At 38.2% G+C, this 230,686-nt stretch carries 224 protein-coding genes, 1 tRNA gene, 4 pseudogenes, 4 riboswitches and 2 other annotated features (2 of these 235 only partly in view); of the genes and pseudogenes, 161 read left to right on the plus strand and 68 right to left on the minus strand.

Annotated features, from left to right (window positions below):
* Both mgtE (AKG34_RS04695) and fabI read left to right on the plus strand, forming a co-directional pair.
* Positions 1–1,222 carry the 3' portion of a magnesium transporter gene (mgtE, locus tag AKG34_RS04695; RefSeq protein ID WP_053345011.1) on the plus strand. It extends 152 nt beyond the left edge of the window, so 1,222 of the gene's 1,374 nt are visible here — the last part of the coding sequence; its start codon lies beyond the left edge, outside the window; its stop codon occupies positions 1,220–1,222.
* A gap of 148 nt (positions 1,223–1,370) precedes the next feature.
* Positions 1,371–2,144, plus strand: a complete 774-nt coding sequence (gene fabI / locus AKG34_RS04700; protein WP_053345012.1) for an enoyl-ACP reductase FabI — start codon at positions 1,371–1,373, stop codon at positions 2,142–2,144.
* A gap of 28 nt (positions 2,145–2,172) precedes the next feature.
* Here the strand turns inward: fabI and AKG34_RS04705 are convergent, their stop codons facing one another.
* The 3 genes from AKG34_RS04705 to AKG34_RS04715 are packed head-to-tail and all read right to left on the minus strand — an operon-like array spanning position 2,173 to position 5,973.
* Entirely contained in the window at positions 2,173–3,360 is a 1,188-nt protein-coding gene (locus tag AKG34_RS04705; RefSeq protein ID WP_053345013.1) for a Ger(x)C family spore germination protein, read from the minus strand.
* A complete protein-coding gene (locus tag AKG34_RS04710; protein WP_236694873.1) occupies positions 3,357–4,880 on the minus strand; it encodes a spore germination protein in 1,524 nt (507 codons plus the stop codon). Before AKG34_RS04710 ends, AKG34_RS04705 begins: the two co-directional genes overlap by 4 nt.
* The gene (locus tag AKG34_RS04715) at positions 4,840–5,973 is read right to left on the minus strand and encodes a GerAB/ArcD/ProY family transporter (RefSeq protein ID WP_053345014.1); all 1,134 of its coding nucleotides are present in this window, start codon (positions 5,971–5,973) and stop codon (positions 4,840–4,842) included. Before AKG34_RS04715 ends, AKG34_RS04710 begins: the two co-directional genes overlap by 41 nt.
* A 229-nt stretch (positions 5,974–6,202) precedes the next feature.
* Here AKG34_RS04715 and AKG34_RS04720 point away from each other — a divergent pair, with 229 nt between their 5' ends.
* The 9 genes from AKG34_RS04720 (at position 6,203) to AKG34_RS04755 (ending at position 10,804) form a co-directional block, all read left to right on the plus strand.
* The gene (locus tag AKG34_RS04720; RefSeq protein ID WP_053345015.1) at positions 6,203–6,517 is read left to right on the plus strand and encodes a hypothetical protein; all 315 of its coding nucleotides are present in this window, start codon (positions 6,203–6,205) and stop codon (positions 6,515–6,517) included.
* An 11-nt stretch (positions 6,518–6,528) separates the two neighbouring features.
* Complete coding sequence (locus AKG34_RS04725) at positions 6,529–7,110, plus strand: hypothetical protein (RefSeq protein ID WP_053345016.1); 582 nt, start codon at positions 6,529–6,531, stop codon at positions 7,108–7,110.
* 14 nt (positions 7,111–7,124) lie between these two features.
* Positions 7,125–7,490: a DUF1360 domain-containing protein gene (locus AKG34_RS04730; protein ID WP_053345017.1), complete on the plus strand. Its 366-nt coding sequence runs from the start codon at positions 7,125–7,127 to the stop codon at positions 7,488–7,490.
* Positions 7,491–7,785: 295 nt separating this feature from the next.
* Positions 7,786–8,283 (plus strand): YhcN/YlaJ family sporulation lipoprotein, encoded by a 498-nt coding sequence (locus tag AKG34_RS04735; RefSeq protein ID WP_053345018.1) that lies wholly within the window; start codon positions 7,786–7,788, stop codon positions 8,281–8,283.
* Between the two features lie 18 nt (positions 8,284–8,301).
* A complete protein-coding gene (gene spoVAC / locus AKG34_RS04740) occupies positions 8,302–8,772 on the plus strand; it encodes a stage V sporulation protein AC (RefSeq protein WP_053345019.1) in 471 nt (156 codons plus the stop codon).
* A 3-nt stretch (positions 8,773–8,775) separates the two neighbouring features.
* Positions 8,776–9,801: a stage V sporulation protein AD gene (spoVAD, locus tag AKG34_RS04745; RefSeq protein WP_053345020.1), complete on the plus strand. Its 1,026-nt coding sequence runs from the start codon at positions 8,776–8,778 to the stop codon at positions 9,799–9,801.
* A gap of 16 nt (positions 9,802–9,817) precedes the next feature.
* On the plus strand, positions 9,818–10,174 hold the full coding sequence (spoVAE, locus tag AKG34_RS04750; protein WP_053345021.1) for a stage V sporulation protein AE: 357 nt from the start codon (positions 9,818–9,820) through the stop codon (positions 10,172–10,174).
* Between the two features lie 104 nt (positions 10,175–10,278).
* Positions 10,279–10,431, plus strand: a complete 153-nt coding sequence (locus AKG34_RS26550) for a YjcZ family sporulation protein (RefSeq protein ID WP_083450676.1) — start codon at positions 10,279–10,281, stop codon at positions 10,429–10,431.
* A gap of 118 nt (positions 10,432–10,549) precedes the next feature.
* Positions 10,550–10,804: a sporulation-specific transcription regulator SpoVIF gene (locus AKG34_RS04755; protein ID WP_053345022.1), complete on the plus strand. Its 255-nt coding sequence runs from the start codon at positions 10,550–10,552 to the stop codon at positions 10,802–10,804.
* Between the two features lie 66 nt (positions 10,805–10,870).
* Here the strand turns inward: AKG34_RS04755 and AKG34_RS04760 are convergent, their stop codons facing one another.
* Positions 10,871–13,144: an ATP-dependent helicase gene (locus tag AKG34_RS04760; protein WP_053345023.1), complete on the minus strand. Its 2,274-nt coding sequence runs from the start codon at positions 13,142–13,144 to the stop codon at positions 10,871–10,873.
* A gap of 155 nt (positions 13,145–13,299) precedes the next feature.
* Here AKG34_RS04760 and AKG34_RS27850 point away from each other — a divergent pair, with 155 nt between their 5' ends.
* Positions 13,300–13,452, plus strand: a complete 153-nt coding sequence (locus AKG34_RS27850) for a hypothetical protein (RefSeq protein ID WP_161804900.1) — start codon at positions 13,300–13,302, stop codon at positions 13,450–13,452.
* A 196-nt stretch (positions 13,453–13,648) separates the two neighbouring features.
* Here AKG34_RS27850 and AKG34_RS04765 read toward each other — a convergent pair whose 3' ends face one another.
* From AKG34_RS04765 to AKG34_RS04785, 5 genes are all read right to left on the minus strand, one after another.
* Positions 13,649–14,134 (minus strand): spore coat protein, encoded by a 486-nt coding sequence (locus tag AKG34_RS04765; RefSeq protein WP_053345024.1) that lies wholly within the window; start codon positions 14,132–14,134, stop codon positions 13,649–13,651.
* Positions 14,135–14,372: 238 nt separating this feature from the next.
* A complete protein-coding gene (locus AKG34_RS04770; RefSeq protein WP_053345025.1) occupies positions 14,373–14,636 on the minus strand; it encodes a hypothetical protein in 264 nt (87 codons plus the stop codon).
* A 161-nt stretch (positions 14,637–14,797) separates the two neighbouring features.
* On the minus strand, positions 14,798–15,223 hold the full coding sequence (locus AKG34_RS04775) for a GNAT family N-acetyltransferase (protein ID WP_053345026.1): 426 nt from the start codon (positions 15,221–15,223) through the stop codon (positions 14,798–14,800).
* A 4-nt stretch (positions 15,224–15,227) separates the two neighbouring features.
* Positions 15,228–15,743 (minus strand): YjcG family protein, encoded by a 516-nt coding sequence (locus tag AKG34_RS04780; protein WP_053345027.1) that lies wholly within the window; start codon positions 15,741–15,743, stop codon positions 15,228–15,230.
* A gap of 92 nt (positions 15,744–15,835) precedes the next feature.
* Positions 15,836–16,558 carry an alpha/beta hydrolase gene (locus tag AKG34_RS04785; protein ID WP_053345028.1) on the minus strand — a complete coding sequence of 241 codons (723 nt, stop codon included), beginning with the start codon at positions 16,556–16,558 and terminating at the stop codon, positions 15,836–15,838.
* Positions 16,559–16,746: 188 nt separating this feature from the next.
* Between AKG34_RS04785 and AKG34_RS04790 the strand changes: the two genes are divergently transcribed.
* Entirely contained in the window at positions 16,747–17,304 is a 558-nt protein-coding gene (locus tag AKG34_RS04790; RefSeq protein ID WP_053345029.1) for a phosphatidylglycerophosphatase A family protein, read from the plus strand.
* A 26-nt stretch (positions 17,305–17,330) separates the two neighbouring features.
* Here AKG34_RS04790 and AKG34_RS04795 read toward each other — a convergent pair whose 3' ends face one another.
* Positions 17,331–17,552, minus strand: coding sequence for a hypothetical protein (locus tag AKG34_RS04795; protein ID WP_053345030.1), 222 nt, complete (start codon positions 17,550–17,552; stop codon positions 17,331–17,333).
* A 208-nt stretch (positions 17,553–17,760) separates the two neighbouring features.
* Between AKG34_RS04795 and AKG34_RS04800 the strand changes: the two genes are divergently transcribed.
* The 6 genes from AKG34_RS04800 to AKG34_RS04825 all read left to right on the plus strand — a co-directional run bounded on the left by AKG34_RS04800 (position 17,761) and on the right by AKG34_RS04825 (position 24,269).
* Positions 17,761–17,832: transfer RNA gene (locus AKG34_RS04800), tRNA-Val, on the plus strand.
* A 414-nt stretch (positions 17,833–18,246) separates the two neighbouring features.
* Positions 18,247–18,771: a type 1 glutamine amidotransferase domain-containing protein gene (locus tag AKG34_RS04805; RefSeq protein WP_053345031.1), complete on the plus strand. Its 525-nt coding sequence runs from the start codon at positions 18,247–18,249 to the stop codon at positions 18,769–18,771.
* Positions 18,772–19,191: 420 nt separating this feature from the next.
* Positions 19,192–21,294 carry a YhgE/Pip domain-containing protein gene (locus tag AKG34_RS04810; RefSeq protein WP_053345032.1) on the plus strand — a complete coding sequence of 701 codons (2,103 nt, stop codon included), beginning with the start codon at positions 19,192–19,194 and terminating at the stop codon, positions 21,292–21,294.
* 392 nt (positions 21,295–21,686) lie between these two features.
* A complete protein-coding gene (locus AKG34_RS04815; protein ID WP_053345033.1) occupies positions 21,687–22,529 on the plus strand; it encodes an ABC transporter ATP-binding protein in 843 nt (280 codons plus the stop codon).
* Positions 22,462–23,220: an ABC transporter permease gene (locus AKG34_RS04820; RefSeq protein WP_053345034.1), complete on the plus strand. Its 759-nt coding sequence runs from the start codon at positions 22,462–22,464 to the stop codon at positions 23,218–23,220. Before AKG34_RS04815 ends, AKG34_RS04820 begins: the two co-directional genes overlap by 68 nt.
* Before the next feature lie 35 nt (positions 23,221–23,255).
* Entirely contained in the window at positions 23,256–24,269 is a 1,014-nt protein-coding gene (locus AKG34_RS04825; RefSeq protein WP_053345035.1) for an aliphatic sulfonate ABC transporter substrate-binding protein, read from the plus strand.
* Positions 24,270–24,657: 388 nt separating this feature from the next.
* On the opposite strand, the gene AKG34_RS04830 is transcribed toward AKG34_RS04825, so the two are convergent.
* The gene (locus tag AKG34_RS04830; protein ID WP_053345036.1) at positions 24,658–25,599 is read right to left on the minus strand and encodes a DHH family phosphoesterase; all 942 of its coding nucleotides are present in this window, start codon (positions 25,597–25,599) and stop codon (positions 24,658–24,660) included.
* A 519-nt stretch (positions 25,600–26,118) separates the two neighbouring features.
* Between AKG34_RS04830 and AKG34_RS04835 the strand changes: the two genes are divergently transcribed.
* Genes AKG34_RS04835 through AKG34_RS04845 form a run of 3 tightly spaced genes read left to right on the plus strand, consistent with a single transcriptional unit; the run spans position 26,119 to position 28,861 of the window.
* A complete protein-coding gene (locus AKG34_RS04835) occupies positions 26,119–27,306 on the plus strand; it encodes a CaiB/BaiF CoA transferase family protein (protein WP_053345037.1) in 1,188 nt (395 codons plus the stop codon).
* A gap of 14 nt (positions 27,307–27,320) precedes the next feature.
* Positions 27,321–28,526, plus strand: a complete 1,206-nt coding sequence (locus AKG34_RS04840) for an acyl-CoA dehydrogenase family protein (protein WP_053347992.1) — start codon at positions 27,321–27,323, stop codon at positions 28,524–28,526.
* A gap of 23 nt (positions 28,527–28,549) precedes the next feature.
* Positions 28,550–28,861, plus strand: a complete 312-nt coding sequence (locus AKG34_RS04845; protein WP_053345038.1) for a DUF3870 domain-containing protein — start codon at positions 28,550–28,552, stop codon at positions 28,859–28,861.
* Between the two features lie 313 nt (positions 28,862–29,174).
* On the opposite strand, the gene AKG34_RS04850 is transcribed toward AKG34_RS04845, so the two are convergent.
* Together AKG34_RS04850 and AKG34_RS29560 are read right to left on the minus strand one after the other, a co-directional pair.
* The gene (locus AKG34_RS04850; RefSeq protein ID WP_053345039.1) at positions 29,175–29,624 is read right to left on the minus strand and encodes a hypothetical protein; all 450 of its coding nucleotides are present in this window, start codon (positions 29,622–29,624) and stop codon (positions 29,175–29,177) included.
* A gap of 7 nt (positions 29,625–29,631) precedes the next feature.
* Positions 29,632–29,706: pseudogene (locus AKG34_RS29560) on the minus strand (hypothetical protein); the annotation flags it as partial.
* A gap of 128 nt (positions 29,707–29,834) precedes the next feature.
* On the opposite strand from AKG34_RS29560, the gene AKG34_RS04855 reads away from it, so the two are divergent.
* Both AKG34_RS04855 and AKG34_RS04860 read left to right on the plus strand, forming a co-directional pair.
* Complete coding sequence (locus AKG34_RS04855; RefSeq protein WP_053345040.1) at positions 29,835–30,926, plus strand: CotH kinase family protein; 1,092 nt, start codon at positions 29,835–29,837, stop codon at positions 30,924–30,926.
* 232 nt (positions 30,927–31,158) lie between these two features.
* On the plus strand, positions 31,159–32,112 hold the full coding sequence (locus AKG34_RS04860; protein WP_053345041.1) for a TRM11 family SAM-dependent methyltransferase: 954 nt from the start codon (positions 31,159–31,161) through the stop codon (positions 32,110–32,112).
* 57 nt (positions 32,113–32,169) lie between these two features.
* Here the strand turns inward: AKG34_RS04860 and AKG34_RS04865 are convergent, their stop codons facing one another.
* Entirely contained in the window at positions 32,170–33,135 is a 966-nt protein-coding gene (locus tag AKG34_RS04865) for an MBL fold metallo-hydrolase (RefSeq protein WP_053345042.1), read from the minus strand.
* Positions 33,136–33,484: 349 nt separating this feature from the next.
* Between AKG34_RS04865 and AKG34_RS04870 the strand changes: the two genes are divergently transcribed.
* Positions 33,485–34,450 (plus strand): 2-hydroxyacid dehydrogenase, encoded by a 966-nt coding sequence (locus AKG34_RS04870; protein ID WP_053345043.1) that lies wholly within the window; start codon positions 33,485–33,487, stop codon positions 34,448–34,450.
* Positions 34,451–34,530: 80 nt separating this feature from the next.
* On the opposite strand, the gene AKG34_RS04875 is transcribed toward AKG34_RS04870, so the two are convergent.
* Positions 34,531–34,716 carry a hypothetical protein gene (locus AKG34_RS04875; protein ID WP_053345044.1) on the minus strand — a complete coding sequence of 62 codons (186 nt, stop codon included), beginning with the start codon at positions 34,714–34,716 and terminating at the stop codon, positions 34,531–34,533.
* 168 nt (positions 34,717–34,884) lie between these two features.
* On the opposite strand from AKG34_RS04875, the gene AKG34_RS04880 reads away from it, so the two are divergent.
* Complete coding sequence (locus tag AKG34_RS04880; protein WP_053345045.1) at positions 34,885–36,117, plus strand: multidrug effflux MFS transporter; 1,233 nt, start codon at positions 34,885–34,887, stop codon at positions 36,115–36,117.
* Positions 36,118–36,210: 93 nt separating this feature from the next.
* Here AKG34_RS04880 and AKG34_RS04885 read toward each other — a convergent pair whose 3' ends face one another.
* Entirely contained in the window at positions 36,211–36,996 is a 786-nt protein-coding gene (locus tag AKG34_RS04885; protein ID WP_053345046.1) for an SDR family oxidoreductase, read from the minus strand.
* Between the two features lie 205 nt (positions 36,997–37,201).
* Between AKG34_RS04885 and AKG34_RS04890 the strand changes: the two genes are divergently transcribed.
* The 15 genes from AKG34_RS04890 to AKG34_RS04960 all read left to right on the plus strand — a co-directional run bounded on the left by AKG34_RS04890 (position 37,202) and on the right by AKG34_RS04960 (position 54,036).
* The gene (locus AKG34_RS04890) at positions 37,202–38,185 is read left to right on the plus strand and encodes a Gfo/Idh/MocA family protein (protein ID WP_053345047.1); all 984 of its coding nucleotides are present in this window, start codon (positions 37,202–37,204) and stop codon (positions 38,183–38,185) included.
* 113 nt (positions 38,186–38,298) lie between these two features.
* Positions 38,299–38,607, plus strand: a complete 309-nt coding sequence (locus tag AKG34_RS04895; protein ID WP_053345048.1) for an iron-sulfur cluster assembly accessory protein — start codon at positions 38,299–38,301, stop codon at positions 38,605–38,607.
* Between the two features lie 20 nt (positions 38,608–38,627).
* Entirely contained in the window at positions 38,628–39,749 is a 1,122-nt protein-coding gene (locus AKG34_RS04900) for an NADH-dependent flavin oxidoreductase (protein WP_053345049.1), read from the plus strand.
* Between the two features lie 1,077 nt (positions 39,750–40,826).
* On the plus strand, positions 40,827–42,341 hold the full coding sequence (locus tag AKG34_RS04905; protein ID WP_053345050.1) for a carboxylesterase/lipase family protein: 1,515 nt from the start codon (positions 40,827–40,829) through the stop codon (positions 42,339–42,341).
* A gap of 32 nt (positions 42,342–42,373) precedes the next feature.
* Positions 42,374–43,660, plus strand: a complete 1,287-nt coding sequence (kynU, locus tag AKG34_RS04910; protein ID WP_053347993.1) for a kynureninase — start codon at positions 42,374–42,376, stop codon at positions 43,658–43,660.
* A 14-nt stretch (positions 43,661–43,674) separates the two neighbouring features.
* Positions 43,675–45,024, plus strand: a complete 1,350-nt coding sequence (locus tag AKG34_RS04915; RefSeq protein WP_053345051.1) for an amino acid permease — start codon at positions 43,675–43,677, stop codon at positions 45,022–45,024.
* A 13-nt stretch (positions 45,025–45,037) separates the two neighbouring features.
* Positions 45,038–45,883, plus strand: coding sequence for a tryptophan 2,3-dioxygenase (gene kynA, locus AKG34_RS04920; RefSeq protein ID WP_053345052.1), 846 nt, complete (start codon positions 45,038–45,040; stop codon positions 45,881–45,883).
* A 52-nt stretch (positions 45,884–45,935) separates the two neighbouring features.
* Positions 45,936–46,532, plus strand: coding sequence for a cyclase family protein (locus AKG34_RS04925; protein ID WP_407946275.1), 597 nt, complete (start codon positions 45,936–45,938; stop codon positions 46,530–46,532).
* 17 nt (positions 46,533–46,549) lie between these two features.
* Positions 46,550–47,203, plus strand: coding sequence for a nicotinate (nicotinamide) nucleotide adenylyltransferase (gene nadD, locus AKG34_RS04930; RefSeq protein WP_053345053.1), 654 nt, complete (start codon positions 46,550–46,552; stop codon positions 47,201–47,203).
* Positions 47,204–47,500: 297 nt separating this feature from the next.
* On the plus strand, positions 47,501–48,532 hold the full coding sequence (locus AKG34_RS04935) for a sulfate ABC transporter substrate-binding protein (RefSeq protein WP_083450677.1): 1,032 nt from the start codon (positions 47,501–47,503) through the stop codon (positions 48,530–48,532).
* A 71-nt stretch (positions 48,533–48,603) separates the two neighbouring features.
* Positions 48,604–49,440 carry a sulfate ABC transporter permease subunit CysT gene (gene cysT, locus AKG34_RS04940; RefSeq protein ID WP_053345054.1) on the plus strand — a complete coding sequence of 279 codons (837 nt, stop codon included), beginning with the start codon at positions 48,604–48,606 and terminating at the stop codon, positions 49,438–49,440.
* A 29-nt stretch (positions 49,441–49,469) separates the two neighbouring features.
* Positions 49,470–50,336 (plus strand): sulfate ABC transporter permease subunit CysW, encoded by an 867-nt coding sequence (gene cysW / locus AKG34_RS04945; protein ID WP_407946276.1) that lies wholly within the window; start codon positions 49,470–49,472, stop codon positions 50,334–50,336.
* A gap of 11 nt (positions 50,337–50,347) precedes the next feature.
* Positions 50,348–51,412: a sulfate/molybdate ABC transporter ATP-binding protein gene (locus AKG34_RS04950; RefSeq protein WP_053345056.1), complete on the plus strand. Its 1,065-nt coding sequence runs from the start codon at positions 50,348–50,350 to the stop codon at positions 51,410–51,412.
* A 138-nt stretch (positions 51,413–51,550) separates the two neighbouring features.
* Positions 51,551–51,716: riboswitch (M-box (ykoK) riboswitch) on the plus strand.
* A gap of 285 nt (positions 51,717–52,001) precedes the next feature.
* Positions 52,002–53,360 carry a magnesium transporter gene (gene mgtE / locus AKG34_RS04955; protein WP_053347995.1) on the plus strand — a complete coding sequence of 453 codons (1,359 nt, stop codon included), beginning with the start codon at positions 52,002–52,004 and terminating at the stop codon, positions 53,358–53,360.
* A 211-nt stretch (positions 53,361–53,571) separates the two neighbouring features.
* Entirely contained in the window at positions 53,572–54,036 is a 465-nt protein-coding gene (locus tag AKG34_RS04960) for a hypothetical protein (RefSeq protein WP_053345057.1), read from the plus strand.
* Positions 54,037–54,661: 625 nt separating this feature from the next.
* On the opposite strand, the gene AKG34_RS04965 is transcribed toward AKG34_RS04960, so the two are convergent.
* Entirely contained in the window at positions 54,662–55,726 is a 1,065-nt protein-coding gene (locus AKG34_RS04965; RefSeq protein WP_053345058.1) for a M14 family zinc carboxypeptidase, read from the minus strand.
* Positions 55,727–56,520: 794 nt separating this feature from the next.
* Here AKG34_RS04965 and AKG34_RS04970 point away from each other — a divergent pair.
* The 7 genes from AKG34_RS04970 to AKG34_RS05000 all read left to right on the plus strand — a co-directional run bounded on the left by AKG34_RS04970 (position 56,521) and on the right by AKG34_RS05000 (position 65,493).
* On the plus strand, positions 56,521–57,174 hold the full coding sequence (locus AKG34_RS04970) for an HAD family hydrolase (protein WP_053345059.1): 654 nt from the start codon (positions 56,521–56,523) through the stop codon (positions 57,172–57,174).
* Between the two features lie 488 nt (positions 57,175–57,662).
* Positions 57,663–58,238 (plus strand): TetR/AcrR family transcriptional regulator, encoded by a 576-nt coding sequence (locus AKG34_RS04975; protein ID WP_053345060.1) that lies wholly within the window; start codon positions 57,663–57,665, stop codon positions 58,236–58,238.
* 78 nt (positions 58,239–58,316) lie between these two features.
* The gene (locus tag AKG34_RS04980; RefSeq protein ID WP_053345061.1) at positions 58,317–61,484 is read left to right on the plus strand and encodes a bifunctional cytochrome P450/NADPH--P450 reductase; all 3,168 of its coding nucleotides are present in this window, start codon (positions 58,317–58,319) and stop codon (positions 61,482–61,484) included.
* Positions 61,485–62,065: 581 nt separating this feature from the next.
* Positions 62,066–63,418, plus strand: a complete 1,353-nt coding sequence (locus AKG34_RS04985) for a C40 family peptidase (RefSeq protein WP_053345062.1) — start codon at positions 62,066–62,068, stop codon at positions 63,416–63,418.
* Positions 63,419–63,636: 218 nt separating this feature from the next.
* Entirely contained in the window at positions 63,637–64,083 is a 447-nt protein-coding gene (locus tag AKG34_RS04990; protein WP_053347996.1) for a hypothetical protein, read from the plus strand.
* Complete coding sequence (locus AKG34_RS04995; protein ID WP_053345063.1) at positions 64,071–64,370, plus strand: YxcD family protein; 300 nt, start codon at positions 64,071–64,073, stop codon at positions 64,368–64,370. Before AKG34_RS04990 ends, AKG34_RS04995 begins: the two co-directional genes overlap by 13 nt.
* 151 nt (positions 64,371–64,521) lie before the next feature.
* Positions 64,522–65,493 (plus strand): aldose 1-epimerase, encoded by a 972-nt coding sequence (locus AKG34_RS05000; protein WP_053345064.1) that lies wholly within the window; start codon positions 64,522–64,524, stop codon positions 65,491–65,493.
* A gap of 41 nt (positions 65,494–65,534) precedes the next feature.
* Here the strand turns inward: AKG34_RS05000 and AKG34_RS05005 are convergent, their stop codons facing one another.
* Entirely contained in the window at positions 65,535–66,923 is a 1,389-nt protein-coding gene (locus tag AKG34_RS05005) for an amino acid permease (RefSeq protein ID WP_053345065.1), read from the minus strand.
* A gap of 557 nt (positions 66,924–67,480) precedes the next feature.
* Here AKG34_RS05005 and AKG34_RS26555 point away from each other — a divergent pair.
* The 3 genes from AKG34_RS26555 to AKG34_RS05015 all read left to right on the plus strand — a co-directional run bounded on the left by AKG34_RS26555 (position 67,481) and on the right by AKG34_RS05015 (position 69,423).
* Positions 67,481–67,648, plus strand: a complete 168-nt coding sequence (locus AKG34_RS26555) for a YezD family protein (RefSeq protein WP_082612767.1) — start codon at positions 67,481–67,483, stop codon at positions 67,646–67,648.
* A gap of 200 nt (positions 67,649–67,848) precedes the next feature.
* Positions 67,849–68,634 carry a serine hydrolase gene (locus AKG34_RS05010; protein WP_053345066.1) on the plus strand — a complete coding sequence of 262 codons (786 nt, stop codon included), beginning with the start codon at positions 67,849–67,851 and terminating at the stop codon, positions 68,632–68,634.
* 210 nt (positions 68,635–68,844) lie between these two features.
* Positions 68,845–69,423, plus strand: coding sequence for a YdcF family protein (locus AKG34_RS05015; RefSeq protein WP_053345067.1), 579 nt, complete (start codon positions 68,845–68,847; stop codon positions 69,421–69,423).
* 86 nt (positions 69,424–69,509) lie between these two features.
* Here AKG34_RS05015 and AKG34_RS27855 read toward each other — a convergent pair whose 3' ends face one another.
* Positions 69,510–69,656, minus strand: coding sequence for a hypothetical protein (locus AKG34_RS27855; RefSeq protein ID WP_161804901.1), 147 nt, complete (start codon positions 69,654–69,656; stop codon positions 69,510–69,512).
* A gap of 468 nt (positions 69,657–70,124) precedes the next feature.
* Between AKG34_RS27855 and cspC the strand changes: the two genes are divergently transcribed.
* Positions 70,125–70,325 (plus strand): cold shock protein CspC, encoded by a 201-nt coding sequence (gene cspC / locus AKG34_RS05020; protein WP_010331195.1) that lies wholly within the window; start codon positions 70,125–70,127, stop codon positions 70,323–70,325.
* A gap of 133 nt (positions 70,326–70,458) precedes the next feature.
* On the opposite strand, the gene AKG34_RS28225 is transcribed toward cspC, so the two are convergent.
* On the minus strand, positions 70,459–70,626 hold the full coding sequence (locus tag AKG34_RS28225; RefSeq protein WP_162878786.1) for a hypothetical protein: 168 nt from the start codon (positions 70,624–70,626) through the stop codon (positions 70,459–70,461).
* A gap of 590 nt (positions 70,627–71,216) precedes the next feature.
* Here AKG34_RS28225 and AKG34_RS05025 point away from each other — a divergent pair.
* Entirely contained in the window at positions 71,217–71,465 is a 249-nt protein-coding gene (locus AKG34_RS05025) for a hypothetical protein (protein WP_053345068.1), read from the plus strand.
* A gap of 308 nt (positions 71,466–71,773) precedes the next feature.
* Here AKG34_RS05025 and AKG34_RS05030 read toward each other — a convergent pair whose 3' ends face one another.
* Positions 71,774–73,006 carry an aminopeptidase gene (locus AKG34_RS05030; protein WP_053347997.1) on the minus strand — a complete coding sequence of 411 codons (1,233 nt, stop codon included), beginning with the start codon at positions 73,004–73,006 and terminating at the stop codon, positions 71,774–71,776.
* A gap of 183 nt (positions 73,007–73,189) precedes the next feature.
* Between AKG34_RS05030 and AKG34_RS29565 the strand changes: the two are divergent.
* A pseudogene (locus AKG34_RS29565) lies at positions 73,190–73,295 on the plus strand (pyridine nucleotide-disulfide oxidoreductase); the annotation flags it as partial.
* 157 nt (positions 73,296–73,452) lie between these two features.
* Here AKG34_RS29565 and AKG34_RS05035 read toward each other — a convergent pair.
* On the minus strand, positions 73,453–74,940 hold the full coding sequence (locus tag AKG34_RS05035; protein WP_053345069.1) for an aldehyde dehydrogenase family protein: 1,488 nt from the start codon (positions 74,938–74,940) through the stop codon (positions 73,453–73,455).
* 298 nt (positions 74,941–75,238) lie between these two features.
* Here AKG34_RS05035 and AKG34_RS05040 point away from each other — a divergent pair, with 298 nt between their 5' ends.
* A complete protein-coding gene (locus AKG34_RS05040; RefSeq protein WP_053345070.1) occupies positions 75,239–76,444 on the plus strand; it encodes an MFS transporter in 1,206 nt (401 codons plus the stop codon).
* A 40-nt stretch (positions 76,445–76,484) separates the two neighbouring features.
* Here AKG34_RS05040 and thiE read toward each other — a convergent pair whose 3' ends face one another.
* From thiE to tenA, 5 genes are read right to left on the minus strand one after another with little or no spacing between them, the layout of a single operon-like run.
* The gene (gene thiE / locus AKG34_RS05045) at positions 76,485–77,117 is read right to left on the minus strand and encodes a thiamine phosphate synthase (RefSeq protein ID WP_053345071.1); all 633 of its coding nucleotides are present in this window, start codon (positions 77,115–77,117) and stop codon (positions 76,485–76,487) included.
* Entirely contained in the window at positions 77,098–77,913 is an 816-nt protein-coding gene (gene thiM, locus AKG34_RS05050) for a hydroxyethylthiazole kinase (RefSeq protein ID WP_053345072.1), read from the minus strand. Before thiM ends, thiE begins: the two co-directional genes overlap by 20 nt.
* Positions 77,910–78,716: a bifunctional hydroxymethylpyrimidine kinase/phosphomethylpyrimidine kinase gene (thiD, locus tag AKG34_RS05055; RefSeq protein ID WP_053345073.1), complete on the minus strand. Its 807-nt coding sequence runs from the start codon at positions 78,714–78,716 to the stop codon at positions 77,910–77,912. The genes thiM and thiD overlap by 4 nt, the downstream gene beginning before the upstream one ends.
* Positions 78,685–79,206, minus strand: a complete 522-nt coding sequence (gene thiW / locus AKG34_RS05060) for an energy coupling factor transporter S component ThiW (RefSeq protein WP_053347998.1) — start codon at positions 79,204–79,206, stop codon at positions 78,685–78,687. The genes thiD and thiW overlap by 32 nt, the downstream gene beginning before the upstream one ends.
* A 15-nt stretch (positions 79,207–79,221) precedes the next feature.
* On the minus strand, positions 79,222–79,911 hold the full coding sequence (gene tenA, locus AKG34_RS05065) for a thiaminase II (RefSeq protein ID WP_053345074.1): 690 nt from the start codon (positions 79,909–79,911) through the stop codon (positions 79,222–79,224).
* Between the two features lie 118 nt (positions 79,912–80,029).
* Positions 80,030–80,119: riboswitch (TPP riboswitch) on the minus strand.
* Positions 80,120–80,197: 78 nt separating this feature from the next.
* Positions 80,198–80,301, minus strand: a riboswitch (TPP riboswitch).
* Between the two features lie 158 nt (positions 80,302–80,459).
* Positions 80,460–80,564: riboswitch (SAM riboswitch) on the plus strand.
* 173 nt (positions 80,565–80,737) lie between these two features.
* On the opposite strand from tenA, the gene AKG34_RS05070 reads away from it, so the two are divergent.
* Together AKG34_RS05070 and AKG34_RS05075 are read left to right on the plus strand one after the other, a co-directional pair.
* Positions 80,738–80,926, plus strand: a complete 189-nt coding sequence (locus tag AKG34_RS05070) for a Fur-regulated basic protein FbpA (protein ID WP_053345075.1) — start codon at positions 80,738–80,740, stop codon at positions 80,924–80,926.
* Between the two features lie 272 nt (positions 80,927–81,198).
* Positions 81,199–81,390 carry an aspartyl-phosphate phosphatase Spo0E family protein gene (locus tag AKG34_RS05075; RefSeq protein WP_053345076.1) on the plus strand — a complete coding sequence of 64 codons (192 nt, stop codon included), beginning with the start codon at positions 81,199–81,201 and terminating at the stop codon, positions 81,388–81,390.
* Positions 81,391–81,479: 89 nt separating this feature from the next.
* Here AKG34_RS05075 and AKG34_RS05080 read toward each other — a convergent pair whose 3' ends face one another.
* Complete coding sequence (locus AKG34_RS05080) at positions 81,480–81,986, minus strand: GNAT family N-acetyltransferase (protein WP_180320456.1); 507 nt, start codon at positions 81,984–81,986, stop codon at positions 81,480–81,482.
* A gap of 236 nt (positions 81,987–82,222) precedes the next feature.
* Between AKG34_RS05080 and AKG34_RS05085 the strand changes: the two genes are divergently transcribed.
* The gene (locus AKG34_RS05085; protein ID WP_053345077.1) at positions 82,223–82,915 is read left to right on the plus strand and encodes a DUF459 domain-containing protein; all 693 of its coding nucleotides are present in this window, start codon (positions 82,223–82,225) and stop codon (positions 82,913–82,915) included.
* Between the two features lie 92 nt (positions 82,916–83,007).
* Here the strand turns inward: AKG34_RS05085 and AKG34_RS05090 are convergent, their stop codons facing one another.
* Positions 83,008–84,822, minus strand: a complete 1,815-nt coding sequence (locus tag AKG34_RS05090; protein ID WP_053345078.1) for an ABC transporter ATP-binding protein — start codon at positions 84,820–84,822, stop codon at positions 83,008–83,010.
* 213 nt (positions 84,823–85,035) lie between these two features.
* On the opposite strand from AKG34_RS05090, the gene AKG34_RS05095 reads away from it, so the two are divergent.
* The 3 genes from AKG34_RS05095 to AKG34_RS05105 all read left to right on the plus strand — a co-directional run bounded on the left by AKG34_RS05095 (position 85,036) and on the right by AKG34_RS05105 (position 86,810).
* On the plus strand, positions 85,036–85,518 hold the full coding sequence (locus AKG34_RS05095) for a DinB family protein (RefSeq protein ID WP_053345079.1): 483 nt from the start codon (positions 85,036–85,038) through the stop codon (positions 85,516–85,518).
* Positions 85,519–85,592: 74 nt separating this feature from the next.
* On the plus strand, positions 85,593–86,141 hold the full coding sequence (locus AKG34_RS05100; RefSeq protein WP_053345080.1) for a M15 family metallopeptidase: 549 nt from the start codon (positions 85,593–85,595) through the stop codon (positions 86,139–86,141).
* Between the two features lie 126 nt (positions 86,142–86,267).
* Complete coding sequence (locus AKG34_RS05105; protein ID WP_053345081.1) at positions 86,268–86,810, plus strand: acyl-CoA thioesterase; 543 nt, start codon at positions 86,268–86,270, stop codon at positions 86,808–86,810.
* A gap of 28 nt (positions 86,811–86,838) precedes the next feature.
* Here AKG34_RS05105 and AKG34_RS05110 read toward each other — a convergent pair whose 3' ends face one another.
* Complete coding sequence (locus AKG34_RS05110; protein WP_053345082.1) at positions 86,839–87,474, minus strand: Bax inhibitor-1/YccA family protein; 636 nt, start codon at positions 87,472–87,474, stop codon at positions 86,839–86,841.
* A 506-nt stretch (positions 87,475–87,980) separates the two neighbouring features.
* Here AKG34_RS05110 and AKG34_RS05115 point away from each other — a divergent pair.
* The 7 genes from AKG34_RS05115 to AKG34_RS05140 all read left to right on the plus strand — a co-directional run bounded on the left by AKG34_RS05115 (position 87,981) and on the right by AKG34_RS05140 (position 95,197).
* Positions 87,981–89,006: an ABC transporter ATP-binding protein gene (locus tag AKG34_RS05115; RefSeq protein ID WP_053345083.1), complete on the plus strand. Its 1,026-nt coding sequence runs from the start codon at positions 87,981–87,983 to the stop codon at positions 89,004–89,006.
* Positions 88,984–89,910, plus strand: a complete 927-nt coding sequence (locus tag AKG34_RS05120; protein WP_053345084.1) for an ABC transporter ATP-binding protein — start codon at positions 88,984–88,986, stop codon at positions 89,908–89,910. The genes AKG34_RS05115 and AKG34_RS05120 overlap by 23 nt, the downstream gene beginning before the upstream one ends.
* A gap of 15 nt (positions 89,911–89,925) precedes the next feature.
* The gene (gene opp4B, locus AKG34_RS05125) at positions 89,926–90,891 is read left to right on the plus strand and encodes an oligopeptide ABC transporter permease (protein WP_053345085.1); all 966 of its coding nucleotides are present in this window, start codon (positions 89,926–89,928) and stop codon (positions 90,889–90,891) included.
* A gap of 21 nt (positions 90,892–90,912) precedes the next feature.
* Positions 90,913–91,812 (plus strand): ABC transporter permease, encoded by a 900-nt coding sequence (locus AKG34_RS05130; RefSeq protein WP_053348000.1) that lies wholly within the window; start codon positions 90,913–90,915, stop codon positions 91,810–91,812.
* Between the two features lie 18 nt (positions 91,813–91,830).
* Positions 91,831–93,600, plus strand: a complete 1,770-nt coding sequence (gene opp4A, locus AKG34_RS05135; protein WP_053345086.1) for an oligopeptide ABC transporter substrate-binding protein — start codon at positions 91,831–91,833, stop codon at positions 93,598–93,600.
* A gap of 321 nt (positions 93,601–93,921) precedes the next feature.
* On the plus strand, positions 93,922–94,059 hold the full coding sequence (locus AKG34_RS27860) for a hypothetical protein (protein ID WP_161804902.1): 138 nt from the start codon (positions 93,922–93,924) through the stop codon (positions 94,057–94,059).
* Positions 94,060–94,150: 91 nt separating this feature from the next.
* Positions 94,151–95,197 (plus strand): M42 family metallopeptidase, encoded by a 1,047-nt coding sequence (locus tag AKG34_RS05140; protein ID WP_053345087.1) that lies wholly within the window; start codon positions 94,151–94,153, stop codon positions 95,195–95,197.
* Positions 95,198–95,408: 211 nt separating this feature from the next.
* On the opposite strand, the gene AKG34_RS05145 is transcribed toward AKG34_RS05140, so the two are convergent.
* Positions 95,409–95,831: a pyridoxamine 5'-phosphate oxidase family protein gene (locus AKG34_RS05145; RefSeq protein ID WP_053345088.1), complete on the minus strand. Its 423-nt coding sequence runs from the start codon at positions 95,829–95,831 to the stop codon at positions 95,409–95,411.
* A gap of 183 nt (positions 95,832–96,014) precedes the next feature.
* On the opposite strand from AKG34_RS05145, the gene AKG34_RS05150 reads away from it, so the two are divergent.
* A complete protein-coding gene (locus AKG34_RS05150) occupies positions 96,015–96,827 on the plus strand; it encodes a cyanophycinase (RefSeq protein WP_053345089.1) in 813 nt (270 codons plus the stop codon).
* Positions 96,824–99,445 carry a cyanophycin synthetase gene (cphA, locus tag AKG34_RS05155; protein ID WP_053345090.1) on the plus strand — a complete coding sequence of 874 codons (2,622 nt, stop codon included), beginning with the start codon at positions 96,824–96,826 and terminating at the stop codon, positions 99,443–99,445. The genes AKG34_RS05150 and cphA overlap by 4 nt, the downstream gene beginning before the upstream one ends.
* A gap of 214 nt (positions 99,446–99,659) precedes the next feature.
* On the opposite strand, the gene AKG34_RS05160 is transcribed toward cphA, so the two are convergent.
* The 3 genes from AKG34_RS05160 to AKG34_RS05170 form a co-directional block, all read right to left on the minus strand.
* Entirely contained in the window at positions 99,660–103,988 is a 4,329-nt protein-coding gene (locus AKG34_RS05160; protein ID WP_180320457.1) for a S8 family peptidase, read from the minus strand.
* Positions 103,989–104,450: 462 nt separating this feature from the next.
* Entirely contained in the window at positions 104,451–105,236 is a 786-nt protein-coding gene (gene yidC, locus AKG34_RS05165; RefSeq protein ID WP_053345091.1) for a membrane protein insertase YidC, read from the minus strand.
* Positions 105,237–105,264: 28 nt separating this feature from the next.
* Positions 105,265–105,552 carry a hypothetical protein gene (locus AKG34_RS05170; RefSeq protein ID WP_053345092.1) on the minus strand — a complete coding sequence of 96 codons (288 nt, stop codon included), beginning with the start codon at positions 105,550–105,552 and terminating at the stop codon, positions 105,265–105,267.
* 314 nt (positions 105,553–105,866) lie between these two features.
* On the opposite strand from AKG34_RS05170, the gene AKG34_RS28610 reads away from it, so the two are divergent.
* Positions 105,867–106,511 carry a transporter gene (locus tag AKG34_RS28610; protein WP_236694874.1) on the plus strand — a complete coding sequence of 215 codons (645 nt, stop codon included), beginning with the start codon at positions 105,867–105,869 and terminating at the stop codon, positions 106,509–106,511.
* 57 nt (positions 106,512–106,568) lie between these two features.
* Here AKG34_RS28610 and AKG34_RS05180 read toward each other — a convergent pair whose 3' ends face one another.
* Entirely contained in the window at positions 106,569–107,387 is an 819-nt protein-coding gene (locus AKG34_RS05180; RefSeq protein WP_053345093.1) for a glycerophosphodiester phosphodiesterase, read from the minus strand.
* A gap of 243 nt (positions 107,388–107,630) precedes the next feature.
* Between AKG34_RS05180 and AKG34_RS05185 the strand changes: the two genes are divergently transcribed.
* The gene (locus AKG34_RS05185) at positions 107,631–108,947 is read left to right on the plus strand and encodes an MFS transporter (RefSeq protein WP_180320458.1); all 1,317 of its coding nucleotides are present in this window, start codon (positions 107,631–107,633) and stop codon (positions 108,945–108,947) included.
* A gap of 53 nt (positions 108,948–109,000) precedes the next feature.
* Here AKG34_RS05185 and AKG34_RS05190 read toward each other — a convergent pair whose 3' ends face one another.
* Entirely contained in the window at positions 109,001–109,417 is a 417-nt protein-coding gene (locus AKG34_RS05190; RefSeq protein ID WP_053345094.1) for an organic hydroperoxide resistance protein, read from the minus strand.
* A gap of 195 nt (positions 109,418–109,612) precedes the next feature.
* On the opposite strand from AKG34_RS05190, the gene AKG34_RS05195 reads away from it, so the two are divergent.
* The 4 genes from AKG34_RS05195 to AKG34_RS26560 all read left to right on the plus strand — a co-directional run bounded on the left by AKG34_RS05195 (position 109,613) and on the right by AKG34_RS26560 (position 113,387).
* The gene (locus AKG34_RS05195; RefSeq protein WP_053345095.1) at positions 109,613–109,996 is read left to right on the plus strand and encodes a GntR family transcriptional regulator; all 384 of its coding nucleotides are present in this window, start codon (positions 109,613–109,615) and stop codon (positions 109,994–109,996) included.
* On the plus strand, positions 109,993–110,892 hold the full coding sequence (locus AKG34_RS05200) for an ABC transporter ATP-binding protein (RefSeq protein ID WP_053345096.1): 900 nt from the start codon (positions 109,993–109,995) through the stop codon (positions 110,890–110,892). Before AKG34_RS05195 ends, AKG34_RS05200 begins: the two co-directional genes overlap by 4 nt.
* Positions 110,867–112,831: a DUF6449 domain-containing protein gene (locus tag AKG34_RS05205; RefSeq protein WP_053345097.1), complete on the plus strand. Its 1,965-nt coding sequence runs from the start codon at positions 110,867–110,869 to the stop codon at positions 112,829–112,831. The genes AKG34_RS05200 and AKG34_RS05205 overlap by 26 nt, the downstream gene beginning before the upstream one ends.
* 94 nt (positions 112,832–112,925) lie before the next feature.
* Positions 112,926–113,387, plus strand: a complete 462-nt coding sequence (locus tag AKG34_RS26560; RefSeq protein WP_269083751.1) for an RNA polymerase sigma factor — start codon at positions 112,926–112,928, stop codon at positions 113,385–113,387.
* A gap of 53 nt (positions 113,388–113,440) precedes the next feature.
* Here AKG34_RS26560 and AKG34_RS05215 read toward each other — a convergent pair whose 3' ends face one another.
* The gene (locus AKG34_RS05215; protein ID WP_053345099.1) at positions 113,441–113,644 is read right to left on the minus strand and encodes a cold-shock protein; all 204 of its coding nucleotides are present in this window, start codon (positions 113,642–113,644) and stop codon (positions 113,441–113,443) included.
* 970 nt (positions 113,645–114,614) lie between these two features.
* On the opposite strand from AKG34_RS05215, the gene AKG34_RS05220 reads away from it, so the two are divergent.
* Both AKG34_RS05220 and nhaC read left to right on the plus strand, forming a co-directional pair.
* Positions 114,615–116,189, plus strand: coding sequence for a peptide chain release factor 3 (locus AKG34_RS05220; RefSeq protein WP_053345100.1), 1,575 nt, complete (start codon positions 114,615–114,617; stop codon positions 116,187–116,189).
* Positions 116,190–116,749: 560 nt separating this feature from the next.
* The gene (gene nhaC / locus AKG34_RS05225; protein WP_053345101.1) at positions 116,750–118,129 is read left to right on the plus strand and encodes a Na+/H+ antiporter NhaC; all 1,380 of its coding nucleotides are present in this window, start codon (positions 116,750–116,752) and stop codon (positions 118,127–118,129) included.
* A gap of 163 nt (positions 118,130–118,292) precedes the next feature.
* Here nhaC and AKG34_RS05230 read toward each other — a convergent pair whose 3' ends face one another.
* Positions 118,293–119,486, minus strand: coding sequence for an FtsW/RodA/SpoVE family cell cycle protein (locus AKG34_RS05230; RefSeq protein ID WP_053345102.1), 1,194 nt, complete (start codon positions 119,484–119,486; stop codon positions 118,293–118,295).
* A 321-nt stretch (positions 119,487–119,807) separates the two neighbouring features.
* Between AKG34_RS05230 and AKG34_RS05235 the strand changes: the two genes are divergently transcribed.
* From AKG34_RS05235 to AKG34_RS05255, 5 genes are all read left to right on the plus strand, one after another.
* The gene (locus tag AKG34_RS05235; protein ID WP_053345103.1) at positions 119,808–120,908 is read left to right on the plus strand and encodes an SDR family oxidoreductase; all 1,101 of its coding nucleotides are present in this window, start codon (positions 119,808–119,810) and stop codon (positions 120,906–120,908) included.
* Between the two features lie 16 nt (positions 120,909–120,924).
* A complete protein-coding gene (locus tag AKG34_RS05240; protein ID WP_053345104.1) occupies positions 120,925–122,484 on the plus strand; it encodes an aldehyde dehydrogenase family protein in 1,560 nt (519 codons plus the stop codon).
* A 275-nt stretch (positions 122,485–122,759) separates the two neighbouring features.
* Complete coding sequence (locus AKG34_RS05245; RefSeq protein ID WP_053345105.1) at positions 122,760–123,536, plus strand: TerC family protein; 777 nt, start codon at positions 122,760–122,762, stop codon at positions 123,534–123,536.
* A gap of 366 nt (positions 123,537–123,902) precedes the next feature.
* Positions 123,903–124,646, plus strand: a complete 744-nt coding sequence (sigI, locus tag AKG34_RS05250) for an RNA polymerase sigma factor SigI (RefSeq protein ID WP_053345106.1) — start codon at positions 123,903–123,905, stop codon at positions 124,644–124,646.
* Complete coding sequence (locus AKG34_RS05255) at positions 124,643–125,926, plus strand: anti-sigma factor domain-containing protein (RefSeq protein WP_053345107.1); 1,284 nt, start codon at positions 124,643–124,645, stop codon at positions 125,924–125,926. The genes sigI and AKG34_RS05255 overlap by 4 nt, the downstream gene beginning before the upstream one ends.
* Before the next feature lie 42 nt (positions 125,927–125,968).
* Here the strand turns inward: AKG34_RS05255 and AKG34_RS05260 are convergent, their stop codons facing one another.
* On the minus strand, positions 125,969–126,160 hold the full coding sequence (locus tag AKG34_RS05260) for an alpha/beta-type small acid-soluble spore protein (RefSeq protein WP_034314196.1): 192 nt from the start codon (positions 126,158–126,160) through the stop codon (positions 125,969–125,971).
* 232 nt (positions 126,161–126,392) lie between these two features.
* Between AKG34_RS05260 and AKG34_RS05265 the strand changes: the two genes are divergently transcribed.
* The 14 genes from AKG34_RS05265 (at position 126,393) to AKG34_RS05330 (ending at position 140,232) form a co-directional block, all read left to right on the plus strand.
* Positions 126,393–127,745 (plus strand): TrkH family potassium uptake protein, encoded by a 1,353-nt coding sequence (locus tag AKG34_RS05265; protein ID WP_053345108.1) that lies wholly within the window; start codon positions 126,393–126,395, stop codon positions 127,743–127,745.
* Positions 127,746–128,016: 271 nt separating this feature from the next.
* Positions 128,017–129,270, plus strand: coding sequence for an ATP-binding protein (locus tag AKG34_RS05270; RefSeq protein WP_053345109.1), 1,254 nt, complete (start codon positions 128,017–128,019; stop codon positions 129,268–129,270).
* Positions 129,271–129,367: 97 nt separating this feature from the next.
* A complete protein-coding gene (locus AKG34_RS05275; RefSeq protein WP_053345110.1) occupies positions 129,368–130,594 on the plus strand; it encodes an acyl-CoA dehydrogenase in 1,227 nt (408 codons plus the stop codon).
* Positions 130,591–131,364 (plus strand): SDR family oxidoreductase, encoded by a 774-nt coding sequence (locus AKG34_RS05280; RefSeq protein WP_053345111.1) that lies wholly within the window; start codon positions 130,591–130,593, stop codon positions 131,362–131,364. Before AKG34_RS05275 ends, AKG34_RS05280 begins: the two co-directional genes overlap by 4 nt.
* A gap of 37 nt (positions 131,365–131,401) precedes the next feature.
* Positions 131,402–133,012, plus strand: a complete 1,611-nt coding sequence (locus AKG34_RS05285; protein ID WP_053348004.1) for a long-chain-fatty-acid--CoA ligase — start codon at positions 131,402–131,404, stop codon at positions 133,010–133,012.
* A 72-nt stretch (positions 133,013–133,084) separates the two neighbouring features.
* Positions 133,085–133,654, plus strand: coding sequence for a TetR/AcrR family transcriptional regulator (locus AKG34_RS05290; protein WP_053345112.1), 570 nt, complete (start codon positions 133,085–133,087; stop codon positions 133,652–133,654).
* Positions 133,655–133,693: 39 nt separating this feature from the next.
* The gene (locus AKG34_RS05295) at positions 133,694–134,578 is read left to right on the plus strand and encodes a 3-hydroxyacyl-CoA dehydrogenase family protein (RefSeq protein WP_053345113.1); all 885 of its coding nucleotides are present in this window, start codon (positions 133,694–133,696) and stop codon (positions 134,576–134,578) included.
* Complete coding sequence (locus AKG34_RS05300) at positions 134,575–135,354, plus strand: enoyl-CoA hydratase/isomerase family protein (RefSeq protein WP_053345114.1); 780 nt, start codon at positions 134,575–134,577, stop codon at positions 135,352–135,354. Before AKG34_RS05295 ends, AKG34_RS05300 begins: the two co-directional genes overlap by 4 nt.
* Positions 135,355–135,370: 16 nt before the next feature.
* Entirely contained in the window at positions 135,371–135,772 is a 402-nt protein-coding gene (locus tag AKG34_RS05305; protein WP_053345115.1) for an acyl-CoA thioesterase, read from the plus strand.
* Positions 135,773–135,802: 30 nt separating this feature from the next.
* Positions 135,803–136,864 carry a phosphotransferase family protein gene (locus tag AKG34_RS05310; RefSeq protein WP_053345116.1) on the plus strand — a complete coding sequence of 354 codons (1,062 nt, stop codon included), beginning with the start codon at positions 135,803–135,805 and terminating at the stop codon, positions 136,862–136,864.
* 4 nt (positions 136,865–136,868) lie between these two features.
* Entirely contained in the window at positions 136,869–137,627 is a 759-nt protein-coding gene (locus AKG34_RS05315) for a 2-phosphosulfolactate phosphatase (protein ID WP_053345117.1), read from the plus strand.
* A 36-nt stretch (positions 137,628–137,663) separates the two neighbouring features.
* Positions 137,664–138,443, plus strand: coding sequence for an SDR family NAD(P)-dependent oxidoreductase (locus tag AKG34_RS05320; protein ID WP_053345118.1), 780 nt, complete (start codon positions 137,664–137,666; stop codon positions 138,441–138,443).
* 16 nt (positions 138,444–138,459) lie between these two features.
* Complete coding sequence (locus AKG34_RS05325) at positions 138,460–139,239, plus strand: enoyl-CoA hydratase/isomerase family protein (protein ID WP_053345119.1); 780 nt, start codon at positions 138,460–138,462, stop codon at positions 139,237–139,239.
* Between the two features lie 15 nt (positions 139,240–139,254).
* Positions 139,255–140,232, plus strand: coding sequence for a quinone oxidoreductase family protein (locus AKG34_RS05330; RefSeq protein ID WP_053345120.1), 978 nt, complete (start codon positions 139,255–139,257; stop codon positions 140,230–140,232).
* 88 nt (positions 140,233–140,320) lie between these two features.
* Here AKG34_RS05330 and AKG34_RS05335 read toward each other — a convergent pair whose 3' ends face one another.
* Positions 140,321–140,656 carry a DUF3905 domain-containing protein gene (locus AKG34_RS05335; RefSeq protein ID WP_053345121.1) on the minus strand — a complete coding sequence of 112 codons (336 nt, stop codon included), beginning with the start codon at positions 140,654–140,656 and terminating at the stop codon, positions 140,321–140,323.
* A 122-nt stretch (positions 140,657–140,778) separates the two neighbouring features.
* Here AKG34_RS05335 and AKG34_RS28230 point away from each other — a divergent pair, with 122 nt between their 5' ends.
* On the plus strand, positions 140,779–140,937 hold the full coding sequence (locus AKG34_RS28230) for a protein YkzP (protein WP_056530653.1): 159 nt from the start codon (positions 140,779–140,781) through the stop codon (positions 140,935–140,937).
* Positions 140,937–141,083, plus strand: coding sequence for a protein YkzE (locus AKG34_RS28235; protein WP_169787512.1), 147 nt, complete (start codon positions 140,937–140,939; stop codon positions 141,081–141,083). Before AKG34_RS28230 ends, AKG34_RS28235 begins: the two co-directional genes overlap by 1 nt.
* A 42-nt stretch (positions 141,084–141,125) precedes the next feature.
* Here the strand turns inward: AKG34_RS28235 and AKG34_RS05345 are convergent, their stop codons facing one another.
* Both AKG34_RS05345 and AKG34_RS05350 read right to left on the minus strand, forming a co-directional pair.
* On the minus strand, positions 141,126–142,886 hold the full coding sequence (locus tag AKG34_RS05345) for a B12-binding domain-containing radical SAM protein (RefSeq protein WP_053348005.1): 1,761 nt from the start codon (positions 142,884–142,886) through the stop codon (positions 141,126–141,128).
* 215 nt (positions 142,887–143,101) lie between these two features.
* The gene (locus AKG34_RS05350) at positions 143,102–144,127 is read right to left on the minus strand and encodes an acyltransferase family protein (protein ID WP_053345123.1); all 1,026 of its coding nucleotides are present in this window, start codon (positions 144,125–144,127) and stop codon (positions 143,102–143,104) included.
* A 284-nt stretch (positions 144,128–144,411) separates the two neighbouring features.
* On the opposite strand from AKG34_RS05350, the gene AKG34_RS05355 reads away from it, so the two are divergent.
* Both AKG34_RS05355 and AKG34_RS05360 read left to right on the plus strand, forming a co-directional pair.
* Entirely contained in the window at positions 144,412–146,571 is a 2,160-nt protein-coding gene (locus tag AKG34_RS05355; protein WP_053345124.1) for a PAS domain-containing sensor histidine kinase, read from the plus strand.
* 646 nt (positions 146,572–147,217) lie between these two features.
* On the plus strand, positions 147,218–147,460 hold the full coding sequence (locus AKG34_RS05360; RefSeq protein WP_053345125.1) for an aspartyl-phosphate phosphatase Spo0E family protein: 243 nt from the start codon (positions 147,218–147,220) through the stop codon (positions 147,458–147,460).
* A gap of 650 nt (positions 147,461–148,110) precedes the next feature.
* Here AKG34_RS05360 and AKG34_RS05365 read toward each other — a convergent pair.
* The 3 genes from AKG34_RS05365 to AKG34_RS05375 form a co-directional block, all read right to left on the minus strand.
* Positions 148,111–148,842: a ZIP family metal transporter gene (locus AKG34_RS05365; RefSeq protein ID WP_053345126.1), complete on the minus strand. Its 732-nt coding sequence runs from the start codon at positions 148,840–148,842 to the stop codon at positions 148,111–148,113.
* 134 nt (positions 148,843–148,976) lie between these two features.
* On the minus strand, positions 148,977–150,200 hold the full coding sequence (locus AKG34_RS05370) for an MFS transporter (protein WP_053345127.1): 1,224 nt from the start codon (positions 150,198–150,200) through the stop codon (positions 148,977–148,979).
* A 150-nt stretch (positions 150,201–150,350) separates the two neighbouring features.
* Entirely contained in the window at positions 150,351–151,850 is a 1,500-nt protein-coding gene (locus AKG34_RS05375) for an ATP-binding protein (protein WP_053345128.1), read from the minus strand.
* 155 nt (positions 151,851–152,005) lie between these two features.
* Here AKG34_RS05375 and AKG34_RS05380 point away from each other — a divergent pair, with 155 nt between their 5' ends.
* The 3 genes from AKG34_RS05380 (at position 152,006) to AKG34_RS05390 (ending at position 155,876) form a co-directional block, all read left to right on the plus strand.
* Entirely contained in the window at positions 152,006–152,443 is a 438-nt protein-coding gene (locus AKG34_RS05380) for a MarR family winged helix-turn-helix transcriptional regulator (RefSeq protein ID WP_053345129.1), read from the plus strand.
* A gap of 303 nt (positions 152,444–152,746) precedes the next feature.
* Entirely contained in the window at positions 152,747–154,441 is a 1,695-nt protein-coding gene (locus AKG34_RS05385; RefSeq protein WP_053345130.1) for a M3 family oligoendopeptidase, read from the plus strand.
* 391 nt (positions 154,442–154,832) lie between these two features.
* Positions 154,833–155,876 carry a YkvI family membrane protein gene (locus AKG34_RS05390; RefSeq protein WP_053345131.1) on the plus strand — a complete coding sequence of 348 codons (1,044 nt, stop codon included), beginning with the start codon at positions 154,833–154,835 and terminating at the stop codon, positions 155,874–155,876.
* 56 nt (positions 155,877–155,932) lie between these two features.
* Here the strand turns inward: AKG34_RS05390 and AKG34_RS05395 are convergent, their stop codons facing one another.
* Positions 155,933–156,559, minus strand: coding sequence for a DUF8580 domain-containing lipoprotein (locus tag AKG34_RS05395; protein WP_152952243.1), 627 nt, complete (start codon positions 156,557–156,559; stop codon positions 155,933–155,935).
* Between the two features lie 205 nt (positions 156,560–156,764).
* Positions 156,765–156,941, minus strand: coding sequence for a YkvS family protein (locus AKG34_RS26565; RefSeq protein ID WP_082527747.1), 177 nt, complete (start codon positions 156,939–156,941; stop codon positions 156,765–156,767).
* Between the two features lie 456 nt (positions 156,942–157,397).
* Here AKG34_RS26565 and AKG34_RS05400 point away from each other — a divergent pair, with 456 nt between their 5' ends.
* On the plus strand, positions 157,398–157,592 hold the full coding sequence (locus tag AKG34_RS05400; RefSeq protein ID WP_053345133.1) for a protein YkzS: 195 nt from the start codon (positions 157,398–157,400) through the stop codon (positions 157,590–157,592).
* A 51-nt stretch (positions 157,593–157,643) separates the two neighbouring features.
* Here the strand turns inward: AKG34_RS05400 and AKG34_RS05405 are convergent, their stop codons facing one another.
* Together AKG34_RS05405 and AKG34_RS05410 are read right to left on the minus strand one after the other, a co-directional pair.
* A complete protein-coding gene (locus tag AKG34_RS05405; protein ID WP_053345134.1) occupies positions 157,644–158,135 on the minus strand; it encodes a sigma-70 family RNA polymerase sigma factor in 492 nt (163 codons plus the stop codon).
* A gap of 522 nt (positions 158,136–158,657) precedes the next feature.
* A complete protein-coding gene (locus tag AKG34_RS05410; RefSeq protein ID WP_053345135.1) occupies positions 158,658–159,485 on the minus strand; it encodes a thermonuclease family protein in 828 nt (275 codons plus the stop codon).
* Positions 159,486–159,619: 134 nt separating this feature from the next.
* Between AKG34_RS05410 and AKG34_RS05415 the strand changes: the two genes are divergently transcribed.
* The 6 genes and pseudogenes from AKG34_RS05415 to AKG34_RS05440 all read left to right on the plus strand — a co-directional run bounded on the left by AKG34_RS05415 (position 159,620) and on the right by AKG34_RS05440 (position 164,969).
* Positions 159,620–160,318, plus strand: a complete 699-nt coding sequence (locus tag AKG34_RS05415; protein WP_053345136.1) for an ABC transporter permease — start codon at positions 159,620–159,622, stop codon at positions 160,316–160,318.
* Positions 160,319–160,534: 216 nt separating this feature from the next.
* On the plus strand, positions 160,535–160,801 hold the full coding sequence (locus AKG34_RS05420; protein ID WP_053345137.1) for a phosphocarrier protein HPr: 267 nt from the start codon (positions 160,535–160,537) through the stop codon (positions 160,799–160,801).
* The gene (gene ptsP / locus AKG34_RS05425; protein WP_053345138.1) at positions 160,801–162,519 is read left to right on the plus strand and encodes a phosphoenolpyruvate--protein phosphotransferase; all 1,719 of its coding nucleotides are present in this window, start codon (positions 160,801–160,803) and stop codon (positions 162,517–162,519) included. Before AKG34_RS05420 ends, ptsP begins: the two co-directional genes overlap by 1 nt.
* A 316-nt stretch (positions 162,520–162,835) precedes the next feature.
* Positions 162,836–163,622: pseudogene (locus AKG34_RS05430) on the plus strand (SDR family oxidoreductase).
* Positions 163,623–163,669: 47 nt separating this feature from the next.
* Positions 163,670–164,536, plus strand: coding sequence for an NAD(P)-dependent oxidoreductase (locus tag AKG34_RS05435; RefSeq protein ID WP_053348006.1), 867 nt, complete (start codon positions 163,670–163,672; stop codon positions 164,534–164,536).
* A gap of 67 nt (positions 164,537–164,603) precedes the next feature.
* Complete coding sequence (locus AKG34_RS05440) at positions 164,604–164,969, plus strand: hypothetical protein (RefSeq protein ID WP_053345139.1); 366 nt, start codon at positions 164,604–164,606, stop codon at positions 164,967–164,969.
* Positions 164,970–165,069: 100 nt separating this feature from the next.
* Here the strand turns inward: AKG34_RS05440 and AKG34_RS05445 are convergent, their stop codons facing one another.
* On the minus strand, positions 165,070–166,221 hold the full coding sequence (locus AKG34_RS05445) for an aminotransferase A (RefSeq protein ID WP_053345140.1): 1,152 nt from the start codon (positions 166,219–166,221) through the stop codon (positions 165,070–165,072).
* A 159-nt stretch (positions 166,222–166,380) separates the two neighbouring features.
* On the opposite strand from AKG34_RS05445, the gene corA reads away from it, so the two are divergent.
* The 3 genes from corA to AKG34_RS05460 all read left to right on the plus strand — a co-directional run bounded on the left by corA (position 166,381) and on the right by AKG34_RS05460 (position 169,109).
* Complete coding sequence (gene corA / locus AKG34_RS05450) at positions 166,381–167,355, plus strand: magnesium/cobalt transporter CorA (protein ID WP_053345141.1); 975 nt, start codon at positions 166,381–166,383, stop codon at positions 167,353–167,355.
* 111 nt (positions 167,356–167,466) lie between these two features.
* Complete coding sequence (locus AKG34_RS05455) at positions 167,467–167,973, plus strand: RDD family protein (RefSeq protein WP_053345142.1); 507 nt, start codon at positions 167,467–167,469, stop codon at positions 167,971–167,973.
* Positions 167,974–168,203: 230 nt separating this feature from the next.
* Positions 168,204–169,109, plus strand: coding sequence for a chemotaxis protein (locus tag AKG34_RS05460; RefSeq protein ID WP_053348007.1), 906 nt, complete (start codon positions 168,204–168,206; stop codon positions 169,107–169,109).
* A gap of 64 nt (positions 169,110–169,173) precedes the next feature.
* Here AKG34_RS05460 and AKG34_RS05465 read toward each other — a convergent pair whose 3' ends face one another.
* Complete coding sequence (locus AKG34_RS05465) at positions 169,174–169,680, minus strand: YkyB family protein (protein ID WP_053345143.1); 507 nt, start codon at positions 169,678–169,680, stop codon at positions 169,174–169,176.
* A 330-nt stretch (positions 169,681–170,010) separates the two neighbouring features.
* A complete protein-coding gene (locus tag AKG34_RS28240) occupies positions 170,011–170,340 on the minus strand; it encodes a hypothetical protein (RefSeq protein WP_407946277.1) in 330 nt (109 codons plus the stop codon).
* Positions 170,341–170,503: 163 nt separating this feature from the next.
* Here AKG34_RS28240 and AKG34_RS05475 point away from each other — a divergent pair, with 163 nt between their 5' ends.
* Together AKG34_RS05475 and crcB are read left to right on the plus strand one after the other, a co-directional pair.
* Positions 170,504–170,884, plus strand: coding sequence for a fluoride efflux transporter FluC (locus AKG34_RS05475; RefSeq protein ID WP_053345144.1), 381 nt, complete (start codon positions 170,504–170,506; stop codon positions 170,882–170,884).
* Complete coding sequence (crcB, locus tag AKG34_RS05480) at positions 170,881–171,243, plus strand: fluoride efflux transporter CrcB (RefSeq protein ID WP_053345145.1); 363 nt, start codon at positions 170,881–170,883, stop codon at positions 171,241–171,243. Before AKG34_RS05475 ends, crcB begins: the two co-directional genes overlap by 4 nt.
* Before the next feature lie 177 nt (positions 171,244–171,420).
* Here the strand turns inward: crcB and AKG34_RS05485 are convergent, their stop codons facing one another.
* A complete protein-coding gene (locus AKG34_RS05485; RefSeq protein ID WP_053345146.1) occupies positions 171,421–172,281 on the minus strand; it encodes a metallophosphoesterase in 861 nt (286 codons plus the stop codon).
* 158 nt (positions 172,282–172,439) lie between these two features.
* Between AKG34_RS05485 and AKG34_RS05490 the strand changes: the two genes are divergently transcribed.
* From AKG34_RS05490 to AKG34_RS05505, 4 genes are all read left to right on the plus strand, one after another.
* The gene (locus tag AKG34_RS05490) at positions 172,440–174,296 is read left to right on the plus strand and encodes an SLC13 family permease (protein ID WP_236694875.1); all 1,857 of its coding nucleotides are present in this window, start codon (positions 172,440–172,442) and stop codon (positions 174,294–174,296) included.
* 202 nt (positions 174,297–174,498) lie between these two features.
* The gene (locus tag AKG34_RS05495) at positions 174,499–175,704 is read left to right on the plus strand and encodes an EAL domain-containing protein (RefSeq protein WP_053345148.1); all 1,206 of its coding nucleotides are present in this window, start codon (positions 174,499–174,501) and stop codon (positions 175,702–175,704) included.
* 73 nt (positions 175,705–175,777) lie between these two features.
* Positions 175,778–176,005, plus strand: a complete 228-nt coding sequence (locus AKG34_RS05500; RefSeq protein WP_053345149.1) for a hypothetical protein — start codon at positions 175,778–175,780, stop codon at positions 176,003–176,005.
* A gap of 195 nt (positions 176,006–176,200) precedes the next feature.
* Positions 176,201–176,686, plus strand: coding sequence for a DUF3993 domain-containing protein (locus tag AKG34_RS05505; protein WP_053345150.1), 486 nt, complete (start codon positions 176,201–176,203; stop codon positions 176,684–176,686).
* A gap of 117 nt (positions 176,687–176,803) precedes the next feature.
* On the opposite strand, the gene AKG34_RS05510 is transcribed toward AKG34_RS05505, so the two are convergent.
* Both AKG34_RS05510 and AKG34_RS05515 read right to left on the minus strand, forming a co-directional pair.
* Positions 176,804–177,037 carry a glutaredoxin family protein gene (locus tag AKG34_RS05510; protein ID WP_053345151.1) on the minus strand — a complete coding sequence of 78 codons (234 nt, stop codon included), beginning with the start codon at positions 177,035–177,037 and terminating at the stop codon, positions 176,804–176,806.
* Between the two features lie 89 nt (positions 177,038–177,126).
* Positions 177,127–178,086, minus strand: a complete 960-nt coding sequence (locus AKG34_RS05515) for an MBL fold metallo-hydrolase (protein ID WP_053345152.1) — start codon at positions 178,084–178,086, stop codon at positions 177,127–177,129.
* 183 nt (positions 178,087–178,269) lie between these two features.
* Here AKG34_RS05515 and AKG34_RS05520 point away from each other — a divergent pair, with 183 nt between their 5' ends.
* The 8 genes from AKG34_RS05520 to AKG34_RS05550 all read left to right on the plus strand — a co-directional run bounded on the left by AKG34_RS05520 (position 178,270) and on the right by AKG34_RS05550 (position 184,927).
* Positions 178,270–178,509, plus strand: a complete 240-nt coding sequence (locus AKG34_RS05520; RefSeq protein WP_034314086.1) for a YkuJ family protein — start codon at positions 178,270–178,272, stop codon at positions 178,507–178,509.
* A 127-nt stretch (positions 178,510–178,636) separates the two neighbouring features.
* Positions 178,637–178,783 carry a hypothetical protein gene (locus AKG34_RS28245; RefSeq protein ID WP_169787513.1) on the plus strand — a complete coding sequence of 49 codons (147 nt, stop codon included), beginning with the start codon at positions 178,637–178,639 and terminating at the stop codon, positions 178,781–178,783.
* Between the two features lie 121 nt (positions 178,784–178,904).
* On the plus strand, positions 178,905–179,345 hold the full coding sequence (gene cbpB / locus AKG34_RS05525) for a cyclic-di-AMP-binding protein CbpB (RefSeq protein ID WP_053345153.1): 441 nt from the start codon (positions 178,905–178,907) through the stop codon (positions 179,343–179,345).
* Between the two features lie 133 nt (positions 179,346–179,478).
* Positions 179,479–180,975, plus strand: coding sequence for an MDR family MFS transporter (locus AKG34_RS05530; RefSeq protein WP_407946248.1), 1,497 nt, complete (start codon positions 179,479–179,481; stop codon positions 180,973–180,975).
* Between the two features lie 283 nt (positions 180,976–181,258).
* A complete protein-coding gene (locus AKG34_RS05535) occupies positions 181,259–182,143 on the plus strand; it encodes a transcriptional regulator CcpC (protein WP_053345155.1) in 885 nt (294 codons plus the stop codon).
* A gap of 124 nt (positions 182,144–182,267) precedes the next feature.
* A complete protein-coding gene (gene dapD / locus AKG34_RS05540) occupies positions 182,268–182,978 on the plus strand; it encodes a 2,3,4,5-tetrahydropyridine-2,6-dicarboxylate N-acetyltransferase (protein ID WP_053345156.1) in 711 nt (236 codons plus the stop codon).
* A gap of 70 nt (positions 182,979–183,048) precedes the next feature.
* Entirely contained in the window at positions 183,049–184,179 is a 1,131-nt protein-coding gene (locus tag AKG34_RS05545; RefSeq protein ID WP_053345157.1) for an N-acetyldiaminopimelate deacetylase, read from the plus strand.
* Between the two features lie 88 nt (positions 184,180–184,267).
* The gene (locus tag AKG34_RS05550; RefSeq protein WP_083450891.1) at positions 184,268–184,927 is read left to right on the plus strand and encodes a potassium channel family protein; all 660 of its coding nucleotides are present in this window, start codon (positions 184,268–184,270) and stop codon (positions 184,925–184,927) included.
* Positions 184,928–185,068: 141 nt separating this feature from the next.
* Here AKG34_RS05550 and rnjA read toward each other — a convergent pair whose 3' ends face one another.
* Entirely contained in the window at positions 185,069–186,739 is a 1,671-nt protein-coding gene (gene rnjA, locus AKG34_RS05555) for a ribonuclease J1 (RefSeq protein WP_053345159.1), read from the minus strand.
* A 3-nt stretch (positions 186,740–186,742) separates the two neighbouring features.
* The gene (locus tag AKG34_RS05560; protein WP_053345160.1) at positions 186,743–186,952 is read right to left on the minus strand and encodes a DNA-dependent RNA polymerase subunit epsilon; all 210 of its coding nucleotides are present in this window, start codon (positions 186,950–186,952) and stop codon (positions 186,743–186,745) included.
* A 979-nt stretch (positions 186,953–187,931) separates the two neighbouring features.
* Between AKG34_RS05560 and AKG34_RS05570 the strand changes: the two genes are divergently transcribed.
* Positions 187,932–188,699 carry a Cof-type HAD-IIB family hydrolase gene (locus tag AKG34_RS05570; RefSeq protein WP_236694876.1) on the plus strand — a complete coding sequence of 256 codons (768 nt, stop codon included), beginning with the start codon at positions 187,932–187,934 and terminating at the stop codon, positions 188,697–188,699.
* A 50-nt stretch (positions 188,700–188,749) separates the two neighbouring features.
* Here AKG34_RS05570 and def read toward each other — a convergent pair whose 3' ends face one another.
* Together def and AKG34_RS26570 are read right to left on the minus strand one after the other, a co-directional pair.
* Positions 188,750–189,304: a peptide deformylase gene (def, locus tag AKG34_RS05575; RefSeq protein WP_053345163.1), complete on the minus strand. Its 555-nt coding sequence runs from the start codon at positions 189,302–189,304 to the stop codon at positions 188,750–188,752.
* Between the two features lie 261 nt (positions 189,305–189,565).
* Positions 189,566–189,727 carry a YjcZ family sporulation protein gene (locus AKG34_RS26570; protein WP_083450682.1) on the minus strand — a complete coding sequence of 54 codons (162 nt, stop codon included), beginning with the start codon at positions 189,725–189,727 and terminating at the stop codon, positions 189,566–189,568.
* A 215-nt stretch (positions 189,728–189,942) separates the two neighbouring features.
* Between AKG34_RS26570 and AKG34_RS05580 the strand changes: the two genes are divergently transcribed.
* From AKG34_RS05580 to AKG34_RS05610, 7 genes are all read left to right on the plus strand, one after another.
* Positions 189,943–190,608, plus strand: a complete 666-nt coding sequence (locus AKG34_RS05580) for a YkyA family protein (protein WP_053345164.1) — start codon at positions 189,943–189,945, stop codon at positions 190,606–190,608.
* Positions 190,609–191,257: 649 nt separating this feature from the next.
* Positions 191,258–192,373 carry a pyruvate dehydrogenase (acetyl-transferring) E1 component subunit alpha gene (gene pdhA / locus AKG34_RS05585; protein WP_053345165.1) on the plus strand — a complete coding sequence of 372 codons (1,116 nt, stop codon included), beginning with the start codon at positions 191,258–191,260 and terminating at the stop codon, positions 192,371–192,373.
* A 3-nt stretch (positions 192,374–192,376) separates the two neighbouring features.
* Positions 192,377–193,354: an alpha-ketoacid dehydrogenase subunit beta gene (locus tag AKG34_RS05590; RefSeq protein WP_053345166.1), complete on the plus strand. Its 978-nt coding sequence runs from the start codon at positions 192,377–192,379 to the stop codon at positions 193,352–193,354.
* Between the two features lie 121 nt (positions 193,355–193,475).
* On the plus strand, positions 193,476–194,834 hold the full coding sequence (locus AKG34_RS05595; protein WP_053345167.1) for a dihydrolipoamide acetyltransferase family protein: 1,359 nt from the start codon (positions 193,476–193,478) through the stop codon (positions 194,832–194,834).
* Between the two features lie 3 nt (positions 194,835–194,837).
* On the plus strand, positions 194,838–196,250 hold the full coding sequence (gene lpdA, locus AKG34_RS05600) for a dihydrolipoyl dehydrogenase (RefSeq protein ID WP_053345168.1): 1,413 nt from the start codon (positions 194,838–194,840) through the stop codon (positions 196,248–196,250).
* 291 nt (positions 196,251–196,541) lie between these two features.
* Positions 196,542–196,799 (plus strand): hypothetical protein, encoded by a 258-nt coding sequence (locus AKG34_RS05605; protein ID WP_330219140.1) that lies wholly within the window; start codon positions 196,542–196,544, stop codon positions 196,797–196,799.
* 43 nt (positions 196,800–196,842) lie between these two features.
* Positions 196,843–197,679 carry a polysaccharide deacetylase family protein gene (locus AKG34_RS05610; RefSeq protein WP_053345170.1) on the plus strand — a complete coding sequence of 279 codons (837 nt, stop codon included), beginning with the start codon at positions 196,843–196,845 and terminating at the stop codon, positions 197,677–197,679.
* Positions 197,680–197,706: 27 nt separating this feature from the next.
* Here the strand turns inward: AKG34_RS05610 and AKG34_RS05615 are convergent, their stop codons facing one another.
* A complete protein-coding gene (locus AKG34_RS05615) occupies positions 197,707–198,141 on the minus strand; it encodes a DUF1885 family protein (RefSeq protein WP_053345171.1) in 435 nt (144 codons plus the stop codon).
* A gap of 1,005 nt (positions 198,142–199,146) precedes the next feature.
* Between AKG34_RS05615 and AKG34_RS26575 the strand changes: the two genes are divergently transcribed.
* From AKG34_RS26575 to AKG34_RS05650, 8 genes and pseudogenes are all read left to right on the plus strand, one after another.
* Positions 199,147–199,275, plus strand: coding sequence for a GapA-binding peptide SR1P (locus AKG34_RS26575; RefSeq protein WP_083450683.1), 129 nt, complete (start codon positions 199,147–199,149; stop codon positions 199,273–199,275).
* A gap of 239 nt (positions 199,276–199,514) precedes the next feature.
* The gene (locus tag AKG34_RS05620; protein WP_053345172.1) at positions 199,515–199,901 is read left to right on the plus strand and encodes a DUF6531 domain-containing protein; all 387 of its coding nucleotides are present in this window, start codon (positions 199,515–199,517) and stop codon (positions 199,899–199,901) included.
* Positions 199,902–200,255: 354 nt separating this feature from the next.
* Entirely contained in the window at positions 200,256–201,413 is a 1,158-nt protein-coding gene (locus AKG34_RS05625) for a trans-sulfuration enzyme family protein (RefSeq protein WP_053345173.1), read from the plus strand.
* A 130-nt stretch (positions 201,414–201,543) separates the two neighbouring features.
* Positions 201,544–202,851 (plus strand): annotated as a pseudogene (locus AKG34_RS05630) (aminotransferase class I/II-fold pyridoxal phosphate-dependent enzyme).
* Positions 202,852–202,925: 74 nt separating this feature from the next.
* Entirely contained in the window at positions 202,926–203,123 is a 198-nt protein-coding gene (locus tag AKG34_RS05635) for a hypothetical protein (protein ID WP_053345174.1), read from the plus strand.
* A 361-nt stretch (positions 203,124–203,484) separates the two neighbouring features.
* Entirely contained in the window at positions 203,485–204,306 is an 822-nt protein-coding gene (locus AKG34_RS05640; protein ID WP_053345175.1) for an amino acid ABC transporter substrate-binding protein, read from the plus strand.
* 12 nt (positions 204,307–204,318) lie between these two features.
* Positions 204,319–205,002 (plus strand): amino acid ABC transporter permease, encoded by a 684-nt coding sequence (locus tag AKG34_RS05645; protein ID WP_053345176.1) that lies wholly within the window; start codon positions 204,319–204,321, stop codon positions 205,000–205,002.
* Between the two features lie 20 nt (positions 205,003–205,022).
* A complete protein-coding gene (locus AKG34_RS05650; RefSeq protein ID WP_053345177.1) occupies positions 205,023–205,766 on the plus strand; it encodes an amino acid ABC transporter ATP-binding protein in 744 nt (247 codons plus the stop codon).
* 259 nt (positions 205,767–206,025) lie between these two features.
* Here AKG34_RS05650 and AKG34_RS05655 read toward each other — a convergent pair whose 3' ends face one another.
* Positions 206,026–207,483, minus strand: a complete 1,458-nt coding sequence (locus tag AKG34_RS05655; protein ID WP_053345178.1) for an aminotransferase class I/II-fold pyridoxal phosphate-dependent enzyme — start codon at positions 207,481–207,483, stop codon at positions 206,026–206,028.
* A 398-nt stretch (positions 207,484–207,881) separates the two neighbouring features.
* On the opposite strand from AKG34_RS05655, the gene AKG34_RS05660 reads away from it, so the two are divergent.
* The 9 genes from AKG34_RS05660 (at position 207,882) to trpA (ending at position 216,354) form a co-directional block, all read left to right on the plus strand.
* Positions 207,882–208,841 carry an NAD(P)H-dependent flavin oxidoreductase gene (locus tag AKG34_RS05660; protein WP_053345179.1) on the plus strand — a complete coding sequence of 320 codons (960 nt, stop codon included), beginning with the start codon at positions 207,882–207,884 and terminating at the stop codon, positions 208,839–208,841.
* A gap of 50 nt (positions 208,842–208,891) precedes the next feature.
* Entirely contained in the window at positions 208,892–209,164 is a 273-nt protein-coding gene (locus tag AKG34_RS05665) for a UPF0223 family protein (protein ID WP_053345180.1), read from the plus strand.
* 71 nt (positions 209,165–209,235) lie between these two features.
* Positions 209,236–209,474 (plus strand) — a binding site (T-box leader).
* 35 nt (positions 209,475–209,509) lie between these two features.
* Positions 209,510–209,747: a binding site (T-box leader), on the plus strand.
* 175 nt (positions 209,748–209,922) lie between these two features.
* Positions 209,923–211,317, plus strand: coding sequence for an anthranilate synthase component I (gene trpE, locus AKG34_RS05670; RefSeq protein ID WP_053345181.1), 1,395 nt, complete (start codon positions 209,923–209,925; stop codon positions 211,315–211,317).
* On the plus strand, positions 211,314–211,919 hold the full coding sequence (locus AKG34_RS05675) for an anthranilate synthase component II (RefSeq protein ID WP_053345182.1): 606 nt from the start codon (positions 211,314–211,316) through the stop codon (positions 211,917–211,919). The genes trpE and AKG34_RS05675 overlap by 4 nt, the downstream gene beginning before the upstream one ends.
* 28 nt (positions 211,920–211,947) lie before the next feature.
* Positions 211,948–212,970: an anthranilate phosphoribosyltransferase gene (trpD, locus tag AKG34_RS05680; RefSeq protein WP_053345183.1), complete on the plus strand. Its 1,023-nt coding sequence runs from the start codon at positions 211,948–211,950 to the stop codon at positions 212,968–212,970.
* The gene (trpC, locus tag AKG34_RS05685; RefSeq protein WP_053345184.1) at positions 212,971–213,747 is read left to right on the plus strand and encodes an indole-3-glycerol phosphate synthase TrpC; all 777 of its coding nucleotides are present in this window, start codon (positions 212,971–212,973) and stop codon (positions 213,745–213,747) included. It begins immediately after the preceding gene.
* Positions 213,748–213,757: 10 nt separating this feature from the next.
* Positions 213,758–214,372, plus strand: a complete 615-nt coding sequence (locus AKG34_RS05690; protein WP_053345185.1) for a phosphoribosylanthranilate isomerase — start codon at positions 213,758–213,760, stop codon at positions 214,370–214,372.
* Between the two features lie 4 nt (positions 214,373–214,376).
* The gene (gene trpB, locus AKG34_RS05695) at positions 214,377–215,582 is read left to right on the plus strand and encodes a tryptophan synthase subunit beta (RefSeq protein ID WP_053345186.1); all 1,206 of its coding nucleotides are present in this window, start codon (positions 214,377–214,379) and stop codon (positions 215,580–215,582) included.
* Complete coding sequence (gene trpA, locus AKG34_RS05700) at positions 215,575–216,354, plus strand: tryptophan synthase subunit alpha (protein ID WP_053345187.1); 780 nt, start codon at positions 215,575–215,577, stop codon at positions 216,352–216,354. The genes trpB and trpA overlap by 8 nt, the downstream gene beginning before the upstream one ends.
* A gap of 616 nt (positions 216,355–216,970) precedes the next feature.
* Here trpA and AKG34_RS05705 read toward each other — a convergent pair.
* Positions 216,971–217,591, minus strand: coding sequence for a YktB family protein (locus tag AKG34_RS05705; RefSeq protein WP_053345188.1), 621 nt, complete (start codon positions 217,589–217,591; stop codon positions 216,971–216,973).
* 201 nt (positions 217,592–217,792) lie between these two features.
* Here AKG34_RS05705 and AKG34_RS05710 point away from each other — a divergent pair, with 201 nt between their 5' ends.
* Positions 217,793–217,990, plus strand: a complete 198-nt coding sequence (locus tag AKG34_RS05710) for a YkzI domain-containing protein (protein WP_053345189.1) — start codon at positions 217,793–217,795, stop codon at positions 217,988–217,990.
* A gap of 424 nt (positions 217,991–218,414) precedes the next feature.
* Entirely contained in the window at positions 218,415–219,218 is an 804-nt protein-coding gene (locus AKG34_RS05715) for an inositol monophosphatase family protein (protein WP_053345190.1), read from the plus strand.
* Between the two features lie 144 nt (positions 219,219–219,362).
* Here AKG34_RS05715 and AKG34_RS05720 read toward each other — a convergent pair whose 3' ends face one another.
* Positions 219,363–219,545 carry a YlaF family protein gene (locus AKG34_RS05720; protein ID WP_053345191.1) on the minus strand — a complete coding sequence of 61 codons (183 nt, stop codon included), beginning with the start codon at positions 219,543–219,545 and terminating at the stop codon, positions 219,363–219,365.
* A gap of 124 nt (positions 219,546–219,669) precedes the next feature.
* Here AKG34_RS05720 and typA point away from each other — a divergent pair, with 124 nt between their 5' ends.
* Genes typA through AKG34_RS05735 form a run of 3 tightly spaced genes read left to right on the plus strand, consistent with a single transcriptional unit; the run spans position 219,670 to position 222,137 of the window.
* Complete coding sequence (typA, locus tag AKG34_RS05725) at positions 219,670–221,517, plus strand: translational GTPase TypA (protein WP_053345192.1); 1,848 nt, start codon at positions 219,670–219,672, stop codon at positions 221,515–221,517.
* Between the two features lie 22 nt (positions 221,518–221,539).
* Positions 221,540–221,848: a YlaH-like family protein gene (locus AKG34_RS05730; RefSeq protein ID WP_053345193.1), complete on the plus strand. Its 309-nt coding sequence runs from the start codon at positions 221,540–221,542 to the stop codon at positions 221,846–221,848.
* A 4-nt stretch (positions 221,849–221,852) separates the two neighbouring features.
* On the plus strand, positions 221,853–222,137 hold the full coding sequence (locus AKG34_RS05735) for a hypothetical protein (protein ID WP_053348008.1): 285 nt from the start codon (positions 221,853–221,855) through the stop codon (positions 222,135–222,137).
* Positions 222,138–222,174: 37 nt separating this feature from the next.
* On the opposite strand, the gene AKG34_RS05740 is transcribed toward AKG34_RS05735, so the two are convergent.
* The 3 genes from AKG34_RS05740 to AKG34_RS05745 form a co-directional block, all read right to left on the minus strand.
* Complete coding sequence (locus AKG34_RS05740; RefSeq protein ID WP_083450684.1) at positions 222,175–222,600, minus strand: hypothetical protein; 426 nt, start codon at positions 222,598–222,600, stop codon at positions 222,175–222,177.
* Positions 222,590–222,790: a YlaI family protein gene (locus tag AKG34_RS26580; protein WP_072272690.1), complete on the minus strand. Its 201-nt coding sequence runs from the start codon at positions 222,788–222,790 to the stop codon at positions 222,590–222,592. Before AKG34_RS26580 ends, AKG34_RS05740 begins: the two co-directional genes overlap by 11 nt.
* A 162-nt stretch (positions 222,791–222,952) precedes the next feature.
* Positions 222,953–223,552, minus strand: coding sequence for a YhcN/YlaJ family sporulation lipoprotein (locus AKG34_RS05745; protein ID WP_053345195.1), 600 nt, complete (start codon positions 223,550–223,552; stop codon positions 222,953–222,955).
* Between the two features lie 267 nt (positions 223,553–223,819).
* On the opposite strand from AKG34_RS05745, the gene AKG34_RS05750 reads away from it, so the two are divergent.
* Positions 223,820–225,151 (plus strand): PhoH family protein, encoded by a 1,332-nt coding sequence (locus AKG34_RS05750; protein WP_053345196.1) that lies wholly within the window; start codon positions 223,820–223,822, stop codon positions 225,149–225,151.
* 75 nt (positions 225,152–225,226) lie between these two features.
* Here AKG34_RS05750 and AKG34_RS05755 read toward each other — a convergent pair whose 3' ends face one another.
* On the minus strand, positions 225,227–225,730 hold the full coding sequence (locus AKG34_RS05755) for a hypothetical protein (protein WP_083450685.1): 504 nt from the start codon (positions 225,728–225,730) through the stop codon (positions 225,227–225,229).
* Positions 225,731–225,977: 247 nt separating this feature from the next.
* Here AKG34_RS05755 and AKG34_RS05760 point away from each other — a divergent pair, with 247 nt between their 5' ends.
* Both AKG34_RS05760 and pyc read left to right on the plus strand, forming a co-directional pair.
* Complete coding sequence (locus tag AKG34_RS05760; RefSeq protein WP_053345198.1) at positions 225,978–226,259, plus strand: Fpa/YlaN family protein; 282 nt, start codon at positions 225,978–225,980, stop codon at positions 226,257–226,259.
* 703 nt (positions 226,260–226,962) lie between these two features.
* On the plus strand, positions 226,963–230,400 hold the full coding sequence (gene pyc, locus AKG34_RS05765) for a pyruvate carboxylase (RefSeq protein ID WP_053345199.1): 3,438 nt from the start codon (positions 226,963–226,965) through the stop codon (positions 230,398–230,400).
* Between the two features lie 181 nt (positions 230,401–230,581).
* Here pyc and AKG34_RS05770 read toward each other — a convergent pair whose 3' ends face one another.
* Positions 230,582–230,686 carry the 3' portion of a COX15/CtaA family protein gene (locus AKG34_RS05770; protein ID WP_053345200.1) on the minus strand. It continues 882 nt past the right edge of the window, so 105 of the gene's 987 nt are visible here — the last part of the coding sequence; its start codon lies beyond the right edge, outside the window; its stop codon occupies positions 230,582–230,584.

Here is a 230,686-nt window from a genome sequence, read left to right on the forward strand (position 1 = left end):
ATTTAGGTCAGTTGTGTACAAATATTTATCTCCGGAAGAAATGGCTGGTCTATTTGAAAACATTGAAATAGATGAAGATGATTACGAAAGCCTCCTAGCTGAAATGAATCCTTCTTACGTAGCTGATATGCTATCCCATATGTATGCGGATGATGCTGCAGACGTGTTAAATGAGATCAATGATGAGCAGGCCGTTAGCTACTTGACGATCATGGATGATGAAACAGCTAATGAAATCCAGGGGCTTCTGAACTATGAGGAATCTACAGCAGGAAGCATAATGACGACAGAGTTCATTGCTATTGAGGCGAACGAAACGGCTCGCTCAGCGATGCAGATTTTGAAACGGGAAGCACCACAAGCAGAAACGATTTATTATGTATTTGTTACAGACCAAGATAAGAAACTGCTTGGTGTGTTATCGCTTCGGACCTTGATTATCGCTGATGAAGAGGCTTTAATTAGTGATTTAATGGATGACAGGGTAGTATCCGTTCCTGTAACAGAAGACCAAGAAGAGGTGGCCCGTAAAATAAGGGATTATAATTTCCTCGCTGTACCGGTCGTCGATTTTCAAAACCATTTGTTAGGGATTATTACAGTTGATGATATCATCGATGTCATGGACGAAGAAGCATCCGATGATTATTCTAAATTAGCGGGTATATCAGATCTTGACCACGTCGATAAGAGTCCATTTTCAGCTGCAAAAAAACGGCTGCCATGGTTGGTTATTCTCTTGTTTTTAGGTTTGTTGACTGCGAGTCTGATTGGTCGCTTTGAAGAGACACTAAGCCAAAAAGCCATTCTTGCTGTTTTTATTCCATTGATTGGTGGCATGGCTGGAAATACAGGAACACAAGCACTGGCAGTAGCGGTCAGAGGAATCGCAACTGGGGAATTAGAACAGGAAAGCAAGTGGAAACTGGTTCTTCGAGAGGCTGGAACGGGCCTTATTATTGGCCTAACATGCGGAATTGCCATCATTTTTATCGTCTTTTTTTGGCAAGATGATTTTATGCTTGGATTATTAGTCGGTATTTCGATTTTCATTACTCTAATCGTTGCCACACTTGCAGGTTCACTTGTCCCGCTCCTCATGCATAAAATGAAGATTGACCCAGCGGTAGCTTCCGGTCCTTTCATCACAACCATCAACGACCTTATTAGTATACTGATTTACTTCGGATTGGCAACATTATTCATGGGGTATTTACTGTAAGCGAAAAGGTTAACCACTCGCTAACAGGATTTCTAATGTTTAATGCAAGCAGTAGATTAGAAAACGGTGTTTTTCTCACCATAAATTTGTTATACTGTCATTAGTAGCAGGTACTAATAACTTGTATCAAAATAGGAGGTCACATACGATGACTTTTTCATTAGAGGGAAAAACGTTTGTCATAATGGGTGTTGCCAATAAAAGAAGTATTGCTTGGGGAGTGGCCCGTTCCTTACACAAAGCAGGTGCCAAGTTGATATTTACTTATGGGAAAGAACGCACAGAAAAGAGCGTCAGGGAGCTATCTTCCACTTTGGAAGGTGAGCCTGCAATCATATTGCAATGTGATGTAACAAAGGATGAAAGCATTGAAAAATGTTTTGCGACGATCAAGGAAGAAGTAGGTATCATTCATGGCGTAGCACACAGTATCGCATTTGCAAATAAGGAAGAGCTGGACGGTGATTTTGTTAACACGAGCCGTGAAGGTTTCTTGCTTGCTCATAATATTAGTTCGTTCTCTTTAACAGCTGTAGCTAAAGCAGCGAAAGAAATTATGACAGAAGGCGGCAGTATTGTCACAATGACGTACCTTGGCGGTGAACGAGTTATGCCAAACTATAATGTAATGGGAGTGGCTAAGGCGTCACTTGAAGCCAATGTACGTTACTTGTCGAGTGACCTTGGTAAGGATAACATTCGTGTGAATGCAATTTCTGCTGGTCCAATACGTACATTATCTGCAAAAGGAGTACGTGATTTTAATACAATCTTGAAGAAGATTGAAGAAGAAGCACCGCTCCGTCGTACGACGACACCTGAAGAAGTGGGAGATACGGCTGTGTTTTTACTCAGTGACATGTCCCGCGGGATTACTGGTGAAAATATTCATGTGGATTCCGGTTACCATATAATCGGATGATGAAAGGGGACCAATAAAGGTCCCCTTTTTATTGATTTTCAATTCCTTTATCCTTCTGTCCATCAAAGATTGGTGTTAATCTTTGTTTTCCGGTATCTTGAATTTCTACATCAATCTGGATAGACCTGAGTGTGTCTTCTTCTAATGGAATTCTCCCTTTTATTTCAATTTTCTTCCAAGCTTTATTATCCATGCGGTAGAGTGTTTCAGAAAGCCTGAGGAGGTCGATATCCCTTTTTTGTGTATATTGATACGATTTATTTATTTCCTTTTTGATAGAGCGCTTTATTTCTTTTTCATATTGTTTACGTGTTATATCCTTTATCATCATTTCAACACTAGCCTTAAGTTTCATTTTTACATCAAAACGAACTGTTCCATTTTTCTCTACAACAGGGATTATTTTAAACTTTTTATCGTAAATAACAACAAATGCGTCATTTTTTGTTTCAGGGAAAATGGTAATGCTGTCCCGAACGAAATCTTTATTGAACCATCTTCCGCCATTCATCACCTTCTTAGGTAGAATTGTTTTTATTTTATTTTCTGAAATGATAGCTACTCTCTCCATTAATAAATCCTGCTTCTTTTTTTTCTGACCAGTCCATTGTTCTGTGATTTTAAGTAATGGAATCGCCACTTGATGAGCAGGTTCATCAAGTTCAATAATGATCTCTCTTAAATTAATAGGTGGGATAAAAGAGCTTTGATTATAGTTACCATCTGGATCGCTTAATTTTGAAAAAGCCACGGAAATATTTTCGATAGGAGAAATGAGCATCGCATCTTTAATTGAATCTTTAGTCATAAAAAAGAAAATCCGGTAGCGTGTTTCGCGGTAGCGGTCTAAAAAATCAGCAGTATACCTGAGGCCGCCTGCTTTAAGAGCTTCTTCTGAAAAAATCACAAAAGAGATATGACCCCAATAAATACGTCGATCGGACGTATTATACAAATTAAATATGGCTTCGTCCAATGTGTTTCCGGAAGCGTGCCCAACATCTGCTTGGCTAAGTGTGCTGGGGTCTCCACCTGATTCCGATTTTGCTAACCCTTTCACGTTAATAATTTGAAGGTAAACAATGACCTTCCCGTCTTTATAATCGATTCCTAAACCGTTTGCATAAACGAGACGTTCAGGTTCATTTGAATCCCAGCAGCCTGAAAGAATTGAAACACACAACAGTAAAATGAGTGTGTTTTTCATTGTTTTCATTGTTGTTCATCATCGCCTTTCCTCGTAGGATCTTTTGAAGAAAAGATAGAAGGGCGTTTTTTATCCAAAGAGGGAGGTATCTGAAAAAGAGTTTTTACAATATTGGATAAGTTTAAATTGGCAGTCACTTCCATATAAGGAACACCTAATATTCGGATATTACTTACATACGCACATAAAAATAGAGCTAACAACATAAATGCAAAAAGCCCTAAAAAAGAAGCAGAAATAATAGCTAGGAGCCTTATTAAGCTAATGACGCCATTGATGGATTGATTGACTAATGTGTAAGTAGCGACCGCCGAACCAGCAATGACTACAAGCATGGCAGGACTTGTCAAACCGGAACGAATTGCTGCATCTCCAATGATTAAAGCACCCAATACACTTAATGTTGGGCCGACTGACGTAGGTAATCGCATGCCTGCTTCTTTGAATACTTCAAACACGATGACCATGGTAATTGCTTCCAATGAGGTAGGGAGTGGCAATCCCCTTCTTGATTCGACTACAGTGGCAAGCAGAATCATTGGAAGTTGGTCTTGATGAAAGGTGGTTAAAGCAACCCAAAATCCTGGCAAAAGTGCAGCGACAAAAATGCCAAATAATCGAAGAGCTCTTTCAAAGGAAGCGTAGATAGACGTGTATTCATGATCTTCCGATGTTTTTAACACAATAAATAGGTTGATGGGTGTGATCATTGTGTAGGCAACGCCATCAATTAGAATTAATAGTCTGCCTTTTAAAAGGCATTGCACTGCAAAATCAGGTTTACCGGAATAGTCGTGCCTTGGAAAGAGAAAAGAGGGCTGTTCATCAATTAACTCCATAAATTGATTGCCTCCATATATCCCATCTATATCAATTGCTTCAATCCTTTTAGCGACAGTTTGAACCATTTCAGGGTCAGAGATATCATCCATATATAACAGGGCAACTTTAGTCAATGTTCGCCTGCCCACTTCGAAGTATTTTACACTTAAGGAATTTGTTCGCATACGCTTTCGTATTAAAGCGACATTAATAGATAAATCTTCAATGAAATTATCTCTCGGCCCCTTTATCGTTACTTCAGTAGTTGTTTCCTCAGGGCTACGCTGCGGTCGATTTGCAATGTTTACAGAAACCAAATAGTCGTATCCTTCAAAGTAAATCAATAATTTCCCAGAATAGATATCTGCGAATAACTCTTCCTTGGTGTTTATATCAGCAAGTTGAGGAAGATAAAGAGAGTCCTTTATGTCATTAATAGTTAATTTTCCTTTTGGATGTTTGCGGAAAAATAAAGTTAGCCTTTCAAATACAAGGTTATTTAACAATTCAGTATCGACAAGCCCTTCACATCCAATTAATGTGACTTTTATCGGAGACTCATCACGATATAAGCTGCTTTGGAAAAATACATCTCCTGAACTATGAAAAATTTCTTTTAAATCGTATTCGTCTTTTATTACGAGCTTTTCTGGTGTTTTAATTTTACTATTCGGTTTGGATGGTTGCTTTTTCATTTTTTTGAACATCGGATGAGGACCTCCTTTTTCTACGATTACTGAAGAAAACAAAAATACTTAAAAGTATGGAAACCGCTAAAAAGAACCAGAATGTAATCGGCATAATAAATGTTTTAATAATGTCATATAAAATGACATCACTGAAGCTGAATGAATTGGAAACGATAAGGATTATTGAGTAGACAATGAGCAATTTCGTTTTGTTTCGCTTATTTTTTAAAGATAGCACTTCAAGTGATAAAAACAGGAAAAAGGATACCCTTATAAAGGCTCCAGTTAGCCATTGGTAAATCGACAAGAAGTCAAGGTGCTCAATGAATCTTCCCAAGGTGACTAATCCCCATTGCTCAAATGCAGGGTACTTTTGTCTTGAAGCTTCGATTGGACCGAATTCAGTAATGGAGCCAATAAGGGGTCCAAGGATAAGCCAGGTAAGGATAATGGTATTAATAACAAATACTTTAAATTTTATTTTCCCATGAACTTTTTGCTGCAAACAGAGAAACACAATCAATTCAATTAGGCCAGACAAAGGATAGATAATACCTGCAAAAACAGGTGACCAACCATGTTCAAGAATTGGTTGCAAAAGTGAATAATTTTTAAATTGAATATTTGTGATTGCCACAAAAAAACCAAACAAGATTACGGCCGATAATACGAACGTATTGACAATAGCAATCGTTTGTATGTTTGTCGATGCAAGGAAAAAGCATAATCCTGTAAATAGGATTATTTCAAAAATCGGTGGAGTTACAGGCAAATAGGATACTTTTGTCCATACAACCATCTCTTTCAATGAAACCGCAGCTAATGAAGCGAAAAAGAGACTCATAGTAATGGATAAAATTCTGCCTGGTACCTTCCCAATATTTTTTTCCACCCATCCAAATATATTTGTATGACCTGTGGCTTTATGGATATAGAATAAGAGCAGACACCAAATCAATATAATGCCAAAAGAAAGTAGAACAGAAATCCAGGCATCCCTTTTGGCAGCAGGTAACAAATGAGGAAGAATCGTTACATGGTTTTTCAGTCCGATCGCAGTCATTACGATTAAAGATAGTTGTACGATTGAAATTTTACCATTTTTAACCATCTATAATATACTCCTTTAATAACCAATATTTTTTTAGGTTACTCCATTAACCCCCAGCTTATCCAAGTTTTAATGAGTGTCCCTTTTTTAGGAGAAGGGCACAACACCAGCATAAAAAAGGTTGAATTTCATATAGTTGATACATAGAGCAGATATTCATTGTTTGAGGAAAATCAGCAGAATCCTGTTTTCTACCTTATTGGGTCGATGAGAAAAGGAGGAGGACATCATGGACGTGAAAAAGGATCGTCTGCCTTGTACTGTTGGTAAGCAAACAGTACACAATACTCCGAAGAGCCAAATAAATTTGAATAGAGAAAACTTCACCACTTCGTTTAGTACCGAAGAAATGGTGGAGTTATTGTCCCGACTTCCAGCCTTTGCACCTAAGCCAGTTTGTAAGTTCATCATCAATGGTCGTACAATGTTTGGTAAGTTGGAACATAAAAAAGAATCCAGTCTTTTTATTAGGCATAAATTTGGTAAAAAGGTTGTTCAATACCATATAGAACAGTTGCAGTCTGTGGATATTCTGAAATATTAAGGAGGATTTGCATGTCAGAGAATAAAAGCGATAAGGACTCCAAGCCCCTTTTATATGTCAATCAGGCTAAGATATCGGATCAACGAGGGAATATGCAAAGTGATTACCGAACGAAAAAAGGTACACATCAGGAAACGGTAGAGCATGAATCTGTGGAAACGGAGCAGGGAGAAGAGAAAATAGAAAAAATCAAACGGGAATTTGGAGTATTTGATGCTATGAAAGAAATTGAATCAGAAATTACGGCTATTAAAAAAATTACTGATCAATATGTTCCAGAGCAGTCATCAGTTGAGCAAACTGAACTTCCTTTACAAGAAGAAAAGGAAACGGCAAAGGTTGTAAAGAAGAAAAAGAAAAAGGTGGAGGATAAGGTGGAGAAAAAGGAATCCTCAAGTGAAATCATAACCCGTCTATCCAAACATCAAGGTTATCCAAAGCCGCTATGTGAGGCGGTTATTAACGGAGAAACGCTTAAGTTTCAGGTATTGGGAATGAGGGGGGAATCAGTGAAAATTAAAAGAGGAAATCATATTCGCTTCGTCGGTCTCCCGAATATTATTGATGCCAAAATTATTGAAGAATCCAAGTGAAGGAGCAGAATTGAATGTTTCTCTCACAGCATGAGTTCACCTTAATACTTCTATTAGGTTTAGCTTCATTTAGGCTGACACGCTTAATTGTTTTCGATAAAATTATGGAACCTTTGCGCCGTCCTTTTTTTAAAGAGATAGAAGAAAAGAATGAAAAGGGTGATGTGGAGATTTATTTAATTCCTAAGGAAAAGGGCTTGCTTGGCTGGTTTGGACAATTGCTAAGCTGTTTTTGGTGTGTGGGTATCTGGGTCAGTCTATTTCTGGTTTTGCTTTATCTACAACAGTTATTTATAGGGGAGGTGCTGATTTTAATCCTCGCAGTTGCCGCAGTAGGGTCAATCTTAGAGGTTATAATCAGCAGAATTTTGGACATTTGATTGGAAACAACTTGTCTCATCAATCATATAGTATGGTATAGAGGGAAAAGGGGGAGTCACAATTGAATAACAAACAAAGTCCATGGACGTATGCAAAACCGGTGAAAAAGGAACAACCGGTCAAAATAAAAAAAGACTGTGGCTGCAATAATAATAATAATAAAAATAAGGGCTATTAAATGAAAAAAAAACCTTTCCGAATTGGGAAGGGTTTTTTATTTCCTAATCCTACCATTCATAAAAAAACAGTTAAACAAGAAAATAAAAATAGAACAATAAATTAGGATGTGATTCTATGTTCAGACGAGGAAGTTATTTATATGTTATCTGGATGGTTTTTGCAGTAGTTGTGTGTTTGCTAACAGCCTGTAGCAGTAAAGGAGACGGAAAAACAGAAAACTTAGCGTTAATTAAGCGCACGAATCCTGAACCGATGGATATCATTAATGGAATGGATGAAAAGGATGAAAAAGGACTCATTTCAAAGATCAAGGAGACAGTAGCCAACGAAGACACAATCTATGATGTAATCGTGGTGAAAAATGGAAAAAAGATTATCGTCGCTTACAAAGTTAAGCACTTGAAACGTTTTCATATGAAAAAAATTGAAAAGAACGTGACTGGAAAGTTGGAAGAAAAGTTTCCAAAGTATGATTTTATCGTTTCGAGCGATTATAAAATTTTTCTGGAATCATTAAGATTGAATGAGTTTCTTAAGGAAAAAGAGGTTCCTGAGAAAAAGGCAATAAAGAAGTTCAAGGAAATTGAAGAACTTCAAAAAGAATTAATATAGAAAGAGAGGTTTCTCAATATGAGCAGCAAGGAGAACACGACCCCCCAACAGGATGCGTATAAAGAGCTTCAAGAGAAGCATGAAATAAAAAGGCCGATCCTGAAGAATTGTATAAAAGCCTTTTTAGTAGGCGGTATTTTCTGTTTAGTAGGACAAGCTATTTCATACTTTTATATTTATTTTTTCAACTTTACGGAACAGACAGCCGGGAGCCCAACGACTGCGACCATGGTGTTTCTCGCACTTTTAATGACTGGCTTCGGATTTTACGACCGCATCGGACAGTTTGGGGGAGCAGGGAGTGCTGTCCCAGTAACGGGATTCGGTAACGCAGTTATTTCAGCAGCAATCGAACACCGGACGGAAGGATTTGTTCTTGGTGTTGGTTCCAATATGTTTAAATTGGCCGGATCGGTGATTCTATTTGGTGTATTTTCAGCCTTTGTCGTGGCGTTGATTAAAACGATTTATCAAATGATTGGGGGCTAACCGGTGTTAAAGGGAAAACAAACATGGACGTTCGCCAATAAACCGGTCATTTTGGAAACAGGGGTAACTGGTGGGCCTTTTGAGGCAAATGGAGAAATCGCCGGAGATTTCGATATCCTGTACAGTGATCTATGGATGGAGCAGGATTCATATGAGAAGGCTCATCGTCATTTGATGGAGAAAGCGGTGGAGCTTGCATTGGAGAAAGGTAAGATAGACAAGGAAAAGGTACAATTTTTCTTGGCGGGTGATTTAATCAATCAGATTACACCCACAAGTTTTGCGGCTAGAACAAATGGTATTCCATACTTCGGTCTGTTTGGTGCCTGCTCTACTTCAATGGAGGGGCTTGCACTATCGGCCTTCATAACCAATTATGGAGGAGCGAACTATGTGTTAACGGGGGCTTCAAGCCATAATGCAGCTGTTGAAAAGCAATTCCGCTATCCGACTGAGTATGGCGGGCAAAAACCACCCACAGCTCAGTGGACGATAACAGGGGCAGGGGTAGCGCTAGTTGCTCCAAATGGTAGCAAGCAGGGGGTATTTCCTCATATTGTTTCAGCCACTATCGGTAAGGTCATTGACATGGGATTGAAAGATCCTTTCAATATGGGAGGAGCAATGGCCCCAGCGGCTGTCGATACGATTTTAGCACATTTCAACGATACGGGTCTGACCCCAGATGATTATGATTTGATCTTTACAGGTGATTTAGGACAAATAGGCAGGGAAACGGCGATGGATCTATTAAAGCAGAAAGGCTGCAAGATCAATCAGGAAAAATTCAAAGATTGCGGTTTGATGATATTTAAAAAGGACCAGCCTGTTATGGCAGGCGGTAGTGGCGCGGGATGTTCAGCAGTGGTTTTATATGGCCATATACTTAATGAAATGATTCAAGGTAAATATAAAAAAATCCTGCTTGTTGCAACAGGAGCATTATTATCACCGCTATCTGTTCAGCAAAAAAATTCAATTCCATGTATTGCCCATGCGGTGGCCATTGAGTATGGGATGAATTCGTGAAAAAGGAGAGATTTGGATGTTAGCAATGTTTTTTTGGGCCTTTGTCATCGGGGGCTTGATTTGTGTAGTCGGCCAGCTTCTTTTCGATGTGGCTAAGCTGACACCAGCACATACGTTAAGCCTGTTCGTTGTAATAGGAGCCGTACTTGGAGGGTTTGAATTATATGAACCGCTTGTTGATTTTGCCGGGGCAGGAGCTACCATACCAATCGTATCGTTTGGGAATTCGCTTGTAGGCGGTGCCATGCTAGAAGCGGATAAACATGGGCTCGTTGGCGTACTTACCGGCATGTTTGAAATCACGAGTTCCGGTATCTCGGCAGCCATCATCTTTGGATTTATCGGTGCCTTAGTCTTTAGACCTAAAGGATAAAGTTTCAGTAGAAATAGGCAGCCTGGACTAGGACATGGCCTATACATATTTGTCCTGACCTACATATGTTATCAGTAAGCTAAGCGAGAGCGAGGTGAATGAGTATGTTTGGTTACGGTGGCTACGGTGGCGGCTACGGCGGATGTTGTGGCGGTGGCGGTTATGGATATGGCGGCTGTTTCAGCGGTGGATCTACGTTCGTTGTAATTGTTGTTTTGTTTATCCTATTAATCATTGTAGGGGCTTCTTTCTGCTAAAAGAAATGGAATAGGCAGAAGAAGCCTATTCCATTTCTTTTTATTTATATTTACATAATCCTTGCACCATTTTTCTGATACTCCCATAGGATAGGTACAGAAAAGGAGGGGCTTAGGCATGGATAATAACTTTTTTAAAAACATAGAAGGTAAAACGGGCGTAAATATGAAAGATGTATTAGAGTTGGCAAACTCTCTACAAGGTGCCAATTTTAAAGATGAATCTACTGTAAGGAGCGTTATTAAACGTGTTTCGAAAATAGCTAATAAACCTGTTACTAAGGAAATGGAGGATAAAATTGTTCACTCCATTGTAGCTGAAGGGAATAAACTGGATTTCGGGACGATTTCTAATATGATAAATAAAAAATAATCAAAAACAGGGGCCTGCGGTAGATGCAGCCCCTGTTTTAATATCTAGTTACAGGTTAACCTTGGGTCAAAACTTTAAGAATCGTGAAGGGTAGGCGGTTCGTCCGCGTCTAGTTTGCAGGACGGAAAGGTAAAGATCCTTTTTCGCCCGGGTTGCTGCTACGTAGAGCAAGCGTCTTTCCTCTTCAAGAGGTTCAAGTTCCCCTTTCCGGTATGATTCAAGCGCAAAGTCATGCGGAATGCTGCCATCGACAGCAGCAAGAACGTAAACAGATTGATATTCAAGCCCTTTGGAACGGTGTATGGTTGTTAGCTGTATGGCATCTTTAAAATGTTTTGACAGCTGTTTAACCTCCTGGACCATGGCTGTCATATGGTCGACATGGTCTAGGAAGGAGGCGACGGTTGGAAAACGGTTTGCAGCCACTTTTAGGTCGCGGATATCATCAGAACCTTTTTCGAGATTGGCTTCATTTCCGCGTTTTTTTACATATTCTTGATACCCTAAATCTTTCTCTATGATTTCTAAAGCTACGAGCGGTGACATACTTTTTATAGAACGGATTTGTGTCGGAATCGTCTTTAATTTCCGTTCCTGAAAAGCATGTCCAGTTTTAACAAAAGCAAATGCATCAATAAAATCACAATCCTGAAGTATCGTCTGTGCCTTTAATTCCTGTAGTATACTTTGCTTTAAAAATAATGAAGAAAGGACATCCGATGCTGCCTTGCTATCCTGAGGAAATAAACTCAAACGCATGAAGGCAAGCATACCTCGAATCACTCGGCGCTGATAAAACGAATCCGCATCTTTTTCAATTACAAAGGGCAGATTGGAAGCTGCTAGTCTTTCAAAAATGGCCCGTGACATTGTATGTGTTCTGTACAAAACCGCAAAGTCACCAGGGTTTGCTCCTTTGGCGATTTTTTCCTGGATATCGGATACAATCATCGTGGCCTCTAATTCCTCATCATGAGGATAAAATAACACAGGAGGATTGCCATGATTATGCTGTGCACGCATCTTTTTTTCCATTCTGTGCTGATTTCGCTTAATCATCCGGTTGGCTGTAGCGACAATTTCATGTGAAGACCGGTAATTTTCGGTTAGTTTTACAACTTGAGAACCGGGGAAATCGTAATTGAAATTTAGAATATACTTCGGATCACTCCCACGGAATGAATAGATGGCTTGATCGTCATCTCCGACGGCACAAACATTTTTTGATTCAGCCGAAAGAAGTTTTATCAGTTCATATTGAACTTTATTTATATCCTGAAACTCATCAACTAAAAAATAGTGAAACCTTTGCTGATACTTTTTTAAAAATTCTGGATGATTTTTAAAAAATATATAACAGCCGACAAGCATATCATCAAAATCGTATTTTCCTGTTTGCTCTTTATATTCTTCATACTTCTTATATAAAAATAGACAGGATTTCTCCCAATCGTCATTCGGTTTGATATCGTCTGGAAAAACCAAAGAGTTTTTCCAAAGACCAATTTGCTGAAGAGCTTGATCATATGCAAATTCCTTATCATCGAGTTCCAATTCCCGACCAGCCTGTTTTAATATTTTTTCTTTCTCCCAATCCCACTTTAATAGTAAATCCCGTTGCCATTTGGTTGGCTCATGGAAAATCAGTATTTTATAAAAGATACTATGGAAGGTACCACTAACGATTTGAGAAACAAGGGAAGGAGTCATATAAGGGTAGCTTAGCAGGCGCTGTTGCATTTCCTTGGCGGATTTCGCCGTAAAGGTTACAAGCATGATACTTTTTGGATTGATCTTTTTTACCGTTAGCATATAAGCAGTCCGAACAGTTAATACCCGAGTTTTTCCGCTGCCGGCTCCCGATAGGACAAGAAGTGGTCCATCAATCGTCATTACTGCTTTTAATTGCTCCGAATCGAGTACTACTCCTCGTGCGGATAATTCTTGAAAGTAAGGGTCTTCTAGTTGTTCTAGGATAGAAGGTCTATCTGTAAAAGGCGGGTTACCTGTAATCGTTCGGCTTTTTAGGTAAGGTTCAGTAATTATTTTCGTTTCAGTAATGGTCCGTGATTTAGGAATCTTAAACCCATTCTGTTCCATATATTCTAATGGTTTATCCTCATTTATTGGTTCCAAATTTGGCACTTCACAGTCTGACCGTGAAGGGTCACTATGATAAAAATAGGGTGTCTCATGGATCCCGATAAATAATTTTAATGGTTTATGACAAATGATACAAGAAAGCTGGTCACGTTTTCCTTTTTCAAAAAGTGTCTGCAGCTCACCAGCTGAAACAGTATGTAAATGTACGATTTCATTGCCAGATTTTGCTTGATTCATATAAATGGATACCTCTAATCTATTAAAAATATCGGCAATATTCATCATACCAGAAGATTAGTAAAATAAGAATGTGAAAATGATGTTTCAATATCATCCCAGATGGTAAGTAAATTAAATAACATTATTTCTATTTATAATGGGGAGGGATAACGATGGGATACATAGCACCTGTAACACAATTTGATTACATTCAATACGCCTACCGGATAGTCAAGGCTGCAGAGAATGTAAGAAATGCGAAAGGAACAGCACCCATTCAACCTATCCGCTCTAATCAAGTTATGGAAGACGAAACGGGACGTTAAAAAAAAATTTACAAAGTTATTACCGAAACCAGGAAATGACAAATGGAACAGGAACTTATAAGATTCAAATGGGGTTGAGGAAGAAAGAAGAACTAACGGCTGAAATAATAGGAAAAGGGGGGGATTTTAACGAAGTGGTGTAAATCTTAAATAAAAACAAAAGAGGACACATAAAGTGTCCTTTTTGTGTTTTTTCTTAAAGAATGTCTATTTCTACAATTAAAGCTAATAACAATTGCAGTAAAAGTTGGATGTTAAGAGCGATTTGTGCATCAGTTGTTGTAATATCGATATCACGGCTGTTTTCAACAATCGTTTTTTGGCGTGTAATTTGTCTAACATTAGAAGATTGAATTAACTCTTGGGTAATTCGCTCAGCATTTTCAGCATCTGCAATAGAAATACTTACGATGACCGCAATTGCTGCTTGTAGAGCCGCTTGTAATGAAAGTGCCGCTTTAACATCTGTAGAAGTAACATTTACATTACAAGAATCTTTAATGTAAATAAGTTCTTCAGAAAGTTGAACTTGAGAATTATCCTGTCTTGCCTCTTGTTCAATCTGGGTGTCGTCGTTGCAGAATCCTGATAGGGGATGATTAGAAGCAGAATCTAGAGCCGACCATGATCTATCAGAGCCTTCGTTTGTATTACAATTACTACGATATACATTTTGGTTCATGTCGTTTTTTCCTCCTTAGGTTTTATTCCCTATTAAAATATGCTTGGATGGTCATTCTGGTTGGACGAATAAATCAATTTATTCGTCTATTTTTTAATACTTAAGCAAATTATTAGTGAGACGGGGATGAAATTATAACGAAGCTGGAACTTTAGGAATGAAATGTAAGTGTTGCTAGGTCTAGTTTTACTTATTTCTCTCCAGCAAGTAAGGTTTCTTTAGATAAATAATGGTGAAGTTATTTATCTTTCGAATCCCTATATTTGGTTTGATAAGAATTTGTTACTGGGTTAACATCATTTTCCGTGATTTTCTTTTCTTGGTTTATGAGAATTTGTGATTGTTCCTGTAAATAGCGGATGGTTTCTTTTAAGTTGTTTTTCTCTTTTTCAGACAAGTCAACTTTATCCTTTTTGAAACCATGTTTTCTCATAGTCCGTGAAACCAGCAGTTCCATTAGTCTTTTTTGAGACTCCTCCAGGTTAAATTCATTGTTACTCATAAAATTTTCCCTCCTTCTTGCTTTCTATATATAGACTATGTATATTTGCGAAGATTGCCATTGAACGGAAATGGTTTTTTTAAAAGATTTAAAAATAAAACACATGAAAACAAAAAAAACGCTGCCCATCCAGAAAAATGGATGGACAGCGTTTTGTATTATTAAATGTTTTTCTTCATCGTTTTATGGGGTATGCCAGCGTCCATAAATTCGTCGGAAACAATCTGATAACCTAGTTTCGAATAAAAAGGAATCGCGTGTAGCTGAGCATCAAGCTTTAATTGAGGAATTTTATTTTGTTCGGCAAATTCCTCAATAGCACTCATAATCATAGCACCAGCCCCATTTTTTCGCGTTGTTGAAAGTACACATATGCGCTGGACCTTACCAACGCCGTCAATGACCCTGAATCGACCTGCCCCAACCGGCTGTTCTTGTTCATTATATAAAACGAAGTGAGTGGAGTCTTCTTCGTATTGATCAATCTCTTCTTCAATTGGGACATTTTGTTCATCGACGAATACTTTTTTTCTAATCATATAAGCATACTCACGCTCTTGGGTGTTCTCGGCAATTTTTACAAACACGAAATTATTCAGCCCCTAATCTAAATGTTTCATATACAGTCCATGCACCATCTTCAAGCTGGTACAATAAGTGGATTCGCTTTACTTCTTCTTCATGGCTAACATCTAGCATACTAAGTTGTCCTAAAACATCAGAGTGCTCATTATCGGATAAATCCTGAGCAATCGTAATATGCGGAACAAAGGCATGTTCACTTTCACTTTTGCAAAATTTCTCATCGTGAAGTGCTACATGCAGCTCTTGAAGTTCCTCAGATAATTCGACTTTAAAATAAATTGTATTGCTCACGGGTTGGAAAGACTTCGCTTTCGTTACATTTAACTTAAAAGGCTGGAATTTTTTTGCAATGTCTTTTAATCGTTCTGCAACTGTAGAAATTTCCATATCCGTAGCTTCAAACGTTTGTTTAAGCGTAATATGTGGTGGAATGAAAGCGTACTTCGTATCATAACGTTTTCGATAGGAGTTAGCTAAATCTTGAAGTTTTTTTGAAGGGAAAATTGCAACACCATATTTCATAATTGAAACCTCCTGAAATTTTTAATAGTTGTAATATTGTATTTGGATATGTTTTATAGAAACCTTTCTTAAAAGAAGGGTTTCTAGTCTAGTTAGAACATTTCCAATAGTGCTCTTTTTAAATCTGCCTGCCAATATTTCCAGGTGTGATTACCTTCAAATTCTTCATAGAAGCAAGGAAATCCTTTTTGGTTTAATAATTTATGCAGTTCCCGGTTAGGTTCTATAAAGTTTGCACGATTTCCATCTGTCGTGGGAACATCGGTTTCCTCGGTCCCAATTACATGATAAAGTTCTAGGAGATGCGGGTTCTCAAAATTACGGACAGCATCCAATACTGCTTCATTTGCTAGCGGAGACTGCATGATGCACTTCCCAAATGTATGAGGATATTGAAGAGCAGCCAATAAAGAAACAGTGCCACCAAGAGAGTCACCGATTAAAGCACGACCATGCCCCATTTGATAGGTTGGAAATTCATCATCTAAAAACGGAACAAGTTCATGGGCGAGAAAACGTATGTATTCAACGTGCTGTTCCCCATCTGGATGATATTTACGCCTGCGGTCAAATCGATCTTTATAAGGAATACCGACGACGATGATATTCTCAATTTCATCGTTCCCTAATAGTTCATCGGCTACGCGACCAATCCGTCCCATCTGAAAGTAATCACGGCCATCCTGAGCAATGACAAGCGAATATTTATATAGTGGAGAAAAATTAGCAGGCAAGTAAACAAGTAGCTCCAATTCTTCTGCTAAAGCTTCACTTTTAAACATGTACTCTTTTATTGTGCCTTTGCGTAAACTCATTCTTCCGCACCTCTATAATTAATAATGAAAAACCACTTACTTGGCTATTTTATCACAGCTTCGTATCTTTTTCTCGTGACAAGAATTTCAAATAGAAAAATTTCATTATATTTTCTAAAAATTTAAAATATAAAATGCTATAATGATAGGATATAGAAAAATATTACAAAAAAAGAGGTGGCAGAGAAATGACAGATGTACACGTACACAGCAGGGAAGTAACAAGAGCGGCAAAGCAAACATTAATAGAACGTGGTGTCAGTGTGGAAGCCATTGCAGAAATTGTTTATGAATTGCAGTTCCCTTACAAAGCTGATTTGAAATTGAAGGAATGCATTCGCAGCGTAGAGCGCGTTCTTTTAAAAAGGGAAATTCAACATGCTATTTTAGTCGGTGTGGAGCTTGATAAACTTGCTGAGCAAAAGAAGTTATCAGAACCACTGCAATCAATTGTTGAATCGGATGAAGGCTTGTTCGGAGTGGATGAAACCATTGCCTTTGGTGCAGTTCTAGGCTACGGAAGCATTGCTGTAACAACCTTTGGACATTTAGATAAAAATAAAATAGGTGTCATTCAAGAACTGGATAAGAAGCAAGAAGGAGTCGTTCATACATTCCTGGATGATATCGTTGCAAGTATTGCTGCGAGTGCCGCTTCAAGATTAGCACATCGTCTAAGAGATGAAGAAGAATCATTAACTGAGAAAGAAAAGGACATTCAGGAAGAGGAAGAATTAATCGGTTAAATTTTTACAAAATAATACCATATTTTTCATCCGGATCTATCATACCTAGGTTTAATAAGGCGGGCAGAAAGAATATTGTTCATTTTAAATGTTCGTTTTGTCTGCCTTAGAAAACAATAGGCACGAATATGTCCTGGATTTATTTCAAGCACCTGAATTTTCCGCTGGGTAATCTTCCCTTGTTCGGAGAGATAAATAATCTCTAAGGGAATATTCCCCTCCAAATGTTTACGAAGAATATATTTCATTTTTTATCACTCCTTAGCATACTTTTATTATATACGAACGTATGTTTTTTATGCAAATAAAAAAAGAACACTAGTTCGTATTTTTTAACAGAGAAATTCCTTAAAAGATAAACATAAAATTTTTTTAAAATAATTCGTTGACTTTTTATTAAAAAAACTTATAATAAATTATGTACTTAAGTAATAGAACAAGCTAATTAATACATACGACTTGTTAGCTCAGTGGGAGAGCACTTCCTTGACAGGGAAGGGGTCGTGGGTTCGAATCCCTCACAGGTCATCCGAACGGCGGAAGCATTGTTAAGCAATGTTTTTGCCGTTTTTTATTTTATCAATTTATTATACAAAGAAGATCGTTACGTATAAACCTTACCCTCGAATATCTTGTTCGGGGGTTTTCTATGTCCATAGAATAGAATGGAACAGTGTCGATAATAGATATTTCATAGATGAAATTGTAAATTTCTGTAGGGGGAAATGCTAGTTTCGCAGAAAAAATCATGAAAGACTAAAAATTCAATTGCAAGGAAAATATTGAATTAAATGGTAAAATAACTATGAGAACAGAGTAGCAAAAATAGATACTTTCATTGTTATATTAAAAGATTAGCTGGTAGCAGGAAAGGGCAATATATGTGGAAGGATAGTAAAGTGAAGGGGAACCATGTATTTTAATAAAGAAGGAGAGATTTACATGCGATTAGTAGGAAAGAAAATTATCAGTCTTGTGCACCATGATTTTGAAGATTTAGAGCTCTGGTATCCAATCTTGCGTTTAAAAGAAGAGGGAGCGATTGTTCACCTCGCTGGAGAAAAGGCAAATGAAACGTATATTGGAAAATATGGTGTGCCTGCTGTATCAGATTTTGCATATAGTAGTATTAAAGCGGATGAATATGATGCCATCCTTGTCCCAGGAGGTTGGGCCCCTGATAAAATTCGTCGTTTTCCTGAAGTGATTACACTTATCCAGAGCATGGAAGAAAGTAAAAAGCCAATCGGACAAATCTGTCATGCAGGATGGGTCTTAATCTCTGCTAAAATTTTGCAGGGGAAGAATGTTACGAGTACACCTGGTATTAGAGATGATATGGAGAATGCGGGGGCAACATGGATAGATAAGGCTGTTGTAGTAGACGGACATCTTGTATCCAGCAGACGCCCTCCAGATCTTCCAGATTATTTAAGAGAATTGATAAAAGTAATTGAAAAACGCTAAAATATAATATGACAAAAAAAGTGGTTTTTCCTCCTGGAGAAATCACTTTTTTATCAATGAATTTCTGATTAAAAAATATTTTTAGAAAATATAATAAAGAACGAACTCAGAATGTTAGTAATTATGGTCTCAAAATTGTAACTGCTTATACAGTAAAATTCAGGATCCAGTAAACAAAGTGTTGTGAAGTGTTATTGAGATGTTTGAAGGTAAGGTAAAAATCAGAAGAGGATAAAAAGTATTCGTACCAACTAGCAATTCTTTATTAAAAGAAATAAGTCAAAACTCTAGGAGCGGGTGTCGTTATCGACACCGGCTTCTTTTCAATATGGGGAAAGACTATGGATATGTTTACTTAGTATTGATCGAGACTATTTTTCGAATAATAGTAACAAAATACTATTTGCGCGGGGGTAAGGTTTGAAAAATATTCGAGAAATTTTCATTGACGATTTAAAAAGTATTTATAGGAATTTGTTTGTCTGTATCGTTGTTATTTTTCTAATGTTTATCCCGTCTATTTATGCTTGGTTTAACATTGTTGCTTCTTGGGACCCTTATGCCAATACGGAAGGCATCCTTGTCGGTGTTTCCAATAATGATAAAGGTACAGAGTTAAATGGTGAAGCCGTGAACTTAGGCAATGAAGTTATAGAGGGGCTAAAGGGGAATTCAGATTTAGGCTGGAGATTCACAACAGAAAAAGATGCCATTGCAAAGGTGAAAAAGGGAGATTATTACGCATCTATCATCATTCCAGCTGATTTTTCAGAACATATTGCGACCATCATGACAGATGATCCCATTAAAGCGGAGATTGATTACTATGTTAATGAAAAAATCAATTCCATTGCTCCTAAAATGACTGCAGCAGGGGCTAATAGTATTGTGGACAATGTGAGCAAAAGCTTTATTAAAACAGCTAGCGGGAGTATCCTTTCAATCTTTAATGAACTGGGAATCACATTGCAAAATGAGTTACCGACCATTCAAAAAATGAAGAATATGGTGTATTTATTAGAGGAGAAACTTCCTGAGCTTGAGCAAAATATCAAAACGGTCCAAACACATGTAAAAAGGGCTGAAGACATCATTAAGATGGTTAATGATGGTCTGGATTCAATTGAAGGAATAACTTCACAAAAAGACAAATTAGTGTCAGACGTTTCTAGTTATGTAGATTCAACAAGGCAGGCATTCGAGGGGATCAATCCACTATTAGTAAATGATCTTGCAAATGTAAGAAGCGATAATGAATCTATTTTAGTGCTGGCAAACCGGTTAACGAATCAGGAGTTGCCTAGCAATGAGGTGGATCAGATAGTTGAACAAGGGATAACGAGGATAAAAAAAGAGTTGTACCTGTTGGACAGTATGTATAATTTATTAGTGAGAGTCAATCAATTTAGTGAGAATAACTGGCTTCAACCAGAAATAAAGCTAATGGATAATCTGCGGGATAATGCTTCGAATCAACTTCAAGCGCTGAATAACCGTTCCTTTGGCTCACTTATAGATCTTGGTGAGAACAATGATAAAGTCTTGGCAAGCTTCCAGGATAACTATTCAAAGGAAACAGGACCAAAATTCAATGAAATTTGGAATGAAACGGATTCCATATTGAAAAAAGTTCAGCTCACAATGGAAGAGGGTAGCCAGGTTCTTCCTGAAGTAAGGACACTGTTAAATGAGACCAATCGAACGTTGGAAACTCGCACAGGTGAAATCGATAAGTTACAGAATAAGTTTCCAGAAATCGAAACGAAAATAAAGGCTCTAGCGGCTAAAATGAGAGAAATCGATAAGTCTTATAACATGGAAGAAGTGATTGCTTTCTTAAAAAATGACATCGAGCAAGAAAGCGACTTCTTTTCAGAACCAGTGCTACTCAATAAACACAGTTTATTTCCGATTCCAAACTATGGATCAGCCATGTCCCCATTCTTCACCGCACTTTCACTTTGGGTGGGTGGCACAATATTAATTTCCATGCTAAGCGTGGATGTTTCTCATAAAGTTTACAGCCCGTATCAAATATATATTGGGCGGTACCTAATATTCTTCATCATTGGGTTAATGCAGGCACTCAGTGTTTCTATAGGCAATATTATCCTAATTGATGTATATGTAGCTGATAAATTTGAGTACATCGTGTTTTCTGTCTTGATTAGTACAGTATTTACACTCATTGTCTACACCTTTGTTTCAGTTCTTGGAAATGTGGGAAAGGGAATAAGTGTTGTCTTAATGGTCCTCCAAATATCAAGTTCAGGCGGGACCTTCCCTATTCAAGTGACACCACTATTTTTTCAACATATCAATCCCTTCTTGCCATTCACCTATGCAGTTGGTTTACTTCGTGAATCGGTTGGGGGAATAACCTGGAGTGTTGCTGGCAAGGATATTTTTGTCTTATTTCTCTTTTTAATAATCACTCTCATCTTAGGTATCGTTCTGAAGAAACCATTGCATGCTAGAACGCAAAAAATGAAGGATAAATTATATGGAAGCAGAATTTTTTAAAATAGAAACGAGAATATATGTATGTCTCCAGTTCGTCAAATAGGTAGGGTAGTCTTTGGAGTCTGTCAAGTATGTTTGCGCTAGAAATTGGTCCAACTACTTTTCTTAAATGTGAAAGGTTGGCGCGTTTACAAAAATCATCATTGAAGAATAGTCTGGATCCTTTTTTATTAAGGGTCTCAGGCTATTTGTCTATTTATGGGTTGGAACTAGAATAATGTTTCTTACGAAATTAAGTAGTATTGCTTTATTTATACAATAAAAAGAGTTGATTGAAAAATACCGATAAATTAGAATTTTTGCATTTTTATAGTTGACAAAAACCATTGGATTAATCATTATTAAGAAATAATGTTTAGTAAATCAATGCGATTTAAAAGTGGGGTGACTTTATGTATTTAACAATAGATGGAATTGAAAAAAGTTTTTTGAATGAAAAGAAAGAAAGCATAAAGGTGCTCGATGAGATTAACATAGAGGTCGAGAAAGGAAGCTTCGTTTCGATTGTTGGGCCATCAGGCTGCGGTAAATCGACACTCCTGTATCTAATTGCTGGTCTGGATAAGGCTGATAAAGGGGAGATCCGTGTAGCTGGAAAAAAGGTGATGAAGCCAGGACCGGAACGAGTCGTAGTGTTTCAAGAGGCAGGGTTATTTCCTTGGTTAACGGTACTTGAAAATGTTACATACGGATTGAAGTTAAAGAAAATGCCCAAAGAAGAGGCGAAATCGAAGGCATTAGACATTTTAAAAATGGTTCACCTCAGTCGCTATGTGGATTCCTATCCACATCAGCTCTCAGGGGGCATGAAACAGAGGGTAGCCATTGCAAGAGCGCTGGTTATGGAACCGGATATTCTGTTGATGGATGAGCCATTTTCTGCGCTTGATGAGCAAACGAGGATGGTCTTGCATAAAGAGCTGCTCGAAATCTGGAGAAAAACAAAAGTGACAATCTTTTTTGTTACCCATAATATTCGTGAGGCTGTTCAGCTTTCTGAAAAAATTATCGTCTTTGCAACCCGTCCCGGGAAAATTAAAGAGACGATTTCCGTCCCATCCATGAAAGATGGAGTTATGCCAGATAGTGTAACTTTGAACACTGAACAAAGGGTTCTATCGATCTTGCAGGAGGAAATTGAAAAAGTGTTGAAGGAGGAAATGGGGAATGATTACAGCTTTAAGACGAATCATATTCATCGCGATGATAGCGGGGATATGGGAAGTCACATCTAGACTTTCCAGTCTTCCAGATTTCATGTTTCCGAGCCTGACTCAAGTGTTGGAAACTCTGTTTAATGGACTAGTAAGCGGACAAATAACCGATGCTATCGGAAAAAGCCTTGGCCGTATCCTGATCGGCTTTACGATTGCCATTATAATAGGTCTAATATTAGGATATTTCATTTGGCGCTTTAAACTGGTTGAAGATACGCTTGGATTCGTCGTGACGGCTTTACAGTCCATACCGAGTATCGTTTGGTTCCCTTTAGCAATAATTTGGTTTGGATTGAATGATTTTTCGATTCTCTTTATCGTCACTATCGGCGCAACTTGGACGATGACCGTTAATGCAACCAGTGGATTCCGGAATGTGCCCCAGCTGTATCAACGGGTTGCCAAAACATATGGATCGACCGGATTTCATTTTCTACGTACCGTGATTTTACCAGCATCTGTTCCACAAATAATATCCGGGCTGCGAATTGCATGGGCATTTTCTTGGCGTGCATTGATGGCAGGTGAATTACTTGGCGGAGGCGGCGGTCTTGGACAATTGCTAGAAATGGGTAGATCGCTCGGACAAATGGATTTGGTCATCTCCGTAATGATCATTATCGCAATTATCGGAACAATCGTGGATAATGTTGTCTTCTCACGTCTAGAACGAAATGTTCAACTGAAATGGGGAGTAAATCAACGGTAGTTTAATAAGATTATAGTTTAAAAGGAGAGGGAAATATGCTGAGAAAATCATTTTTTGCCCTTATTATGTCTGTATTGTTAATCGGAATAGTAAGCGGATGCACACAACCCACAAGTAAAGAAGAGGGAAAAGGCACTGGGAAACAAACTGTGAAAATTGGATATTTTCCTAACTTAACTCACAGTGCAACGATCATTGCACTTGAAAAAGGCTTTTTTGAAGAAGAGTTCGGTGAAGATGTTAAGATTGAAACCAAAACAGTGGCTAATGGTGGTCTATTTATGGAAGCAATGGCTACAAACGCTATTGATGTCGGAACAGTTGGGCCTGGTCCATTACTCAACTTTTACGTTAAAAACCCGGAATACCACCTGATTTCTGGAGCTGTTAATGGCGGGGCCGTTCTTGTGTCTAGTGAGGGCAGCAAGGTAACGGATTTAAAAGATTTAGACGGTAAAAAAGTAGCGATTCCTGTTATAGGGAGCACACAGGATGTCATGCTTAGAAAAGCGCTTCAAGACGTTGACTTAAAACCGACTACTAACGGAGGAACAGTTGAGTTATATGCGGCAGCACCCGCTGACACAACAGCACTTTTTGTCCAAAAATCAGTCGATGCTGCAGCTACCCAGGAACCATGGGGATATGTATTGGAAAACCAGGCAAAGGGAAAGTTAGTGCTTGACTGGGATCAGTTTGCATGGGGAAAAGATTCACCAAACACGGTAGTGGCTGCAAGTCAGAAGTTCTTGGATAAAAAGGGGCTCGCCGCATCTTATTTGAAAGCTCACAAAAAAGCAGTGGATTTTATCCAAAACAATCCTGAAGAAAGCCAAGAATTAGTTATTAAGCATTTAAAGAAACTAACTGGAAAAGAATTAAGCAAAGAAGAAGTTACCTCTGCGTTTTCACGCTTAGAAGTAACAACGGAAGTTAATGAACAAGTTATTCAGGAAATGGCTGATATAAGCAAAGAAGCGGGATATGTTCCTAGCAGTGATATTAAGGGTATGATTGACTTATCTATTCTTAAAGAAGTATCCAAGTAATAAATGTAAAAAAACGCCTCAGCCGATTTTTGGCCTTGGGCGTTTTTTTTGTGCGCCTTAATAGATTTGAGAAATATTGAATGTTAAATTCGGTTTACATAGTAATGCGAAAATGTTTTTGCAAATCATATGAAAGTAATAAATGAATTCGAATATCAAGCGGAGAGGTTTGTAATGAGTCAAAAGAGTAGTCAAACAACCATTGCTTTGAATTTCCCAATAACTTCTTATGATAAATCTGAAAATTTTAACATTCTTAGTGGATGAACTGGGTAAAGTGGAGCTGAAGGCAGTTAAAAGATAAATGGTAGAGAGAGCTTCATGCCTTAGACTGATATAGTTTGAGGCTTTTTACTTTACCTAGGAGCAGGCAATTTTTCTCTAGAGCTTACTTTGGGCAAACTTGATTTAAGGCCTCAATAATATGATCTACTTCTTCCCACGAATGGATGGTTGCACCGGCAGCAAATGAATGCCCTCCTCCATTGAATTGCCGGGCAATTGAAGAGATAGGGATATTTCTTGAACGAATTCTGACACGGATTTCCGTCGGATATTCGATAAAGAACACCCAGATTTTGTTTCCTTTAATAGAAGAAAGGGTGTTAACTAAGTTTGAAGCTTCTACTCGGTCTACACCATACTTATTTAACAGTTCCTTTGTCATAATAAAGTAAGCTACCCCTTTATCGGTTACTTTGAAGCTCATAAGAATATCTTTTTGAAGCCTTGAAGAATTTTTAGTCTTTGTATTAAGAAGGTTATGGATTCTTTCTGGCTGAAAATTATAAGTTCGTAAGAGCGAAACCGTTTTTAAGGTCCTAGGAGAAGTATTTCCATTCAAGAAACGCCCTGTATCACTAATTATCCCTGCATAAAATGCTTTAGCTGCTTCTTTGTTTATTTTAAAATCCTCTTGAAAATTCAAAAATAAGTCAACAAGCATTTCACTTGCAGAGCTATAAGAAGGGTCAACCCAAGAAAGGTCACCGAATTGTTCATATTCGGGGTGGTGGTCAATTTTAATCAACATGTCCCCATGTGTATATCGGGAATCACTAATGCGTGAAGTGCTAGAAGTATCACAAACGATCACTAATGCACCCTTGTAAGTTTTATCAGGGATAACTTCCATTTTACTAATAAACAACAGGCTATCTACTTCTTCTCCTACCACATAAACCTCCTTGGAGGGATAGGAATGTTTAATTAGTTGTTGTAGCCCGACTTGTGATCCTATAGCATCCGGGTCCGGATTAATATGACGGTGAATGATAATAGTAGAATATTTCCTGATGGCTTTGACTATTTCGTTTTTTATATTTTCCATTTTGCCATCTCCCTTTGAATCTATAATTACCTCGTAGATCAATATTAGATTAAAAAAATTTAATATAGAAAAGAAAGCATGAACTAATGAATTTTATTTACATATAAAATTAGGTACTCTAATCATCACATGTCACAAGTGTAAAGGCAATTCCAAACACCATAAAATGAGTATAGAGAGATTTCAGAGTGTGTTAGGAATATCAATATTTCAAATTCATAATTAAATAGTTTAGAGAGGGGGACAATTAAATTAGCTATTATTAAGTAATAAACAAAATTATTGCAAAATTCAATTAATAGATTTATACTTAATCTACCAAACCGATGACGGCAAGTTACCTTGCTGCAAAGCCGGCTTGGTTTAAACTTAGAATTTATAAAATTGACTTTGTTCACTTGATCTTCCTTTGCCGGAAGACAAGCCATGGATAAGAGTCAGTGAAACGTTCAATGTAATAACATTGTTGGTTTTGCTGGCTCTTTTTGTGTATCCCGACAGTTAGAAAGGGGTGATAAAATGAATGGAGCTTTGGATGGAGTCCGGATTATCGATGTATCCCGTGTTTTGGCGGGGCCGTTTTGTTCAATGATTCTCGGAGATTTGGGAGCGGATGTAATTAAAATTGAGCATCATGAATCAGGTGACGAAACGAGAGGCTGGGGTCCACCGTTTGCCCAAGGAGAAAGCGCTTACTATTTATGCGCCAATCGAAATAAGCAAAGCATGACTTTGAATTTAAAGTCTGAAAAAGGGAAAGAGATTTTCCGTAAGCTGGTGTCTTCGGGGGATATAGTGGTTCAAAACTTTAAGACAGGTACCTTGGAAAAAATGGGGATAGGTTATGAGGAATTAAAGGAATTCAACCCCCAATTGATTATGGCCTCGATCACAGGATTTGGTTTAACCGGCCCTTATAAAGATTTACCTGGCTATGATTATATCATTCAAGCGATGAGTGGTTTGATGAGCATCACGGGAGAAACGGATGGGAGTCCCATGAAAGTCGGCGTTGCTATTGCTGACATATTGACTGGTTTATATACATGCATAGGCATTTTATCAGCTTTACATCATAGGGAAAAAACGGGGGAAGGACAGGAAATTGATATTTCGTTAATGGATTGTCAGGTTTCTTCGTTAGTAAATGTTGCCAGCAATTATTTATTCAATGGAATAACTCCTGAGCGAATGGGAAATCAACATCCGAATATTGTGCCTTATCAAACTTTTCATGCAAGCGATGGAGAGTTAGTCGTGGCTGTAGGAAATGATGAGCAGTTCAGGCGATTCACATATGTTTTAGAAAGACCGGATTTAGCGGAGCTGGAACAGTTTAAGCGTAATGAAAATCGTTTGCTTAACAAGGAAGAATTAATACCGATAGTTGAAGATTTGTTAAAAAGAAAGACAAAAAAAGAGTGGAAAGTGCTGCTTGATAACGCGGGGATTCCAAATGGCCCAATTAATACTATCGCAGAGATGTTAGAGGATCCCCAAATAAAAGCGAGAGACATGTTGGTGAATATGGAGCATCCTACTGTTGAAAATCTGAGAGTAACAGGATCCCCCTTAAAACTTTCGAAAACACCTGTCACGATGAGAAAGCATCCACCGCTGTATGGAGAGCATACTGATTCGATTTTGGCTGGAATTGGGTATAAACCAGACGAAATAATCAAATTTAAACAAAATAAAATTATTTAGGAGGAATTTAGATGATGAATTTCGAATTAACAGAAGAGCAGCAAAGTGTGAAAAAAGTGGTAAGGAAATTTGTGGATAAGGAAATTATCCCATACATTCAAGAGTGGGATCGACAAGGACAGTTTCAACCTCATATTCTAAAGAGATTGGCAGAATTGCAGCTGATGGGTGTTTGTATCCCTGAAGAGTATGGTGGAGTCGGAATGGATTATAATACTCTCGCTATCGTTTGTGAAGAGTTAGAGCGTGGTGATACGGCTTACCGCACTGCAGTTTCAGTACATACAGGGTTGAATAGCATGACTTTATTGCAATGGGGAACTGAAGAACAGAAACAAAAATATTTAGTACCGCAAGCAAAAGGAACTAGGATTGGCGCTTTCGGTCTGACTGAACCGAATGCAGGGTCTGACGTAGCAGCAATGAAATCAACGGCTAAACGTGATGGGGATTATTACATTTTGAATGGATCAAAAACTTGGATTTCTCTCTGCGATTATGCGGATCATTTCCTCATTTTTGCTAAGACGGATCATGATCTCGGCTCCAAAGGGATTACTGCTTTTATTGTAGAACGTACTTTTGAGGGAGTGGAATCCAAAGCCATTAAAGGAAAATTAGGAATTCGCGCAGGAAATACAGGCGAAGTCTTTTTAACGGATGTAAAGGTTCCAATTGCGAATAGACTTGGTAAAGAGGGAGAGGGCTTTAAAATTTCTATGTCAGCATTGGACAGCGGTCGTTTTACAGTAGCTGCAGGTGCTGTAGGGTTAATCGAGGCAAGTCTAGAAGCAAGCTTAAAGTATTGCCATGAGCGCAGTACATTTGGAAAAGAGATTGGTAGGCATCAGCTTGTTCAACAGATGATTGCTAAGATGAGCGCGAATCTAGAGATTTCCAGATTGCTGGTCTTTAAAGCTGGGACATTAAAAAACCAAGGCAAACGTAATACCAAGGAAACATCACTTGCTAAGTGGGTTTCATGTAATGCAGCGAACGAAGCAGCGAATGATGCGGTTCAAATCCATGGTGCCTATGGCTACTCGGATGAATATCCGGTGGAACGTTTCCTACGAAATTCAAAAGCTCCGGTCATTTACGAAGGAACGCGTGAAATTCATACTGTAATGCAGGGGGAATACGCTCTAGGCTACAGACAAGATAAAGAACTACGTAAGCAATTGCCTGCATGGCCCTTCGAGCAAGTTTCCGTACATTAATTACAGACAGAGGAGATCAGATGATGAACACATATTTTATTGCAGGACATGCAAAACTTCCACAAGGTATGGCAGCGAGGAATGTATATGATTCTATCACAATCACTGTAGAATTGGACTTTAAATATGGTGTTATTGTTGATGCATCCTGTACCCTTGCTACAGAACATGGCAGGGAATACATTCGTCAACTACTTCGCGGTTATTGTCTTAAAGATGGTATCGAAGAATTGATTGATCGTGTGCAAATGTATTATCGTGGTAAGGCAGGTCAAGCGATTCAAGCAGGGCTGAAGGATGTATATGCACAGTTCGAATTGGTCTCCGTTAAATAAGAATTAAAATGGATCGTGCCGGTCTTAAAGCCGGTAGGATCCTTTTTTTGACTACATTGTAAGGTGCGCACTTTCAATGTGCAAAAATAATGAAGGTGGTCCATGCCCCCTAATTGGGCATGTGTTAAATTGCCGTTAATGCGTATGGTAGTAATTCTGATTTCTACATTGGGTGATCGTTCATGAGAGATTTGAAAGATTCTTTAGTAGTTTAAAAAAAGCTAGTTATTTTTTTCATAATCCATCAACAATAGAGGTGATAAAAAAGTATCACCTCTTTAAAAATATTTTCAACGTTCTAAAGTTGCCTCTTCTAAAGATTTCTCCTCAAAATATTCATGCATTTAAAAGTTCCATCTACAATTATTTCGGAAGCAAATGGAAGGCCTTCTATGGCATCGCCGATTGTTGAAAGTACGCCGATTTCTGCTGGTGCGCCGATTTCTGCTGGTACACCGATTTCTGCTAGTACGTCGTTCAGTCCTGCAGGTAGATCTCCTTCTCCAGCAAGAGCGTAGTTGAGTATTGCAAGTACATCTCCTTCTCCAGCATGAGCGACGATGAGACCTGCAAGTAGAACGGTTCCTGCTGGTACGTCGTTGAATGCTACACGTGGCCCGATTTCTGCTGGTGCGCCGTTGAATGCTACATGTGGCCCGATTTCTGCTGGTGCGGCGTGGTGAACGACGAGTACTGCGCCTTTTTCTATTCTTTTTCCTCGTAGAACGGGCTCTTGAACGAGGGTCCTGATACATGAAGTCACTTAACCCAAAAGAATTAGCCCTATCCACCGCATTTTGTATATCCCGAAAAATATTTGACATATATTTATCCTCCTTTTCCATAATAAACTATGTTGCTTGTACGTAATGTGCTATTGATTATCGCAAAACCTTTAAAAAAAATTAGTTATTTTTGTGGCATCTTTCGCTTTTTTTCATAAATTAAAATGAAAATGAAAGGGAAGGGTTATATGAATGCTGACAAGGAAATACCTATATATCAGCTTTTTATTCCACCTGTAAATTTAATGGAACTTCGTAGAGACATTTGGTGCAATGATCCGGTATGTGCAAAGTTAACAATAAACAGAAAAAAACTCGATATTGATATCGTTTACCGTGGCTCCCATATCCGAGATTTTCGGAAGAAGTCCTATAATGTAATCTTTTACAAGCCAAATACTTATCGCAATGCCAAAGAAGTACATTTAAACGCTGAATATAAGGATAAATCTTTACTAAGAAATAAATTATCATTAGATTTTTTTGCAGATATAGGAACTTTATCACCAAGATCCCAATTTGTTTTCCTGAATTTGAATGGGAAGGACGAGGGGATATACCTAGAATTAGAATCAGTAGATGAACATTATTTGAAGAATAGAAACCTGCCAAAAGGATCTATTTTTTATGCAGTTGATGGAGATGCTAATTTCTCGTTAATGAGTGATTTAGATAAAGGAATTAAACAATCCTTAGAATTGGGCTATCAAAAAAAATGTGGGACAGCTCAGGATGAATTATATTTACAAGAATTAATTATCAATATTAATACAATTCCAAGAGTGGATTTTGAAAAGGAAATTGTAAAATATGTAGATGTGGAAAAGTATCTGCGCTGGCTGGCTGGTGTCATTTTCACACAAAACTTTGATGGATTTGTTCACAATTATGCTTTGTACCGAAATGGAGACACTGGACTATTTGAAATCATCCCGTGGGATTATGATGCGACATGGGGGAGAGATGTAAATGGAAAGGTGATGGAGGAGGATTATGTTGGTATTAAAGGCTTTAATACATTAACTGCAAGAATTCTTGATATAGATACATTTCGTCGAATATATCAACGTCTTTTAAAAGAGATTATGAACAATCAGTTTAACGCAAGATATATGGAACCTATTATTCAGGATATGTATAACCAAATCAGACCGTATGTTCCGCAAGATCCATATATTAGGGATAATATTGAAAATTTCGATAAAGAACCTGATTTCATCCTCAATTTCATAGAGTCACGGGCAAATTATATAAATAGTCAATTGCATACATTAGATTAATTACTTGTTTAACATTCACTTGTTTTTCCAATCGAAGTTGTAAGATATTGCGTGTATTTTCTAGCTTTAGATGAAGGAAGGTAAATGGTTAAATTTTATTAAAAACGGCAGGTACGCTGAAAGAACAGCGTTCCTGCTGTTTTTCGTCATGATTCTATTTGCATTTCTAATCTTTTAAAGCTATGTTTGATAGAAAGATATAATCTAACGTATTATGAAGGATGGGAATACATTGAATAATCATAGCCGTTTGCCGGCATATATATATACCTTTACGTGCAGCCCAGATGAACGCTCTTTATGTAATATGGAGATGCGCTCGTTCTTCGGTTTAGAAACATCAGTTAATATTTTGAAAAGTAATATTGAAATTGAACCGAGCAGAAGTCCGTTTATAAAAGGACGGGTCGAGGTGATGTACGAAGGGGAAAGCATATCCGAAATTGTTGAGCAGGTAAAAAATATTCACTTACCACATTCAACATTTAAAGTGTTATTTGTTAAAATTAATGATTTGGATAAAGAAGCAAAAATAGATTATGATGGACAACGTGAAATTGAACGGGAAATTGGCTGGCACATTCAGGGAAATGCCGATGTACGTAATCCTGATCAGGTCTTTGGTATTGTGCCACTTGGTGGTCGTTGGTATTTCGGGAAATATGTTAAACCGGAAGCTGTTTGGTTACATCATATGAAAAAGCCTCGTGAGTATTCAACAGCACTTAGCACAAGAGTAGCCAGAGCCATTGCTAACATTGCGGTTCCACATCCAGATGGAGTGAAAGCCATTGATCCATGCTGCGGCATTGGGACAGTGTTAGTGGAAGCCCTATCAATGGGGATAGATATTGATGGTCGCGATATCAATCCTCTTGTGACAGATGGATCGAGAGAGAATATTGCTTATTTCGGACTCGAAGGTGATGTAACAACCGGGCCAATCTCAGATGTTACGAAAAACTATGATGTAGCGATTATTGATATGCCTTACAATCTATATACACATGCGACTCCGGAAGATCAACTCTCAATCCTTAAACATGCCAGACGCTTTGCTGACAAGGTGGTTGTCGTAACCATTGATACGATGGATCACATGATTGAAGAAGCCGGGTTTGAAATTGCAGATCGATGTGTGGCCAAGAAAGGCATTTTTTCCAGACAGATTGTTTTGTGTGTATAAGCTTAATTGGGAAGATAAAAAGGCTGAAATCTTTGTGGATTTCAGCCTTTGTGATTTTTACTTAACGTAATAATGAACCACATTTTTGATAATTTCCTTGTTGATCTTTTCCTGATATTCTAAGTAATCTAAATGACCAATAATTTCTGACATGACAAGCGGGAACTCTTTTACATATTTTTCTTTATAAAAGGTTTTCGCCAGTTCATTACCTGTCGAAATTCCGGATTCTATTAAAGCCAAGATTTTTTGTGATTTTGACTCAATACTGTTGAGTCTTTTTTCAATTAAAGAACCGGGGTGTTCTATGATATTACCATGTCCTGGTAAAATGAGATTGATCTGTAATGATAAACACCGCTTTAATGAATCGATATGATCCACGAGTGTCAGCATTCTATTGCCGTTTTCATCAGGTTCAACCAAGGCATTACTTGAAATATGTTCAATCAATAAATCACCAGCAAGCAGCCGTTTCTCTTTTTGGTCAAGGAAGGCTATTTGATCCGGGGCATGTCCGGGAAATTCGATTACTTCAAAGTTCAGCCATTTTTTTTCCGTGATTTCAATGATGTCACAATTCAGTCTTTGATCTTTATTATTATCAACGGCATTGAATAAATAGGCGACTTGTTTATCACCTAGTTCACCACAGCCCATTTGAAGGTAAAGCTGTTTATAAAATTCAATTCTCATACTTAAGAAGTCAGGATCCCGTTTTAAACGAGGAACGGATTTAGAATGGGCATAAACAGGAATCGGGTGGAGTGCAGTAATCCGGTTAACCAAACCTACATGGTCTCCATGGTGATGGGTTAACAAAATTTCTGTAATATCCTTAATGGTAAAACCATTTTCCTTTAATGTGTTCTGTAATGCATTCCAGCAAACATCGTCATTCATACCAGCATCTACTAATGTTAAAGATTCATCCTGTTTTACTAAGTAAAAGTTTATGCTTTTCAATGATAAAGCACTTGGAGCTATAATTGGATAAATTTCAAGTAATGTATTAGTTTTCATGAACGTCGCCTATCCTCCCAAATTGAGATTAACTAAATAGTGATATTACTAATATTGAGCAAGTATATATAAAGGGTTATTAATCTATGATGAGATGAATGAAATGAAACTGTCAAGCGGAAACTTCCAAATGAAAAAGATTTTAATAGAGAAAATAACTGGTAATGGATGGTTTATTTATCTTGTTTATTTTAAAATTGAATAAGCACCCCGGAAATTAAGCCAATATTCTTATAATTAATTTTGGCTGTTGAGGTTTCATATTCATGTATTTTTTATAACTAAAACTGTAATGTATGTTGAGAGAAAGCGTTCTATAGAAAATAGAAAGTGTATAGGAGGGCCTAGTTTGAAACCTAAGATCTATATTACAAGGAAATTGCCAGAACAAATAGTTAATAGGCTGAGAGTGAATTATCATGTCACGATGTGGGAACAAGAGGATATACCGGTTCCTAGAGATGTGCTTGAAAAAGAAATAGAAGAAATTGATGGGTTGCTTTGTTTGTTGACGGAACAAATAGATGAGGCGCTGATTGAAAAGGCGGTTAATCTAAAAATCATTGCCAATATGGCGGTTGGTTATAACAATATTGATATACATAGTGCAATAAAAAGAGGCATCATGGTCACGAACACGCCCGGGGTTTTAACGGAAACAACTGCTGATTTAACCTTTGGCTTGCTGCTTGCAACGGCAAGAAGGCTGATAGAAGCAGAAGATTATTTAAAGAGTGGACAATGGGAAACGTGGTCACCTATGCAGCTGACCGGACAGGATGTACACGGTGCAACGATGGGAATCATCGGGTTAGGGAGGATTGGTGAGGCACTGGCTAAAAGAGCTAAGGGCTTTGATATGGATCTAGTTTATTTTAATCGAAGCCGTAAATATGAACAGGAAAAAGAATTAGGAATTGAATATCAGCCCCTTGAAAAATTGCTCCAAGTTTCGGATTTTGTCTGTGTCATGTTGCCGCTTACTCCGGAAACCACTTATATGATTGGCGCAGATCAGCTGGATTTAATGAAAGAGACGGCTGTACTCATAAATACGGCAAGAGGTGGGATTGTTGATGAAAAGGCGTTATATCTGGCGTTGAAAAACCGAGTAATTTGGGCGGCAGGATTAGATGTATTTGAAGAAGAACCAGTTTCATTGGATCATCCGCTGCTAACATTGCCAAATGTGGTTACGTTACCGCATATCGGGAGTGCCAGCATTGCGACAAGATTGAAAATGGCAAGCCTTGCTGCACAAAACTTGATGGATGGTTTAGCAGGTGATACTCCACGTAATTTAGTAGTATTATGAAAATGACATGTGAAAAAAGGACTCCAAAAAAATGGGGTCCTTTTTTGAGAGTGAAATATCAACCACAATGCCTTTTTTTTTTAAAGTCCTGCTGTTTCTAAACCGTCAATTTCTATCCCTCTACTAAAACCATGTGTGATTTTTAATTCATTATTTGTGGTGGATAAGGTTAGTTCTCCTTCTTTCTCATAAACTTTATATGACTTCTCGTCATACACCTTAATATTGATAGACTGCTGTGTACAGGTTAATATGGTGCAAAACAATTTGAATCCCCTCATTATCATTTTAAAAGAGTGCTAAATAGAATTACTCGGATTATCTTTAACTTAAGGAAAGCATACTTATCGTAAATTGACTGGATTTTTTGTAAAATAAAGAAGATCACGTATTTTTTAGAAAAAAACAACTTGTTAAAAGGGATAGGGGTAGTAATGATTGAATTGAAAGAAACAATTTCATCAGGTAACGAAATGACTAAATCCAAAAGGCTGTTGATGGCTCTTATGCTTGGTTCCTTTGCAGCGATTGGACCATTGTCACTTGATATGTATTTACCAGGTCTGCCTACGCTTGCTGAAGATCTAAAAAGCAGTGCGTCTTTAGCCCAGCTTAGTTTGACTGCCTGTTTATTAGGATTGGCGTTAGGGCAGATTTATCTAGGGCCACTAAGTGATGCAAAAGGAAGACGGGTACCGTTAATCATTTCACTATCCATTTATTGCGTTTCATCTCTGTTATGTGCTTTTGCTCCATCCATTGAATTGCTTTTATTATTACGTTTTATTCAAGGTATCGCAGGAGCAGGAGGAATTGTCATTTCCAGGGCCATTGTTCGTGACCTTTTTTCAGGAACGGATTTGACAAAATTCTTCTCCATGTTAATGCTGGTAAATGGAGCTGCGCCGATTTTGGCTCCAGTTTTTGGAGGTCAGCTGTTACAGTTCACATCTTGGCGAGGAGTTTTCATAGTCATTTGTGTATTAAGTGTGCTTATGGTTGCCGCAGCATTTTTCGGTGTAAAGGAAACATTATCTCCTAATCATAGAAGTGCAGGAGGGGTAACCGATACACTCCGAACTTTTGGGAATTTATTAAAAGACCGTGTGTTTATGGGCTATGCTTTTTCACAAGGATTCGTAAGTGCCGCAATGTTTGCTTACATTTCCGGCTCGCCTTTTGTTCTCCAAAATATCTTTGGTGTCTCTCCCCAAACGTTCAGTCTTATTTTTGCAACAAACGGAATGGGTATCATTATTGCTTCTCAAGTGACTGGAAGGCTGGCAGGTAAGGTAAAAGAGGAAAAACTCCTTCAAATAGGATTATGTCTTGCATTATTTGGAGGGATCCTACTTCTTTCATCTATCCTTCTCGAAATTGGGTTAGCAGGAATCTTGATAGCTTTATTCTTCTCTGTTTCTAGCGTTGGAATTGTCGGTACAACAAGTTTTTCTTTATCGATGCAGAATCAGAAAAAAACAGCAGGCAGTGCCTCGGCCTTAATTGGACTGCTCCCTTTTATCTTAGGGTCACTAATGGCTCCCCTTGTGGGTCTAGGTTCAGGTGATTCACCCCTTCCTATGGGTATTGTGATGGTAAGTTGTCATGCCATCGCCATGTTGGCTTATCTAGTTCTTGCCCGCCGTGGGGTTAAGGGATTAGGATAAAAATAAAAAGCTGAATCCCTATTATAGGGTTTCAGCTTTTTACCTTGTTTAGAAAGTACTCCTGATAAAAATCAGGGCTGCTTTTTTCAATTCTTATAACAGTGATTCTGCTCCGTCAATATAAACTTCCGTCCCTGTTACATGGGAGGACATAGCTGAAGCTAGGAACAAGACAAGGTCCCCTGCTTGCTCGGTAGTGCCGGCTTTTTTTGCAAGGGGCTGTGAACCTTGCGGGTATTCAATTGGGATTCTGATTTTTTTTAAGTTTTCATCTTCAGGGAAAGTGTTGTCGTGAATGTTCGTATCGATGGAGCCGGGACAAATGATGTTGACTCGGATTTTATATTTTGCCAATTCGAGTGCCGCCATTTTACCGAAAGCGACTTGACCAGCTTTTGATGAGCTGTAGGCGGAAAAACCAAAATTCTTGAAAAATCGGTTTCCATTGATGGAGCTGTTGATGACGATGCTGCCACCAGTTTCCTTCATATATGGAATGGCGTATTTGACAGTGAGGAAGGTGCCCTTTAGGTTGATGGTATGTGTTTGATCCCAGTCTTCTGGCTTTATGTCTTCGATGGGGGCTATCACACCGTTGATGCCTGCGTTAGCGAATACGAAATCAATTTTCCCGAAATGGTCGAAGGCTACCTGGTATGCCTTTTCAACTTGATCGGCTTTAGAAACATCGGTTTTGACGATTAAAGCCTCTCTACCAAGGGATTCTACTTCTTCCTTTACCTTTTCGGCATTTTCAACTGTCCGATCAAAAAAGACAATATTTGCACCGTTTTCAGCTAGCTTTAGTGCAGCGCCACGGCCAATTCCTGATCCGCCACCCGTAATTATTGCGACTTTATTTTTCATTAAATCTGTCATAAACTTCACACGCTCCTTTTTAGTTTTCTTTCCCGAATAGGTAGTATGTAGAAACATCATGGCAGTAGTAATATAGAAAGATTATAAAGGAAAATTACCTGAAAAATCCAATTTAAACAGTCGTTGGTCGTCATTTTACTTTTTTTTTTAGTGAATTGTCTGTATATTGAGGACATAATAAGTTAGTTTGAAAGGGGATATGATGATGATACGTTTAGGAGTAATAGGAACAAACTGGATCACTGAGCGATTTTTAGAGGCAGCAAAGCTTGTGGAGGAGTTTTCTTTAACCGCTGTTTATTCACGTACAGAAGAGAAGGCTAAGGAATTTGCCGGAAAATATGGAGTTCATACAATATTTACAAATTTAGAGGAAATGGCCGCAAGCGATGAGATTGATGCTGTATATATTGCAAGTCCTAACTCTCATCACAGCAGTCAGGCAGTGTTATTTTTAGATAATAAAAAGCATGTGTTATGTGAAAAACCATTAGCTTCGAATGCAGTGGAAGTTAAGAAGATGATTGCCGCTGCCAAAAAAAATGAAGTGCTATTAATGGAAGCAATGAAATCAACAGTAATGCCTAACTTTGAAAGTATCGAGAAAAATATTAGTAAAATAGGTACCATACGGCGATTTTCAGGAGGCTATTGTCAATATTCATCACGCTATGACGCGTATAAAAAAGGCACAGTTTTGAATGCGTTCAATCCGGAATTTTCAAGCGGCGCATTAATGGATTTAGGGATTTACGTCATTTACCCACTTGTTGTACTGTTCGGTAAACCAAATAAGATTCAGGCAACAGGAACATTGCTTGAATCAGGGGCAGATGGACAGGGAACCATATTACTTTCCTATGACGAAATGGAAGCGGTCGTAATGTATTCGAAAATTACGGAATCCAACCAGCCATCTGAAATACAAGGCGAACATGGAAGTATTCTCATTAATAAGATTTCCGGACCCGAAGCAGTAGATATCCATTATCGGGATGGTTCTAGGGAAAGTATTTCGGTTAAGCAGGACATGCCTTCCATGTATTATGAAGTTAAAGAGTTTGTTGAATTGATTCATCAGGGTAAAATAGAATCGGATAAAAATTCATTCGCGAATTCACTATTGACTATAGAAATCATGGATGAAGCAAGAAAGCAAATTGGCATCGTTTTTCCTGCTGACCGTTGATAAGCATTTAAATAGACACGGTCTTGGAAGAAGAGTATAAATGGATGTTACAGATATCCTTTAATTGGGTAGAATTTTAGTACATAGATAATATTTATGTTGGAGGAATGGATATGAAATGCAAAATTAACCGTAATGCAGCAAAAGTTTTACAAAATATGTTGAGCAGTGAAGAAGCCGAAGGCAAAATGATTCGAGTATATATCACGCATATGCATGGTGATCATGCTCACTATGAGATGAAACTTGATACGCCGACAGAACATGACGAAATTGTCAAAACAGATAAAGATATAGATATTTTGCTTGATTCACGTGAGGAATTTCTGGATGGGGTATGGATTAAATATTTTTACGTTCCGGAAGAAGGTTTTGAAATTACTAATCCTTCGAAAGAACCTCACGGGCATCACCACCATTAAGAAAAAAAGGGGAGAATGGCATGAATCAAAAATACGAAAAGATCTTTCAACCTTATAAATTTTCTTCAGGGGTAGAAGTGAAAAACCGTATCATGATGGCTCCGATGACAACTTATTCTTCGGATGATCATGGCTTTATAACCGAAGATGAACTGGCTTATTATGCGGAACGCTCGGCAGGTGTTGGTGCGGTGATTACGGCTTGTGCTTATGTAATAGCTGGCGGAAAAGGGTTTCCAGGTCAATTTAGTGTAGATGATGATTTATTTATCCCTTCTTTGAGAAAATTGGCTGAGACGATTCAAGCTAAAGGGTCAAAAGCAATTTTACAAATATATCATGGTGGTCGGCAAAGTCCACCCGAATTAGTACCTGATAACCAACCTGTTTCCGCGAGTGCGATTGCTTTCAAACAAGATGCACCGGTACCACGGGAAATGTCGGAAAACGAAATTCAGGACGTTATTATGGCATTTGGAGAAGCAACTAGAAGAGCCATCGAAGCAGGATTTGATGGCGTAGAAATTCATGGGGCCAATACGTATTTGCTTCAACAATTCTTTTCGCCACACTCGAACCGTCGGACAGATAAATGGGGAGGAACTCTAGGGAAACGATTGATTTTTCCGCTTACCCTTGTAAACGAAGTGGAAAAAACAGTGGCTGAGCATGCGAAAAAGCCATTTATTATCGGCTACCGCATTTCTCCTGAAGAGGGCAGCAATCCTGGAATCACTTTGGATGACACGCTCCAGTTCGTCGATAGACTAGCTAATCAAAACTTAGATTATCTACATATATCGGTAGGTCATTTCTGGAATGGTTCATTCCGTGAAAGTGATAGGACAAAATCCCGAATCGTTAAAATTCATGAAAAGGTTGGTAATCGTATCCCGATAGTCGGTGTAGGCTCCCTACACACACCGGAGGAAGTAGCAGAAGCTATGGAAACAGGCGTGCAATTTATCGCCCTCGGTCGAGAACTGCTTATGGAACCGCATTGGATTGAAAAAATCAGGGCAGGAAAAGAAATTGAAATACGTACGACTCTTTCCAAGAAAGATCAGGATGAACTTGTCATTCCAGATCCACTTTGGGAGAAGTTGATTAATAGAAAAGGTTGGCTTCCGGTAGTAGAGTAAGTGTAAAAAGCATTAGAAATATATAATTCCTTAAATCCGTCCTCTCTTTATTGAGGACGGTTTTTTGTATGGGCAACTTATGCATAGATGGTCTCAATGGGTTGGAATGTACAGGTTCCTTTTCCTAGAAAATAAGCATTCCAATAAGATATATGTTGAGGAAGGCAATTAAAATAGTATTTCGACTACATTTGAACTTGCCTAAACAAATGATACGGGCATCCGTAGCTCATTTTGTGAATTAACCCAACAATCAGTATCCCTAGAGTTACAGATAATCAGACTTATTCCTTTCAAACGGAAAATATCTCTCTAATGGATAAATCTATTTAATATATGCCGAAGAATTGGTAATTAGTCGAACATTCCAATTCCCTGCATAGTAGTCATTACTTCCGGCTTCAAAATAACTAGTCTGGACGTATCGTCCCAGTTTGTAATATAAACGTAAAAATATGTAAACAAATGTTAACTTTACTAGTAATGTACAAGTAGACAAGATATCATCAGACATCAAAGAACTGGAAAAAGAACTGCTTGAATTAAAACCGTTATTGGATCAGCTCGATGATCAGCAATTAAAATTTGCTGCAAAACAGCTGTCCGTTCGAGGAGGGTCTTTATTAAGCATCATTACTATGCTCACCTAAATATTTTCCTCGTTCAACAAAAAAGACCTGAATTGGTCTTTTTTTGTTTTGATTTAATAAAATTCACATCAGGGGAATCACCATTTTGAACAAACTATCTAAATATGAGTAGATAACTGATTTTACTTGCCTATAATATTTTGGTTAAAAGTCTTATCCATGAACAGTGGTTGTCCACTAATAATTTTGGCCGGAGTAATATTCGTGGTCGTATGCCCACTAATGGGAATGTCCACACAATTGCGTTTCTAATCCTTAAGGATGATAGGAATACCGGAATATGAAGTTGACTATGAGTAGAACATTTATTTGAATTATTTTTGGTTGAAATAGCCTTATAAATCTTTTTTCGATAAAGATGAAGGATATAAGGGAATGGAAAAAGAAGAACTTAAGTAACTATAACTATAAGAAGAGGTGAGAGTGTATGATTGGATCAATCGTAACGACGGCAAAAGGACATCTTCAAGGTACTATGGAAAACGATGTATGCGTTTGGCGTGGAGTCAGGTATGCGAAAGCGCCAATTGATGCTTTGCGTTTCCGCTCGCCGGAGCCAGTTGAAAAATGGAGCGGTGTCTTGGATGCAGTGGATTTTGGTGCCGTTCCGCCACAGCCGATGGATCGGGCTGTAAGAACAGGAATGGCTGGCAATGAAAAAATGGATGAGGATTGCTTGTTCCTGAATATTTGGTCACCAAGAGCTGATGATAAGAAGCGCCCGGTCATGGTATGGATTCCTGGTGGGGTATATATAACGGGAGCTGGATCTATTGATATGTACAATGGACATTTGTTGGCTAAGAATGGAGACGTAGTCGTGGTAAGCATCAACTATAGGTTAGGTGCACTTGGATATTTGGATTTTACTGAGTTGACAGATGATGGAGAACCATTTGAAACCAACTTAGGCTTACGTGATCAAGTGGCATCTTTGAAATGGGTGAAAGAGAATATTGAAGCCTTTGGCGGCGACCCTGAGAATGTTACGATATTTGGCGAATCAGCTGGAGGAAATGCCGTAACGACCTTACTTACTGTACCTTCAGCGAGAGGTCTTTTTAAACAGGCTATTGCAGAAAGTTCTGCTCCAACATCTGTTTACGGAAAAGCATTTGCACGACAATTCAGTGAAAAATTCCTGGATATCTTGGGAATTGGCAAGAATGAAATCCATCGATTAAAAACACTTCCAGTTCAAGAAATTGTCGCCGCCTCTTACCAACTCTTACAGGAAAACTCACAAGCTATGCCTGGTTCCCTATCTTTTGGACCTGTCGTTGATGGTGACTTCCTGCCTGATTATCCACTAGATTCGATTCGGTCCGGAAAAGCAAAGGGGATACCCTTGCTTATAGGAACAAATAGAGACGAAGCGACATTATTTGAACAAATGGATCCCCCTTTAATCCCAACTAATGAAGAGATGATTCATAAAATGTTCGAAAATACTGATCCAGAGGCGAAAGAGCGAATTACGAATGCTTATATGAACTTCCCTAAAAAGGAAGCGGCGCTTGGCATTGGCCGTGATGCGACTTTCCATATTCCTTCCGTTTGGTATGCGGAGGCGTACAGTCGTTTTGAAAAAACGTGGATGTATCGTTTTGATTATAAAACGCCGGCACTGCGTTTAAGCAAATTAGGGGCGACCCATGGAATGGAAATTCTATTTGCCTTCCAGACATTCGACTCGGCATTGGGCAAACGGATTACTTCTTATGGATCCAAAACAGCAGCGCTTAAGGTTTCCCAAAGGATTCAAGGTCATTGGGTTAACTTTGCGAAATATGGAAACCCAAATCCCGAAGAAGGGGAAATCTGGCCGAAATATGATGAAAACAACCACTACACTATGATTTTTGATAAAAAGGATTATATTGAAAAAGATCCTAACAGAATGATAAGGTTGGCCTGGGAGGGAGTAGGGATTTACAAGTGAAATATAGTGGTAAGGAAGAAAGGGCGGACAAAATGGATATAAAAAATTTTATGTCTACAAAAGAGTATGCGAGAACTTTGGATCAGCAAGATGCCCTAGTTTCATACAGAGAGGAATTCTATTTGAATCCCGGAATGATTTATTTGGATGGGAACTCATTGGGACTTTTATCGAAGCGGGCGGAAAAAAGCTTAATGAGGTCATTGGAAGACTGGAAAAGGTTTGGGATAAATGGGTGGATGGAGGGCGCTGAGCCTTGGTTTTACTTTTCTGAGAGATTGGGAGAGTTGAGTGCCCAATTGGTAGGGGCTGCAGGGGATGAAGTGATAATGAGCGGGTCAACGACAGCTAATTTGCATCAGCTTGCGGCAACTTTTTTTGAACCGAAAGCTGGTAGAAACAAAATCTTGGCGGATGAGCTAACGTTTCCCAGTGATATTTATGCTCTCCAAAGCCAGCTCCAATTACATGGACTTGATCCTGCGACACATTTAGTTCAGGTGAAAAGCCGTGATGGGAAATTCCTTGAGGAAGATGACATCATTGCAGCGATGAACGAGGAAATAGCCTTGATTGTACTGCCGACGGTCTTGTATCGGAGCGGTCAGATCCTTGATATTGAAAGGTTAACCAAGGAAGCCCATGCACGTGGGATCATGATTGGGTTCGATGGCTGTCATTCTATAGGTGCTGTTCCGCATTGGTTTGACAAGTGGGAAGTGGATTTTGCATTTTGGTGTAATTATAAGCATTTGAATGGTGGGCCAGGTTGTGTAGCTGGGTTGTATGTGAACCGTAAGCATTTTGACAAGAAGCCGGGATTGGCAGGATGGTTTGGATCGAGGAAGGATAAGCAGTTCGATATGGAGCATTCCTTTACACAGGCAAATTCTGCCGGTGCTTTTCAGATTGGGACTCCCCATATATTAAGCATGGCTCCCCTTTTAGGCTCACTTGAAATGTTTGCAGAAGTGGGAATAGAGCAGGTTCGGTCAAAATCTTTGAGGCTGACGAAATATCTAATGGATTTAATCGACTCGGAACTTACTGATTACGGATTTAAAATTGGTAGTCCAAGGGATGAATCAAAAAGGGGCGGTCATATCATCCTTGAACATAAGGAAGCGGCAAGAATATGTAAAGCATTGAAAAAAGAGGCTATCATACCCGATTACCGTGAACCTAATATGATCCGACTAGCACCTGTTGCTCTTTATACCTCTTTTCAGGAAGTCTTTGAAACGGTACAGGTCCTTAAAAAAATCATGGACGGAAGGTTATATGAAAACTATGAAAATAAACGGGGAATCATTGCCTAGGATGGGAGAACCGTATGGAGAAAAATAAGTTGCATCGTAAGTTATCGTCAAATCAAATCACAATGATTGCCATGGGTTGTGCAATTGGTACCGGTTTGTTTTTGGGCAGCGGCCTTGCGATTTCGACCGCAGGCCCAAGTGTATTAATCAGCTATGCAGCAGGTGCATTCATTGTCCTCCTGTTGATGGGCTGTTTGGCAGAAATGACTGTAGCCTATCCAACATCAGGGTCATTTGGAACGATTGCTGAAAAATATATCAGTCCATTTGCAGGCTTTGTTGTGCGATATTCATATTGGATAGCGAATGTCCTTGCTATTGGAGTCGAAGTGAGTGCAATCGCCGTGTACATGAAATATTGGTTCCCTGATGTAGCTGGAAGTGTGTGGATTTTTCTTTTTGCTGCACTGCTTATCTATGTAAATGCAACGAGTGTCAATACATTCGGAAATTTTGAATATGTATTTTCAATGATTAAAATTAGCGCTATTGTTATTTTTATTTTACTTGGAGCATACGTGGTGATTGGCGCCGAACCCTCAAGTGGTATTGGGGTAGAGAATTATGTCAATGACGGAGGGTTTATGCCATTCGGGTTTTGGGGGCTTTGGGTTGCAATATTTATTTCTCTCTTCAGCTTTTTAGGGACGGAATTAATTGCAGTGACAGCGGGAGAAGCAAAAGACCCGGATATTGCCGTGCCCAAAGCTTTAAAGGCAACTGTTTTCAGACTTGCTACTTTTTATGTACTGACAATCGGTCTTATGTTGATGATTGTACCATGGCAGTCCGCTGGAATCGATAAAAGCCCATTTGTAAAGGTAATGGAAATTTTGAATATTCCAGGAGCATCAGGAATAATGAATTTTATTGTGCTAACAGCAGCTCTATCTGCGATGAATAGCCAGTTATATGCTTCTACAAGAATGATATTTTCATTATCCGAGCAAAAGCAGGCTCCTGCATTATTTCAAAAGGTGAGCCGAAAAGGTGTTCCATTACGTGCCCTACTCATCTCTACGCTGGGCATTTTTCTGGCTGCTGGTGTAAAAGTTCTGCTTCCGGATACTTCATATGCGTTCATGATGGGGATTTCGATGTTCGGAGCTATTTTCACCTGGTTTATGGTGTTTATCTCACATTTGTATTTTAGGAGGGATTGGGAAAAATCTGGAGGGCGGAAGTTGCCGGTGAAAATGTATGGCTTTCCATATTTAACGATACTAGGTGCATTTCTGCTGTTTGCTTTGACGGTATCGACTTGGTTCACTGGTCCATTTAAAATCGTTCTCCAGTTCGGTGTTCCTTGGCTGATCTTTCTTTGCATCGCTTATTTGTTAATGATGAAAATAAAAAGAACGTAAAGGGAGAGAGAGTATGGATAAGGGACCGACTGATAAGAATCGTTTAGAAGAAGGAATGGTTACTGATTTTGAAAAGGATATGTCCTATGGGGACTATCTACATTTAAATCAAATTCTATCGAGTCAGCACCTGCTTTCCGGTCATCATGATGAGATGTTGTTTATTATCATTCATCAAACAAGTGAATTATGGATGAAACTGATTCTTCATGAATTAACAGCAGCAACAGACAATATTGAGGCAGGACGTTTGGAGCCTTCTTTTAAAATGCTATCTAGGGTATCAAGAATTCAACAACAACTTGTTCAATCGTGGAATGTTCTCTCGACCTTGACGCCATCGGATTATATGGAATTCCGTGAGAAACTCGGAAACTCTTCTGGCTTTCAATCATTTCAAAACCGGTTGATTGAATTTGCAATGGGCCAAAAGAATACGCAAATATTGACCGTTTTTCGACATCAGCCTGAACTTTATGAAACGATGATGGTTAATTTAAATAAACCTAGTATTTATGATGCTGCGATTGGGGCCTTGGCTGCAAGAGGTCTTCCGGTTGATGAATCCGTTTTGAAAAGGGATTGGTCTGAAACATATCGAATAAATGCCAGTGTGGAGAGTGCCTGGCTGACGGTCTACCGCGATGTTCATAAATATTGGGACTTATATGAGCTGGCCGAAAAGCTTCTTGATATTGGTAGTCAGCAACAATTTTGGAGATTCCATCATATGAGTACGGTAGAAAGAATCATCGGCCAAAGAATGGGCACAGGTGGTTCGTCGGGAGTGAGCTACCTAAAGAAAGTGGTCGACCAGCCATTTTTCCCCGAACTCTGGACACTGCGAACAAAGCTGTAAGCAAGACTGGAGGGGAAAATATATGAATCTATAGAGAGATATTTCTCAGCGACTGAACGAAAATACGCCATATTGGCCAGGAGATACACCGTATTCATATCGTCTGAATTCTTCAATAGCAAAGGGATCATCAGTCAATGTTGGGGAAATTCGGATGAGTACACATTTAGGAACACATATTGATGCTCCTTTCCATTTTGATGAAAACGGAAAAAAAATCATTGAGCTCGATTTGGATTTATATATTGGCCCAGCACTTTTAGTAAAGATAGATGCTGCTAAAAGTATTGGAGTTAAGGCTTTTACAGGTATCGACTTTACAGGCATCGAACGGTTATTACTGGCAACAGGACAGTGGAAGGACCTCAGCCGTTTTCCTGAATGGATTCCTACAATTGATCCTGAATTAGCACCTTATCTTGCTGATAGAGGAGTGAAGTTGCTTGGACTTGATTTGCCTTCCGTTGACTATCTCGACAGCAAAGAATTGCCTGCCCACCATGCTCTATCAGGTTGTGGTATTCATATCTTGGAAGGTCTAGTCCTAGAAAGCGTGGAGCCGGGACTGTATGATTTGGCAGCACTGCCGCTTGCGTTAGAAGAGGGAGACGGCAGTCCGGTCAGGGCTGTGCTGAAAAGGAAGGGTTAAACAAGGGGGAATAAGAGATGGGCAAAATTGGAGTTTACGGATCTTCCTTCGATCCAGTTACGAATGTCCATTTATGGACAGCATCTACCATTGCACATCGTGCTAAGTTGGACAAAGTTATTTTTTTACCTTGCGCCGATAATCGGATTGATAAACAGATGAAAACGAGTAATGAACATCGCTGGGATATGCTTGGGCTAGCTATCGAGGACAACCCGCTGTTCGGTGTTAGTGATTATGAAATTAATAAACGGGCTGGGACGAGTAAACAGTATACTTGGTATACGATGGAATACTTTAAACAACAGTACCCGAAGGATGATGTTTATTTCATTATGGGTGCCGATCTTCTTGAAGATATTGATAATCAGGAATTACCGGTACACTTACGCTGGAAATTAAGGGAAAAGTTGATTGCTAATCATAAATTTATCGTCATGGCCCGGGATGGAATAGATATGCTAAAAATCATTTCCAAAAGTCCGTTGCTGAGAAATTATGATGATGGCAATAAATTTCACCTTATCGATAAAGGTCTCTCCATGGAAATCAGTTCGACATATATAAGAGATGAGTTCGCGATGGGTGGAGAACCGAGATATTTACTGCCTGGTCAATGTTATCAGTATATTGTGGACAATAAGTTATATCAAAAAGAATCAAAATCTTGAGTTTTTAGTATAAGCGAGAAAAAAGAATGCAAAAGAGCTCAATCTCATGAGATTGAGCTCTTTTGCGTTGGTTATATAATTCCATTAATACAGACTTTATTAATCTCAATAAGAGTCACGGGAAGAAAAAAAGAAAAAACATAGTTGACAACTTGGTATACTTTGTTTTATGGTAATGATACATAAAAACAGAATATTTGCTGATCAGAAAACTGAAGGCATACTATCTCCTTATATATTGATTGAAGGAAATAGTATGTCTTTTTTGTTGGAAAAAGTGAAAAACGGGGGAAGTTTATGAAAAAGTTGATGGTATTTTCAAGTTTGATTTTAGCCTTTGGAGTACTAGCAGGATGTAATTCAGAAAAAACAGAAGGAGAAGGGAACTCTAAGTCTGTGGAGCTTTTGAATGTGTCGTATGATCCGACGCGTGAACTGTATCAAGAATTTAATGATGCGTTTGTGAAACATTGGAAAGAAGAGTCAGGTCAGGATGTAACGATTCAGCAATCTCATGGCGGTTCTGGTAAACAAGGTAGAGCGGTTATTGATGGGTTGGAAGCGGATGTCGTGACATTGGCATTGGCTTATGATATTGATGCCATTTATGAAGCTAGTAACTTATTAGCGGAAGATTGGCAAAAACGTTTACCTGAAAACTCGACACCGTACACATCAACTATCGTGTTTTTAGTAAAAAAAGATAATCCGAAAGGTATAAAAGATTGGAATGATTTAATCAAAAAGGATGTTTCCGTAATTACGCCAAATCCAAAGACAAGCGGTGGAGCAAGGTGGAATTATCTGGCTGCATGGGCTTATGCAGAAAAGAGTTTTAATAATGATGAAACCAAAGTGAAGGATTTTATGAAAAAGCTTTATCAAAATGTTGAAGTTTTGGATTCAGGAGCACGAGGTGCAACGACCACATTTGTGGAAAGGGAAATTGGTGACGTACTAATTGCTTGGGAGAATGAAGCTTATTTAACACTAGAAGAATTCGGTGATGATAAATATGAAATCGTCAATCCTTCGATCAGTATTTTGGCTGAGCCTCCAGTAGCTGTTGTTGATAAAGTGGTGGAGAAAAAAGGAACGAAGGAAGTCGCTGAGGCCTATCTGGAATACCTCTATACAGATGCCGGTCAAGAAATTGCAGCAAAGAACTTCTATCGTCCGAGGGATGAGAAGGTTCTTGCTAAATACAAGGACCAGTTTGCAAATATTGATATGGTGACTGTTGATGAAAAGTTCGGCGGGTGGAAAAAAGCCCAGGAAACACATTTCAATGATGGTGGTACATTTGACGAAATTTATCAACCACAATAAGCGTTGGAGGAGAAGATGTAAATTCACATTTTCTCCTTCACTAATCAATCAGAAAGAGCTGGGGCGAATCGATGAATATAGCGGAAGTTAAACAAAAGAAAAAAAGAACCATACCTGGTTTTGGACTAACGATGGGGTTTACATTGCTGTATCTATCCATCATCGTTTTGATTCCATTATCCATGGTTTTTTTAAACACATTTACAATGGGGTTTCAGGATTTTTGGGCGACTATTACCGAACCGAGGGTCGTTGCTTCCTATAAACTAAGCTTTCTGACAGCTTTAACTGCGGCCTTTGTGAACGCAGTTTTTGGCGTTTTAATTGCCTGGGTGCTGACTCGTTATGAATTTCCTGGCAAACGAATCATCGATGGTCTAGTTGATTTGCCATTTGCCCTGCCGACTGCTGTGGCGGGGATTACATTGACCACTTTGTACTCACCGAATGGGTGGATTGGCCAATTTTTCAGCTTTAAAATTGCCTTCACTCCCATCGGGATTATCATTGCCCTGATATTTATCGGTCTGCCATTCGTTGTCCGCATGGTCCAACCGGTGCTTGAAAATATAGAAAAAGGAATGGAAGAAGCATCTGCTTCGCTAGGGGCGAATCGAATGCAGACGTTTATTAAAATCATCTTTCCTGAATTGATACCAGCGATTTTGACGGGTTTTGCACTTTCTTTTGCGAGGGCGCTTGGAGAGTATGGATCCGTTGTGTTCATTGCAGGAAATATGCCTTTTAAAACAGAGATTTCACCGCTTATCATCATGACAAAACTCGAACAGTATGATTATCAGGGTGCAACCGCTGTGGCCACCGTCATGCTTATTATTACATTTCTAATTTTGTTTACCATCAATATCTTACAATGGTGGACTAGCAAAAGATATACCGGGAAATAGGAGGGGACATGTTGGCAAATCACAATTCAGTGGCTGCAGAGACGAACAAACCAGTCATTTTAACGAGAAACGCAACGAAAGAGCCTAAATCTATACAGTGGATTCTTATTTCCATTGTGTTGCTATTTCTTACTTTATTTTTAGTTGTTCCATTAATCGCAATCTTTGTAAAAGCCTTTGAAAAGGGGGCTGATGCTTATTTTGCGGCCATAGCCCATCCTGATTCTATGTCTGCCATTAAATTAACATTAATCGTTGTCCTAATCACGTTACCCCTTAATGCTATATTTGGGGTAGTGGCGGCATGGACGATTACAAAATATGAATTTAAAGGAAAAAACTTTTTAATAACTTTGATTGATCTACCCTTTTCGGTTTCACCAGTCATTGCTGGATTGATTTTTGTACTTTTATTTGGCTTACATGGGGCCCTTGGTCCATTGTTGCAAAACTATGATATTAAAGTGATCTTTTCGATTCCAGGGATTGTCATCGCCTCTATTTTCATTACCTTCCCATTCATTGCACGTGAATTAATTCCGCTCATGCAAAGCCAGGGAACGTCTGAAGAAGAGGCATCGCTCACACTAGGAGCAGGAGGATTCAAGACGTTTTGGTATGTAACGCTTCCTAATATTAAATGGGGTCTTTTATATGGAGTCATTTTATGTAATGCGAGGACAATCGGAGAATTTGGGGCCGTATCGGTCGTATCAGGCCATATACGCGGGATGACGAACACGATGCCACTTCATATTGAAATCTTATACAATGAATATCAATTTTCAGCGGCCTTTGCCGTGGCATCACTGATGTCCATTTTTGCAATCATAACGTTGGTTATTAAAATTTTCATAGAATGGAAAACAGACTTTAAATCATCAAAAGTAAGTTAGGAGGGAAAGTAATGAGTATCATCATCGAAAATGTTACAAAATATTATGGGTCTTATCAAGCCCTCCAAAATATCAATCTGGAAATAAAAAGCGGGGAGCTTGTAGCGCTACTTGGCCCCTCTGGTTCGGGAAAAACATCATTACTACGTATCATTGCTGGACTTGAACAGGCAGAGAACGGAAATATCTTATTTAATGAAGAGAATTACACCAATAAACATGTGAAAGATCGGAATGTGGGTTTTGTCTTTCAGCATTATGCTCTTTTTCGCAACATGACCATTTTTGATAATGTTGCCTACGGTTTAAAGGTTCGTCCAAGAAAAATAAGACCTAGTAAAACAGCGATTGAACAAAAAGTTACAGAATTGCTTCAGCTAGTTAAGTTGGAAGGATATAAGGACCGTTATCCTTCTCAATTATCAGGTGGCCAGCGTCAGCGTGTGGCATTGGCAAGGGCTCTTGCTGTAGAGCCGAATATTCTTTTGCTTGATGAACCATTCGGGGCACTGGATGCTAAAGTGCGTAAGGAACTTAGGCGTTGGCTAAGAAGACTTCATGATGAATTCAATGTTACGAGTGTCTTTGTGACACATGATCAGGAAGAAGCGATGGATGTTGCTGATCGAGTTGTAATCATGAATGAAGGGAAAATTGAACAGATTGGAACTCCGGAAGAAGTATATGATCAACCCAAAAATCCATTTGTTTACGATTTTCTCGGCAGTGTCAATCTTTTCAAGGGCAAGGTTCATCAAGGGAAATTGGCAACAGGAAATGTGGAAATACATGTTCCAGACAGTGAGGATGGAGAGAGTACGGGTTATGTAAGAGCTCATAACTTTATCATAGAAAGAGAATCATTAGAAACGGATTCGATTGCATCTGTTATTGACCATATTCATACAATTGGACCTATTGTCCGAATTGAAGTGATTCGTCAGGATATAAATGAACCGCTTGAAATCGAACTTACTAAAGAACAATATAATAATCTTGAATTAAAAAAAGGAGAAATAGTGTTTGTCCGGCCCAAAGAATTGAAGGTCTTTGTTGACTATATGGCTGGAATCTAACAGGAAGTTGATAAGTTAACCAAAAAAACCGCTAATTAGCGGTTTTTTTATTATCATTAACTAGCGTCAATATCTAATTTTATTAATAAAAAAACATTGACTTCTAAAAGAAACTCTTTTAGAGTGGATTGGTAAACTAAATATCCTCGTTAGGTGAGGCTCCTGTGTAGGAGATATGCTACTGCCCAAAAATGTCGAAAGACGCCAATGGGTCAACAGAAACCATCGACATAAGGTGGTTTTTAATGTAGCTGGCGTTGTCCTATGCCACACAGTGCTAAAGCTCTACGAATGGAGGAACAGGATTTCTGCTATGTATTTGTCATTCAGACAATGTACGTATGTGTATTTGTCATTCAGAAATGTACGTAAATGTACCGTGTGAACACCTCCATTTTTAATGGAGGTGTTTTTATTTTTTTCTTGGAGGTGAGGATAGTGGATAACTATTCACAACCTTATACTCTAAGCATAATAAATATCAAATAAATACAAAGATTAAGGAAGGGGAATTATAAAATATTTTTCTTACTTTTGATATATCGTTAAGGGGAACTATTTTTTGCTCCTCAAAAAAGGAGTGGCGAAGATGATAAAAGACATGACTGAAGACCAAATAACTCTTCAAATCATAAAAGCATTAAAAGAAGGAAAAAAGAAAGAATTTCAAGCAATATTAGAAGAACTCCAACCTTATGATATTGCTCGAATTTTTGAGGGGCTTCCAGAAAAACATCATACACGTTTCTTATTGTTTCTTACTCCAGAACAAATCGCGGAACTAATACAGGAACTTGAAAAAGTACATCAATTAAAAATTCTTACTAAATTAGGAATTGAAAAATCAGGTCAAGTAATGGATCTAATGGATAACGATGATTTAGCTTCATTGTTAGAGAACCTATCTCCGGATAAAATTGAAGAACTTCTTTCAGGTATGAAACAAGAAGAATCTAAAATCGTTCAAAATATCATGAATTATCCCCCTGAAACGGCAGGACGAATAATGACAAACCGTTTTGTGTGGATCCCTCAACATTATACGGTTCGTGAATCAGTTGAAAAACTTAAAATATTTGCGGAGTTCTCGGGAACAATTAACTATCTGTATGTAATTGATAAAGATAAAAAATTAGTAGGTGTAGTCTCATATCGAGATTTAATAATAAATGATGAGAATGAAAAAATTCAAGATATTATGTACAGCAGAGTTATCTCCGTATTCGCTTATGAAGACCAAGAAGAGGTAGCGCATGTTATTGAGCGTTATGATTTTTTATCAATTCCTGTTGTAGATAATAATAATGAGTTATTAGGAATTGTAACCGTTGATGATATTATTGACGTTGTCATTAAGGAAGCAAACGAAGATATTGAAAAACTTTCGGCATCTGGTAAAGCTATTGATTTTGACACAAAGGCACACGTGGCTGCGTATCGCCGACTTCCTTGGCTTATTTTACTTTTATTTATCGGATTAGTGTCTGGAACTATTATTAGTGGTTTTGAAGAAACATTGTCTAAAGTTGTTGCACTTGCCTTCTTTATGCCGATGATAGCAGGGATGACTGGAAATACAGGTACTCAATCATTAGCGGTTGTTGTAAGAGGTCTAATTACTACTGATACGGATAAAGGAGTTGTTTTTAGACTTATTATCCGAGAACTTAAAGTTGGATTGATAATAGGCATTACCTGTGGAATATTAATTTCCATTATAGCTTTTGTTTGGCAAGGAAATCCTGTTCTAGGGTTAGTGGTTGGAAGTTCATTAGTTATGACCCTAATTATTGGGACTTTAGCTGGGACCATTATTCCTCTAATATTATATAAATTCAACATCGATCCAGCAGTGGCCTCTGGTCCATTAATTACAACACTAAATGATATACTATCGTTACTTATCTACTTTGGCATTGCAACAATGTTTATTTCAAAATTGATGTAGTAAAACCACGATTAAATTCTGTTCTTCGTGGTATTCTTTAAAAATAAATCTTAACTAAACTCATTTATCAAGGCTTGTTAAGTTAAGGGTTGTTTTACTTCCATTAGAGAGGTTGCTGAGGCAACCTTTTTTTATGCAACAAATGGGGTAGAAAACTTTAAGAAGAAATTGGATTATTGCGGTAAAATAAAAATGGAAGAAGGGGATAAGAATGACCTATATTGCAAGAACTCAAAGAGTGCATTTGGGATTGTTACTGGCAACAATAGTTCTGCCGCCAATTATTACGTATAATTTCTCTATAGGATTAATATTTTATTTTCAATTTCTATTATTTATTTTTATTCTTGTAGCAATCTTTATTCAATTTAAATTTAGAATAGACAAGAATCGTTTATCGTATCAAATATTATTTTTGACAATGCCTATTTATAAAAAAGTAGTTTATCCTAAACAAATTGTCCAGATGAAATTTAAACGTGTCGGTTGGGCAACCAAAGGTGTTATTATACAAGTGAACAAGGGGCTAAACATTCGAATTTTTGGTTTTTCCCCAGATAAAGTCTTAATAGATTTAATTAAGTTCGCTAATGAAAACGATATATCAACATATAAAACTAAAGAATATCTGGTTTTGGGGAAAAATAGAATGATGAACTATATAATTTCTTGTTAGAGTAACGTGCGTGTTAGCGGAAGATTCGGAGCTGTTTTTAAGGCAGCCTTTTCTAACTATCGGGCAATTTAGAAAAATAATAAAGGTGAATATGCAACTTTATTAGTGCAAGGTGTTTGATGAGAACGGGGTATCTTCCGAGTCAACTTCAAAGGTCATTACAGATATTAATGAACGATAAGCTTTTATAGAAAAAGTGAACAAAATAGTAGAACTCGTCAAAAAATGAGCATTTGTTCAAGGAAGCAAAGGCTATTCAATGTGGAGAAGTTATAAAACGAGTTTAATGAAAGTTATAGTGGATTGAGTGTATTTTCGACCTTATTTGACGAGTATAAGGTACGGGAAGGGGTATGAACGTTTATATTATATGTCTTGTTAAAAAGACTTAATAGGATCGTTATTAAGAATACTAATTTTTATAGATAAAATTAAATTTACTGCAAACAGTGAGAAGAAAAGGTGGACATGTTTAAAAATGAGAACTTCACCATTATTAGAAAAACTCCTTGTTCAAACGTTGGCAATGTCCATGCTCTGAGTCATACGATTCTTTGGAGACAGACAAAAGGCCGATAAAACCAAAAACACATCCCATTAGAAAAAATAGGATGTGTTGATAATTTTATTCGTCTGCTTCTTCCCCAGAACGATTTGTTTGTGTTGGAAGAGTGTCCCAAAAGCTTTCATCAACAGTTTCAATTGAATTATCGGCAAGAGCTCTAACAGCAGCATCCAAAGTGGTAACTGTTTGCTTTATTAGATACCCGTTGCTTTTTTGTCCAAGTGCAACTGACTCGATATTGTGGTCAGACATACCTCGCATTTCAAAGAGAAGCGTTGCAATATCATAACGAACAGCTGCACCGTTTCGACCTATATTTTCTCCTGATCCTCCATTATATTTACCAATATGCCCCCAACCAGTAGGTTCAATTGCGTTATATACAACAGCACCTAGTTTTTTAGAAGCTTCTAACACTTCAGGTTTTACGTTAGCATTTGTTGGATATAGCATCGAACCTGAAACAAGTTCACCTTCTGTTTCGCTTAGCGTCCCTTGATGATGTAAATCAATCATGTAATCAATATCGTATTTTGCAAAAACATTTTCATGTAATGCCTTTACTTCCACTTGCATTTCACTAGTTTTTTTATCATGCTCACGGTTTAAGTCGACACCGTTTGCGTTTGCACGAGTTAGATGTCGATCACCCTTTGCTAAATAGTCATCAAGGGAGAAATTAACATCACCCATAGCCCCATCTGCATTTAACATAGGAATGATTAGAATATTTACATTTTCTAGCAAACCTTTAGTCTTATTCGTGCCTAGATGTTTAATAAATTCGAGTGTACCTTCAGTTGTCAGCTGTTCGTTTCCATGCTGTTGGGTTAAAAATAGGATAGTAGGGTTTTTAGGATTGGATATGTACTTTGCTAGGTAAATATCTCGTCCTTTTACCGTTTCCCCGATTACTTCAAGTTTCAATGCTTCTTGTTTAGCATCCTGGGTTTTAAGGTAACTTACCAAGCTGTCATAAGTATGTAGAATTGAAGTTGTTACTTGACCATTTCCAGCACTGGGACCATTTCCAACCGCACCGACTGGTAGCGCAACAGCTGTTACTGCGCTTAAAGTTAATAAACTAGATAATGAAACTGATAGAACTTTCTTCTTTACATTCATCAAAATACCTCCCATTAATGTTTGGTAGTTACCAAAAATACTATATATTAACATTCTAGTATTTATAACGCTTGGTGTTAATGGTGAAAAATAACTATGTTTACGGAAATTTTTCATTAATCTGATCATTACTCTAGTGGGCAACTTTTGATACTAGTCTATGTAAACTTCAGAGTTTCATAGGTTTGCCCCGGTTTTAATGTATATCGTTTCCATATGTTGTAGCTTATGCATTTTGAACTAATACCTGATTTTTATACCCATTCTTGGCCACTTAGGCGATGTAATTCTCGTATCAATAGGGATAATGATTGCATTAAAGATGATACAAAAGAGTGTATTAAGCGACTGTGTAGCTAGGGCAGAACAAAATGAATAAAAACGATAAGCTCTAAAGTTGGAAAGTAATCTCAATAGAAGTATTGATTTTGGGCTTAATAATCATAGGGATATTAATATTATGTATCGCTTACTCAACTAACGAGCGCGTTAGTTGAGATCCAAGGCTGCCTGCCATTTGATGACTTATTGAACTAACAGAGCAAGATTTGTTGGAGATTGCTGTTTGATCTTTATTCAACAAATGGGCCATATTTTTGAATAAGAGAAGAAATTATTAGACGGTGAATCGAAATTCTAAGTTATTCAAAAATGGAACAATTTAGTTGAACTAGGGCATTCACTAATGTACGTTTATTTAAGGATAGTAATCATTATGAAACTTGTGCTATTCAATCAATGTGTATTTCAGGAAAAAGTGTTACCTTCTAATAAGTAAAAAGGAGAAAATTATTATGATTAAAGCTGTTATTTTCGACTTTGATGGTTTAATTTTAGACACGGAGACGGCTTGGTATGAGGCTTATAAAGAAACTATGGGTTTTTATAAATCTGATTTGCCTCTCGAACATTTTGTTAAATGTATCGGAACAGATAATACTGAACTTTATAAGTTTTTCCAAGAAAAACTGGGGGGAAGTTGTAATATTGAAGAAATTGAAGCCAGAGCAAAAAGCTTACATAAAGTAAAGATGAAAACATCCCAGGCACGTGAAGGTGTAAAGGATTATTTAGAAGAAGCAGAAAATTTCGGATATAAAATTGCCCTTGCTTCAAGTTCCACAAAAGAGTGGGTCACTCATTACTTGGGTGAACTCGGACTGTTAAACTATTTTGAAGTTATTATCACAGGGGAAGATGTTGATAACGTAAAACCAGCGCCTGATTTGTATTTAAAGGCAATCGAAGTTTTAAACATTCATTCCACAGAAGCCGTAGCATTTGAAGATTCGTTAAATGGACTTCAATCGGCTCTAAATGCTGGATTAAAGTGTGTAATCGTACCAAATCCCGTTACAGAAGCTTTAGCTTTTGAAAATCATTCTTTACGTCTTCAATCTATGGTAGAAAAGAGCTTGACTGATGTTATAAAACTTATTGAGCAATAAGGTGTTCGGAAAATTACTTCGCCCTATTGTTATATGATTATGGTGAGGTTTTCATAATAAATCAGTACAATTAGAATGGAACACTATTAAACGAGTGGCTTTAGTAAAATAACAGAGAAGCCATTTTTACAGATCTTTCGCATTTTTCAATATTCCGCAATCGGGCGCTATTACTGAAAAAGGATAGCGCTCTTTTTCCATGTCTCCTAACGATACTTAAAAAACTTATTTACACTATCTTAAACCTCAAAATTATTAAAATACCCACTCTAACCCCTTGCAGACAAAGAAAAATGCCATCTTTAACGATATTATCTATTTAACTCCTTCTCTCAAATGACGACTACTCAGCCTTTTGTCCCCCATACGTTAACAAAACCTTCACAAATTATAGGTCCAATGAGTGGTTGAGATGGAATTTTATGGGGTATATAATTAATAGGAATGAACATTCATTCCGTATTTAATTAATGAAAGGCTGAATTATTATGCAAACTGCAGTAAATAAACGAGACAACATAGTATCCAGCGCTTTGGTACTATTTGCTGAGCGGGGATATGATGCGACGACGATTCCAATGATTGCTACATCGGCAGGAGTTGGAGCTGGAACCATCTATCGTTACTTTGAGAATAAGGAAGTGCTCGGGAACAAGATTTTTCAAGAGTACCTGAATATTTTTACTGAAACACTTGAGAATGGATTTCCTTATGATGAATCGATTCGAAATCAGTTCCACCATATTTTTATATCAATGATTCACTTTACAACCGAGCACAGTCAAGCGCTTTATTTTATAAAAACACATAGTAGTGCCCATTTTTTAAATGAAGAAAGTCATTCTAGCTTTCAAGGGCTACTGAATATATTAAAAAGTTTCTTTGATTCAGGAAAAGCAAAAAAAGAAATTAAGGAGCTTCCTTCTGCAGCTTTGATTGCCATTATTTACGGAGCATTTCTTGAGCTTCAACGACTTGTCCGTATTGGGGAGTTAGAACCTGAAGCAAAACTTTTAGCAGATGTAGAAGAAAGCATTTGGGATGCTGTACGATTACACGTTTGAGAAAAATTTGATTTTTCATTCACTTAGCGGAATGAATGTTCATTCCGTTAGCTAATTTATTTAAAGAGGTGCTAAAAAATGACAAATATAACTCAATTTCCACAGCCAAAAACTTATGGACCCCTCGGAAGCCTGCCTGTTATTGATAAGGATAAGCCACTTCAGTCATTCATGAAGCTGGCTAGGGAACTTGGACCGGTTTTTCAGTTTCAATTTCCGGGTCGTATTAGTACCTTTGTATCCAGCGCTGCCCTTGCTAAAGAAATTTGTGATGAAACAAGATTTGATAAGAAAGTCGGTCCTGCCCTGCAAAAAGTGAGAGCATTTGGTGGTGATGGCCTTTTCACAAGTGAAACATCGGAGACAAATTGGAAAAAGGCTCATAACATTCTGCTGCCTAGCTTTAGCCAGCAGGCAATGAAGGGCTATCATGCAAAAATGGTGGATCTTGCTACCCAACTCATCCAAAAATGGGCTCGCTTAAATCCCGCTGATGAGATTGATATTCCTGAAGATATGACACGCTTGACCTTAGATACGATTGGACTCTGCGGATTTAATTACCGCTTTAACAGTTTTTATCGAGAGACCTCCCATCCCTTTGTCGACAGTATGGTGCGTGCATTAGATGAAGCGATGAGTCAAACGCAGCGACTCGGTGTTCAAGATAAACTGATGATTAAGTCTAAAAAACAATTCAGAGAAGACATTCAATACATGTTCTCTCTTGTAGATGAATTGATTGCAGAACGAAAACTAAATGGTGATCAGGGAGAAGATGACCTTCTTTCCCATATGTTAAAAGGGGTTGATCCTGAAACTGGTGCAGCACTGGATGATGAAAATATTCGTTATCAAATCATTACCTTTTTAATTGCTGGACATGAAACGACGAGCGGTCTCCTTTCTTTCGCCATCTATTTTCTTATGAATAACCCGGAAAAGTTAAAAAAAGCACAGCAGGAAGTCGATGAAGTACTGGGTGACGAGGTTCCTGATTTTAAACAAGTGAAGAAATTGAAATATGTTCGTATGGTGTTAAATGAAGCGCTTCGTCTGTGGCCAACTGCTCCGGCGTTTTCTGTTTATGCGAAAGAAGACACCACATTAAACGGAAAATACAATGTGAAGAAAGATGAGGTGTTCACTCTTCTTATTCCAGAGCTTCACCGTGATCCATCCGTTTGGGGAGATGACGTAGAATCCTTTATTCCAGAACGTTTTGAGGATCCGGTCTCAATTCCATACCATGCTTATAAACCGTTTGGAAACGGACAGCGTGCCTGTATCGGACAGCAGTTTGCTCTTCATGAAGCAACTCTGGTGCTCGGAATGGTTTTACAACACTTTGACCTGATAGATCATAAAGATTATCAATTGGATGTTAAAGAAACTTTGACTCTTAAACCAGATGGATTAACCATGCGCGTTTCACCTAGGAAGCCTTCGATGTCATTTACCGTTGCTTCTCCAGAACCAGTGTATGCGGATTTAGAAGCAACGGAAGCTTCTATTGAATCTGCACATGGCACGCCATTACTCGTTCTGTTTGGATCAAACATGGGAACCGCAGAAGGAATTGCTCGTGATCTTGCTGAAATAGGGAGTCAACAAGGTTTCTATACCGAGGTTGCTCCTTTAAATGATTACACCAATCATCTTCCTCAAGAAGGAGCTGTTCTCATTGTCTCAGCATCTTATAATGGAAATCCACCAGACAATGCAAATGACTTTGTTTCATGGCTGAAGGAAAGTCAGGATGGAACATTGGACGGTGTTCACTATGCTATCTTTGGATGCGGAGACCGCAATTGGGCCAATACGTACCAACGTATTCCAACCTTCATTGATGAACAAATGGAACAAAAAGGAGCTAATCGTCTGTCAGAAACAGGTTATGGAGATGCAAGCGATGATTTTGAAGGTGATTACGAGAAATGGACAGAAGCCCTTTGGCCGAAGCTTGCCCAAACCTTGAACATTGAACTAAATATAAATGATAGAAAAAACAGCTCGATTATGATGAATTTTGTAAGTGATGTGAGCGACACACCGCTCGCCCGCACTCATCATGCTTTTACAGCTGTTGTGAACAGTAGTGTCGAATTACAACATGAGGATAGCGGGAGAAGTACACGGCATATAGAGTTAACTCTTCCAGAGGGTATTCATTATCAAGAAGGCGACCATGTCGGGGTTCTTCCTCAAAATCCATCGGAACTCGTTGAGCGAGTGCTCAGTCGATTCAATTTTAACGGCCAAGACTACGTCAAACTGACTGGAGATTCAGGAAAAGCTGCACATCTTCCTACAGAGAAACCTGTAAAATTACAGGAGTTACTATCTAACTATGTGGAGTTACAAGAACCTGCTACCCGTTCTCAAATTCGGACGCTTGCTACTCACACGGTATGTCCTCCCCATGTAAATGAGCTTGAAAAGCTTCTAGAGGACAGTACCTATAAACAAGAAATTCTGAACAAACGCATTACTATGCTTGACCTGACAGAAAAGTACCTTGCATGTGAAATACCATTTGAAGGATTTCTAGCTTTACTGCCGCCTTTAAAGGCAAGATACTACTCTATTTCAAGTTCTCCACTTCACAAGGAAGGAAAAGCAAGCATCACTGTCAGTGTCGTCCGTGGAGATGCCTGGAGTGGCAATGGAGAATACAAAGGAATTGCATCAAATTATTTAGCAGAACGTTCCGAAGGAGACAAGGTAGCCTGCTTTATCAATACACCGCAATCCAACTTCCAGCTTCCGGAGCAAACAGGGAAACCTATCATTATGATTGGCCCTGGAACAGGAATTGCACCGTTCAGAGGATTTATTCAGGCTCGCCGCGCCCTAACAGAAAAAGGTGAAACACTAGGGGCGGCCCATCTTTACTTTGGATGCCGCAATCCCGAACACGATTTCCTATATCAAGAAGAACTCGTGCAAGCTGAACATGATGGTCTTATAACACTGTACACCGCTTTCTCAAGATGTCCTGGTCAAGAAAAAATGTATGTCCAGCATCTGTTAGCTGAAAACGCTCAAGACATACTTTCTTTATTAAAAGAAGGCGGACACTTATACATCTGCGGAGACGGAAGCAAAATGGCACCGGATGTTGAACAAACGTTAATCGAAAGCTATATGCATTTGTATCAATCATCTAAAGAAGAAGCCACAGAATGGCTGCAATCATTAGAGGCGAATGGTCGATATGCAAAGGATGTTTGGGCAGGAGCATAAATAGAGGAGAGCAGCGATCCCGGGGGGATTCGCTGCCTTTTTTAATATTTGCTCTGCTTCAGGCTTTCTAATAAATTGTGAAAATCAATAGCTTGATATAACAAAGCTATAATTTAATATAAGCCAAATGTTGAAGGTTCCTTGCTTTATTGCTTTCTATTAAAGTTAAGCGGATATTTTCCATAACAAGACTGAACTTATTTTGGAAATAGCAGGCTTTTTATCTTACTATGAGAATATAGTTCTTTGGTGCTAATATCTAGATAGAAAGTGATAGGATGGAACTTGTAAATATATGGTCGGTTTTTATCGAAAAAAAGTCGGAATTTTACGTTTGATGTTAAAAATGAAATGTAATTGTAATATTATTATTACTTATTTGACAAAATCTGATGTTATACTACGAATTAGGTGAAATACTTAGTAGAGTTTCAGAATTTATTATTATATTGTTACAACCTTAGAAGATTACATAATGAGTAAAAAAATAGAGAAGAGTTCCTAGTAATTTATTTTGGCTACTATTTTCATAGAAGAAAGAAGTAGGTCAATTGAAATGCACAGGGAGGAAAGCAGGGGAAATGAGTTTGAAGAAAAAACTAATTATATTAAACACGACTATTATGCTCGGCTTAGGAAGCGCTTTTGCGATACCATCAGTAAAAGCTGAATCTATCTCGGAAATTCAATCAGAACGCACAGGAATCCAATCAGATATTTCAGCGGCAGAACAAGTTATTCAGGAATTGAAAAAAGAACAATCGAAAATGAATTCCCAAATTGCACAAATTGAAACAGCAATGAAAGAAAATGACGAAAAAATTAAAGATACTAAACAAGAAATTAAAGACACGGAAAAAGATATAGATTCTTTAAAGAAAGAAATTAAAGCTTTGGAAGAAAGAATCGCAAAACGCGAGGAAGTCTTGAAAGAGCGTGCCCTTGCATTCCAAGAGAGCGGTGGAGATGTTAACTACCTTGAAGTTCTTTTAGGTTCTAGTAGTTTCCGTGAACTTGTTGATCGTGTTGGAGCAGTAGCTGCAATTGTAGAAGCAGATCGGGAGATTCTTAGTCAGCAGGAAGCAGATAAAGCTGAATTAGAAAAAAAACAAGCGGCTGTAGAGAAAAAATTGCAAAGCCTAAAGGATATGGACGTAGAGCTTAAAGGTATGCAATCTCAAATTAAAGAACAAAAAGCAGAAACCGTTAATATGAAGGCAAAGCTTGAAAAGAAAGAATCAGAAACAAAAGCTCTTAAACAGGCTTTAGAGAATAAAGATGCAGGTTTAGAGGCTAAAATTGCATCCATTCGTGAAAACATCAAAAAAGAAGAAGAACTTAAAGCATCAGAGAAAGCTGATCTTAACCGTGCTGCGGAAGAAGTGAACTCTTCAAATGCTTCAAGTAAAGAATCATCAAGTTCGTCTAAAGGCGAAGCGTCGGCATCAAGTTCTTCTAAAGGTGAATCATCTTCGAATTCATCTAAAAACAGTTCTACTGATAAACCTACAGCTAGTAAAACTGAAACATCAAGCAAGCCAAGCAGTGCAAATACAGGCTCTGCAATTACAGCAGGCTATAAATATATCGGTAACTCAACGTATGTATTTGGTGGCGGAAGAACAGCATCCGACATTGCTAACGGGCGATTCGATTGTTCAGCATTTGTTGCATGGGCATATAAACAAGCTGGTGTGAATCTTCCAGCCAGTACGGGAGCATTGACAAGTGCAGGACGTCAAGTATCTAAAAGCCAAATGCAACCTGGAGATTTAGTATTTTTCAATACCTATAAAACGGATGGACATGTTGGTATTTATGTTGGTGGCAACAAGTTTATTGGTTCTCAAAGTTCAACAGGTGTTGCTATTGCTAATATGGGAAGCGGATATTGGGCAGAAAAATTCAATGGCCGTGTAGTTCGTGTAAATTAATAGTTCATCAATAAGCAGGGTGGAAAGCACACTCTGCTTATTTTTTTTGGAAATTATTTTTTTGAAGAAATATAGAAAAAAGTGAAACTTATTTTGATTATCAACGTAAATACTATAAGATAAAATAAAGATAGGTGATGTGGACTTTCAGTGAATCTGAAAAGATATTTAATGAAATAACATTCCATACTATTAAAAACGGAGGCAAAAAAATCATGATGAAAAAATTTATGGCAGCACTACTCACGATTACATTAGCATTCTCGCCAGTGGGCACCTACGTATTCCAAGATCACTCGGAATCAGTAGATGCAAGGGGCTACAAGTCTGGAAAAAGAAGTTTTAACAGCAACACTAATAGTAATAAATCGAATTTCCAAAATAAAGAAACGAATAAATCTGATGCGACTACTAATAAAGCAAAAACAGATACAAAAAGCGGAAGCTCGTTTTCAAAAGGCGGCTTAATGAAAGGAATTATGCTAGGAGGACTAGCAGGTCTTCTATTTGGTAGTCTATTCGCCAATATGGGAGCACTTGGTTCTATACTTGGGCTGTTAATTAACGTGTTAGCGGTTGTTGCTTTAATTGTTGTAATCCGTAAAATTTTCACATATTTCAAAGATAAGAAGAAAAAAGAGGATCCAAACCCATGGAGAGGCTAAGAATTTCCGAACAAGATATCATTAATGCAGTTTGTGTTTACATTGCTCGTAAAAAGCAGGTACAACCTAATGAGGTAGAAGTAGAGCTGATGTTTGATGATGATTACGGTTTTTCCGCTGAAACGTATGTTGACGGACGGAAACAAGTGTTAATTACAATCAACTTGATAGAGGCACTTCGCCTATGGTTAGATGAATATTTGAATATAGATCCATATTCAGGGATTGAACTTGTTTTGGATGATGAAGAGGGCATAGTTGCATTAGTAAGTGAAAGTAATAGATAAACAAAAAGGATGTTCCTAAAGGGAGCATCCTTTTTGTTGTTTAAATACTATATTGATAGTTTTTGTTATGTTATAGGTAATTTCCATTTGTTGCAAAAAATAGTTGATACAAGTAGGATGAGAATATACACACGGTATAGGAGGAGAGTATGTGACAGGTTATATAGAAGATATCACTTTTTTAAATGAAAAGGCTATAAAGTTTGGCAATGAAACATTAGAAGCAATACTTGTACCAGTCTTAGGAAGTAATCTTCTCTCGTTTAAGTTCAAACAGAATGATATTGAGTTGCTGCGAACACCGAAAACGTTAGAAGACTATAGAGAAGTTCCAATATTATATGGCATGCCAATCTTGTTTCCTCCTAATCGGATTGAGGGTGGCCAATTTACATATAAGCAGATCACGTATAAATTTCCGATTAATGAAATAGAAAAATCAAATCATATTCATGGTTTATTGTATGATAAGCCATGGCAAGTTATTAAAAGAGAAGTAAATGGAGAAAAAATCGTAATAACAACCGAGTTTTTAAGTAGTGATTTTCCTTTTCTAAAAAGATATTTTCCACATGATTTTACTATAAATATGACTTTTTCTTTAAACGATAATGAATTGGATGTGCAACTAGAAATCATCAACAATGGCCAGGAGCCCTTTCCGTGGGGAGTGGGTTATCATACGATATTCAATTTTCCATTTGTACCAAGCAGTAAGTTGATGGATTGCAGGATTTCACTGCCTGTAAACAAACAATGGGAGTTGAATGACAGGTCATTACCAACTGGAAAAATTCAAGCAACGCCAAATACGATGGAAATTCAAAATGGGTTCAGCATTGAGGGGCGACATTTTGATGATATATTTGGCTATGATGAGGATCTGGAAAACGAGTGCGTACTCACCGATCAAGAAGCAGGTCTACAAGTCTGCTATCATGGTGATGACCATTTTAAGTTTTGGGTATTATTCAATCAGAAGGGGTTCGTATGTCCTGAACCATATACATGGGTAACGAACGCTCCTAATCTAGATTTGTCAGCAGAACTAACAGGATTGAGGGAATTAGGACCAGGAGAAAGGGTTCGGCTGAGGACGAAACTAAGTTTGAAGCAGATATAAAGAAACGCCTTGGCATATTTGAATGCCAAGGCGTTTTAGGTTTATGCTTTCTTTCTCATCCAGAGTGGGTATAGCACGATTCCAAGAACATATAAGGCAATGCCTAGTTTGAACGTATCCATGTCTGCTGTACCTGTCTTAATGACCCAGATGGAGTAAACTAATGCCAGGATAGTGATAATACCATCGCGACTTCTTGAACCTTTCATGAAATCGTATGTTTCCCCAGTTACGACTAATTTCAATTGATATAAGGTTGATACGAGATAAGGAATCAGGTAGGCAAGTGTAGCGACAATCATAGAGAATTTATAGGCTTCTAAAATCGTTCCAGAGATAGTGGAGAATAAGAATATTTGTGTCATGATATTTGTGATTGTCATGGAACGAACTGGTGTTCCGTTTTTATTCGCTTTCGCAAAATACGTCGGGAATAAATCTAATTTCGCTGCCTGGTAAGGAACTTCAGATGCAACGACAATCCAGCCGATTGTTGAGCCTAACAAGGAAATGACAGCAAGAGCGGCCATAAGATACGTACCGTTTGAACCAACCACAGCTTGTAAAGCATCAACAAGTGGCTTTTGTGAAACTTTTAAATCGTCTTGTGAAATAGCACCCATTGTCAATAAGGTAATTCCAATATAAATGACAACAGCGATAAGCAAACCAAGAATCGTTGCTTTTTTTACATCATTTTGTGACTTAGCGCGATTTGAGAGCATCACAGCTGCTTCAATTCCGATGAAGGCCCATAATGTTGATATCGCTGCAGCATTAACTTGAGCACCTAAGGAGATGGATGTCCCAGCTGTATCGTAAAATTCTGCACCATTTCCAAGATTAGAAGAATCAAAGATGAAAATCGTAACAATAATGAAAAATAAGAATCCAAGCACTTTTGTAACTGTTGCAACAAGGTTTAGTTTTCCTGCACTGTTAAAACTTCTTACTAAAATTGCCTGAATCCCCCAAAGAGCAATGGAACATACTGCAAATGTTAGTGCTTTACCGAGTTCGAGATTGAAAGAACCTGTTGTATAAATCACTTTCGTACTATGCATGACAGGGAAAAACGTCGATAAGTAACCAGCAAATGAAATGATGACAGAGGCTGTTGCAGCCCAGTTTGCAGCCCAATAACCCCAGGCCATACTGTATCCTGATACCCTTCCTTTTGTAGGAGACCTAAATAATGACTGAGCATAACTTTGGGGACCGGCTTTCAGCTCCGGTTTCCGTACAGCTAAGTTACCAAATACGAGTGCTATTAAAAATACTCCTAGTCCAGTAACCATCCATGCCAAAGTAGCACCTAATGGACTTGAAACCTGTGCCAATTGAGCAGGGAGCATGAAGATTCCACCGCCGACCATATTTCCAATTACGAATGTGGTCAAAATCAATAAACCCCATTTTTTATTTTCCATTTATAATCGAACCTTTCTTAAATACAGTTTGAATTTATATACCGACAACTTATACTAAAATAGTATATCTCGAATCGTTTAGTTTGGTAAAGTGCTAATTAGGTAAAATGTAATACGCAGATTAATCAGAAAATTTAAATGGTAATTGACAAAGAGCGATTATTGGATTATAGTGGTAATACCAAGTTAGTTGGTAAGAATAATGTAATTTAACGGTACAAATGGTAATTGTTAAATTTTGCGTGATTGATTTTTTATGTAAACTATTTGACTCATAAAAATTGCCGATTAGTCAACTAAAGGCACCCTTCCATCTATCCTGTTAGATGTAGGGTGCCTTTTATTTTCTTAATATTTGAAGGGAGGAGAATATGGAGTTCAATATGAACTGATTATTTCTTATCCAGAGAGTTAAAAGGAAGAGAAAACAGAAGGTGAACCAATTTCCTAAAGCAAGCTTTAGATGTGGGAAGAGTACGCGTGTAATTTTTCGTACAATCTCTTTTTATTATTAGGTATGAATGGTGCTTAATTACCATTATTAAGAGGAGGATAATATGGAAAAAAAAGAGGAGTTAAAAATCAGACATATCATTTCCAGCTTGGAAGATCTACAATATGGATCGGTTATTATAACTGTTCATGATGGGGAAATCACACAGGTGGATACCACTGAAAAGAAACGATTCCCCTTAGCAAAGGGACGGCCTGCAAAAGCTAGATGAATTAATTCCAGACCACAACGGAGCTTTCAATACGAAGGCTCCTTTTGTTTTTGGGAAGTGAAAACCTTTTATTTGTTCTATAATGAAAATTTAATCAATATAGAATTTGTAGAAGATTGTACTGCTTTTTGCATGATAGAATAAGTAAGGGGAGTTTTTAATAGTTAATTAGTTGAAATCTTAAGGGGGAAAGAGAATCGATGACTTTACAAACTATAGAGCACGAAATCTTAGCATTAGTTGAAACATTTGATGGAAGAATTGCTTATAAAATTGAAAATGCCGATGGAGATACTATCAGCTATCACGATGATGAATCCTTCCAATCAGCGAGTTTGATCAAAATACCAATGATAATCGAAGGCTATCGTCAAAGTGAAGAAAAGAAAATCTACTTAAATCAGCCGGTGACCATTCCTCCTAATGAAGTGACTGGAGGATCGGGCGTCCTGCACGTCTTATCGAATAAAGTATTTTTAACCGTTGAGGATTTATTGACTTTGATGATAACTGTATCTGATAATACATCCACGAATATGATGATGACTTTGCTAGGTAATGATGAAATTAATCAATGCATCAAAGAACTTGGTCTGAAAAATACTATCCTCGGGCGCAGAATGCAGGATTTCAAAGCATTAAAGGAAGGGCGGGATAATACAATCTCGGCTGAAGATACGATTACCTGCCTAAAAGCCATACATACAGGCGACTTTTTAACGAAAGAAAGCCAGGAAAAAATCTTACGAGCTTTTGACAATCAGCAATTAAGAGATAAACTCCCATCACTAATGGGGAAAGGGGTAAAGGTCGCAAGTAAAACGGGCGCAATTCGGGGCGTTGCCCATGATTGTGCGATCATTCGTTCAGAATTTCAAACCGTTTATGCTGTCGTCCTTACCGAAGATATGAAATCAGAGGATGAAAGCCGTCAAGTCATCAGTAAAATTGGTAAATTGATTTATGATGACATAATGGCTGAATAGAATAACCTTTATTAGTATTAGAATGTTTGTGGTCTTTGCGAAAGAATCGGGTTGAGTAAGCTTAGTCCATAAGGTATTCTAAGTGCAATAACGCGGGAAGTCACGTTGATTTCCCGCTCTTGTGCGTCTACAGCATTTGGTTATAGTTATGTGGTGATCTATGGTAAAATATGTTATATAATGGATGGAAAATGAAACGGGGAAGTAGTTTTGAAAAAGGTGGTAAAATTTGTTGTAATTGGTGTTGTTGCTTTACTAGTGTATTTTGGGGTTTTACATATGAAAATTCAAGAGAGCAGTCATCAGCCAATTCCTGAAGATGCCAGTTACCTTATTGTCCTTGGGGCCAGGGTTAAAGGAACAGTTCCATCATTATCATTACAATACCGGATTGATAAGGCTGCTGATTATTTAAAAGCAAATAAAAATACGATAGCCATTGTATCGGGCGGCAAAGGTCCTGGCGAAGATATTTCAGAAGCTCAGGCAATGCAGCAAGAGTTAATCAATCAGGGAATTGAAGAGGCAAGGATCATTATGGAAGACAAATCGACAACAACCATTGAAAATATTGCTTACTCAAAAGAACTTATTCCGAATCCAACAGCTACAGGATTGATTGTTACTAATGATTTTCACATCTATCGTGCGGTGGAAATGGCCAAAAGCGTAGGCTTGGACATGACCGGGATACCAGCAAAGACACCAAAAGTGGTCCTGGTCAAATCTTATATTCGTGAATATCTGGCCATTACCAAATACTATTTGACAGAGCTGTTTGGAATTTAACTATTCCTGAACATAAATTCTAAATCGAACCCCTCCCTTGCACGGTAGGGGGGCTTCTTAATTGTAGGTTATTCAACATCAGGCACTTACCAAAATTCTTTCTCTTGATAGATTTGCTCAAGTGTCTTGTACAGGGAATGCCTAGTATATGAAACCTCGACTCTTTCATCAGCATCAACTTCTTCTATATCTATATTATCAACAAAACCAATTTGGTCATCGATTTCCTTCAAATAAAATCCAAGTGCTTCATAACCGCTATATGCTACGATTACCTTACTGCCAAAACCGCATATTTCATTGATAGACCTCCTAGTTATTTGCTCTTATTGAATGTAAATAGTTCTGTTTCCTATACACTGATATGGCCCGTTCATCCTTATCTGAACCATATAATTGGAAGGAAATGAAAAAATGCGATAATAGGGCTTTACTTGAAGATTTCATAATGAAATATGAATGAGCTCCTAGATTGCGTTAGAAAGGATAGTGTAGGGAAATATGTCACAAGCAGAAATAGAATGAAAATGAAATAACTCTTGCGAATTTAAAATATCACCAGATAATTTGCTATCTTTATCATTTCATGTTACTCTAATAAAGAATTGTTTTTGATTGTGGGAGAGCATACTAGTTATTGTCTTAACCAAACGATCAAAAATAGTAATACATTGTGTGTTAAGCACTAGGAGGCAACAAAAATGGAACAAGGTACAGTTAAATGGTTTAATGCAGAAAAAGGTTTTGGATTTATCGAGCGTGAAAATGGAGACGACGTATTCGTACATTTCTCAGCTATCCAAAGCGAAGGCTTCAAATCTTTAGACGAAGGTCAAAAAGTAACTTTCGACGTTGAGCAAGGTGCTCGTGGAGCTCAAGCAGCTAACGTTCAAAAAGCTTAATTTTAAAATTAAATTGTAACCTATATGAACAGACTCCTCGATGGGAGTCTGTTCTTTATTGTGGGAAAAAGACAAAGAAAAACCCTACTAATATGGTAGGGTTTTTTTGTGTGCGTATTGTAAAATCAAAATCTTACGCCTTTTTTAATTCTTCTTCAAAGAAAAAAGTAGTTGGATGTTCTTTGACAGTATAAGAATATCTTTTCATGTTTTTTACATATGCCCATTTATTAATTGTTACTAATTCATCAGTATCTTGAATAGTTACTGTTTCACCGCTATTATATTTATTGCTTTTCAATATATGCACCCTCTTTACTAATAGTATAACATATTTCACAATAAAAAATGTGTCCAAGATATTCCATGGGATATTATGTGATTCATGTGTATTGACAAAAAAATGAAGTTCTGGTTAAAGCTAATAAACATGCTTAAAAGCGTGGGATTACTGTTAGAACGGAGCTTATAGATTTGAATAAAGAAAATTGTAACCAAGTGTGACCAGAAAAGGAGAGATAATCTTTATGGTCAACCATTCTATCGTTCACTTACAAAAAACCTCAATACTTAAACTTCCCGTTCTTCTTAAATGAATGCTATCCCCGAAATCGGCAAATTGTGACAAAGGTCGTACTCCCAAACTTCAATCGTAATTCAGTTTCAGCGGTATGCGTGATAATTTGAGCTTTCGTTTCAACAACTTGGCAGTTTCAAGGCGTTCTTGGATTTTTAGTTTTTCGCTCGTTTCTTTTGAATAAGTAGCTGAGGTTTTTCTTGAATAATCATCAGATAATAAATCTGCCTCTTTTTAGTATAGCATGACAAAAGAATGAACCAAGCTGTCTGAAATTGCATTAAATATATTAACAACGAAAAGAGGTGAATTATATGTCTGTTATTCCTACTACTGTGGATGTAGTTACGATTCTTTGGGAAAGAACTTCGTTAATACCTTTAACTCAGCAAACAATTGTACAAGCTACAGTGATTGGAAGTGCTGCTCCTTGCGATAACACTTTAAATCCTGGTGATTGTTACATTGCTGCTGTACTTTGTTTACTTGGAAATGGATTTGTACAAGTATTGAACCTTGACTCTGGTCTAACCGGAGTTGCCGTGTTCATCCGTTTACGCTAGGATATTAATTTGGGGACAAAGTATTTTTGATTTAAAATACTTTGTCTTTTTATATATACATAAACCCCACCAGTCATTAAGATTGGTGGGGTTTATCCATTTTACTAATACAGGAATGCTAAGAAGGAAGCGGAACATTATCTTAGTGACTATTCAAATTGACTATTCAAATTACGTTAGACAAGTATAGCCACGTGCTTCCTAGTATGCAGAAACATGTGGCTGATGAACTTGATAATTTGTTTCGTAAAGAAATGTGACCACTCAAGGTTTTTGACGTTCAAAACCCTTCTATATCAATGCTCTTCTTAAAACGCCCAATCCCCATTACGGAAGACAGGTTCCGAAGAGCCGTCCTGTTTGATTCCTTCAATGTTCATTTTATCAGAACCAACCATGAAATCTACATGTGCAAGGCTTTCGTTAAGTCCATTTTCTGCAAGCTCTTCTGGACTCATGGTTTTTCCGCCTTCAATACAGAAAGCATAAGAGCTTCCAATCGCTAAATGGTTAGACGCATTTTCATCAAATAAAGTATTGAAAAATAACACATTTGATTGAGAAATTGGAGAGTTGAAAGGAACAAGTGCTACCTCTCCTAGATAGTGGGAGCCTTCATCGGTTTCAACTAATTGTTTTAGAATTTCTTCGCCTTCTTCAGCTTTTACTTCAATGATGCGGCCATCCTTAAAGGTCACAGAGAAGTTATCAATGATGTTTCCTCCGTAACTAAGCGGTTTGGTACTCGAAACCGTACCGTTTACACCCGTTTTTAATGGAACCGTAAACACTTCTTCAGTAGGCATGTTAGCCATGAATTCATGCCCCTTTTCGTTAATGCTTCCTGCTCCGACCCAAAGATGTTTGTCAGGTAACTCAATTGTTAAATCTGTTCCAGGAGCTGTGTAATGCAATTTTTGGTAATGTTTTTCATTTAAATAATTAACTTTTTCATGAAGCGTGTCGTCGTGCTTTTTCCATGCCTCTACAGGGTCCTTCACATCAACACGAACAGCTTTGAAAATGGCTTCCCACAGTTTATCAATGCGTTTTTCTTCTGCCTCTTCAGGGAACACTTTATCAGCCCAAGCCTTTGAAGGCACCGCGACTATCGACCAGCTCACTTTATCGGATTGCATATATTGACGCCACTTTTTCAGTGCAGTACCAGATGCCTTTTGGAAGTTTGCAATCCTTTCAGGCTCTACACTTTTTAATAAGTCTGGGCTCGAGGAGATGACGGATAGATAAGCAGCACCGTTTTCTGCAAGTTCAATCGTCTCTTTCGCACGCCACTCAGGATACTCGTTGAACACCTCATCCGGTGCCAACTCGTATTTGGTGCGTCCGACGATATCGTCATTCCAATTAACAATGACATTACGCGCGCCGTTTTCATAAGCTTTTTTTACAATAATGCGGACAAGATCAGCGCCCTCTAATGTAGTGTTCACCACAAGAGTTTGTCCTTGTTGAATATTGACGCCAACTTTAACAGCAAGGTCTGCATATTTTTCTAAATTTGTTTGAAATTCACTCATCATTTATAAACTCCTTTTCCATTTTCTACATTTATAATTGTACTGATTGTTTATTAAAAAAGAAACTTTTTACTCCATTGTATAGAAAAAACAGTACGGAATATATTGTAACTCAATAAAGGAGGAGTATATCTTAATTAGGAAGAAGCTGAATTCAAACCCCAGTGGGTTGGACTCAGCTTCATAAGAATATTAATTACAGCTGGTGATGGAGCTAAAGTTGGCCATTAATCTCCTCAGTGAAATCATAGGTGAACGTTATGTGGACCATGATATACTGAAAAATTAAGAGCAACTTCATACATAGGAAAAAATGCCTCCTTTTTATAACTATTATTGTAAATAGGTAAAGACTCTAAAATGATTATCCAAATAAAAATAAAAATGTGTGAACTATAAGAAAGAGGGTCCCCTTTGAGACCCTCTCTTTAAAATCACATAAAAAATTACTTACTTAGATTGACCCAGACGCTTTTTACTTCAGTATAGTTATCAAGTGCATAGGATCCCATTTCACGTCCGATTCCGGATTGTTTGTAACCACCGAATGGGGAAGCTGCATCAAATGCGTTATAGCAGTTCACCCAAACGGTACCTGCACGAAGTTTTCCTGCCACATAATGAGCATTGGCTAAATCACTTGTCCATAAACCGGCAGCTAAACCATATTCACTGGCATTGGCACGGTTAATAACATCGTCTAAATCCTCATAAGGCATTGCTGCAATAACCGGACCGAAAATCTCTTCTTTGGCAATTGTCATTTCCTCTTCTACACCAGCGAATATAGTAGGTGAAACAAAATAGCCTTCTTCACCCGGTTTACTTCCACCGACAAGGACTTCTGCACCTTCATTTTTCCCTTTTTCAATATAGCCAAGAACGCGGTTTTGCTGTTCCTGAGAAACAAGCGGTCCAATTTGTGTATTTGGATCTAAGCCTACCCCTTGTTTAATATTTTTAGCATGGCTAGCCATATCGGCAACAACATTATCATAGTGTTTCTTTTGAATATAAACTCGAGATCCGGCACAACATACCTGGCCTTGGTTAAACATAACACCATTCAAAGCACCAGGAATAGCTTTCGAGAAATCTGCGTCTGGAAGGATAATGTTTGGTGATTTTCCGCCAAGTTCCAACGTGACACGTTTCAATGAATAGGAGGCAGAGCGCATGATTAGTTTTCCAACTTCAGTAGAACCGGTAAATGCAATTTTATTGACCTGTGGATGATCGACAAGAGCTTGTCCAGCTGTTTCACCAAAACCAGGAACGATATTGACGACGCCATCTGGGAAACCAGCCTCAGCGATTAGTTCAGCCAAATAAAGGGCCGATAATGGAGTTTGCTCAGCAGGTTTTAGAATAACTGTACAACCTGTAGCAAGTGCTGCACCGAGTTTCCACATCGCCATTAGGAGTGGGAAGTTCCAAGGGATGATTTGACCTACCACACCTACAGCTTCGTGTTTTGTGTAGTTAAAGTAATTTCCGCTTACCGGAATAGTTTGTCCAACAATCTTAGTCGACCAGCCGGCAAAATATCTCATATGTTCAATGGCTAATGGAATATCAGCATTGGTTGTTTCACTGATGGGTTTCCCGTTATCCAATGTTTCTAACTGCGCAAGCTCTGTTTTATTTTCTTCCATTAAATCTGCTAGTTTATACATTAGCCTACTGCGGGCGGCTGCGCTCATCTTTGACCAAGGACCTTCATCGAATGCTTTGCGTGCTGCTTTAACGGCTAAGTCAATATCTTCTTTATCTGCTTCAAATATATCGGCAAGTTTTTGTCCTGTGGCAGGATTTGGAGTGGAGAAGGTTTTCTTTGAAATACTTTCTACAAATTGACCATTAATAAAAAGCTTTTTAGGTCCTGTTAAAAATTTTTGCAACTTTCCACTTACCTCTAACGTTAGATTTGTCATAATTACCCTCCTGAATATAATCGTTTAATTGGGCAAAACATGCTGACTTATTGATAACGCTTTGATTTATGCCAATTTTTATCATAAATGAAAAAAATAGAATATTCAATCATTATTATTCGACATAATAATTATCTCAATGAACGACTAGTTAAGAGTGTTTCTTCTTAATTTCACAAAAAAATATGGTTTTTTTGTCATGACATCTGTAAATACTATGGCGAAAATGATATTTAATAGTTAAAATTAAGAAGGGATAAAATAAATAGAAGTTCTAAAGTTTTTCAGGAGGATTCATATGGGAAATAATGCGAAAATTATATCGCAACGTAAATTACTTGGTGTAGCGGGTCTCGGATGGATGTTTGATGCACTTGATGTGGGTATGCTTTCTTTCATTATTGTTGCGTTGAAACAGGAATGGAACTTAACCAGTGAACAGGTTGGGTGGATTGGCAGTATTAACTCTATTGGTATGGCTGTGGGGGCTGTTTTTTTTGGTGCAATGGCAGATAGGGTTGGACGAAAGAACGTCTTTATTATTACATTATTATTATTTTCTATTGCTAGCGGTTTGTCTGCAGCAGTCAGTACACTTAGTTTGTTCTTGATTTTGCGATTTTTGATTGGAATGGGGCTCGGAGGAGAACTTCCAGTTGCCTCGACACTTGTCTCTGAAAGTGTTGAAGCGAGTAAAAGGGGACAAGTTGTCGTGCTTCTTGAAAGTTTTTGGGCTGTTGGATGGATATTGGCAGCACTTATATCTTTTTTCATCATTCCGGCATATGGCTGGCGCGTTGCATTATTATTAAGTGCTGTTCCAGCTTTATACGCGCTTTATCTGCGTTTGAAACTACCAGATTCACCTAAGTATACGGAACTGGAAAAGAAGCAGAGGCCATCCGTACTCAATAATATGAAAAGCGTTTGGAAAAAGGAATATTCACGTCAGACCCTAGTGTTGTGGATTCTATGGTTTTGCGTGGTCTTTTCTTATTATGGAATGTTTTTATGGCTGCCAAGCGTCATGGTCTTAAAAGGCTTCAGTATGATTCAAAGTTTTGAATATGTCTTGATTATGACGCTAGCTCAGCTTCCAGGATACTTTTCAGCTGCATGGTTGATTGAGAAGATAGGACGTAAATTCGTTTTGATCACATACTTAATTGGAACGGCTGTCAGTGCATTTTTCTTTGGTTCAGCAGAAGAGTTATCACTCTTAATCGTATCTGGGATGTTCCTATCATTCTTCAATTTAGGTGCATGGGGTGCGCTCTATGCGTATACTCCAGAACAGTATCCAACGGTAGTTCGAGGTACAGGTACTGGTTTAGCTGCTGGAATTGGTCGAATTGGCGGTGTCTTGGGACCATTGCTTGTCGGTTATTTAGTTGCTGCAGGTACACCAATTTCAACAATTTTCACTATATTTACAATTGCTATTTTAGTGGGGGCAGTTGTCGTAGCTTTTGGAAAAGAGACAAAGAATACTGTTTTGACATAACATAAAAGAGGGGGACTAAATTTAGTCCCCCTCTTTTTTATTACTTAAAGTCTTTTATTATGCTTAAAAGGAATTCAGCGGCACTCTGTGGACTATTTGCATTCATGATTGCGGAAACTACCGCTGTACCAGATACTCCACTTTCTGAAAGAGATGAGATGTTTTCGGCGGTAATACCTCCGATAGCTACTGCAGGAATCGATATACTGCGGCAAATTTTCTCAAGTTCCCCGTTTGCCATTAAGGTTGCATCTTGCTTTGTTTTCGTAGGGAAAATAGAACCAACACCGATATAGTCCGCTCCATTTTGTTCGGCTTCGATTGCTTCTTCTAGAGTTGAGACTGATACACCGATAATCATATTGTCAGGCACTAGTTGTTTGATGATTGGAAGTGGAAGGTCATCCTGTCCGATATGAACTCCGTCTGCTCCAACAGCAAGTGCTATATCTACCCGGTCATTAATGATCAGCGGAATAGAAAGTTCGTGTAGTAACTGTTTTAATGCAGAAGCTTTTTTATAAAAGGAGAGGGAGGAATTGTTTTTCTCTCTTAGTTGTACGATCGAGACTCCTCCAGAAACCGCCTCTGCTATGATTTTGGTCAAATCTTCTATTGCTATGGACTCTTCTGTCACTAAATATAGGCTTAAATCAATTTGAGACTTCTTCATATAATTTCACCTCATTTATCCAAATTTCCTTATCTATTCTTGATATCGCATCGATTAATCGCACACGAAACGTTCCAGTTCCTTCATCTTTTTGAAGTTTTGCAGCAGCAAGTTCCCCGGAGATGCTCATCGTTGAGATCCCGGCAACTGCCGCAGCATAGAAATTGTCTGTGACTCCGGAAAAGGTTCCGATAAGAGCAGTAGCCATGCAGCCAGTACCTGTAACACTCGTTAATAGAGGATTCCCATTATCGATAATGGACGTATTTTTACCATCGCTAACAGCATCTTTGGCGCCACTCACTACGACGACACTATTCAATTTATTAGCCGCACGTGCTGCCAGTTCTGCATTGCTAATTGCAAGTTCACCTGAATCCACTCCACGTGTAACGATATCCCCACCCATTAACCGATGGATTTCACTCGCATTTCCGCGGATGATTTGGAAGGTAACTTTCTTCAGGAGCTCTGCCACTTGTTCTGTACGATAGGAAGTGGCACCAACTCCCACTGGGTCTAAAATAACTGGGATATTCAGGGAATTTGCCGTCTTACCGGCAATCTCCATTGCTTCTAAGGCTTTATCATCAATCGTACCGAAGTTCAGGACTAGAGCATCAGCCAACTTGACCATTTCCTCGACTTCTCTTGGGCTAGATGTCATAACAGGTGAACCACCGATGGCAAGAGTGGCATTGGCACAGTCATTGACCGTAACAAAGTTAGTAATTTGGTGAACGAGCGGTTTACTTTCTCTTACCTGAAAGAATAAGTCTGAAACGGAAACATTCATATTAAATCACTCCTTTCTTCTTTTGAAAATGAATAAAAATGATGGACGGGTCCGTGCCCCTTACCGAGTGAAAAGCTATTACGTATGGCTTCAGAAATATATGTCTTGGCTTGTTCAATGGACTGTCTTAAAGGAAGTCCGTTTGCCAGATTGGATGTAATGGCGGATGATAGAGTACAGCCTGTCCCATGGGTGTTTTTTGTATGAATGCGTTCTCCTTTAATCCAGAAAAAGTCAGTTCCGTCATAAAAAAGATCATTTGGATTCCCTGCTGAATGGCCTCCTTTAAGTAAAACCGCTTTTGCGCCAAGTTCTTTAATTGATATACAAGCCTCGTAAAAATCTTGCTTCGTTCGAATCGACAAGCCAGTAAGGACTTCGGCTTCGGGTACATTCGGAGTTACAAGTGTTGCAAGCGGCAGCAATTCTGTTTTTAAAGCAGAGACAGCTTTTTCATCGAGCAAATGATGGCCGCTTTTGGAAATCATGACAGGATCAAGGATAACGATTGCGGGTAAGAAGGTATTTAGAGACGCGGCGACTGTTTCAACGATTTCTTTTGATCCAAGCATACCTATTTTTACTGCATCGACGTGTATATCTTCAAAAATAGCTGCAATTTGATCCGTGATGATTCCTGTATCTATAGCTTGAACTGAACGTACCTCCATTGTATTTTGTGCCGTTACAGCTGTAATGACAGACATTCCAAAAACCCCATGTGCAGAAAATGTTTTTAAATCGGCTTGTATTCCAGCACCGCCCCCTGAGTCAGAGCCTGCGATGGTTAACGCTGTTTTCATAAAAAAACCCCTTCATATAATTATTTTTTAAAAGTATTTTCAGTAAAATGAAAGCTAAAATGGCACCTGCGAATGAACTAAGCATAAAAGCTGGTAAAAAACCAAAAATAGCTGCTTTTTCTCCCAATAGGAGGACAGCAAGTGGATAACAAGCTAGGGATCCAAGAATGCCGGTCCCTATCACTTCCCCTAAACAAGCGAATTTCAAGCTTTGTGTTTTTCGATAAAGGACAGCAGCCAATAGTGCACCGATCATGCTGCCCGGAAAGGCGAAAATTGAACCTGTACCAGACATGTTTCTAATGATGGAAACTAAAAAAGCTTGTGTTACCGCATAAGCCGGTCCCAATAAAACGGCTGTCATGACATTTGCCAGATGCTGAATCGGAAAGATTTTTGCAAATCCAGCCGGGATGAAAATGAATGAACTAGTTATGGTAGTAATGGCCGTGATCATGGCAGTCAACGTCATTTTCTTGATTGGATTCATCATCATGACAACATCCTACAGTGGCCAATCCTGCTCATTTTGAACCATATCCCAGAATAAATATTCATAACGGGAAGTCACCAAAAAATGCTTCTCTAATCTAAGAAGTTCCTTTTCAGGCATGCCTTCTGTTAACTCTTCCAACAAAGCAATCAGCCATTTGTGTGCTTCACTGAATTCAGGAGACGAATATGATTTAATCCAATCAGCATAGCGATTGTTTTCTAATGCTTCACCATTTTGTTCTTTTAATAGCAAACCGATCTCATAATAATCCCAAGCGCATGGAAGGAGGCAGGCGATCAGGTCGGCCAAAGTCCCATTTTGGGCTGCATTTAGCATGTAACCCGTATAAGCTAGAGTGGTTGGGGTAGGTACTGTATTTTCCAATTCGATTGAGCTGATTCCGAATTCCAAAGCATAATGTCGATGGATATCCATTTCTACTTGAAGGGTTTCATTCAAAATACTTGCAAACTTAGCCATGGTTTCGAGATTATGAGCTTTGATGACTCCTAACGCAAAGAGTTTGGAATAATCCATTAGATAGATATAGTCCTGCTTTAGGTAATAGGCAAATTTCTTTTCTGAAAGCGTCCCATCTCCAATCGCCTGAACAAAGGGATGTGTATGGTTCCTTTTCCAGATTCCTTTTGCCCGTTCATGAAGTCTATCACTGAAGGTTTCTAATTTTGTATTCTCCATGGTACATCCTCCTTGAAATTTAAAATTTACTAAAATTGTAAAGTGTGCATACACTATCTGATCAACAAAAAAACCGCTCTCTGAAAGAAAGCGGCTGTTACCGAGGAAGAAGCAAATTCCTTCTTACAGCCTGCTTCCCTCCGCTGGTATGACCAGATCAGGTGCAAAGGGTTTGATTCTCAGCAAAAGTGCTCCCCTAGCAGTCTAATTATTCACTTTTTCCATCTAAAAAAAAAACCGCTCCTGAAAAACGGAGCGGGGCAGATGGATAAAGTCATGTGTTTAAAGACGATATCATCCACTTCCCTCCGCCGGTATGATCCGGTTCAGGTTCAAAGGGTCCGGAACAAATTCCATCTCAGTCTTAAAAAGACTCCCCTAGTGGTGTGAATGTATGTAATTACTGACATCATATCAGAAAGCCAGGAAATTGCAACCCAATTTGAATGGGATCTATAGAGAATACCTATCAAAAAAAGGGAGAACCATGTGATTGACTTTTGAAGAATATTGGGATAAAATCATGTCTACATCATTTATATATTGAATTCTTATCCAGAGAGGTGGAGGGACTTGGCCCAAAGAAACCTCGGCAGCAGACCCATTTTGGGAACTGTGCTACATCCAACAAGCATACGCTTGGAAGATAAGAAGAGCCGAACGGACTACTGTAAGCCTCTTCTTGAATTAGAAGAGGCTTTTATTTTTGTGAAATAACGTTTAGTGACATAATAGAAAAGATATAATTTGGTGAAAATGAAACCTGTTACTACAATTTAGCTCATATGAAAGCGGGCTGATGAAGACAAGGAAAGGAGCCATTTACATGGCAGAATTATTTAAGAGAATTGAACAGAGGAAGGCATTGCTGATTGAAGAGTTATTAGCGAATGGAGTTTATAAAACCTCTGATGAAAGACATCTTTATGATGTTCCATTAAAAGTGCTTGAAGATGAATATAAGATTGTAATAAATAGACCTAATATCGAGTCTCCTTCAGAGTGGATGACATAGTAAGAGTTCTTAAAATACTTTACTATCTTAAAATATTATTTAATCTGATGAATATTATTAAAGCATTCGCAGTGTACATGAGTGAATGCTTTTTTATTTGTCTAGAATATAAAATGTCATAAAAAAGACACAAACAGGGAATAGAATAGGCTTTTTGTCACATTTATCTAGTGGAACAACACATTTTAATTTCTATATATGGTTGATTTTAACTACTTATTTCTTTATCATAAAAGATGTAAGAAAATTGAATAAATAGGAAGTGACTATAGATGCCCCCACAGATAACCGTAGAAAGAATAGAAGAAAAGAGACGGGAAATGATTAAATTGGCAGCTGATTATGGTTTTACAAGCCTTCTAACTGTTCAAGCAAGTCAAGAATTGGATTCGCTGTTAAATGCTATAACAAATAAAAGAAAATCAGAATATTTTTTGCTTAAGAAAGTTTATAGTGATTTTTAAATTTCGTCAGTGACTTTAAAATAGATTCCTTCATTTAAACTAAAAAAGGCTACTGCTGAATGAAGGCAATAGCTTTTATGTAATGAAATTCAAATATTAACACGCTTACCAAGGATTACTAAATCCCGTTCAATACCATCTAGCTCGGCAACTTGAGGTAAATGCGCCCATTCTTCAAAACCAAATTTAGAAAACAGTCTTATGCTCGGTGTATTGTGAGCAAATATAAAACCAAGTAGTGTCTTAACTCCTAATTTTGGACTCACTTCAATTGCCTTTTGAATCGAAATTTGTCCAATTCCTTTTCCCCGGAAATAATCATCAATATATATACTGATCTCGGCAGTGGAATCATAGGCTGGCCTACCATAGAAAGATTGAAAACTCATCCATCCAGCAGTTTTTCCTTCGAATGTAATAATATAAAGTGGTCGTTTTTCTGAATGATGTTCCTCAAACCATTTAAGCCTCGATTGAACTGAAACAGGTTCTGTATCTGCAGTGACCATCCTTGACGCAATAGTCGAATTATATATTTCGACTACTCTTGGTAAATCTGTTAGTTCTGCATCCCTAAACTCTATGTAACTATCCATCATTTTAACTCCTGTCCTTATTATGTATACAACCTCCAGAAACTTGGGATTCCCATCCTATTAATGAATAAAAGGAGGTTGACGAAAACCCGTTCCATTGAATGCTTTTATTGTATCATACACTTTTTACAGTTTATCTGACAATTCATTTTTTTGCATGTTAAGTATGTTCATTTTTGGGGTAATTACAAGATAAAATACTTCATAGTAAATATACATTACATAAGGAGAAACGAATGAATAAAATAGTAGGTTTATTCGTAATTGTACTAGTTATTTGTTTTGCTGCATATAAGTTTCAGGCTTCAGAGTCGCAAGATGTGATGGCTTTTGGAGATTCGTTAACCTATGGAAAAGGTGATAAGGATGGGGAAGGTTATGTAGAAGGTCTGGAGGATGAATTGAATAATCCTGATTCTGAAAAAAAAGTCCGTTTTTGGAATTACGGTATTAAAGGCCAGGTTACAGATGGTGTCATTGATCAGCTTGAAGGTAATCAAATTAACACGAAATTGGACAAAGCCGACACGTTTATTGTTTATATTGGAACAAACGACTTGATTAACAGTAATGGAGGTAACTTGAAAAAAATAAGTGATCAAAAAATAAATGATGGTAAACGTGAGTATATTGACCATCTACATAAAATTCTTTCTACACTATTAAAGAAAAACAAAAAAGCGAATATACTGGTAGTTGGGCTGTATAATCCAAAAAAAGATGATCAACGACTTGAAAAGCACGTTCATGATTATAACCAATCAGTAAACGAGGTAGTAGAAGAGGATAAAAGAATGATATTTATCCCTACTAATGATTTATTTGAAAATAAAAAGAAAAAAGAGTATTTCAGTGATAAAATTCATCCAAATGAAAAAGGGTATCAGCTCATTACCAATCGGATTTTAGAGAGTTATGATTTCAAATAAATTCAATAAAAGTGCACAGAAGCAATACTTCTGTACACATGGCTTATTATATATAAATCGGACCCTGTTTCATTGAAGGCGGTGTGCAGTTGTTATGTAATAGCCGCCTTCAATTGAGGGAATTGCAAGTCATGAAGCTGCTTATATCTGCCGTTACTTGTCAATAACTGTTCATGCGTTCCTTTTTCATGGACACTGCCTTTTTCAAGAACGATTATTTGGTCAGCATTTTGAACGGTTGATAATCTATGCGCAATGACAATTGAAGTCCGATTTACTAATAAACGTGACAATGCTTCCTGGATTAAATGCTCGGATTCCGTATCTAATGCTGCTGTCGCTTCATCGAGAATGATGATTTGTGGATTCTTCAAAAGTGCCCTAGCAATGGCGATTCGCTGCTTTTGTCCTCCTGAAAGTTTGACGCCTCGCTCTCCAATTTGAGAATCATAACCATTCGGAAAGGCCTTGATAAAGTCATGTGCATTGGCTGCTTTAGCCGATTCAGTGATTTCATCATCTGTTGCATCAAGTTTTCCATAAACGATGTTATCACGGATTGAACCATTGAATAAAATGATATCCTGAGAAACAATCCCCATTTGGCTACGTATAGATTTCAGCGACACATCACGGATATCAAGGCCGTCCATTTTGATTGTTCCATGTTGTGGATCATAAAATCGGATTAAAAGGTTTGTAATTGTCGATTTCCCTGCACCAGAGGAGCCGACGAGAGCTGTTATTTGACCGGCTTTCATCGTTAGGTTTAGATTGCTAAGAACCGGAACACTTTCATCATAAGCAAAATCAACTGATTGAAATTCAATTTGTTTTTTTATTGAAGGAAGCTCAATTGCATTTCCTTTGTCACTGATTTCAGGTTGTGTTTCCATAATTTCTGTAATACGCTCAAAAGCTGCAGCTGACTGCTGGACTATGCTGATTACTCGGCTGAAATTGCGAACAGGACTCTGCAGTAATCTCAAATAGGCGAGGAAAGCTACTATTAATCCCACTGTAAATGCACCTTCCATCACTTGCCAAGCCCCAAACACAATAACAGCAACAAGACCAATATTGTTCAATAAATCGATAACCGGACCAAACATGGATCGCAAGCGAACCGATTTAATGTTAGCCACCATGTTTTCATGATTACGTTCTGCGAAACGTTTTGATTCAAATTCTTCATTGGTAAAAGATTGAATGAGTCGCATTCCTGAGATAGAATCCTGTAACTGGTTGCTGATATCTCCTGCAGAACTTTGAACAGACCTAAACGACATTCGAATACGTTTTCCAAATACCCTTGTGATATAGAACATGAACGGGAATGTAAAAAGAAGGACAATGGTCAGTTTCCAATTAATGAAAAGCATATAGACTGCGACTGCAACAAAAGTTACCGTGTCTGTTACGACTTGGAGCATGCTTGAAGAGATGAGTTGTTGGAGTAAATTGACATCATTAGTTAGCCGTGACATTAAGTCACCCGTTCGGTTTTTATCAAAGAATTTCATATCCAGCCTTTGAATATGTTCATACATGCTATTCCGTAAATCCATAATCGCTTTTTGACCGACTTTGGAAACGATATAGCCGTTAAAGTAGTTTAGTAAAGCTAATAAAATAGCAGCTCCAAGAATTCCTGTGCCTACCCAAATCAAGCAGTCATATTTTTTTTCGGGAATGATTTTATCAATCGTATACTGAGTCAACTGTGGGATGGAGAACTCAAGCAAAGAAATGAACAACATTATACATATAATCAAGGAAGAAAATTTCCATTTAGATGGGACACGATTAAACATTTGCCTGAGCATCGTCCAAATGCTTCCTTTGGAAGGCTTTGCATTAATGACGCTACGCCCTTTGTGGCTGAATGGGATATGTCCTCCGCTCATAACGATCACTCCTATTTTGACTATCTTTGATGAATTTTGAAAGTCATTTGTATTAGGTGAATAGTACCTTTATGACTATCATAGAGCTTTTCTAAAAATAGACAACTTTAAATCGGTTTTCTTCCTATCTAAAAGTGTTTTTATTTTACACCTTTATACAGAACATGGAATAATTGATGGAGTTTAACTAAGCTTTCGGGAGGAGATGCTAAAATGGAAGATAACAAAAAAATTAGGAAAGAACTTTTAGAAGCGGTTAACAATTTATCGGATGAACAGCTGAATGCACATCCAGAAGAAGGCCGCTGGAGCATTATCCAGGTATTGAATCATCTATATTTAATGGAGCGAATGATAACAAAGGGAATTGCCGACAAGTTGAAAAGCGGTGAGAGTATCCCTGCAGAAGATAAACCGATAGAGTATACTCTAAATCGTGAAGTGAAGGTCTCGGCGCCGCCATTTGTCATTCCATCAGAAGCATTTCAAACTTTGGACGAGGTTAAGAATAAATTGTCCGAATCCCGCCAGGCATTTATACAAGTTGTTGACAGCGCAAATGAAAAAGATCTTGAACAAAAGTCATTCCCTCATCCATTGTTTAAAGAATTAAGCTTGAAGCAATGGATTCCGTTTGTGGGTTTGCATGAAAAACGACATTTACTGCAAATAGAAGAATTGAAGTCAAAGTTATAATAGAAGAAAAACTCATCCGCTTTTGGTTGAGTTTTTCTCATTCAGACAGTTATTCGTAAAGGAAGGATTGTTCAGTGAAGGTTAACTGGGTAAAGGCATGTCTGATAATAGGCTTTTTCGGGTTACTGTTAGGGTTCATGCTTAAGCATTTGCTCCCCCCCGATCTAGATAAAATTAAACTGACTGACGAGTTGCATCCGATAGTCGCTGAAAAAAAAGAAATGCTCATTCAACAGGCTAATGAAAAAGGTATCACGGTAATCATTACAGCTGGATTCCGTACTTTAGAAGAGCAAAATGACCTCTATGAAAAAGGACGTTTAAAGCCTGGGAGCATTGTAACTAATGCAAAAGGAGGGGAGTCGCTTCATAATTTTGGATTGGCGATAGATTTCGCGCTCCTTAACAAACAAGGGGAGGCTATATGGAACATGGAATATGACGGCAACGATAACGGGGAATCGGATTGGATGGAAGTTGTAGCTATCGCTAAAAATTTAGGGTTTGACTGGGGTGGAGATTGGTCAGGTTTTAAAGACTATCCTCATCTACAAATGACCTTTGGCTTGAGCTTACGAGAGCTACAACAGGTAAAGAGCCTACAGAACAGTAAAAGTGAATAAACGTAGAATTATTTTTGTCGAATAACTCAGACTAAAAGCAGGAAAATAAGCATGTGTGTTGCTTTACAGTGTAGAATTCGTTAAAGTGGACTAGTGAGAAATTAGACATAAAGGAGTGCAGTCACCATGGAAGAAGTAAAACATTGCCGGGACTCTTTGGTCATAAAAACGAGCCTTGTTCTCCCGCCGGATACAAATAATATTGGTACGATGTTTGGAGGCAAATTGATGGCTTACATTGATGATGTTGCGGCTATTTCTGCGATGCGTCATGCGAGAAGTCACGTCGTTACGGCATCAACTGATTCTGTCGATTTCCTGCACCCTATTCATGAAGGAAATGCAGTATGTCTAGAAAGTTTCGTGACTTATACGGGCAGAACATCTATGGAAATCATCGTAAAAGTTATTGCGGAAGATTTAGTTACGGGAGACCGGAACTTATGTGTTATTTCCTTTTTGACCTTTGTTGCCATCAATGAAGATGGTAAACCAATACCGGTTCCGCGTTTGGTTCCAGAGACTGAAATGGAGATGAATTTAAACGAATCAGCGAAACAGCGGGCCCAAGTAAGGAAAAAAAGAAGAGAAGATACTCAGTTCATTGCCAGTACCTTTGGTGTAAAACAGCCGTGGACTGAAAAATCAGAGCCTGGACTATATAAATAAAAAAACCGGGCAGATAATGCCCGTTTTTTTAATCTTCGCTAGATAAAATACCAAAGAAACGTAGGATGTTAATAAAAAGGTTAATGAAATCAAGATACAGATTTAAGGCCATGAGTGGTACTTCCTCTGCTGTAACCCCGTAATGCTTCATTCGATTAAAATCATATAAAATATATCCACTGAATACAAGAATCCCAATAAATGAAAAGATTAGCATTGCTGTTGAACTTAAAGGTGAGAAAAGGTTAAAAATACTAATGGCTACTAAAGCCAGCAAGGCGGCAAACAACATTCCTCTTAAGAAAGAAAGGTCCCTCTTGGTTGTTGTAGCATAAATAGCTAGTCCCCCAAATACAACTGTTGTCGTCACCCCGGCTAACATCACAACATTCGCTCCTGCAGTGGCAAGATAGTGTGCAATGATCGGATAGGTGGTAATCCCAGAAATTAACGTAAAACTATACAGGAATGTGTAGCCAATAGATTTTTTCTTCCGCATGATAAAAGCGCCAATTAGCATAGCAATTTCCAGAATCGCTAAGGGAAGAAATAAGGATGGTGGAACTAGAGTTCCAACAGCCATCCCTAATACAGAGATTGCGAGAGAAAGAGCAAAGGTACGCATAACAGATGGCATATATGTGTTTACAGTTTGTGAATACATTCAATCACCTCATTATTTATTGTCTACCGGTTTCTACGAAAGAGTTTTAAAAAGGTTTCAGTGCATTTAAAAATAATTTTTAAGGTGTTTTTTAAAGAGATATGAAATATACATGATAGTATTACCAATTTTATGATATTCTTACAAATAAGCTAATTTTTCTGAAATATTAAAATTTTAAGACTGGAACAAAATAAGTACTTTTTCCCTAGATGAAATTAAGTGATTTAATATTTTTAATGGAATATTTAAACATTATTTCAAAATAAGAAAATTAAAATGTTTTATTCTATGCTATAAATAGGACTTCATAACTTTACTGTGTAAAAGTTATGAAGGAAACTATTTTTATATTGCAGAAAAATATTCCTAAAGTTATAAAATATGAAAAAAATGTGATTATTTTCTACAAAACTATTGAATAAATGTTAAAAATTGATTAAAATTCTAAATAATTATCAGAAGATTTATTATTTTCCCGAAAAAATAGTTTAGGGGGAGCAGGGATGAAGAAAGCTATATTGCAAATTGAAAACCTTACTACCTCATTTCGAATTCAGAGCAAATATCATGCAGCGGTGGATGATGTTTCGTTTACTGTAAATGAAAATGAAATTGTAGCGGTGGTTGGAGAATCAGGATGTGGAAAGAGCGCTCTGGCCCTTTCTATCATGCAATTACATAATAAACAGAGAACGAAGTCAGAAGGTACAATACATTATAAAGGTCAAAATTTACTTACACTGAATGATACACAAATGAATAAAGTCCGCGGAAAGGAATTAGGGATGATATTTCAGGAACCTTTGACAGCATTGAACCCGCTGATGACAATCGGAAAACAGATTGAAGAAAATCTTGACTATCATACTGAACTTTCTAGGGATGAAAAAAAGAGCAGGACAATCGAACTCTTAACACAAGTGGGTATCCCTTATCCTGAACGGACGTACAAGCAATATCCGCATGAACTATCAGGCGGAATGCGTCAAAGAGCAATGATATCGATTGCCATTGCTTGCAATCCTGCACTAGTTATTGCTGATGAACCAACGACAGCATTAGATGTTACCATTCAAGCGCAAATACTTGATTTGTTGAAAGATATTCAAAGTAAAACCAAAATGGGGATTATATTAATTACCCATGATCTGAGCGTTGTAGCAGAGGTAGCTGATCGGATTGTTGTCATGTATGCTGGGCAAGTAGTAGAGACGGGAAGTGTTAAAGAGATATTTAACAATCCACTTCATCCATATACTAGGTCGTTATTAAATTCAATCCCTTCGGCTACCAATGAAAAAAACCGTTTGCACGTTATTGAGGGAATTGTTCCATCGATAGCAAAAATGGACAGGAAGGGATGTAGATTCCAAGATCGTATTCCATGGATTCCTAAACAAGCTCATGAAGAGTCGCCTCATCTTCACGAGGTAGGTCAGGATCACTTTGTACGGTGTACCTGCTATAAAGAATTTTATTTTCAAGATGAAGGAGATGCATCGACTCATGACATTACTCAAAGTAGATAATTTAAAAGTGCATTTTCCAATAAGAGGCGGTTTTTTCCGAAGAGTAGTTGATCATGTAAAAGCCGTTGATGGTGTGTCCTTTGAGCTGCAGCAAGGGGAAACATATGGTTTGGTAGGAGAATCAGGAAGCGGTAAGTCAACGACAGGTAAGGCAGTTGTCAAGCTGAATAATGTGACATCCGGACAAATCCTGTTTGAAGGCAGGGATTTAGCAGCTTTAAGTAGAAAAGAGATTAAACCATTCAGAAAAGATATTCAAATGATTTTCCAAGATCCATATTCATCATTGAATCCCAAGAAGAGGGTGCTGGACATTATTGCCGAACCGCTGAGGAACTTTGAACGGTTATCACCTGCAGAGGAAAAGAAAATCGTTCAGGACTTCTTGGACAAAGTCGGACTCAGTCCGGAATCGATTCACAAGTATCCTCATGAATTTTCAGGGGGGCAGCGCCAGCGGATTGGAATTGCTAGATCATTGACATTAAAACCCAAGCTGATTATTGCTGATGAACCGGTATCAGCCCTCGATGTATCGGTTCAGGCGCAGGTGTTGAATTTTCTTCAGGATCTCCAACAGGAGTTCAATTTAACTTATTTATTTGTTGGTCATGACCTCGGTGTAATCCGGCATATGTGTGATCGGATGGGCGTTATGTATCGTGGTAGATTAGTAGAGGAAGGCAATAGCGATGAAATCTATGACAATCCCCAACATATATACACAAAGCGTCTGATTGCTGCCATTCCGGATTTAGAGCCGGAAGTTCGTGAGGAAAAAGTACAGCTTAGAAAAAAATTATCAGCAGAGTATGAGTCGTCTTATTCAACATTTTTCGATGAAAATGGACGTGCTTATGACTTGAAGCCAATCTCATCAACACATAGAGTCGCATTACAATAAGGAGGTGGAAAGGATATGTGGAAGTTTATCCTCAGGCGTTTTTTAGTTATGATCCCACAGCTCTTTTTATTGAGCATTATCGTTTTCATGATGGCAAAAGCAATGCCGGGAGATGCCTTGTCTGGTCAAGAAATCAATCCTAGGGCTAATCCTGCTGAGCTTGAAAGAATCAGAGAAGATTTGGGCTTGAATGATCCTTGGTATCAACAATATATAAGGTGGGCATCTAATGCTGTACAAGGGGACTTTGGTATTTCCTATACACATAAAACGCCGGTTATGGATGTTATAGAAGACAGGCTTTGGAACACGGTTTTCCTTGCGTTGGTTACACTTATCTTTACATATATGCTTGCCATTCCATTAGGTATACTTAGCGGCAGATATAATGATACCTGGGTGGATAAGACCGTTACGGGCTATAGTTATATAGGATTTGGCACACCGATATTTATCTTTGCGTTAATTATGTTATTTGTTTTCGGATTTGCCCTGGATTGGTTCCCGTCTGGAGGTAGTGTCGATTCCAAAGTGGATGAAGGTACATTCGCATATGTAGTAAGTAAGATCAATCACCTGATTTTACCAGCTTTAAGTACGGCCTTAATAGCTACAACAAGTACAATTCAATATTTACGAAATGAAATAATTGATAATAAAATAAAGGATTTCGTAAGGACTGCGCGTTCAAAAGGTGTACCTGAATCCAACGTATATTCACGACATATCCTAAGAAATTCCTTTTTGCCAATTGCAGCATTCTTAGGCTATGAAATTACTGGGTTGATCGGCGGCGCTGTCATAATAGAGACTATTTTTAGTTATCCGGGACTTGGACAGCTTTTCCTTAGTTCCGTCAGTTTACGGGATTTCAGTGTAGTGACGGCCATCGTCATGATGACGGGATTTGCCACTCTGCTTGGCACTCTTCTTTCAGACATCATACTTAGTGCGGTCGATCCGCGCATACGGATAGAATAGGAGCGGGGTGAGCGTATGGAAATGAAAGTAGAATCCGGAAAAATCATTCAAACGAAAGATGTGAGCCCATCAGGTATGAAAATCATATGGCAGGAAATTAAAAAGGATAAACTTGCTATGGGCTCATTGATTATATTAGTAGCTATATTGGTTTTCGTTTACGGTGCGTCGTTCTTTATGGATGCCAAGGAAATTGCTAAGGTCGATTTCCTCTCCATTTATATGGAACCATCTTCAGACTACTGGCTCGGAACCGATTATGGTGGACGAGATGTATTTGGTCAGTTGATCATTGGTACGAGAAACTCATTTACCATCAGTTTGTTCATTACCTTATTCACGGCTATCATTGGTTTATCTTTAGGGCTTCTAGCTGGTTATTTTGGCGGGGCTACCGACAATGTGATTATGCGTGTTATCGATTTTGTGATTGCCCTACCTCAATTGATGTTCATCGTTGTTGTAGTCACGATTGTACCAGTATTCAATGTGTATGTTTTCATATTAATCATGACAATGTTTTTATGGACAGGAAAAGCACGACTGATCCGTTCAAAGGCTTTGTCAGAGCGTGAGTTGGACTATATTCACGCCTCACAAACACTTGGTACACCACATTGGAAAATCATCCTTTTTCAGCTTTTGCCCAATGTCAGTTCACTGATTATTGTTAATTTTATTTTGAATCTTGCAGGTAATATTGGCCTAGAATCCAGTTTGACTTTCTTAGGATTCGGTCTTCCAGAGAGCACACCGAGTCTAGGTACGCTCATAAGTTATGCTCGAAATCCAGATGTTTTGGAAAACAAATGGTGGATATGGGTACCCGCATCACTCATGATTTTAGTGTTGATGCTGAGTATAAATTTTGTTGGTCAAGCGTTAAAACGCGCCGCAGATGCTAGACAAAGAAGAGGATAAAAAAGGGGAGTGTATGTCATGAAGATCAAAAGTTATAGCAAGGTATTAAGTGCATTAGCTATATCGTCTCTACTGCTTGCTGCATGCTCAAATGATACGGAAAAATCGTCAACAAAAGAGAAAAAAGGGAAAGATGTAGAACAAGTTGATACATCGCTATTCCCGACAAAAACAACAAATCAGGGAGAGCCGATTGATGGCGGCCATCTGACTTACGGATTGGTATCAGATACCCCGTTTGAAGGGATATTAAACAAAGTTTTCTATCAAGGAGATCCAGATAACCAAGTTATCACATTCTTTGATGAAGATTTACTGGATACAGACGAAAACTATGTTTTCACAAATGACGGTGCTGCTTCTTATGAAATTTCAGACGATAATAAAACGGTAACACTTACAATTAAAGACAATGTTAATTGGCAAGATGGGAAACCTGTGACTGGGGCTGATTTAGAGTATGCATACCTTGTCTTGGGAAGCAAGGATTACAAAGGGGTACGCTATGATGAACAAATGGCTTTAATTGAAGGTATGGAAGAGTATCATGCCGGAAAAGCAGATAGTATTTCGGGTATTAAAGTAGATGGTAAGAAAATCACCTTTACTTTTAAGAAAGCAAATCCATCTGTAACAACTGGATTATGGACATATCCGCTTCATAAAGAATACTTAAGTGATGTTCCAATTGCGAAGTTGGAATCTTCTGATAAAATCCGGAAAAATCCGATTGGTTATGGACCATTTAAAGTGAAGAAAATTGTTCAAGGTGAAGCAGTTGAATTCGAAGCGTTTGAAGGGTACCACCGTGGAGCGCCTAAGTTGGACAGCGTTACTTTAAAAGTTGTGAATCCATCCGTTGCTGTTAAGTCACTGGAAAATGGGGATATCGATGTAGCTAGTATTTCTGCTGATCAATTTGACCAGGCAAAAGCATTGGACAACGTTGAAATATTAGGAAAAGTCGATTTAGCTTATACTTATATTGGCTTCAAGTTCGGTCATTATGACGAGAAAAAAGCAGAAAATGTTATGGACAACCCGAAATTTGAAGACAAACGTCTTCGCCAGGCAATGGCTTATGCCATCAATAATGAAGAAGTCGGCGAAAAGATGTATAAAGGGCTTCGTTTCCCTGCCAACTCAGTGATCACACCAAACTTCAAGTATAATAATAAAGATGTTAAACCATATGAATATGATCCTGAAAAAGCAAAAAAACTTTTGGATGAAGCCGGATATGTTGATACAAATAAAGATGGACTTCGTGAAGACCCAGATGGAAAAGAGTTCAAAATCAACTTCGCTTCCATGAGCGGCGGAGATATTGCTGAACCGCTTACTAATTATTACATTCAACAATGGCAGGAAGTAGGACTAGACGTTCAAATGCTAGATGGACGTCTGCATGAGTTCAATTCATTCTATGATCTGTTGAAAAAAGATAATGAAGAAGTTGATATCTATCAAGCGGCATGGGGTGTTGCTTCCGATCCAGATCCATCTGGTCTTTGGTCAAGATCCGCAGCATTTAACTATACTCGCTGGGTGAACGACAAAAATGATGAGCTTCTTGCGAAAGGAATCTCAGAGGAAGCGTTTGATGATCAATATCGTATTGATACCTACAATGAGTGGCAAGAACTGATTCATGAAGAAGTTCCAATTATTCCAACATTATTCCGTTATACTACGACTGGAGTAAATAAGCGCGTCTCTGGTTATGATTACCTTGCGGAGCGCCAATATAAATGGTTCAATGTTGGTGTCACTGAAGAAGCAAAATAATGAATCCAATCGGCTGCCTGTATAGGCGGCCGATTTTTTGCGTTTCAGGATGTGGATTAAGGTTATATACATAATAGTAAGTAATTGGAAGGGTGATATTGATGGAAGTGAGAAATCCTAATGTGACAAAGAGAGAGTTGAATTATTGTTTACTGAATCGGTTGGTCGATTACTGAAACCTCTTGAAGAGGAAATCATTGCTGACATTGTAGCCTATCCAGACGAAAAGAGAATTGCCATCTTGGAATATATATGAAGGAAATGTCCAACAAGCAAAGACAGATAAGGTAAATTGAACTTTCGTCATGAGGAGGATTTTTCATGAGTAACGAAGATATGAGCAGATATAAAGTATGGCGTGATAAGTGGAAAAGGAAAATTAATATGGAAAATTTTATGATATACGGTATTACTACATTGGTTATGGCAATCTTGCCTGTTCTGGCCCAAATGAGTTAAATCAATCAAAGGACCGTCTCTGGGCGGTCCTTTGTATGTTAAAAGTTGGCTCAAAAAGATATAATAAACAAAGAGGAAAGGAGAGATATGCATGAGTGTTATCAAAGAAAAGGAGATCGTTACTTACATAAAAGAGTTAGTATCAATACCAAGCCCATCTGGTTATACCGATCAAGCAATTAAGTATGCGGCTAAATTCATGGAGAGCAAGCAGGTACCCTATCAAATCACGAATAAAGGAGCATTGTTAGCTACTTTAAAAGGTGAAGATGATACCAGACATCGTTTGCTGACAGCACATGTCGACACACTGGGAGCTATGGTCAAGGAAATTAAGCCGAATGGACGTCTGAAATTGACGATGATCGGTGGTTTCCGCTGGAATTCAGTGGAAGGGGAATACTGCAAAATTCATACGGCTGACGGAGCTTTTGTCACAGGGACGATTCTAATCAATCAAACGTCTGTGCATGTGTATAAAAATGCCGGTGATGCCAAACGTAATGAGGAGACAATTGAAGTCCGTATTGACGCAGTTGTGAAATCAAAAGCGGAAACAGAGGAAATTGGCATCTCTGTTGGAGACTTTGTATCATTTGAACCAAGGGTAGAATTCACAGAGACTGGCTTTTTGAAATCAAGGCACTTGGATGATAAGGCAAGCGTTGGCATTCTTCTTCATATCATTGACCTGATTTCTGCAGGGAAGATTAAATTGGCATATGCCACTCATTTCTTGATTTCTAACAATGAAGAAATAGGCTATGGCGGGAATTCTAATATCCCAGAGAAAACAGTTGAATATTTAGCCGTTGATATGGGAGCGATCGGTGATGGCCAAACGACGGATGAATACAGCGTTTCCATTTGCGCCAAAGACTCTTCCGGTCCGTATCACTATAAATTGCGTCAGCATCTTGCCTCACTTGCTAAAGCAAACGGTATTGACTATCGCGTCGATATTTATCCGTATTATGGATCGGATGCTTCCGCAGCAATCCGAGCAGGATACGATTTGGTTCATGGCTTGATTGGTCCGGGAATTGACGCATCTCACGCCTTTGAGAGAACACATATCTCTTCATTAAAGCATACAGCAAATCTAATCTTGCATTATATACAATCAGAACTAGTATGATTGAAAAAAAGCCCACACTCATTACATACCGAGTGTGGGCTTTTTAGGCAGAAGCATCCTTTTTGAAATTTTAGCGATAATCCAAATTTTACTCGTGATTTTATATCATTTACTCGTGAATTTTGCCAATTTACTCGTAAGTTTTGATCCTTTACTCGTAAGTACATGAGATTTACTCGTAAATTAAAATTACCTTACGTCCCGACAATTTTTATAATTGTAATTCTTGTGGAGGTTCACCATTGTTATTCATCAAACGGATGCTTTCAGGCTTAATTTGAAGGAATAGATAGTTTGGATCTTCTGGTCCGTCAAACCAATTTTTAAATGACGTATCCCATAATTTTTTCTTTAGATCCTGTGAGTCATTTATTTTCGAGGTCCCTGAGATTTCCACGTAAGAATCGCCGAATCCTTTATCTTCATAGCCGATTAGGATATGGACATTAGGATTCTTTTCAATTTCATCTATTTTTTCTGTGGATGCACTTGTTGGTGTATAAAAAGTTAATTCGTCGTTGAAAAATGTCATATAACGTGAATGCGGTTTGTTATCTTCTACTGATGATAGAACACCTATTTTATGATCGCCGATGATATTCAATACTTGTTCTTTTAATTGGTTTTGGCTCATTTTTACACACTCCTTTTATTATTTTCTCTATTACTTTTCCTCTAATGTCATTAAGATAAACAAAATTCTACAGTTTGCTAAATTTATGAATGAAGACTATGACAAAAGGCCATACTATTCATTATGTGTTCTGTTTAGAAAAACTTCATGATTTTAATCCATATGTAAAGGTGAGTATGAGCAATGAATTGTGGTGAATTACTTATCATCGGTGGGGCTGAGGATAAGTGCCTTGAAGGTGAAGTATTAAATAAATTTGTTGAACTCGCGATACGCGCTAAAGGTGGAATTGGCATCCTGCCTACAGCGAGTGAAATTCCTGAAGAAGTGAGTAAAGAGTATATCAGGATTTTTAGAGATTTAGGCGTGAGCAAGGTTGAAGTTATCAAGTTGAATTCAAGAAAGGATGCAGAGGAACAGGCCATTTGTGAACAACTGGCCTCTTTTTCAGCTATCTTTATAACCGGAGGAAACCAAAGCCGATTATCCGAGCTTATTGGGCAGTCAAAATTTCACAATACTCTTTCAAAGGCCTGGCATAATGGAATGGTTCTAGCTGGGACAAGTGCGGGTGCTTCAATTATGGGTAAGCAAATGATTGTCGCAGCTGACACGATGCTGAATGATGATAAATTAAAAGTGGAGATTGGAAAAGGGTTCGGCTTTCTAGACGGCCTGCTTATTGATCAACATTTTTCGCAGCGTGGTCGCTTTGATCGACTTTTAAGTGCGATAGCAGAAAATAAAGAAATTATTGGTATAGGTATTGATGAAAATACAGCAATATTAGTGAAAGATGGACAATTTGAAGTATTTGGTCAACATCAGGTTTTAGTGCTTGATGGAAGCAAAAGTGATTATATCAATATCACGTCTTCTGAAAATGGCAGTGAAGAGTTGACCCTCTCAGGGTTTCAGCTTCATACACTTACAAGAGGCTATCGTTTTGACTTGCATACAAGAAAATTGTTGATGAAAAAGGGGATCCAATCATGATAATCAATCGAGTCCGTTTTTTAAAAGGGCCAAATTATTTTTCTTATACACCAACGATCTGTATAGAATTAGATATAGAGGAACTGGAAAAACAGCCATCTGATGCTATTCCTGGTTTTAATGAAAAGTTGTTAAAGACTCTCCCTAACCTTGGCAGCCATACTTGTTCACAAGGATATCAAGGCGGATTCGCTGAGAGGCTGAAACGGGGTACTTGGATGGGCCATATTTTGGAGCATATGACGATTGAACTCCAAAATATGGCTGGAATCAATGCCATTCGTGGAAAAACGATTATGATGAAAAAACAAGGGTTTTATTATGTTACCTATGACTATCAGGAGCCTAAGTCAGGTCTTCAAGCATTTTTAGCTGCAAAAGAAATCGTAGAAGCTATCCTGAATGATGAAAAACATATCAATGTACAATTATATGTGAACCAAATTGAACAGTTATATTATAAAAATAAACTTGGTCCTAGTACCGAAGCCATTTATCAGGCGGCTCACTCAAAAAAAATCCCTGTCGAACGAATAGGCGAAGAGAGTTTATTGCGCTTAGGAACTGGTTCAAGGCAGAAGTATGTCCAGGCGACAATTTCAAGCCAAACTTCAAATATCGCCGTTGAGAATTCCTGTGATAAATCATTGACCAAAGCTATTTTAAAAGGTTGCAGTCTCCCAGTACCAGAAGGAGAAATCGCCTACTCAATTGAAGATATATTTGACTCAGCCGACAGGCTTGGTTTCCCGCTTGTTATAAAACCGTATAACGGCAGACAGGGCCAGGGTGTCATAACCCATATCAAAAATAAGGATGAGTTGTTTAATGTGATCCATTGTTTGGATTCTCATGTGGAAAAATACATTGTGGAACGTCATTTTGAAGGGCATGATTATCGGTTACTGATAGTCAACGGAGAGCTAACAGCTACAAGTTTGCGGCTTCCTCCCTATGTTATTGGGAATGGAAAAGAGACGTTACGCAGATTGATAGAAAAGGAAAACCTCAATTCGTTGCGGGGAGACGGACATGAAAAGCCGATGTCAAAAATTCCACTTACACATACGGTAACGTGTTACTTGGAGAAATCGAACCGGAACCTTGATACTATTCCGAAACAAGGTGAGCTGGTCCAAGTTGTCGGTAATGCGAACCTTTCAACTGGTGGAAAGGCAATTGATGTAACGGACCAGGTTCATCCAACTATTAGGAATATGGCGATAGCTGCTGCCAAAGCTATCGGATTGGATATTGCGGGAATAGATTTAATCTGTCAGGATATATCAAAACCTTTCAATCATTTAAAAACGGCAATAATTGAAGTGAATGCTGCACCAGGGATTCGAATGCATCATTATCCTAGTGAAGGAAAAAAAAGGGATGTTGGCAAAGCCATCGTAGATTATTTATTCCCAACTCGAGAAGAGGCCGCAATCCCGATTATTGCAGTAACTGGAACAAATGGAAAGACAACAACAACCCGATTGGTTCATTATTTTCTTTCAGATGTGAAAACAAAGGTTGGAATGACGAATTCAGATGGAGTGTATATCGGCGAAGAGGTATTGGTACAAGGTGACTGCAGTGGCCCTATTAGTGCAAGAACGATATTGGCCCATCCTGAAGTCGATGTAGCTGTTTTAGAAACAGCACGAGGAGGAATTCTTCGTGAAGGTCTAGCTTTTCGTCAATGTGATGTTGGTATTATTACAAATGTGAGTGAAGATCACCTTGGCAGTGACGGTATTGAAACACTAGACGATCTCGTTAAATTAAAGAGGCTAGTAGCTGAGGTCGTTCAAAAAACGGGTTATTGTGTTTTGAATGCCGATGATCCGAATGTAGCTGCTATGGCAGAGTATACTGATGGAGAGGTTATATACACCTCTATATATGCCACTCAGCCATTGGTGAGAGCCGCGATTAATGAAGGACGTAAGGCTTGGTTTGTTGATGAACAAGGTATAATCAGTTATTCATCAGATGGTGTGATATATCAATTTATGGATTGCACTCAAATCCCAATAACGATTTCTGGCATGGCGCGACATAATATCGCTAATTTACTTCAAGCGTTAGCCGCGGCACATACGCAAGGTATTTCAATGGAAGAATTACGAAAGAAGGCTATTGCGTTTATGCCTGATAAAAAATTGTCTAAAGGACGTTTCAATTTAAAAAAACTAAAAGAACGAACCGTTATTATTGATTACGCCCATAACGTAGCAGGGTTGCAGGCCATTTTCGATACGGTTAGTGCCTATAACAGAAATCGCATTATCACTGTTTTGGCAGGACCAGGAGACCGTATTGACGAAGAGCTCATCAGATTGTCAGAGGTCGTAGCAAAACATTCAGATCTGTTCATCATTAAAGAAGACGATGATTTACGGGGAAGAGTACCGTTGGAGGTAGCCAAGCTACTTCGGGAAGCTGCGATAGAAGAAGGATTACATAAAGATAAGACATATATCGTACCTAATGAATTAGACGCATTCGTAAAAGCGTGGGAAGTATCACAACCGGGAGATCTTTTATTATTCTTTTACACGGATTTCGACTATGTAGATCAGTTTTTCGAAACAGTTTCAAAAAATCTATTGCCGAAGAAATAAAAAAGTAAATTCCGCTCAATCTTGAGGGGAATTTACTTTTTAATTATATAAACTTCCCTTTTTACTATCTATGGAATTAGATAAATGTCCTTTTCAAAGCAGGGAGGATGTGAGGCATTTTAGAGTCAAAGAAAATTGCACTAATATAGGACCCATTTGTATAAAAAATGCCATGCTTCCGGCCGTTAGGCATAGAAAGCATGGCTTTTGCATTTTACTTTTTAGCGTTAATCCAAAGCTTACCTGCCGCTCTTTGTGTTGTAATATTACCATAGCTATCTGCTGCTTTTACTTCCACAACAGCACCAGGTGCCTTTACATTCGTTGTGGCGGTATAGTAGCCGACATAATGTCCTGAAGATGTTTCTTTCATTTGTAATTCAGTGGCATTCGCAATGCCTCCTGCATTTGTCAGAGGCATCAAAATGGAGAAATTTGCTGCCAAGCCAGGTTCACTGTCGAATTCGATTTTGACCGATTCACCGCTTTTTAAGATTTTATCCTCATTTGGCACTAAATCGGAAATTTCTGGAGCGGTATAATTTACATCGATGGAGACAGATTTAGTGATTTTATTGCCTGCCTTATCTTGAGCAACTACCTTAATTTTATTGATTCCTTTATCCAGTAGAAGGCGATAGGAGAAGGTGTTATCTTTCACATCGGCCTTCTGTCCGTTTACTTTAACCGAATTAAGGTTATCATCCGAAACTGTTCCCTTAACAGTAACTGTTTCACGATTTACTTTGCTGCCATCTGTAGGTGAAGTAATTGCTAGTTCCGGATTAGCGATATCCAATATCACTTTTACAGGCAAAGAGGCCTCAGTTGAACCTCGGCTTGTCCGAGCTTTTGCTGTCAAAGTATTTTCACCGTTGCTTAATGTGACCGGAACAGCGAAGGTTCCTTTATCAGTAGAATCCGTACTTGCTACTTTCTCCCCTTTGTTAAAAATATCTACTTTTGTTGTAGGTGCAGATGTACCTTCAACCGTTACTTCTTTTTGATTTGAATAAGCACCGTCTTTAGGAGAGGTAATTACAGGTTCCTTTACTTCGTAGTCGACAGTTGCACGAATCATATAATTTCCTTCCTCAGTTGGGGATTGCGACCATGAATCGCTGACTCCCTGCCAGCTTCGTCCTGCATTTGGTCCATCTTCATCAGTAGCTAATCCTGGTGCATTCGGATTGGCCTTTGTTTGGGTATAAACAATAAAGAAATCACCTTCAACCATGATTCCATGTTCGCTCAAATCAACATGTGTCCATTGACCGTCGCGCAACGCAGTCTCATTAAAAGGACCTGCGATTTTTTTGCCTGGCGACCCATCTGTTCCCGATGCATCATACACCGAAACTTTGAATTCAGTCCCGCCTGGAGCAGGCCATGTGGTATCCCAGAAACGTAAAAGGGCGCCGGTTACATTTGCCGTTTTATTTCCCGAAGCTAACGACATTTTCACAGCCCAGCTATTGCCTGCCGTATTAAAGGCGCGGGCGTTTTCTGCTGTTCCGTCGTCATACTTAATCTCATCTGGGTACCCGATGAACGGTTTCAGTTCAATATCTTTCCTGGAGCTGTTACCCTCCGAAATCGTTACGGATGCTTCACTGCCGTAATAAGAAGGAGCCATGACTTTCAAAGTATATTTTCCTTCATAAGCGGATAGAGTGTATTCACCGTCCGAATTTGTAGTCACTGGCTTAATAGCGGCATCCTCAAGAAAGTATACGGTAGCACCAGAGACGGGTTCGCCAGTAATTTTGTTGGTGATTGTACCGTTGATTGTTCCTTTTGGAATTTCTTGAAGCGTAAAGTTAGCAGTTGATGTTGCATCTTGTTCGACGTTGACTGTTGCTGTTTGTGATCGATAACCGTATGTTTCTGCTTGCAATGTGTATGAACCTGATGCATGTGTAAGTTGGTAAGATCCATCTTGTGGGTTTGTATAAACAGATCTTTCAGTTTCTAAAACACTGACCTGTGCCTGTAATGGAAGAAGTACTGGGGCAGGCTGGTCTTTTTCAGGTGCTTTTTTCACTTTATCTGCAATTGGCTTAATTTTATCAGGGTCAACTTTTGGCTTAGCTGAAACAGAGGAGTCAGACTTGATAACGCCTAGTCCTGTTTTAGCTTTTGCAGACGGCTGCAGGGAAGTATCAGCCAATTTAACATCATCAATATACCAGCCAGGTTTTTGGACTGATCCATCAGATGTGACATTAAAGGCAATATAGATTCTTTCTCCAGCATATTGGCTTAAGTTAACTTCACCATCGATCCAACTATTTGACTTATCATTAAAACGAGCCGCTTGTACCCAGTTTGTTCCGTTTGTAGAGATAAATACATGTCCGAAATCATAATTTTTTTCAAGTTCGAACCAATGTTTAAATTGTAAATAACTTGTGCCTTCAGGAACATCGACTGGAGGCATGGATAGGCTCATATTGGCACTATTATCATAGTTTCCAGCCAGGTTTGTAGCATAAACCTTTTGACCTGATGCTGCAGAGCCAGGTCCACTTGTTGGAATACCCCATTCCCAGTTATTGTTTGTGCCGGAAGAGGTCCATCCAATAGGATCTTGTTCAAAGTCCTCTGTATAACCTACACTGATTCCTGGCAATAGCTCAACGGTATAAGAGTCAGTAGCTGTTACTGAGCCTCCGAAGTCAGTTGCGGTCCATTTATAAGCGACTGAATCTTCAGTCAGCTCTGACCCTGGAATCGTGGCTTCATACATTCCTGATTTATAGTCACCGCTCGTTCTCTCAGCCTTGACTTCAACCCAAGTTCCGTCGGCTTTTTGGTAGCTAAGTTTAACGGTAGTGACACTTACATTATCTGACACTTCAGCTTGAAGTGTTACATCCATTTTTTTATACGAATTTTTTGGTGCCTTATGGGAAATGACAGCTGCTTCTGAGTCATCTCCAGCTTTGGTAACTTTACCCTCAATTTTCCCAAGTCCGCTTACAACAGAGGAAACTGCATCAAATGCATTAACAAGGCCATAGCCGTAAGCATGGTTGGGACTTGTCGGATAATTATTGTCTGTCAAAGGAGTGGCAGTTGTAAGTAAGATTTCCTCAAGCTGGTCAACAGTTAAGCTGGCATTTGCTTGTCGTAATAGAGCAGCAACCGCTGAAATGTGAGGACCTGCCATTGAAGTGCCATTCCAGCCGCCTTCATATGCACCGCCAGGAATGGCAGAACGAATGTTAACGCCTGGTGCGGAGATGTCAGGTTTAATTTCTCCATATGGAGATGGACCACGTAAAGAGAAACTGCCAACCTGGTTGTTATAATCTGTTGCTCCAGTGGCAAAGGCCTCTGGATAGTTTGCTGGATTTGCTACTGAACCAGCACCGCCGGGATTAGACAATGTGGTATTTCCAGCAGAGAATTCAGGAAATATCTCAGCAGCTTTCCATGCTTGTACCATTGGGCGATACCACTCGTCGAGTCCAGCTCCGCCGCCCCAAGAGTTATTGACAACATCTGGTGCTTTCTCAGGATGAGGATTACCAGCAGCATCTTTTGGAGCGATAACCCATTCGCCTGCTTCTAATAAATCAATGTCTGAACCGCCATCGTTAGAAAAGGCTTTAACTGAAATGAATGTGGCACCTGGAGCAACTCCGATTTGATTTGCACCATTTGGTTCAGAGCCCACCATCGTACCAATTGTGTGAGTTCCATGATCTAAATCATCATATGGTGAAGCTTGTCCGCTTACAGCATCAAACCAGTTATATTCATTATTTGGAACATCTGGATTGGCAGGGTTATACCCGCGGTACTTTGTTTTCAAGGCCGGATGGTTCCATTGGACACCTGTATCGATAGAAGCAATAACCGTTCCTGCTCCATCAATGCCCATATTCCATACAGCAGGAGCACCGATTTTTTCAATATTCCACTCAATTGAAGAGGTATCGGCTTTTGTTTTGCTCGCTTCTGAGCCTTTAAGGGTCTTTGCAGCTGCAGTCTTACTTGCAGGCTGAATTAGCTGCCTAGTCTCATTTGGCATAATTTTTTCTACTTCAGGAAAAGCAGCGATTTGCTCCATAACATCCTTTGTAGCTGTCACAGCAATCGCATTAACAATATAAAAGGATTGAAAATCTTTCGCCTTACCAGATTTTTCTTGCTTATCTAAGTAGTTTTTAATATTCGCTTGTGTTTGAAGAGCTGTAGCACGAAGCTCAGATACTACACTTGATCGTTTAAGTAACTTTGAATTATTCGCAGATAACTTTTGTGATTTTGCTGTTTTTGCAGCCTTTGAGGATACGTCTTTGGTGTCTACTTGCTCTTTGAATTTAACGAGAAACGTTACCTGATCATTTTTTTTAAACTGAGTAAGTACTTTTGAGGCGACTTTCTTTTGATTCTTCCCCGTTAATTCATCTTTAGCGGATGTATGGATTTTGTTTGAAGTTGCTGCGATAGAGTTTGTTGGAATTACCAGCGATCCAATAAGCATGATAGCGAATATTAACGCTAACCATTTCGTTCTTTGTTTTTTTTGCAATTGTTTTCCCCCTATTCTATTTTCAAAGAACAAAAACTTCGACCAGTCTACAGGTACAATGCACCTCCATTCTTTCTAGATGGGCAGTATGTAGAACACTGATGTTCCTTTAATGATAACGAACAGGTAAACAAGAAAATTGTCATATTTTGGGATGTGAAACTCGGATTATCGAAAATGAACATATTGTAGGAATGTATATTTTGGAAAAATAAGGAATTATACCTTTCTTCGCGATAAAAATAATGGTAAATTATAGAAAAAATATACCATTATACGAGTGTCAAAAGAACTTTCTTTGTATTAGATTATTAAAAATGGTAATAAAGAATTAAAAATACATGCTGCAGAAATTTATTGACATGTTTATCATTTTTTATTTTTTTGGAAAGAAAGAATGAACCTACAATTTTTGTATTTATTATGGTTAAATAAACGAAAAAAAAGCTAATCCAATTTGGATTAGCTTTTTTTCATAATCGTTTCTTTTACGACAGTGACAGCGGGTTGATCTTTCTTATATACTCGCTGAAGTACAATAGACTGAACAATCATAAATAATCCACCTATTGACCAATAAAGAGGTAATGCAGCAGGCGCAGAGAAAGAAATGAATAAAATCATTGCTGGTGAGAGCAGGCTCATCAATTTCATTTGTTTCTGCTGTTCCTCTGGCATTTGTCTCATTGAAATGACCGATTGGAAATAATAGATGACGCCGGCGATGATTGCCATGGCGATATTCGGTTGGCCAAGGCTGAACCACAGGAAGCTATGTGTCGCAATTTCATGAGAACCTTGAATCGCATAATAAAAGCCCATTAAGATTGGCATCTGAATCAAAAGTGGAAGACAGCCCATATTTAAAGGATTGACACCATGTTTTTGATAAAGCTGCATCATTTCCTGTTGCAGAGCCTTTTGTTTTGCTGGATCCTTTGTTTCTTTAATTTTTTGTTGTATTGCTGTCATTTCTGGTTTTAGCCCATTCATTTTGGTTTTCATACTGAGCTGTGTTTTATATTGCTTGGCAGTCAATGGAAGCAAAACGAGACGTATGAAAAATGTCATCATAATGATGCTTAGACCATAGTTCCCGTTAAATAAATTTGCATTAAATTCAAGCATCTTTGTCATTGGGTTAACCAATGCAGTATGAAATGGGCCGCTTGTAGCTGCTGAACATCCTGTCAACAGGATGGTTGTTAAAAATAGAGCTGAAATAAGTAAAATATTTTTCTTTTTCAAAATAAATTCCTCCTCGAATTGTTTTTAATTAAACAATGGAAAGGAGGCTTGGCTCATCTGAATCATCAGGCGAGTCCTTTTGACGAATATAAGTGAAAAAGCGCTGTGCTCCACGCCAGTCATAAATGCTACCTGTATAAACAGGGGATTCACCATGACCTGAATGAACAGAAGCTTGATATTTATCGTTTAAGAGTGACTGCTTTTTATTTAAGAAGTAAAACGCTGCCAGTGGAAAGACAAAGGCAAACAAGTATCCTGCCCATACCGCATGGCGAACGGTTTGATAATCAAATTCTAACAATAATTCCCACATAGGAATCCCTCGTTTTTTCTAAGATAAAAAAATTGTAAGATTGGTTCTCGTCTAATAAGAGAAACGCTTTAGAGCCAAAAAGCGACTATATAATTTTTCAAAATATAAATCACTAGTAACACTATAACAAATTCTAGGCCAATAAAGCTAAAAATATAGGGATTTTTTCAAAAAAAAAACAGGTAATTTTTTCTGATATATAATTCTGGTCATTAATACATCATTAGAAAGCTGCATTAAGAGAGGTAAATAAAGCACACATGGTCATTCGTCTACATATGGATAAATGAAGTTCAAATATGAGGTGAAAAGGTATGAAATCATACGAACCATCTAATCAACAAAACGACTATAACGGTATTGAAAATAACCTTTATCCAAATGAATATACCCCATATATTGACAATGGTTTCTTGTCGGACCCATATCATTTGGGAAATCAGGTTTTAGGAGAAAGACAGCTGCCACCAGGACCACCGCAAGGAGGAGGTCAACCGCCGCCGCGGCCACCACAAGGGGGAGGAGGTCAACCGCCGCCGCGACCACCACAAGGGGGAGGAGGTCAACCGCCATCGCTACCACCACAAGGGGGAGGAGGTCAACCGCCACCGCGACCACCACAAGGGGGAGGAGGTCAACCGCCGCCGCGACCACCACAAGGGGGAGGAGGTCAACCGCCGCCGCGACCACCACAAGGAGGAGGACCTCCTCCTAAAGCGCCGCCGCTATATATTCCGCAGTTTCCTGGTGGAATGATTAAGGCCATTGACGCTGGTTCAATGAAAGGATGCTTATACCAAAATACGTATGTATGGTTAATAAATGGCCGCTCATTTTGGTTTTACCCTACCTATGTTGGCTATAATTCTGTGGCTGGATATCGATGGAGACCAAGTCAGCAACGTTGGGCCTATTATGGAACGGACGCGAGTGAAATACGCTCTTTTCAATGTTATTAAAAAAACCAATCCACAAAAGTGGATTGGTTTTTTTGTAAACTAATTTACCTATGAGGTTTAATCTATAAAATAATCTGGGAAATCGGATATGATACCATCCAATTTCATCTTCTTTAACATGTGAATTTGTTTTTTATTGTTGACGGTCCATGTAAATACTTTCATCCCTTGCTCTTGGATTCGCATTTGCAGCTTGGTACTCAAAATGGTTTGTTTTGGATTTAAAAACGAAGCAAACTCTGCTATCTCTTTCAATTTTTGATCAGAAATACGCCGCTTTATCAATACCCCGACTGGAATGTCTGGCATTAATTGATGAAACCTTTTCATGGATTCCATATCAAACGAATGAACCAGAATTCTTTTTTTATCTGATGTATAATCCTCTCTTTTGCTTAATTCTTCTGCAAGTTTTTTTTCAATTCCAGGGTAAAGAGATGGATGCTTTATTTCTATTAATATTCCAACCTCAGACCGGAAATTTTCAAATATCTCGCTAAGTAAAGGAACTCTTTCGTCCTTAAAACGAGCATGAAACCAGCTTCCAGCATCCAATTCCTTTAATTCAGCTACTGTGTAATCTCGAAGGTTTCCTTTTCCGTTTGTCGTTCGATCGAGTGTAGAATCATGATGAACCACTAGGATACCATCTTTACTAAGATGAATATCGACTTCTAGGAAATCAGCGCCCAATTCAATCGCTTTATAATAGGATGCCATCGTATTCTCAGGGCAATATCCAGATGCCCCGCGATGTCCAATCTTGAGGGGGGAATGCTGCATAGTGAAGTTGTCTGGGAAATTACTTTTCGTTTTTTTAAAGTAGAGCACCAACAGGACCAGTATAGTTACCAAGATAAGAAAAAATGCTATCACCTTGCACACTCCCTTTGCCAACATTAATCAAAACTTTTTGCAATCCTTTACCCCTATGATAAATAAAATAAAAGACCTCTGTATACTGATAACCTTTTTTAATCATGTATTTTAAGTGGTAAGAAATCATGAATTGGATTTTGCTTTCATTATGCAGCTAATTATTGTTTTTTTATCTTAAAAGGATTTTATAGGTATGTATGGAATACTTATAAATTAAGTCTATGATAAGGGGGAAGGCAGATGCAACTGCAATTGAAACCGAATTCTAAAAAATGGAAGGGGAATCTAAGTTTATATTTTTCCCTTCCAATTCTCTCTTGGGCCTTTTACGATTTTGCCAACACGATTTTTTCTTCTAATATTAATACAATTTTCTTTCCCTTCTTTCTTCAGGAACAAATCGGAGAAAATGCTGTTCTTGATCAGATTGCTAGTACCTTCATTTCTTATGCGAATGCGATTGCCAGTTTATTTCTTGTTCTGTTTTCTCCACTATTTGGTGTAATGATTGACCGAACAGGAAAGATGAAGAAATATATCATAATTTTCACATTGGTTTCAGTTGCAGCGACTTTTTTAATGGGGATTTTTGGTGGTCTATCGTTGGATGGAAATCTCCTTGGTATCCCAATTTCCTTAGTGATTGTCATTATTTTATTTGTGGTGGCAAAGTTTTTCTATCATTCAAGTCTTGTTTTCTATGATACGATGATGAGCGATCTAGGCACGAAGCAGCAATTGCCGCTAATATCTGGGTTTGGTGTCGCTGTAGGCTACATTGGAACGCTTGTCGGTCTGTCCATCTATCCATTTATTAGTAAAGGGAGTTCACATGAAGCCTTTATCCCCACCTCTATCTTATTTCTGATTTTTTCCCTTCCATTATTCTTTTTTCTAAAAGAAACGCCAAAACAGCAAAAGGTAAAACAACCTTTTTTTTCAGGTTATAAGGAAATTATAGCAACATTTAAAGAGATGAGAACTTATCAATTAGTATTTACATTTATGATTGCGTATTTTTTCTTAAATGATGCAATTGCGACAACAATTGGCATGATGGCCGTTTACGCGAAGACCGTTGTTGGATTTTCTTCAGGTGGATTCATTTTACTTTATCTGGTCTCAACGGTATCCAGTATTATTGGTTCGTTTCTATTTGGGTATATAACTCAGGCAAAGGGCCCACGGCTTGCAGTTACATACGTGGGTATTCTGCTCCTAGTCGCCTTATTTGTGGCGGTCTTTGCCCAAACGCCTCTTTGGTTCTGGATTGCAGGGAGCATGTTTGGCATTGCACTCGGGTCGATGTGGGTAACATCCCGGACATTCATTATCGAATTGACACCAGTGGAGAAAAGGGGGCAGTTTTTTGGACTCTTTGCATTCTCAGGAAAAGTTTCTTCAATAATAGGTCCTCTTATGTATGGAACAATTACGTTAATTTTCCATGACCTCGGCACATTGGCTAGCCGGATGGCATTAGGCTCACTGATTATCATGACAGTAATCGGGCTATGCTTCCTATTAAAAATGAGGAATTTAGAAGGAGTTAAATAAAAAAGAATGAGCTCAGCAAAGGCTGGGCCCATTCTTTTAAAAAAAATGAATTCTTATACCAAATTCAATGTCACGTCGAGATTCCCACGAATTGATTTTGAATAGGGACAGGTCATGTGAGCTTTTTTTGCAAAGTCTTCTGCTTCTTCCCGGCTAAGATCAGGGATGGAGATATCCAGCCTGACAGCCAATTTGAAACCACCGTCTTCTTCATCTTTCCCAATTGTGACATTTGCGGTCACAGAAGTATCAACTTTCTTTTTTGCTTTCTGCAGGACAAGATTCAATGCACTGTCAAAACAGGCAGCATATCCGGCGGCGAATAACTGTTCCGGGTTGGTTGCTTTCTCACCGGATCCACCTAATTCCTTCGGTGATCTTACATCAAAATCAAGAATACCATCCTCTGATTTCACATGTCCTTCACGACCACCGTGTACAGTAACGACAGCTGTATATAATGGTTTCAATGAAAACAACTCCTTTTTATATTCTTAAATTCTTTAGTTCCCTAATACAAGGCTTATTAAACAAAAGAATGAGAGGTGGGATAAGAATATGAACTATGTAATACTTCAAAAAAATGGTTTTAAATTGGAAGAAAATGTTTTATAATGAACTGTATTAGGAAGAGTAATACACTAAGTGCAGAGAGGGGGTTGATGATGTTCGAGTTGGATGTGCAAAGTAGAAAACCTATTTATGAGCAATTGATGGATAAGATAAAGGAACTTATGATTAATGAAGTTTTGCAAGAACATAATCAACTTCCTTCTGTTAGAATATTGGCACAGAAATTGACCATCAATCCTAATACGATTCAAAAAGCTTACAAACAGCTTGAATTGGACGGATATATTTATACATTGCCGGGCAAAGGAAACTTTGTGGCACCTCCTAAAACTTTGAAGAATTCCTTAAAAGAAGAGAAGATAAAATCCGAACTTACAAAGGTTCTTGCTGAAGCACTATATATTGGAATTGATAAAAATGAAATCTACAAGTTAGTTAAAGAAATTAGTGCTTTAGCCAAGGGGGGAGAGTCATGATTGAAATAAAACAGGTGAGTAAATTATATGAAGGAAAAGAAGCAATCAAGGATGTAACCTTGGTTATTCATGAAGGCTCAATTTTTGGGTTGTTAGGATCTAATGGTGCCGGAAAAACGACCCTTTTAAAAATGCTTTCGGGCAATTTAATTCAGGATTGCGGCGAGGTACTTATTGATCAATCTCATGTCTTTGAAAACCGAGAAGTGAAAAATCGTTGTTTCTTCCTTCCTGACACACCTTATTTCTTGGCTAACTATACTATTATGCAAATGGCAGGCTTTTATAGTCATATTTATAGTGACTGGAATCAAGAACGTTTCTATCAATTACAGGAAGTGTTTCCCATTCCCTTTCAAAATAAAATACATAAATTGTCAAAGGGGATGCAGAGACAAGTTGCTTTTTGGTTGGCTCTCTCAACCATGCCGGAAGTTCTCATTCTTGATGAACCCTTTGATGGGCTGGATCCGGTTATGCGCAAAAACGTGAAACAGTTGTTGATTCAGGATGTATCTGAACGGAAAATGACAATTTTGATTTCGTCCCACAACCTCCGGGAAATTGAAGATTTAGCCGATCATGTGGGAATATTACACAAAGGGGAACTTATTATCCAAAAAGATTTGGACGATTTAAAAGCGGATGTACATAAAGTACAGATTGCCTTCAAAAATAAGATTCCTTACGGGATTTATCGCGGAGTTCAAGTTCTTAATAAGGAGAGACGAGGCAGCGTGATTGTTTGCATTGTTAAGGGTAAGAAATCCGAGATTGAATCCCACTTTAATCAGTTTCAACCAGAAATATTCGATATGCTACCCCTTACTTTAGAGGAAATATTCATTTATGAAATGGGGGATATAGGTTATGTCATCCAGAATAACCTTGTTTAATAGAGAACTGATTATCTATATTTTCAGATGTTCCGGCTGGATAGGTTTCCTTTATTTTATCGGCCTCATCTTTGCGTTGCCTTTAGAAATTTTGACGATTGTTTTAAATGAAAATAGTGAATATGTAAAATTCGAAAATCTTTTTTCCAGTCAGCAGATGATACAATTCGTCTTAGTCATAGTAATCCCAGTGTTGCTTGCCATCTTCCTATTTCGGTTTTTGCAGATAAAACAGGCTTCGGACTTTATACATAGTTTACCGATTACTAGACGCAGCATTTATTTTCATATGATTGGAACGGGAATTGGCTTTATTATACTGCCTATTTTACTTACAGGCTTAATATTGATATTGTTCCACTCGGCAATAGATGTAGAGAGGTTGTATACCCTTGCAGATATTTGGTCCTGGATGGGAATTACATTTTTCATGGAAGCAATGATCTTTTCTGTGGCTGTTTTAGTGGGAATGGTTACGGGATTATCTGCCTTGCAAGGCCTACTAACTTATATCTTGCTTGCTTTGCCGGTTGGCTTATTTGTTTTGTTTGTTGCTAATGTGAAGTTTTTGCTAGCGGGATTTTCTGCAGATTATTATTTAAGTGCCAATATCAATAGCATTTCTCCATTATTAGCTGCAACCGAGATGGAAAAAATGGAATTTTTCTCGGTTAATATATTAATCTATGGACTATTAATCTTGCTTTTTCTACTGATTTCGCTGTTTCTCTATGAGCGGAGAAAGTTGGAGCATGTCTCACAGGCATTTGTTTTTCCTATGATAAAACCGCTATTTAAGTTCGGATTGACGATAAGCATGATGTTGTTTACAGGATTTTATTTTAGCGAAACTACAGGGAAACTAGGATGGATATTTTTCGGCTATATTGTCGGATCATTGATTGGATATTATCTAGGTGAAATCGTCCTGCAAAAGACATGGCGAATCCGTGTCAATTTGAAAGGATTTGTATCATTTGCGGCGGTTATTATTTTGCTTGCTGTCATCCTAAAATTAGATCTTGTTCATTATGAGTCAAAGGTTCCTGATATAAAGATGATTAACCAAATTTATATTGGAAACAATTCCCTACTCTATTATGAGGATGACTCTTCAAATGGTGAGTTCACTTATTTGAAAGAAAAAGAAAATATAGAAGCGCTGAGGTTATTGCATCAGCAAATTATCGAAAAAGGTAAAAAGGCTTCCATTGGTGATTTAAATATAAATCACTCTGTATTTCTTATGTATGAACTTAAGAATGGAAAACGAATAGCAAGAGAGTATCATTTGCAAAACTACGATTCATACCTGCCACTACTGGAGAAAATCTATGAGTCTAGTGAATATAAAAAAACCGTTAATGAGTTATTAAATGTGTCAACTGAGGATGTTTCTAAAATCAATATAACTGCGAGTGGAGAATTGGACAAATCTGTAAACATTACGGATAGTCAGGAGCTTAAAGAAGCGGTACAGGCATTATCGGAAGACCTGAAAAATCAGTCGCTGGCTCAAATGACAAATTCTATTGGAGATTATGCGTCTATTGACATTCTTTTGAAGAATAACAATATTATTTATTTGAATTGGGATTCTTCTTTTACTCAGTTTTCGAATTGGATGGAACAAACTGGGCAAGTAAAAGAGGCTAGGTTAACGGCTGATGAGATCTCTTATATTCTTGTAGCAAAGAGTGATCCACAAATTGTTAATTCGATTTCTGAAAGTGAACTTGTACAGCGAATTGAAAAGCAGTCAAATCGCTTAAAGCTTGATCAGACCTCGGAAATCGAGTCGGCAATTGATAACGCTCAAAACGATTGGGGGGGAGATTATTTAGCTGCCTTTTATTATAAAGATAGCAGAAATATTGATATCAAGAGCTTTTCTGGTGATCATGTTCCCGGCTTTATTTTGGAGCACTTTAACGAATGAGAGGCGAGGAGGAACGAGTGTGAAAGAAAAGCGTTATTGCCAAACGGAAGATTTCACTTTGGTTTATCAATCCTTTTAAAAGCGGATTTATTATATAGCCTTAGCGATTATTAAATGTCCTTTTCTGGCAGAGGATATTACCCAAGAAACCTATATAAAAGCCTATAATAAACTTCATACGATCAACAATAGGGAGAAGATAGGAGCATGGCTAGCATGCATCGCTACGAGAACAGCAATTGATTTTTCCCGTAAGCAAAAAAGGGGATGCCAATTAATTCAGCAGGAGATGGTGGATTGGGTAGAGAGTCAGGCATGCAGACAAGTGGTAGAGGAGAACGGTATTGATATTTGGACATTAAAAGAAGATGTCTCCAATCTCTTATGTAAATTGACTCAAAAACAAAGGGAGATATTGCTGTTGAAGGTAAATGGAGGATTAAAAGAACGTGAAATTGCCTCTATACTTGAGATAAATCAAGCAACTGTCAAAGTTAATCTATTTCGGGCTAGAAAACAATTGAAGTACGCATTACAAATGCAGGCAGTTGCTTAAAAAGGAATGGATGCCGTCCAGGGCGGCATCCTTTTGCATATGGCTTCTATTCTTTATAGTTTAATGACGTTCTTAGCTTGAGATCCGCGATTTCCTTCTTCAATTTCAAATTGTACTTCTTGACCTTCATCAAGAGTCTTGAAACCATCGCCCTGAATAGCGGAAAAATGTACGAATACATCATCTTCGTTTGGTACTTCGATAAATCCAAACCCTTTGTCACTGTTAAACCATTTTACTTTACCTGTTACTGTCATTCGATGAATCCTCCTAATAATTTTAAAAATATATTAATGGTGACTGTTTTTCCTTGCAGGAAAAAATCAATTTCACACATTATCAAATACCCTCATTTAAGTTGAAATATCATACGAAGATGCTTGATAATATGTGAATCTTTACCGGAAGTATTTGGCTGGGGTGTTCTATATCGGAACCCTTTGGAATAATTTCCAGTTTTTCGGTATATACCCACCTTTATAAAGGATAAAACAAGAGGATGTAATTTATACATATTCATTTGGGGAAATTAATATTATGGTTGTTTTATGAAGGAGAGGTCCAATCCTAATGATGAGGAGGATTATATTGAACTATGAGGTGCTTGGCAATGATATGAATCTAAGCTTTCCTTAGTCCTGGCGTGAAAAAATTCACGTTAAAATGGTGTAAGCAAAAGCTAGTATTGATTTACTAAAGCTGAAAATAGAAAAATAACTCTTGGAATCAAAGTTTTTTAAAAAGATATTCGGGTATAGGATAAGAAAGAAAGGACTGATCAATAATGAAGAAATTATTAAAAAGAGCTGTCATTTTTGCTGCTCCTATAATATTCAGACAAGTAAAGAAACGTTGGAAAAACAAACGTAATCAAAAAGCAATGAAGACAGCAAGATAAGTTGGTTAAACTATGAGTAAATGAACGATAACCATATGAACTTGGATAAGAGGCGCTGATATAGCGTCTTTTGTTTTGCTATAATATCAAATCCGCTTAAGGTGATTCATTCACCTCTACATCTTTCCTTCATATCGTGTTAAAATAGTAAGGTTGATTGAAATGAATGCTGAGTAGCCAAGGCTTAAGCCTTATGATATATTTTTTCATACATATATTGTGTATGTTGGTTTACATACAAAGAAAGGTTGACATTCCAATGTGAAAAATCTAATTAGCCTTCCTATAAATATATTTAGTGATGACTCCAATAATGAAAGGAACATTTTATGACTACATTAAAAGACGAGGTTCAATCCCGACGGACCTTCGCAATTATCTCCCACCCGGATGCCGGGAAAACAACTTTGACAGAAAAATTATTGCTGTTTGGTGGCGCCATTCGTGATGCCGGGACAGTTAAAGCTAGAAAAACAGGGAAATATGCAACAAGTGATTGGATGGAGATTGAAAAGCAACGGGGAATTTCCGTTACATCTTCAGTCATGCAGTTTGATTATGATGATTTCCGTGTGAATATCCTCGATACACCAGGTCACCAAGATTTCAGTGAAGACACATATCGTACATTAATGGCTGTTGACAGCGCAGTGATGATTATCGATTCGGCAAAAGGGATCGAGGATCAGACGGTTAAATTATTCAAAGTGTGCCGGATGAGAGGAATTCCGATTTTTACATTTATAAACAAAATGGACCGCCAAGGGAAAATGCCGCTCGAATTGCTTGCTGAACTTGAAGAAGTACTGGGCATTGAAACATACCCAATGAACTGGCCAATTGGGATGGGAAAAGATTTTGTCGGCATTTACGACAGGTTTAATAATCGGATCGAACAGTTCAAAACAGAAGGCGATGAGCGCTTCCTTCCATTGAATGACGAGGGTGAACTCGAGGTGGATCATGAACTAAAAGATTCACAGTTGTATGAGCAAACTTTAGAAGAAATTATGCTGTTGACGGAAGCGGGGAACCAATTCTCTGAAGAAAACATTGCGAATGGTAAACTTAGCCCTGTATTTTTCGGAAGTGCTTTAACAACATTTGGGGTTCAGACGTTTTTGGATGCTTATCTTCAGTTTGCACCTGCTCCTCAAGCCCGTATGACAACTTCAGGTGAAATGAGTCCTGTCAGCAATGATTTTTCAGGTTTCATTTTCAAGATTCAAGCGAATATGAACCCAAAACACCGTGATCGGATTGCTTTTCTTCGTATCTGTTCTGGTAAATTTGAGCGTGGAATGAGTGTAAACTTGAGCAGAACAGGTAAACCAATTAATCTTTCTTCTTCAACTCAATTCATGGCTGATGATCGGAACACGGTAAATGAAGCAGTAAGCGGAGATATTATTGGTTTGTATGATACCGGGAACTACCAAATTGGTGATACAATAACGACAAGTAAAGATATGTTTCAGTTTGAACGGTTACCTCAGTTTACCCCAGAACTATTCATGCGGGTAACAGCTAAAAACGTTATGAAACAGAAGCATTTCCATAAAGGAATTAACCAACTAGTACAAGAAGGGGCCATTCAGCTCTTCAAAACAGTTCGGATGGAAGAATATCTGCTTGGTGCGGTTGGTCAGCTTCAATTTGAAGTATTTGAACATCGGATGAGAAATGAGTACAATGTTGAGGTCATGATGGAGCGTATGGGTAGTAAAATCACTCGCTGGGCCGAAGATGAAAAGCTTGATGAAAACCTTCACAGCTCAAGAAGCATACTAGTTAAAGACCGTTTTGAAAAATATGCATTCCTGTTTGAAAATGAGTTTGCACTTCGTTGGTTCCAGGATAAAAATCCTGACGTGGAATTATATAATCCAATGGATTTGAAATAATGGAGAAGCCCGTGGTATATACACGGGCTTTTTTTCATTATCTGGAGCATTATTAAATATCGAAAGATTTTTTGATAGTAGCTTAGCCAAGTATCCATAGCTGTATTTACCTGTTCTTATGTGAAATTACCTAAAGAGCAGATTAATGGAGGACTTCATGATCAATAATTTATGTATCTCGTGAGAACTGATATTCAATTTTATGAGAAAAGTTCTTTGTATCAGGGGAGTCTTTAATGAATGGAAATGGTTGGTAAAGGTGAACTTGGAAGCTGATTCTGTCAGTCGTTGGGAATGTGGGGTAATTTCCCTTGTTATCTTAGGATATTTATGAACCTGTACTAATCGAAGTATGGGTTTCGTTTTGTGGAAAAAGGAAATGTCGAATCTATTAAGTATCGAATTCTACTAAGAAAGATTATTATTCCTTTGACAATCTTAAGAAACTCATTTATATTAATCTAGTGCTTTAGTACTTAAAAGCGTTTCAGCAATTGTGAGGGATAGAAGGTCCATCCTTATCTCATAGAATATACAACATGAAAGCGGGGAAATATATTATGCGTCTGGAAGATGCAAAGCTAAAACTTTCTTTACCTGAAGCACTTGGAGTTTTGGCTTTTTTATTCTTAATTATTGCAACAGGTATTATACATTATGGACTTGCCCCCCATATTCCAATTATAGCGGCTATTCTTTTCTTATTTGTTTATGGAAAGATCAAGAAGCTGCCATTTTCGATTATGGAGGCGGCTATCGTCAAAGGTGCAGTTTCTGGTATGGGAGCTATCTATATATTCTTTTTCATTGGAATGCTAATTTCGATCTGGATGGCAAGCGGGACGATCCCTACCATCATGTACTATGGGTTTGACTGGATTTCTGGTGAATATTTCTATGCGGTCACATTTCTGGTGTGTTCGCTAATTGGGCTCTGTATCGGGAGTTCACTTACAACATCAGCCACGATCGGAGTTGCTTTCATAGGTATAGCGACGGCGATGGATTTATCGTTGGCGATTACAGCCGGTGCAATCATTTCCGGTGCATTTCTTGGGGATAAAATGTCTCCATTATCCGACTCGACCAATCTTGCTTCGGGAACGGCTGGAGTGCCATTATTTGAACATATTAATAATATGCTGTGGACAACGATTCCAGGTTTTTTAATATCTCTGATCATCTTTTACTTCCTTTCACCGAATGTCAAACTGGCTCGTGTTGAGGAGATTGAAGCCATGACCAAAGCCTTGGAAATGGAAACGAACATTAGCATATGGAGTTTGATTCCGTTTGTCATCGTTCTAGTCATGGCTTTGAAAAAGGTGTCGGCGATTCCGACATTGTCAGCAGGAATCGTTTCGGCGGCTGTCATTGCTTTCATACAAACGCCAAGTTTGACGGTTGCAAAACTAGCAGATATTTTATACGGCGGCTTTGTACTTAAGAGTGGAATGGATCAACTTGACTCAATCCTATCGCGGGGCGGCATTGAAAGTATGATGTTCTCCGTTTCGATGGTGTTATTGGCATTGGCGATGGGCGGACTATTGTTTGAATTAGGAGTCATCCCTTCTATTTTAAATGCGGTCCAGGATTCATTGACGAGTGTAGCGAAAGTGATTTCCGCTACCGTATTTGCAGGTGTCGGCGTGAATTTCCTAGTGGGGGAACAGTATTTGTCTGTTATACTGCCTGGGAAAGCCTTTCAGCAGAAATATGAAGATTTAGGCTTGCAGCCAAAAACGCTTGGGAGGGTACTTGAAGATGCGGGAACGGTTGTAAATCCTCTGGTTCCTTGGGGTGTCTGCGGTGTATTCTTGACACAGGTATTGGGTGTTTCAACCCTTGAATATGCCCCATTTGCCTTCTTCTGTTTGCTTTGTCCTTTACTTAGTTTAATTGCTGGGTTTACGAAAATCGGGATACACTATAAGTAAAAAAACAGGCGGTCGATTTCGACCGCCTGTTTTTTTGCTTGAATTTGATTCCAGGTTATTTTAATAACAGATAAAGCAGTCTTCTATAATTAGCTAAAATGCTGTAAATTAAAAACCCCCAACATACTGAAAAACAGAATGCCAGGGGTAAAAAACTCAAGTTTTATTTTGAGGATGCAATCTCTTCTTTTGGAATGGAAGTAATCGATTCTTTCTGTTCAAGTATATTCATTCGCATTACGACATTTTGGAATATGCCCATTGAAATCATAAGCAGTAGTAAGGAAGAACCTCCGTAGCTGATAAATGGGAGGGTAATCCCGGTAATTGGAATGAGCCCAGTCACCCCGCCAACGTTGATGCCTACTTGAATGCCAATCATGGATGAAATGCCGATTAATAACAGGCTTCCGAATGGATCTTTGCATTTGGCAGAGAGCACAAAACCTCTCAAGACAATAAAACCGAGTGTCAATAGAACGAAAGCTACTCCGAATATTCCGAGCTCTTCCGCAATTATGGCCATAATAAAATCTGTATGTGATTCAGGCAGGTACCCGTATTTTTGTACACTGTCCCCGAGTCCGACACCTGTAACGCCGCCTGAACCTATTGCGAACAATGAATTCACGAGCTGATATCCGTCTCCTCCTGCTGTACCAAAAGGGTCTGCAAAGCCGGTAAAACGAGACACTTTATTTTCAGATAAAACGGATGAGAAATTACCTGTCACAAGAACTCCTAAAGCAAAAATAGCAACGAACACTAGTGTTATTAAAGAGAGTTTGAAAATACTTTTAAAAGACATGCCAGAGGAAATGATCATGGTACTTGAAATTAGGAAAATGACGGCTGCCGTTCCATAGTCCGGTTGTATCCCGATTAAAAAACAAATAAATACGAGAAAGAAAATCGGAGGAATAACAGCTTTATCAATACTATTGATTCGATCCTGTCTTTTTCCGTAAATGGCTGCCAGGTAAATAATCATGGCTAGCTTTGAAAATTCTGCGGGCTGAATAGATTTTGAACCTACCTTAAACCAACTTGTGGCATTTCCTGCAGTATGACCAAAGATGAAGAGCATCAAAAGGATACCGGCCATTCCAAACATCATTAACATTAAAAAGTTTTTGTTTTTGTACATCTTATAAGGAAGAATCATCGTCACAATCATTGCTAAGAATGAGATGATAAAGGCCATTTTTTGTTTCTCAAAGAAGAAATCCATGGACTGGTGGTATCGAGCAACTGCAGTAATCATGCTCGCACTATAAATCATGACTAAACCAAATAGACAGAGTAATACGACAGCGATAAAAATAGGGAAGTCGTATGCTTTAATAATTCTTTTCACTTGTGCGCTCACCTCAAATATGTATGCGCGAAAAAATCGCCTTCTTATATAGTAACGGAAAATCGACTAGATAGATAATAATTTTTATTCAATATATGAATTTACCCTCTAAGACTTATTATTAAACCCCTAATCTGATAAATTTATAGACAATCTACTAGATTACTCTTTAAAGAAGAATCCTACTAGGTACCTTCGATAGAAAATGCAAATACTCCTTCAAAATGGTAGTGAAATTTTTTTCTATTATATTCCATTTGGAAAGTAATAATATGTAAAGTAACTTACAATCAAGGTAGGTAAACTGAGGGGGAATAATCTATGGAGCATGTTTATTTATTCACAGGATTTCCGGGTTTCATCAGTAATCAGTTGATTATGCAGCTATTAAGGCGTGATGAAGCTTTAAATAAAATCTACCTGCTTGTTTTGCCTGAACAAAAGGTAAAAGCAGAAGCAGAAATCAAATCTATAGAAAATGAACTGGATGGAGCAAAAGTAGTATTTGAAATGGTGATAGGCGATATAACGAAAGAAAATCTGGATATTCCATTTGATTTAATTCATAATCTTCAACAAGAAATTACCCATGTTTTTCATCTTGCGGCGATATACGATTTAGCTGTCTCTGAAAAAATTGCTCAGCTAGTTAATGTCGTGGGTACGAAACATGTAAATGAATGGGTTAAAGGGTTAACTAAACTTAAGCGATATACCTATTTTAGCACGGCTTATGTTGCGGGTAACCGGGAAGGAAATCTGTACGAGCATGAATTGGTCTTTCCAAAAAGCTTTAAGAACCATTATGAACGGACTAAATTTGACGCCGAATTATTGGTCGAGGAGCTTAAAAAAGAGGTTCCGATTACCATCATTCGACCTGGTATCGTAAAGGGGCATTCTCAAACAGGGCAAACTATTAAATTTGATGGTCCCTATTTTATCCTTAATTTTCTTGATCGGTTAAGTTTTCTCCCTTTATTTCCGTATATGTCTTCGGAAAGGGAAACAGTCGTGAACCTGGTTCCAATTGATTATATTATACAGGCAACTGCATATCTGGCATTATATAAAGAAAGTGCTGGAAAAACGTATCATTTAACCGATCCTAATCCATGTACGGCTACTGAAGTTTATGAACTATTTGTTGGAGAATTATATAAGAAAAAACCAATAGGTTATGTACCAATGGTATTGAGTCAGGCGTTTTTATCAATTCGTCCGGTGCGGACGTATTTAGGAGTTGAAAAAGAAGCCTTGGATTATTTTACTTGGAAGGGGCGGTTTGATAGCACTGAAGCCCAAAAAGACTTAGCTGGTTCTGGAATCGTTTGCCCTAATTTCAGGAAAGGTGTTCCGGCTATGGTTGATTTTTATTTAAGGTATAAAAATGATAAAGAGTATCAGATTAAAATAAGGTAAAACAAGGGGAGAAGTTATGGAAGAATTACATACCAAGTGGGAAGTGTATTCTCCGGCAACAGGTGAGAAGATTGCCGAACTTGATGAAACGTCACTGGAGTCTATACCTCATTTATATACGAAATCAAGACAAGCGTTTCAGACCTGGTCAAAACTTCCTATCAAAGAGCGTCTGCAATATTTAAAATGCCTTCGTTTACTGATGGTTAAAAAAATGGATAAAATAGCTGAGGTTATTTCAAAGGATACAGGCAAAGTTAAAATTGAAGCGCTTGTCGCGGATATCATGCCAACTATTGATGCAATTAAGCATATTGAAAAACATGCAGTGAAAGCTCTTTCTAGACAGAAGGTTTCCACACCATTAATGTTAATTGGGAAAAAATCTTATATTGATTATATGCCCCGTGGAACTGTTCTCGTCATTTCACCCTGGAATTATCCGCTTCAACTAGCAATGGTACCGATCCTGAATGCTCTTGCTGGTGGGAATACTGTCATTGCCAAACCTTCAGAGGTGACACCTTTAGTGGGAATGTGCATAGATAATTTATTTCATGAAGCAGGTTTTCCAGAGGGGACCGTTCAGTTTGCTCATGGAGGGAAAGATTTAGGTGCGTCATTAACTGAGCAGAAACCGGACTATATTTTTTTTACTGGTTCTGTCAGGACCGGAAAAATAATCGGTGAAGTTGCAGCAAAACAGCTAATTCCAAGTACTTTGGAGCTTGGTGGAAAGGATCCGATGATTGTCCTGCGTGATGCGAACTTGGAACGGGCTGTTAATGGAGCGCTTTGGGGGGCTTTTACAAATAGCGGGCAGGTGTGTATGAGTGTTGAACGAATATATGTGGAACGTCCCGTTTATAAGGAGTTTCTGTCTTTGCTTAAAGAAAAGGCTAATTCTTTAAAACAGGGAACACGATTAACGGATGATATCGGTTCAATGACCTTCCCGGCTCAGATTGATATTGTTGCTGGACACCTAGAGGATGCGCTTAATAAGGGTGCCATACTTGAATCTGGAACCTCACCGAATGATTGGAAAACGGGTCAGACCTATTTTATTCCACCGACGATATTGTCCAATGTCAATCATTCAATGAAAATTATGAAAGAAGAAACGTTCGGTCCAGTTCTGCCAGTTGTACCATTCGATACGGAGGAAGAAGTCGTCCGGCTAGCAAATGATACTGAGTACGGACTTAATTCGAGCGTTTGGACAAAGGATACGGTAAAAGCAAATCGGATAGCATCCCAGTTAGTGACAGGAGCGGTAACGATCAATGATGTGCTGATTACTGTTGCTAATCATTACTTACCCTTTGGTGGTACCAAGCAAAGTGGTATCGGCCGTTATCATGGCGAACAAGGAATGCGGATTTTTTGTCATGAAAAAGCCATCATGAAAGACAATGGAAAAAAGAATTCGGAAATTCAATGGTATCCATATGAAGGGAAGTATACGAAGTTTTTATCACTGTTCCAACACTACTTTTCTGAAAAAACCAACTGGATTCAATTTGGCAAAGAATATTTACAATTAATTAAGATATCCAAGGAAAAACGAAAATAGAAATTCTAGAATTTTCATCTTATAGAAAAAAAGATTGTAATTTTCACCATTAGCACGTATACTATTAATATACTTAATAACTGATTTTCCTTTTACAAAGGGGAGTAGCGTTAGGGTTCGCCCTAAAACAAAGTCGTCATTACGTGAGTGGAGACATTCATCGGCTTTGTTGACATGTTTTCATGTTCAGCAAGACCTTTGCCTATACGGCAGAGGTCTTTTTATTTTGCCAATGCCGATAGCGAGGGAAATACAAACTATTGGAGGTTGAATGCATGGAAGCATCAATATTATTGGAATATGGTTGGGTCCTTCTTATCTTGGTTGGATTAGAAGGAATACTCGCTGCAGATAATGCAGTCGTTATGGCTGTTATGGTTAAACATTTACCAAAAGACCAACAACGAAAAGCCTTGTTTTACGGTCTGATGGGAGCTTTTGTTTTCCGCTTCGCAAGTTTATTCCTTATTTCCTTTCTTGTCGACGTGTGGCAAGTTCAAGCAATCGGTGCCATTTACTTACTTTTCATTGCTTTTCAGCATATTTACAAAAAATACGCTGGGAAAGGTGAGAAGGAAGTCACTAAACCTAAGAAACAATCTGGCTTCTGGATGACAGTGGTAAAGGTAGAGGCTGCTGATATTGCTTTTGCGATTGATTCCATGTTGGCTGCTGTTGCACTGGCTGTTACACTTCCTGCAACAGGTTGGATGAAAGTTGGCGGAATTGATGGGGGGCAATTCGCTGTTATGTTCCTCGGTGGTATGATCGGGTTGATTATTATGCGATTTGCAGCTAATGGATTTGTGAAATTGCTTCATCAGCGTCCTTCACTTGAAACTGGAGCATTTTTAATTGTAGGTTGGGTTGGGGTAAAGTTAGCGGTATACACACTTGCACACCCTTCGTTAGCTGTCATCGATCACCATTTCCCGGAATCAACACTTTGGAAATCGATTTTCTGGGGTGTATTAATCGGTATTGTCATAAGTGCATGGATCATTTCAAGCAAAAAAGAAAAAGAAAAAGAAAAACAAATACAAGAAGCATAAAAAAAATCAGGCGTGCAAGTCACGCCTGGTTTTTTTTGTAAAATAAAATCCATTATATGGTTTTCGGGAGTGACCCACAAAAATTCAGAAGCTTTTACGAACGATATGTTAAAAGAAGTGAATATTAAATTTGGGTAAAAAAAATGACAATTGTCCCATTGATTTGGTGAGAAAACTAGAAAAAAGTTATTATACTGTAATTGCACTGTAATAAACGAGAAAAAACTAAGTATTTTTTCATGTGGATATATTTCGTGATTTCGATATCATTGAAAAATAGTTCTTTTGGTACTGTCTTTTAGACTCCCTCCGCTTAAGATAAATATGTTGATCGTTTTAACCGTTCAACAGGAGCGAGGTGAGCAGATGCTTGGTTTGTTGTTTACAGCATTCAAAAAAAAGCGTTCTTTAGAAGAAACCGTTTTGAAAATTCAACAAGGCGATATTAGCCTTCGTAACGATATTATAGAATCATTTAAGCCTTTTATAGCCAAAGCCGTCTCGTCAGTATGCAGACGCTACATATACGAATCAGATGATGAATTCAGTATTGGATTGATTGCTTTTAATGAGGCGATAGATAAATATTCCCCTGAAAAAGGCCGTTCTTTGTTGGCATTTGCCGAAACCCTTGTTAAGCGAAGGGTTATTGATTACTTAAGAAGCCAGTCAAGAAGCAAAGAAATCATTCTGGATTTTTCTCAAAACGAAGAAAATGATCAAAGCCAAATATATCTGGATAATGAAAATTCCATGCAGGAATACGAAAAACAAAAGGAATCAGAAAAAAGAAAAGAAGAAATTCAACTTTATATAAGACATCTACAGGATTTTGGTCTGTCGTTTGATGATCTCGTTGAAAACTCTCCAAAACATGAAGATGCAAGGAAGGGAGCGATAATGATTGCTAAATTGTTAATGGACGATGACGACTTGAAAGAAATCCTGTTTACAAAAAAGCGGCTGCCAGTAAAACAGCTTGAGGGAAAGGTAGATGTAAGCAGAAAAACAATCGAACGGAATCGAAAGTATATCATTGCTGTTGCAATAATAATAAACGGGGATTTTTTGTATTTGAATGATTATATAAAAGGGGTTATTAATGGATGAAAAAAGGAGTTATTCTTTCAATAAATAAGCGTTTTGTAACCCTATTAACCCCCGAAGGCGAGTTTCTAAAAACCAAAAGACAGGAAAGAACTTATGAAGTGGGCGAAGAAATCACTTTTTCACCTTTTAAACCAAAAGTAACTTTATCTTTTTCTAGCTTTCATTTATCTTTCAAAAAAAAGGCGGTGCTTAGTGTAGCAGCTGCCCTTCTGATTCTCTTTTCTGTTCTACCATCGTATTCTTCTGAGCATGTCTCTGCATATATGACAATTGATGTGAATCCAAGTATTGAACTAGAGCTGAATGATCAATTAGAGGTTCTCAAACTTACCAGCTTAAACGAAGATGGTAAGCTTGTTATTGATAAGTTGACGAACTGGAAAGGTAAAGAAGTTAAGACGGTCACAAACCGAATTGTTGAAACAACAAAGAAACTTGGTTATTTGAAAGGAAATAAACAAATAGTTGTTTCTACAACGTTATTGGATAAAGATAAAAAACTGGATAAGAATTTAAAAGAAGAGATTAAAGAAATTTCAGAGCAGGGAAATGTTTCACAAACAAAGATGAAAGTTATTCAAGCAACGAAAACTGATCGGAAGCAGGCTAGGAAACAAGGCATATCTACCGGGAAATATGTTGAAAAGAAGTTGAATGAGGATAAAGAGAAAGTTAAAGTGAACACAAGGGAACCTGCAACGGATAAAAATGTCGAGGGTAATACCGAAACCTTGGAAGAGAAGAGAGAATCGCAGAGCAATAAAAACAAATCGAATCAAGAAAAGGAAAAAGTGAACAATCCAAGTGAGAAAAAGGAAAAAACAGTAATCAAAGACGAACTAACCGAAAAAAGGGAAATGAAAAAACAATATAAGCAAAAGAAGGAAACATCAGATAAAAAAGAAAAAAATGGACAATATAGACCATATAACGGAAAAAACAAAGAGAGAAATACCTTTCAAGAAAAAAACAAAGAGAAAAATACCTTTCAAGAAAAAAACAAAAAACCGAACGAAAAATCAAATAGAGACCATAGCAACCATTCAAAAGACAAGCAATCGAAAGAGCGGAAGTGGGTGAAATCAAATGAAAAGACTGAACAGAGAATTGATAAGCGAAGACACCCATCAGTCAAAGAAAAAGCAAAAGAAAGTGAAAAAAGTAAAGACCATCGTATAAAGCACGAAACTAAAAAGGGAAATAAGACAGAACGGAATAAGAGGGAAATGAATAATAAAGAAAACGGTAATGAACGGAATATTAAAAAGAGTCCAGCTTAAAAAGCTGGACTCTTAGCCATTGATATTCAATTGTAATAGGATTTATTGACCTTTAAGTTGAGATTGAGCTTGCTGAACAAGACGTTTTGTAATTTCTCCACCAACTGAACCATTGGCACGTGCGGATGTATCGGAACCTAATTGTACACCGAATTCTGATGCTATTTCATATTTAATTTGTTCAAGTGCTTGTTCGATTCCAGGAACAAGAAGGTTGTTACTGCTGTTAGCCATTTGAATCTCCCCTTTACGTTTTCAACGGCTTTGCCGCTGTAATGATAGTATAAGTAGAAAAAGGAGTTTTACTTATGTATGCAGTATCAAACTTATTGGTAAACCTGCCTTATTGTTGCAAGTAAGACAGTTTCAAAAGAGAATGGAAAAAAGAATGAAAAAAGGGTACACTAGATTTTTAATGGTTATGTGATTCACATAATTATAAAGGAGTAAGAAAGGAAAACTCTGTATGTTTGCTATCAAAAAACTATTAGCAAAGTTAACACCAGCACAGCTTATCGTCGGTTATTACTTTTTAGCTGTCAGTATCTCGACCATACTGTTGAGTCTACCCGTTGCTATAAGGCCAGGTGTAGAATTAGGTTTCATGGATGCTTTATTCACAGCCGTAAGTGCAGTTAGTGTGACAGGTCTAACAGTTGTTAGTTTGCCCGAAGTGTATAATGAGGTAGGCTATTTCATTCTAATGTTTGTTCTCCAATTTGGAGGTATTGGCATTATGACACTTGGAACGTTTTTCTGGTTGATTTTGGGTAAGAAAATCGGCTTGAAGGAAAGACAATTAATCATGACCGATCAAAACCAATCGAATCTTTCGGGGCTTGTTAAATTATTGATTCAAATCATTCAGATATTTGTCGTAATTGAAATGATTGGAGCTCTTGTTTTAGGCATTTACTTTCTGAATTATTATCCAAACTGGAAAGAGGCCTTTTTAAATGGCTTATTTTTAGCCGTAAGTGCCACCACGAATGCTGGTTTCGATATTACCGGTACTTCAATGATTCCATTTAAAGATGATTATTTTGTGCAGTTTATCACGATTATCCTGCTTACCCTTGGAGCTATTGGATTTCCGGTTTTAATTGAGTTGAAAGAATTTGTATCCAATAGTGCACGTACTTATAAGTTTCATTTTTCTTTGTTTACAAAACTGACATCAGTCACTTTCTTGTGCCTTATAATTGGGGGAACTATCCTTATCTTCCTGCTGGAGATGAACGGATTTTTTAAAGATAAGAGCTGGCATGAATCATTTTTCTACTCTCTATTTATGTCATCGAATACGAGAAGCGGTGGCCTAACAACGATGAATGTGAGCGATTTCTCGGAACCCACCCTTTTATTGATGAGCATCTTGATGTTTATTGGAGCATCTCCTAGTTCAGTAGGAGGAGGTATCCGGACAACAACCCTCGCTATAATGATTCTCTTTTTATGGAATTTTATGAGGGGAAGGCGATCTATTAAAGTATTCAAACGGGAGATACATCCTGATGATATTCGTAAGGCGACAGCAGTTATGATTATGGGATCCCTATTATGCATATTGGCAGTATTCATTTTAGCAATCACTGAGGATTTTACTTTGATGCAAATCATTTTTGAAGTATGTTCTGCCTTCGGTTCTGTGGGTCTTTCAATGGGTATCACTCCCGAACTCAGTAATATCGGTGAAATTGTAATTATGATTATTATGTTTATTGGCCGGGTCGGAATTACGTCCCTCCTCTATATCATTGGTCATAAAGAGGTTACGGAGAATTACCATTATCCAAAAGAACGCGTCATTATTGGATAATGATTTAGCTATATCAGAGACCTTTCCATTGCGGAAAGGTTTTTTGAGTTGTTTGCAGGAATCGAAGCAATTATGTTGAAATGTACCTATAAGATAATTAATTACCATTTTAATGTAAGGTATATGCTAAATTCAAATCCTAACTTGCTGGAATTTAATCGAATATTTTTTTTATTATTTTGGTAAGGAGGTGGAGGAAATAAAGAAATACGTTGGAAGGATTTTTGTTCCTGCACTATTTTTTATATTAATATTGCCATTTATAGGATGGATGTATATTGAAGTACATAAAGTTTCCACCTTTGCAGGAATATATATAGTCGCAATTGTATCTATAGCTTGGTTATTAGGCGCTACCTATGATAAAAACCGAAAAATGATTGAGTTATTGAAGGATAGTGAAGGGCGTTATCGAATTTTCTCTAAGTACTCGAAAGAATTGGTCAATAGCTTCAATGAAGTTATATTCCAAACAGATGAGAAAGGAAAATGGCTATATTTAAATCCTGCCTGGAAATTGATGAGTGGTGCTACTGTTAACGAAACTCTAGGGCTTCACTTTTCTAAAAGTATGGATAATACTTCGTATCAAGAAGTATTGAAAACGTTTGCAGAATCCTTTCATCAAGGAAAAAAATATTTTCGTGTGGATATTAAATTGAATAATTCGAAAAAGGAGACGACCTGGGTCGAAGCATTTGTCAAATTAATTCATGACGAGGCAGGGAAATTCATCGGAACGGCAGGAATATTATCAGAAATTAATGAACGGAAGCATGCAGAGGAAAAGCTTGTAAGTCTGAATGAAAATTTAGCGATTACTTCCAGTAAATTATCTACGGCTGCCCAACTTGCTGCAGGGATTGCTCATGAAGTTAGAAATCCCATGACAGCGATTTTAGGTTTTGTAAAACTGATCAGAGACGGGGGTGCCGATAAACAGGAATACTATGACATTATTTTTTCGGAAATTAATCGAATCGAGCAAGTCCTAAATGAACTATTGCTGCTTTCAAAGCCAAGTGAAGAGGAGTTTCTTAAGAAAGATTTTAAAAAAACCTGCAATCATGTGATTACTTTGTTGGAAACCAATGCCGTACTTAATAATATTCAAATTCATAAAAATTATAATGAACAGTCGATTTATATATATTGTGATGAAAATCAAATCAAACAAGTACTAATAAACCTTATAAAAAACTCCATTGAATCGATGACAGATGGCGGAAATATTTTTGTGAATATCTATGAAAAAGACAATGAAGTTTATATAAGCATTTTGGATGAGGGGGAGGGGATTCCAGAAAACTCTCTTCAAAAAGTTGGTGAACCATTCTTCACTACGAAATCAACGGGAACAGGATTAGGACTTTCAGTATGTTTTAAAATCATTGAGAAACATGGTGGTAAAGTATTCATTACTAGCGAACTAAAAAAAGGTACGAAAATCGTTTGTGTCTTCCCGATAGTTGAACCAAGAGATATAGATGTTCTGAAGCAAGGAAGTGGATTAGCAGGAAATTAATTTATTTAATTATTGAAAAAAAAGGAAAAAAAGTTGTATGCTGTAAAAAGAAAGTTAACATACTAACCGGTTAGTGAGTTGAAAGGGAGGAATTAATTTGAACTTTGAACATACACAAAAAGTAAAAAATCTGGAAAAGAAGTTAACAGAATTTATGGAGAAATACGTATACCCAAATGAATCGGTGTATCATAAGCAGCTCGAAAAACAGAATAGCCGCTGGAGTGAAATACCGCCGGTTTTATCTGAATTAACTGCAAAAGCAAAGGAAGAAGGACTCTGGAATTTATTTTTACCGGAAAGCAATTATGGAGCCGGTTTAACCAATCTTGAATATGCGCCGCTTTGTGAAATTATGGGAAGATCGATGATAGGACCCGAAATTTTTAACTGTAATGCGCCTGACACTGGGAATATGGAAGTACTGGTTCGTTATGGTACTGATGAACATAAAGAGCGCTGGTTGAAGCCGTTGCTTGCTGGGGAAATCCGCTCATGCTTTTCAATGACAGAGCCAGAAGTGGCATCTTCTGATGCAACCAATATTGAGTGCCGAATTGAAAAAAGCGGTAGTGAATATGTAATAAACGGTCGGAAATGGTGGTCTTCTGGAGCTGGTGATCCACGATGTAAAATTGCTATTGTTATGGGTAAGACCGATCCAGACACTTCTAAGCATGAACAACAATCTATGATTCTCGTACCGCTGGATACACCGGGAGTCAAAATTGAGAGAATGCTCCCTGTTTTCGGTTATGATCATGCACCTCATGGACATGCTGAAATAACTTTTGAAAACGTGAGGGTCTCAAGCGAGAATATTCTTTTGGGTGAAGGGAAAGGGTTTGCTATTGCTCAAGGAAGGCTCGGACCTGGAAGAATACATCACTGTATGAGGCTTATCGGAGCTGCAGAAAGAGCGCTTGAAGAATTATGTAAGCGTATTCAAAAGCGTGTCGCTTTTGGAAAGCCTTTGGCGAGACAAGGTGTGATTATGGAATGGGTGGCAGATTCCCGTATTGAAATTGAGCAAGCCAGGCTTTTGACTTTAAAAGCTGCCTATATGATGGATACTGTAGGAAACAAGGAAGCGAAGGCGGAAATTGCCATGATAAAAGTGGTTGCACCTAACATGGCATTAAAAGTGCTGGATCGTGCCATTCAAGGGTTTGGCGCAGCAGGTATATCTGATGATTTCCCTTTTGCGGCTCATTGGGCAAATGCCAGGACATTGAGGCTTGCCGATGGTCCGGATGAGGTACACCGTTCGCAAATCGCTAAAATTGAACTTCGCAAACACCAAAAACATGAGGTGAAAATATGAAAGCGACTGACCTATTTGATTTAACCGGAAAGACAGCGATTATTACAGGTGGAGGAAGAGGGCTTGGAGAACAAATAGCGACAGGCTTTGCCGAAGCAGGGGCCAATGTGGTTCTTTGTTCCAGAAAGAAGGAGGCATGTGATGAAGTTGCATCGCATATCGAGAAGCTGGGAGTGAGGGCGCTTTCCATCAAATGTGATATTACCAACCCGGTAGATGTACAGGAAGTAGTGAACGTAGCTTACAGAGCATTCGGATCTATAGATATTTTAGTAAATAATAGCGGGGCATCCTGGGGAGCTCCTGCCGTTGATATGCCCCTTGAAGCCTGGCAGAAGGTAATGAATGTCAATGTGACTGGAACCTTCATCATGAGTCAGACTGTAGGTAGGATCATGATCGAACAGGGTTATGGAAAAATCATAAACATTGCTTCTGTCGCGGGACTGGGCGGGACGGATCCAAGGGTCCTTGATACAGTCGGCTATAATACGAGCAAAGGGGCGGTAATTACCTTAACAAAGGATTTAGCCGTTAAATGGGGCCAGCATAATATTAATGTAAATGCGATAGCACCTGGATTCTTTCCGACAAAAATGACCAGAGGTGTTCTTGAGAATGGGAAAAATCCTATCTTGGAATCCACTCCGCTTAAAAGGTTAGGGAGTGATGATGATTTAAAAGGGGCTGCGATTTTCCTAGCCTCGAAAGCCTCCGATTATGTGACCGGGAATATCTTAATTGTTGATGGGGGTTCGCATGCAATGTAATGAAAAGTAATTAAATATGGCTGGAGGGTATGTAATGATGAATGAAAAAAAGTGGCTGTCAATGTATCCTGATTCAATACCTAAGGAAATAAAAGTTCCTGAGTTTCCGATGCAGCAGATCCTTAAAAACACATTTCAGTCCTATCCAAACAATACAGCAATTACTTTTTATGGTCGAAAGATTTCTTATCAGGAGCTTTTCTTTGCATCACAAGCTTTCGCTTCAGCTCTTCAACAAAAGAGTGTCCAAAAGGGTGATCGTGTAGCAATAATGCTCCCTAACTGTCCGCAATACGCCATAGCTTACTACGGCTCATTGACTACAGGTGCCATTATTACACAAATCAATCCAATGTTAGTTGAAAGAGAGTTGCAGCATATTTTACAGGACTCTGGTGCCGAAACAATTGTGGTGTTAGACGGACTATATCCAAAAGTGAAAAGTGTACAGAAGAATGTAAATGTGAAAAATATTATTGTAGTCAGCCTCCAACCATCATGTGCAGATTTCCAACCTGATATTTCATTTGATCAATTTATAAAAACAGGCGATGGCAACATTACTCCAGTAACAATTGATCCGGGAAATGATATAGCCGTACTTCAGTATACAGGAGGCACAACGGGACGATCGAAGGGTGCAATGTTGACACACAGCAATATACTGGCTAACGTAGTTCAATCTTATGAGTTCTTCAAGCATGAACTAAAAATAGGTTGTGAACGAACGTTGACGGTCATACCACTTTTTCATGTGTTTGGAATGACGTCTGCAATGAATTTATCGGTGTATATTGCGGGTGATTCAATTATGCTGCCACGGTTTGAAATAGAGGAAGTATTAGAAACAATTAAGCGTGAACAGCCTACCATTTTCCCTGGTGTACCTACTATGTACGTCGCGTTAACGAACCACCCTAAGGCTGAAGAATACGGTATGGGTTCGATTCGGGTCTGTAACAGCGGGAGTGCACCGATGCCGATGGAACTGCTTCGTGAGTTTGAACGAAAATCAGGGGCGAAAATAATGGAAGGCTATGGTCTTTCGGAAGCTTCCCCAACAACGCATTGTAACCCTATATTTGCTGAAAGAAAGCCCGGTAGTGTCGGGATTGGTTTCCCTTCCACTGATTATAAAGTGGTGGACCTAGGAGACGGAACAAAGGAAGTAGCTACGGGTGAAATGGGAGAGTTAATTATTAAAGGACCGCAAGTGATGAAAGGTTATTGGAATATGCCTGAGGAAACGGCGGTGACTCTGAAGGATGGCTGGCTTTATACAGGTGATATTGCCAAGGTTGATGAAGGAGGGTATCTCTATATTGTCGACAGGAAAAAAGATTTGATTATTGCAAGTGGTTATAATATTTATCCGCGTGATGTAGAAGAAGTGCTTTATGAACATCCAGCTGTTCAGGAAGCGGTTGTGATCGGAGTTCCGGATACCTATAGAGGAGAGTCCGTTAAAGCAGTGCTTGTTCTTAAAAGTAATCAGAAGGCAAGCGAACAGGAAATCATCGATTATTGCCGTGCAAACCTATCGGCCTATAAGGTCCCGCAACTTGTAGAATTTCGTGAAGAGCTTCCGAAAACAAATGTCGGAAAGATTTTAAGGCGATCTTTAAGAGAAGAATTTTCTAAAAAATAATCTGGCTTGATAATACGAAAGCGTATGATATCAATTCACCTGAAATTTTAAACAGAATGCGAGGATGCTTACATGAAAGAAAAAATGACAGAAAATAGCATACGTTTATTCGAAAAGAAGGGCTTTAGTGAGACATCTATTCAGGATATTGTTGAATCGATTGGTGTGACGAAGGGAACGTTTTATTATTACTTTACGAGCAAAGAACAGTTGCTTATGGATATTCATCTGGCTTACATAGATGAGCTCCTAAATGAGCAGGAAAAAATCATTCAGATTCTTGAAAAAAGCTGCAAAGATAAGCTTTTCGAAATGGTTTATATGCTTTTAAAGAGTATCAAAACAAAAAAATCAAGCGCTACGGTCTTTTTTCGTGAAATGAAAAATCTAAGTAAAGAAAAACTGGCTCAGATCCTTCCTAAGCGTGATGAATTCCGTAATAGAATTGAGCAGTTGCTTAAAGAAGGTATCGAGAGCGGAGAGTTTCGCTCCAATCTCGATACTTCTATCATCTCGTTTGCGATTTTGGGTGTGGCCAATTGGAGCTATCATTGGTTTGATCCAGATGGGGAAAAAACAGATCAGGAAGTGGCAAGGATTTTTATGGGAATGATTTTACAGGGAATTGAAGCAGGAAGATAAATTACATACTAACTAGTTAGTAGAAGGGAGAATGACGTTATGCCGAACAAACAAATTAATTCTATAACCGTAATTGGAGCCGGCCAGATGGGGCATCAGATTGCGATGCTTGCAGCACTTGGAGGATTCGAGACAATTCTCCAGGATGTTCAAGAAAATGCTTTAATAACAGCTAAGGAAAAATTGGAAGATATTTTGGCTAAGTGGGTCCAAAAAGGAAAATTGACTGAAGATCGTAAACTGGCAGCCTTCAGTCGTCTTCAATATACTACCAATTTGGAAAAGGCGGCAAGCCGGGCGGATCTTATCATCGAAGCGATTGTAGAAAAACTTGATGTGAAACAGGAAGTCTTCGCCAAACTAGAGGAGTTGGCACCAGCAGAAACAATTTTTGCGACTAATAGTTCAACTATCGTCAATAGTCTCCTTTCGGGTGTGACAAATCGTCCAGATAAGTTTATTAATATGCATTTCTTTTTTCCACCTTTAGTAATGGATTGTGTTGAAGTTGTCATGAGTGATCAAACATCTGAAGAAACAGCAAAGCTTGCAATGGAAGTAACTCAGAAAATGAACAGGACAGGCATTTTATTACGGAAAGAAATATCAGGTTTTGTTGCCAATCGAATTTTAGGTGCACTACAGCGTGAAGCCTTATTTCTGTATGAAGAAGGAATCGTTGATTACAAGGATATCGATTTAATTTGTCGAAAAGCATTAAGCCATCCAATCGGCCCGTTTGAACTGATGGACTTATCAGGTATTGATGTAAGTTATTTCGTCATGAAACAGCAATATGACGAAACTGGAAATCCTGAAGATAAACCAAATGTTTGTATTGAAGAAAAGGTGAAACAAGGACATCTAGGACGGAAAACAGGTAAGGGCTGGTATGACTATCCAAACAAAGGAGTGAAAAAATGAGAAATTTAGTGAGAGTGGAAAAGGAAAATAAGCTTGCTATTGTAACCATTGATAATCCTCCATTAAACGTAATCAGTAAAAATGTATTTAAGGGTTTGTTGGAAGTATTTACTGAGCTTGAAGAAGATAATGAAACGGTAGCAGTACTCATTACTGGTGCAGGCGATATTGCATTTGCTGCAGGTGCGGATATAAAAGAATTTCCACAAATGATGGGAAATCCGAATATGAAAGAAACTGTAAAGGAAAGTCATGCAATCTTAAATAAAATTGATACTTTTCCTAAACCGACGATTGCTGTCTTAAACGGTATGACTTTAGGAGGCGGATGCGAACTAGCTCTGGCCTGCGATTTGCGGGTAGCCGAAGCACAGGTGCAAATCGGCCTGCCGGAAGTGAAATTAGGCTTATTTCCAGGAGCTGGGGGTACACAGCGGTTGTCTAGACTTGTTGGGAATGCAAAAGCAAAGGAAATTATTTTTACCGGTGATTCACTTAATGCAAAAGAAGCAGAAAAGATAGGGCTCGTCAATAAAGTCGTCGAGCAGGGATGCGGGTTAACAGAGGCAAAAAATTTAGCCTCACGAATGACGAGACATTCACTTCAGGCGCTTTCGAGAATTAAAAAGGCTATAAATGAAGGAAGCGAATCGACACTTGAACAAGGATTAGAGATTGAAACAAATCTTTTTGAAGAAATCTTCCAAACTGAAGATGTGAAAGAAGGAGTTTCAGCATTCTTAGATAAGCGGAAACCTGCTTTCTTACATCGATAAAACAAGGAGGGACATAATGCATGAATTAAAAGTTAACGTCCGCTTTTCAGAAACGGATGCCTTGGGCCATATCAATAACACAAGTTATTTTATTTACCTCGAAGAAGCCCGTATGAAATTTTTTGAAGCGTTGGGATTAGCAACAAATGTCGAAAAGTGGAACTTTTTGCTTGCTTCCACAAAATGCGATTTTATTTCTCAGGGGTATTTTAACCAGCTTTTAACTATTCGAACATATTTGACAAAGGTAGGGACGAAAAGCTGTGAAATGGTCCATGACATCTATTGTTCACAAACTGGAGAGGCCATTGCAAAGGGGAGTGCGGTCTTAGTTTGTTTCAATTTTACTGAACAGAAAAGTGAACCTATTCCTGAAATGATAAAAGATACGCTTATCTCACATCTTGTTCATACCTAGATTCTCTAAAGTGTAAAGGGGTGAAGGAAATTGGTTGATGATACGATTCCTGTTCGTTCCGGGGAGGAACTGAATTTAAGAACATTAGAAGATTTTCTGAGAAAAAATGTCATGGACCTACCAAATGAACCGTTAGAACTGCAACAGTTTTCTACAGGGTATTCCAATTTGACCTATCAGTTGAAGATGGGAGAGTGGGAAGCTGTATTAAGGAGACCGCCGCTTGGTCCTGTTGCTCCAAAGGCACATGATATGAAACGGGAACACCATATTCTTTCATCAATCAACCCGTATTTTCAAGCAGCTCCTGAACCTATACTGTTTTCGGATGATGATTCAATCGTCGGATCTCCCTTTTTTCTAATGGAAAGAAAACATGGAGTTGTAATAGATTCTAAGTTTCCCGAAGGAGTCGAACCGACTTCAGAGAGGTGTCGTCAGCTTTCTTATGTCATGGTTAATCAGCTTGCTGACCTCCATTCAATTCCATATGAGAAAACGGGATTAGCGGAAATCTCCAAGCCTGAAGGGTTTATCGAGAGACAAGTACACGGTTGGATTTCCCGATATGAGCGGGCAAAGACAGATGAAATCAAAGAAGTAGGGCCACTTATCGATTATTTGCAAAAGAATATACCTCAGTATAGCCAAACTTCCATTATCCATTATGACTACAAGATTAATAATGCAATGTTTAACCAAAACCTAAGCGAAATGGTAGGATTATTTGATTGGGAAATGTCCACCGTTGGCGATCCGCTGGCAGATTTAGGAGTTGCTTTGAGCTATTGGACTGAAAGCAGTGACCCAGAATTGATTAAATTCGGTTTGGGACAAGCGTCAGTTACAACCTTGGATGGTTTTCTGACCCGACAAGAATTTATTGAAGCCTATGCAGTGAGAAGTGGCAGGAGTGTTTCCAACATCGATTTTTATTTAACCTTTGGATACTTTAAGTTAGCTGTCATCCTTCAGCAAATCTATTATCGTTATAATAAAGGACAGACCAATGATCTCCGCTTTTCTAAACTTGGAACAACGGTCAAAAGCTTAATCATCCATGCAGCTCATGTTGCGGCGAAGGAAGCTTGAGAATATGGGACATATACAAAACATACATTTGCTATTAAAAAAAGAAGAGATAGATAGGGAAAAGCTTTTAGAAGGAGAGAAAGTGGCCATCATCCTGGATGTTTTATTAGCGACTACAACTATCATTTCATCTCTTCATAATGGAGCCCGACAAGTAATTCCTGTCCTTAACCCTGTAGACGCCCTATTGAGAAGCAAGGAATTGGATCATGAGGATTATATATTGGCAGGAGAACTTAAAGCTAAGCCGGTTGAGGGATTCATGTATCCGAGTCCGACGCTTTTGAGTAAATTAGTTCTCAATAAAACGCTTGTATTATCTACGACTAATGGGACGGTTGCAATGAGAAACTCTGCTGCAGCCAAAAAGGTGTATATAGCGTCCTTGTTAAATAATCCCTCTGTTGCTGAAAAAATAAAAAAAGATCATCAGACCGAAACGATTATTATCGTTTGTTCGGGGAATTCGGGTGAATTTAGTTTGGAAGACTTTTACGGAGCAGGCCATTTGATAGAGTGCTTGATTACTGGAGCACAAGGAACGTTCAGTCTGAATGATGCAGCAATTGCTGCTTGCACTTTTTATCAGACGAATACCGACAATACTTTTGATATTCTTCAATCATCACATGTCGGGCAGCTGTTTGATAAACATGAATTGATTGATGATTTGAAATTGGCTTCTCAAAAAGGTTCGATAAATCTTGTTCCTGAGTTGATAGATGGGAGAATCGAAGCTGAATTGAAAAGGCAGGAAACGTAATAACATGTTATCAAATTCAGTTGAAGAGGTGAAGGAATGAGGTTTTTACAGTCAATAGCGGTGGTAACAGGTGCAGGATCTGGAATTGGAAAGGCTACAGCAATGCGCTTATCGGACGAAGGAGCAAAGGTTTTATTAGTGGGCCGGACGAAAGGAAAGCTGAAGGGAGTAGCTGCTGAAATCAATGCCCGGCACACAATTCCCGTGGCCGATATTTTTCCTGCAGATGTGACGGAAGAGGAAGATATAAAAGAGTTGGCGCTGTATGTAAAAGAACAATATCGGGATCTTCATATTTTAATCAACAACGCAGGTGGATCGAAATCCTCGAAGCTTTTGGATACCTCTACAGATGATTGGGATATGATTCAAGATGTCAATTTAAAAAGTGTCTTTCTTGTTTCGAAGTACTTAGGAAAAGTGATGGAAGAAGGTGCTAGAAATGGGAATGGTGACTCCGTTAACCGGGCAATCGTGAATGTTGCTTCACTCTCAGGACATCAGGCTGGAGCGTTTATCCCACATTACAGCTCCGCTAAAGCAGGAGTAATCAGTTTGACTAAATCTCTAGCACTGGAATTAGCTGGAGTTGGCATACGTGTCAATTCCGTATCACCTGGGTTTATTGAAACACCCTTAACAGAGGATGGTCTGCAGAATGAAAAATTCGTAAAGTCCATTCAACGGAACACGGCTCTGGAAAGAGTAGGTAAAGCGGAGGAAATTAGTAATGTCATTACGTTTGCTGCTTCGCCGGAAGCTTCCTATATGACAGGAACCGACATCTTGGTCGACGGCGGCTGGTTGATTAAGTAGAAAAGGGGATGGGTAAATGTTAAAAGAACACTTATTAACAGAAGTAAATAATAATGTATTAATCGTGACTTTGAATCGTCCTGAACGCTTGAATGCCTTTAGCCCAGATATGATCTCAAACTTAACGAAAACGATTACCGATGTTAAGCACAAGCCTCATATAAGGGCCGTTGTCATCAAAGGGGCTGGACGTTCTTTTACTGCAGGAGGAGACGTTAAGTCGATGGGGCAAGCCTCGGCAGGACAATTGTATGATCATGTTGGTAAAATGAATGATTGCATTTTGGCGATGGATTCTTCTGAGGTTCCTATTATTGCTGCAGTTCATGGATTTGCGGCAGGAGCTGGTTTCAATTTGGCACTCGCATGCGATTTAATTGTGGCTTCTGATGATAGTCAATTTGCTATGAGTTTTTCACAGGTGGGCTTGATTTCAGACGGAGGAGGTTCGTACTTTTTACCAAAATTAGTAGGTCCTCATCTTGCAAAGCAGCTCTTCTTTTCGGCTGAACCGATTTCGGCCGAGCGCTTATATCAGTTAGGTGTCATTAATTATTTATTTCCACTAAATCAACTAGAAGAAGAAACGTTGAAACTTGCTGACAACCTTGCCAATGGACCGACAAAGGCATTTGGAATGATGAAAAAACTCGTTAGTCATTCATTTACAGCCACACTAGATGAAATACTCGAACAGGAACGAATTACCCAAACCTTGATGGCGTCTACAGAAGATCATCTAGAAGGAGTAGCGGCATTCAAAGAAAAGCGTAAACCTGAATTTACTGGAAACTAACAAGGGGGAACAGTGATGAAAGCCATTCAATTTGAAGAATACGGTGGACCGGAAGTACTGAAAATGACTGATAAAGAAAAGCCGGTGCCAACTGGACATGAAGTGCTGATTGAAATTGACTGTGTCGGCGTTAATTATGCCGATACAGCGAGAAGGGAGGGGCAATATGTGGTTCCTACACCACTACCTTTCATACCAGGTGCGGAAATAGCTGGAGTGGTGGTGGAGGTTGGTGAAGAAGTAACCAAAATCAAACCGGGGACAAGGGTCGTGAGTCTGATTGAAGCGGGAGGGTATGCCGAATATGCCTTATCGGATGAATTCTCTGCAATTCCTCTTCCTGATGTGATTCAGTTCCATGAAGCTGTTGCCTTACCACTCCAAGGGTTAAGTGCCTATCACATTATAAAAACGATGGGACGCCTGCAAAAGGGTGAAACGGTGCTTGTCCATGCAGCTGCAGGTGGCGTTGGAACGATTGCGGTCCAGCTTGCCAAAATCTTCGGGGCTGGAAAAGTAATTGCCACCGCAAGTACTGAGGAAAAGCTGACGCTAGCTAAGAAGCTGGGGGCCGATATTCTCATCAATTACACCAAAGAAGGTTGGGAGCAGGAAGTGCGTGAAGCCACTGGAGGAAAGGGTGTCGACGTCGCACTGGAAATGGTTGGTGGAGACATATTCAATAAAACACTGAAATGTTTGGCTCCATTTGGCAGACTTGTTGTTTTTGGTAATGCTAGCCGTGAGGCATATACGATGAACCCACAGGTTTTAATGCGCCGTAATCAATCTGTGGTAGGTTTTTTCCTGCCGCAGATTATGAAAAAACCAGATTTGCTGCTACCGAGCATCAAAGAGCTCTTTTCTTACGTAGCGTCAGGAAAGCTAACGCTGACTATCGGAGGTATTTATCCGTTTGAACAGGCTGCTGATGTACATGGAGAAATGAACTCACGCCAAACAAAAGGAAAGTTGATTTTGCAGGTTAAATAAGGAAGGAGGGTGTACCGGACTTACCGGGGACACCCTTATTTTATGTGGGTATTACTAGTGAATTTTGGCTATATGACTTGTGAGTCATTTAATCCGTTTTAATACTCACATCTTTATCAGGATGCATGAAAGGGGCATTTGGGGCTCTTTTTGCCTCTAACAGTTCGCGGTTTTCAGTTGAGTTCCATCCAATATCATTAGTTGGGTGTATCCATTCGTCTCCAGCCATGATTTCTGGGTCTGTATCTTCGCTCCAATTTTCGAGTGGTGAGTTTTCTGATGCATATTTGCTGTCCCCAATGACGACTCCATACTCATTAACAAAAGGAGCTTGCGGTTTTATCCCGGTACCTTTAAAGCTCGGTGCGTTAATTTGGTGAGGTTGGGTATCATCCATTATTGGATTATCCAATTTTCTTTTCATAAAGTATCTCCCTTTCGTTTTAGGGTTATTTTACTCGACTACCCATATAATATCCCTGAATAATTTTAAGCGGAATTACCCCATTCTAAAAAGTAAAACTTTTTAAAAAAGGTGGAATGAACATGAAACGGAAAGCCAATGTAGATGGAGCAATCAAAGCAAGTACGACGCCAAAGAAAAACCAAGCAGTAGAGGAATATTCAAATGAATTCGCAGTTGAAGAAAACGCCATGAAAGGTGCCAACCGTAATTCAAAGCAAGGCAGAAAAGGTAGAAGTTAATGGATAAAAACAAACGCAACTCTCAAGAAAAACGGGTTGAAGAAATTGTACGAACGGAATTCGGAATGGAATTCAGTGGTGATATGAATGCATCCAAGATCTATGAAATATTGTCTACAGAAAATAAAAAACGTGAAAATAAATAGAGAATAAAGGACGGACCCTTTTTGGGATCCGTCCTTTATTCATTATAAAATGATGCTATCAGATTTTGAAAGAGAAAAAATGGATGAGCCTTTTCCGCTCGGATCAAAATAAGCAAGCATAATCGATGGTTTATTAACAATTGTTCCATCTGCTAAATATGTTTCTAAATCAAAAGGAAGTTCTTCAAGTAATGTGTGTTTGTGAATTTCTTTTTCATTTAGTCCCAAGGCAATGAAAGAAGATCCAAGATGTTCAGGTTTGTTTAGAATTTCTTCATAAATCTCTTTGCGCCCCTGTTTATCAAGAGAAGCATCCCACCATGGTTTACGTGGTTTGTATTTTTGATTCATGAAATAATCCAATTTCATGAGTCCGATAATGGTTTTTAAATCAGCTGATTCTCTGGAAGATAAAAACTGCTGTAATCGACGGAACAAGTCTTCAAGTTGATGTCCGATTCGTGACCAGCCTTGTTCATCCCAGAAGGTACCAAATTCTTGGAAAAAGTCGAATGGTGAATTAAACACCGATTCAACCAGAAACTCTGTCGTATGATCCATTCTGTGATCGTTCCAGTATTTTTCAAGCACATCTTCAACTTGTTTAATACGGACAATGTCGTCAAAGGACAAAACATTATTCCCAAGAATTTCATAAGGAGCATGATCACTGTAAATATAGTCGTGATCATTGGCACGTATCCGTAGGCCTGTACCACGCAGCATTTTTAAGAAACCAAGCTGCATTTCTTCGGGCCTTAGTTCGAAAACATCATTGAAGGTCTTCCTGAATGAATGATAGTCTTCCTCAGGCAAACCAGCAATCAAGTCAAGATGCTGATCAATTTTTTGACCGTCTTTGACCATGGTGACTGTCCGTGTTAGTTTTTCGAAATTTTGTCTTCTCATGACCAAATCATTTGTATGATCATTCGTCGATTGTACGCCGATTTCAAATCGGAACAACCCGGCTGGTGCATGATCATTCAAAAACTGGATAACTTCCGGACGCATGATGTCCGCTGTGATTTCGAATTGGAAAACCACTCCAGGATGATGTTCGTCAATTAAAAATTGAAACATATCCATTGCATAACTCCGGCTGATATTGAAGGTACGGTCAACGAACTTAATAGTTTTTGCACCATTTTCCATAAGGTACCTAATATCTTCTTTGATCTTTTCCCGATCAAAATACCGGACACCTACTTCGATAGATGAAAGACAAAATTGACAGCTAAACGGACAACCACGGCTTGTTTCGATATAGGTGACACGTTTGGATAGCTCGTCGCGGTCTTCTTCCAATCGATAAGGGGTAGGGAGGGATTTCAAATCCACCTTGCCATTCTGTGGCTGAATAACTTTTTTTCCATCCTGTCGATAGGCAATCCCACCGACTTTTTTATAATCGTTAGCACCTTCAATTTCAGATAAAAGAGCTTTGAAAGTAACTTCTCCCTCGCCAATTACGATAAAATCAGCTCCGGGAATCTGGTCAAGCCATTCACCAACATCATATGTGACTTCAGGTCCGCCGAGAATGATAACCAATTCAGGATTGATTTTTTTCAGCATTGCCACGACTTTCATTGTTTCCTCGATGTTCCAAATATAGCAGCTGAACCCGATGACATCAGGTTTTTTGGAATAAAGGTCGCCTACGATGTTCATAATCGGGTCTTTTATCGTATATTCTGCCAGCTGTACATCATAATCTGGCTGAGCATAAGCTTTTAAATATCGGATGGATAGCGATGTATGGATGTATTTTGCGTTAAGAGTACTGATTATTATATTCATGTTAAAGGGCGTAAAAGAAACGCCTGGCTCCTTTCGTGTACATGTCTTTTTAAGCCAACAAGCACTAACGAGTAATTTTACCATAGCCTGCTCCATTTGAAAAATGCGTTATTATTAATGAAGGGGAATCTATTGCCTTTGCTTTTGGCTTGTAAATTGGAATGGAATTATGTTTGAAAAAACGGATAAAGCAGAAACTGCTTTATCCGTTTTTTTCAAAATGCTTGTTTAATATACTCTTTTGTTTTAGTCATGAAACGTTTTGTTTTGGTTGCTTTCAATTCGATAATTGGCTGGGCCATTGTAGCAATCATTTGGCTTGACAATAACACAGTGATCAAGAATGAGAGGCCAGCAAGCATGATAAAACTCTCTGTATTACTGAAGTAGTCTTGTATGGTGCTTTCACGGAAGAAACGAATGAAGAAGCCGTGTAGCAGATACACATATAAAGTTTGTTTACCCCAATTGGTAAAGAAATATTGTCCGCGTGGGATGAAGGATAGAAAGCTAAACACTGAAATTATGCTCAATCCATAAAATCCCAGTCGCTTAAACATGGACACGATTGTCGCATCTTCAAGCTCGGCATAGGGTTTCGAACCGAGCAGCCATTTATAATTGATATCGGTATTTAAATAAAAGCCGATAAAAATCACTAACATGACACCAAGTGAAGCCAAACGAACTTTGGGTGTGAATAACTTTTTTAAATGATCTTTGCTTAAATGGTAACCGATTAAAAACATCGGGAAAAAAACGAATGTCCTTGAGAGACTAAGGTAATTGGAGATATTGTCAATATACCCAATTAATAAAGCGATTAAAATAGATAAACCTATGCCTACTGAAGGCTTTAGCTTTGAAAAACCAAGTAGCATGATGTTCCAACAGAATAAACTGATCAAGAACCAAAGCGACCACTGAGGATCAAGCAAGTCTACTGTGAGGGCAGTACGTTCATATAAGAAATAATAGTAAACGGTATATATCAATTGGAAAATAATATAAGGTAAAATTAATTTTTTTGTAATTTTAGCTAAATACCCTTTTTGATAAAAACCTTTTGCAAAGAACCCTGAAACAAGGATAAAAGCAGGCATGTGAAAGGAATAAATGGTTTTATATAGAGCGTAAATTGTTTCACTGTCGTGTATATACGTATTTAGTAAATGTCCAAAGACGACAAAGGCCATGAGAATGAACTTGGCGTTATCAAAGAAAAAATCACGTTGTTTCATATTTGCCTCCATTAATAAATTTTAAGGTAGCTAGAAAGCATTGTTATTTATATACCCTTAATCCATAGAATTAAATCTCATATTAGTAATTTTATTAAATCATTCTTAAATTAAGCTTAACTCTAAGTATTAGTCGATTCAACATACTATAATTTAAAATAAAGTAAAATTTTGACTTTTGGTAGGTAATATGATTTTACTGATTTTTGAAAATACCGAGGAGATTTAAGATAGTTGTCGAATAAAGTTGGGTAAGTATTGGTCTTTGAATAAGGGGTGTAAATATGAATTTAGGTTATGAGAATGAAACGGGATATAAACAAAAAATTATAAAATTAAATAAACAGATTGAAAGATATAACGAAATTTTCAATTCTATGTTAGAGCCCTATATTAGGGTAGATGAGGAACTAAGGTTCACTTATGTGAATGAGGCAGCTTGTACTCTGTTGGAAACACCGAGAGAGCAGCTGGAGTTACTGAAGTTAACTGATTTTCTTCAGGTCATCCCTTTGACTCAAGAAGAATTCGGCTCACAAAGTAGTAGCGAGGAAAGAGAAAAGAAAATGATTCAGCTTCATACAGGAGCGCTAAAGCAAATTGAATTTTTGCGTATTGGAGCACCTTCCGAAGGACAGCAAATTTATCGTTTGGAGGATGTGACATTGGATGTTTCATCCTCCCGGGAAACATTAATGTCACGGCAGATGTTTTTGGACATTTTTGATACAGCCATTGAGAGCATCGTACTTTTTGATAGCTCTGGAATAATCATAGAAGTGAATCATGCATTTATCCATGTCCTGGGCATTCCGAAAAAGGATATTGTCGGAAAAAATATGACGGATCTCATTTCCCAAAAATATAAGTCATATTGGGAAGAAAGTATTAGAAGAGTCTTCAGTGAGTCGAACTTCAGAGGAGAGGTAGAGATAATAGTTCATGATGAGCCACATCCATTTATTTTTTCACTAAGTTCCACAGTCGGAAATGAATTATATATGTCGGTGTTTCGAAAGCTTACTGAATCGAATTTAATGGAAAAGAAGTTAGAGACGAGCGAAAGGATTTTTGCAGAATTATTTGACCAGTCAATGGATGCGATAATATTTTGGAATGATGACGGAATCATTTTTCGAGTAAATCATTCAGCCTGTAAAATATTTGAGTCTAGTAGGGAAGACTTGATAGGCAGTTATATTTGGAAATATGTCTACAGCAATAATCAACATTTTAATCAGATGATGGATACGTTTGAAAGAGACACCCAGGTCAGGGGTGAACTGATTTATAAAATGCCGAATCATCAAATTAAATTACTTGAATTAACTGCAAAAAAACATGAAGGTGAAGGTTATAATGTGACAATCTTTCGGAATGTCAGCGAGCGATGGCTGATTGAGAAAGAATTACGGGATAGTGAAAAGAAATTCAGGAAAATTTTTGAGGGAACATTAGATGGCTTGATTTTATGGAATGAAAAAGGGTTTACAGACATTAATGAGGCGGGACAGGGAATTTTGGGGATTTCGAAGGATAAACTTCTTTCTTTTACTGTTAAGGAGTTTATTGAAAAAATACCTGGGAATGCAGCTGATCTGAACGCTCATATTGAAAAAGTCTACAAACATGGGGTTTACTCATCTATCATCCCGATAATGTTTGAAAATGGAAGAGTTAAGCATATTGAATTTTTAACTAGAGAAAATTTATATTCGAGCCTGCATTTAACCATTTTTCGTGATGTGAGTAAAAATCTTGAAATGCAGGAGCAAATTCGGAAATCAGATACCTTAAATGTTGTTGGTGAACTGGCTGCAGGGATTGCCCATGAAATTAGGAATCCAATGACGGCTTTAAAAGGATTCATCCAATTGCTTGAGGACGGTGTCAAGGGTGATTTCTCTACATATTTTCATGTTATTACCTCTGAAATTAAGCGGATTGAAACCATAATCACTGAATTTTTGGTGTTGGCAAAGCCTCAAGCACTTAAATTTTTCAAACAAGATGTTCATACAATTCTGAAGGAGACGCTTGAGTTGCTTGCCGCTCAAGCTCTACTGGAAAATATTCAATTTGAGACGAACTTTGAAGAAGAAGAGTTTACTGTTTTCTGCGAAGCAAATCAGCTAAAACAAGTATTTATTAATATTATTAAAAATGCATTGGAAGTCATGCCGGATGGTGGTTCTGTTCGTATTAAGACGAGAAGATTTTCCGAGAAGTACGTTTGTATATCCATTATCGATCAAGGGATGGGAATCTCGACGGAAATGCTGAAAAAGTTGGGTGAACCTTTTTATACGACAAAGGATAGAGGGACAGGGCTGGGACTTATGGTTAGCTATAAAATTATTGAGGAACATAATGGCTATATCGAAGTGGAGAGTAAAGTTGAGAAGGGGACTAGCTTTCATATATATTTACCATTCGAGAGTTAAACAGGAGGATGAAGATAGGTTGCTTGCAATTTGAAGAGTAGAAGATGAATTTTCTTCCCCTATTTTGTTATTTTTTCAGAAAGCATAAGTAAGTCTGAATGTTAAGAAGGAATCCCTCTTCGATGGATTCCTTTTTTGAATTTCATCCCTCAACGCTAATTTCATTGAAATTAACGGAGGACTCAAATTTAGAATCTAATTGAGATTTACAGGTTTAATGTAAAATCCAACGGTTATTGCTTGCCATTTTGTTAATGAAGTTCTATCTTTCCTTGAAGTGAATGAATCTCTTTAAGGCACTCTATTAACTTATTACTTATTGATAATTTCGTTCTAGTTTGCTATGGTGGTAAACTGTCGAAGTATTTTAGCAAGTAACAAAACAGTGAAAATTAAATATGAATAATATTGGCTCAAGGTTCAGAGTTAGCAGTATGTAAATCTATTTAAGACTTAGGATCCTAAATCAAAACAAGTAGATTATGATAAGAAATTCTCGTCATATCATGTCCGCTGAAGGGTCAGGCTTTATCGCAATTTAAGAAGTTTTGTCTTTTTTTGCGAATCTATTTACATATAAGGCATATTTTGTAATACTTCATTATTATAATGTAACTTTAAAAGGGCAGGAGTAGTGAGTGTTGTTATGAATTCTAGGAGTACTACGGAAATTTGTTCTGAAATTCGAATGAAGCGTTGGGAAATGATGGAGTTGGCAAAAATGTATGGGATGAGTCATGAGTATACCCTTCGCCAAAGCGAGCAACTTGATAAACTGATAAATGAGTATTTAATCCTTCAACATCATTCGTCAGTTGAAGTGAGAAATAAACGAGAAGAAATGGTTGTTATTGTACAGAAGCCCTTTAATGATGATTTTACATTTTAAATGGATCTGAATGAAATGACTTTGTAAATTAGAAATGGAAAAAAATAAAGGGGAGTAAACTCTCATATGGTGTATATATTTTTTTTCAATCCTGTTAGTAATGAACTAAGGAAACATAAGAACAAGGATGGAATATATATAAATATTTAAATGCGGAGAGAGAAGTCGGGCAGCTTTGTTTTAAGAGAGTGATGAACGTTGTGATGTGCTGTCTGCTTATATGATTTCAAAAGATTTGATACAAAGATCATTAAAAATAAGGGGATAGTTTATATTTATTTTTCTCTTAGTTTGGACAACTTGCAGAGGAGTGAACAGAGGAAGGCTCTGAGGACATTCTTTGTGTTGCAGGAAAAGTTCAATTTGGTTAAAAAGCTAGAAAAGTTCAATTAGTTGGTAAATTAGAGTGTTAGGTTTATATGTCGGAGTAAGTTAACTCAACAGAGGTACATAGTATTCTTTTATGATTGAGGGGTTCAATAACTATACCACTTTCTAAATATACAGAAAATTATAGGTGGTTACTTGTATGAAGGCAGCTTCATAGGTGTATCTGGCTTAAATGACAACTTTAAAAATATATCATTAGTCTGAGATGCAAAAACTAAAGGCTGACTCATTTTAAAGGGCCAGCCATGAATGCACGAGAATTATAAAATTTCCAATAATATAACCATAAACAATAGGCCGACAATGAAGGAATAGGTGGATGTGCGCTCATTTCCATCCCCATGGCTTTCAGGGATTAATTCTTTATAGACGATGAAAAGCATAGCACCAGCGGCGAAAGCGAGGCCGTATGGAACTAAAAAACCAATGTAAGAAGTTAAATAAAAACCTATTAGGCCTGTGATTATTTCGATGGTACCGGTTAAAGTGGCTATGATGAACGCCGTAAACTTTCCGATTTTTTGATTGATTAAAAACAAGGCGACAAGCAAACCTTCCGGAGCATTTTGCAGACCGATAGCAAAAGCAATTAAATTGCCCGTATCAGCCGCATCTGAGGCGTAACTGACCCCAACAGAGAGACCTTCCGGGATATTATGCAGTGTAATGGCTGTAATGATAAGCAAAGCCTTTTCATCGAATTGAATGCCACTTTTCGTATGACTGAGATCGATATGTGGAATGTTTTTCTCCATAATTGTTAATGTCATGACCCCGAGAAAAACCCCAATAACAAGCTGAATATACCCCCCAGTGGCTAAAGACTCGGGAATCAGGCTCAGTAACGAAGCAGCCATCATAATACCGGCAGTAAATGCCAGAAGCGTGTCTCTAAAGCGATGTGTGATTGAACCTTGAATGAACAAGATGGGTAACGCACCGGCCCCTGTAGACATAGCAGATAGGATGCTGCCTAATAAAATTCCACTCATAAATTTCTCCTTTGTATGGTACTTATCGTTACTTTTGTGTGTTTTCTGAGTGAAACAATAATTTTTTGTATTGAGATGATAAAAATAGGTTCCAGGAAAAACTCATTTGGTAGTACTGTAATTCTTTATGTGTTTTATTCTTCGGCATACCATTTTTTTAGAGTGAGATCAGTTGGTAGCAACAAACTGATGATTCCTAACAAAGGCAAGAATCCTACAAGCTTAATCATGGATGCGATTCCGATGACATCTGCAATTGCCCCCAATGAAACAGATCCTATGGCGCCCATTCCAAATGCTAGGCCGACGGTCAAGCCAGCCATTGTTCCTACTTTGCCTGGAACTAATTCCTGTGCGTAGATTACGGTAACTGAAAAGCTGCTCATAATAATAAATCCCGCGATCAATAATAGGATAAAGGCGGCTGTAGGCGGGACGAATGGCAACAGAGCGGTTAAAGGCGTACTGGCAGCGAAAGAAAAGAAAATCACGTTTTTACGGCCGAACCGGTCAGCAAGAGGTCCGCCAAAAAATGTTCCTACAGCCCCAGCAGCTAAAAAGGCGAATAGGAAGATCTGTGCGGATTTTATCGTGAATAAATGCTGCTCAATTAAATAAAAACTGTAAAAGTTCGTCATGCAAGAGACATACCAGGAACGGGCAAAAATAATGAATAAAATTAAGACCAGAGCTTTGGCCACTTTATGGGAGCGCTCTTTATTAATTACTTTAGCTGCAACCTTTTTCGGCTTGAAGTGCACCAGCTTTTGAGAATACCATTTGGCAATATACAGTAACAGCATAACGGCTGTAAAGGCAACTAAGGCAAACCAAAGTGCACCTTTTTGACCAAATGGAACAAGTACGATGGCAGTAATGAGAGGGGCAAGAGCTTGCCCGCTATTCCCACCAACCTGATAAATTGATTGTGCCAGTCCTCTCCTAGGACCTCCAGCCATGTATGCAACCCTGGAGCCTTCCGGATGGAAAATGGCTGACCCAAAGCCCATTAGAATGACTGCACCAAGGATTATAGTATAGTTTGGTGCAAGTGCGAGAAGGATGACCCCGATTAAAGTGCTGGTCAATCCAATAGGTAATGCATAGGGAAGGGGCTTTTTATCTGTATAAAAGCCAACTGCAGGTTGGAGAAGCGATGAGACGATATTCAAGCAGAATGCAATCATCCCTAGCTGTGTATACGTTAGAGACATTGATTTTTCAAGAATGGGAAACATGGCCGGTACAACGGCCTGAAGGGAATCATTCATTAAATGACATATTCCTATGATAATCATGATCTTCAGTGTCATATCTTTTTTTTGCGGTTCAGGTTTAATTGCTGTGATACTTGCCATATGTATATTTCCTTCTTTCTAAAATAAGAATCCTACATATTTCAATCATTCGTTCGTAAGTGTGCTCTGTATGTATTACACCCTTGTTTAAATCAATTGTTAGTGTTCGTAATGCCCAGCATATGAGAAATAAACTCATAAATGATCGTATTACTCCAAGTTGTCATTTAATATGGGTAAACTAATAATAACTGTTGTACCTTTTAAAGGTTTACTTGTAAGCTCGATCGTTCCATTAAAAAGTTCAATAATTCGCTTGCACACGAAAAGACCTAATCCAGTTCCTTCTTTTTTGGACGTGTAGAATGGCTCGAACACTTTACTGATGTCTTTTTCATTCAGCCCATGCCCAGTGTCGATGATTTCTATTTTTGCCTTTTCATTTTCTCTGTAAATTTGTATGGTTAGCTTTTTGCCAAGCTCCATTGCCTCCAGGCCATTTTTGGTAATATTAAGAATGACTTGTTTGAGTTGGTCCTTTGTACAATAAACCATGATTGGTTCCTTTACGATGTTCCATTCCACCTCAATATTTAAGTAACGTGCTTCGGATTCTATTATTGGTCTTAATTCAGCAATAATACTGCGAATATCGTATAAGGATAAAGTATGTACTATGGGTTTTCCTAAAATTAAAAACTCGCTGACAATGCTATTTATTCGTTCAATTTCTTTCATGATGACAGAATAATAAAACTGGTCTTGTTCTTCAGGGTGTTTTTCAACAAGTAATTGGACTAGTCCCTTAATGCCGGTGAGGGGATTTTTTATTTCATGTGCAGTACTAGCCGCCAGTGTACCGACAAAATCAATTTTCTGCATTTCGTTTAATTGCTTTTGTTTTTTCTTCTCTCTACGAACGATTTGTTCCTCCACAACTGTATATATCATGTGAGTAATAAAGAATGTGAAAAAGACAAAAATTAAAAAAACATTCATGTTGATGGTGTTAAGCTGGTCGGGCATTTTAACGGAAAAAGTCCAATCTACTTCAGTCAAAGGAACATTCACCCATGTTGAATTTCCAGTAACTCCTTCGGCATTTATCTCCAGAATGCGAGTTTTATTGCTCGTTTCTAGTTTCACCGATTGATTAGGGATAAGCATTTTTAAACCATTTTCTATATAATCCAACCTAATATGTGCTAATAAAAAACCTTGAACCTTTTTGTCTTTATCCAAAATAGGGGCGAAAATGGTAAAATAATTAAAACTCGAGTTATTTAGCTCCCTCTTCCCAACAACAACGGCTTTTTGGGTTTCAACTGCCTTGTCTATATCATCCTGTTCAATTAAAAAGTAATGGAGGAAATCCTTATTTGTCCCTGAAATAGAAATGCCATCTTGATTTAGCCAATATACTCCTGCGTACCTCGGATCTGTATCTTTAATCCAGTTCATAAGGAGTTTTGTTTTTTTATCCTCCATATATAGAACAGAACTGCTAAGACTAAGCAGTTCCAGATTTTCTTTCGTTTCACTGATAACTTCGTCTATGTATTCTTGACAAACTGATCCAACCCATTCAGCTTGATCTTGTCGCTCTTTATGGATGGATTGTTCTAAGTACATCCAAAAAATGATAGATAGAATAATTAATGGTAAAATAACAATAAGCAGATATGTGGTAAATTTATGCCTAGTTTTCATGATTGTCACTACTTTAACTTTTTTTTCTAGTATATCAAACTGTATGATTAAACAATAGTACATACTGATTAGTCAAATTGACAAAGAAGCCGTAATGTCATATAATAACTTTTAATTCAAGATATTTTAATTAAAAATTTTAAGGTTGTGAAGTTATGGAGAATAATAACATCCAACAGTCTTTAAAGCTGTTTATTGTGATGTCGAGAGCTCATCGGTCCATTAATGATGTTGTAAATAAACATATAGCTGAAGAGGGTTTGAATCCAACAGAGTTTGCAGTACTAGAATTGCTTTATCATAAAGGTGATCAACCTCTTCAGCAAATAGGTGGAAAAATCCTGCTCGCGAGCGGTAGTATAACATATGTCGTGGATAAGCTCGAACAAAAGGAATATCTACAGCGGATAGCATGTAAAGAAGACCGCCGTGTAACTTTTGCCAAAATAACGGATAAGGGAAAGGCCTTTATTGAAGGAGTATTTCCTGAGCATGAAAAAAGAATCGACGATATCATGAGTGTTCTTACAAAAGAGGAAAAGGCTACCGTGATAGAATTACTAAAAAAAATTGGTTATTCCGCTCAAAAGTAGCTTATTAAACCAGCACCTTTAATTAATAAATTAGGTGCTGGTTTTTTTTTCGTCGTTTTATCGATTTTCTCGCACAAATAAACCTGTGGGTTTACCTGGTTTGGTTAGCACATACAAGGTGGAACATGGCTAGGGAAATCCGTTTTTGTTTCTAGGTATAGGCAGGTTTTTCTTTTTACTGTGGCGAATTTAACTAGATCACGATAACCATTAAAAGGAGGATGTATAAGACGGCTTCTATTGATGGTAATTGTGGTATTTAGGCAAATGTCTTAGATAAAATGTATAAAAAGGAGTGTACATATGAAATTTAATGAGTATGAATATAAACGTCCTGAAATGGATGAAATCAAATCGAAGTTCACGAAAGTTTTGGAGAAGTTTAGGGATGCACAAGAAATAGACATTCAAGTGAAAGCGATGGAAGAAATAAATGAAATTCGAAATTATGTAGGTACCATGTTAAATTTGGTCTATATTCGACATTCCATTGATACAAATGATGAATTTTATAAAGCTGAGAACGACTATTTAGATGAATTCTCTCCTGAAATGGAGGAGCTGACTTCCATATTTTATACTGAGCTTGTTCGGTCGAAGTTTCGTCGGGAGCTTGAGATGAAATGGGGGAAACAACTGTTTGACCTGGCAGAGGCCCAACTCAAAACGTTTTCACCTGAGATTATTCCGCATCTGCAAAAAGAAAATAAACTATCAAGCGAATATTCACAGTTAATCGCCTCTGCAAAAATTGAATTTGAAGGAGAGGAGCGTACACTTGCACAGCTTCAGCCTTTTATGGAGTCAGCGGACCGTGAGTTAAGAAAAAATGCAAGTGAAGCATATTACAGCTTCTTTGAAAAACAACAGGCAGAATTGGATCGAATATTTGATGAACTTGTGAAAGTACGGCATGAGATTGCGACTATGCTAGGGTATAAAAATTTCGTCGAGCTCGGATATAATCGAATGACAAGGACTGATTATAATGCGGAGATGGCTGCTGCATTCCGTAAGCAGGTGAAAGAGGATGTGGTACCGCTTGTTACCCGATTGAAGGAACGTCAGCGTGAACGGCTTGGATTGGAGAATCTATGCTATTTTGATGAAAATTTTCAATTTAGAACGGGGAATGCGATCCCTAAAGGTGATGCGGAGTGGATCATCGAAAATGGCAAAACGATGTACCGTGAACTTTCAACTGAAACGAATGAGTTTTTTAATTTTATGATAGATAACAATTTGATGGACCTTGTGGCGAAGAAGGGAAAAGAAAGTGGTGGTTACTGTACCTTCATAGAAGATTACAAAGCTCCATTTATCTTTTCAAATTTCAATGGGACCTCCGGAGATATAGATGTTTTAACACATGAGGCGGGTCATGCATTCCAAGTATACCGGAGCCGTGACCACGATATTCCGGAATATTACTGGCCTACATATGAGGCTTGTGAGATCCATTCGATGAGCATGGAATTTCTTACATGGCCATGGATGGAGCTGTTTTTTAAAGAAGATACAGAAAAGTATAAGTTCTCTCATTTAAGTAGCTCACTTGTATTCCTGCCATATGGGGTAGCTGTGGATGAATTTCAGCACTTCGTCTATGAAACTCCCGACGCCTCTCCACTTGAAAGAAGACAGGCGTGGCGTAAAATCGAGAAGGATTATTTGCCTCACCGTGATTATGAAGGAAATGAATTTTTAGAAAATGGAGGATATTGGCAGCGTCAGAGCCATATCTATCAGTCTCCATTTTATTATATCGACTATGCATTGGCTCAAATCTGCGCCTTCCAATTTTGGAAAAGATCAGTAGAGGGGGATGTGGCGGCTTGGGAAGATTATTTGAATCTGTGCCAACTCGGAGGCAGCAAGTCTTTCCTTGGTCTCGTAGAATCGGCGAATCTGAAGTCACCATTTGCTGATGGGACAGTTCAGTCCGTGGTCAAGGTGATCGATGAATGGCTTTCCTCTGTCGATGATCAAACATTATAAAAGGTGATTGAGCTGAGTTTTAAGTGGAAATATTTTTTGTAAGTATCACAATAAATTCCATGATGAGCCACAACTTAATCGTTGTGTTAAAACGCTTGAGGATATTTTTCCTTAAGCGTTTTTTTACGTTCCCTGCCAGTGAACTAACATGTATCTATTGTTTTAGGCTATTAGATACTATTCATTTCTCATTTACTTAGTGCTGTGTTTAAGGTTAATGTTCTTAGAAAGTTTAAAAGAGGCAGCTCTAAAATAAGTCTACTTTATATATTGTTTGAAAGAGTTTAATATCAACAAGATTATTTTACAGAGCCTAAATCAATAGGGAATATTACTTGGCTTGTCTTAAATGCCTCCACCTGACATATAAATGTAGGGAGGAGGGGAAAGTATGCTGTCAAGGTGGTCAGGGATTTTTCAGATTGCAGCCGTTTATGTAGGTACAGTCGTTGGAGCTGGTTTTGCAACTGGAAGAGAGATTGTCGAGTTTTTTACCCGTTATGGCATTTATGGCTTTATCGGGATTTTAATAGCAGGTTATATTTTTATTTTTACCGGAACGAAGATCATGCTTATTTCTACAAGGATAAGAGCTACTTCTTATGAAGAGTTCAATCAATTTTTATTCGGTAAGAAGTTAGCAGGAATCATCAATATCTTTTTCCTTATCATGCTGTTAGGTGTGACGGCCGTCATGATTTCGGGTTCAGGGGCAGTTTTCGAGGAACAACTTGGTGTTCCTAAAAGTGTGGGAAGCTGGTCTACCATCATCTTGGCATCATTAGTTCTGATGATGGGGATGCGCGGCGTTTTTACAGTCAATTCTTTTGTTGTTCCAATCATGATCTGTTTTAGTTTGATTCTCTTTTTCTCTACTTTGGGAAATGGTGACTTTTTGTCTTTTCTTACGCAAGTTCCTGATGAAGGGATTTCCTTGAAAATGATTTTCTCCCCATTTGCATATACAGCCTTTAACCTGGCTTTAGCGCAGGCCGTTCTGGTTCCAGTTGCCAATGAAGTCCGCGACGAAAAGATTATTAAGCATGGGGCCATCCTTGGTGGTATCTTTCTCACTATAATCTTACTAACTGGGCATTTTTCACTTATGACACTTCCAGATGTAGCTAGCTATGAAATTCCTTCGGCGGTTATTATGAGAACTGCAGCTGGGCAGTTATATTGGATGTTTATTTTGGTGATTTACGGGGAAATCTTCACTTCGGTTATTGGGAATATTTATGGATTACAAAGGCAAATTAGCAGCTATGTTAAAGTACCAAGCATGCTAATCATAGCTATTATTTTTTTAATAGCTTTGATCATCAGTGAATACGGATATGGAAGGCTATTAGGATATATCTACCCGGTATTTGGATACATAAGTCTGCTTTTTTTAATGCTAGTCTGGAAAAGCAAGGCAGGGAAGGAGAAATGAAAAATGGAGGGAAAAGAAGGTATGAGCTTTTCCCTCCGTCTGGATTCAATGAATTATTATTTTTTCATCAGAGTTTTAGCCATCTCTAGAAAGGCATCTCGGTAATCTTGATTCCTCTTAGTGAACATTGTTAAGCGGACAGGAGATTTTTCACCTTTGAGCAAAATGGATGTAATCACATCATCCCCTCTTACGACTTCAAATCCCGACCCGTTATCAACGTCAAGTGCTGGATCCTCAATTGTTTCTGAAAAACTTTTCAGTTGGGTTTGGACATTTTCTTCGACTTCATCCCAATTAACATCACCCGTTAATAATTCAATTCTCATAAAAATGGAGTCATCTGTAGTTAGGAATACTATATCTTTACCTGGTTTCTCAGCACTTAACTTATATTGCTGCAGAACATAGAGGCTGAATGGTTGATTATCGCTATTTTTTAAGAAAGCTGTTTCTTCTTTAGCCTGCCCATTACTTGTATATTGCAGATTTTGTTCCATTAGTCTTACTTTGTTGTTATGGTCGGAACTGCTATCATTGCCATTAGAAGCACCGCCTTTGTTCTCTTCCTTCACTGAATCTTCCTGTGGCTCAGCCGTCTTGTCATCTGTGGTAGTCCCACAGCCAGTCAGCAGAAATGCAGCCAATGTGGCTCCACCTAAATAAGGTGTCCAATTAGTCATCTTTTTTCCTCAACTTTCTTGAATGTTTTCTAATGTGTGTTAAGTGATTTCATGCCTTCCAAAGGTCTGGTGACGAATCAAATTTTATATATAGACGGTATGAAATGAAAAAAAGTTACAAAAAATAACAGATTTGAACGAATTATTAATTAACTAAATTGAAAACGGAATGGTTTGAGAAACCATTCCGTTTGATTACGTTAAATTACCCTATGATTTTATAGTTCTTATGATTGACGACCGTTTTCTGTTCAAGTTCTAAATCACGGTAATTTTCCATATACGTGACGTCCACGATTACTGAGTTCTCGTTCACTTTCTCGACGATTCCTTGTAAGCCTTCTCTAAATTCAATGATATTTCCGACTTCCGCTTTCTTCATGGTAATCATCCTTTCCCATTTCATTTTCAATGATCAAAAAGTAACTATGGAGTAATTGGATTATTCGAACATCTTGCCGTTTAGATTTTGACCTGGGGAGTGCAAGTAAGAGAATTAGATATCTCTTCGGTCGGCAGAGCAGTAGGTTGAACTTTTAAAGAAAGTAAAAATTGAATAAAGCAGTAGTAATGATATGGCATATTTTGGTATCTTATGTAAGCGCAGCTATGCCAACCTGTATGTAAATAGGTGGTATTTAAAATGCCAATCAATTTACATTATGATATTTTACTATACAGTTTGCACTATTTTGGGTGTTTCGTAAAGAATAATGTAGTAAAGTAAGGAACAAAAAAATCTAATTTATATTTAGAGTTAGGCTTATGTTAAAATAGAAACGGAATTTCTCCTGTCTGATTATTATTGAAACGTTTAAAAATTAAGGAGGATATTAGAATGGATGCTCAAGAAGCGAAAGATGTACTTGATAAATTGGCAAACCGTGAAATGGATGAATTCAGGATAAAAAAGGAAGACTTTTTAGGTTTTCGTGAAGTGCTTGTGAAAAGAGAAGACTTTAAACATTTTCGAGGAAATGCCCAGCATAACGGTGAAATAATTTATACTTATTTAGAAGAAGCGAGAAGTTAAGGGAATGGATATTAGGGGTGGCTCAGTATGATGAGCCACCCCTTGTCCTATTTACCAAGAAAAATCCGTTTTTTTTCTTAATTTAAGGAGGGCGGATTTACGCCATGATTTGACGGCTGCAGTGGTTACCTGATACATATCAGCAATTTCGGATATGGTTTTATTCCCAATAAATGTCTGGAGTAGCCACCGTTGCTGGTTTAGTGTCAAGGTTTCCGTATAGATTAAGATATTTTCTAAAACGAAAGCCTCTTCATGTATGGTAAAACGGTCCTTAACTTCAAGGATAGCGGAATCAAATGGCCTGGTATGTGTTTCATATTTATGATGACGCTTTAGCTCGTTAATGATCCTGCCTTTTATTACGGTATATGCAAAGTTCGAGAATTTTCCGTTTTCTTCATTGAACTTCTCATATGACTCCCATAAGGCAATCAAACCAATTTGAAAAAAATCATCCTTATTTTTATAGATTGAGAGAGAGCGGATAATGTGATGAATCATAGGGGTGAATTCAACCGTTACAGCTGAGAAATCTTCCATTAGGCTACACCTTTGGAAAAGTGCACTTTACATGTATTCCCGGGTGCTTTTACCTTAAGTAATTCTCCCAACAATAGCGAAATAGCCTAATGGGAAAATGGATGAAATAAAAGATGAGTTTTATGAATTTAAATAGTAATTTAATCAAGTGAAATTTATAAGTATTGTAAGGATTTTTGTATGTTCGGGATGATCAAATAAAAACACATCCAAATGCTTGGATGTGTTAAATAAATTTACTAATTCATTTTCCGACAGGTTTTCAGATCCGGTTGATGACTTTTCATCTTCATTCAAAGTAAAGCCGTAAACATATGAGGCTGTTCTTTTCTTTTACCAGATAATTTTCTCACTATTAATTATAAAAGTTAGTAATAGATAGTGGTCAACTTTCTCGAGAAGTTGAAGATTAGTCTGGAATTTTACCTAGCGGGAACTAATACTAAGAACAGATATGTACCCATTTAACCTTTTGTATTTTAGGTGAGATCTAGCAAAAAAAATTCAGGGTGATGTATTTTGTTAACGCTGCGATTTACGGAATCCAGCATTTAGAGCGTCTTGTTCGGTACAAAAAAGTTCTTCTGGTTTAGTTATTTCGTAATATTGGCCAGTAGGTATGTGATAGATTTTATCGCCCTTAGAATTTATATTACCTTTAATTTCAGGTTTACTGCAAGATGAGCTTTTAGCGTTCTTTTTCTCTGTTACTACTTCAGTATTCGAATCATCAAATCCTTTTGAGGTTGCATAGTTTTCTATCGACCAGATGCCTATTTCTTCTTTTTGGGCTTGTTTCTGAATACCCTCTAATTCATCAATATATTTTGTGTTCGGGGCATAAACATAGGCGACACGGGCTAGTCCTTTTTCAAGCAGGAGTTTATTCACCATTTTTCCATCTACATAAAAATAGGCCAGCAGCCGTCCATATTTATCTCTCTCACTGATGCCGGTTTCTACTTCGACTTCCGAGCCTGCAGGCATTAACTCTTTGGTGAACTTGCTTGCTTCAGGTCCAAAAGGCTGAACAGGCTTAGAGGGATGTACGGTTTCTGGTGTATCTATTAATAGAAGCCTGACCGTTTCTTCATTTCCACTCGGTAGTTTAATTTTTACTGTATCTCCGTCGATGACCCTGACAATCTTGGCCGTGAACGTCTTGCCTTTTTCTTCATTTGAAGAATCGCTGCTGGATTTTGTGTCTGAATTGGACGTCGAATCCTCTTGTTTAGTTGATTCATTAGTTAAGTTATCTGATACCTCCTGGCAGCCAACTAAAGTGATCATGCAGATGGCAATCAGGAGAAGCACATGCAGATAAGAATGAGAAAAGGAATTACGGTTCATTATTAAGCCTCCAGTTCAAAGATATTTTCCATGTAGTCATGGATATGTGGGCAGGAATAATACTAACCTATTAAAATGGGAAAGAAAATGAAAACTCATCAAGTTTTTACAAACTTTACTATCTACTATGACGAATGTTTCTTATAATAAAATCGTGGCAAATCATTCTCGCTACGGTTCGGATGACGGTCCAACTCATTCTCGCCGGTTATGTATTGACGTATATATTTGAAAATCCAAACCCATTACTTTCTATAGGGTTTTTATGTGCGATGTCCCTTTTCTCAATCCATAATATTTTTAAGCAAATATCATTTACGCTTAATAAGAAAATCAAACGAATGGTTATTCTTAGTATGCTGACAGGCCCCTTGGCCGCTTTGTTTTATTTTAATCTAGTCGTCATTCATTTCACTCCATGGTATGAGCCGCGGTATTTTATCCCGATTGCAGGAATGATTGTCGGGAATGCGATGACTGGAGTTACATTAGCGTTAAAAAACCTGCATGACGGGATTACTAGTAATCGTGAAAAGGTAGAAGCAATGTTGATGCTTGGAGTCACTCCAGCAAAAGCGGTCAAAAAATATGTCGATGCAGCATTTGATTCAGCCGTGCTGCCCACCCTGAATAATATGCTCGGTATGGGAATTATTTTCCTTCCAGGAATGATGACAGGGCAAATTCTGTCGGGGATCAGTCCACTCATCGCAATTGAGTACCAAATTGCCATACTTATTGGTATTCTCGGCAGTGTTTCGTTAACTGTGATTCTTTTCATTATGCTGAGTTTTAGAGCTTTTTTTACCAAAAATGCACAGCTATCCATTTAAACATTAAGGAACCTGCAAAGTAATAGTTGCAGTTCTATCCATATTTTTGTACTATTTTTTAGGTACTAGATAGTTTTGGTTTGTTTGTTGGGTATGATAATGCTATTCTGAAAAGGAAGAGGGCATTTCTTTTTTCGTTACTTTTTCTAACCGAATAGGGAATACCACTTACATAACCTATTTTTTGTTATTTTATCTTAAAGGAGATTGATTTATATGGTAGAAAAAACATTTACAGTAACTGCAGAAACAGGTATACATGCTCGTCCAGCTACATTGCTTGTACAAGCTGCCGGAAAGTTTGATTCAGAAATTAACCTTGCACATAAAGAGAAAAAAGTGAACCTTAAGTCTATTATGGGTGTAATGTCTCTAGGTATTGGTAAAGGAGCAGAAATTACTATTTCTGCTGAAGGAAGCGATGAAAATGATGCTCTTAAAACACTAACTGACACATTGAACAGAGAAGGATTAGCAGAATAATGTCCACTTTGATAAGTGGAATAGCAGCTTCTAACGGAATAGCCATCGCTAAAGCCTATCGACTAATTGAACCAGAATTATCAGTTGAAAAAAGAAGCATAGAAGATGTCGAGGCGGAAATATCCCGTTTTAAGGAAGCTATTCAAAAATCAACAGTTGAATTAAAAGTAATAAGGGATAAAGCCGAACAGGATTTAGGAGCAGATAAGGCTGCCATTTTTGACGCACACCTACTTGTATTGGCTGATCCGGAACTTATAACTCCAATTCAGGATAAAATTCAATCGGAAAACGTCAATGCTGAGTTTTCTTTACATGAAACTGCAAGCATGTTCATTACTATGTTTGAACAAATGGATAATGAATATATGAAGGAACGTGCTGCAGATATTCGTGACGTTACGAAACGGGTGCTGTCGCATCTTTTAGGCGTACATATTCCAAATCCTAGCATGATTGCTGAAGAAGTGATCATCATTGCTGAGGATTTGACGCCTTCTGATACAGCTCAATTGAACCCAGTTTACGTTAAAGGATTTACGACCGATATCGGTGGACGTACATCTCATTCAGCAATTATGGCACGTTCATTAGAAATCCCCGCTGTTGTTGGGGCTAAATCGGTAACCGATTCCATTGTAAATGGCGATTTGATCATTGTAGATGGCTTGAAGGGTGAAGTGCATATTAATCCTACCCCTGAACTCGTGAAACGCTATGAAGAGGCCCAGGAAGCCTATGCTTCACAAAAAGCTGAGTGGGCGAAGCTAGTTCATGAACAAACGGTTACACAAGACGGTCATCATGTTGAACTGGCTGCCAATATCGGCACGCCTAAGGACCTAGAAGGTGTTCGCCAAAATGGCGGTGAAGGAATCGGCTTATATCGGACGGAGTTTCTTTATATGGGCAGAAATGACTTTCCAAGTGAAGAAGAGCAGTTCGAAGCATACAAAACTGTACTGGAAGGTATGGCAGGAAAGTCTGTTGTCGTCAGAACGCTTGATATAGGCGGAGACAAAGAGTTGCCATATTTACAGCTTCCTAAGGAAATGAATCCATTCCTTGGATACCGCGCGATTCGTCTCTGTTTAAATGAGCAAGAGATTTTCCGGACCCAGCTTCGTGCCCTGCTTCGGGCAAGTATCTACGGAGACTTAAAGATCATGTTTCCGATGATTGCTACATTGTCTGAATTCCGGGAGGCTAAAGCCATCTTGGCAGAAGTGAAGCAAGAATTACTTGATAATGGTGTCCAAGTTGCTGAGAAAATTGAGGTCGGAATCATGGTTGAAATTCCATCAACTGCGGTTATGGCAGACATTTTTGCTAAGGAAGTCGATTTCTTTAGCATAGGCACGAACGACCTGATTCAGTATACAATGGCTGCTGATAGAATGAATGAGAGAGTTTCTTATTTATATCAGCCATATAATCCAGCGATTCTACGCCTGGTTAAAATGGTCATTGATGCAGCTCATAAAGAAGGAAAATGGGCTGGAATGTGTGGCGAGATGGCAGGAGATGAAGTAGCTATTCCAATTTTAATCGGAATGGGTCTCGACGAATTTTCCATGAGTGCCACTTCGATTCTAAAAGCACGCTCCTTGATTAGCCAACTTTCGCTTGATGAGATGAAAAAACTGTCTCAGGATGTTTTAGTGATGGATACAAATGATAAAGTGAAAGAAGCTGTACTTAAAGCAGTAAATATATAATCAAAAAAGTCAGCACTTCATCCACAGAGAAATCCTCGGATGAAGTGCTGTAAAATTTTATATTACTTTTTTTTAAAAAAATGTTTAATGAAACACCATGTGGGTATATAAAAGCAAGCACAGTTGTTTAGCTCGATTAGAGCAGCTGACATTCTCATTTCCCCCTTTGACGCCGGTTGGGCTTCCCAACCGGCAATTTTTTGTGTGTTTTAAGAGAACTTCAAAAAAACACACGAAAAATGATTATTCAGATTTTTCACTTTTCGAATGAAACGATATAATGAAAGTATGTTTTAATGAAAATGGGGGATTTGGAATGGACTTACATTTGCAAAAGAAAAATGCTTTGATTTTGGCTTCAAGCCAAGGATTGGGGAAGGCAATAGCGGCAGAACTAGTTAAAGAAGGAGCCAATGTCATGCTTGCCAGCCGTGATGAAAAAAAACTTGCGGCTGTGCAAAGAGAATTATCACAGCTTGGGGCAGGCAAAGTGGCTTATATGGTAACGGATATAACAAAACCTGTAGATATTAAAACCTTAGTTGAGCAAACTGCAGTAGAATTTGGGGGTATTGATATCCTTATTAATAACGCTGGAGGTCCTCCAGGGGGGGGCATTTTCTGATTTCAATGATGAAGAATGGCAACAATCTTTCGAACTGAATTTACTGAGCTTCATTCGGACGATTCGAGAGAGCCTGCCATATCTAAAAAAACAAGGTGGTAAAATTGTTAATATTGCTTCTTCGTCTATTAAGGAGCCGATTCCAGGACTTGTATTATCGAATACATTCCGGACTGCAATTGTTGGATTATCAAAAACGTTAGCTTCTGAGTTAGCTCCAGACCAGATATTAATCAATACGGTTGGTCCGGGTAGAATCGCAACAGACCGCATTCAGCATCTTGATCAATTTAATGCAGAGAAACAGGGAGTCACTACTGAAGAAATTACTGAAAAATCGATAAATAAAATCCCTCTTGGCCGTTATGGGGAACCTGAGGAATTTGCGAGATTCGTTACTTTCCTTGTCTCAGGGGCTAATACATACTTAACTGGCCAGTCCTATTTAGTTGATGGAGGCATGGTAAAGTCTATTTAATAAAGTAATTAATATAAGTAGAATTGAGGAGATTGGTCTTGACGAAAATGAACACAGTAATCGGATTTATTGGTATAGGAGTAATGGGAAAAAGCATGGCCGGAAATCTACTAAAGGCAGGATATGAGGTATATGTCTATACTAGGACGAAAGAAAAGGCAAGCAATCTAATCTCTCAGGGGGCAAAATGGGCAACAACACCTAAGGAAATCGCACAGCAAACTAACGTAATTATCTCCATGGTTGGATACCCAAGCGATGTCGAAGAAATATATCTTGGTGAACATGGGCTTATCGAGAATGGAAAAAAGGGTACCTATTTAATTGATATGACTACCTCCACGCCTTCTTTGGCCGTAAGAATAGCCGAAGAAGCGAAGAAAAAAGGCATGGAAGCACTTGATGCCCCCGTTTCTGGAGGGGATATCGGTGCAAGGGATGCGAAACTTACCATTATGGTCGGCGGAGACATTAAGGCCTTCGAATCTATTCAGACAATTTTTGATATCATCGGCAGCAATGTTGTCTATCAAGGTCCAGCGGGATCGGGACAGCACACGAAAATGTGTAATCAAATTGCAATTGCATCTAATATGATCGGGGTTACTGAAGCGATCTCTTATGCCAAAAAGGCAGGTTTGGATCCAGACCGCGTTCTGCTGAGCATATCATCGGGGGCTGCCGGAAGCTGGTCATTGTCTAATCTTGTACCTCGAATGGTAAAAGGTGATTTTGAACCTGGTTTTTATATCAAGCATTTTATTAAAGATATGAAAATTGCACTTGATGAAGCGGAAAGAATGGGAATGGATGCTCCTGGATTAACCTTGAGCAAATCCTTATATGAGAACCTTGCAGAAGCTGGAGAGGAAAATAGCGGTACTCAGGCTTTATATAAACACTATAATAATTAAAGTGCTACCTTCTCTTTCTTATGAATAAGCTGAAAGCGACAGCCTTTACAAAAAGGAGCGATCGTTTATGGGCGAATTCGATGACATTAACATGAAATTTCAAGAATTAGAAGATGGCCGATACATTGTTCGGATTGAAGGTTTTAAACGCGAAAAAACCATTAACCAAACAAAGCCCATTCGATGGGAGTTAAAATTAATGAATGAAAGTCCACTAATTCTGCCGGTGAAATTCAGCCATATTGAAACAAATGCCGGTTTCCAGATTCTGATGCGTGAGTTAAAAAGTTTAGGTCATTCGAAGCCGCGTTCCGCAAAGGAATTTGAAGAAGTGATGGCAGATTTACTTGGATCGATCGTTGAGGTGAGCCTTACGACAACAAATAAGGAAGAAGGTTATCGCGAAATTCGGTTTTTACGGAGATTATATTAACCAATAAAAAGTTTTGTGGAGAATTGTTAGTAGCATGAAAATTTTTAAGAATAGGAAAGTGGCCTTCAATAGTTCAATCAATTGAAGGCCACTTTTTTGTTCAATTATTCTTAAGTAAAAAAGCTTCAATACGGTCTAAAGCCATTTTCAGAGTTTCCATTGAATACGCATATGAAATCCTAAAGTACCCTTCACCTAGTGAAGAAAAAGCATCACCGGGGACTACAGCCACTTTTTCCTGTTTCACAAGTTTGAGACAGAATTCAAGTGAAGAAGTGAAACCTTCAGGCAGCTTCACAAAGAAGTAAAAGGCACCATTTGGTTTGACTATTTCTAAATTCATTGCTTGTAAGCGGTTGTATACGTATTCTCTTCTCAGGGCATACTCGGACTTCATGGGAAGGGCATCATTCTTGCCTGCTGTTAAAGCAGCCAAAGCAGCTCTTTGAGAAATGGAAGAGGCACAGGTCACATTATATTGATGGACCTTTAGAATATGCTGAGAGATAGCTACAGGCGCAAATAGAAGGCCAATTCTCCAACCAGTCATCGAATGAGACTTGGATAAACCGTTTAAGACGATGGTTTGGTCCTTTAAATAAGTGGCAATCGATACATGTTTTTGATCAAATACGAGCTCGCTGTATATCTCATCCGCCAAAATGAAGATATCTTTGTCCCGTACGAGCTCGGCGATATCCTTTAATTCGTCAGCAGACAATGTGACTCCAGTTGGATTTGAAGGATACGGCAGAACGATGCATCGTGTATTATCAGTTATGTATTGTTCAATGATATCTGCAGTTAAACGAAATCCATTTTTGGTTGTATCCGCATAGATAGGGGCTGCTCCACACATTTTGATAATCGGTTCATAGCCTGGATATACAGGGCCAGGGAGTATCACTTCATTCCCGGGGGTGAGAATGGTCCGGAATGTAACGTCGATACCCTCGCTTGCACCTGAAGTTACTATGACTTCATTCGCTGGATCATAGGTAAGCTGGTATTTATCTTTTACATATTCAGATGCGGCTTCCCTTAATTCTAAATAACCGGCATTATGAGTATAAACCGTATAATCATTATCAATAGCTTGTTTGGCCGCTTCTTTAATATGCAGCGGGGTTGGAAAATCTGGCTGTCCTATCGTTAAGGAAATGGTTCCTTCGATATCAGCGACCATATTGTAAAATTTACGGATTCCTGATATTTGAACTTCTTTTACTAGAGGGTTTACTAAATGCTCCATCTATGAATATCCTCCCTTTTCATACTTCATGAGATTATGTACTATGTTTGACGGATTCACTCTATTTTATCATTTAGTTTGGATGGGGGAGAAATACTTTTTGAGATTAATGAAATAAAGGTATAATGAGAATTAAGAAAATTTTGAGGGTTGATACATATGATAAGGACTTGTGCTATAACTTCAGATCAGGAAGTCAATTTTGATTTGCCACTAGTGGAAATGAATAATCCGGATATTGAGTGGTATTGGGTAGATTTTTCAAATCCTACAGAAAAGGAAATTGAACTTTTATCGAGTCATTTTCACTTTCATCCGCTGGCTATTGAAGACTGTCTGGATGACTTTAACCAGCGTCCAAAAATGGATTTTTATGAGGGGTACCAATTTATTGTTATACATGCTCTCAGGCAAAAGGTCTTTAGAGCTGTCGAACTTGATATGTTTGTGGGAGAAAAATGGTTAGTCACATTTCATAAGGAGGAGCTGCTTGAACTTGAGACGGTGTGGAAGGAAGTCCATCAAAATAACATGCTAAAGCAGGGTCCTTTTTTTCTAATGCATAGATTGATTGATCGGATCGTCGATGAATTTTTTCCACCTGTATATAAAATGGAAAGCGAATTAAGTAGTATCGAGGATAATACCGAAAATGAAACCATTACAGACTTGATGGATCAGTTATTTGATTTACGTACGGATATGTCAAAACTTCGCCGAACTATACTACCGATGCGTGATTTACTTTACAGGATGATTTCGTCCGAGCGGCTTAATTATTTAAAAGATCAGCATCTGTATTTTAATGATGTTTACGATCACCTACTTAAATTAACCGAAATGTTGGAATCATACCGGGATTTTTCATCTGATATCCGGGATAGCTATTTGTCTGTTAACTCTAATAATATGAATTCGACGATGATGACTTTGACTGTCATTACTACCATTTTCATGCCGCTGACTTTTATAGTAGGTGTGTATGGGATGAACTTTCAATATATGCCCGAATTAAACTGGCACTATGGCTATTTCCTGGTCCTCGGAATGATGGGGGGAATTGCGCTGATGATGTTTTTATACTTTGTTAAAAAAGGTTGGCTGAATCCTAGAAAAAGATCAAGAAAGAGCTAAAAATATCCAGCTAATCAGCTTTTTTCAATGAAAGCTATATTAATTTGATACTTTATTTTGATATAATAAAAAAAGAATAAAATACCAAATTTATGAATATGAGGTGTTTAAATGGAAGTTGGGGTTGTTGAAAGCCCAGTGGAAAGAGGAGAGTATGCTGGATTTTGGCTGCGCTTTGGCGCGAATATTATTGATGGTATTATAATCGGGATACCTACCGGAATCATATCGGTTTTTGTAAGTATTTTTTGGAGTGGCGCGATGATGGAATTACAGGAATCGACAATCGATCCTAATTACGAGGCATCATTGAGTGATATATTCGTTTTCCTGGCAGGAGCAATTATCATTCTATTTTTATCTTTACTTATAAGCTTTCTTTATTATACTTTATTACATTCCTCGAAATGGCAAGGCAGCGTCGGGAAAATACTCCTAAATATTAAAGTGACGGATTTAAATGGAGGACGAATAGGGTTTGGTAGAGCTACAGGGCGTTATTTTGCGACGATCATATCAGGGATGATCTTTTATATCGGCTATATCATGGCAGGGTTTACATCGAAAAAACAGGCACTTCACGATATGATTGCAGGTACGGTAGTAGTCAAAAAATGATCATGGAAAAAAGGGGACTCTGATATGAGCTCCCTTTTTTTGTTTGGCTTAAATAGATAATCTCTTCTTGATTCTATTTTTCTTACCATTGCACTAAACAAAAGACGAAAGAAACCGAATTATTAGGTATGAGTTCATTTATAATATCATCGTAGGTCTATTTGACCAAAAAAAATATTATTTTAGATAATGGTATATATGAAAAAGTAAGGGAAGGGCGAGATAAAGCAATGGAAGCAAATAAAGGGATTTTACTAGAAAGTGGAACGAATGAGCTAGAGATTGTTGAATTCGGCATAGGAAAGAATAAATTTGGCATCAATGTAATTAAGGTAAAGGAAATCATTAATCCAGTACATATCACGCTTGTTCCTCATTCACATCCAAATGTTGAAGGAATTATTGAGCTTCGCGGGGAGGTACTACCGGTTGTAAATGTAGCGGATGCCCTAGGATTTCCAGCATCGGGAACACCAGAGCAAGATAAATTCATAGTCGCTGAATTCAATCAGCAAAAAGTGGTGTTCCATGTCCATACGGTGACACAGATACACCGCATCTCTTGGACTCAAATTGAAAAGCCTTCGGATATGTATCAGGGATTGGAAAGTCAGATTATCGGTGTAATAAAATTAAACAGTGAAATGATTTTATTACTTGATTTTGAAAAAGTAGTGGTTGAAATCAATCCGAATTCAGGAATCAGCGTCCAGCAGGTTAAAAAGCTGGGTCACCGGCAAAATTCAGAAAAGAGAATACTTATTGCAGAGGATTCTCCATTACTGAGAAAGCTACTGTTTGATACATTGTCAGAAGCGGGGTTTAAACACCTAGTGTTTTATGAAAATGGGCTAGATGCATTAAATTATTTAGAGAGTTTGATCGAATCAGGAAAGCAGGTTGTTGAAGAAGTGCAATTGGTGATTACTGATATTGAGATGCCTCAAATGGACGGTCATCATCTAACTAGAAGAATCAAGGAAAATAGCGAACTTACTGTATTGCCAGTTATTATTTTCTCCTCATTGATTACGGATAGCCTGCGCCATAAAGGGCAAGTTGTTAGGGCTGATGCACAAATCAGCAAACCTGAAATCGCTGCTCTAATAGATTTGATAGACAAATTTGCTTTATAGCATTGGAAAACGGGCCGAGGGTGTATAACCTCTCGTCCCGTTTTTATTATCCAATTTTTACCCTTTAATACTTGGAACCTTTTCCTAAAAAAGAGGAGGGGAATGGATTATGAAATGGCTGCTTGACCGGGCCCCGTCCGTAAGGCCTTTTCTCAGTATTGGTAGAGTTCGGCTTCTTTTCACCTGCTTGTCCAACGTAAGATTGTAAGATTTGCTTTGCCTTGGATAATGACAAGGAGGCTTTAGGGTTCCGTATGGATGCTGCCCGGCTGCCGAGGTGGGGTAGATTTTTCAAGTCTTCCTTAGTAGGAGGTAGGTGAAAAACATATGATCCGCATTCGACAATTACGTCGGATTGTTGTGCGGCAAAGCGAGGGTTATCAGAGAAATGAAGTCCAATCTTCTTCGCTTTTCCTTCTTGCATTAGCTTGTTTAATGCAAGCCGTTTTAAATTATATAAATTTTTAGGTTCCAATGCAGTCTTCGCATGTTTATTTACAATAAACACGGCCTGGGCAAGGGAGTTAATCGAAAACTCATCCATTTCAGAATGTCCTTTCGTGTGGTTCATTATAGAAACTCCTTTTCTTCATAAGGTGAGAAGGAAAGAAACAGGCTTCCTTCAATAATTTCCTGCTTTTATAGTAATAATAAATAGAGACGGTGCCTACGAGCCTGATTATAATATGAAATAAATGCATTTACATCTCTAGGGGATGACAATCCATTCCCAACACTTTACCATCTATGCATTTCATATTATACCACTTCAAAATATATAAGGAAGTAAAATTCTATTTCACACCAATCATTCATTAAGAATGGGGACTAGAGAAACAGGTTGTACCAACCATATGGAAAAGAAAAAAGAAGGCGTTTCATGACGCCTTCTGTGCAATCGTTAATGTGTGTATATATTAATATTTTCAGACACTCCAGCCTGTGCTCCAAATTGTTGCGGATATCCAGCCTGTGCTCCAAATTGTTGCGGATAGCCCTGAAAACCTTGATAAGCAGGATAAGGAGGATAAGCGGGCGGATAGGGAGGAGGATATGGCGGGTAGTACGGACGGTTGTTGAATAGTAAGGGGCCTATTGCTAATCCTGCAACAAAAGCAACAGGCGCTAATAAAGGAAAGAAAGGAAAGAATCGTTCGTCATTCCAATGTTTAGGTCCATATTCATTTCCGTATTCATTCGTGTATGCATTTCGGTATTCATTCTGTAGCATTATAGTTTGTGGATAGGGGTAGTAAGGAAAATACTGTGTTTGCATAAATAGCCTCCTTTTCTCAAATTCTTTACATAGTATGGTTTTTTTTCAGAAAAGAGCCTGTATCATCTTAATCTGTTATAATGAATCTACTTGTGAGAAAAAATTTGAGGTGATTACAATGTTACGGTTTAAAAGTGTTTTGGCCGTAGGTTTTGGAGGAGCAGTCGGAGCGTTGCTGCGTTATTTAGTTATCTTGACAACTGCCCATTCCTTCTTCCCATTTGGAACCCTCTTAATTAATATAGTAGGAAGCTTTATACTTGGATTGTTAAACGGCTATTTTGCCACAAAGAAAAATTCGCTTGTTTTTTTAGCCTTGGGCAGTGGGCTATGTGGGGGATTCACCACGATGTCTACATTTTCACAGGAAATAGTGAATCTTTTGCAGATATCCTTGATTTCTACAGGAATGTATCTGGGAGCCACGGTTTTATTTGGTTTAATTGCAGGTTTTCTGGGACTGAGCTTTTTTGATAGACGAAGAGGTGAGACCGTTTGATTCAGGTTCTTTCAGTTTTTATTGGAGGTTTTTTGGGTGCTGCCTCGAGGTATGTATTACAAATTATTTTTAATAAGCTGTTGCCAATAGGCTCCATCCCTATTAGTATTTTACTGATTAATCTTATAGGCTCTTTTGGTTTAGGAATCATCTTTCCTAATAAAGAAGTTTGGGCTTTATCGTTGCAATCTTTTCTTACAATTGGTTTTTTAGGAGCATTTACGACATTTTCCACATTCAGTATGGAAACGCTCGAACTTATAAGAAAACACCGTTACATAGAAAGTCTTATCTATGTAACAGTGTCGGTTTTAGGTTGTATTGGTACTTTCCTATGTGGGTATTTAAGTATGATATAACTTTTTATTTTATTTACTCCATGTCTTTCTGGTAAAAAAATCCTGGTTTTTCAATTATTCTTCTAATGCTATAATTCAAAAGGATACATTAGGAATAATTAAGAGTAACCAGTTGTTTTCTTCGCACAGGTTTTGTTAATAAGTCTGGCGACTTTCCTCTGTGAACTTTTCATCTCACTATTCTGACTGAAATTCATAAATTGTTAACTCAGGACGTGAAAGAAAACGATACGGAAGCCGAGTTGTGCCAAGCCCTCTATTAACATGTAACGTTAACGAATCAATTTCATACGTGCCTTCACGATACTTTTCTGCATATGGAGGAGTGACAAGGGCTCCTGCAAAAGGAATTTGTACTTGGCCTCCATGACTGTGACCGCTTATTTGATATTTGATGTTGAACTTACTTGATATGTCAGCAAGGTCAGGAGCATGCGAAAGCATAATGACGTACACTTCTTCTGGAATTCCTGAAAGGGCTTTTTCAAAATCTGGTTGTCCAAGCATCGCATCATCTACCCCGGCTATGTAAATTTCTTCAGCCGTTAGTAATGAAATCTTAGTAGAGGTATTTTGCAACATGGTAAAATGGGATTTCTTCATGATATCGCTGTATATCTCAGAGCCATATCCCCCATGATCATGGTTACCGTAGATGCAGAACTTTCCAAGAGGCGCTTTGAGCTGATTTAAAACAGGCGGGATTTTCTGTTGAGCATTGTATTTATTAGGCTCGTCCATTAAATCTCCGGTAAATAAAATAACATCCGGATCTAATTGGTTTATCTTATTGACAATTGCTTGTAAATCATTAAGCTGAAATTGAAAGCCTAAATGAGTGTCACTGAATTGAATCATTTTCATACCATGAAAACCTTTTGGGATAAGAGGGTGGCTGATAATGTTATGCTTGATTTCTAACCATTTTGGTTCCACATTGTGGGCATAATACCCTCCGCCAATACTTAATCCGGTTACGGTAGCCAAAGTGCGAAGGCCTTTTTTTAAGAATGTTCTTCGGGAAATGGATTCACTCAAATTAATCAACCTATCTAATTTTAAAATGTTACTTCCTCATATTAACAAACAATATACATAAAATGAAGAAAATATCTTCTATACGCATATGAAAAACATGTAAACTGGAGTTTAAGAATATCCGGTTTTAAATTGAACATCTATACGGAGGTAACATGATGATCGAACCAATGTTTATTACACTGATTATACTTCTATGCGCAATTGCGCTTTTTATACAAGGAAAATTTCGCGCGGATTTAATTGCACTTGGTGCACTAGCAATATTGGGATTACTGGGAATACTTACATTGGATGAACTTATAGCTGGGTTTGCGAATCAAGTCGTAATAATGCTTGCGGGATTATTTATCGTAGGGGCTGGTCTGTTAAATACAGGAATTGTAGAGAAAGCGGGAAATAAGCTGTTAGGCTTTTGTGGTGGAAGTGAATGGAAATCGCTGTTAATTGTCATGGTGACGGCAGGAATTTTAAGTGCGTTTTTAAGTGGCGCAGGTATTGTTTCCATTTTGCTCCCGCTCGTAATGAGTATGGCTTTACAACAAAAAACTAGCCCGACAAGGTATTTATTGCCACTTGCCTATGCATGCAGTATTGGTGGGCTGCTAACACTGACTGGAACACCCTCCAATATGATTGTAGCTGATGTATTAAAGCAAAACGGTATAGAAACTTTATCTTTCTTTGATTTTACACCAATAGGCTTAATCGCTTTTGCATCGGGTCTATTCTTTATGTTAACGCTTGGCCGTCTGTTACTTCCGGAAAAAACAATTGCAGCCAACAATAGTGTAAAAGGGTTGTCTGCAGGGGAACTTGCTGGTATGTACAAAGTGTATGACCGTTTGCACTATCTGCACATACCTGCTACTTCCGATATTGTTGGAGAAAGGTTGTCCGACCTACAGCTTCCTATTCAGTATGAATTAACTTTGATAGAAATTCAGCGGAAACCAAAAGATAAACAATTGCCGCTGCTGCAAAAACAACTAACGATATCGGCAAGAGCGGATGAAGTACTTCATCCTGATGATATTATTCTGGTGTTTGGAGAAGAAGAATCTGTTGAGAGATTGGCGCTTAACTATGAACTAGAGTTTAAACACTTTAATACTGAACAAATAAAAAAACATTTTCTAAGCAGTAGATTTGGATTGACTGAAATTTTGATTGTTCCGAATTCAGATTATGAGAATCAGACACTAATTGACGTTCATTTTCGTGAAAAATATCAATGTAATGTATTGGCAATTAATCGGAATGGTGAATATATTCAAGCGGATGTTGGTACTGAACGGCTAAAACCTGGCGATGCAATTCTGATACATGGAGAATGGGAAAACATCGAGAGGATCTCCTCGGATTTACAGGATGTTATTGTTATAGGCAGCACCTCAGAAGATGGATTAACAGTCGAATCTAAGGCTAAAGCATGGATTGCTTTATGCATTACTGCACTAATGGTCATTCTTTTGTCGATAGAGTCTATTCCTGCTGTTCTATCGATATTGACGGCTGCTTTGTTGATGGTAGTCACCGGCTGTGTCCGTTCTATGGAAGATGCCTATCAAAAGATAAATTGGGAGCCTGTTCTATTAATTGCAGCTATGTTTGGAATAACAGCTGCATTGGACAATACTGGTGGCGTGAGAATGATAAGTGATTGGCTGGCAGTGCTATTCAGTAATATCGGTGCACATGGTGTATTAGCTGTTTTTTATCTCCTGACTTTAATTTTAAGCCAGTTTATCCCGTATGGAGCAGCGACAGTGATCATGGCACCTATTGCTTTAACGTCCGCCGTGAATCAAGGAATTGATCCTGTTCCTGTGTTTCTATGTCTTGCTGTTGCAGGCAGTCTGTCGTTATCCACTCCAAGGGTTGCTACGACAAATGCCCTTGTCATGACAGCAGGCGATTATAAGTATAAGGACTTTATCCTGATTGGGATTTCCATACAAGTCTTTATCGGTGTTATTATGGTCATCACGATTCCATGGTTTTTTCCGTTTTAATGCATAAGGCATTGTTCTGTAAATGGACAATGCCTTTTTTCATTGGAAATCTTTTTTTTATTTGAAAACAACTAGGAGGCTGAAAATATTACTAAAATAAAAAGGAGTTATTGGGTAGGAATAAAAATTATTTATTATCAACAATAGAAACTAATGGTATAATTTTTGCATATTGGTGTTTCGTAATTAGGAGGAATACATCATGGATGCAGAAAAAATATTAAAGAATTTAGATAGGGTGACACCATTCTTTCAACCGATTTTCAGCGCAGATCAGCATCAAGTTATCGGGTATGAAATTTTAGGACGCTATGAGGAACAGTCAGAATATAAAAGTCTTGGCACGTTTTTTCACGATTCTTCTGTGCCGGAAGAGTATAGAGTAGAAGTGGATAATTACGTTCTAGAAATAGCCCTTGAAAGAATAAAAGACTATGGGGAAGACTTTCTTATCTTTATTAACAGAGATCCAAATATGCTTATGCTAGATCATGGAGAAGAGTTCATGGAGATTTTGCATCGTCATTTTCAACCTGAAGAAATGCATCGGATTGTTCTGGAATTATCAGACACTATCAGTGCGGAAAACTTTGATCCTTTACAACATGTTCTCGCTTACTTTAAAACATATGGCATCAAAATAGCTTTCGATCATTTAGGGAAAGATACCCAGCTTGATCAAATTGCACAGATTTCTCCGAATATTTTAAAAGTTAACTTAAACCAACTCCGTATTTCAGGTGGAGATGCGTATCAGGTCATCCTTTTTTCTCTAAGCATGCTTGCTCGTAAAATCGGCGCCAATTTATTGTTTGAGAACATTGAGTCTGAGTACCAGCTCCGCTTTGCTTGGAAGAACGGAGGCCGTTATTATCAAGGTTATTTTTTGGCTAAACCGGACGGCGAGTTCATTAATAAAGATTTACTTCGTGAAAAATTCCATCAAGAATGCCAGTCCTTTATTTCATTGGAAACAAAAAAGCTGGAAGCTGTTTATCAAAAGACTTTGCAATTCAACGAAAATATGCAAAACTTTTTAAAACAGCAAAAGCGGGTTGGCTCACATGAAGAATTTCTCGGGATTTTGGCAAGAAAATTAGATTCAATAGGATTCCGTCTTTATATTTGTGATGAAGAGGGATATCAAAAATCCCCTAATATTCTTAATAAGGATGGGCAATGGATAGTCCAGCCTAATTATATGAATAAAAATTGGAGCTGGCGACCTTATTTTCTAGAAAATATTGTCAAGATGCGCAATGAAAAAATAGGAATTCTATCTGATTTATACAGTGATATTGAAACAGGAGAAACCATTCGAACCTTTTCTTATCCCTTGAACAATAAGGAATACATATTTTTTGATCTATCATATAGCTATCTTTACGAAAATGAAGCCTTGTTATAAAAACAACTAGTGTATATAATTGCTCAAAATGTGTAACGATAAGCAAAAATAATGCGCTTGGAGGAGACATGTTTTGAGCACGTATATCTGGATTCTACTTATAGTCGTAATAATCATGGCGTTATATCTGCTCTTTTATACATATTCTGTAGCAAAGACACAGAAAGTAAAAGGGAGATATGATTCAAGTATCGATGAATCTGTTAAAGAACATCCTTATTTAAGGAACCCGGTTTTTGTTTCTCTCTTCATTGGAACAATTTTAATTGCCGGTTTTATTTTTTACTATGCATTTCAATAAAAGAGTGAGAAGGGGATTTCAGTACAATGAAATCTTCTTTTTTTAATACAAAAAAGTAAGACACGTTTAATTAGGTTTCAGAATGCTCTTTGATCTAGAATTTTTTGTAGTTTGGCTTTGTTCTGTTTGGGTATTGAAAAGCATAGACAATAAACATATCCATTCGAAGACAATCTATAACTAGGAGATGATAGTATGAGGAAATATTTAATTGCGTGCATGGCGGGTGCTTTTCTTTTTTTAGGGGGTGGGTTCACAGTTTCTGCGGAGGGCTTACATAGAGAGGAAGTGCTCTCTTTTGTACAGGAGGCACTGGTAAATCAAGGATCAATCAGTGAGGAAGTACGCACGAAAAAAGCAATTAAAGAGAAATTGGATACCCATTTCTCCGAGGATTTCATCGAGAAGTTTGTAGAAGCGAATGTGGTGAAAGTTAATGGAGGGTTTACTGCATATGGATCTGATTTTGCTCCCTATTATATCCCGTTTTTTAGTTACGATGAGAATACAAAAGTCGTATATGGTAAGAGCGGTGAATTCATTTATGTTCAGGAAGAATTCCCAGTATCAGAGGATGGACCTGTTTCAACGGGTAAACATGTTGAATCTGTTACTTTGAAAAAAGTGAATAATGAATGGAAGGTAGCGGACGTGAGGTATGAAAGTGAAAATCTAAAATAAAGTGCACACCAAACAAAAGCTTCTTTTGTAGTCGCCTAAACTATTTGAAGAAGATGGGGGAATATAAAGTAGGAAAAAGTCTAAAGGAGGTTCAGGCCTTCTTTAGACTTTTTGTTGTTAAATATTCAGTTCATTTTTGATTTCGTCAAGTTCAAAGCCGATAATAGCTTTTCCATCAATTACGACAGTTGGCGTGGAATAAGCGCCATATTTATTTGTTAGTTCCTTACGTGCATTCCCATCTGCTTTAATATCTTTTTCTTTATATTCGATATTGTTATCATCAAAGAACATTTTCATGATCTTGCAGGGAGGGCAATCCGGTTGGGTATAAAGGGTAACGTCTTTCATTTCATTCCTCCAGGTATGCTTAAAGTGAGTACTTTCTCATTATAGAGAATACCCTTCCATTTGAATAGAGATATACATTAAATGTCTACCTATTTATTCTTTTCGCGTTTTTCCAAGTAGTCAATCAAACCCATAGAACAGACCTTAAGGTCCAGGCGAATTATTTCAAAAACGGAATGATCCTTTGTGATGCCCTTTTCTCCTAAATGAGTAGCGACTATATTGAAAATATTTTTGCTAGTTGCGGCGACCTGCTCCTTAAAGCTTGTGTATTCTTTGAAGGCTGTTTCTGCTGTCTCAACAAAAATAGGCAACCAGTAATGAAGTTGCTTATAAACTTCGTTTGGATTTTCCGATACGCCGTAATGGCCAAAATATATCCGTTCAACTCCAATACTCGCATACAGGTCTGCTGCAGCAAGCATCGCTTCAGGATTAAATTGATTTGGTGATGTGGAGGGTAGATAAAATTCAATGCCATCTTCATTTAGCTCACGATAGTAAATACCTACCGTGTCACCGGAAAACATACCTTTTGAAACAGAATCGAATATGCTGAAGTGGTGATTGGCATGCCCTGGCGTGTCATAAAAGGTCAATGTAGACGAGTCGCTCGTTTGAAGAGATTCCCTATCTTGTTTAATAATCATTTTATCGTGCGGTATAGGCAAAATCGGGTCAAAAAGCTTGTTGAATTCTTCACCATAGACTGCTTTAGCTCCAGCAATTAATCTTGTCGGGTCTTCTAGATGTCGTGCTCCTTTTGGATGAACAATTACTTTGGCATTCGGACAATGCTGTAAAAAAAGTCCAGCTCCCCCTGCATGGTCCAAGTGAATATGGGTAAGAATGATATATGTAATATCCTCGGGGGCGATTCCCAGGTCATCAAGTCCTTTTAATAAATGGGGGATAGATGGGCTGGCGGACGTTTCAACTAAAGTTATGTCCTTATCGGTAATTACATATGTACCTGTCCGATTCTTTCTATTCAAATCAAAACCATCGATTAAATATATCCGATAACCAAGTTCACTAAAGTTTTGCAATAGAATCTACCTCCAGGAAATTTTTTATGTACAAAATCCAATCCTTATTTTATTCTGTTAATAGTGTCATGTAAAGAATGAAGTTTTAAATTATTCTGAATTTATTTCAGCGTGGCTACTGGATAGAAAAGTATGGTATAGTGAAACCTATCGAAAAGGTTTTATTCAGAAAGGAGAGTGAGTATGTCTCAATTACAGGGCATTCTTACCAGATTAAAAAGTCTTCAAGAGCAAGCAAAGGAATCTGAATCTGCTCAGCGTTTTTTTGAAATAGATGGCGTGAAAAAATGCCAGGTTACATATTTCAGCAAAACAGAAATGTTCGAGCTTGAAGTATACAGTGATAAAGGGAAATCATCAAAATATCAGTTCGATAATATTGATATGATTACCATTGAAATCTTTGATCTTCTTCAATCTTAAAAAGATTACGAAAAAAGCCGCATTCCTTTTGGGAATACGGCTTTTTATTATTGAAAAATCAACTCACTTTTTACTTCGTGTATGAAGAAGGGATTTTTACGACACCTTAATAATTGGAGGGATGTAAATGAAAAATCCTATGGTAATATGCCCTGCTTGCGGTGAGGAAAGGGAAATGGCAGATGTATTGACGGCACAGTCCAACCAAAATGTAATATATCAATGCCCGGAATGCGGGTTTAAACAGGTTAACATTAAAACTAGTAAAGGCTAAGTATTTCTTTAGAGAATCCTCAGTTTGGGATTTTATAGGTATTGGAATGAGTCTTTTCTGCTTACATATGTTAAACTAGAAAAAGAGCTGTATATAAAAACATATGGTAAGGGGTTTTAACATGATCGGTACTCATGATGGGGATTTATTGGAATCCAGCGTGAAAGACTTAATGATTTCTTCTGAACGCGTGGCCCACGTGCAGGTAACCAATAATTTAGAACATGCACTATTAGTATTAACAAAGAGCGGTTATACGGCCATTCCTGTGTTAGATCCGATGTATAAACTGCATGGCTTAATTAGCACACCAGTCATTCTTGACTCGATTTTGGGACTGGAACGAATTGAATTTGATAATCTAGAGAATAAAAAAGTTTCCGAAATTATGAATATAGACATACCTCGCCTGCATATCGAAGATACCTTGACTAAAGGTGTAGAATTGTTAATTGACCATCCGTTTGTCTGTGTAGAGAATGATGAACACCTTTTTGAAGGAATCCTAACGAGAAGAGCTATCTTGAAAAAAGTATTTAAACAAAATACATTACCTGAATAAATATGTCAACGCTAAACAGTACAGTTTACCTAAAACTCGCCAATTGGCGAGTTTTCTTGTTTTTTACATATTCTATATAGAGGGCGGTAAACCCTAGAAAGAGCTATTACATATTTAGGAAAGGATGCGGAAATTGGTACAAGCAGTAAATACTTCAGTACAGAATAAAAAATTGAAACGTCCATTCATCCTAGCTGCCATCATGATGGCTATGTTTATGAATGCAATTGAAGGAACTATCGTTTCGACGGCAATGCCGGCTATTGTCAGTGATTTGGGTGGTTTTTCTCTATATAGCTGGGTGTTTTCTGGATATTTGCTAATGAACGCCGTGACAGTCTTAATTTATGGAAAGCTATCCGATATTCTTGGAAGAAAACCTGTTTTATTATTTGGAATTATTGTCTTCTTAATTGGTTCCATTCTCTGCGGTTTCTCCAATTCGATGACGGAGCTCATTATTTATCGCTTTGTACAGGGTTTTGGGGCAGGGGCAGTAGCACCTGTTGCTTCAACAATTGTGGGGGATATTTATAAAAATGAAGAGAGGGCCCGTGTTCAAGGGTATTTATCAAGTGTATGGGGCATTTCAGCAGTAATAGGACCGGCACTGGGGGGCTTGATCGTTGAATCACTTACATGGAAGCTTGTATTCTGGGTCAACATTCCTCTTGGCTTACTTTCTTTTGTAGGGATTTGGTTCTTCCTTCATGAAAATATCGAAAAGAAAAAACGTGATATTGATTACTTGGGTGCAACGCTATTAACGTTATCGATATCCACCCTTATGGTGGTTCTCGTACAAGGAGGCGTAAAGTGGTCTTGGGCTTCTACACCGGTCGTCTCTCTTGTAATAGTGGCTATTATAGCCTTTGTCTTGTTTATTGTACAAGAAAAAAGGGCATCCGAACCGATGATGCCATTTGAAATCTGGCAGGAGCGCTCCATCTTAATCGCAAATCTTGTTTCCTTGACAACAGGGGTGATGATGATTGGGTTATCGAGTTTTCTTCCGACATTTGTTCAGGGAGTGATGGAACGTTCTCCAACAGTAGCCGGTTTTACGCTAACCGCCATGTCAATTGGCTGGCCGATTGCATCCATGTTTTCAGGCAAACTGTTATTGAAAATAGGTTTTAAGATAACTTCGCTTCTTGGAGGATGTTCGTTAATCCTCGGAAGTTCGATTTTAGTATTGATGAAGCCCGAGGCAGGGCCGCTTATCGCTGCGATGGGATCCTTCTTTGTCGGTGTGGGGATGGGCTTGACCTCGACTTCCTTTATTGTTGTTATTCAGAAAACGGTCAGTTGGGAACGTAGAGGGATTGCGACTGCTTCGAATATGTTCATGCGTAATTTAGGAAATACGGTTGGAGCGGCCTTGCTAGGGGGAATTATGAATACAAGGCTGCAGGCATATTTAAACGAGCATGCACCAGCCAATTCGGGAGTGACAATTGACACCGCAAATAAGCTATTGAACAGTAAAGAAAGGTCTTTGCTTCCTGAAAATGTTGTGAAGGTTTTACAGGAAGGACTTACATTGTCGCTACACACGATTTATCTCATTGTCCTAGTCTTTTCTGTAATTAGCTTCATATTACTGATGGGACTACGCAAGAAACAGTAGACCTGTGGCAGTCTTACTAAAGCGGCTGCTATGTGTTAAGAAATGAAATTCATAATCAAAGCAACTGTCAAATCAAAAGAAGTGAAGGCATACCAATTAATCCGACGCTTCCGGTCAATGTGCCTATAAAGGATGCTGAAAAACTGATAATCAGCAATAATATGATCGTCATAGGTATCACTCCGTTTCTTTTCACTTGTATTATAAGCGGACTTTGTTGATAATTAAATTTAAATAAATTAAATCATTAAGATAAGAATTAATTATCAAGAGGCTGGTGTGTATGTCATTTTCAGAATTTCATTTATTATCCGTACTTGCTCAGGAAATGAATATGAGAAAAGCGGCTGAACGGTTATTTGTTTCCCAACCTGCTTTATCTCAGCGTTTACAAACAATTGAAAAGGAATGGGGCTCAAAGCTGTTTCTCCGTTCGCAAAAAGGTCTTTCGTTGACACCTGCTGGAGAAGCAGTTATTCGTTTGGCCAATGAAGTTTTAGAAAAAGAAGAAAAGGTTAGAGAAAGCATCCAGGCGATGGATCATGAAGTATATGGTACTTTGAAAATTGCCTGTGCCTCGATAGTAGGACAGAATTGGCTGCCTCAAGTTTTGAAAAAGTTTGTCCAAAAATATCCGTATGCCAAAATCTCTTTAATCACGGGCTGGAGCAGTGAGATTTTAAAGTCCTTGTATGAAGGCCAAGTACATATTGGTATCATTAGGGGAGCACCAGACTGGAAAGGGGTAAAACAGCATTTATTTACGGATATGCTTTATTTGGTCGACACTGAAATGAAGGAATTGAACCAAGTATTCGAAACAGACCGGCCATTCATTCAGTTTAAAAGCGATTCAAACTATTATCAGGAAATTCAGGACTGGTGGCACCGGCAATTTAAAACGACCCCAAAAAACACCATCGTGGTCGATCAAATCGAAACATGCAAACAAATGGTGTTTAATGGGATAGGATATGCTATTCTCCCAGCAATCACTTTACATGATAAAGATACAAATATATTCAAAATCCCCCTTTTAGATGGGCATAATCATTCAATTGAACGAGATACATGGCTTTGTGGCTATGATTCTGCTTTTCAGCTTAAGCAGGTCCAAGCATTCACAGAAGTAGTGAAAGAGCATATTAGGGACCAAGGAATGTTATAGTTCATTTACCGAAAATGTCAATGGGGTAGAATAATATATATCAATGACATTCAACTTGTCTTGCCGTCAGTTGTCTGGTAAATTAAAGACGAGTAATGATACATATTTAGGAGGTTTTTCGAGAATGAATAAAATGGATGCAAACGAAATTATTTCTTTTATCTCAAATAGTAAAAAATCAACACCTGTAAAGGTATATATCAAAGGTGAATTAGAAGGCATAGATTTTGGTCAAGCTTCTAAAACTTTCATTACAGGTAATACCGGAGTTGTATTCGGTGAGTGGTCTGAAGTTGAAGTGGCTATTGAGACAGCTGGAACAAAAATTGAGGATTATGTAGTTGAAAACGACCGTCGTAATTCTGCTATTCCTTTATTGGACTTAAAAGGCATCAAAGCTCGTATCGAGCCTGGCGCAATTATCCGTGACCAAGTGTCAATCGGAGATAACGCAGTGATCATGATGGGTGCATCGATCAATATTGGATCTGTTATTGGTGAAGGCACAATGATTGACATGAACGCAATACTTGGCGGACGTGCAACAGTGGGTAAAAACTGTCACGTAGGTGCAGGCGCTGTTTTAGCAGGTGTTATTGAGCCTCCTTCCGCGCAACCAGTTATATTAGAAGACGATGTATTAATCGGAGCTAACGCAGTTGTTCTTGAAGGTGTAAAAATCGGTCAAGGTTCAGTTGTAGCGGCAGGCGCAATTGTAACGAAAGACGTTCCTCCATACTCGGTGGCTGCTGGTATTCCAGCTAAAGTGATTAAACAAATTGACGAAAAAACTAAATCTAAAACTGAAATCATGCAAGAACTTCGTCAACTTTAATTTCTAAAGTAAATAGGTGTCAAGAGCGTGGATAACTATATCCACGCTTTCTGTATAGGGAGGGAATAAGATGGAAACAAGTCCATTTGCCGCTATCCGGCGTGATTTGCATAAAATACCAGAGATAGGTTTTCAAGAATTTAAAACGCAGCAATATCTACTGAATTACATAACGAAATTGGCGTCAGAGCGAATGGAGATAGAGACTTGGCGAACAGGGATATTTGTGAAAATAAAGGGACGGAACCCCCGAAAAATAATTGGCTATCGTGCGGATATAGACGGTCTACCGATTAAAGAGGAAACTGGATTACCTTTTACTTCTAATCATGAAGATTATATGCATGCTTGTGGCCATGATTTTCATATGAGCATAGGTCTAGGAGTTTTGACATATTTTGTAGAAAACCCGATTGATGATGACTTACTATTTATTTTTCAGCCGGCGGAAGAGGGGCCTGGTGGAGCTGAACCAATGCTGAAATCCGAAACGATGAAAAAATGGAAACCGGATATGATTCTTGCTTTGCATATAGCTCCAGAGTATCCGGTTGGAACGATTGCCGTTAAAGAAGGTCTTTTATTTGCCAACACATCTGAATTATTTATTGACCTGAAAGGGAAAGGTGGGCATGCAGCTTACCCTCATCATACAAATGACATGGTCATCGCTGCCTGCTCACTTGTCGGGCAACTGCAAACTATCGTTTCCCGCAATGTGAATCCGCTAGATTCAGCTGTCATAACTGTTGGAAAGATTACCGGAGGCACCGTCCAAAATATCATTGCTGAGACAGCGCGCTTAGAAGGGACAATACGCACGCTGAATCCTGAATCAATGGTAAAGGTTAAGTCACGGATTAAAGCACTTGTAGATGGTATTCAAGCGGGTTTTGAATGCGTGGCAGAGATTGACTATGGCGCAATGTACCATCAGGTATATAATGAGGAGCAGTTGACACAGGAATTTATGGAATATACGGAGCAGTCATCAGAGGTCGATTTATATCGCTGTACGGAAGCGATGACTGGTGAAGATTTTGGGTACATGCTTAAGGAAATTCCAGGTTTCATGTTCTGGCTAGGGGTTTCATCCGAATACGGTTTACACCACGCTAAGTTAACTCCGGATGAAAAAGCAATTGAACTTGCCATCAATCATTTAACAAATTATTTAACGTTTAAAGGGAATAAAGCTTAATTGCTTTTCCGTACTAGGATAGGAAGTATGCTTTAAGGAGCGAGCCGCTGTATATCCTAATAGAATGAAAGATGTTGGAGGGCTTACTGTGAAAAAGGAATTTGCAGTGATTGGACTTGGTCGTTTTGGCGGCAGTATAGTCAGGACGCTAGCTGAAGAAGGTTTAGGAGTTCTGGCTATCGATGCAAATGAAGATCGTGTCAATGAATTTGCTAGAATTGCTTCACATAGCGTAGTAGGGGATACGACTGATGAAAGTGTCCTCAGAAATATTGGAATTCGTAATTTTGATCACGTCATTGTAGCGATCGGTGAAAATATTCAGGCGAGCATCTTGACGACGCTTATTCTTAAAGAGTTGGGTGTCAGCAATGTTACGGTAAAGGCGCAGAATGATTATCATGAGAAGGTACTACGTAAAATCGGTGCTGACTTTGTTGTGCACCCGGAACGAGATATGGGGAGAAGGATTGCCCATAATATCGGGTCTAATAATATTCTCGACTATTTGGAGCTTTCTGATGAACACTCCATTGTTGAAATTGTAGCGAGCCAAAAGATGAATGGGAATTCAATATTTGATCTTGATATCCGCGCTCACTACGGGCTAAATATTGTCGCTATTAAAAGAGGAAATGAAATCAATGTCTCTCCACAAGCAAACGATTTAATTCATAAAGGCGATATATTGATAGTTATTGGAGCAGATTCCGACATCAATCGTTTTGAGAAAAAGATTGTAGAATAAAATTGAGACCTCTTCCATATTGAACAGGCTCACTTCTTTAGGAAGCTTTTAACCTATAGTGTATGGAGAATGGAAGGAAATAGTATTAGTATTAAACTAAAAAAAGCCCCAGCCAGGGTAATGGCTGGAGGCTTTTTTAGTTTATTGAACCTCCATGATAATCGGTAGGATCATCGGACGGCGTTTTGTTTTTTCATATAAGAATGGAGACAATGTATCTGTAATTTCATTTTTAATTTCGGACCATTGAGTAGTTTTACGATCCATTACTTTATTCAGGTGCTTAGTGATTAAGGATTGAGCATCGCTAATAAGGTCTCCAGATTCTCTCATATAGACAAATCCACGTGAGATGATGTCCGGACCGGATGCAATTTTGAATTCCTTCATATTAATGCTGACAACGACAACGACAAGACCTTCTTCAGAAAGAATCCGACGGTCGCGTAAAACGATGTTTCCGATATCGCCGATGCCGCTTCCATCAATATAAACAGAACCTGAAGGGATTTTCCCAGCGATTTGTGCTGTGTTTTCACTTAACGAAAGCACTTCACCATTATCCATGATAAAGCAATTTTCTTCAGGAACCCCGCAATCAACTGCATGGCGAGCGTGAAGTTTCTGCATCCGATATTCACCATGAATCGGCATGAAGAATTTTGGCTTAATTAAACGAAGCATAAGTTTTTGTTCTTGTTGGCCGCCATGCCCGGATGTATGAATATCATTCAATGGACCTGAAATGACGTCTGCGCCTGCACGATATAATTGATTAATTGTTCTAGAAACACTGATTGTGTTACCTGGAATAGGTGAAGAAGAAAACACAACTGTATCACCAGGTATGATTTGGATTTGACGGTGAGTACCGTTCGCAATCCGCGAAAGGGCTGCCATTGGTTCACCTTGGCTACCTGTACAAAGGATGGTTACTTTGTTAGCAGGCATCCGATTTAATTGCTGTACATCAATAAATGTATCTTTAGGAGCTACAATATAACCAAGGTCTTGCCCAATAGCAATAGCTGAATCCATGCTACGGCCGAAAACAGCAATTTTACGGCCGTTTGCTACAGCAGCTTCTACTACTTGTTGAAGACGATGGATGTTTGATGCAAATGTTGCAAATATAATCCGTCCGTCCACTTTACGGAAAATGTCTTGAATGGTATCGCCAACGCGGCTTTCAGACATCGTGAAGTTCTGTACTTCACTATTCGTACTGTCTGAAAGTAAGCACAATACTCCTTCTTTACCGATTTCCGCCATCTTAGTTAAGTTTGCAGGTTCGCCTACAGGTGTAAAGTCGAATTTAAAATCACCAGTATGAACAATTTGTCCAGGCGGTGTTTTTACAACGATTCCATAAGAATCCGGGATGCTGTGAGTTGTGCGGAAGAAAGAGACGGAAGTTTTCCGAAATTTAATCACTTCATCTTCACTGATTTCGATCATGGTTGTTTGACGTAAAAGACCGTGTTCTTCCAATTTATTACGAAGTAATCCAAGTGCTAGCTTACCGCCATATACAGGGACATTCACTTTTCTTAATAAATAAGGAATCCCGCCAATGTGGTCTTCATGGCCATGAGTGATGAAGACACCTTTAATTTTATCTACATTTTTCTCTAAATAACTGTAGTCAGGAATCACATAGTCAATTCCGAGAAGCTCGTCTTCTGGAAATTTAATTCCAGCATCAATAACGATGATTTCGTCTTGAAATTGAACAGCATATGTGTTCTTACCGATTTCGCCTAAACCGCCCAAGGCGAATACAGCTGTTTGATCATTTTTTACAAATTTCATAAATTATAGCTCCAATACTTTATAATCTTCATTTTGTTTTTCATATTCTAAATATGCTCCAGTTACTGCTGTTACGAATTCTACGTTATAAGGTTCTTTTTTTAATTTTAAACGAACGTCACGAACGGATTCACCTTCGACAAACATTGTTTTAGTATTCTCCCTGATGGGAACCTCTGCTATGGTTACTTGATAGTATACCTTAAATACCATTTTAATCTCTCCTCACTTGTTTGCATTGCTTTTTTCATTATATATAAAAACAACAATTTTTTCATGTTTTTCAACATCATGTAAAAATAAACCCAGCTCCGCCATAAAAACGGAAGGGGTTTTAGTTAACTGATTATACCAATGTCTTAAAAGTATATAAAAAATAGTCAGCCGAATCAGGTATTCAATTCATTGCGGCCTTCTCTATTCTTTTATCCTATCCGTTTTTACTATGTGTAAAACTTAAATCGATAAAGAAAAGTTTTTGGTCAACTTTTTTAGGGTGGAAATCAGTTTGACTGCGCTTATTCTATTGTGTTACGAAGTCTTTTTTCGCAACCGATTTCTTGCTTAAAGTGTCTAACCCTTAGTACAGCGTTCCATTAAGAGACAACGCTTCATATTCCGAATGCAATATGTACTTGCTTGAAATTTTCAAAGCCAAGATAGAAGAAGGCTTAACAAGAACTTTACAACAAGGAAGAAGCCCTCCGCAAGTTTTTGAAGGGCTGTACGAAAAAAACTCGCATTTGGATGACGGCCAAGGCACAATAGGTACGGCAGTTCATGCGATTGATTTTTTTCTTAAAAGATCATTCCACTGTTTTACAAGCTTTTTACGAAGCTTTTTTAACATGGCGATCACACTCCCTTAATTATTATTGTATAGGATTATTCAATAAAGTAAATATGTCTTTACAAGTACTTGGCCCATTTTTGTAAAAAAGGCGCAATACCCAGTAGATAACTAGGTTTTTAGAGGTAATATAGTAAAGGCGCAGATTTGGGAGGAGAGAGTAGGGAGAATAAGTTGAGCTTTAATGAATTTTATTTACAGTAGTATATGCTCATTTGTAAATAAAAAACGTAGCAATAAATGTTAATTGACAGGTGAGTTACTTGACTTATCTTTATGACAATTATTAAATGGGTACATATTAAAAAAAGGAAAACTGAATGAATTGGAAGTGAAGAGTTAGTGAAAATCGTATTCTTTGATATTGATGGAACATTACTAGATCATGAAAAAAAGCTACCTGCCTCAACGAAGAAAGCTATTAAGCAATTACAGGACAATGGGGTTTTTGTTGCGATTGCTACAGGTAGGGCTCCGTTCATGTTTGAATCTTTAAGGGAAGAGCTTGGCATCGATACATTCGTAAGTTTTAATGGACAATATGTTGTTTTTGAAGGTGAAGTCATTTACAAAAATCCTTTAAGTTTGTCTGAAATAAAAAGGCTTCACGAACATTCTGAAAAAAATAATATACCAATTGTATTTATGAATGAAGAGACAATGAAATCTAGTGTACCGCATCATAGCAGAATTGAAGAGGCATTAAGCAGTCTGAAGTTTCCACATCCAGAACTTCATGCCGATTTTTACGAAGATCATGACATATACCAGGCCTTATTATTTTGCTCTGAGGATGAAGAAGGGAAATTCGTTGGTCAGTATGATAAATTTCATTTTATTAGATGGCATACATATTCGACGGATGTACTTCCATTCGGTGGTTCAAAGGCAGAAGGTATAAAGATATTAATGGAAAAAGTCGGATTTGGCCTTGAGGACGTTTATGCATTCGGGGATGGGTTAAATGATATAGAGATGTTAAAAGTAGCGGGATATGGCGTGGCAATGGGGAATGCCAGTCAGCTTTTGAAGCAGGAGGCCGACTTTGTAACGAAGGATGTCGATAATGATGGTATACTTTACGGATTAAAAGAACTTGATCTGATCTAGAACTTAAAAACTCCCGTCAACTGATGGGAGTTTTTTATCACTTAGTTAGCTCATCTTTCTACCGAAAAGGAATTTTCTGGAATGGTAAAGGGTTCTATTGGATTAATATGATCATAAAACAAGATTCCGTTCAGATGGTCGATTTCATGTTGAAAGCAAATGGCTGCGGTCCCTTTTAAGCGGAGCTGAACCAGTGTTCCATCCAGAGTCGTACCTGATACCATTATTCGAGCATAACGTGGTACATAACCAGAGATTGGACGATTAACGGAAAGACAACCTTCACCTGTCGTTAAGTAGGCTTTCTCCACTGAATGGCTAATGAGTTTAGGATTGAAAAGAGCGTAGCTATACAGTTCACCATTTTTATCTTTTAAATGAACGGCAATCATCCGTTTTGAAACATTTACCTGTGGTGCGGCCAAGCCTATCCCGGCTCTTAAACCATATTGAGCTGAAATTTCAGGATTCTGGCTATTTTGGACATATTCCATCAAGCTGGCTAAAAGTTGCTTATCTTCATCAGAAGCCGGCAGTGGTACTTCCAACGCGACTTTCCTTAATATTGGATCGTCTTCGTTAACAAAATCATCCATAGTAAGCATAATCTTTCACCCCATTAAAAATTTATAATATATGTATAGGGTTATTTTAACAAAAAAAATGCGAAAAGTTAATGGACTGTATACATAGGCTTTTGGATTGATAAAAGAGTACATGATAGAGATAGGATCAATACTCAAATCCCTTTCCCTATCATGATTGTATAAACCGATTGTGATCTTTTTTTTTAAAATCATTCATTTTTTTGTGAAATCAGGGTAAATAGATAACATATTCGGGTAAAGGTAGTAGTAATAATCTGTTTAGCAGAAGCAGGCGCCGACAATGATAAGCAGGATGAAAAGTACGATGATTAGAGCAAAGCCGCCTCCAAAGCAGCCCCCGCCTCCACAATGTCCACCATAACCGTAGCTGGGTGCAGCGGAAACCGGATAACAACAATCCTGGGTGTAACCTCCATACATAATTTTATACCTCCGTTTTTATATTGTTAAAGTATTGACCACTCTTAGTTGAAACGGTCTCTACAGCCTATGCAGTACGGTTTAAAGGGTGTAGGCTAAAGCCCAGTAATGGAAAATTCCTGCTTAGAATATGATTAGTACGAGAGTCTGCAATCTTCTAAAACAGATGAGTAGAAAAATATCCTACTTCAAAGAACTATCAGGAGGAGCTATCGATGTTGAAACGTTTTCGTCTATATTTTGTTTTACTTCTTTCCTTAACAATTATGACCGGTTGTTTTAGTAGTTCACCGGAAGAAAAAATCCATAAAATTCTTGAAAAAACTACGGAGAAGGAAAGTGATTTTACCGAGCATCAAGAGCCACTTAATAAATTGGAGAATAAAGAAAAAGAGCAATATGATAAAATTATTAAACTTGGAATGAATGAATATGAACAAATTGTTGAACTTTCAGATGAAGCAACTAAGAATATTGATGAACGCGAGGCTATTATTGAAAAAGAACATAACAGTATGCAGGCCTCAAAGAAACAATTTAATAAGATAGAAGAACAAATTGGGAAAATAGAAAATAAGAAGGTAAAAAAAGAAGCCACTGAAATGAATAAGATAATGAGTGAACGATATAGCACGTACGATAACCTATATGAAGCTTATCAGCAAAGCTTAAAGTATGATCGTGAATTGTATGAACTATTTAAAAAAGAAGATTTGAAAATGGATGAGTTACAAGGCCAAATCAAGAAAATCAATACCTCATATACTAAAGTGTTGAAAACGAATAGCCAATTTAATGAATTAACTGAAAAATCTAATCAGAAAAAAGAAAGTTTTTACAACAGTTCAGGTATAGAAATGGCAGATTTAACCAAAGAATAATTATTTAATGGGCTGTGGGTAATACCCATAGCCTATTTTTTATGCATTCAAATAGTTTATTAACTAAAAAATTCTAGAATAATTTTTTTATTCAATATATAAAAGAACTCCTAAATATAAAAAATGAAGAAACTGTACTAAAAAAATTCTAAAATAGAAAATCTAACAGCAGAATGAAATGAAAGCGTTTAAAAATTTTCTCGAAATATTATTTTAAAGTCTCAAATGCCTTTAGTTAAAGCAATTTGGGAATCAATAGGATAGTCAATGGAAGTGAAATATTATACTTCAGTACCTATAAATTAAAAAAAGGATGAAAATTTATAGTACAGTTACAAAATCAAAACTAACACAGTGATGAAGATTTGGTGTTGGAAATTCTATTAAATCTAAAAAATAAGGAAATACAAGTGATTGACTTGACGTGAATGCATCTTGTAAACTAAATTTATAAAAGTTCTTGTATCATTTTTCTTGATTTTTTTTATGGTACAGAATAAGATTGAGACATATTAACCATATCCACGTTTGAGGGATTAGGCTTAAGGGAAAAATAAAAGAATGAATTGTTGAAGAAACTATAAAGCAAAATATTTTTGCTTATAGAATAATAATAGCAAACCTTTTTAATGAAAGGATGAGGTGCCAAATGGCTCAAAAAACTAAACAAGCTAAATTTAATGTTCAGAATCAGCTTAAGAAAGTGGAAGAACAATTTGAAACTTTTCAAATTTTAAATGAAGAGGGAGAAGTCGTTAACGAAGCGGCAATGCCTGATTTAAGTGATGAACAACTACAAGAATTAATGCGCCGCATGGTTTATACGCGTATCTTGGATCAACGTTCAATTTCATTGAACCGTCAAGGGAGATTAGGGTTCTATGCACCGACTGCCGGTCAAGAAGCCTCGCAAATCGCTTCCCAGTATGCATTGGAGAAAGAAGATTTCATTCTTCCAGGTTATCGTGATGTGCCGCAAATTGTTTGGCATGGTCTGCCGCTTTGGCAAGCATTCTTATTCTCAAGGGGACATTTTAAAGGGAATCAAATCCCGGAAGATGTTAATGTAATTTCACCGCAAATTATTATCGGTGCTCAGTATATTCAGGCTGCAGGTGTAGCTTTAGGTATGAAAAAGCGCGGTAAAAAAGCAGTAGCAATCACATATACGGGTGACGGTGGTACATCACAAGGGGACTTCTACGAAGGAATCAACTTTGCAGGTGCATTTAAAGCACCAGCTATTTTCATCGTACAAAATAACCGTTTTGCAATCTCAACACCTGTTGAATTGCAATCAGCATCGAAAACATTAGCCCAAAAGGGTGTGGCTGCAGGTATTCCTGGTATCCAAGTTGATGGTATGGATGCATTGGCCGTTTATACAGCAGTTAAAGAAGCTCGTGAACGTGCAATTAATGGTGAGGGCCCTACATTGATTGAAACATTAACTTACCGTTATGGACCACATACGATGGCTGGAGATGACCCGACACGTTACCGTACTTCTGATATGGATAATGAGTGGGAATTGAAAGATCCATTGGTTCGTTTCCGCAAGTTCTTGGAAAACAAAAAACTCTGGAATGAAGAATTAGAGAACGAAACAATAGAAAAAGCAAAAGACGATATTAAAGAAGCAATCAAAATGGCAGATGCAGAACCTAAGCAAAAGGTGACAGACCTTATTGAAAACATGTATGAAGAAATGCCTTATAACTTAAAAGAACAATATGAAATTTATAAAGAGAAGGAGTCGAAGTAAGCCATGGCTCAATTGACGATGATTCAAGCAATTACAGAAGCATTACGTACAGAACTTAAAAATGACGAGAATGTACTCGTTTTTGGAGAAGATGTTGGTCTTAATGGTGGAGTTTTCCGTGCAACGGAAAATCTTCAAAAAGAATTCGGCGAAGATCGTGTATTCGATACACCTCTTGCTGAATCTGGAATCGGTGGATTAGCGGTCGGTCTTTCTTTACAAGGTTTCCGTCCTGTTCCTGAAATTCAATTCTTCGGTTTTATATATGAAGTAATGGATTCCGTAAGCGGTCAGCTTGCTCGTATGCGCTACCGTTCAGGCGGACGTTACAGTGCGCCGGTTACAATTCGCTCACCTTTTGGAGGTGGAGTGCATACTCCGGAAATGCATGCGGATAGCTTAGAAGGTTTAATGGCTCAGCAACCAGGGTTAAAGGTAGTTATCCCTTCCACTCCTTACGATGCTAAAGGCTTATTGATTTCAGCGATTCGTGATAATGACCCTGTCATTTTCCTTGAGCACATGAAATTGTACCGCTCTTTCCGTCAGGAAGTTCCTGAGGAAGAATATACAATTCCATTAGGAAAAGCGGATGTGAAAAGAGAGGGAACGGATTTATCCATTATTACGTATGGTGCGATGGTACAGGAATCAATCAAGGCAGCTGAAGAATTGGCTAAGGAAGGTCATTCGGTTGAAGTTGTTGACTTACGAACTGTATCTCCATTGGATATTGATACAATCATTGCTTCAGTAGAAAAAACTGGACGCGCTATCGTTGTTCAAGAAGCACAAAAGCAAGCTGGCATAGCAGCGAATGTTGTCGCGGAAATTAACGAACGTGCTATTTTGAGCTTGGATGCACCAGTACTACGAGTGGCTGCTGCTGATACAGTATTCCCGTTTTCTCAAGCTGAAACAGTATGGCTCCCTAATTATAAAGACATTATTGAAACGGCGACTAAAGTCTTGAAGTTTTAACTATCTTGAGTAATCGGAATGGTAGTAACTGCTTGAGGAAGTAATTCGCATTAGAAGAATTACAAGATAAAGGACTTTATTCAAAGCCCTAAGTATGATTTAATATAGGAGGTTGAACTCAGTGGCATTCCAATTTAGACTCCCAGATATCGGAGAAGGTATACACGAAGGTGAAATAGTGAAATGGTTTGTTAAACCAGGAGATAAGATCCAAGAAGATGACGTGCTTTGCGAGGTTCAAAACGATAAAGCCGTTGTTGAAATTCCATCACCAGTGGAAGGTACCGTGGAAGAAATCCTTGTTCAAGAAGGAACGGTTGCCGTTGTCGGTGATGTACTTGTAACATTCGATGCTCCAGGTTATGAAGATCTTCAGTTTAAAGGGGATCATGGAGAAGAAGCGAAGGCAGAAGGTGAGAAGAATACGGAGGCCCAGGTTCAAGCTACTGCTGAAGCTGGACAGGAAGTCAAGAAAGAGGCTGCTCCGGTTCAAGAAAATAGTGCAGAAACGGGCGCGGGATCACAACCAAAGGTTGAGGTGGATCCTTCACGACGTATTATCGCCATGCCTTCTGTTAGGAAATATGCACGCGAACAAGGGGTAAATATTCGTGAGATTTCTGGTTCTGGGGATAATGGCCGCATCATGAAAGAAGATATCGATGCTTTCAAAAACGGCAAAACGGCTCCACAGCAACCAGCAGCTCAAAGTGAAGCTTCACAACAAAACGATACGGAAACAACCGAAAAACAAAAAGTTTCAATTCCAGAAGGGCAATATCCTGAAACTCGCGAGAAAATGAGCGGTATGAGAAAAGCGATCGCCAAAGCAATGGTTAAATCCAAACAGACAGCTCCACATGTAACATTAATGGATGAAGTCGATGTGACGCTACTAGTTGCTCATCGTAAGAAATTCAAGGAAATTGCTGCAGAAAAAGGAATTAAGCTTACATTCCTACCTTATGTTGTTAAAGCGTTAACAAGTGCATTGCGTGAATTCCCTATGCTTAACACATCGTTTGATGATGAGGCAAGTGAGATTATCCATAAACACTATTACAATATCGGAATTGCGGCAGACACAGACAAAGGACTGCTCGTTCCAGTTGTAAAAGATGCAGATCGTAAATCAACTTTTGCTATTTCACAAGAAATTAATGAATTAGCTACGAAAGCTCGTGACGGAAAATTGGCTCCTAACGAAATGAAAGGTGCTTCATGTTCCATCACGAATATCGGTTCCGCAGGCGGTCAGTGGTTCACACCTGTAATCAATCATCCAGAAGTTGCCATTCTAGGGATTGGACGCATTGCCGAAAAAGCAATTGTACGCGACGGGGAAATTATCGCCGCTCCAGTTCTGGCATTATCACTGAGTTTTGATCACCGCATGATTGACGGGGCTACTGCTCAGCATGCATTGAATCACATCAAAAAGTTATTGAACGACCCAGAATTATTGCTAATGGAGGCGTAAACAATGGTAGTAGGAGATTTTCCAATCGAAACAGATACTTTAGTGATCGGTTCAGGCCCAGGGGGATATGTTGCGGCAATTCGCGCAGCACAGCTTGGACAGAAAGTAACGGTCGTTGAAAAAGGAACAATTGGCGGAGTTTGTTTGAATGTAGGCTGTATCCCATCAAAAGCTTTAATTTCAGCGGGACACCGTTTCCATGAAGCTCAACATTCAGAAGACATGGGTATCTTTGCAGAAAAAGTTACTGTTGATTTTTCTAAAGTACAAGCTTGGAAAGGTACTGTTGTAAAAAAATTAACTGGCGGCGTAAGCAGCCTGTTAAAAGGTAATAACGTTGAGGTTGTAACAGGCGAAGCTTATTTCGTTGATGAAAACAGCATCCGTGTTATGAATGATGACTCAGCTCAAACATATACATTTAAAAACGCAATCATCGCTACTGGTTCATCACCAATCGAGATTCCGTCCTTTAAATATACGAAACGTGTACTTAATTCTACTGGAGCTCTTGCTTTGGAAGAAGTTCCAAGTTCTATCGTAGTAATCGGTGGAGGTTACATTGGTACAGAGCTTGGCGGCGCATTCGCCAGCTTTGGAACTAAAGTGACTATTCTTGAAGGTACGGAAGAGATTCTTTCTGCAGGCTTTGAAAAACAAATGGCAGCACTTGTTAAACGTAACCTTAAAAACAAAGGTGCTGAAATTGTTACTAAAGCAAATGCTAAAGGTGTGGAAGAAACTGAAACAGGCGTTACCGTTACTTATGAAGTAAAAGGCGAAGAGAAAAAAGTCGAAGCCGATTACGTTTTAGTAACAGTAGGTCGTCGTCCAAACACTTCAGAAATTGGTCTTGAACAAGTCGGAATCAAAATGACTGACCGTGGTTTAATCGAAACTGATAAACAATGCCGTACAAGCGTGAAAAACATTTACGCAATCGGTGATATCGTTTCTGGACCTCAATTGGCTCATAAAGCTTCTTATGAAGGTAAAATTGCAGCTGAAGCCATTGCAGGACATTCATCAGAAATCGACTATCTTGCTATTCCGGCTGTAGTATTCTCTGAACCAGAACTTGCTTCTGTCGGATATAATGAAAAAGAAGCGAAGGAAGCTGGAATCGAAGCGCTTGCTTCTAAGTTCCCATTCGCTGCAAATGGACGTGCTCTTTCATTGAACAATACGGACGGATTTGTGAAGCTAATCACTCGCAAAGAAGACGGATTGGTTATTGGAGCCCAAATCGCAGGACCAAATGCTTCTGATATGATTGCAGAACTTGGTTTAGCTATCGAAGCAGGAATGACTGCTGAAGATATCGCGATGACAATCCATGCACATCCAACTTTAGGAGAAATCACTATGGAAGCTGCTGAAGTAGCCCTAGGAACTCCAATTCATATTATTAAATAATTGATACCAAAAAAAGCGTGCTGCCATTTGCAGTACGCTTTTTTGGTTTTTATAAATAAAAATTAAATTAAAACTGGTACAAATTTAATGTCTTCTCCCAAATTAGGATATTTTCTTTACTCAATTTAAATGAAAAGTGCAAAATGGGCATAAGCTATACAAAGGTCTTCATACTTTTTTTCTATAAAAGGTTTAAATTGAGTAAAAGAGGATAAAAAAATAGGAAGAGCGATGTACTGAAGAATTAGGCTGCCGATTAAACAAAGTGGCTGATTATTCATTTTAAATGGGGTGGATCACTTGAAAAATTATCTGGTAATCCTCTTTCAACTAATCGTTTGGAGCGGATATACATTGGTTGAATGGCTTTCTGTTAATGATCGTTTTGTTTTTAAGGTATTTATGTTTCTGGTTTTTTCTTATTTGGCCATTTACATTGGTAAAATGATTTTAAAATCCAACAAGCGGACAATGCTTGTTACCATAATCAGTTTACTATGTTACGGTGTATTGCAAATTCTTTTGGAAACGTTGGTACCCATTTATTGAATTTTGAATCTTTACAATGACACATGAAAAACATGGAGGAAACATGATCACCAAGGTAGTAGTTATGTTTGTATTTGCTTCACTTTTATTAATTGGTTGTAATAATTCAGGTTCCAATCAAACTGAAAAAAAAGAACCAAAAAGTGTGGAAACAACTACCACTATCCAAGATGAAACCAAACAAGAACAAGATATGAAAGAAGAAGCATCAAAAACAATTAGGAATTCAGAGAAAGAAAATTTTCAGGCCGAGTACCGGTTGAACAAAGGTAATTGGTCATTTGAACCAATTCAGGATGCAGAACCTAAGGTTGTCTTGTTGACGTTCGATGATGCACCTGATAAGTACTCGTTAGAAATTGCAAGAACACTTCAAAAACTTCAAGTGCCGGCGATATTTTTTGTCAATGGATATTTTATTGAAAGTGATGAAAAGAAATCGATGTTAAAGGAAATTCATGATATGGGCTTTTCCATCGGTAATCATACGTATTCTCATGTCAATTTGAAAGAGCTAACAGAAGAAGAGCAAAAGCGGGAAATCGTAAAATTGAATAATTTGGTGGAAGGCATTATCGGGGAACGCCCTAAGTATTTTAGGGCGCCTTTTGGATCTAATACCGATTTTTCCAAAAAAGTTGCTGCAAACGAAAAAATGCTGGTCATGAATTGGACATATGGATATGATTGGGATAAGGAATATCAAGATAAAAAAGCATTGACAGAGATCATGTTGAACAGCCCTTATTTATCCAATGGAGCCAGTTTACTGATGCACGACCGAAAATGGACGAGAGAAACGATAGAGGATATTGTGAAAGATTTTCATAAGAAAGGATATAAGATTCTTGATCCAAAATTAATTGAAACGCCTGAATGATTTGAAGTTACGGCCACTATCAGTTTTTTATTTTCTTGGATAGTAATACATCACTCGCTTGTTAAAAAGATGGAGTTGTGCTCGTAACTTCTTTGCAAGGAATTTACATAATTCATTAGCTTTCCCTTTATCACCGAATGTTGCAGTTTCTGGAAGGGTGAATTGGATATAAGATTGAATTCGCTCTAGTCCATCTTCGTCCTGAACGATTTCTTGGTCGACTCCGATTAGTATCATGTGATATCTGTCCACATTGGATTGGAGATAAATTACTTTATCTTTCATCTTTTCAGGCTCTTTCATTTCATAAGGAAAGGCCTTCTTATCATAATCCCAATTGAGTTGTTTTCCCGTTTTAGCGGTGATCATTTGGTAATATGTGAGCAATTCCTTCACGTCTTCAATGGTTACGGCTTCTTTCACGGACTCAGGAACGAGCTTGATATAGGCATTTTCAATCATTTGAATCCCCCTTAGCTCTATAGATTTTAATTGTATTTTAACATTTTATGGTTGTTTTATATACTTATCTATATGTAAATTTAAAGGTAAAATTCCTTTTTCACTCTTCTGGGTTAGTTTGGTAATATGATAAAAAATTGTTAAATTGTGTTGACTTCCAGTTTTTATTTTGATGTAAAATTTATATAGATGCTAGCTAATAAGGAGTGGGAAGCTTGATTTTAAAGTTTAATGAACATATTCATGTTTTACAAAAAAAGGTGTAAGGGATGTTGCTTACCGGTAAAGATTTAGCAATAAATCAATCATATTTAATAAAGAGGTGGTCACCCTTTTTAGTCGAAGACTTACGACTTTGCTGAACTGACGCAAGTAAAAGCATGAGTTTATATTTAGGGTGAAAAAGATCCCAAATGGACAAAGAAGAATTATGAATTACCAAGGGCCACGGCTGCACGCAATGGGCTGGGTGGGGTCCAAGAAGCGGCTATTAGAATCCTATGTATAATCTTGGAACCGAAAGAGCTTGTTGTTTATGGAGGAATAGGCAAGGCAGCCTATAGATGCTATCATGAAAAAACTGTATGAACTGGAAGTCACATGAAACATTGATGATCCTATTTGGCAAACTGCTAGCGGTATTTGCTCATAATCCTTTGTATGGTGGTTATATACCTTTAAGATAGTAGAACAAGCTAAACGACTTCGAATACCCTGACCTTTATCCAGCTAGTTTTATATGGAGAATGGAAGAGACGTTTGAATGCTTCATGATAAAATGAAGCAGCCTACCGTGCAGCTTGGAGGCTCCGTCCTACTAACAATTTTAAGCGGGCTGCAATCCAGAGAGAAATAAATCAAAGGCATTAAATTAAATGAATTTATGGGAAAAATATATATGTTATACTTTATAGCTTGAAATTATAAATGTGTTATATTATAATGCATATAAAGCGGTTACATTTAATCATTAATGCATACAATATAGAGGAAGGGGTTGTAAAAATGGGAACTATCGTTTGTCAAACATGCAATAGCACGATTGATCATTTTGAAGATGAAAAAGTAAGTGTACTTTATACACACAATCACAACTGCCACAGCTGTGATACAGCTGCCTCTGAGAAAAAATAAAAAAGATAATCTCTGATAATAATAGAATTCGAGGGTGTTTCAGGAGCTTTAACCTGAGGCACCCTTTTTTTATGCAATCTAAAAGGGGAAATAAAATTCTGGAAATTTCAAAGTTCTATATAGACGAACATTGGTATTTTGTTTACTTTCTAGGGAAGATTAGATGTGAAATGGGGGAATAGTATGCGTAGTGTCAATGCTTCTGAAGTGGTCGCTGTAAGTAAATTTAACCGCTTTCATTGGATGGTGTAAATTCTGCAAATGGAAATTTAGTTTATCAGAAAAATGATTTATCGATTCCAGGACGTGGCATACCAGTAAGTATGACTCGTACGTATAACAATCGAAAATCCCATGTTACGGGAATGTTTGGTTATGGATGGACTAGTAAAGTTGAAAAGAGACTTGTGGATGGTGGAACTGGTCCCATTACACTGATCGATGAAGATAATACGCGACACATCTTTGGACAAAAGATAGGTGTGGGGTATGTAGCTGCTGGTGGTGATTATTTAACGCTTGAGAAAAATGGAGATAGAACCTACACCATTACGCAAACAGATGGAACAAAAGAGAACTATAATGCAAGTGGAAGCCGTTTAGGCACTTTTTTATACTGTCCGTAAAATGAGGCACAGTTCAATATTTGAGCATGGTTCTTTTTCTTAGGTAGTGCAGGAGAAGGAACAGTGACTTGTCTGCAAAATGAAATACCAAGAAGTTAGAAGGGTAGCTAAATTCTTTCCAATTTTAGAAAAATATTATCAATATTGCTAAAGTGGTAAGTCGATAATTACTATGTTTTGCAGTGCACCTTGGCAAAAGTGAAAATAAATAAAGAATTTTAATATTAAAACTGTTGATTTTATAAGGTTTACAGAATTGGCATAACTTTTGCATATAAAGATTTGTATACAACTTAAAGGAAGAAATAAAAACGGTATCATTTCAGATTACTAAAATTAGGAGGCGTAATAATAATGAACTATTCATCAAAACTAGTAAAAGTAAATAAAGATCCAGGGCATGGCTCACACATCTCCCCTGTTTATATGACTTCAACATTTGTTTTTGATAATGCAGAAGTAGGAGCACAACGCTTCGCAGGAGAAGATCCAGGATTTATGTATTCACGCCTGGGAAATCCAAATGTAAGAGAACTGGAAGAGAAGGTAGCGGCATTGGAATTTGGTGAAGGATGTTTGGCTTTCTCATCTGGAATGGCTGCCATAACTGGCTGCCTTTTAGGTGTTTTGCAGGCAGGAGATCACGTTGTTGCACACACAGCGTTGTATGGGGCGACGCACGCATTTCTATCCAAAACAGTAAAGAAATTTGGAATTGATGTAACATTTGTACCGTTTAAGACAGGGGAAGAGCTTGAACCACACATTACAGATAGAACGAAAGTGGTCTACTTTGAAACTCCTTCTAATCCCACGCTTTCCTTAGTGGATATGAAGAGTGTAGCGGCGATCGCTAAGCAAAAGGGTATCTTGACTATTGTTGATAATACGTTTTTGTCCCCATATTTACAAAATCCTATGCTATGCGGCATTGATATTGTTGTCCACAGTGCAACGAAATATTTGTCGGGTCATGGATATCTTATTGGCGGACTAGTGATTTCCAGCAAGGAAATTATTGATCCGATGAGAAAAGAAGTGCAGAAGACTATGGGAGCAAATTTGGCCCCTATGGATGCCTGGCTTCTCTTTCAAGGGATACGTACATTGCACATTCGCATGGACCGCTCACAAGAAAATGCACAAATTTTGGCTGAACGCTTGGAAAAACATAAGGCTATAGAGAAGGTTTATTTTCCAGGACTAGCAAGTTTTGAAGATAAAAATATCATGGAGAAACAAATGAAAGGTCCTGGAGCAATGATTTCTTTTGTCTTGAAGGGGGGATACGAAAAAGGCGTTAAACTTATGAATTCAGTAAAATTGAGTACTTTAGCAGTTTCCCTAGGGGATGTAGGTACATTAATTCAACATCCAGCTTCGATGACACATGCGATAATCCCTAAAGAAGAAAGAGAAAAAGCAGGTCTCTATGATGGACTCGTTCGTTTTTCGGTTGGAATTGAAGATGTAGAAGATATATGGAAGGATCTCGAAATGGCATTAGAATAACGGTGCGGCTTCTGGGGTACGGTCGGGCGGGGATAATCAAGCCGGGGATAGGATTAAACCGGGAGATTTGTTGAGCGTTTAGCTTAAATATGATCTGGAAAAATCCAACTAGAAAAAGAGGGGGGATAAAATGCTAAACCCATTGGCTTTAGAATTAAATCATGTTATTGAAGAACGGAATAAACCAGTATATGAGATGTTTTCATTGTTAGGAAAATCCTTGTATTTCCCAAAAGGAATTGTCAGCCAAGCAGGAGAAGCAAGGGGGAAAGCGGACATTTTCAATGCAACAATCGGGATGGCTACATAGGGTGGACACCCCATTTATATAGATGTGATTCATAAAAACCTCTCCGCCTACGATCCGAAAGATCTGTATCCCTATGCACCGCCTGCAGGAAAACCGGAGCTGCGTGAGGTTTGGAGAAAAAAGCTTCTAAAGGATAATCCTTCACTTGAAGAAAAGGTATTCGGCATCCCGATTGTGACGAGCGGGCTGACCCATGGCTTGAGTATTGTATCCGACCTTTTTGTGGAAAAAGGCGATTCAATTATCTTGCCGGATAAATATTGGGATAATTATCAGATTCTCTTCAACGTCCGCCATGGCAGCGAGACCGTGACTTATCCTTTATTTACGAAAGCTAACGAATTTAATGTTGAAGGGTTGCTGGAGGCCCTTTTATCCTGCAAAAATGGTAAAGCGATTCTTGTGCTTAATTTTCCGCATAATCCTACCGGATATACTCCAACGGAAAAAGAGGCAGAAGGAATTCTTGAAGCCATTAAGCAGGCAGCGGATCTTGGGGTTAATATTGTTGCTGTTATGGATGATGCATATTTTGGATTATTTTACGAAGATTCAATCAAGGAATCTATATTTGCTCGTTTAGTAGAATTACACCCACGTGTCCTCCCGATTAAAATTGATGGGGCAACGAAAGAAGAGTATGCTTGGGGTTTTCGTGTTGGGTTTCTCACATTTGGAATTCAAGATCCTCTGGTTTTAGAAGCGTTGGAGAAAAAGGCGATGGGTTCTATTCGAAGTACGATCTCATGCAGTCCGCACCTTTCCCAAACAATCATTTTGGATGCCTTATTAAATCCCGAATTCGAAATGCAGCGCAACGAGAAAAATACAGTAATGGAAGACAGGGCCAAACGGGTCAAAGAAATTTTAGCAGACGGGAAATTTGCGGATGAATTTGAACCCTATCCCTTCAACTCAGGATATTTCGTATGCCTTCGCATCAAGCATTCCGATGCTGAAACACTAAGGGTCCATTTGCTCAATCAGTATGGAGTAGGAACGATCTCCCTTGCAAAGACGGACCTTCGGATTGCCTTTTCTTGTGTTGAATTAAACGATCTAGATCGCTTTTTTGAAATGATCTATCAGTCTTGTAAAGAATTAAATACATGTTCTATAAAGCTGTGACGGAAAATGTTGTGGAGTATATGGTGAATATGGCAGAATCGGATGTACTTGGCTTTCATGATCTTCCGGATTAATTGTACCAATTTCAAGCACCTATTCATACCGGAGGGTTAAGTTTAGATGAGATGGTGGCCGAATATGAAAAATCCATTATCCAAAGTTTCTTCTTAGGTGGTCAAGATCGAAAAGATAAGGAAAAAGTAGCGGATGAATTGAAATTTAGTTTATCGACACTTTATCGTAAGCTAGAACGATACAATCTAAAAGTTTGATCTCTTTACCTAAGATTGCAAATTTTATTTGCAATCTTTTTTCGTCTCCGAGGGGGATATTTCGAATATTTGGAAATATTTTTTTCAAATTTGGGAATCCGAAAAACAGTACGGAGCGGTAGGTTATCACTATTTTCGTCGCGGAAATGGGAATTTCTCAACTAGTTCGATAGTAGGAATGTTGAATTAACAAGGATTTTATTTTGGCATAACTCTTGCATTATATGATAACGAAAAGGAGGAGGTGGAGTCCGTTTGAAAAATATAGATAAAATTTACAGAATATTAGAATTATACAGAATAGTGAAACTGGAAGTCTGCAAATCATCCATTTTTTTAAAAATATAGGGGGGAATTATTTATGAAAAAGAGTTTCATCATAATCGCTTTTTCGATACTCGTAGCACTTCTATTATCTGCATGCGGAAAGCCCGAAAATCAGGCAGCAAGTCAACCAGGTAAACAGGCAGATGAGGGTAAGGATTTGCTAGAGCAAATTAAATCGAATGGGACCATTAAAATTGGAACAGAAGGAACCTTTGCACCTTTTAGTTACCATGATTCTTCAGGGAAGTTAACCGGTTTTGATGTTGAAATCGCGGAGGAAGTAGCAAAAAGAGTTGGTGTGAAACCAGAATTCATTGAAACCCAATGGGACGGTATGTTCGCAGGACTCGATTCAAAGCGGTTCGATATTATTGCTAATAATGTAGGAATTACTCCTGACCGCCAGAAAAAATACGATTTTTCAGAGCCGTATATTATGTCAAAACCTTTCTTAATTGTTCACAAAGAGAATAATACGATTAAATCATTTGAAGATTTGAAAGGAAAAAAATCGGCTCAGACATTAACTAGTAACTATAAAGATATAGCAGAATCTTATGGTGCTGAGATCGTTGGAGTAGAAGGTTATAATCAATCCATTGATTTATTACTTTCAAAACGTGCGGATGCGGCTGTAAATGACGGACTTTCCTACCTTGATTTCAAAAAGCAAAAGCCTGATGCACCAGTTAAATCCGTCGCAGAACTTGATGAACCGGCAAAAATGGGAGTCATGATGAGAAAAGGGAATAAAGAATTGGTAGAGGCCGTAAATAAAGCGCTTTCTGACATGATGAAGGATGGTAAATATTTAAGTATTTCACAAAAATACTTTGGAAAAGATGTTTCAAAATAGGGAGGGGTCTACATGTTTGCTGACGAAAGAATGGACCGAATTGTTGACATCATTGTAAATTCCTTTTTCCCAATGTTAAAAGCTGGGGTTGCGTTTACGGTTCCCTTGACATTAGTATCCTTTTTTCTGGGACTCCTTCTTGCTTTACTTACAGCATTAGCTCGAATCTCGGGAATTAAACTTCTGGACGTTATTGCAAGATTTTATGTATGGGTGGTTAGAGGAACACCGCTGCTTGTTCAGTTGTTTATTATTTTTTATGGACTTCCAAGTATTGGTATAACGATTAGCCCGTTACCGTCGGCTATTATCGGTTTTACTCTTAGCGTTGGCGCCTACAACTCAGAGATTATTCGTGCGGCTATACTCTCCATTTCCAAAGGTCAATGGGAGGCGGCTTATTCTATTGGGATGAGCTATCCGCAGGCATTAAAAAGAATTATTCTCCCTCAGGCAACAAGGGTATCTGTCCCGCCTTTGGCAAACAGTTTTATTAGCTTGGTAAAGGATACATCGTTGGCCGCTACCATTACGGTGACTGAAATGTTTAGAGTTGCTCAGCAAATTACCGCAACAACCTATGAACCATTGGTACTCTATTGTCTAGCAGGATTTATTTATTTGATTTTCAGTACCGTTCTTTCGAATGCACAAGGACAGATGGAAAAACGACTCGATCGTTATGTGACGGGCTAATTTGATAGGGGGAAATATACATGATTGAAATAAAGAACCTGCATAAACAATTTGGACAAACAGAGGTTTTAAAGGGAATCGATCTAAAAATTGAGGAAGGCAATACAGTTTGTATTATTGGGCCATCGGGTTCAGGGAAAACAACCTTGTTACGTTGCCTGAATTTATTGGAAACGCCTACAAAAGGGACCATTAAGCTTGGAAAGTTTTCTTTGGATTTTCAGGATAAAAAACCAGTTCCAAAAGATAAGGTGATTAAGTTCCGTCAACAAACGGGTATGGTTTTCCAAGGTTACAATTTGTTCCCTCATATGACTGCACTTGAAAATGTTATGGAAGGTCTTATTTACGTTCGTAAACAAGACAAGGAAGCCTCTCGTACGAAGGCTCTTCAATTGCTCGAAAAGGTAGGATTATCGGAACGGGCGAACCACTATCCATCCCAGATATCCGGTGGACAACAACAACGTGTAGGAATTGCACGGGCGATGGCAATGGAACCTGAAGTTCTGCTTTTTGATGAACCTACTTCCGCGTTAGATCCTGAGTTAGTTGGTGAGGTTCTAAAGGTCATGAAAGAACTTGCTAAAGAAGGAATGACCATGGTTGTAGTGACACATGAAATGAATTTTGCGCGTGAAGCAGCGGATAAAGTCGTATTTATTGATAAAGGTGTAATCGTTGAAGAAGGAACACCTCAACAAATTTTTGAACATACAGGGCATGAACGGACATTACAATTTTTAAATAAACTTTGTTCATAGGTAAGGGCCGGTACCCCCAAGCTGCGGAAGAATGGAAAACTGCAATCCTAGGGTAAAGTTATAAGATTCTGTCGTTCTAACTTGCGGGAAAGTGCATTTTGGGGGCCTGCGCTTTGGTATTCGTTCAAGAGAAATATGGAAGCTTTGATAAAGTCGGTTAGGAAGGCGAAGAGGAGAAACGCTCTTTTACGATTAAAACATCATAATAAGCATAAAAAAACCAGAGCAGTTTGTTTATGCTCTGGTTTTTGATATTCAATCAGTTTTTAATAATGCGTAAATATTTAATTTCTGGATCCTCTGGACCTTGAACTGGTAGACCAACTTCGATATTTTTCTGAATGTAAGTGATATTATCTTCTGTTATCAGTTCACCAGGTATAAAAATCGGAATCCCTGGCGGATAGACCATGATGAATTCAGCACTGATTTTTCCAACAGATTCCTCGATAGGAACCACTTCAGTTTCTGCGTAAAATGCATCTCTCGGTGATAAAGCAAGAGGTGGTGTATCGGGAAGCAGGACTTCGATTTTTTCATGATCAGCAGCCATTTCTTTAAACTCATCCGATAAGTCTTTAAGGGCAGCGATTAACAAATCTGCTTCTGTTTTAGAGTCCCCTGGTGTGATTAGGCAAAGGATGTTATACAAATCAGAAAGTTCTACTTCAATATTATGTTTTTCTCGAAGCCATTTCTCAACGTCGTATCCAGTAATATTCAATTCTTTAATGGAGATGATTAGTTTTGTCGGATCATAACTATAGGTGGCCTTACTACCTAAAATTTCGCTTCCAACACAGTATAAATAAGGAATCTCATTAATAGCTGTCCGGGTATACTCTGCAAGCTTGATAGCACCATCTATCATTTCTCTGCCAACGGTCGCAAGTTGTCTTCTTGCGGTATCGAGAGAAGCAAGAAGAATATAGGAAGTTGAGGTAGTAGTGAGCATACTCAAAATTGCCTGGACCCGATTGGCAGAAATTAATCCATTCTTAACATTTAAAATGGAACTTCCTGTTAGTGATCCACCCAGTTTATGAACACTCGTAGCGGCCATATCAGCTCCAGCTTGCATAGCGGACATAGGCAAGTCTTCGTGGAAGTGAATATGAACACCATGGGCTTCATCAACCAGTACAGGTATTTGGTAGGAATGAGCAACTTCTACAATTTTCTGCAAATCAGCAGAAATGCCGAAATAGGTCGGATTGATTACGAGTAACCCTTTTGCATCGCTGTGTTCCTTTAATGTTTTTTCAACAGCATCTATGGTAATTCCATGTGAGATTCCCAAGTCTTTGTCAATTTCAGGATTGATGAAAATAGGAACCGCTCCTGAAAATACAATAGCAGACATAACAGATTTATGTACGTTCCTCGGGACGATGATTTTATCCCCAGGACCGCAGACTGTCATGACCATCGTCATGATTGCACCGCTTGTTCCCTGAACGGAAAAGAATGTATGGTCGGCCCCAAATGCTTCTGCAGCAAGGTCCTGGGCTCTTTTAATGATTCCCTTTGGCTGATGGAGATCATCGAGTGGTGCGATATTGATTAAATCTATAGATAGTGCATTTTCTCCAATGAAATCACGAAAATCAGCGTCCATTCCTTTTCCTTTTTTATGACCTGGAATATGAAATTGAACGGGATTTTTTTTGGCATGCTGTAATAAGGCAGTATATAATGGTGTTTCATTCTGTGACAATTCTTTGTGGCCCCTTTTCAATATAATAGGTACGAAATATCTAGGGAAATATACTCCCTTTCTATTTACAGTCGTATGTTTCTCCTATTTGGAGTAACCTCTAAAAACGGTTAGTAAGCTCTTGTGGATAGACATAAAACAAATGAATTATAGCACGTCTTACATATAAATGCCTAGCGTGAGTTTAATGTAAAAAATAACAGCTTGAGTTCTATTGTACATACCTCGTAATAGCAGGAAGGAATATTTACCAGTTCAAGAGTTTTTCTTTTAAATCAAAAACAATTTGAACTAAGAGTTTTAAAATTGAATGGAAAAACAATATTTGCCATAATAAAGGTGTAATAGAGAGTGTTCATTAATAAAACTCACTCAGAAGTAAAAGGGGGATGAAGATTTTGAATTGGAAAACTCGTGTGACTGATTTGTTAGGGATTCAATACCCGATTGTGCAAGGAGGATTGGCGCATTTAGCTTATGCAGAACTAGCTGCGGCTGTTTCAAATGCAGGAGGCCTAGGGCAGGTAACAGCGATGTCGTTGGATAACCCTGATCAATTGGTAGAGGAAATACGAAAAACAAAATCATTGACGGACAAACCGTTTGGCGTTAATTTTGCAATTGGTCAGCACGGAAGACCATATGAACATATGCTTGAAGCAGCACTAAAAGAGGAGATTGCCGTTGTTTCTGTAACTGGTGGGAATCCAGCGCCATTTATCGATTATGTTAAAGATACTCCGGTGAAAAAACTTGTGCTAGTTGCGGCAAGAAGGCAGGCAATCAAGGCTGAGCAGCTGGGTGCAGACGCAGTGATGGTAGTTGGTCAGGAGGGCGGAGGACATTTAGGACGCGATGATATCGGAACTTCTGTATTAATTCCTCAAGTGGTAGACTCCGTGAAAATTCCAGTCATCGCCTCAGGTGGATTCGGTGATGGACGCGGGTTGATGGCGGCGTTGGCACTCGGAGCCGAAGGGATTGAAATGGGCACCAGGTTCATTGCAGTAAAAGAATGTGTTCATGCCCATGAATTATACAAAAATGCCTTGGTTTCCGGTACAGAAAATGATACCGTTGTCATTAAGCGGTCTATTGGTGCACCAGCCCGTGTTATTGCAAATGGTTGGACTGATAAAATTCTTGAAATAGAAAAGGAAGACGGCGGATATGAGCAACTGCAGAATTACATAAGTGGAAAAGCAAACCAGCGTTATATCCATGATGGAGTTGAAGGTGAAGGATATGCTTGGGCTGGACAAGTAATGGGTCTGATTCATGATGTACCAACGACGGCTGAGCTATTCAGTCGGATTATCAGCCAAGCAGAGGCAATTCGCTCAAAATGGGCAGACTGATAATAGTCTCCCAAGCAACAGGAATAACTATCTAGAAGGAGCGTGTAAGCATGGATTATCAGTATCCAATGGATCTTGATTGGTCAACGGAAGAAATCGTCGATGTTATTAAATTTTTTGAAGCAGTCGAAAAGGCATATGAAAGTAAAATACAAAAAGAAGCTTTTATGAAAGCATATCGAAGGTTTAAGGAAATAGTCCCCGGCAAAGCGGATGAAAAAAAATATACAGATGAGTTTGAGTCTGTCAGCGACTATTCCGCATATCTTGTTATTAAGAAAGCAAAAGAAATCGAAGACGATGACTGGATACGAATGAAATAATAAAAATATTATTTTTAGAAAACTCCATTGACTTCATGAATAGATTGTTTTAACATAATAATCAAGAAATGATAAAGGCAATGACGAAGAAGAGTACCTTAATGCTGTTCTGCAGAGAGCCAGTGGTTGCTGAAAACTGGTGAACAAATTTAAGCGAATGGACTTCCGAGCCCCAAACCGAAACGGATTGACGGAGTAGGCTTTGGCGATTATCTCATCGTTAATGGAGATAGGCATATTATATTTATAATGCCGTAAAGTGAGCTTATTAAGCTAATTAAGGTGGTACCACGGGTTCCTCGTCCTTTGGATGAGGGCCCTTTTTGTGTTTTTTAAAAATGGATAATTAAATCTATGAATAAGAGTAGTAATCTTTTTAGAGTCGTCACAGAGAGCCGGAATAGGTGGAAACCGGTACGATATAAGAAGGTGAATGGACTTATGAGTGGTTTCTTGAAATAAGTAGGGAAACTCGGCTTCCACCGTTAATGGGTTTGGCAAGAAATGTCTAATTTCTTGCTTGAGAGGGAAAAATAATATGTTTTTCCAACTTGAGGTGGCACCGCGGTATACCGTCCTCTGCAGACACATAATTTGTGTTTGCAGGGGGCTTTTTTTATGCATTTACAATTTTTGTGAAGGTGAACTGGAGAAAGATTTTAGAGAAAAAATATAAACACAACTCCGAATATGTTTGCCTAAAGGTATAGCAATCGGAAGTTTTCTTTATTGGATTCAAAATTAGGAGGTAATTTTAGATGAATCATTTGGATGAAAAAAAGATACTCCGTTTCAAAATGGAAACGATTGAAGGGGATATTCATACACCGATTGCCATTTTTCAAAAATTGGATGATGAAAAGAAGTTTTTATTGGAAAGTTCGAATTCACATCATGATAATGGTCGCTACTCCTATCTAGGATCAAACCCATATTTGGAGGTGACGTCATTAGGTAATCAAGTATATGTGAAGGATTCTAATACAGGTGAGAAACTCGTAAGGAACATCAATATCATTGAATTTCTAAAAAATCAATTGTTGGTAGAAATAGAAGATTCCCCAGTTCATCTTCCGCCATTTAATGGTGGGGCAATCGGGTATATGGGCTATGATATTATTCGTCTTTATGAAAACATCGGTCCGGTGCCACCTGATTCTCTTCAAATGCCGGATGCTCATTTCCTTTTCTTTAAGGAACTGTATATATTTGATCATGTACTTCAAAAGATTCATCTTTTGACTGCGGAAGAGGAAAGCGAAAAAAGCTTAATGGGAATGAAGGAGAAAATCAATCGGCCTAGTAAACCGTCAAAGGATATATCGTCAGAATCTTTAGAATTTAATTCTAATTTCAGCCAGGATGAATTCGAGAAAATGGTACTTGAAGTAAAGGAAGCGATTGTAGCAGGTGAAGTTTTCCAAGTCGTCTTGTCACAAAGGTTTCAGGCCGACTTTGATGGAGAGCCTTTCGATGCTTACCGCCGTCTCCGCTTAGCCAACCCATCTCCCTATATGTTTTATATCGAATTTGGTGACTATACTATTATAGGTTCCTCCCCTGAAAGTTTGATCAGTGTTTCAGCAGGAATGGTTCATGTTAACCCCATTGCCGGTACACGACCAAGAGGGAAGACGGATGAAGAAGATAAAGGCATGGAAAAAAGCCTGCTGGTGGATGAAAAAGAACTCGCTGAACATAGAATGCTTGTTGATCTCGGAAGAAATGATCTTGGGAGGGTTTGTGAAATAGGCTCAATCCACCTTACCGAGGAAATGGAAATTCAAAGATATCAACATGTCATGCATATTGCCTCAAAGATTAGCGGAGAACGTAAGGAAGGATTCACTAGTTTAGATGCATTAACGGTATGTCTTCCTGCAGGTACTGTCTCAGGAGCCCCTAAAATTAGGGCAATGGAGTTGATTAACGAACTTGAAAATTGTAAACGCGGGATCTATTCAGGGGCGATAGGATTTATCGGTTTTGGTGGAGATCTAGATATGGCTCTTGCAATCCGGACGATGATCATAAAAGATGGCAGTGCGTATGTACAGGCCGGAGCAGGAATTGTATATGATTCAGATCCAAAAACAGAATATGAGGAAACACAAAATAAAGCACGAGCGCTCATGGAGGTTAACACAAAATGATTTTATTAATTGATAACTATGACTCGTTTACTTATAACCTTTATCAATATTTAGGGGAAGTAGAAAAAGAAATCATCGTGAAAAGAAATGACGAAATCACCATTGCTGAAATTGAGGAAATGAATCCAAAGGCAATCGTTATTTCACCAGGGCCAGGCCGTCCAGAAAATGCTGGAATTAGCATGGAAATCATACGTTCTTTTTATAAGAAGCTTCCGCTTTTAGGTATTTGCCTTGGTCATCAGGCTATTGGTGCAACCTTTGGGGCAAATGTGATTGGGGCCAAATATATCATGCACGGCAAAACATCGGTTATCGAACATGACGGAACAGGGGTATTTGTCAATCAGAATCCACAATTTCCAGTGATGCGTTACCATTCCTTGGTAGTTGAAAGGGAAAGCTTACCTAATGAATTAACTGTTACGGCGAGCGCAGTGGATGATGGAGAAATCATGGCTTTAAAACATCAAGATTATCCGCTTTACGGTTTACAGTTCCACCCTGAATCTATTGGAACGAAAATCGGTAAGGAACTATTACATGAATTTTATAAGATTGCCGAGACATATCAATTAGAGAAGAAAGAATCCATTTTATAATCACAAAAAACAATTGGGGGAGTTAGTAGTGAAGGAGTATTTAGAAAAGTTAGCAGAGCGTCAAACATTGACGGAAGATGAGATGAGTATAGCAGCCCAAGCGTTATTTTCTACAGATATTACGGAAAGCGAGATGGCGGCTTTCATTATTGCTCTAAAAGCAAAAGGTGAAACGGCAGGTGAAATTGCAAGCCTTGTCCGAGTCATGAGAAAAGAAGCAAGAAGTGTGAAAACAAACTGCCTTAATGTGATGGATAATTGCGGAACTGGTGGAGATGGCTCACAAAGCTTCAATATTAGTACCGCTTCAGCCTTCGTGCTGGCTGGTGCAGGTGTTAAGGTTGCCAAACATGGAAACCGCAGCATTTCAAGTAAAACAGGAAGTGCAGATGTTTTGGAAGAGCTCGGGGTTAATTTGTTCTTAGAACCAGAAATGATGAAAGAACTGTTAGAGGAAAATGGAATCACTTTCTTATTTGCCCCTTCTGTTCACCCTAATATTGCCCGAATCATGAAAGTGAGAAAAGAATTGAAAATCCCGACAATATTTAATCTGATAGGACCATTAACGAATCCCGTTCAGCTTGATACACAATTATTAGGTATTAACCGCCGTGATATGCTCGAGCTATTTGCAGAAGTACTTCATAAATTAGGCAGAACACGTGCGGTTGTCATCAATGGTGCAGGTTTTATGGATGAAGCCAGCCTACAGGGAGAAAATTCACTCGTGCTTCTGGAGCAAGGGGATATTATCCCTTTTACACTCCATCCTGAGGAAGTGGATTTGCCGATTTACGGAAATGACGCAATCCGTGGCGGTGATGCAAAAGAAAATGCTGATATTATGCTCCGCCTCTTAAAAGGTGAAAAAGGTGCATATCGTGACACCGTTTTATTGAATGCAGGTTTGGGTTTATACGCCCATGGAACGGCAGCAACGATCAAAAAAGGAATTACCTTGGCGGAAGAAAGTCTGGACAGCGGATCGGCTCTTGAAAAATTAGAAAATCTAATTGCCTATGGCAACAGAAATAAGGTGGTAATGTAAATGGATAATATTTTAACGAAAATTATTGAACAGAAAAAAGTAGAAGTAGCACGGTTAAAAGAAATGGGTTTAGATGATGGGGAAATGATCAATACAGTCAGACCTTCTCTTGTAGAAAAATTGAAAACGGCGAAATCAATCGCGGTTATCGCGGAAATTAAACGCGCATCCCCATCAAAAGGAGACATTAAAATGAATGTCGATCCAATCGAGCAGGCTCTTTCTTACGAAAAAGGTGGAGCCGCAGCCATATCGATATTGACGGATGAGGTTTTCTTTAAAGGGTCAATTGCCGATTTAAAAAACGTGAGCCAGGCTATACAAATTCCAAGGTTATGTAAAGATTTCATCATTGATGAAATCCAAATCGACCGTGCCTATCAAGCTGGTGCGACTATCATTCTATTAATTGTGGCAGCTCTTTCAAAAGAACGCCTTCATGATTTATATCAATATGCAAAACATAAAGGGCTTGATGTATTAACAGAAGTCCATGATGAAGCCGAGTTAAAACAAGCACTTGAGCTTAATGCAGAGCTGATAGGTATTAACAATCGAAATTTAAAAACATTCGAAGTGGATTTGGCGGTTACGGAACGACTTGCGAAGCTACTTGATCCAAAACGTCACATCATTATCAGTGAAAGTGGAATCAAGACAAAAGAAGACGTACAGCGTGTGAGGAAAGCAGGGGCGAGGGGCATTTTAGTTGGAGAAACATTAATGATATCACCTAACCTTCCAAATACGATGGCAGAACTGCAAATGAGTTTATAAGGAGATTAATATGTTTGTAAAAATTTGTGGGATAAAGACATTAGCAGCGGCTCAGACAGCTGTAACATTCGGTGCAGACTTTATTGGGTTCATTTTTGCGGAAAGTAGCCGGAAAGTTCATCCGGAAATAGTATGTGAAATAGCTGGGAATCTCCCTGCACACGTAAAAAAAGTCGGAGTGTTTGCTAATCAAACCGAACAAGAAGTGATACGAAGTGCTGAAATTGCCGGATTGGATTATATTCAGCTGCATGGTAACGAGTCTGCCAGTTTTGCTGAGAGAATGCCTCTCCCGGTTATTAAGGCCTTTGCCATCAAGTCAGAGAAAGATCTTGAAAGCCTTCACGATTATCCGGCTGATTTTCTACTAGTAGATCTTCCTAAAGGAAATTCTGGTAAGGGAATGACTTTGGATTGGGATATGCTTCGTAAAGCGGGCTTACCAAAGGAGAAAATTTTTCTAGCTGGAGGATTGACTTCAGAAAATGTCGGAAAAGCGATTACTGCCGTATCACCATTCGCAGTTGACGTAGCGAGTGGTGTCGAAACAAATGGATTAAAGGATGCTGCAAAAATAAAAGCTTTTATTACTAAGGCGAAAAATACAGCCGGAAAAGAGGAATAAATAGATGAGTACTTATACACAGCCCGACCAAACTGGTCATTTTGGAGCATATGGTGGCCGTTTCGTTCCGGAAACCTTAATGGCGGCAATAACAGAGCTTGAAGAAGTATATGAACAATCAAAAAAAGATCCAGAATTCCAAAAGCAACTGAATTATTACCTTACTCAATATATTGGTCGTGAAACGCCCCTTTATTTTTCAGAAAATTTAACGAAACTTGCTGGTGGTGCCGATATTTATCTGAAGCGTGAGGACCTAAATCATACGGGTGCCCATAAAATCAATAATACGATTGGTCAGGCTTTGTTGACACAAAAAATGGGTAAGAAAAAAGTCATTGCCGAAACAGGTGCAGGACAGCATGGAGTGGCAACGGCGACAGTTTGTGCTTTGCTGAAGTTAGAGTGCATCATTTTTATGGGAGAGGAAGATATCAGGAGACAGAAATTAAATGTTTTCCGGATGGAACTTCTGGGTGCCAAGGTCATATCTGTATCACAAGGAAGCGGGACACTAAAGGATGCAGTCAATGAGGCGTTACGGTACTGGGTAGCTAATGTGGAAGACACTCATTATATTATGGGGTCAGTCCTTGGTCCGCATCCATTCCCTGTTATTGTACGCGATTTTCAAAGCGTGATTGGTAAGGAAACGAAGCGTCAGTATTCCGAAGTGGTACATGCCCTTCCTGATGCCATAGTCGCTTGCATAGGCGGTGGCAGCAATGCAATGGGGATGTTTTATCCATTCATTGAGGATGAAACGGTTAAATTATATGGAGTAGAAGCAGCAGGTCATGGTCTTGATACACCGTTACATGCTTCAAGCTTAACAAAAGGAAAGCCAGGGGTGCTTCATGGGGCATTCATGTATGTATTGCAGAACGAAGACGGCCAGATTCAGGAGGCACATTCGATTTCAGCAGGGTTAGATTATCCGGGGGTTGGACCGGAACACAGTTTTCTAAAAGATACAAATCGCGTGACATATACTTCAGTTACCGATCAAGAAGCTCTAGAAGCTCTCGTATTGCTTTCAAAGGAAGAAGGGATCATACCTGCATTGGAAAGTTCACATGCCATCTCCTACGGTTTAAAACTTGCCAAAGAAATGGAGAAAGGGACAGGCTTGGTGATTTGCTTATCTGGCCGTGGCGATAAGGATGTTGAAACGGTCCAATCTATATTAGGGGGTAGCGAACATGAATAAATTAACAAAAGCGCTGCAGGAATGTGAATCTAGGGGAGAAAAAGCATTTATTCCTTACATTATGGCAGGAGATGGCGGTCTTGAACGGCTAAAGAGCCAACTTATATTCCTTGAAAAAAGCGGGGCAACAGCTGTCGAATTAGGTATCCCATTCTCTGACCCTGTGGCTGATGGACCGGTTATCCAACAGGCGGGAATCCGTTCTTTGGAGAATGGTACAACTTTAAAAGATATTCTAAAAAAAGTGACTGAAATCAAAGGCGATGTAAACATTCCAATCATTTTAATGGGGTATGCAAATTCAATTATGGCATATGGCCTTAAAGAATTCACAGAAGATTGTCTTCAGGCAGGAATCGCCGGATGTATCATCCCTGATTTGCCAATTGAAGAAGAAGCTGTCTTTTCAACTATAAAAACTGCAGGGATTGTACTGATCCGTCTTGTGACGCTCACGTCTTCTAGAGAACGGATTACTCAGATTACGGCAGGGGCAGAGGGTTTTATCTATGCTGTGACTGTAAAGGGCATTACGGGGACCCGTGATGCCTTTGGAGGAGAACTTGGAGGCTATTTAAAACAGGTAAAAGACCTAAGTCCTGTTCCTGTTCTTGCCGGATTTGGCATCTCTACTCCAGATCATGTCCGCAATACGGTACAATCCTGCGATGGTGTCATCGTCGGAAGCAAGATAATCGAATGCTTTGAAGCGGGTAAAGAAAATCAAATAAGTGAATTGATACAAGCAAGTAAAGAATTGGTGCAAAAATAAGAAAAGGAGAGCCTTTAATGGCTCTCCCCAGGGTAAATACAAATTAGGAAAAGACGGAGTCATCGTAATATAGTTCCAGGTGGACAGCTTCAATATACGGATGCCAGTTCTGCTACTTCAGATGAGGTTTTCAGATGATAAGAGAAGGTACTCCACTCAAAAAAAGACTGCCCCTGAAGAGGCAGCCGATGCTGTGTTATTCTTCACATCCCCCTGGAGTCGGGTTGTAACTGGTCGAACTTAGTTGCGGATGGCAGCTTGATTATGGATTAACCATGGAGATGGACAATCATGTCTAAAGTAAAAAAAAGCGCTCTATTCCAGAGCGCTTTACTCCTATATTTAAAACAAAAAAGACTGTAGGCAAAAGCGGTTAAATTTAATTGTTAAAACAAAGTTGATTGGAGCGGAAGGTGCGAGACTCCTGCGGGAAAAGCGCGTCCAAGGGAGACCCCACAGGCGCAAAGGCGCCGAGGNAAAAACTGTAACTCGATTTCCATCGAGTTTGTCTACAGTCTGAGGAGAGCCTTTAATGGCTCTCCCTTTTCTTTATTTATATTAAAGTATGAATGCTCTATTCATCTACTAATTCCAATGCAATACGTGGAATATGTGTTTATTTTAATTTATATAAGGGTAAAAGATGCTCAAAAGCATCATTAATGGTTTTAATGAAATCATCATCATTTAATTGAATGGCTTCTTCGCGAGAAATTCTTATCCCGCAAAGAATTTCAGCTTTCTTTACGGTCTGTAACCGATTAAACATTGAATTCAAATCATCAACCGAAAGGCCATCATGAGGGATTACTTCAGGTTTCGTATGATCCATCGACCAAACATAATGAGAGGGAATATTTTTTATTAATTGCTTCGCATTTTGCTCTAGTTGCCTCCCGATTTCAACTTTATTAGGAGCTTCATAAATGACTGCGAACCAAATGAACATATGTGTTTCCCACAAACCAATTTGGAAATGTGGCATCATTTTATAACCTCGGCTGTTGGCAGCAAAGGCAACCCAAGTGTCGTTAGGAGGGTTTACTTTCCTTCTAGCATGCTTAGCAACATGAGGGAACATCTCTTCACCGGTCATCACAGATAATTGTTGTGAAAAGTGCTCACCAAGTGCTTGTAGCTTGGGTTGGATCTGCTCTTTTAAAGCATCCATTCGCGGTTCCAATCCATCAATTTTAAAAACGTTAAAATCATCAGCTGAAAAACTTGCTATATTCATTATCATCTCTCCCACTGTAATATCTGCACATATTGTAGCATAAGTAAAAGTAATAATTAAAAAATAAGGATTTAGTTCATTATCGAAAAATTCCTTTAAGTTAAAAGAACAAATTAGTTGCTATTTGTGGTAGGAAGACATATGATAAAATAAAAATAAATTCAGAAAATTAAGTTAATTGACGAAGGGAGAATGTTAATTATGAAACAAGTCATGAACCAAGCATTAAAAGCTAAAGAAGTTGAAAGACATAGAGCTGCAGTGTTAAGAATGGAAATGGACTATGAATTAGCAACCCTTTTTGAAGCAATTAGTGAAGAGAATGATCAAAAGAGGTCACAATGCAAGCAAAGGCTTGAGCGTATCCGCTTAGAATTGCTAAAACTTAAAGCCTTGTAAAATGATAAAGCTGCAGAGATCGTGAAGGAGAATTAATGAAGGAAATGAATCAAATTCAATACAAGAAATTCTATTATAGATGATGAACGGACACTTATTTTATAAAAAATAATGTGTCCGTTTTTCGTTAAATGAACAAAATAGTAGTAAAAGCTGGTCTTTGATTTTTAAAATGGACTACTTTCCTGTTAATTAGGAAAAAAATTATCAAAAGTATACAAAAAAATTTTTATGCATGAGGATAATTAGCTTATAAGCTTAAATGGAGTGAAGAATCGTGAATTAAATAACCCTTATTCTTCAAAGGTATTATAAAAATTGGTAAATTTATGATGTTAAAAACTTGAAGACTTGATATATTTGCTTTAATCTTTAGTAGAGCATGTTAGTGTAGTTTCTGATTACAAAGGACGGGGATATTATAATGGCATCGGTTAAGGAAATGGATACATATGCGAAATTATGGATGAAAGAAGCAGGGTCGAAGCTGAGAGCGTCCTTTGAAACCAAGCTGAATATTGAAATTAAAACGAATCCTAATGATTTGGTTACCAATATGGATAAGGCAATAGAAACGTTTTTTTGCGATAAAATTACCGAAACTTTTCCCGAACATCGTATATTTGGGGAAGAGGGAATGGGTAATGAGATAAAAGATTTAAAAGGAACGGTGTGGATTCTTGATCCAATTGATGGAACATTGAACTTTATTCATCAACAGCGAAATTTTGCGATTTCTCTTGGGATCTATGAGGATGGTATCGGGAAAATTGGTATGGTTTATGATGTCGTAAATGATGAACTGTACCATGTAATTAAAGGGGAGGGGGCATTTATGAACGATCAAAGACTCTCTCCGCTGAAAGAGGTATCGGTTAGCAAAGCCATCCTTTCCATGAATGCAAGCTGGGTAACGGAAAATCGCCGGATTGATCCGAGTCTTCTAGCCCCGCTTGTGCGGGATGCGCGCGGGACCCGTTCATATGGCTCAGCAGCATTGGAGTTAGCATACGTGGCAGCAGGCAGGCTAGATGCTTATATAACTATGCGGCTTATGCCTTGGGACTTTGCCGGTGGAGTTTTACTGGTTGAGGAAGTGGGCGGAGAAGTAAGCAATATAACTGATAAAAAATTGGATTTTTTAGAGGGAGATTCATTATTTGTCTCTAAGCCTGGAATGCACAAAGAGGTTTTTGAGAAATATTTAACAGGTAATACTAGCCTTTAATACCCCTGACCTAAGTCATTGGTAATGTTCAAAAAGGATATTAAAATGGGTAAAGTAAGACTAAAGACTTAGTGGAGTAGAGAATATATTTCACTTGAAAAAATTAGCAAAAAAAAACTCGCTGTTTACAGCGAGTTTTTTATATTATAACTTTCCTGCTTCGCGTAATTTTTTCTTTTGAGTGAAGCCAAACCCCATAATCCCGCAAAGTACAACGATTGCAGCTAAGATTCCAAGTAAGCTTTTTTCAGCAATAAAGATGCCTATAGAGCCAATACTTGATGCTGCTAGTATCGCTAATATTAAGAAATTCCATTTAATATTCATTAATATCACCCCTAATATAGCTATTGTACATAATTTCTGTATTTGTTTCTACTATGTTTGTGATATAATATGTAAGTTAATACTAGTGATACGTTATACACAAACTTTTTTAGGAGTGAATTTTTTGAAATTAAGAGAAAATATTCGTAATATAGCCATCATTGCCCACGTTGACCATGGTAAAACAACTTTAGTGGATCAGTTGCTTAAGCAATCTGGTACATTTCGTGAAAATGAACATGTGGAAGAACGTGCGATGGATTCTAATGCTATTGAAAAAGAACGCGGAATTACGATTCTTGCGAAAAATACAGCAGTTCAATACCAAGATACAAGAATAAATATTTTGGATACACCTGGTCATGCCGACTTTGGTGGTGAAGTAGAACGGATCATGAAAATGGTTGATGGTGTTTTACTTGTTGTTGATGCATATGAAGGATGTATGCCGCAAACTCGTTTCGTGTTGAAAAAAGCATTGGAACAAAAAATAACGCCAATCGTTGTCGTGAATAAAATTGATAAAGACTCTGCCCGTCCAAACGAAGTTGTGGACGAAGTAATTGACTTATTCATCGAACTTGGAGCTGAAGAAGAACAATTAGAATTCCCTGTTGTCTTTACTTCAGGTATTGCTGGTACAGCAAGCTTGGATTCAGATCCTACCAAACAAGAAAAAGACATGACCCCATTATTCGAAACAATCGTCGAAACGATCCCTGCACCAATTGATAACACTGATGAACCACTTCAATTCCAAGTGGCTTTACTTGATTACAATGATTATGTAGGACGTATTGGTGTTGGCCGTGTATTCCGTGGGAAAATGCATGTAGGTCAACAAGTTTCATTAATGAAACTTGATGGATCGGTTAAGCAATTCCGTGTAACGAAAATCTTTGGTTATATTGGCTTGAAAAAAGTTGAAATCCAAGAAGCTGTTGCCGGTGATTTAATCGCTGTTTCCGGTATGGAAGATATTAACGTTGGGGAAACAGTTTGTCCTATTGAACATCCTGATGCCCTTCCAATTCTACGTATCGATGAGCCAACATTACAAATGACTTTCCTTGTAAACAACAGCCCATTCGCAGGCCGTGAAGGTAAATTCGTAACAGCTCGTAAAATTGAAGAGCGTTTGAAAAGCCAATTGCAAACTGATGTTAGCTTAAGAGTTGAAAATACAGATTCTCCAGATGTCTGGATTGTTTCAGGTCGTGGAGAGCTTCACCTTTCTATCTTAATTGAAAACATGAGACGTGAAGGTTATGAACTGCAAGTTTCTAAACCTGAAGTTATCGTTCGTTTGATTGATGGAGTACGTTGTGAGCCAGTTGAACGTGTTCAAATCGATGTACCTGAAGAGCACACTGGTTCTATCATGGAATCCATGGGAGCTCGTAAAGGCGAATTGTTAGATATGATTAATAGCGGAAGTGGTCAAGTTCGTTTACTATTCACGATCCCAGCTCGTGGACTTATTGGTTATTCTACTGAGTTCTTAACAATTACACGTGGTTATGGTATCATGAACCACTCATTTGACAGCTACCAACCAATGGCCCAAGGTCAAGTCGGTGGAAGACGTCAAGGTGTACTTGTATCAATGGAATCTGGAAAAACTACACAATATGGTACGATGCAAGTAGAAGACCGCGGTGTTATTTTCGTTGAGCCAGGTACGGATATTTATGAAGGTATGATTGTCGGAGAACATAACCGTGATAGCGATTTGACTGTTAATATCGTAAAAGCGAAACAAATGACAAATATGCGTTCAGCTAATAAAGACCAAACTTCTTCAATGAAAAAACCAAGAATTATGTCTCTTGAAGAAGCTCTAGAGTATTTGAACGACGATGAGTACTGTGAAGTAACTCCGGAATCAATCCGTCTTCGTAAAAAGATTCTTGATAAAAACGAACGTGAGAGAGCAGCTAAAAGAAAAAAAGTTGCTGTTGAAGAAAAATAAATAGCAAGAGGAGGAGAAAAGATTGGATATCCAAGAGCGATTATCATTTTTTGCAGCTTTGTACAGAGTGGATGAAAATCCTGAAGCAGGAATGTGGTATTTATATTTAACGATTTTTGGATTATGCATCCTTGTCTATCAGCTAGGTTTTGCCAAAAAGTTACCTTTGCTAAAAAATGTGATTATTTACGCGGTAATGGCACTTGGGTGTACCCTTCTTTCTTTCTTTGCAGTGTTTCTGCCAATGGGGGAAGCATTAGTCATCGCATCGCTTGTTCTAGGGATTTATAGAATTCGTCTTCATAATTCGAGAAAAGAAGAACAGGCATAAGATGATGAAATCATTACAAGATGCTTTATACAATTGGTTGACGATTAGAGTTGTCTGTGATGCAAGACCTGATGATTCAGCTGCGCGCGAAACAGAAATGTTTTTCATGCAGATGCTGAAAAATGATCATCAAGTAATCATTGATTCCGTTTCAAAAATAGAACCTTTTTATTTCGTTGAGTTTCTAATAGGAGACGAAATGAAAAAGCAACGTTTTCCTATTGAATTGATTGATATTATGTTGGATCAAATACAACTAGAACCAGATAAGTATAAAAATATCGAGTGATGATAAAAAGAACCGTGCGAATTTCGCACGGTTCTTTTTATATTGCTTTTGGAAGAAATATCGCGTAAATAAGATGTAAGAGAGACCACAAAAAGAAAGCAGCCAGATCGAATGGATGGGTAACTTCCGTTTGTGAAAGCAAGGATAATGGAAAATAAAGCAGGATCGAAGGAGTGATGATGCAAATAGCAAGTGTGTATGTTTTCCATTTGCGAAATATGCTCCAAGTATGAAGGATATATACATAACTAAAAGTAATTGTAAGTGAGACAAGGAGATGGAAAAGGAACAACGTTGCCTCACTCCAGGGGATTGCCCCGATTACTGGAAGGAAATCTACATTTAATAAAAGCTGATACACTTGTTTTCCTGAATACATTTCCATCCACTTCATTAAGAAACCGAGCATGATCCCATTAATCAGGCCAATCAAACAGACCTTTTTTAATGTTTTACCATTCATCTTCATTTTTGATAGTGCGGTAAAGACGGAAATTCCCGGTGGCAATCCGTTCGTTTGTACGCTCTTCTATGCGTTGATTGCATGTATTGCACATATAGGTATGTATAGGACGGTTACGAAGTTTCTTTGCTTCTGGACTATCGTCTGGTATAGATTCAATTTGATCACATATTACACATTTAACCTTCATATTATTTGAACCTCACTTCAATTTCAATATGCTTTTAAGTATACCAATATTTTTATGGTAAAACGAGGATAAAGTGAAACTTACATGTGAGTGACTAATCATTATTAAGGTTATGACTGTATAAAAGACAAAAACCCGAAGGTCTCTTCGGGCTGGGGTTATTTACTCTTTATAGTGATTAGATTGATCATTTTGCTCCTCATCAAGCTGTTTTCTTTCCTTGTTATTATTAAGTTTACCCTTTTCGTTTTCAATGACTTTTGTGGGTGTTGGGGTTAAAATATCACCTGGAACCTCAGGAATGACTCGACTTGTGATGTCAGCCAGTTCATTTAGTATTCCTCTTACAGGTTTACCGTTGTTAATATCCTTAGCCACCTCCCTAATTCGTTCATTTATATCAGGATCAGCGACGATGATAGCATTTGCTCCGTTTGGATCATGTTTTAAGCTTTCACCAACCGAGTATTTAATCGTTCCTACCTGTGAACGTTCAATGTCTTGGTCAATATCAATTCCGACTATGGCATATTTGCCAAGTACGACTGCAGTGGCATCGTTCACCTCGGGAATAGATTTAGCCAGACCAGTGAGTCTTTTTGCTGTTTGCTGACCAGTTTTTCTATCCGTTTCCTGAACAGACGAATTATTAACTTTAGTTAGATTACTTTTTGTGTTATCTTGTGACTCTTCATTATTATTATTCATCGAGCAGCCTGTCATTAACAGAACAGTAGCAAGAGCTAAAATAAGTTTCCGCAAATGTCCATCCTCCTTTTAGGAAATTACCTTTCCGTTAATTACAGCCTGTCCACTCCAACTAAGTCTGATGCATAAATTGCAGTAAACCTGCTGTGTTCCATATGATCAAAGCTCACTTTGCAGGAAGTTTTCTTTATAGTCTGTAAATGTTCTTCTATCTTTATGCAAAGGAACATATATTTTATCAACAGTCTCGTCCGCTACATAACTGCTGAGTGCAGTCAATGGTAAGACATATCCGATAAAGAGCAGGCAGGAGGCGTCATATTGGGGAAAAAAATCTATGTTTTAGATACGAATGTCCTGTTGCAGGATCCGTATGCGATTTACTCATTCGAAGATAATGAAGTAGTCATTCCAGCAGTTGTTTTAGAAGAATTGGATTCGAAAAAAAGATATATGGATGAAATTGGAAGAAATGCCAGGCAGGTATCAAAATTGATCGATAGTTTTCGTGAAAAAGGAAAGCTTCATCAAAGCATTCAGCTTCATAATGGAGGTAGCTTAAGAATTGAACTTAATCATCGTTCATTTCATAAACTTCAGGAAATTTTCGTGGAGAAAACAAATGATAATCGAATATTAGCAGTTGCAAAAAATTTATCTTTAGAGGAAGAAACAAAGGAAGATGGGAAGACGGTCATTCTTGTCAGTAAAGATACTCTAGTGCGTGTAAAAGCTGATGCGATAGGGCTTGAGGCAGAGGATTTTTTAAATGATCGTGTTGTTGAAATGGACCATATATATGGAGGGCATAAAGAAGTTTTTGTGTCGATTGACAATCTGAATAAGTTTTATGAAAAAAGTCATCTTAAGCTTGAAGAACTGACAAAAGATTTATACTACCCTAATCAATTCTTGCTGATGAAGGATACATTGGGAAGTTCAGCCTCAGCGATTGGGATTGTAGATGAGAACTGCAGATATGTTAAGAAACTAATGTATGAAGGAGAACATATTTGGGGAATTAAGCCGAGGAACGTTCAACAGACGATGGCCCTTGATTTGTTACTTCGTTCTGACATTCAGCTTGTGACGCTTATTGGTAAGGCTGGGACAGGAAAAACGCTATTGGCATTGGCAACAGGATTGATGCAAACAGAAGATTTATCTCAATATAAGAAGCTTCTAGTAGCTAGGCCTATTGTTCCGGTCGGTAAAGATATTGGTTATTTACCCGGGGAAAAAGAGGAGAAGCTTAGACCTTGGATGCAACCTATTTTTGATAATCTGCAATATTTGTTCAATACGAAAAAACCAGGGGAATTGGACGCTATTCTAGCTGGCATGAGTTCGATTGAAGTAGAAGCTTTAACCTATATCAGGGGCAGGAGTATTCCGGATCAGTTCATCATCATAGATGAAGCGCAGAATCTAACGAAACATGAGGTGAAGACCATATTAACAAGAGTAGGGGAGCGGAGTAAAATTGTTTTGATGGGGGATCCGGAGCAAATCGATCATCCTTATTTAGATGAATATAATAATGGTTTGACCTACGTTGTAGAAAAATTCAAGACCGAGCGTATAGCTGGCCATGTTAAACTGATAAAAGGAGAAAGATCCGGTTTAGCTCAGCTTGCTGCTACACTTTTATAAAAAAACGGCAAGGGAAATTTCCCTTGTCGTTTTAAATAATGCATTCAGGCTTCTATAACTATGGTACATGTACTTTTATTTAACAGTGAAAGATCGTACATTCTTAATTGGGTTATTGATATTAGAGGCATCTCCAAAATAAATTTCCATAGGTCCGCCCTCGGTTACTTTAATTGGCTTTCCATCCTTGGAAAAGCCAAGGAAAAATTCAAGCGCTACTTCGTATGGAAATGTAAGTTCTTTTTCATCAGTTGTAACAATAACTTCTGTTACACCCGTTTCAGGTTCGGCGTTTTTCAAAAAAGGTTCAAAAGGAATACCAAAAGTTCCCTCCATCAATCTTTGCTTCTCAAACTTTCGTTCCGTTTTTAATGTAGGAGGCATGGTAGCGCCCTCTTGAATTTCCTTTTGCCAATGCTTGGACGCTGCAATTGTATACTCTTCTAATTCATTGACTTGAACTCTCTCAGCATTGAAGTATGTATCGATTTCAATTTTACGGTCATCAAAAATCCACACTCCAGGATCTAGAGTAATTGGATATTTCACTTTTCCATTAATAAACACGATGGGTTCCAAATATCTCATTCCTTTCTGTTGCTCACATTCTTATATAAGTATAATCAATTATATAAGAAATGTCACATTCTCTAGGATGGCGATTATATCTACTGCCGGGTTTATGAGTATAGAGGCTGATTGTGTTATTTCAGTGTTTGGATTATTCAATTTGTTTGTCAATGTCCTTGCTTTTTCATACAACAAAAGGTAGAATTTAATGATAAGATAAGTTAAGATATAATCGCTCTGAGCGGGGGGATTTAACATGGCATCTGATATGCTTGTCAATCATCGAGAAAAAGCTTATGCTTTATTAAAAGCAGATGCTGACAAGATTCTAAAACTGATAAAAGTTCAAATGGAGAATCTCACTATGCCTCAATGTCCTTTATACGAAGAGGTACTTGATACACAAATGTTCGGTCTATCACGAGAAATTGATTTCGCCGTACGTTTAGGCTTAGTAGAGGATACAGAGGGCAAGTCCCTTTTGGAAACTCTTGAAAAGCAATTGTCAGTTTTGCATGAAGCATCATTAAAAAAATAATATACAAAACATACTAACTCAAACAAATCTCGATGATTGTTTGAGTTTTTTATTTATATACAATACTAGGTAATAGTGTTATACTATAACTAAATAGTGTTATACTAATTAGTGCGATTGAAGCTCAAAATGAGCTTTTTTTATTGGGTATGGAATGTTAATAGAAAAAATTTCGGGAAAATCTATCTCCACATATTCGAATTCGCATTTTAGTTGATGAACTCTTTTTTCATAAATAGAAAAATGGAGTAAACTTGTGCAGATTGTCAGATGATCTTCAATCAGGTATTGAATCTTTAGTTCTAGAACTATAGATATTGAGGGGTCAAAAGACGGAAAATCCCTGTGCTTTTATACGAATATACATAATTTTTTATTTTTTTATTGTATTCAGTTTATTTTAGTATTATGGTTATATTAATTGTTGAAAAAATACAAAGTTAACAAATTGATAGTATATTATAATAATTTCAATGTATTTTAACTAATTGGCAAAGTTTCTATTTTTGTGTATTTATTTTTCAGAAACGTATAAATGCATAACTGAAAAATATATCGAAATATAATTATGTTGAGGAACAACGATTTTAATAGGACTGTCTCCTTTGTTGGAGAAATAAACGTGTGAATAAAAAGTTGTGAAGTTTATCACGCTTTTTTTCTATATATTCAATAAAAATACATATTGATTAGGGTGGTAGCAATGGTGAAACGTATAGAAAAAGTACTTGCGGCAAATCGTGGAGAAATAGCGATTCGGATTTTTCGGGCGTGTACGGAATTAGATATTAGTACAGTTGCAATCTATTCAAAAGAAGATTATGGATCTTACCATCGATATAAGGCGGATGAAGCATACCTAGTTGGGGAAGGCAAAAAGCCGATTGATGCATACCTGGACATTGAAGGTATTATTGCAATTGCTAAGATGAGCGGAGTCGATGCGATTCATCCTGGTTATGGTTTCCTTTCAGAAAACATTGATTTTGCTAAACGTTGTGAAGAAGAAGGCATTATCTTTATCGGACCAGAATCAAGACACCTAGATATGTTTGGTGACAAAGTAAAAGCAAGAACACAAGCAGAACTAGCTGATATTCCGGTCATCCCGGGTAGCGAAGGTCCTGTAACAAGTGTGGTAGAAGTTAAAGAATTTGGTGAACAATTCGGTTTTCCAATTATTATAAAAGCGTCTCTAGGCGGCGGCGGGCGCGGAATGCGAATCGTTGAGAAAGTTGAAGATGTTGAAGAGGCTTATGATCGCGCAAAATCTGAAGCCAAAGCAGCCTTTGGGAATGATGAAGTCTATGTAGAGAGATTTATTCAAAATCCAAAACATATTGAAGTTCAAATTTTGGCTGATACTCACGGGAATATCGTGCATTTATACGAACGTGACTGTTCTGTTCAGAGACGTCATCAAAAAGTTGTTGAAGTGGCACCTTCTGTTTCGCTTTCTGAGGACTTACGTGAAAGAATTTGTGAGGCAGCAGTCAAATTGTCAAAAAATATTGACTATGTCAACGCGGGTACTGTCGAATTCCTTGTTGCAAATGATGAATTTTACTTTATTGAAGTCAATCCAAGGGTACAGGTTGAGCATACCATTACTGAAATGATTACAGGTATCGATATTGTTCAATCACAAATCATGATTGCTGAAGGACATGAACTTCATGGCAAAAAGATTGGGATTCCTGAACAAGCTGGTATTAAAACACATGGTTTTGCAATACAGTCACGGGTAACAACTGAGGATCCATTGAATAATTTTATGCCGGATACTGGAAAAATGATGGTGTATCGTTCTGGTGGAGGTTTTGGTGTTCGTTTGGACGCTGGTAATGGGTTCCAAGGGGCTGTTATCACACCATATTATGATTCACTTCTCGTTAAACTTTCGACACATGCGCTTTCATTTGAACAGGCTGCATCAAAAATGGTTCGTAACCTTAAGGAATTCAGGATTCGTGGAATTAAAACGAATATTCCATTCCTTGAAAATGTTGTAAAACATGAGAATTTCATTAGTGGTGAATACGATACTTCCTTTATTGATTCAACACCGGAACTATTTACCTTCCCAGTCAGAAAAGACCGTGGAACAAAAATGCTTTCATATATCGGTAATGTCACGGTAAATGGATTCCCGGGAGTGGAAAAAAAGAAAAAACCTGTCTTCGATTTAGCGCCAATTCCAAATGTTGCCGGACTGCCGCTTATTTCGGGTACGAAGAATATTCTGGAACAACAAGGTGCAGAGGGGCTTGTTAATTGGATTAAAGATCAGAAAGAGGTATTGATTACTGATACGACTTTCCGTGATGCACATCAATCTTTATTGGCAACGAGAATTAGGTCGAAAGATATTCTTGATATCGCTGAGCCTACGGCGAAACTTCTTCCTAATTTGTTTTCTATGGAAATGTGGGGCGGGGCAACTTTCGATGTAGCTTATCGGTTCTTGAAAGAAGATCCATGGGACCGTCTATTAAGCTTTAGAAAAAAAGCACCGAATGTGCTTTTACAAATGCTATTAAGGGCTTCAAATGCAGTGGGTTATAAAAATTACCCTGACAATGTCATTCGCGAATTCGTTGAGAAATCAGCGGATGCAGGAATTGATGTTTTCCGGATCTTCGACAGTTTAAACTGGGTAAAAGGTATGGAAGTGGCGATAGATGCAGTCCGTCAATCGGGTAAAATTGCGGAAGCGGCCATTTGTTATACTGGGGATTTAAATGATCCGTCACGTAGCAAATATAATATCGAGTACTATAAAAATATGGCGATGGAGTTGGAACATGCCGGTGCTCATATTTTAGCTATCAAGGATATGGCAGGACTTCTTAAACCGGAGGCCGCTTACCGTCTGGTATCAGAATTGAAAGAAGCAACTTCCCTTCCAATCCATCTGCATTCTCATGATACGAGTGGAAATGGAATTTACATGTATTCAAAAGCGATTGAAGCTGGCGTGGATATTGTTGATACGGCGATTGGATCTCTAGCAGGATTGACTTCACAACCAAGTGTACAAACGCTTCATTATGCATTAGAAGGCTCAAGCAGACAGCCTAAATTGGAAGTTGATTCACTAGAGCGGTTAGGCGAATACTGGGGAGAAGTCAGAAAATTTTATCATGACTTTGAAAGTGGTATGAATGCACCTCATACTGAAGTATACAAACATGAAATGCCTGGAGGTCAATACAGTAATTTGCAGCAGCAGGCTAAAGCGGTAGGGCTAGGAGAACGCTGGCATGAAGTCAAAGAAATGTATCAGCGCGTTAATGCAATATTCGGAGATATTGTTAAAGTAACGCCTTCTTCTAAAGTTGTAGGAGACATGGCCTTATTTATGGTGCAAAATAACCTATCTGAAGAAGATGTCCTTACAAAAGGCCAAACCATTGATTTCCCTGATTCCGTAATAGAGTTATTCGAAGGCTATTTGGGACAACCGGTTGGGGGATTCCCAAAAGAGCTTCAGGAAGTTATCTTGAAAGGCAAAAAACCTATTACTGTAAGACCGGGTGAATTGTTGGAAGACGTAGATTTTGGTGCTTTAAAAGAAGAATTATTCAAGGAACTGGGACGTGCAGTCACAGATTTTGATGTACTTGCATATGCCCTATATCCAAAAGTATTCTTGGATTACAATAAAACTATTGAATTGTTCGGCGATGTTTCAAACCTTGATACGGCCACTTTCTTATATGGCTTGAGATTAGGGGAAGAAATCGAAGTTGAAATCGAAAAGGGTAAAACGCTTATCGTTAAATTAGTATCAATCGGTCAACCATTGGCTGATGGAACACGTGTTGTGTATTTTGAATTGAATGGTCAATCACGTGAAGTAATCATTAAGGATGAAAACATTAAATCGTCCGTAGTAGCTAAATTGCAAGCGGATTTAAAAAATAAAGAGCATATTGGTGCAACAATGCCTGGTACGGTCATTCGTGTTGTCGTCGAAAAAGGGGATCAAGTTAAGCAGGGTGATCACCTAATAATTACGGAAGCTATGAAAATGGAAACAACCGTGCAGGCGCCATTCTCTGGGACTATTAAAGACATCTATGTTAAAGATGGTGAAGCGATTAGTACTGGTGATTTATTGATTGAAATAACTAAGTAATACCACTGAATAAGGACATAGTTATCGAGGTTGGGCATATTAGTACCCTTGAGATTTCAAGCTGCTGTATGCCCTCCTTTGGGCTAAGTTGGTTACATCGAATTTGTCTTTCTTATACAAAAAAGCCATCATTCTGAGAAATGATGGCTTTTTTTGAATCTATTAATTGAACAATCAGACATTAGCGAGCGGGTATGGTTGGTGTTATTTCTTGTTCATCCTGTCCGTTGACGGTATGTGTTGCACTGCCTCTTTTAATGGCTAATGCATTTTTTTTGCTTCTAGA

Source organism: Peribacillus butanolivorans, from assembly GCF_001273755.1.
GTDB lineage: Bacteria > Bacillota > Bacilli > Bacillales > DSM-1321 > Peribacillus > Peribacillus butanolivorans.

What these genes read in the sequence shown, in the direction of transcription:
- def (WP_053345163.1), bottom strand. Translation starts at nt 189,304, where the DNA reads ATGCTTACTATGGATGATTTTGTTAACGAAGACGATCCAATATTAAGG.
- AKG34_RS05300 (WP_053345114.1), top strand. Translation starts at nt 134,575, where the DNA reads ATGAGAAATTTAGTGAGAGTGGAAAAGGAAAATAAGCTTGCTATTGTA.
- AKG34_RS04760 (WP_053345023.1), bottom strand. Translation starts at nt 13,144, where the DNA reads ATGAATCAAGCAAAATCTGGCAATGAAATCGTACATTTACATACTGTT.
- AKG34_RS05095 (WP_053345079.1), top strand. Translation starts at nt 85,036, where the DNA reads ATGGAAGATAACAAAAAAATTAGGAAAGAACTTTTAGAAGCGGTTAAC.
- AKG34_RS05285 (WP_053348004.1), top strand. Translation starts at nt 131,402, where the DNA reads ATGAATGAAAAAAAGTGGCTGTCAATGTATCCTGATTCAATACCTAAG.
- AKG34_RS05715 (WP_053345190.1), top strand. Translation starts at nt 218,415, where the DNA reads ATGGCATCGGTTAAGGAAATGGATACATATGCGAAATTATGGATGAAA.
- AKG34_RS05435 (WP_053348006.1), top strand. Translation starts at nt 163,670, where the DNA reads ATGAACACAGTAATCGGATTTATTGGTATAGGAGTAATGGGAAAAAGC.
- AKG34_RS05215 (WP_053345099.1), bottom strand. Translation starts at nt 113,644, where the DNA reads ATGACAGTAACAGGTAAAGTAAAATGGTTTAACAGTGACAAAGGGTTT.
- opp4A (WP_053345086.1), top strand. Translation starts at nt 91,831, where the DNA reads ATGAAGATCAAAAGTTATAGCAAGGTATTAAGTGCATTAGCTATATCG.
- AKG34_RS05735 (WP_053348008.1), top strand. Translation starts at nt 221,853, where the DNA reads ATGAAATCATTACAAGATGCTTTATACAATTGGTTGACGATTAGAGTT.
- nhaC (WP_053345101.1), top strand. Translation starts at nt 116,750, where the DNA reads ATGCGTCTGGAAGATGCAAAGCTAAAACTTTCTTTACCTGAAGCACTT.
- AKG34_RS05235 (WP_053345103.1), top strand. Translation starts at nt 119,808, where the DNA reads ATGGAGCATGTTTATTTATTCACAGGATTTCCGGGTTTCATCAGTAAT.
- AKG34_RS05495 (WP_053345148.1), top strand. Translation starts at nt 174,499, where the DNA reads ATGGATGCAGAAAAAATATTAAAGAATTTAGATAGGGTGACACCATTC.
- AKG34_RS26570 (WP_083450682.1), bottom strand. Translation starts at nt 189,727, where the DNA reads ATGTATGGAGGTTACACCCAGGATTGTTGTTATCCGGTTTCCGCTGCA.
- AKG34_RS04780 (WP_053345027.1), bottom strand. Translation starts at nt 15,743, where the DNA reads ATGAAATATGGTGTTGCAATTTTCCCTTCAAAAAAACTTCAAGATTTA.
- AKG34_RS05740 (WP_083450684.1), bottom strand. Translation starts at nt 222,600, where the DNA reads ATGAATGGTAAAACATTAAAAAAGGTCTGTTTGATTGGCCTGATTAAT.
- AKG34_RS28235 (WP_169787512.1), top strand. Translation starts at nt 140,937, where the DNA reads ATGGATAAAAACAAACGCAACTCTCAAGAAAAACGGGTTGAAGAAATT.
- AKG34_RS05370 (WP_053345127.1), bottom strand. Translation starts at nt 150,200, where the DNA reads ATGGCAAGTATCACAGCAATTAAACCTGAACCGCAAAAAAAAGATATG.
- AKG34_RS04960 (WP_053345057.1), top strand. Translation starts at nt 53,572, where the DNA reads ATGACCTATATTGCAAGAACTCAAAGAGTGCATTTGGGATTGTTACTG.
- AKG34_RS05145 (WP_053345088.1), bottom strand. Translation starts at nt 95,831, where the DNA reads ATGAGCCAAAACCAATTAAAAGAACAAGTATTGAATATCATCGGCGAT.
- AKG34_RS04720 (WP_053345015.1), top strand. Translation starts at nt 6,203, where the DNA reads ATGGACGTGAAAAAGGATCGTCTGCCTTGTACTGTTGGTAAGCAAACA.
- AKG34_RS26550 (WP_083450676.1), top strand. Translation starts at nt 10,279, where the DNA reads ATGTTTGGTTACGGTGGCTACGGTGGCGGCTACGGCGGATGTTGTGGC.
- AKG34_RS28240 (WP_407946277.1), bottom strand. Translation starts at nt 170,340, where the DNA reads ATGCTACAGAATGAATACCGAAATGCATACACGAATGAATACGGAAAT.
- opp4B (WP_053345085.1), top strand. Translation starts at nt 89,926, where the DNA reads ATGTGGAAGTTTATCCTCAGGCGTTTTTTAGTTATGATCCCACAGCTC.
- AKG34_RS05625 (WP_053345173.1), top strand. Translation starts at nt 200,256, where the DNA reads ATGAACTATTCATCAAAACTAGTAAAAGTAAATAAAGATCCAGGGCAT.
- AKG34_RS04905 (WP_053345050.1), top strand. Translation starts at nt 40,827, where the DNA reads ATGATTGGATCAATCGTAACGACGGCAAAAGGACATCTTCAAGGTACT.
- AKG34_RS05040 (WP_053345070.1), top strand. Translation starts at nt 75,239, where the DNA reads ATGGGAAATAATGCGAAAATTATATCGCAACGTAAATTACTTGGTGTA.
- AKG34_RS05105 (WP_053345081.1), top strand. Translation starts at nt 86,268, where the DNA reads ATGGAAGAAGTAAAACATTGCCGGGACTCTTTGGTCATAAAAACGAGC.
- AKG34_RS05005 (WP_053345065.1), bottom strand. Translation starts at nt 66,923, where the DNA reads ATGGAAAATAAAAAATGGGGTTTATTGATTTTGACCACATTCGTAATT.
- AKG34_RS04985 (WP_053345062.1), top strand. Translation starts at nt 62,066, where the DNA reads ATGAGTTTGAAGAAAAAACTAATTATATTAAACACGACTATTATGCTC.
- trpA (WP_053345187.1), top strand. Translation starts at nt 215,575, where the DNA reads ATGAATAAATTAACAAAAGCGCTGCAGGAATGTGAATCTAGGGGAGAA.
- AKG34_RS05460 (WP_053348007.1), top strand. Translation starts at nt 168,204, where the DNA reads ATGGAAGCAAATAAAGGGATTTTACTAGAAAGTGGAACGAATGAGCTA.
- AKG34_RS05510 (WP_053345151.1), bottom strand. Translation starts at nt 177,037, where the DNA reads ATGAAAGACGTTACCCTTTATACCCAACCGGATTGCCCTCCCTGCAAG.
- trpC (WP_053345184.1), top strand. Translation starts at nt 212,971, where the DNA reads ATGGATAATATTTTAACGAAAATTATTGAACAGAAAAAAGTAGAAGTA.
- AKG34_RS05325 (WP_053345119.1), top strand. Translation starts at nt 138,460, where the DNA reads ATGTTAAAAGAACACTTATTAACAGAAGTAAATAATAATGTATTAATC.
- AKG34_RS05720 (WP_053345191.1), bottom strand. Translation starts at nt 219,545, where the DNA reads ATGAATATTAAATGGAATTTCTTAATATTAGCGATACTAGCAGCATCA.
- AKG34_RS04935 (WP_083450677.1), top strand. Translation starts at nt 47,501, where the DNA reads ATGAAAAAGTTGATGGTATTTTCAAGTTTGATTTTAGCCTTTGGAGTA.
- AKG34_RS05395 (WP_152952243.1), bottom strand. Translation starts at nt 156,559, where the DNA reads ATGACTAATTGGACACCTTATTTAGGTGGAGCCACATTGGCTGCATTT.
- AKG34_RS04770 (WP_053345025.1), bottom strand. Translation starts at nt 14,636, where the DNA reads ATGAGTAACAATGAATTTAACCTGGAGGAGTCTCAAAAAAGACTAATG.
- AKG34_RS05075 (WP_053345076.1), top strand. Translation starts at nt 81,199, where the DNA reads ATGCCCCCACAGATAACCGTAGAAAGAATAGAAGAAAAGAGACGGGAA.
- AKG34_RS04820 (WP_053345034.1), top strand. Translation starts at nt 22,462, where the DNA reads ATGATTACAGCTTTAAGACGAATCATATTCATCGCGATGATAGCGGGG.
- AKG34_RS04915 (WP_053345051.1), top strand. Translation starts at nt 43,675, where the DNA reads ATGGAGAAAAATAAGTTGCATCGTAAGTTATCGTCAAATCAAATCACA.
- AKG34_RS05505 (WP_053345150.1), top strand. Translation starts at nt 176,201, where the DNA reads ATGAGGAAATATTTAATTGCGTGCATGGCGGGTGCTTTTCTTTTTTTA.
- AKG34_RS04715 (WP_053345014.1), bottom strand. Translation starts at nt 5,973, where the DNA reads ATGGTTAAAAATGGTAAAATTTCAATCGTACAACTATCTTTAATCGTA.
- kynU (WP_053347993.1), top strand. Translation starts at nt 42,374, where the DNA reads ATGGATATAAAAAATTTTATGTCTACAAAAGAGTATGCGAGAACTTTG.
- AKG34_RS05220 (WP_053345100.1), top strand. Translation starts at nt 114,615, where the DNA reads ATGACTACATTAAAAGACGAGGTTCAATCCCGACGGACCTTCGCAATT.
- AKG34_RS05035 (WP_053345069.1), bottom strand. Translation starts at nt 74,940, where the DNA reads ATGACAAATCTAACGTTAGAGGTAAGTGGAAAGTTGCAAAAATTTTTA.
- AKG34_RS04980 (WP_053345061.1), top strand. Translation starts at nt 58,317, where the DNA reads ATGACAAATATAACTCAATTTCCACAGCCAAAAACTTATGGACCCCTC.
- AKG34_RS05535 (WP_053345155.1), top strand. Translation starts at nt 181,259, where the DNA reads ATGTCATTTTCAGAATTTCATTTATTATCCGTACTTGCTCAGGAAATG.
- AKG34_RS05650 (WP_053345177.1), top strand. Translation starts at nt 205,023, where the DNA reads ATGATTGAAATAAAGAACCTGCATAAACAATTTGGACAAACAGAGGTT.
- AKG34_RS05690 (WP_053345185.1), top strand. Translation starts at nt 213,758, where the DNA reads ATGTTTGTAAAAATTTGTGGGATAAAGACATTAGCAGCGGCTCAGACA.
- AKG34_RS04785 (WP_053345028.1), bottom strand. Translation starts at nt 16,558, where the DNA reads ATGAGTTTACGCAAAGGCACAATAAAAGAGTACATGTTTAAAAGTGAA.
- AKG34_RS05675 (WP_053345182.1), top strand. Translation starts at nt 211,314, where the DNA reads ATGATTTTATTAATTGATAACTATGACTCGTTTACTTATAACCTTTAT.
- AKG34_RS05640 (WP_053345175.1), top strand. Translation starts at nt 203,485, where the DNA reads ATGAAAAAGAGTTTCATCATAATCGCTTTTTCGATACTCGTAGCACTT.
- AKG34_RS05400 (WP_053345133.1), top strand. Translation starts at nt 157,398, where the DNA reads ATGGATGCTCAAGAAGCGAAAGATGTACTTGATAAATTGGCAAACCGT.
- AKG34_RS04990 (WP_053347996.1), top strand. Translation starts at nt 63,637, where the DNA reads ATGAAAAAATTTATGGCAGCACTACTCACGATTACATTAGCATTCTCG.
- lpdA (WP_053345168.1), top strand. Translation starts at nt 194,838, where the DNA reads ATGGTAGTAGGAGATTTTCCAATCGAAACAGATACTTTAGTGATCGGT.
- nadD (WP_053345053.1), top strand. Translation starts at nt 46,550, where the DNA reads ATGGGCAAAATTGGAGTTTACGGATCTTCCTTCGATCCAGTTACGAAT.
- cysT (WP_053345054.1), top strand. Translation starts at nt 48,604, where the DNA reads ATGAATATAGCGGAAGTTAAACAAAAGAAAAAAAGAACCATACCTGGT.
- AKG34_RS05110 (WP_053345082.1), bottom strand. Translation starts at nt 87,474, where the DNA reads ATGTATTCACAAACTGTAAACACATATATGCCATCTGTTATGCGTACC.
- AKG34_RS05070 (WP_053345075.1), top strand. Translation starts at nt 80,738, where the DNA reads ATGGCAGAATTATTTAAGAGAATTGAACAGAGGAAGGCATTGCTGATT.
- AKG34_RS26565 (WP_082527747.1), bottom strand. Translation starts at nt 156,941, where the DNA reads ATGAAGAAAGCGGAAGTCGGAAATATCATTGAATTTAGAGAAGGCTTA.
- AKG34_RS04890 (WP_053345047.1), top strand. Translation starts at nt 37,202, where the DNA reads ATGATACGTTTAGGAGTAATAGGAACAAACTGGATCACTGAGCGATTT.
- AKG34_RS05280 (WP_053345111.1), top strand. Translation starts at nt 130,591, where the DNA reads ATGAAAGCGACTGACCTATTTGATTTAACCGGAAAGACAGCGATTATT.
- dapD (WP_053345156.1), top strand. Translation starts at nt 182,268, where the DNA reads ATGAATAAAATGGATGCAAACGAAATTATTTCTTTTATCTCAAATAGT.
- AKG34_RS05420 (WP_053345137.1), top strand. Translation starts at nt 160,535, where the DNA reads ATGGTAGAAAAAACATTTACAGTAACTGCAGAAACAGGTATACATGCT.
- AKG34_RS04705 (WP_053345013.1), bottom strand. Translation starts at nt 3,360, where the DNA reads ATGAAAACAATGAAAAACACACTCATTTTACTGTTGTGTGTTTCAATT.
- AKG34_RS05520 (WP_034314086.1), top strand. Translation starts at nt 178,270, where the DNA reads ATGTCTCAATTACAGGGCATTCTTACCAGATTAAAAAGTCTTCAAGAG.
- AKG34_RS04805 (WP_053345031.1), top strand. Translation starts at nt 18,247, where the DNA reads ATGCGATTAGTAGGAAAGAAAATTATCAGTCTTGTGCACCATGATTTT.
- AKG34_RS04950 (WP_053345056.1), top strand. Translation starts at nt 50,348, where the DNA reads ATGAGTATCATCATCGAAAATGTTACAAAATATTATGGGTCTTATCAA.
- AKG34_RS05290 (WP_053345112.1), top strand. Translation starts at nt 133,085, where the DNA reads ATGAAAGAAAAAATGACAGAAAATAGCATACGTTTATTCGAAAAGAAG.
- AKG34_RS05440 (WP_053345139.1), top strand. Translation starts at nt 164,604, where the DNA reads ATGGGCGAATTCGATGACATTAACATGAAATTTCAAGAATTAGAAGAT.
- AKG34_RS26575 (WP_083450683.1), top strand. Translation starts at nt 199,147, where the DNA reads ATGGGAACTATCGTTTGTCAAACATGCAATAGCACGATTGATCATTTT.
- AKG34_RS05260 (WP_034314196.1), bottom strand. Translation starts at nt 126,160, where the DNA reads ATGGCTAACAGCAGTAACAACCTTCTTGTTCCTGGAATCGAACAAGCA.
- AKG34_RS05705 (WP_053345188.1), bottom strand. Translation starts at nt 217,591, where the DNA reads ATGAATATAGCAAGTTTTTCAGCTGATGATTTTAACGTTTTTAAAATT.
- AKG34_RS05295 (WP_053345113.1), top strand. Translation starts at nt 133,694, where the DNA reads ATGCCGAACAAACAAATTAATTCTATAACCGTAATTGGAGCCGGCCAG.
- AKG34_RS04855 (WP_053345040.1), top strand. Translation starts at nt 29,835, where the DNA reads ATGAATGCTGACAAGGAAATACCTATATATCAGCTTTTTATTCCACCT.
- AKG34_RS04765 (WP_053345024.1), bottom strand. Translation starts at nt 14,134, where the DNA reads ATGAACCAAAATGTATATCGTAGTAATTGTAATACAAACGAAGGCTCT.
- AKG34_RS05445 (WP_053345140.1), bottom strand. Translation starts at nt 166,221, where the DNA reads ATGGAGCATTTAGTAAACCCTCTAGTAAAAGAAGTTCAAATATCAGGA.
- AKG34_RS04815 (WP_053345033.1), top strand. Translation starts at nt 21,687, where the DNA reads ATGTATTTAACAATAGATGGAATTGAAAAAAGTTTTTTGAATGAAAAG.
- AKG34_RS05320 (WP_053345118.1), top strand. Translation starts at nt 137,664, where the DNA reads ATGAGGTTTTTACAGTCAATAGCGGTGGTAACAGGTGCAGGATCTGGA.
- AKG34_RS27850 (WP_161804900.1), top strand. Translation starts at nt 13,300, where the DNA reads ATGGGATACATAGCACCTGTAACACAATTTGATTACATTCAATACGCC.
- AKG34_RS05380 (WP_053345129.1), top strand. Translation starts at nt 152,006, where the DNA reads ATGGAGAATAATAACATCCAACAGTCTTTAAAGCTGTTTATTGTGATG.
- AKG34_RS04880 (WP_053345045.1), top strand. Translation starts at nt 34,885, where the DNA reads ATGATTGAATTGAAAGAAACAATTTCATCAGGTAACGAAATGACTAAA.
- AKG34_RS05465 (WP_053345143.1), bottom strand. Translation starts at nt 169,680, where the DNA reads ATGAACCACACGAAAGGACATTCTGAAATGGATGAGTTTTCGATTAAC.
- AKG34_RS04730 (WP_053345017.1), top strand. Translation starts at nt 7,125, where the DNA reads ATGTTTCTCTCACAGCATGAGTTCACCTTAATACTTCTATTAGGTTTA.
- corA (WP_053345141.1), top strand. Translation starts at nt 166,381, where the DNA reads ATGATAAGGACTTGTGCTATAACTTCAGATCAGGAAGTCAATTTTGAT.
- trpB (WP_053345186.1), top strand. Translation starts at nt 214,377, where the DNA reads ATGAGTACTTATACACAGCCCGACCAAACTGGTCATTTTGGAGCATAT.
- AKG34_RS05365 (WP_053345126.1), bottom strand. Translation starts at nt 148,842, where the DNA reads ATGAGTGGAATTTTATTAGGCAGCATCCTATCTGCTATGTCTACAGGG.
- AKG34_RS05375 (WP_053345128.1), bottom strand. Translation starts at nt 151,850, where the DNA reads ATGAAAACTAGGCATAAATTTACCACATATCTGCTTATTGTTATTTTA.
- AKG34_RS04840 (WP_053347992.1), top strand. Translation starts at nt 27,321, where the DNA reads ATGAATTTCGAATTAACAGAAGAGCAGCAAAGTGTGAAAAAAGTGGTA.
- AKG34_RS05080 (WP_180320456.1), bottom strand. Translation starts at nt 81,986, where the DNA reads ATGGATAGTTACATAGAGTTTAGGGATGCAGAACTAACAGATTTACCA.
- AKG34_RS05490 (WP_236694875.1), top strand. Translation starts at nt 172,440, where the DNA reads ATGATCGAACCAATGTTTATTACACTGATTATACTTCTATGCGCAATT.
- AKG34_RS05010 (WP_053345066.1), top strand. Translation starts at nt 67,849, where the DNA reads ATGACTTTACAAACTATAGAGCACGAAATCTTAGCATTAGTTGAAACA.
- thiD (WP_053345073.1), bottom strand. Translation starts at nt 78,716, where the DNA reads ATGAAAACAGCGTTAACCATCGCAGGCTCTGACTCAGGGGGCGGTGCT.
- AKG34_RS04845 (WP_053345038.1), top strand. Translation starts at nt 28,550, where the DNA reads ATGAACACATATTTTATTGCAGGACATGCAAAACTTCCACAAGGTATG.
- thiE (WP_053345071.1), bottom strand. Translation starts at nt 77,117, where the DNA reads ATGAAGAAGTCTCAAATTGATTTAAGCCTATATTTAGTGACAGAAGAG.
- AKG34_RS05305 (WP_053345115.1), top strand. Translation starts at nt 135,371, where the DNA reads ATGCATGAATTAAAAGTTAACGTCCGCTTTTCAGAAACGGATGCCTTG.
- AKG34_RS04725 (WP_053345016.1), top strand. Translation starts at nt 6,529, where the DNA reads ATGTCAGAGAATAAAAGCGATAAGGACTCCAAGCCCCTTTTATATGTC.
- AKG34_RS05345 (WP_053348005.1), bottom strand. Translation starts at nt 142,886, where the DNA reads ATGAATATAATAATCAGTACTCTTAACGCAAAATACATCCATACATCG.
- AKG34_RS05185 (WP_180320458.1), top strand. Translation starts at nt 107,631, where the DNA reads ATGCAACTGCAATTGAAACCGAATTCTAAAAAATGGAAGGGGAATCTA.
- AKG34_RS05710 (WP_053345189.1), top strand. Translation starts at nt 217,793, where the DNA reads ATGAAACAAGTCATGAACCAAGCATTAAAAGCTAAAGAAGTTGAAAGA.
- AKG34_RS05610 (WP_053345170.1), top strand. Translation starts at nt 196,843, where the DNA reads ATGATCACCAAGGTAGTAGTTATGTTTGTATTTGCTTCACTTTTATTA.
- AKG34_RS28245 (WP_169787513.1), top strand. Translation starts at nt 178,637, where the DNA reads ATGAAAAATCCTATGGTAATATGCCCTGCTTGCGGTGAGGAAAGGGAA.
- AKG34_RS05140 (WP_053345087.1), top strand. Translation starts at nt 94,151, where the DNA reads ATGAGTGTTATCAAAGAAAAGGAGATCGTTACTTACATAAAAGAGTTA.
- pdhA (WP_053345165.1), top strand. Translation starts at nt 191,258, where the DNA reads ATGGCTCAAAAAACTAAACAAGCTAAATTTAATGTTCAGAATCAGCTT.
- cspC (WP_010331195.1), top strand. Translation starts at nt 70,125, where the DNA reads ATGGAACAAGGTACAGTTAAATGGTTTAATGCAGAAAAAGGTTTTGGA.
- AKG34_RS05330 (WP_053345120.1), top strand. Translation starts at nt 139,255, where the DNA reads ATGAAAGCCATTCAATTTGAAGAATACGGTGGACCGGAAGTACTGAAA.
- AKG34_RS05645 (WP_053345176.1), top strand. Translation starts at nt 204,319, where the DNA reads ATGTTTGCTGACGAAAGAATGGACCGAATTGTTGACATCATTGTAAAT.
- AKG34_RS05030 (WP_053347997.1), bottom strand. Translation starts at nt 73,006, where the DNA reads ATGAGTGAATTTCAAACAAATTTAGAAAAATATGCAGACCTTGCTGTT.
- AKG34_RS05025 (WP_053345068.1), top strand. Translation starts at nt 71,217, where the DNA reads ATGTCTGTTATTCCTACTACTGTGGATGTAGTTACGATTCTTTGGGAA.
- AKG34_RS05120 (WP_053345084.1), top strand. Translation starts at nt 88,984, where the DNA reads ATGACATTACTCAAAGTAGATAATTTAAAAGTGCATTTTCCAATAAGA.
- trpE (WP_053345181.1), top strand. Translation starts at nt 209,923, where the DNA reads ATGAATCATTTGGATGAAAAAAAGATACTCCGTTTCAAAATGGAAACG.
- AKG34_RS05580 (WP_053345164.1), top strand. Translation starts at nt 189,943, where the DNA reads ATGTTGAAACGTTTTCGTCTATATTTTGTTTTACTTCTTTCCTTAACA.
- AKG34_RS05350 (WP_053345123.1), bottom strand. Translation starts at nt 144,127, where the DNA reads ATGAAACAACGTGATTTTTTCTTTGATAACGCCAAGTTCATTCTCATG.
- AKG34_RS04735 (WP_053345018.1), top strand. Translation starts at nt 7,786, where the DNA reads ATGTTCAGACGAGGAAGTTATTTATATGTTATCTGGATGGTTTTTGCA.
- AKG34_RS05760 (WP_053345198.1), top strand. Translation starts at nt 225,978, where the DNA reads ATGGCATCTGATATGCTTGTCAATCATCGAGAAAAAGCTTATGCTTTA.
- AKG34_RS05385 (WP_053345130.1), top strand. Translation starts at nt 152,747, where the DNA reads ATGAAATTTAATGAGTATGAATATAAACGTCCTGAAATGGATGAAATC.
- AKG34_RS05590 (WP_053345166.1), top strand. Translation starts at nt 192,377, where the DNA reads ATGGCTCAATTGACGATGATTCAAGCAATTACAGAAGCATTACGTACA.
- AKG34_RS05390 (WP_053345131.1), top strand. Translation starts at nt 154,833, where the DNA reads ATGCTGTCAAGGTGGTCAGGGATTTTTCAGATTGCAGCCGTTTATGTA.
- rnjA (WP_053345159.1), bottom strand. Translation starts at nt 186,739, where the DNA reads ATGAAATTTGTAAAAAATGATCAAACAGCTGTATTCGCCTTGGGCGGT.
- mgtE (WP_053347995.1), top strand. Translation starts at nt 52,002, where the DNA reads ATGATAAAAGACATGACTGAAGACCAAATAACTCTTCAAATCATAAAA.
- AKG34_RS05090 (WP_053345078.1), bottom strand. Translation starts at nt 84,822, where the DNA reads ATGAGCGGAGGACATATCCCATTCAGCCACAAAGGGCGTAGCGTCATT.
- AKG34_RS05130 (WP_053348000.1), top strand. Translation starts at nt 90,913, where the DNA reads ATGAAAGTAGAATCCGGAAAAATCATTCAAACGAAAGATGTGAGCCCA.
- AKG34_RS05270 (WP_053345109.1), top strand. Translation starts at nt 128,017, where the DNA reads ATGTATATTGAAGTACATAAAGTTTCCACCTTTGCAGGAATATATATA.
- AKG34_RS04885 (WP_053345046.1), bottom strand. Translation starts at nt 36,996, where the DNA reads ATGACAGATTTAATGAAAAATAAAGTCGCAATAATTACGGGTGGCGGA.
- kynA (WP_053345052.1), top strand. Translation starts at nt 45,038, where the DNA reads ATGGATAAGGGACCGACTGATAAGAATCGTTTAGAAGAAGGAATGGTT.
- sigI (WP_053345106.1), top strand. Translation starts at nt 123,903, where the DNA reads ATGCTTGGTTTGTTGTTTACAGCATTCAAAAAAAAGCGTTCTTTAGAA.
- AKG34_RS05200 (WP_053345096.1), top strand. Translation starts at nt 109,993, where the DNA reads ATGATTGAAATAAAACAGGTGAGTAAATTATATGAAGGAAAAGAAGCA.
- spoVAE (WP_053345021.1), top strand. Translation starts at nt 9,818, where the DNA reads ATGTTAGCAATGTTTTTTTGGGCCTTTGTCATCGGGGGCTTGATTTGT.
- AKG34_RS05195 (WP_053345095.1), top strand. Translation starts at nt 109,613, where the DNA reads ATGTTCGAGTTGGATGTGCAAAGTAGAAAACCTATTTATGAGCAATTG.
- AKG34_RS04710 (WP_236694873.1), bottom strand. Translation starts at nt 4,880, where the DNA reads ATGTTCAAAAAAATGAAAAAGCAACCATCCAAACCGAATAGTAAAATT.
- AKG34_RS05415 (WP_053345136.1), top strand. Translation starts at nt 159,620, where the DNA reads ATGTTTCTTATAATAAAATCGTGGCAAATCATTCTCGCTACGGTTCGG.
- AKG34_RS05115 (WP_053345083.1), top strand. Translation starts at nt 87,981, where the DNA reads ATGAAGAAAGCTATATTGCAAATTGAAAACCTTACTACCTCATTTCGA.
- AKG34_RS05205 (WP_053345097.1), top strand. Translation starts at nt 110,867, where the DNA reads ATGTCATCCAGAATAACCTTGTTTAATAGAGAACTGATTATCTATATT.
- AKG34_RS04895 (WP_053345048.1), top strand. Translation starts at nt 38,299, where the DNA reads ATGAAATGCAAAATTAACCGTAATGCAGCAAAAGTTTTACAAAATATG.
- AKG34_RS05085 (WP_053345077.1), top strand. Translation starts at nt 82,223, where the DNA reads ATGAATAAAATAGTAGGTTTATTCGTAATTGTACTAGTTATTTGTTTT.
- AKG34_RS04970 (WP_053345059.1), top strand. Translation starts at nt 56,521, where the DNA reads ATGATTAAAGCTGTTATTTTCGACTTTGATGGTTTAATTTTAGACACG.
- AKG34_RS05315 (WP_053345117.1), top strand. Translation starts at nt 136,869, where the DNA reads ATGGGACATATACAAAACATACATTTGCTATTAAAAAAAGAAGAGATA.
- AKG34_RS04835 (WP_053345037.1), top strand. Translation starts at nt 26,119, where the DNA reads ATGAATGGAGCTTTGGATGGAGTCCGGATTATCGATGTATCCCGTGTT.
- AKG34_RS05335 (WP_053345121.1), bottom strand. Translation starts at nt 140,656, where the DNA reads ATGAAAAGAAAATTGGATAATCCAATAATGGATGATACCCAACCTCAC.
- AKG34_RS04975 (WP_053345060.1), top strand. Translation starts at nt 57,663, where the DNA reads ATGCAAACTGCAGTAAATAAACGAGACAACATAGTATCCAGCGCTTTG.
- AKG34_RS05455 (WP_053345142.1), top strand. Translation starts at nt 167,467, where the DNA reads ATGGAAGTTGGGGTTGTTGAAAGCCCAGTGGAAAGAGGAGAGTATGCT.
- AKG34_RS04830 (WP_053345036.1), bottom strand. Translation starts at nt 25,599, where the DNA reads ATGGAAAATATAAAAAACGAAATAGTCAAAGCCATCAGGAAATATTCT.
- cphA (WP_053345090.1), top strand. Translation starts at nt 96,824, where the DNA reads ATGATAATCAATCGAGTCCGTTTTTTAAAAGGGCCAAATTATTTTTCT.
- spoVAC (WP_053345019.1), top strand. Translation starts at nt 8,302, where the DNA reads ATGAGCAGCAAGGAGAACACGACCCCCCAACAGGATGCGTATAAAGAG.
- thiM (WP_053345072.1), bottom strand. Translation starts at nt 77,913, where the DNA reads ATGAATGTTTCCGTTTCAGACTTATTCTTTCAGGTAAGAGAAAGTAAA.
- AKG34_RS05240 (WP_053345104.1), top strand. Translation starts at nt 120,925, where the DNA reads ATGGAAGAATTACATACCAAGTGGGAAGTGTATTCTCCGGCAACAGGT.
- AKG34_RS05360 (WP_053345125.1), top strand. Translation starts at nt 147,218, where the DNA reads ATGAATTCTAGGAGTACTACGGAAATTTGTTCTGAAATTCGAATGAAG.
- fabI (WP_053345012.1), top strand. Translation starts at nt 1,371, where the DNA reads ATGACTTTTTCATTAGAGGGAAAAACGTTTGTCATAATGGGTGTTGCC.
- AKG34_RS05475 (WP_053345144.1), top strand. Translation starts at nt 170,504, where the DNA reads ATGTTACGGTTTAAAAGTGTTTTGGCCGTAGGTTTTGGAGGAGCAGTC.
- AKG34_RS04795 (WP_053345030.1), bottom strand. Translation starts at nt 17,552, where the DNA reads ATGAAATATATTCTTCGTAAACATTTGGAGGGGAATATTCCCTTAGAG.
- cbpB (WP_053345153.1), top strand. Translation starts at nt 178,905, where the DNA reads ATGATCGGTACTCATGATGGGGATTTATTGGAATCCAGCGTGAAAGAC.
- AKG34_RS26580 (WP_072272690.1), bottom strand. Translation starts at nt 222,790, where the DNA reads ATGAAGGTTAAATGTGTAATATGTGATCAAATTGAATCTATACCAGAC.
- ptsP (WP_053345138.1), top strand. Translation starts at nt 160,801, where the DNA reads ATGTCCACTTTGATAAGTGGAATAGCAGCTTCTAACGGAATAGCCATC.
- AKG34_RS04865 (WP_053345042.1), bottom strand. Translation starts at nt 33,135, where the DNA reads ATGAAAACTAATACATTACTTGAAATTTATCCAATTATAGCTCCAAGT.
- AKG34_RS26555 (WP_082612767.1), top strand. Translation starts at nt 67,481, where the DNA reads ATGGAAAAAAAAGAGGAGTTAAAAATCAGACATATCATTTCCAGCTTG.
- pyc (WP_053345199.1), top strand. Translation starts at nt 226,963, where the DNA reads ATGGTGAAACGTATAGAAAAAGTACTTGCGGCAAATCGTGGAGAAATA.
- tenA (WP_053345074.1), bottom strand. Translation starts at nt 79,911, where the DNA reads ATGGAGAATACAAAATTAGAAACCTTCAGTGATAGACTTCATGAACGG.
- AKG34_RS04825 (WP_053345035.1), top strand. Translation starts at nt 23,256, where the DNA reads ATGCTGAGAAAATCATTTTTTGCCCTTATTATGTCTGTATTGTTAATC.
- AKG34_RS27860 (WP_161804902.1), top strand. Translation starts at nt 93,922, where the DNA reads ATGAGTAACGAAGATATGAGCAGATATAAAGTATGGCGTGATAAGTGG.
- AKG34_RS05245 (WP_053345105.1), top strand. Translation starts at nt 122,760, where the DNA reads ATGGAAGCATCAATATTATTGGAATATGGTTGGGTCCTTCTTATCTTG.
- AKG34_RS05405 (WP_053345134.1), bottom strand. Translation starts at nt 158,135, where the DNA reads ATGGAAGATTTCTCAGCTGTAACGGTTGAATTCACCCCTATGATTCAT.
- thiW (WP_053347998.1), bottom strand. Translation starts at nt 79,206, where the DNA reads ATGAATCCAATCAAGAAAATGACGTTGACTGCCATGATCACGGCCATT.
- AKG34_RS04995 (WP_053345063.1), top strand. Translation starts at nt 64,071, where the DNA reads ATGGAGAGGCTAAGAATTTCCGAACAAGATATCATTAATGCAGTTTGT.
- AKG34_RS05665 (WP_053345180.1), top strand. Translation starts at nt 208,892, where the DNA reads ATGGATTATCAGTATCCAATGGATCTTGATTGGTCAACGGAAGAAATC.
- AKG34_RS04965 (WP_053345058.1), bottom strand. Translation starts at nt 55,726, where the DNA reads ATGAATGTAAAGAAGAAAGTTCTATCAGTTTCATTATCTAGTTTATTA.
- AKG34_RS28230 (WP_056530653.1), top strand. Translation starts at nt 140,779, where the DNA reads ATGAAACGGAAAGCCAATGTAGATGGAGCAATCAAAGCAAGTACGACG.
- AKG34_RS05255 (WP_053345107.1), top strand. Translation starts at nt 124,643, where the DNA reads ATGAAAAAAGGAGTTATTCTTTCAATAAATAAGCGTTTTGTAACCCTA.
- AKG34_RS05545 (WP_053345157.1), top strand. Translation starts at nt 183,049, where the DNA reads ATGGAAACAAGTCCATTTGCCGCTATCCGGCGTGATTTGCATAAAATA.
- AKG34_RS05265 (WP_053345108.1), top strand. Translation starts at nt 126,393, where the DNA reads ATGTTTGCTATCAAAAAACTATTAGCAAAGTTAACACCAGCACAGCTT.
- AKG34_RS05355 (WP_053345124.1), top strand. Translation starts at nt 144,412, where the DNA reads ATGAATTTAGGTTATGAGAATGAAACGGGATATAAACAAAAAATTATA.
- AKG34_RS04755 (WP_053345022.1), top strand. Translation starts at nt 10,550, where the DNA reads ATGGATAATAACTTTTTTAAAAACATAGAAGGTAAAACGGGCGTAAAT.
- AKG34_RS28610 (WP_236694874.1), top strand. Translation starts at nt 105,867, where the DNA reads ATGAAATCATACGAACCATCTAATCAACAAAACGACTATAACGGTATT.
- AKG34_RS04790 (WP_053345029.1), top strand. Translation starts at nt 16,747, where the DNA reads ATGACAGATGTACACGTACACAGCAGGGAAGTAACAAGAGCGGCAAAG.
- AKG34_RS05410 (WP_053345135.1), bottom strand. Translation starts at nt 159,485, where the DNA reads ATGAACCGTAATTCCTTTTCTCATTCTTATCTGCATGTGCTTCTCCTG.
- AKG34_RS05615 (WP_053345171.1), bottom strand. Translation starts at nt 198,141, where the DNA reads ATGATTGAAAATGCCTATATCAAGCTCGTTCCTGAGTCCGTGAAAGAA.
- AKG34_RS04900 (WP_053345049.1), top strand. Translation starts at nt 38,628, where the DNA reads ATGAATCAAAAATACGAAAAGATCTTTCAACCTTATAAATTTTCTTCA.
- AKG34_RS05170 (WP_053345092.1), bottom strand. Translation starts at nt 105,552, where the DNA reads ATGTGGGAATTATTGTTAGAATTTGATTATCAAACCGTTCGCCATGCG.
- AKG34_RS05560 (WP_053345160.1), bottom strand. Translation starts at nt 186,952, where the DNA reads ATGGTATTTAAGGTATACTATCAAGTAACCATAGCAGAGGTTCCCATC.
- AKG34_RS05150 (WP_053345089.1), top strand. Translation starts at nt 96,015, where the DNA reads ATGAATTGTGGTGAATTACTTATCATCGGTGGGGCTGAGGATAAGTGC.